The organism is Nocardia huaxiensis, assembly GCF_013744875.1.
GTDB lineage: Bacteria > Actinomycetota > Actinomycetes > Mycobacteriales > Mycobacteriaceae > Nocardia > Nocardia huaxiensis.
Genome location: NZ_CP059399.1, coordinates 1,207,288 through 1,437,973 on the forward strand (window position 1 = coordinate 1,207,288; position 230,686 = coordinate 1,437,973).

A 230,686-nucleotide genomic window follows, 5' to 3' on the forward strand; every position below is an offset into this window, starting at 1 on the left:
GGCGAACTGAACGTGGACGCCCTGCGCGCCGCCGTCGCGGATGTCGTTGCCCGGCACGAGATCCTGCGCACCGTGTACCCGGAGACCGAGACCGGCCCGGTGCAGGTGGTGCTGTCCGCCGAACAAGCCGGAATCGACCTCGAATACCGGACCGTCACTCCGGAGGAAATCACCGGCGCGGTCCTCGAGATCGCCTCGCACAGCTTCGACGTCACCAGCGAAGTGCCGCTGCGCGCGGCGCTCTTCCGCATCGACGACGCCGCCGCGCCGGGCGAAGCGGCTGCCGCCGAGTACGTGGTCGCCATGGTGGTGCACCACATCTCCGGTGACGGCTCGTCCGTCGCGCCGCTGACGCGCGATCTCATGACGGCCTACGCCGCCCGCTCCTTCGGCGTCGCCCCCGGCTGGGAACCGCTGCCCGTGCAGTACGCCGACTACGCCATCTGGCAGCGCGCCCTGCTCGGCAGCGAGGACGATCCGGAATCCCTGGCCGCCAAGCAGATCGCCTACTGGCGGACCGCGCTCGCGGACCTGCCGGACCAGCTGGAGCTGCCGTTCGACCGCCCGCGCCCGGCCATGCAGTCCGTGCACGGCGGCAAGGTCGCGGTGAACATCGGGGCCGAGGCGCATGGTGCGCTGGCCGAACTCGCCCGCGCCGAGGGCGCGACGCTGTTCATGGTCGTGCACACCGCCCTCGCGGTGCTGCTGGCCCGGCTCTCGGGCACCGAGGACATCGCCATCGGCACGCCCATCGCCGGACGCGGTGACGCCGCGCTCGACGACCTCATCGGCATGTTCGTGAACACCCTCGTCTTCCGCACCCGGGTCGACCCCGCCGCGTCGTTCACCGAACTCCTTGCCCGCCAGCGTGATACCGACATCCAGGCGTACGCGCACGCCGACGTGCCGTTCGAGCGGCTCGTCGAGGTGCTCAACCCGGTGCGCTCCACCGCCCGGCATCCGCTGTTCCAGGTCGGCCTGTCCTTCCAGAACCACGCCACCTCCACCCTGGAGCTGCCCGGCCTGACCGTGTCCGCCGTCGGCATCGACGCCGAACTCTCCCAGTTCGACCTGCACTTCATCATCGGCGACCGCTACACCGAAACCGGTGCGCCGGACGGGATCATCGGCCACGTCACCTATGCCACCGCGCTGTTCGACGCGGACACCGTGGCCGGATTCGTGCAGCGGTTCGAACGCGTGCTCACCGAGATCCTGACCGCACCCGCCACCCCGGTGGGTGCGCTGGATCTGCTCGCTCCGGCCGAGCGGGAGCGAATCCTGCTGGGCTGGAACGACACCGGGCACGAGGTGGAGTCCGGCACCACCCTGGCCGATCTGCTCGACCGCACCGTGGCGGCCTCCCCGTTCACCCTCGCACTCGTCGCCGACGAGCCCCGCGGGCGTGTCGAACTCAGCTACCGCGAACTCGCCGACGAGGTGAATCAGCTTGCCCGGCACCTGATTTCACTCGGCGTCGGCCCCGAGTCGCGCGTCGTGCTGGCCCTGCGCCGCTCCGCCGACCTGGTCGTCGCCATGTACGCCGTCACCGTCGCCGGCGGCGCGTACGTCCCGGTCGACCCGGACCAGCCCGCCGACCGCACCGACTACATCCTCGAGACCGCGGCACCCGTCTGCGTCCTCACCAACTCCGAGGCCGGATTCACCACCACGGCCGCGCCGGTGGTGGATATCGATGCGCTCGAACTGGATTCGCTCGCCGCCGAAACGGTCACCGACGCCGAGCGCGTCGCACCGCTGCGCCCGGAGCACACCGCCTACGTGATCTTCACGTCCGGCTCGACCGGCCGCCCCAAGGGCGTCGCCGTGCCGAACCGCGCGATCGTCAACCAGATGCTCTGGAAGACCGCCGAATTCGGCCTGGGCAGCGATGACGCGGTGCTGCTGAAGACCGCCGCCACCTTCGACCTCTCGGTCTGGGAATTCTGGTCGGCCGCGGTCTCCGGCGGCTGCCTGATCGTCGCCGCCCCCGACGGCCATCGCGACCCGCTCTACCTGAACGAGCTCATGGCGCGCGAGCAGGTCACCACCCTGCACACGGTGCCCTCCATGCTCGACGCCCTCATGACCGAATCCGGTGGGGCGCTGACAGATTCGATGCGCCGCGTACTGGCCATCGGTGAAGCCCTGCCCGCGTCGGTGGCGCAGCGTTTCCGCTCCGCCAACCCGCACGCCACGCTGTTCAACCTGTACGGCCCGACCGAGGCCGCGGTCTCCATTACCGCCCACACGGTCACCGACGCCGACCAGAGCTCGGTATCCATCGGCGCCCCCGAATGGAACAGCCATGTCTACGTACTGGATTCGCGACTCCAGCCGGTCCCGGTCGGCGTCCCGGGTGAGCTCTACCTGGCAGGCGCCCAGCTCGCCCGCGGCTACTTCGGCCGTCCCGACCTGACCGCGGACCGCTTCGTCGCGAACCCCTTCGCGACCGGCGAGCGCATGTACCGCACCGGCGACCTCGTCGCCTGGACCGCCGCAGGCGAACTCGACTACCGAGGCCGCACCGACTTCCAGGTCAAGATCCGCGGCTTCCGCATCGAACTCGGCGAAATCGAAGCAGCCCTGCTCGCCATGCCAGAAATCGCCCAGGCCGCCGTGGTAGCCAAATCCGACCCCCACACCGGTGACCGTCTAGTGGCCTACCTCGTTGGTGCGCTCGGGCAGTCTGCGCCAGGGGCGCAGGGTGGGCAAGCGCAGCACCCCGCAGCGGCGAGCGTCCTCGACCCGGTAACCGTGAAGTCCGCGCTAGCAGCGACCCTGCCCTCCTACATGGTCCCGTCCGCCTTCGTAGTCCTGGACGCCCTCCCGCTCAACGCCAACGGCAAGCTCGACCGCAAAGCCCTCCCGAACCCCGAGTTCGAGCCAACCACCTTCCGGGAACCCGCCACCGACCTCGAACGCACAGTCGCGAGAATCTTCGCCGAAACCCTCGGCAAAGCGCAGATCGGCGCCGACGACGACTTCTTCACCCTCGGCGGCAACTCCCTGCTCGCCACCCAGGTGGCCAGCCGCCTGCGCACCGTCACCGGCGTGGAAGTCCGCGTCGCCTGGTTCTTCACCGCGCCCACGGTGGCCGCCCTCAGCGCCCAGATCCTGACCGTCCTCGAGGGCGAACACGCCTACGACACCGACTCCGACGCGGGCTTGCAGGTACTGCTCCCGATCCGTGCGACCGGCACCCGAATCCCGATCTTCTGCGCGCCCCCCATGGCCGGAATGTCCTGGACCTACGCCGGTTTGGCCCGCTTCCTCCCTGAGGACCAGCCGATCTACGGCCTGCAATCGCCCGCCATGACCGAGCCGGACTACGACCCGTCCTCGATCACCGAGGTGGCCCGCCGCTACGTCGCCGAAATGCGCGCCGTCCAACCGGAAGGCCCGTACCGAGTCCTCGGCTACTCCCTCGGCGGCATCCTCGCCTACGCCATCGCCACCGAATTGCAGTCGGACGGACAGGAAGTCGACCTGGTCGCCATCCTCGACTCCTACCCCGAGTCCAAGTCCGACTTCCGCACCTCCGTGCTCGACGAGTTCGCCGCCATCGGCGTGGGCCCGGAAGCCTTCCCCGACGGCGACCTCCTCGAACTCAGCGAGGAAGCCCTCACCGCCCTGCACGCCGCCGTCCCCGCCGGCCTGGCCGTCCTCACCCTGGACCGCATGCGCCGCATCTACCGTGGCGCGGTCCGCAGCCTGCAACTCGAATCCGCCTACCACCCGGCTCCCTTCCACGGCCGCATCGACCTGTTCCGCGCCGAATTCCGCAGCCCCGGTGAACCGCAGCCGCATTCGGCCGCCGACTGGGAACCCTTCGTCACCGGCGAAATCACCCAGGTCACCTACCCCTTCGCCCACCAGGTCCTCACCACCCCCGAAGCCCTCGCCGAAATCGGCCCGCGCCTGGCGGAACTGGTCGCGCAGGCCGATATCCGCCGGACCACGCCCGAGCCGGTAACCGCACACTCCGCGCAAACGGCAGAAAGTGAGCCGGTTTCCGCGCGACCCGCTACGGTTGCCCCCGTGACGGAGTTCGCGTCCACAGCAAGCGCATCGCATCCCCTGCGACCGGAGCCCGCCGTGCCGGGGTTCCCGTCGGCGGCAGACGAATTGCCCTCCGGGCCTTCGGAGCCCGAGTCGTACCGGCAGCAGATCATGGCCGCCGCAGGCGAATTGGCCGCTGCTCAGCCGGAACCCGGCAGTGCGCCGGGACCGGCGGGCGAGCGGACGCTGCCGGAGCTCATGGCCGCCGCGGTGGCCGCCGACCCGGACGCGCCCGCCATGCTCTTCCGCGGCCGCACCTTCACCTACGGGCAGCTGGATGCCGAATCCTCGCGCCTGGCAAGGGTCCTCATCGACCACGGCGCGGGCCCCCGCGTCCGCGTCGCCGTGGCCCTGCCGCGTTCGGTGGCCTCGGTGCTGGCAACCTGGGCCGTCGCCAAGACCGGCGCCGCCTTCGTCCCGGTGAACGCGGCCCACCACACCGCCCGCCTCGAGCGCGCCCTCACCGAGTCGCGCGCCACCCTGGGCCTCACCATCAGCGCCGAAACCCCGGCCCTGCCGCGCCTGGCGCACAACACCGACTGGCTGGCCCTCGACGACCCGGCTTTCGGCGCCGACGTCGAATCCCGCCCGCCCACACCGATCTCCGACGCGGAACTCCCCATCCGCATCCGCCCCGCCAATGTCGCCTACGTGCACGAGGACATCACCGCCACCCAGGCGCAGCTGACCGACCTCGCCACCACCTACCCCGATGCCCAACTGCGCGTGGACAAATCCACCCACGAGATCCTCCGCGCCCTGGCCACCGCCACCCCGGTCGACCTCGACCACCCCGCCCCACCCGTGGCGCCCCCACCGGTCGACTCCTTCACCGACGACGCCGCCTGGGCCACCACCGCCGTCCTCCCGGCCATCACCATCGACCGCGACGGCCCCTCGGTGAAACTGCGCGCCCCCGCGGATGACGAGGGCCTCGAATCCGGCTCCGATGCAGGCGAATCCACCGCTCGGCCCGGAGCTGACGGGCGAACCGTCGACCGGAATTCCGGCCTCGTGCCCACCATCTCCACACCGCAACGGCCCGCCCCCCAGCCCGCTGCCGCCGAATTCGACAGCGCGGTCGCCGGCACCGGAGCAGCAGCCGAACGCGGATTCGACCCGGATGCCGCGCATTCCAGTCACTTCGCGACAGATCGGCGGGACTCCTCGCCCAGCGCGGAGGATGACTTCGCCTCGGGGACCGTGGATTCCGGCCTCACCGGTGTTCGGCGCGCTGGCGGCGCCGCAGGCTCGGCCGTCGGCGACACCGAAGCGGCCATCGACCAGACCGACAGCACCACCCTGGGCACCCATGCCGCAGTGGACAGTTCCGCTGCGGAGATCGACGCGGCTCCTGACGAATCCGCCGCGGTTGCGGCCGACGGTTCGTCCGCCGCGAACCGGGCTCCGGCCGAAGACAGGCGCGCTGCGGACTCGGCTCCAGCAGCAGATGAGCGCGCTGCGGCCCCGGCCCCGGCCGGCCACGCTCCCGCGGCGAATCCGGCTGCGGCCGAGCACGCGCCCGCGGCGGCGGCCGCTCCCGTGGAACGAGTGAGCTCGGCGGATACGGCTGATTCCGGCGCCGGTGCTGCCGCATCCCGGGAGGGAGTGCGGGTGCCCGCCGGGCTCGGGGCGGCGCTGGCCGCCGCCGCACCGCGACTGACCGCGGTCGGGCAGGTTTCGCCGCTGCCCGCGGGTGCGGTGAGTGTGCTCGAGGTGGATTCGTCCGGAGTGTGGGAGCGGGCCATCACGCTCGATATCGGGGCCGACTGCTCCGGTAGCCGGGTGCGGCGATCCGTGGCCGGACTGCTGGAACGGCATCCGGCGCTGTGGGCTCGGCTGCGGTGGGACGAGGATTCGGCGGTGCTGGATATTCCGGCGCGGCCGGATCGCGGGGCCGCCGTCGTATGGCAGCTGGATCCGGGCGTGCAGGCGGTCGGGGATCCGATCCAGGCCGTCATCAATGCGGCCGCGGTGGAACTGGATCCGGAGAACGGGCGCAATATTCGCTTCGTGCTCGTGGAGAACCGGGACGCCGAACCCGCCGAGGATCCCGCCGACCGCCCGGCCGCCGTGCTGGTGGTGGTGGCCAACGGCCTGGTGGTGGACGACACCTCGTGGCGCACCATCATCGAGGACCTGACCGCCTCCTGGTCGGGCGGGCACGCCACCCCGCCGAGCGCGGACGCCCACCCCAGCGGTATCGCCCGCGCCCTCGCGGAGCGGGCCTCCGGACCCGACACCGTGCACGAATTGTCCTGGTGGCGTGAGGCTCTGGCCGGTGCGTCGGCGGGCGCGTCCCCCGACGAACTGTCCGGCGACCCCGAACTGGCCGGCCGCGGCCGCGTCTCCGTCTCCATCACCGGAGAGGGTGCGGCGGCGGTCGACACCGTGGCCCGCCACTACGACGCCAGCATCGACGACGTGCTGCTCGGCGCCCTCGCGGTCGCCCTGCTCGACGAGAGCGGCGAATCCGCCCGGCGCACCACCGGATCCGTGGTCCGGCTGGTCGCCGACGGCCGCGACGAGGGCTCCCGCACGGTCGGCGCGTTCAGCACCACCTACCCGTTCCCGCTGCGCCTGGACGGCGTCGACTTCGCCGAGGTGCGCCGCGGCGGGCCGTCCGCCGGAGCAGTCCTGGAGCAAATCCGCGACCAGGCTCGGCGAGTCCCCTCGCAGGGTGTCGGCTTCGGACTGCTCCAGCACCTGAATCCGGCCACCGCGGCGGATATCGCCGGACTCCCGGTCGGCCGCATCGGCTTCCGCTACCGCGATCTGCGACCGGCGCGCGTCTACCCGGAACCCGTCGCCGACGACCTCTACCTGGACGTCACCGTCGACACGACACAGGACGGGCTGATGGCACGCTTCGATTTCGCGGGCGCGGCCCTCGACCTCGAACAGGTCAAGGCGCTGGTGGAAGGCTGGGTGCAGGCGCTGGGCGGGCTCGCGGAGCACGGTCGTGCGGCCAATCCGTAACATAGTCCGCTGTCCAAGCACGTAGCTTGGCCGATATGGTCTGTCGGGTCGGCAATTACGCGGAGAACCCGGCTGCGGGGAACAGCGACCATCGAAGCCAACCGAAGTGAAGGTGTGAACATTGATTCATCGACGTGTCCGGAACGGGGTTGCTAGTCGTCGGCGCGGTGCACGTGCCGCTGCCTTCATCGCCGCCACGGCCGTGCTCACCGGGCTGGTGTCCGGGATCGGCGTTCCCGCTGCGAGCGCCGACCCGATCATCGACTCCAAGAAGCTGCTGGCCGATCCCGTCGCACCGGACGGTTCGAAGATCACCAAGGCCGAGATGAAGGACAGCCGCAGCATCCGGCTGTACATCTACTCCGCCGCCATGGACGCCACCTACCCGGTCGATGTGCAGCGCCCCGCCGACGCCAGCGAACCGCGCCCGACCCTGTACCTGCTCAATGGCGCGGGCGGCGGTCAGGACGACGCCTCCTGGCAGAAGAAGACCGACATCGTCAAGGGCTTCCTCGGCGACAAGAACGTCAATGTGGTGCAGCCCATCGGCGGCAAGTGGAGCTACTACACCGACTGGCAGAACGACGACCCGGTCCTCGGCCGCAACAAGTGGCAGACCTTCTTCACCGAGGAACTCCCGCCGCTGATCGACGCCGCGCTCGGCACCAACGGCGTGAACGCCATCGCCGGCATCTCCACCTCCGGCACCACCGTGCTCGCCCTGCCCGAGGTCGCGCCCGGCCTGTACAAGGCCGCCGCCGCCTACTCCGGCTGCGCCCAGTTCGCCGATCCGGTCGGCCGCGAGTTCATGCGCCTCACCGTCGAAACCTGGGGCGGCGGCAAGCTGGAGAACATGTACGGCCCCGAGGATTCCCCGGCCTGGGCCGAACACGATCCGGTCGTCAATGCCGAAAAGCTGCGCGGCGTGGACCTTTACATCTCCACCGGCAACGGGCTGCCCGGCCAGTACGACACGCTCAACAACCCGTACGCGTTGCCCGGCTCCTACGGTCTCGCCAACCAGATGATCATCGGCGGCGTCATCGAGGCGGGCACCAACTACTGCACCGCCAACCTCAAGTCCAAGCTGGACTCACTCGGCATCCCGGCCACCTACAACTTCCGCAATAGCGGCACCCACTCGTGGGGCTACTGGAACGACGAGTTCATCAACTCGTGGCCGGTGCTGGCCCGCGGGCTCGGGTTGTAGCCGCACGCGCCCCGGAGGGTTCTCCGGGGCAATGAGTACAACGCCCCTGGCCACTGAAGTGGCCAGGGGCGTTGGTCTTTTACAGATTTAGGTTCATGCGGTTTGGTTTGAGGGGGTGCCGCTAAACAAAAAGTTCGGTTCACCGTAAACTGGCGCGGTGAGCAGCACTGCCCTGGCCGAACCGCGGAGTCGGTTCGTGCGAGCGAGATCGGCCATGGTCTTGCTCGGTCCCGCGTTCGTGGCCGCCATCGCCTATGTCGATCCAGGCAATGTCGCCTCGAATATCAGTGCGGGCGCGCAATTCGGGTACCTGCTGGTCTGGGTCATCGTCATGGCCAATGTGATGGCCGGGCTGGTGCAGTTCCTGTCCGCCAAACTCGGCCTGGTCACCGGCATGTCCCTGCCGGAAGCCGTGCGGGACAAGGCCAGCCGCCGCGTCCGGCTGGCCTACTGGGGGCAGGCCGAAACCGTCGCCATGGCCACCGACCTGGCCGAGGTCGTCGGCGGCGCCATCGCACTGAACCTGCTGTTCGGGCTGCCGCTGCTGGTCGGCGGTGTCATCACCGGCATCGTCTCGCTGTTCCTGCTGCTGATCCAGAACAGGCGCGGGCAGCAGCCCTTCGAACGCGTGATCATCGGCCTGCTGGCCGTCATCGCCATCGGATTCCTTGCCTCCGTGTTCATTTCGCCGCCCTCGGTCTCCGGCACCATCGGCGGGCTGGTGCCGCGCTTCGACGGCACCGAGAGCGTGCTGCTGGCCGCCGCCATGATCGGCGCGACCGTCATGCCGCACGCGGTGTACCTGCACTCCGGCCTGGCCCGCGACCGGCACGGCCGGCCCGACGCGGGACCGCAGCGCTCCAGGCTGCTCCGCGTCACCAAATACGATGTGGGCCTTGCCATGCTGCTGGCCGGCACGGTCAACCTGGCCATGCTGCTCATGGCCGCCAACACCCTGCGCGGGCGCGACGACGTGGATTCCATCGAAACCGCGCACGCCGCCGTCAACGAGGTGCTCGGCCCGGCCGCCGGCTTGCTGCTCGCCGTCGGCCTGCTGGCCTCCGGTCTCGCCTCCACCTCGGTCGGCGCCTACGCGGGCGCGATGATCATGCAGGGCCTGCTGCACCGCAAGGTGCCACTGCTCGCGCGCCGCGTCATTACGCTCATCCCCGCGCTCGCCATTCTGGCGCTCGGCGTCGATCCCACTCGCGCACTGATCATTTCGCAGGTGGTGCTGTCCTTCGGCATCCCCTTCGCGCTGATTCCGCTGGTGCGCTTCACCAGTGACCGCACACTCATGGGCGCGGACGTGAACCACCGCGTGACGACCGGCCTGGCCTGGCTGGTCGCGGCCATCATCTCGGCGCTGAACGTGGCGCTGATCTATCTGACCGTCACCGGTTCCTAGAACTTGCCGGGCGCGCCGCAGGGGGCCGCGCCCGGCAACACCCCCCCGGGCGGGGAACGTGCCGGATGACGGAGGTTTCCGGCTTACTCGGCGAAGACCGGCTTGCGCTTCTGCAACATCGAGGTCGCGCCCTCCGCGAAATCGGGGGAGCGCAGCAGCTCGCTCTGCCCGGTCTTCTCCGTGGCGAGGGCCGCATCCAGGGCGGTCAGCGTGGCCTGGTTCAGCGCCCGCTTGGTGAGTTCCAGCGCGCGGCGCGGACCGTTGGCGATCTTGGCTGCCGCCGCCTCCACCTTGGCGTCGAGGTCCGCGTCCGAGAGCACACCGGTGACGAGCCCGTACTTCTTCGCCTCGGTGACCGGCAGCCGCTCACCCAGCAGCGCCATCTCCGCCGCGAGCGGCCGCCCCGCCGCGGCCGCGACCATGGCCGCCGCGCCGCCGTCGGGCATGAGGCCGATATTGATGAAGGCCAGCAGCAGATACGCCTCCTCGGAGGCGTAGGTCAGATCGGCGGCCAGGGCGAACGCCACGCCGACACCCGCCGCCGCGCCCTTCAATCGGGCGATGACCGGAATCGGCGCGTCCACAATCGCTTTGATCATTCGATTGGCGGCGTCCATGGTGTCCTCGGGCGTGATGCCGCGCGCCGCCTCGCCCGGACTGGCCGCGAGATCCGCGCCGGTGCAGAAGTCTCCACCTTCCCCGGTCAGAACGATCACCCGGACGGCCTTGTTCTCGTACGCTCCGAGAATCGTGTCGGCGAGCCCGACCATGGTGTCGTAGTCGATGGCGTTCTTGCGTTTGGGGTTGGTGATGGTGATCCGCAGAATCCGGCCGTCCTGGATGGCGCTGAAGCCCGGGGTGGTCGCGATATTCGTCATGTGCTCGCTCCTGCTGGCTGGATCACTCGCAGTGCCTGCGTTCGGCCTGCTGCCGCGTATTCGCGTTGCGAATTGTGGTTAACTTAGGTTGACTTGTTCGGCACTGTCAACCGTCGGTGCCACGGAGAAGGAGAATGTGCATGGTCGCCGATCGCAGCGAGGCAGGCCTCGCTTCCGGGCGACCGGACAGCAAGCCGGGCAGCGCCGCCACCGAGCCGGGGCCGCGTCGCCGGCCCAAGAACCGCAAGGCCCAAATCGTGCGCGTAGCGGCGCGAGCCTTCGCCGATCGCGGCTACCACCCGGTCGGGGTGGACGAGATCGCGGCCGAGGTCGGCATCTCCGGCCCCGCCCTGTACCGGCACTTCACCAACAAGTACGCCCTCCTGGTCGCCGCCGCCGAAATGGGCGCACAGCAGCTGCTCGACGCCGCCAAGGCCGCCGACGATCCGGGGTTGGAACCGGAACCGCGACTCACCGCACTGATTCGCGGGATCACCGAGCACACCATCGAATTCCGCCGCGAGGGCGGGCTGTACCGATGGGAGCGGCGGTACCTCGAGCGCGCGGACCGGGCTCGCATCCGCGTGGTCTACGAAGACCTGCACACGACCTTCGAAGCGCCCGTCGCCGAGCTGTATCCGGACGCCGACCCGGCCGACGTGAAACTGCGCGCCGCCGCCTGCCTCAGCGCCATCGGCAGCATCACCGGACATCGCACGGCGCTGTCCAACGCGCGACTCGTGTCGCTCATGAACGAGATCTGCTGGGACATCCTGCGCGCCGACCTGCCGCCCGCGCCGCCCCCGGCCACCGGCGAGCCGCTCGTGCGCGGACTGCCCGTCATCTCCAAACGCGAACAGCTGCTCACCGAGGCCATCCGCATCTTCGGGCGGCAGGGCTACCACGAGGCGGGCATCGAGGAGATCGGCGCGGCCGCGGGCATCAATGCCTCCAGCGTGTACCGGTACTTCAGCAGCAAATCCGATCTGCTCGCCGCGGCCTTCCACCGCACCGGCGAACGCGTCGCCATCGCCAATGCCGAAGCACTGTCCGAGGCCACCAGCCGCGCCGACGCGGCCGTGCGCATAGCCGACCGGTTCGCGCGCATGACCTTCGCCATGCCGGAGATCCTGCCGGTCTACTTCGCCGAGTTCTCCAATCTGCCCGCCTCCGAACAGCATCGGCTGCGCACCATCCAGCGGCAGAACGTGCTCGAATGGGCCAACCTGCTCGACGGCGATCAGGTCGAGGCGCGCTTCCGGGTGCACGCCGCCATCAGCCAGGTCATCGACGTCGGCCGACGCCAGCGCTTCGATGCCCGCAAGGAAACCATGGCCCGCGTGGGCGCGCTCATGGCCGCGGTGCTGCTGGGCTCCGCAGCCACCGACAGCGAACAGTCAGACGCGATGGCGTAGGCGGAACAGCGCCCGCGCCATGCGCAGGCGGTACGGGTGCTGGTCGAAGGTGCCCGTGATCGCCGGATCGTGCCGGACCTTCTCGGAAATCGTGAGGGGCCGGGCGAATTCGCGCAGCGCATCCGGGTCGCGGGTGCGGCCCGGACCGTGGACGCCGTAGACCGGCACGGCATTCACCGTCACCAGGACGGTGTGCAGCCGCTCGGCGAAATCGGCGACACTGCGCACATCGCGCGTGAAAACGGCCACCGGGCGCGGTTTTTCAGAGGCATTGACACGTTCCACCGCCTCGTCCATGGACGCGACCCGGTTCACGATCAGCACCGGGCCCGCCGCGTCACCGGTGACGGCGGTGCTCACCTCCGGCACCTCGGTGAGCACGATGGGCTCGATATAGGGCTCGCGAATCGACTCCAGGCTGCCGACCACCGCCCGCCCGCCGCGCGTCAGCGCGTCACGCACCTGGCGGCGCACCATGTCGATGTGCGCGTCATAGGTCATGGGGCCGTAGGAGGCGCGCCGATCCGCGCCCGGCCGCAGCCTGCGCGCATGGTCGGCGGCCAACTCCAGGAACGGCTCGTAGATCGAGTCGGCGACATAGACCACCTGCACGCCGGAGGGATGCTGCCCGGCATGCGACATGGCGCCGAATACCGCTGCTGCGGCGGCGTGTTCGAGCCGCGCGTCCACCTGCACCACCATCGCGCCGCGCCCGCCCGGCTCCACCGTCAGCGGGGTGGCGGTCTGCGCGCACAGCGCGGTCACCTCGCGGGCGCCGGCGGGGGAGCCCACATACGAGATCTTGTCCACCCGCGCCCGGCACAGGTGCGCCGCCGTCGAGCTGTCGCCGGTAACCACCTGTAGCACAGGCTGATTCGGCACCAGCCGGGTCCAGGAATCGGCCAGCCACGCGCCCACGCCGGGCGTCAGCTCGCTCGGTTTGAACACGACGGCGTTCCCGGCCGCCATCGCGGCGGCGATCGAATTCATCGGTGCGAGAACAGGATTGTGCCAGGGGCCGAGGACCCCGACCACGCCCAGCGGCAGATATCCGACCGAGCCCTGCTGTCCGCGGGCGAATCGGCTGCCCGGCACAGACCGGCTCAGCGTTTTCTCCGCTTGGCGCGCAACCCAATCCAGATGTTCGACCGCGAGGGTCACCTCCAGCGCGGCATCCAGGCGCGGCTTGCCGGTCTCGCTGCTGACCAGCTCCACCAGTTCCCGGGTTCCGCGCGCGATGGTGCGTTTCCAGTCCAGCAGCCAGCGTTTGCGGCCGCTGAATTCGATTGCCGCCCACCACTGTTCGGCGGCGCGCCCGGCGCGTACGGTGCGCGTCAGCTCACCCGCGCCCATGACGGCGTAATCGCCCACGACCTCCCCGGTTCGTGGATCGTAGGAGGTCAGCACCTTCGGCTTTCCGCTTCCGGTGCGCCCTTTCGCTGGCTGCGCAGGCTCAGTCGCCCGCGGCTGCGCAGACTCGGCCATGGTCACCCTCTCGCGGCCAAAAATTCGTCTCCCCGCACCGCCAGACTATGGTTCGGTCCGTAGGCTCGACAAGGTAGCGAAATTCGGGCATACCGGCCGGTCCGTGCCCGGATCTGCGGCTATGCCTGGCGCTGAAAGTTTGTGACCAAGGACACAATCCGCCGTCGGCTGCTTAACCGAAGCAACGACCGGGAAACTTTCGCGCCGGTAACATCACGCGCGGCGGAGTGGATCATCCCGGATGGGATGTGGGGACCTGCCGAACGGGGCGCAAATGCCTGCCAGCCGATAGTGGAGAGTTGATGCCGAGCTTGGACAAACCGGAATCGCATACAGCGGAGTCACCCAGCGATCCGGCGGTGTATGTCGAAGACGTCCGTAAATCGTTCGGCGACGTGCACGCGTTGAACGGAATCAGCTTCACCGCCGCCCGCGGCCAGGTGCTCGGCATCCTCGGACCCAACGGCGCCGGCAAGACCACCACGGTCAAGATCCTGTCCACCCTGCTGCGCCCCGACTCCGGCATCGCCCGCGTCGCCGGGCACGACGTCCGCAAGGACCCGGCCGGGGTGCGCCGCTCCATCATGATGACCGGACAGTACGCCGCCCTCGACGAAAACCTTTCCGGCCGTGAGAACCTCGAACTCTTCGGCCGCCTCATGGGCCTGCCGCGCAAGACCGCCCGGCAGCGCGCCGACACCCTGCTCGAGGAATTCGACCTCACCGGCGCCGGCCGCCGCGCCGTGCGGCACTACTCAGGCGGCATGCGCCGCCGCGTCGACATCGCCTGCGGGCTCGTGGTTCGGCCGGAGGTCGTCTTCCTCGACGAACCCACCACCGGCCTCGACCCGCGCAGCCGTCAGGGCGTGTGGGATCTGGTGAACGCGCTCAAGCGCCAAGGCATCACGGTGCTGCTGACCACGCAGTACCTCGAAGAGGCCGACGTGCTCAGCGACAACATCATCGTCATCGACAAGGGCACCGTCATCGCCGAGGGCACCGCCGACGCACTCAAGGAGAAGACCGGCGGCAGCTTCTGCGAGATCGTGCCGCTGGATCCGACTCAGGTCCGCCGGGCCGCCGACGCGCTCGGCGACCTGGTGCCCGACGCGGTGCGCGCGGAACTGACCGGCAACGACCGGCTCTCGATTCCCGCGCCGGAGGGCGCGGTCACGCTCTCCGAGGCGCTGCGCCGGCTCGACGGCGCGGGCATCAAACTCGCCGACATCGGCCTGCGGCGGCCCTCGCTCGACGACGTATTCCTCTCGCTCACCGGACATTCCGGGAGCAAACAGGAACCGGAGAGCGCGGCATGAACGAAGCTGACACTCTCGACGCGCCTGCTCGGGACAACCGCGAGCAGCTGTTCTCCGGCCTGCCCGCCTCGAAACCCTCCAGCCTCAAACAGTGGTGGGCGCTCACCGGCCGCATCGTCTGGGTGATGGCCACCAAGGGCGAACTCATCGTCGCCGTCGTGACGCCGCTGGTGTTCACCCTCGGCTTCTACCTGCCGCTGCGCTTCGTCATGAAGGCGCAGGGCATCGACTACGCCCAGTTCGTCATGCCGATCATCGTGCTGCAGACCATGTCCTTCACCATGATGTCGAATGCGCAGCTGGCCGCCTTCGAAGCGCTCACCGGGTTCAACACCCGCATGCAGACCATGCCCATCGGCAAACTCGTCCCGCTCACCTCGCGGCTGAGCGCGGGCATGGTGCGGTCGGTCGTGTCGCTGATCGCGGCGCTGGGCTGGGGTCATCTCATCGGCTTCCGGTTCGTGGCCGGGTTCGGGCAGGCCGTGCTGTTCTGCGCCTTCTCGCTGGCCGTCGGCACGGTGCTGGCCATCGGCGCGGACGGGCTGGGGTCGCTGACCAAGAACCCCGAATCGCTCAGTCAGGCACTGACCCTGCCGACGCTGATCTTCGGCATGTTCTCCTGCGGGTTCGTGCCCGAGGCCGGATTCCCGGAGTGGGCGCGCGGATTCGTGCGCAATCAGCCGATCTCGCAGTTCTCCTTCGCGCTGCGTGACATGGCCGCGGGCGGCGTGACGTGGGACGTTTTCTGGGTGCCGCTGGTGTGGGTGGGCGGCCTGGCCGTGCTGTTCCTGCCGCTGGCCGTGTGGGCGAGTGTGAGGCGATCATGAGCACTGTTGTCGAAACCCCGGCCGGCACCGAGCCGGACGAATGGGCGGGGCATCAGCCGCTGCCCGCGGTGCAGCCGCGCTCGGAGGCCACGCTCTCGATCCTGGTGGAGCAGAGCCTGATCCAGTGCAAGCGGCTGCTGATCGGCTGGATGCGCGATCCCTCCACGACCATTCAGGCGCTCATCTATCCGGCCGCCACGCTGCTCATGTACTGGGTGGTGCTGGGCGATTCGATCACCGCGTTCACCGGTGAGCCCAGCGTCTACCGCACGGTGCCGATGGTCATGATCGTGGCCGCCATGTCCGGTGCGGTGGTGAACGCGCTCGGCTTCAAGGTGGAGAAGGCGACCGGTCTGCTCGGGCGGTTCTGGACCATGCCGGTGCACCGCGCCGCCGGACTCACCGGGCGCTTGCTGGCCGAAGTGGTGCGCGTGCTCATCACCTCGCTGTTCGTGCTCGCCGTGGGCCTGTGCCTGGGCTTCCGATTCTGGTACGGGCCCGCGGAATCCATCGCCATGATCTGCATTCCGATCCTGTTCGCCATCGGCTTCGCGGTCATGATCACGGCGCTGGCCACCATCTCCGAGGGCATCATGCTGATCTCGGTGGTCGGCATCATCAATACCCTGCTCATGTTCTTCAACACCGGATTCGTGCCGGTCAACGCGTATCCGATCTGGTTGCAGTCGACCGTGGAGAACCAGCCCATGAGCACGGCCGTGGACACCATGCGCGGGCTCGCCTACGACGGGCCCATCGCCGAACCACTGCTGAAAACCGTGGCGTGGACGGTCGGCATGATCGTCGTCTTCGCCATCCCGGCCATTCGCGGCTACCGTCGCGCGGCCGAAACCGGCGCGTGAGTCGCGCGGTTTGCGCGGTTTGCCGTGCCCCGGTCCGGGTGTGTCACGCGTCACGTTAAAGTGACCGCATGGCTTACCTGGTTACCGGGGCAACTGGGTTCATCGGTCGATTTCTGATTCCCGAACTGCTCGAACGCGATCAAGACATTCACGTGCTGGTACGCCCCGGGGAGGACTCGGTGCTGCGGTTCAACCGGTGCGTGCGCGCATGGAACGCCGGAGACCGGGTCCGACCGGTCCGCGGCGACCTCGACGCGCCCGGCCTCGGCATCGACGCGGGCTGGATTGCGGCGCAGCGCGGTTCGATCGACCACATCTTCCATCTCGCCGCCGGCTACGACACGAGCGAGCCCGGTGGCGGCACCCGGCGCGTCACCGACCTGGCGGCCGCCCTGGAAGCGGGACTGCTGCACCATGTTTCGAGCGTGCAGGTGGCCGGCGCGTGGGACGGGCTCTACACCGAGAACATGGTCGACGTCGGACAGCTGCTGACCACGCCGTACCAGCGGGCGCTGCTGAGCGCCGAACAGGCGGTGCGGGAGCAGAGCAAGGTGCCGTGGCGGATCTACCGGCCCTCCATCGTCATCGGCGACTCCCGGACCGGCGAGATCGACCGCATCGACGGGCCGTACTACTTCTTCCGGCTCCTGCGCATGGCCGCGCAGCTGCCGCGCATCCTGCCCATCGTCGCGCCCAAACTCGGCGAAACCAATATGGTGCCGGTCGATTTCGTGGCGCGGGCGCTGGCCCACATCGCGCATCAGCCCGGGGCCGACGGCAATACCTACCACCTGGTCGACCCGCGCCGGCAGAGCGTCGGCGAGGTGTTCAACCTGTTCGCCGACGAAGCCGGAGCGCCGCATCTGGTCGAGGTCATGCCCAAACAGACCCTCGACGTCTCACTGCGCGTGCCCGGCATGGGCTGGGCCCTGCGCCAGGTTGGGCTGCCCATGGACGTGGTCGAACACACCGAACTCAGCTGCCGCTTCGACAGCCGCCACACCGCGGCGGCCCTGGCCGGCACCGACATCAAGGTGCCCCCGCTCGCGGGCTATGCCTCGGTCATCTGGAAGTACTGGATCGAGAACTGGGTCTGAGCCCGGCGGCTATCCCGAAAGCCATTCCCGCACAATGGAGGAAGTCCAGGATGGCGCCACCTGCGCGGGCGGGGCTCTCACCGAGCCGTTCGGCGGCGTCGGGTCCGCTGCGAATCCGATGGCCGGCACGGCACAGTCACGCGCGAGACCTGGGACAACCACCTGATCTTCCGCACCGGCCGGGGAGCCTGGCCGGTGTGTGTGCCCCGGCGCCGTGGAGGAATGCTGAACGGTGCGGCTCAGGGGTGCTCGGCCGGATCCTGGAGCAGATGGCTCAGATCCTGCGGCGGGCCGAAATCCCAGCCCACCCAGCGGTTCCGGTTGGTCCAGCCGACCAGGTCGTAACGCCAGCGGAACGGCCAGGTCGTGGCCACCGTCATGAACAGCGAGGTGCCCAGCGCGGTGTAATCGTCGTGCGCCGACAGCAGCGCCCGCTGCTGCCGGGGCGGCCGCGTGAAGAACGCCTCGAACATGGCGACCGACTGCGCGGTGGTGAGCCGCCCCAGCCCGTATACGCCGCGCATGCGCATCCAGTAGACCAGCCGCGCCTCCCACGACCACATGGCCTCGATCGGATCCTTACCCTGCCGGATCGCCTCGATCGCGGTGTCCACCAGCGAAAGCGACTCCGCCACACAGTATCCGGTGATCGGATGCATCATCCCGCCCCGCGAGCCGAACGGGATCACCTGCCCGCGACCGGCTTTCGGCGGCACATCGTCGAGCGGATAGTGCGCGGCCTCCGTGGGCTCGTCGCCCGTTAGTCGAATGCCGTGGGCGGCAAGCCGATTCAACGTCCGGCGCCGCAACTCGTGCTGCGGCATCCCGCCCCGCAACCCGAGGCTGGTCTCCTCGAAGATGACCGTCCCGTCCCCGAGCGGCACCGCGTACAGGAACGACGGCGGCTCATCCGCCCCCGCCCCGTTCTCCGGCCGCCAATCCAGCATGAGCCCCTCGCCCGGTTTCACCATGGGCGCGGCCACATCCTCGTCCACGAAAATCCCGTGCGCACTGGCACTTCGCCGCTGCCCCGGCGCCGCCTGCCCCCGAGTGTCGAACACCGTGGCCGCTCGCACCTCGGTCCCGTCGGCCAACTCCACCCGATGCGCCTCGACCGTGCGGGCCCGCCCCGCGATCACCGTCGCGTCATCCAGCGGCAGCGCATCCCACAACTGCCGCTTTCCGAGCACGCAGTACTGCCGCTCGATCCGCAGCTCCTGATCCGTCCACACGGTGGGCCGCTCGATCAAACTCGCGATAGCTGTGCGCGGCAACCACTCCGGCAGCTCATCCACCCAGCACGAATAGGTGGGCACGAACAACCGCTCCGGCCGCGGATCCACCGCAACCACCTTCAGCCCGGCCACCATCGCCCGATGCGCCAATGCCCGCCCAGTAGGCCCGAGCCCCACCACACAAACGTCGGCAGCACCGCCGACCTCCCGGCCACTCATACCCGCATCAAACCAGCCGCCCGCGCCGCCCGCCAGCCTCCCCGGCCCGCAGCGACCGTCCTGAGGGCGACCGCCCTCGCCGTACCGGCGAAAATGCCGGTCGCCCAAGAGTTCCGGCGACCGGCCACCGCGGGCCTACTTCGGAGTGACCCAGGTGGTGATGTCCGCGTGCACGACCTCGAGGCCGGACTTGTCGTAGATCGACACGGGCACGACCAGGTCCTGACCTTCGGTGATCTTCTCGAAGTCGGGGACCTCCGGCAGCTTCGCGACGGCGCGCAGCCCCGAGTTGGCCTTGGCCAGGTACTGCACGTTCATGGCCTTGGGGATCCAGCGGTGGGTGCCCGGCACGGTGGCCTCGCTGAGCATGCCCATGGCGACCTCGGCCAGGTTGCAGGCGGCGATGGCGTGGAAGGTGCTCAGGTGATTGTGGATGCCGAACCACTTGGGTGCGGTCACCTCGCAGAGGCCGGGTTCCAGCCGCACCACGGTGGGCAGCACGGTGCCGAAGTACGGCACCCGCGCGACCATCCCCAGCGAGAACAGGGTGTGGCCCAACCGGTTGTCGGGCAGCTTCTTCCAGCCGCGGTAGGTGGCGGTCTCTTTCGTCATACCGCGTATCTTACTCAAAAGTAAGTTCAGCGGAAGCGGGGCACTGGCATACTGGGCCGCCATGTGGGGGAAGCTCGGCAAAGCCATATCCGAAGCGCGCGCCGGAAAGCGGCGAGGGATCGTGGCGCTGGCGTTGACGGCACTGACCATCGGCTGCCTGACAATGCTGGGCACCTACGAGAACACCGGCATCTACTTCCGAGGCGAGCAGGCCACCGCCCAGGTCACCGACTGTCGCTGGGTGAACCCCCGCCGCAAGCCGTCCTACTACATCTGCGCGGGCACCTGGACCCTGCGCAACGGGAGCACCGGCACGGGTGACCTGCGCGGCGTGAAGAACAAGCTGGCCAAGGGAACTCCCATCCGAGTCCGCGCCACCAAGGGTGTAGCCCACGCCAAGCTCGGCCCCGGGACCCCCGCTCTCTTCGTCTTCGGCGCACTCGTGGCGATCGGCTCCTCGGGGGTTCTGATCGCTCAGTTCCGCCGCCGCGACTCGCCCTCCATCTAGCCCTGCGCTGCTTGCCGTGCTGTCGCTGATTGACTGGATATTCATGCGGCTGACAGGGGAGACCAGGGGAAATGGTTGATAGGTGGCGACAACTGGACGGTTGCCTGATAGCTTGAGCCGTCGCGTGAAGTGTCGCGGCTGGAGGTCGGCGCCACTCGCCGGCTCGTCGGGGGAAATGGAGTTCTCGAAGATCATGCGTATCCGCACTGCCGTCATGATGGGTGCGACCGTGGCGGGCGCCGCCGTCGCCGCCACCCTGTCCGCGGGCTCGGCCGCGGCCCTCACCCCCACCGTGGAGCCCGGCTTCCTCGGCGTGGAACTGACCCACTCCGAAACCGTGGCCCTGGCCAACAGCCCGATTCCGGGCTGGCTCGAAGCCGCCAACCCGCCCGTCACCGTGTGGATCGACCCGGCCTCCCGCCTCCCGCAGAACGAGACCACCGTCTTCGCGACCTTCCCGCAGATCATCGGTGAGGCTGCCGCCGCACCCCAGGGCCAGATCGGCTTCGCCCTGGACAACGGCTCCTTCGCGATCGGCCAATTCCTGGGCTGACCCCAAACCCGCTGCGCCGCACTCGAACCCATTTCGCGTGCGGCGCAGTTGCGTTCGCGGAGGGAACCGGTCCCGCCGCGCAGCCGGTCAATTCAGGAACGGAATTCCGCCATTCCCGCCTCGCGGGCCTCGTGTGAGATGAATGCGTCAGGTGAGTTGCGCTCAGCTGCGAGCTCTGCGCGAACGGCTATGCGGAGGCGGGTTTCCTCGCTGAGCTCGGCCATGCCCGGGAGCATATGGTCGGCTGGCTTCGTACGCCATGGCCGACGGCGCTCGAGACGACAACTGGACGGGCGCTTGATAATTTGAGCCGTCGCGTGAAGGGCGCGGCTGGAGATCGGCGCCAAATGCCGGTTCGTCGGGGGAAGTGGAGTTTTCGTAATCATGGGTATTCGTACCGCTGTCGCCGCGCTGGGCATCGTGTTGGCGAGCGGTTTCGGAGTGTCGGCTGGAGCGGGGGCGGCGGGTGCGATCGATCCGCTCAGTTCTCCGGAAAAGGGCCTGTACTTCGGGGTGGCGCTGGACAGCGGTGAGACTGTGGCGCTGAGCAATTCGCCCATCCCGGTCGTGCTCGATCGGATCGTGGGTGATTCCGCGATCTTCCTGATCAGCAGTGGAGGTGGGGAGTTCGATTCCTATTACCTCAGTTTCCCGGTCAGCGACGTGATCGCCCAGGTTGCCGCGCGCGGCGGCCACTTCGGGATCGCCTGGGTGGACGCTGCCCAGAATTACGGCCGGTCGTTCCGGCTCGTCGCGGTCCTGCCCTGATCGTGACCGGACAGGCGGCGGAAGGCTAGCTGCCCGCCGCCTTCTTGTCAGGATGGGAAGTGCCCCACGTGATTTCGGGTAGCGCGAGCGCGGCAGCCGTTTGCAGGTGATGCAGTGACGGCACACGCAGGCGCAAACCCGGGATCTCGATGGTGATGTGGGAGTCCGGACGCGGAGCCGGGCCGGGCTCGACCCGTGCCGGAAGTGCCAGGGGCGGTTCGGGTTCCGGCTCGGGGACCGGGGGAGTGGTCGCGCTGCGCGACGCGCCCGGGATGAAGTTCGCTACCAGTCGTCCGGGCGCGGTGAGAATGCCCAGGGCCTGATTCGCGGTACCGGTAAGGAGATCCCGGGCCTGGATGGCGGTCCCGGAGACGAGATCCAGTGCTTGGTCGGCGGTGCTGGTGATCGCGTCGCGCGCCTGCTGCGCGGTGCCGGTGATCACCTCGAGCGCCTGGTCCGCTGTGCCGGTGATCATGTCGCGCGCTTGGCCCGCCACGGTGGCGAGGGTCGCGAGCGGGTCTGCGGCCGGGGTGGCCGTCTCCGGTACCGGCAGGGCGAACTGGGGGTCAGGGCCGCCGATGGCGATGTAATTCGTTGTGGTGGTGGGGTATTGGTAGTAGCCGGGGTCGCCGAGGCGGCGGGAGGTGGTGGCGCGTTCGGCGATGGTGCCGGGGATGCGGGTGATGTCGGAGGCGGCGGCCGAGACCGCGCCGGCGATGCGGACGGCGTCGCTGAGCGGGCTGGCGGCGTAGGCGTCCTGGGCGTTCTCGGCGGCTTTGCGGGCCGAATGGGCCCAGTGCACCATTTCGGCGAGCAGCATTTCGACGTGGCCGAGTACGGCGACCGCGCGCAGGGTCACCTCGACGGGCAGCAGGACCGCGCCCGCGAGGACTTCGCCGGGGAGCGGCGCGGGCGCTTGGCCGTTGAGCATCGGTCCGGCGGCGCCCTGCCAGCCGGCGCGATAGCCCGGACCGATCGGCATGGGGCGTTGTACTTGCACGGGTGCGCGCACGACGGTGACGCCCTGGGGGAGTCGGCGGTCGGTGGCGCCCAGTCCGGGTAGCTGCGGAAGCGCGTTGAATACGGACAGAATCGACATGCCAAACCCCTCCTGCTCGTGCGCTCCCCGGTCCCGGATGGTCGGAACCCCGCGCACAACGGCATTATTGGGACCCTAACCCGCCCTCGTGCGGCCCGTCGCGGTGAAGGCGGCGCTCCGGCGCAAATCGGACAGCCGGATGCCACCTACCGGACCCGATGTGACCTGGGTTATCGGTGACGAAGGTAATCCAGGGGGCGATTTGAACTGCCCCCCGGCCGTGGGGCATACTGTTCGGGTTGCCCGCACCGGGTTGTGTGGATTCCAGTGGAATTCCGCAGGTGGCGGGTGAGTGAGACCCAATTTTGCACCCGCCCGATGCTGGCGCGGGTGCGTCCGGGACACTGTTTCGCGGCCCATATGGATTCTTTCCTGGGCTGGGGAATGAGCAATAGGGCGACACGCCCGACCGCGTGGACCGGATGAACCATGACAGATGAACAGCGGTGACGGATCGGGCGAGGCCCGGTCGTAGTGATTGGCTGATGCGTCTTCGTGTGTTCGGGCTGTGCAAATGAGGGTGGTCTGAGAGGGAAACCTCTTGGCCCACAACGTAAGCGGAGAAAAGGACACTCAGCGTGGCGGGACAGAAGATCCGCATCAGGCTCAAGGCCTACGACCATGAGGCGATCGACGCGTCTGCGCGCAAGATCGTCGAGACGGTGACCCGCACCGGTGCCCGTGTCGTCGGGCCCGTGCCGTTGCCGACCGAGAAGAACGTGTACTGCGTCATCCGTTCGCCGCACAAGTACAAGGACTCGCGCGAGCACTTCGAGATGCGCACGCACAAGCGGCTGATCGACATCCTCGACCCGACGCCGAAGACCGTTGACGCTCTCATGCGCATCGATCTGCCGGCCAGCGTCGACGTCAACATTCAGTGACGGGGTATTCGACTATGACTGACAACAAGAGCCGTCCGGCCGCGGGCATCCTGGGCACCAAGCTCGGCATGACCCAGGTCTTCGACGAGAAGAACCGCGTCGTTCCTGTGACCGTCATCAAGGCTGGTCCGAACGTCGTCACCCAGATCCGCACCGAGGAGCGCGACGGTTACGCCGCCATCCAGGTTGCTTACGGCGCCATCGACCCGCGCAAGGTGAACAAGCCGGTTTCCGGCCAGTTCGCCAAGGCCGGCGTCACCCCGCGCCGCCACATCGCCGAGCTGCGCGTGGCCGACACCTCCGCTTTCGAGGTCGGCCAGGAGATCAACGCCGACGCTTTCGAGGCCGGCAGCTACGTCGACGTCACCGGCACCTCCAAGGGCAAGGGCTTCGCGGGCACCATGAAGCGCCACGGTTTCCGTGGTCAGGGTGCTTCGCACGGTGCGCAGGCCGTGCACCGTCGTCCGGGTTCCATCGGCGGTTGCTCCACCCCGGGTCGCGTGTTCAAGGGCATGCGCATGTCCGGCCGGATGGGTAGCGACCGCGTCACCACGCAGAACCTCTCGGTCCACAAGGTGGATGCCGAGAACGGCCTGCTGCTGATCAAGGGCGCGATCCCGGGCCGCACCGGCGGCATCGTGATCGTCAAGAGTGCAGTGAAGGGTGGTGCCCGGGCGTGAGCACCGAGACCAAGACCAACCTGACGCTTCCGGTCAAGGTGGCCGGCGGCAAGACCGAAGGCACCGTCGAGCTCCCCGCGGAGATCTTCGACGTGACCGCCAACATCGCGCTGATGCACCAGGTCGTCGTGGCCCAGCAGGCCGCGGCTCGCCAGGGCACGCACGCCACCAAGACCCGCGGCGACGTCCGCGGCGGTGGCAAGAAGCCGTACCGCCAGAAGGGCACCGGCCGCGCCCGCCAGGGTTCGACCCGTGCGCCGCAGTTCGCCGGCGGTGGCACCGTGCACGGCCCGCAGCCGCGCGACTACACCCAGCGTCTGCCCAAGAAGATGAAGGTCGCCGCGCTGCGTGGCGCTCTGTCGGACCGGGCTCGCAACGAGCGCATCCACGTGATCACGGAACTGGTTGCGGGTCAGACCCCGTCGACCAAGACCGCCAAGTCTTTCCTCGCCGAGCTGTCGACCCGGAAGAACATCCTGGTCGTCGTCGGTCGCGAGGATGTCACCGCGTGGAAGAGCGTGGCGAACCTGCAGGGCGTGCACCCGATCGCCCCCGACCAGCTGAACACCTACGACGTCCTGAAGTCGGACGAGGTCGTGTTCTCGGTCGAGGCGCTCAACGCCTTCGTGCACGGCCCCGCCGAAGCTGCACAGGAGGAGAGCAAGTGACCACCATCGCCGATCCCCGCGACATCCTGCTCGCGCCGGTGATCTCCGAGAAGTCCTACGGACTGATCGAAGAGGGCACCTACACCTTCATCGTGCACCCGGACTCGAACAAGACGCAGATCAAGATTGCCGTCGAGAAGGTTTTCGGCGTCAAGGTGACCTCCGTCAACACCGCCAACCGTCAGGGCAAGCGCAAGCGGACCCGCTTCGGTTACGGCACGCGCAAGAGCACCAAGCGCGCGCTCGTGACCATCTCGGCCGACAGCAAGCCCATCGAGATCTTCGGAGGCCCGGTCGCGTAAGCGGCGGGGACTTCAGAAAGTAGAGAAGAACTCATGGCAATCCGTAAGTACAAGCCGACGACCCCGGGTCGCCGCGGTGCTTCGGTCTCGGACTTCGCCGAGATCACCCGCTCGACCCCCGAGAAGTCGCTGCTGCGTCCGCTCACCAAGACCGGTGGCCGTAACTCGCAGGGCCGCATCACCACTCGTCACAAGGGTGGCGGCCACAAGCGCGCCTACCGTCTGATCGACTTCCGTCGTTTGGACAAGGACGGCATCCCCGCCAAGGTCGCGCACATCGAGTACGACCCCAACCGGACCGCGAACATCGCCCTGCTGCACTACGCGGACGGCGAGAAGCGCTACATCATCGCGCCCAAGGGCATTGCCCAGGGCACGAAGATCGAGTCCGGCACCGGCGCCGACATCAAGCCCGGCAACAACCTGCCGCTGCGCTCGATCCCGACCGGTACCACCATCCACGCCGTGGAGCTCCGTCCCGGTGGCGGTGCCAAGCTGGCCCGCTCGGCCGGCATGAGCATCCAGCTGCTGGGTAAGGAAGGCCAGTACGCCGTGCTGCGTATGCCTTCCGGTGAAATCCGTCGCGTCGACGTGCGCTGCCGCGCCACCGTCGGCGAGGTCGGCAACGCCGAGCAGTCGAACATCAACTGGGGCAAGGCCGGCCGTATGCGGTGGAAGGGCGTTCGCCCGACCGTCCGTGGTGTGGTCATGAACCCGGTCGACCACCCGCACGGTGGTGGTGAGGGTAAGACCTCCGGTGGTCGCCACCCGGTCTCCCCGTGGGGCAAGCCCGAGGGCCGCACCCGTAAGCCCAACCGTCCGAGCGACAAGCTCATCGTCCGCCGCCGCGGCAAGAAGCGTTAAGGAGGAGGTCAGACATGCCACGCAGCCTCAAGAAGGGCCCGTTCGTCGACGAACACCTCCTCAAGAAGGTGGACGTTCAGAACGAGAAGGGCACGAAGCAGGTCATCAAGACCTGGTCGCGTCGTTCCACCATCATCCCCGACTTCATCGGTCACACGTTCTCGGTCCACGACGGCCGCAAGCACGTGCCGGTGTTCGTGTCGGAGAACATGGTCGGACACAAGCTCGGTGAATTCGCGCCGACTCGTACGTTCAAGAGCCACGTCAAGGAAGATCGGAAGAGCAAGCGGCGATGAGCACTGAAACTCAGAACCCGACCGCGCGCGCGACCGCGAAGCACGTTCGCGTGACCCCGATGAAGGCTCGCCGTGTCGTGGACCTGGTCCGCGGCAAGCGAGTCGAGGACGCGCTGAACATCCTGCGGTTCGCCCCGCAGGCCGCCAGCGAGCCGGTCGCCAAGGTTGTGGCCTCGGCCGCCGCCAACGCGCAGAACAACCTGGGCCTGAACCCGGCGACGCTGGTCATCTCGACCGCGTTCGTCGACGAGGGCGCGACCATGAAGCGTTTCCAGCCGCGCGCCCAGGGCCGTGCGTTCCGGATTCGCAAGCGCACCAGCCACATCACCATCGAGGTCGAGAGCGTGCCCACTGCCGGTGCCACTCGTAACCGGAAGGGAGGGGCAAAGTAAATGGGACAGAAGATCAACCCCCATGGCTTCCGCCTCGGCATCACCACCGACTGGAAGTCGCGTTGGTACGCGGACAAGCAGTACGCGGACTACGTGAAGGAAGACGTCGCGATCCGCAAGCTCCTCGCCACCGGCATGGAGCGGGCCGGCATCTCGAAGGTCGAGATCGAGCGCACCCGTGACCGCGTGCGGGTGGACATCCACACCGCGCGTCCGGGCATCGTGATCGGCCGTCGTGGCGCCGAAGCCGACCGCATTCGCGCCGAGCTGGAGAAGCTCACCAAGAAGCAGGTTCAGCTGAACATCCTCGAGGTCAAGAACCCCGAGTCGGATGCGCAGCTGGTTGCCCAGGGTGTGGCCGAGCAGCTGTCGAACCGTGTGGCGTTCCGTCGCGCGATGCGCAAGGCCATCCAGTCGGCCATGCGTTCGCCGAACGTCAAGGGCATCCGTGTGCAGTGCTCCGGCCGTCTCGGCGGTGCGGAAATGTCGCGCTCGGAGTTCTACCGTGAGGGTCGGGTGCCGCTGCACACGCTGCGCGCCGACATCGACTACGGCCTGTACGAGGCGAAGACCACCTTCGGCCGCATCGGCGTGAAGGTCTGGATCTACAAGGGCGACATCGTCGGCGGCAAGCGCGAGGTCACCGCTGTGGCCCCGTCCGGCCGCGACCGTGACGACCGCCCGCGTCGCGAGCGTCCGAGCCGTCCGCGTCGCAGCGGTGCCCAGGGCACCACCGCGACCAGCACTGAGGCCGGCCGCGCCGCCACCGCTGTGGCGGAGGCACCGGCAGAGAATCAGGAGGGCTGACCTATGTTGATGCCCCGCAAGGTCAAGCACCGTAAGCAGCATCACCCGAAGCGCTCTGGCATGGCCAAGGGCGGCACCGCGGTTTCGTTCGGCGAGTACGGCATCCAGGCTCTGGAGCCGGCCTACGTGACGAACCGTCAGATCGAGTCGGCGCGTATCGCGATGACCCGCCACATCAAGCGTGGCGGCAAGGTCTGGATCAACATCTACCCGGACCGTCCGCTCACCAAGAAGCCGGCCGAAACCCGAATGGGTTCCGGTAAGGGTTCGCCGGAGTGGTGGATCGCGAACGTGAAGCCCGGCCGGGTCATGTTCGAGCTGTCCTACCCGAACGAGGAGACCGCTCGCGAGGCCCTGCGCCGCGCGATGCACAAGCTCCCGATGAAGTGCCGGATCGTGACGCGAGAGGAGCAGTTCTGATGGCTACCGGAACTCCGGCCGCAGATCTGCGCGAGCTCAACGAAGACGAGCTCGTCGCCAAGCTGCGCGAATCCAAGGAAGAGCTGTTCAACCTGCGCTTCCAGATGGCGACCGGTCAGATGACCAACAACCGTCGCCTGCGTGTGGTCCGTCACGAGATCGCCCGCATCTACACGGTCATGCGCGAGCGTGAGCTCGGCCTGGCCTCCGGTCCTGAAGGCAAGGGAGACGCCGCATGAGCGACGTAAAGGGCCCGGCCAAGACGCCGGCCAAGCAGGAGGAGCGTGGCTCGCGCAAGGTGCGCATCGGCTACGTCGTCTCCGACAAGATGACCAAGACCATCGTGGTCGAGCTGGAAGATCGCGTGAAGCACAAGCTTTACGGCAAGATCATCCGCACCACCTCGAAGGTGAAGGCGCACGACGAGAACGAGATCGCCGGCATCGGCGACCGCGTGCAGCTGATGGAGACCCGTCCGCTGTCCGCCACCAAGCGGTGGCGTCTGGTCGAGGTCCTCGAGAAGGCTAAGTAAGCTCTCGAAGTCTCACAGTTTGTAAAGCGAAGGCCCGCTTCCCGTTTCGGGGGAAGCGGGCCTTCGTGTATTTGTCGCGTAGGTCTCGTTAACAGTCGGTCGGGTATTGGCGTTGGACCCGGTGGAAGCGCTATCTTTTTCGTGCTATGAGGGATGCTGTGACGACTCCGGGTGCTTGGCGATCGAGCGACAACGAAGTGGTGTCTTTTCGGGACGCCGCAGTGGCATGGGCCCTGGCCGCCCATGAGGTGCTGGCCGAAACCGCAACTGGCTACGGCCATTTCGTGACGATCAACGAACTCGCCGAGCGCGTGCAGGAAATGTCCGGCGTCCGCACCAGCGCCCCCACCCGCACCTGGATGGACGCCATCCTGCGCAAGGTCGCCCGCCGCTGCCACAACGCCGGCGAGCCCCCGCTCACTGCCCTGTGCGTCAAGCAGAACCACAAGGTCACCGAAAGCTACAAGTACGTCCTGGAATTGGCGCACCTCCCCATCCCCGCGGACATGGAAGTGCACGCCGCCTACGCCCGCTGGCAGTGCTACGCGGCGTACGGCGCCGACATCCCGGCCGACGGCGGCGTCCCGCCCCTCATCTCCAAAAACGGTGTCTCGCAGCGCGTTACTTCGGCGAAGCCCGCCCCCGCGGCCAAGCCGGACCCGGAGCCGCGTGCAGCCGTCTGTTCGACCTGCTTCACCCAGCTCCCGGCCAACGGCGTCTGCTTCTACTGCTAGCCGCCCGCTGTCACAGGCTGCCGAGGTCGGCGGAGAGCCAGTGTTGCGGACGCATGTGGATGGTGACCATGTCGCCGTATGACTCGGACGCTTTCAGGTACGCCTCGGCCTTGTCCGGGGCGAGGTAGCGTTCGGCCATTTCACGGTTCTCGGCGTCGGTCATCGGGGTGGTGGAGACGATGGGGCCCTCGGCGGTGACGTAGCGGATGGTGGGTTCCAGGACCTGGGCCATGAGGCTGAAGCGGCCGGCGGCTTGCAGGGCCCGGTTCTTCGCGGATTCGGTGCCGGTGATGATCCAGAGGTTGCCCTCGGGGGCGTACTGGTACCAGATGGGCACATTCAGTGGGGCCCGGTCGGGCTTGGTGGCGGTGACGGACAGCGCCCCGATGAGGGGCTGTGCGAGGAACTCCATGCGTTCTTGCGGTGTGAGTGCCATGCAAACCACGGTACGACGCTCCGGTGTCAGACGGCCGGTGCGTGCAGGGATTCGACGACGCGGACCAGGGGCGCGAGTTCGGCGTTCGAGGCGGCCTCGTCCAGTGCCTCTCGGAGGGCGGAATCGTTTGTGGGCCGGGCCCGTTCGAGGAGTTCGCGGCCGGCGTCGGTGACCTTGGTGTAGATGCCGCGGCGGTCGTGGGGGCACAGGTAGCGCTCGAGCAGGCCGCGGTCTTCGAGGCGGGTGACCAGGCGGGTGGTGGCGCTCTGGGACAGGACGACGGCGTCGGCCACCTGTTTCATCTGGAGCATGCCGCCGTCGCCGTCGTGCTGGCGGCTGAGGACGTTGAGCAGGGAGTATTCGCGGACGCTGAGGCCGTGGGCGGATTGCAGGGCGCGTTCCAGGTGGGCTTCGATGCGGCCGTGTAGCAGCGAGAGGGCGCACCAGCCGTCGGCGAGGGCGATCATCGCGGGGTCGGTGGCGGTCATGGGATCTCCTTCTCGGTGCCGTCGGTCGTGCGAAGCGGCTGTCACCAGCATAGACCACTCGCGAAATAATCGGCGCTTGCAAATAACGCGCGCCTGCAACTATTGTGAGTGCACGTAATGAGCACTTGCAATCGTCTGTAAGGGGAAATCTCATGCCGCTCGCGCTGCTGGCCCTCGCCATCGGAGCCTTCGGAATCGGCACCACCGAATTCGTGATCATGGGCCTGTTGCCGCAGGTCGCCGACGGTTTCGGGGTGTCCATCCCGACCGCGGGCTGGTTGGTCACCGGCTACGCGCTCGGCGTCGTGCTCGGCGCGCCGATCATGACCGTGCTCGGCACCCGAGTCTCCCGCAAGCGCATGCTCATGCTGCTCATGGGCTTCTTCATCGTGGGCAACCTGCTCTCCGCGATCGCCCCGGTATTCGGCGTCATGCTGCTGGGCCGGGTGGTCGCCTCGCTGGCGCACGGTGCGTTCTTCGGCATCGGCTCGGTGGTCGCCGCCGATCTGGTCGCGCCCGACAGGAAGGCCGCCGCCATCGCCTACATGTTCACCGGCCTGACCGTCGCGAATGTGGTGGGCGTGCCGATGGGCACGTTGATCGGTCACGCCGTCGGCTGGCGGGTGAGTTTCGCCGTCGTCGCCGCCCTGGGCGTGGCGGGCTTGCTCGGCGTGGCCAAGCTGGTGCCGGAAATGCCCAAGCAGGAAGGGGTGCGCCTGCGTCATGAAGTGGCCGCTTTCAAGAACATTCAGGTGCTGCTGGCCCTCGGCATGACGGTCCTCGGCTTCGGCGGCGTATTCGCGGCCATCACCTACATCGCACCCGAGATGACCGAAATCACCGGCTACGCAGAGGGTTCCGTCACCTGGCTGCTGGTGCTGCTGGGCCTCGGCATGGTCGCCGGGAACCTGGTGGGTGGCAGGTTCGCCGACCGCGCGCTCATGCCCATGCTCTACATCTCGCTGACCCTGCTGGCGATCACGCTGGGCCTGTTCACCCTCACCGCCCACTCCAAAGTCCTTGCGGCCGTGACGATCTTCCTGATCGGCGCGTTCGGCTTCGCCACGGTCCCGTCCCTGCAGAAGCGCGTCCTGGACCAGGCCCACGCCGCCCCGACCATGGCTTCGGCCATGAACATCGGCGCCTTCAACCTCGGCAATGCGCTGGCGGCCTGGCTCGGCGGCCTGACTCTCTCCGCCGGGCTCGGTTTCACCGCGCCCAACTGGGTCGGCGTGGCCCTGGCGGTCTCGGCCCTCGGGCTGGCGGTCACCTCGGCAGCGCTGGAGCGCCGCCAGAACGCGGACGCCGCAACCGTTTCCGGCAGCGAGCGTACTCGGGAGCTGGCCGCGGTCTGATCGTGTGGATCCCGGCCAAACCCGCGCCGGGATGACGAAGGCCCGCCTCCTATGAGGAGGCGGGCCTTCGCTGTCTCGGCTACACCCAGTTCTTGCGCGGCCGGTTGCTGGCGGCGCGGCGTTCGGCTTCCTTTTCCTTCACGCGTTCGGCTTCCTTGCGGACCTCGACGAGGTTCTCGCGTTCGCGGATCAGCCATTCCGGCGGGTCGGCGAGCAGGGCGTCGATCTCGTCGGCGGTGAGGGCGTCGTCGACGCCGGCGCGCGCCAGCCCGGAGTTGGACACTCCGAGTTTGCGGGCCACCACGTCACGCGGGAAGGGTCCGGTGCGGCGCAGCTCGGTCAGCCACTCGGGCGGGTTGGTGCGCAGCTCGTCGAGCTGGGCGCGGGTGACGGGCGAGTTCCGGAACTCCTCGGGCGCGGCGGGCAGGTAGATGCCGAGCTTGGTGGCCGCGGTCAGCGGCTTCATGGTCTGGGGGTTCTTGTCCGGGCTCACCTGATCAGGGTATCGGGCGCACCGGGTCGGACCGACCGCGCGGTGCGGTAGCCGCGGCGCGGTGCAATAGCCTGGACGGCATGAGCCGGTTCGAATCGATCGAGGTGCCGCGGCTGCGGTGGTTCGCCGCGGTTGCGGAGGAATTGCATTTCGCGCGAGCCGCCAAGGGGCTGGGCATCTCTCGGCAGCGGTTGAGCCGGACGGTCATCGAGTTGGAGGAGGAGCTCGGCACGAAACTGTTCGTGCCGGGTGACGGTCCGACCGAACTCACCGACGAGGGCCGGGAGCTGCTGGCCGCCGCCCGCGAGATCATTGCCCGGACGCCCGTGGCCGCGCCGGTCGTGGCGTCCGAGGCGGCCGAGCGGCTGCGGGTCGGTTTCGTGCCGGGCGTCACGGTCACCAAGTGGGAGCGCATCTGGGGTGACCGGTTCGCCGACGTCCCGCTCGAATTGATTCCGACTCCGATGGGGGAGCAGGAGGTCGCCCTGCGCGAGGGTCGCGTCGACATGTGCTTCGTGCGCCTGCCCATCGACCGCGAGGGCGTGAACGCGATTCCGCTCTACCGTGAGGTGCCGGTGGTGGTGGTGCCGAAGGATTCCGCGGTGGCCGCCTTCGACGCGGTGAGCACCGCCGATCTGGCGGACGAGCGCATGCAGGACGCCTCGGATCTGGATGACGCCGCCATGACCATGGAGTTGGTCGCGGCGGTCAGCGGCGCGGCGATCGTCCCGCATTCCATTGCGCGCCTGCATCATCGGAAGGATCTGGTGTATCGCACGGTCACCGACGCTCCTGATACCGAGGTGGCGCTGGCCTGGCCGACCGCGAAGACCACGGAGCTGGTGGAGGAGTTCGTGGGCGTGGTGCGCGGGCGTTCGGAGCGCAGTTCGCGATCATCCTCGGGTCGTACCGAGGACAAACCGGCGCAGTCGCGCGGCAAGCAGGCGGCGGGTGGGAAGCAGCCCGCCAAGAAGCCGCAGCCTGCGAAGAAGCAGTCGGGTGTGGCGCGCGGCCGGTCCGGCGGTGCGAAGTCCGCGGGTCGGCGGCGCGGCCGCTAGTCTCGCGAAACCCCTGTTCACGGGCCCGTCTCCGGTGTGGAGGCGGGCCTTTCGGCGGTCAGGGCTCGAGTTGGGTGATTTTTCAGGGTGACATCAGGGTTGCGCTATACGTATACGTCTACATATAGTGACTACAGCGGTTCGATCGACCGCGTAAAGATCAGAACTGATGCGGCACATGGGATTTCGACCCACAGCGCCGTGTTGTAGACGCATGCCCATATGCGCATTCACTGATGAAAAGGGGACGGCCATGGCCACCGATATGCACAAGCCCGCCGAGCAGAACACCGACACCACCCTCGAGGTCGTGCCCGACGCCACCACCGGCGAGATGCAGGAGATCGTGCTGCGCGTCGGCCCGGGCGGCGGCCGCACCCAGCGCTTCACCGGCCGCCTGCTCACCGAATCGCACCAGGTCACCACGGCCGGCACCGAGATCATCCGGATCTACCTCAGCCGCAAGGGCAAGTTCGTGGTGCACCGCCACTACATCGACTGGAACGACCTGACCCAGCACGCCAAGAAGACCTTCCAGGACAAGAAGGAGGGCTTCGCCGAGGCACGCGCCCAGGCGGGTCACTCCGGTCAGTTCAGTCAGGCCGATCTGGCCGTCTTCGGCAACTGGTTGAAGGACATGAAGGACTGGCGCGGCTTCCTCGGTCTCGACGAGAACTTCGGCGACTTCACCCTCGACATCGTCGACACCCTGGCCGAGGTGCGAAACCTGGTGCCCGCCAAGGCCTACCGGATCGTGGCCGACGCGGTCGGCAACCCGTCCGTGGAACACCTCGACATCTGACGCTCGCGGCCGATTCCCGAAAGGACTTCTCCCGCATGTTCTCCGGACTGGGGCGCTTCGTCGTCCGCTTCCCGTGGCTGGTCATCGGGGCGTGGCTGATCGCCATTGTCGCGATCGTGGCCGGCGCGCCGAAACTCACCGCAACCACCGACCAATCCGACTTCCTCCCTTCGCATTACGAGTCCATCCAGGCTCTCGAAATGCAGCAGCAGGCGTTTCCGGACAGCGCCCCGCCGGCCGCGCTCATCGTCTTCGAACGCGCCGACGACGCGCCCCTCACCGAGACGGACTCCGCGTCCGTGACTGCCGCGGCGGCCGCGCTCTCGGGCCGGAACATCGAGAATGTCACCGGAATCCAGCCCCTGCCGCCGTCGGAGAACCGCCTCGTGCAGATTGTCGCGGTGTCGATGACCAAGGCCGACGGCCCGGAGGACAAGCGGCAGACCGATGCCGTCAAGGATCTGCGCGACGCCCTGAAGGAGCAGACGCAGGGCTCCGACCTGAAGGCGGGCGTCACCGGCACCGCCGCGCAGACGCTGGATCAGACGGAATCCAGCGAAAAGGGTTTGGCCATCATCGGTATCGCCACGGTGCTGCTGATCCTGATCCTGTTGCTGGTGATCTTCCGCAGCCCGGTGATCGCGCTGCTGCCGATCATCGTCATCTTCGGCATCTCGAGCATGGTGGGCGGCCTGATCTCCATCACCGCCGACGCCTTCGACCTGAAGATCGACAGCTCGGTGCAGTCGCTGCTGCTGGTCGTGCTGTTCGGCGTGGGCACCGACTACATCCTGTTCCTCATGTTCCGCTACCGCGAAAGACTGCGGGCCGGTGAGGATCCCAAGACCGCCATGGTGAATTCGGTTGCCCGCGTGGGTGAGGCGATCACCTCGGCCGCCGCCGCGGTGATCATCGCCTTCGGTGCGCTGCTGCTGTCCTCGCTCGGCATGTTCCGTTCGCTGGGTCTGGCGCTGGCCATTGCCGTCGCGGTGGCGCTGCTGGCGGGTCTCACGCTGATCCCGGCGATCGTTTCGCTGTTGGGCACCAAGGTGTTCTGGCCGTCGAAGGCGTGGCAGCAGGAACCGAAGGGCGCGGTCTTCGCGGGTATCGGCCGCAGCCTGGGCAAGCGGCCGGGCGTGTTCGCGGTGCTGTCCGGCGGTGTGCTGGTGGCGCTGGGCGTGTTCGCCGTCGGCTTCAATCCGACCTTCGATCTGAGCGGCGGCTCGACCTCCGACACCTCGGAATCGACTGTCTACCAGAAGGAATTGCTCAAGGGCATGCCCGCGGGCACCACCCAGCCCTCGCAGGTCTATCTGCGCAGCGACGGTGGCGCACTGGATTCCGATCAGCTGACGGCCTACCGGTCGGCGCTGGCGGGAGTGCAGGGTGTCGGTCAGGTCTCGGAACCGCTGCTGTCCCAAGACAATACGGTCGCCGAGTACCAGGTGACGCTGACGTACACCCCGGAGTCCGATCAGGCGCTGGACACGGTGAAGGGCCCGCTGCGCGACACCGCGCACGATGCCGCCCCGGCCGGCACCACCGCCAAGGTCGGCGGTATGACCTCGGTGTTCGTGGACTTCCAGGCCGCCATGAACCGGGACTACCTGGTGGTCTTCCCGGTGGCCGCGCTGCTCATCATGATCGTGCTCGCCCTGCTGCTGCGCAGCCTGGTCGCACCCTGGTACCTGATGGCCTCGGTGTTCCTCGGCTTCGCCGCCACTCTCGGCGCCGCGGTGCTGGTTTTCCAGCAGGCGCAGGGACATTCGGGCCTGATCTTCACGCTGCCGATCATCATGTACCTGTTCGTGGTGGCGCTGGGCACCGACTACAACATCCTCATGGTGGCCCGCCTGCGCGAGGAGGCCCGCGAGGGCAATGATCCGCACACCTCGGCGGCGCTGGCGCTGCGGCACACGGGTCCGACCATCGCGGCGGCCGGTCTGATCCTGGCGGGCACCTTCGCGTCGATGATGCTTGCCGGTAATGACACGCTGTCGCAAATGGGCTTCGCCATCTCGGTGGGCATCGCCATCGCGGCGTTCGTCATGGCCATGTTCTTCACCCCGGCGGTGACGGCCATGATCGGCAAGCGCGCCTGGTGGCCTGGCCACGGCGGGGATTCGGTTGCACGGCAATCCGATTCGCAGCAGTCGGATTGGAACGATCAGGACTGGTCGCAGTCCTACCACGACCGGGAGAGCGATTCCGCGCGCTGGTGACGGCAACTTCCGGGTGAATGACCGGGCCCGCTGTTCGATGACGAGCAGCGGGCCCGGTCTCGTCGTATCCGCAGTGGGATTGCGAGTCCGGTTATACATATCCGACCTACCGGCAGGCAGATTTAAGGGCTGGCGCGACGGGACGGGTCTCGGTGAGGATGGGGTCGAGCCAGGGACACACGGAACCCGAAAGGACCCCTCCCGCATGTTCTCTCGATTAGGGCGCTTCGTCGTCGCACAACCATGGTTGGTGATCGGCGCCTGGTTGGTCGTCATCGTGGTGACGGCGCTGGCGGCCCCCAAACTGACCGCGTCCACCGACCAGGCGGACTTCCTGCCTTCCAGCTACGAGTCGATCGAGGCGATCGAATTGCAGCAGCGGGCCTTTCCCGACAGCGCCACCCCGGCCGCGCTGATCGTCTTCGCGCGCGAGGACGGAAACGCGTTGACCGACAGCGATGTCGCCACGGTGACGGGCGTCGCGACCAAGCTGTCGGAGCGGAAAATCGAGGATGTCACCGGCATCCAGGCGATGCCGCCGGCGCAGAACCGGCTCGTCGAGATCGTCGCGGTGGGCATGGTGAAGGTCGAGTCGCCGGATGACACCCGGCAGACCGACGCCGTGAAGGACCTGCGTGACGCCCTGCAGGAGCAGGTCAAGGACACCGGTCTGAAGGCGGGTGTCACCGGTTCCGCGGCGCAGCAGCTGGATCAGCAGGAATCCAGCACCAAGGGCCTGGCGATCATCGGTATCGCCACCATCGTGCTGATTCTGGGCCTGCTGCTGGTGATCTTCCGCAGTCCGGTGATCGCGATCCTGCCCATCATCGTGATCGGCGGCATCTCCATCGTGGCCGGTGGCCTGATCGCCGCGGTGGGCAAGGCTTTCGACCTGAACTTCGACAGTTCGGTGCAGCCGCTGCTGACCGTGGTGCTGTTCGGTGTCGGCACCGACTACATCCTGTTCCTCATGTTCCGGTTCCGCGAAAGACTGCGCGCCGGTGACGATCCCAAGACGGCGGTGGTGAATTCGGTTGCGCGCGTGGGTGAGGCGATCACCTCGGCCGCCGCGGCGGTGATCATCGCCTTCGGTGCGCTGCTGCTGTCCACGCTGGGCATGTTCCGTTCGCTGGGGCTGGCCCTGGCGATCGCGGTGGCCGTGATGGTGGTCGCGGGCCTGACCCTGATCCCGGCGATCGTTTCGCTGTTGGGCACCAAGGTGTTCTGGCCGTCGAAGTCCTGGCAGCACGAGCCGGACGACGCGCGCTTCACCGCCGTCGGTGCGGCGCTGGGCAAGCGGCCCGCGCTGTTCGCGGTGGTGTCCGGTGGCGTGCTGGTGGCGCTGGGCATTTTCGTGGTCGGCTTCAATCCGACCTTCGACCTGAGTTCGGGTTCCACCTCGGACAGCTCGGAATCGACTGTCTACCAGAAGGAATTGCTCAAGGGCATGGCCGCGGGCACCACGCAGCCGTCGCAGGTGTACCTGCGCGGTGACGGCGCGCTGACCGAGGCGCAGCTCACCGAGTACCGTTCGGCGCTGGCCGGCACCGACGGCGTGGACCAGGTGTCGGAGCCGAAACTGTCGCAGGACAAGTCGGTGGCGGAGTTCCAGGTGACCCTGGACGACGCGCCGGAGTCGGATGCGGCGCTGGAGACGGTGAAGGGCCCGCTGCGCGATACCGCGCACGATCGGGCTCCGGCGGGTACGACCGCGGTGGTCGGCGGCATGACCTCGATCTTCGTGGACTTCCAGTCGGCCATGAACCGGGACTACTCGGTGGTGTTCCCGGTGGCGGCGCTGCTCATCATGATCGTGCTGGCGCTGCTGCTGCGTTCGCTGGTGGCGCCCTGGTACCTGATGGCCTCGGTGTTCCTGGGCTTCGCGGCCACGCTGGGTGCGGCGGTGCTGGTGTTCCAGCAGATCCAGGGCAATTCGGGGCTGATCTTCACGTTGCCGCTGATCATGTACCTGTTCGTGGTGGCGCTGGGCACCGACTACAACATCCTGATGGTGGCGCGACTGCGGGAAGAGGCGCAGGAGGGCAATGATCCGCACACCTCGGCGGCGCTGGCGGTCCGGCACACGGGTCCGACCATCGCGGCGGCCGGTGTCATTCTGGCGGGCACTTTCGCGTCGATGATGCTGGCGGGCAATACCGTGTTGTCGCAGATGGGTTTTGCCATCTCGGTGGGTATCGCGATCGCGGCGGGTGTGATGGCGATGTTCTTCACGCCCGCGGTGACGGCGCTGATCGGCAAGCGCGCCTGGTGGCCGGGGCACGGCGGTGATGTGCGCCCGCATGAGGTGGAGTTGAAGAAGTCGGAGCTGGCGGAGCAGCCGTAATCCTTCTGACTGGAATACGTTTCAGAATTTTCGCGAAAGCGGCTCCGGGTGAACTGGACAACCGATACAGTTCGCCCGTCCGCTTGCGAAAGCGGACTCTCGAGAACCCGGTCCGGTGCGTGTCCCGACCCGCCGGACCGATCGGGGCCGGCTGACGCCATTCCTCTGTTCCCTGGTCAGCCGGCTCCACCCGGAGCCGGCTGTCAGCTCATGGTGTGCCAGACGAGCGCGGCGGCGAGTGCGCCCGCGCCGTTCACCGACCAGTGCAGAGCGATCGGGGCGAGCAGGCTGCCGCTGCGGCGGCGCAGCCAGGTGAAGACCGCTCCCGCGGCGGCCGTGGCCACGACGGCGAGCGCGATGCCGAGAATCTGACCGGCCAGGCCGCCGCCCAGGATGGCCGACAGGCCCTTGTTCCCATTGGTCAGGCCCAGCGACGAGGCGATGTGCCACAGGCCGAAAAGCATTGACCCGGCCATGAATACGCCGCGTGCGCCGACGACCCGGTCGAGGGTGCCGTGCAGGACGCCCCGGAAGGCGAGTTCTTCGGGGATGGCGGTCTGCAAGGGGATGACGATCATCGAGGCGATGAGCGCACCCGAGATGGTGGCGTAGCGATCGGCCAGGAAGAACGGCCGGGTAATGGGCAGCAGCGCTCCGATGAGCACGGCGGTGAGCACCACGCCGACCGCCGCCAGCGCCCAGATCGACCCGCGCCGCCACTGCGACGGGCACAGCCCGAGTTCCGCCCAGCCGAGTCCGCGCCGCCGCACCATGGCCAGCAGGATCACGGCCGCGAGCGGCACCGTGATGATGTTCGCCCACGCGGTGGTGAAGTGCGCAATGAGATTCGTGCAGGTCAGCACGATGATCACGACGGCCACATCGATATGCGCGTGCAGCCGGTGACGGAGCTGGGTAGGTGCTTCCGGCAAGACGGCGACCGCACCGTTATCAATTTGAGACATCGCGGCCAGTGTACGTACGGTTCCTTAAGAGGTGCTTCGAATGTGAGTAATACCCACGCTCGGCGCTTTACACGGACGGCTCACCGGCCGCCCAGCCCGCGTAGTCGTCCCAGGCTTGGAGCGTCCGCGCGGTCTCGAAGCGCCGCGGCTCGCGCGTGATCGGATCGGGAAACTCCAGGGCCGAGGCCAGCAGTTGCAGCGGACGCGTGTAGTCGTCGACCGGTTTGTCGGTGAGCTCCGGATAGAAGTCGTCGCCCAGGATCGGGATGCCGAGGCCGTTCATGTGCAGTCGCAGCTGATGGGTGCGGCCTGTCCGGGGGCGTAGACGATAGCGTCCCAACCCGTCTCGATGTTCGAGCAGTTCGATGTGCGTCTCGGCATTGGGTTCGCCGTCCACCTCGAACGCCTGCAGGATCTGCTTCTCCTTGATGATCCGGCTGTGGATCACTCGCGGCAGCTCCAGTTCGGGGTCGAAGCGCGCGATGGCCTCGTATTCCTTGTGCACGAGCCGCTTGTGGAACATGGTCTGATACGCCCCGCGCCGCGCCGGATCGACGACGAACAACACGAGCCCGGCGGTCACCCGGTCCAGCCGGTGCGCGGGAATCAGATCGGGCAGGTCGAGTTCGCGCCGCAATCGCACCAGCGCGGTCTGCAGGATGTGCTGTCCGCGCGGAATGGTCGACAGGAAGTGTGGTTTGTCGACGATCAGGATGCTTTCGTCCCGGTAGACGATCCCGAGCTCGAACGGCACCTCGACCTCGTTGGGCAGGTCGCGATGGAACCACACCGCGCCGCCCGGCACATACGCGGCATCGGGTGCGATGGGCCCGTCGAGGTCCACGATGCCGCCCTCGCGCAGCAGTTCGTCGATGCGGGCGGCGGGTACGCGGGGCAGCCGCTCCACCAGATGGTCGCGGATGGTCGCCCAGTCGCCCTCTTCGGGCAGTCGCAACCGGGCGGGGTCGAGCCCGTGCCGCTTGGGGAGCGGCGGCTGCTGCCTGCGTCTCACGGGTCGACCCTATCCAGTGCGTTCGGGCGACCGGATTGCGCGGCATGTCGGGAGTGGATGGCGTCACCCTCAGCCGGTACCGTTCTCGCACGACCTGTAGCGGTGCGAGCCCGCGTCGACCAGAGGGGGAGGACGCCCGTGTATCCCAATAACGAACCGCCGCAGGGAGGTCAGCCGCAGCAGCCGTGGGGTTCGCCCGAGCAGCAACCCCAGGGTGCGTCCGATCCCTACGGTGCGCCGCCGCCGCAGCAGCAGCCGTACGGCACGTCCGATCCGTACGGTGCGCCGCCGCAGCAGCCGTACGGCGCGATGCCGGCGTATCCGCAGCCGGGGTATCCGCAGCCGGGCTATCCGATGGGTCCGCCGCAGTCGGCGAGCACCAATGGTTTCGCCATCGCCTCGTTCGTGCTGAGCCTGATCGGTTGTGGTGCGCTGCTGGCGGTGCCGTTCGGTGTGATCGCGCTGAACCAGATCAAGGCGAAGGGTGAGCGCGGCAAGGGCTTCGCCATCGCGGGTCTGATCATCTCGGCGCTGTGGGTGCTGTTCGTGGTGGCGGCGGTGGTCATCAGCGCGGTGGTCCCGGACAAGCCCGGCGAGACGGTGTCGGTGGGTGATGTGAGCGTCGGCGACTGCATCGGCGATGTGAAGGAGTCCGGCATGGTCTACCGGACCAAGACGGTCCCCTGCGATCAGCCGCACGATGCCGAGGTGTTCTACCAGTTCAACGTCTCCGGCAGCTGGCCCGGCGAGGACAAGGTGATCGAGGAGGCGGACCGCACCTGCACCGCCAAACTGGACGCCATGTTCGCCTCCAGCCCCAGGCTGAACGACCTGAGCACCTTCATGCTGTATCCGCCGGACGAGCGGAACTTCAAGCGGAGCAGTCAGATCACCTGCATGGTGGTCAATCTCGACGGCAGCAAGCTGACCGGCAAGGTGCCGCGCTAGCGGTTCGAGCGGGTTGTAGCGCCGTGTGACGCACCGTCCACCGCCATAAGTTAGCCTTACCTATCTTTAGCTCGATCTTTGTGTGAGGATCGGGTGCATCGGATGAGGGTCGAGAGGCAGGGCTGATGACGGTGGAAGTCGCGTCGCCACCGGCGGCGGGGGAATCCGTGCCGGACGAGAAAGCGGCGAAGGTGGCGGCGCGAGCCGAGGCCAAGGCGCGTAAGCAGCGGGAAGCGCTGGCGCGCAAGGAGATTCTCGCGCCGGTGAGCGGAACGCTCACGCTGGCGAGCCTGATCGTGGCCGTCGCTTCGGTGTGCGCGGTGGCGCCGTTCCTGCTGATCGTGTCCGCCGCCCGCGAACTGCTCGCCGATACGGTGGACACCGATCGGGTGTGGCGGCTGCTGCTCATCGCGGTCGTCGTGCTGGTGGTGCGGGCCCTGCTGCAGGCCGCCGCGCTGACCTGGTCGCACGCGGTGGACGCGGGCTATCAGCTGACACTGCGACGACTGCTGGCCGACAAGCTCACCCGAGTGCCGTTGGGCTGGTTCGGCGCTCGCACCTCCTCCGAGGTGAAGAAATACCTCCAGGACGATGTGGAGGCGCTGCACTATCTGGTGGCGCACGCGCGGCTGGACTTCATCGGCTCGGTGACCGTGCCGCTGGTGACCCTGATCTATCTGGCCACCGTCGACTGGCGGCTCATGCTGGTGCTGCTGCTGCCGCTGGTGATCTACGCGCTGTGCATGAAGCGGATGCTGGACGAGCCGGGCCGCGAGCGCATCGTCGCCTACAACGCCGCCGAGCAGCGCACCCGCGAGGCGACCGTCGAATTCGTGGACGGCATCCAGGTGGTGCGGGCCTTCGGGCGGGCGGGCAAGGCGCACAGCGTCTTCCAGGACGCGGTCGACCATCAGACCGAGAGCGTGCGCCGGTTGAAGCTGCCGGTCGTGACGGTGCAGTCGCTGTCGGAGACGGTGACCGCGCCGGTGTTCGTCATGCTGCTGGTCGTCGTCGCGGGCCTGGCGGGGGTGGGCGCGGACTGGATCGAGCCCATCGACCTGCTGCCGTTCCTGCTGGTCGGCCTGGGTCTGGGCAGCTCGCTGCTGGGGCTGGGCTACGGCGCGCAGGCGCTGCGCACCGCCGGTGACGCGGCCCTGCGCCTGCACGAACTCATGCAGACCCCCGAACTTCCTTCCGGCGCACCGGCTTCCGAGGCCGCCCCGGAGACCGATGTCGCGTCCGGGCTGGTGCGGTTCGAGGATGTGAGCTTCGGCTACCGCGCCGACCATCAGGTGCTGCGCGGCGTGACCCTCGAACTCGCGCCCGGCACGCTGACCGCACTGGTCGGCCCGAGCGGTTCCGGCAAGTCCACGCTGGCCAAGCTGCTGCCGCGCTTCTACGACGTGGAGTCGGGCCGGATCACCATCGGCGGCCGCGATATTCGCGACATCCCCAGCGACGAGCTGTATCGCACGGTCGGATTCGTCTTCCAGGACGTCCGGCTCATTCGCGGCACCGTCCGCGACAATCTGATCCTGGCCAAGGCCGACGCCGACGACGCGGCCCTGGAGCGTGCGGCCCGCGCCGCCCAGATCCACGATCGCATCATGGCGCTGCCGCGCGGCTACGACTCCGAGATCGGCGTCGACGCCGTGCTGTCCGGTGGTGAGGCGCAACGGCTTTCGATCGCCCGCGCCCTGCTGGCCGACACCCCGGTGCTCGTGCTCGACGAGGCCACCGCCTTCGCCGATCCGGAATCGGAAGCGGCCGTGCAGGATGCGCTGGCGGCGCTGGTGGCCGGTCGCACCGTGCTGGTGATCGCGCACCGCCTGCACACCATCACCTCGGTGGACCGAATCCTGGTGCTGGAGAACGGAACCCTGGTCGAACAGGGCGATCATGCGAACCTGTGCACCGCGGGCGGCGTCTACCAGCGCCTGTGGGAGATCAACGAGGCCGCGTTGCACACCATCGAACCGGCCGTGGAGGCGACCCGATGATCCGCAAGGTTCTTGCCCTGGTCCCGCGCGAATTCGCCGGGCTCACACCGAAACTGTTCCTGGCGATCATCGCGCAGGCGCTGTGTCAGGCCGCCGCGTATGTGCTGCTGGTGCCGGTCCTGCAGTCGCTGTTCGACGACGACCTTTCCCGCGCCTGGTTCTGGACCCTCTGGCTGGGCGTCGCCGTGGCCGGTGTCGTCGTGCTGTCCTATGTGCAGTCGGTCGTCGGCCTGCGCATCGGCGTGGGCATGCAGCAGGGTCTGCAGACCCGCCTCGGCGATCATCTGAATGCCTTGCCGCTGGGCTGGTTCGACTGGCAGAACGCGGGCGCGCTGTCCCGCATCGTGGTCGAGAACGTGCGTGAGGTGCAGGGCCTGATCGCCTACCTGATCGCCAAGATCCTCACCGGCGTGCTGGTGCCGCTGGGCGTCGCGGTGGGCATGCTGTTCATCGACTGGCGCATCTCCCTGGCCATGCTGGTGGCCGCGCCGCTGCTGTTCGCGGTGAACCTGTGGGCCAATCGCGCCTACTCCGCCTCCGACGCCCGCATGCACGAGGCCGCCTCGGAGGCCAATGCCCGGGTGCTGGAATTCGCGCAGGCGCAACCGGTGCTGCGCTCCTTCGGCGCGGTCGGCGCGGGCAATCGCGCCCTGGATTCGGCGCTGGCCAAGCAGCGCAAGGCGGCCTCGGGTCTGCTGGTCGCCAGCGTTCCCGGCCTGATCGTGTTCTCGCTGTGTGTGCAGGCGATCTTCCTGGTGCTGGTGTACCTGGTGGTCGGCCGCGTCACCGGCGGGGCCATCACGGCCGCCGCCGCCATCGCGCTGATCGCGGTGAGCGCCCGTTTCATCGAGCCGCTCAATCAGGCCGCGCAGCTGGGCACCGCCCTGCGCTCGGCCGCCGCGGCCGCCGATCGGGTGACCGACCTGCTCGCCGAACCCACACTGCCGCAGTCGGATACGCCCGTCACCCCGGGTGCGCCCGCCGTGGTGTTCGACCACGTGACCTTCGGCTATGGCGCGAACGACCCTGTCCTGAACGATATTTCGTTCACGGTCCCCGCGGGCACCACGACCGCCATCGTCGGCCCCAGTGGCGCAGGCAAATCCACGCTGCTGCGCCTGGCCGCCCGCTTCCACGATGTGGATTCCGGCACGGTCTCGGTCAGCGGCCACGATGTGCGCGAACAGCCGACGCCGACCCTGCTGGGTCAGGTTTCGCTGGTCTTCCAGAACGTCTATCTCTTCAATCGCTCTGTGCTGGAGAACATTCGCTCCGGTCGCCCGGATGCCACCGACGACGAGGTGCGCCGCGCCGCCGCCGTGGCACGCGTGGACGAGATCGCCGAGCGTCTCCCCGAAGGCTGGGACACCCTGGTCGGCGAGGGCGGTGCGGGCCTGTCCGGCGGTGAGCGGCAACGCGTTTCGATCGCCCGCGCCCTGCTCAAGGACGCCCCGATCGTGCTGCTGGACGAGGCCACCAGTGCCCTCGATCCGCAGAACGAGGCGGTCGTGGTGCGCGGCGTGCACGAACTCACCAGGGACCGAACGGTTCTGGTGGTCGCGCACCGTCTGGCAACCATCGCGCACGCGGACCAGATCCTGTTCATGGAGGGCGGTCGCATTGCCGAAAGCGGCACGCACGATGAGCTGTTGGCGCTGAACGGCAGGTACGCGGCCTTCTGGAACGAGCGCACGCGCGCCACCGGCTGGCGGCTGGAGGCGGCTCCCGCGTAGGTGAGCGCCCGCACACCGTCTGGTCCGGGCGACCCATTCAAGCTAAGGTTAGGCTATGCAAACCTAAGGGCGGTGGGTTGTGCGATCGGAACGACCGCGGGCGACCGCGACAGAGCAGGAGAACCGGTGGAGACACTTCTGGTGGTCGGCGCGGGGCCGAAAGCCCTGGCGGTAGCGGCCAAGTCGCATGTGCTGCGCGAACTCGGACTGCCCGCACCGCGGGTGATCGTGGTGGAAGCGCATGCGGTGGGCGGCAACTGGCTGCCCAGCGGCGGGTGGACCGACGGCCAGCACCGGCTCGGCACCAGCCCCGAGAAGGATGTGGGCTTCCCCTACCACTCCACCTGGGCGCGCGGTCACAATCGTGAAATCGACGAGGCCATGCGGGCTTTCAGCTGGAATGCCTTCCTGGTCGAGCACGGCACCTATGCCGAGTGGATCGACCGCGGCCGGCCCAGTCCGCAGCATCACGTGTGGGCCAAGTACCTGCAGTGGGTGGGCCGCAAGATCGATCTGGATCTGGTGCTGGGCTCGGTGCGCGGCATCTCCCCGGCCGACGACGGCTGGCTGGTCACCGTGGCCGACGCCGACGGCGTGGAGAGCCAGATCGATTGCGACGCAGTCATGATCACCGGTCCGGGCCGCAGCGATCGCGCGCTCACCGCGCATCCCAAGGTGCTCAGCATCGCCGAGTTCTGGGATCTGGCGGGTCGGCGCAAGCTGCCGCCGTCCTCGCGGGCCGCGGTCATCGGCGGTGGTGAGACGGCCGGTTCGGCGCTGGACGAGCTGTGCCGGCACGACATGCTCACCATTTCGGTGATCTCGCCCAAGGCCACCCTGTACACGCGCGGCGAAAGCTATTTCGAGAACTCGCTGTACAGCGATCCCACCAAGTGGAGCGCCCTCGGCATGACCGAGCGGCGAGATGTGATCCGCCGCACCGATCGTGGCGTGTTCTCGGTGCGCGTGCAGGAAAGCCTGCTGGGCGACAACCGGGTGCACCATCTGCAGGGCCGCGTGGTGAACATGGTCGAGCAGGACGAGCGCATCGCGGTGACGCTGCGCAATGAGATGCGCCCGGATCAGGTGCACTCGTTCGACCTGGTGGTGGACGCCACCGGCGGGCAGCCGCTGTGGTTCCTGGACCTGTTCGATTCCGCCGCACAGGATCTGCTGGAACTGGCGATCGGCGGACCGCTGGAGCAATCCCGCATCGAGACCTCCATCGGCTACGACCTGGCCGTGAGCGGACTCGACGCCAAGCTCTACCTGCCGAATATGGCGGCGCTGGCGCAGGGGCCGGGCTTTCCGAATCTCAGCTGCCTGGGCGAACTTTCGGACCGGGTGCTGCGCTCGGACCTGAGCCCGCGCCGGGCCGGAGTGCGTGATCGGGCAGCCGCCGCCCGCTAGCCGGAAGGCTCGTGCCGACCGGAAGACGAAGGCCCCGAACGCGAGTTCGGGGCCGGAAGTCGAATGTTGTTGGGCACTAACGGATCACCGGCAGATCAGAGCTCTCGCGCGGCAGTGCGTAGAGCGAGATGCGCCGATCCGGCCGCACATCGAAATCGCCGAGGTGCTGCCAGCCGTTCTTCTCGAGGCCCTTGCGCATGGGCGTGTTCCGGTGATCCGGTTCGACCATGACGCGCCGGCATTCGGGTTCGGCGGCGAAGATCGCGTCGGCCAGCTGTCGCATCCAGCCCGAGACGACACCCTTTCCGAGCAGCAGGGTTTCGGCGGTGGCGATGTGGAAGCCCATATCGCGCGGGTCGGCGTGGTACAGCGCGGCGATCTCGTCCTTGGCGGGACGGTACAACTCCACATAGGCGATATCGCGCCACTCGAGGTCGGTCATGTCGAGCGCGGCGAAGTCGTAGCTCAGGATGCAGGGCCGCGAATAGGTTCCGGCGAGCTGGGTTTCGCAGTCGAGGCGACGGCGGTCGGACGGCCAGTCCTGCTCCCAGGTCTCGATGAGGTGCGGCCGGTGCATCCACTCGGTGATGATCTCCGGATCGGCTCCCTCGGGGTCCACCACGCGCAGCGCGAAGGGTTCGCCGAAGGCCGGGACGACGGGTGCGGGCGCGTGCCGAACATCGTCGGGAATGTCCGTCAGCTCGCGCTTGAGCACATACGGCGTCCGGGTCATGGGGTGGAGCTCCGTTCGGTCGTAACCTCTGTCACCTCGATGGGTAAGGCTAGCCTATACTAATCTCGCGGTGTTACCGTTGCCCGGCCAATGCGCTCGTCACGTTCGCCATCGGCCGCGGGGTGTGCGGTTCCGCGGTCACGCAAGGCGATTCGAGTCGCACGCGTGCCGCAGCGCACGCTTTCACAAGTTGTTATAGCGCCGAGCTATTGTCGGCGGCAGTGTAGGAGAGATACGGGATATGCCACGAGAACTAGGCTGGATCAGGCAATTTCAGGCTCCCCGTACCGAAAACCTCCCACCGCTGCTGATTTTCCCGCACGCGGGCGCGGGCGCCTCGGCCTACCGGGTCTTCGCCAAGACCCTCGCCGAGCACTTCGACGCCATCGTCTTCCAGTACCCGGGCCGCCAGGATCGCGCGCGCGAGGCCGCCGCCGAAACCCTGCCCGAGCTCGCTGCGGGCGCGTTCGAGGCATTCCGGGACTCCGCGCACAACACCGGTGCGCCGATCACCGTCTTCGGCCACAGCATGGGGTCCATCGTGGCCTTCGAATTCGTCCGGCTGGCCGAGGCCGCCGGAATTCCGGTGCGCCTGCTGGCCGCCTCCTCGGCTGCCGCGCCCGCGCGCATCGCCGACCTGCCCGGCCACCCCACCGAGGACGAGGCGCTGCTGGACCACATGTCCGCGCTCAACGGCACCGGCGCGGAGGTGCTGGGCAGCCGGGACGTGCTGCGCATGGCCCTGCCCGTCATGAAGGCCGACTACCGCGCCTTCGACGCCTACTCCTGCCCGGCCGAGATCGCCCTCGACATCCCGATCGCCGTACTCGGCGGGGACGAGGACGAATTCGTGGCCCCGCGCGACCTGTACGCGTGGGAGACGCACAGCCGCGCCGGAATTCGGGTGACGCTGTTCGAGGGCGGGCACTTCTACCTCAACGATCACGTGGACGGCATCGCCGAGCTGCTCGTGGCCGAGACGAGCGCGTTCGCATGAGCGGCGCGGAAGGACTCGCCGCCGCGGAGCGCGCGGCGGCCGCGCACGGCCTTGCCCCCGCGGACGACCCGATCGTGATCGTCGGCATGGGCGTGGAAGCACCCGGCGGCATCGACACACTGAGCGATTTCTGGGCCGCGCTGGCCGAATCCCGGGAGCTGATCGGGCCTTTCCCGCGTGATCGGGAATGGCCGCTGGCGGAATTGTTCGCCCTGGACCGGCTCGAAGGCTGGAGCAAGGTTCCGGACGCGGGTGGATTCCTCACCGGTGCAACGGAATTCGATCCCCTGTTCTTCGGTATCACGCCGCGTGAAGCCGTGGCCATGGATCCGCAGCAGCGGGTCGGCATGCGGACGGCCTGGCGGGCGCTCGAGCACGCCGGGTTGAATCCCGGTGCGCTGGAGGGCGACTCGGCCGGGGTGTGGATGGGCGTCTCCATGATGGAGTACGGCCCTCGCGCCGCCTCGGTCAACGAGTACAGCGGCTATCGCGCGACCGGCACCGCCCTGGGGGCTGTCGCCGGGCGCATCTCGCACGGGCTCGGCCTGATCGGCCCGTCCATCAGCGTCGACACCGCCTGCGCGTCCTCGCTGACCGCCGTGCACCAGGCGGCCTCCGCCCTGCGCGCGGGGGAGTGCGACTGGGCGCTGGCGGGCGGCGTGTGCGTCATGGGCTCGCCGGGCGCGTTCTACGAGTTCTCCAAGAACAATGCCCTCGCCACCGACGGCCACTGCCGCTCCTATGCCGCCGACGCCTCCGGCACCCTGTGGGGTGAAGGCGCGGGTGTGGTTGTGCTGGAACGCGAGTCGCGGGCGCGTGAACTCGGCCACCGCGTCTACGGCCGTCTGCTCGGCACCCGTGTGAACCACAATGGCAAGGGCGCGCCGATCGCCGTGCCCAGCGCGAGCGCGCAGGAGCGCCTGATCCGCGACACCCTCGCCGCCTCCGGCCTCGATCCGGAGGTCATCGGCCTGGTCGAGGGGCACGGCACCGGCACCGCCGTGGGCGACCCGCTCGAATTGACCGCTCTCGCCGCCACTTACGGCGCGGGCGAGCGCAGCGACGGCCCCCTGCTGGGTTCGGTGAAGTCCAATGCCGGTCACGCCCAGGCGGCCTCCGGGCTGCTCGGCCTGATCAAGGTCCTGCTCTGCGGCCTGCACGGGCACATCGCCCCGAGCCTGCACGCCGACAATCCCACCACCGAATTCGACTGGACCACAACCGGTCTGCGCCTGGCCGCCAAGTACGAGCCGTGGGCTCCCGTGGACGGCGTCCGTTACGCCGCCGTCTCGTCCTTCGGCGTCGCGGGCACCAATGCGCACGCGATCGTCGGCATGCCGGTCCTGGAGGACTTCGATGAGTAACTACCGCCTGCCCGACGGCAGCATCCCCGTCCTGCTGTCCTCCGACACCGCCGACGGCCTGCGCGCCGAAGCGACGAACATCCTGGCCTACGTGCAGGATCGGCCCCGTGTGACGGCCGAGCGCCTGGCAGACCACCTGCTGCGCACCCGCAGCCCGCGCCGCTACCGCGCGCTTATCCTGGCGGCCGCCGACGCGGTGGACTCCGAAACCACCACCGCGCGTGCGGAATTGCTCGCGGCCCTGCAGGCTGTCGCCGACGGCAAGCCGCATCCCGCCGTCGTTGCGAGCGACGGTCCGGCCGCCGTGCGCCGGGTCGGCTTCGTCTTCCCCGGCCAGGGCAGTCAGCGTCCCGGTATGGGCAAGCTGTACTACGAGATCTCCGAGGCGTACCGGGCGCGCGTGGACGAATGCGCCGCCGTGCACCGGGAGCGTTTCGGCCACGATCAGCCGCTGCACTACCTCCTCGGCGACGAGGGGCAGTACCAGGACACGGTGTGGGAAGTGCAGCCCGCCTTGATGTTCCACATGACCGGCCTGGCCGCCATGTGGCAGGCGGCGGGCGTGGATCCGGCCGCCGTGATCGGTCACAGCCAGGGTGAGCTGGCCGCCGGCGCGGTCTCCGGCGTCATGTCGCTGCGTGATGCCGTGCTCGTGGTCACTCACCGCGCCCGTCTGGTGGAGCGCATCTCCCCGCGCGGATACTCCATGGCCGTGCTGGCCATGAACCGTGAGGACACCGAGGCGCTGCTGGCCCGCCACTCCGGCTGGGCCGAGCTGTCGGTGGTGAACGCCCCGCACATCATGGCCATCTCCGGTGATCGCGACACCATCAAGGACATGGTCGCCACCGCCACCGAGCGCGGCCAGTTCGCGCGCGAGATCGGCGTCGCCTACCCGGCGCACACCTCCATCGTGGCCGAGGTCCGGGCCGACTTCGAGGGCTTCCTCGGCAACGAGATGAGCGGCCCCACCTTCCAGTCCAGCGACATCGCCTGTTACGGAGCAACTCTCGGCGAGGCGATCACCCCGGACCTGGAGCACGAGCAGTACTGGTACTGGAACCTGCGCAACCGGGTCCGCTTCGACCGCGCCATCGTCTCCGCCGCCACCGCCGGCATCGACACTCTCATCGAGGTGGTCGAACACCCGGTTCTGCAGCTGGCCATCCAGGAGAACCTCACCCTGGTCCCGCGCGACCCGGCTCGCGGCAGCCGCGACTTCCGCGTCCTCGGCACCTCCCTCCGCACCGCCGACAGCCTGCGCGACTTCACCCGCAATCTGGCCGCCGTCGCCGTCCACGACCTGAACTACCGCTGGGAAGCCCTGCGCGTCGACATGACGACTGCCCTTCCGCTGCGCGACTTCCCGCACACGGTCACCAACCCTCGCAAGCTCTGGGCCGCAGGCGGTTACGAGCCGTCCGCGCTGGTGCCTCCGGCTCCCGCCGTGCCGAAACCGCAACGCCTGGTGGAGAAGTGGATTCCGCAGGCGAAGCGGTCCATGGTCGCGCCGCGAACCTTCGCGTTCGTCGACTTGTCGGGCGAGTGCGCCGATCTGGCCGCAGCGCTGGTCGCCGCGGCCGATCGGCACGGGGCCACCGCCACCATCCTCGATGCCGCCGCATCGCCCGCGTCGTCGGGTGCCGCGAATCCCGAAGCGCCGCAGGCGCAGTACGACACCGTTGTGATCCTCCTGCCCGCACTGCCGGAAACCGATGGTGCCGGCGCGGTTCCGGCCTTGACCGAGTTCTTCGCCGAACGGGCTTGGCTGCCTGCGGTCTCCGGGCTGCGGCCGGGTGGCGAGTGCTGGCTGGTCACCGTCGGTGGCGAGCTGGTGACCGAGCGCGATGCGCTGCCGCAGTACTTCCACGGTGGCGTGAGCGCCGGATTCCGTTCTGCCGGAGTCGAATACCCGGGCCTGATGTTCCGCCACCTCGATCTGGCGGCTGACGCGGGTGCGGCGCAGGCGGTGCGGATCATGGGTGCGCTGCACACCGCCGGTGAGGCGGAGCTGGCGCTGCGGGACGGCAAGGTGTTCGTGAAGCGGCTGGTCGCCGACGAGTCGGAGGCGGGAGCGCCCGCCGACCTCGACCACGTGCTGATCGTCGGCGGCACCGGGCAGCTCGGGCTGCGGTTCTGCGAGCACTTCGCGCACGCGGGTGCGGGGCGGATCACGCTGCTCAGCCGGTCCGGTGAAACCGCCGCTACCGCTGGGGAACTGGCGCGGCTGCGCAATGTCGGCGGTGTGGAGATCGTCGTCGCGGCGTGCGACGTGAACGATCCGGAGGCGGTTGCCCGCTTCGCCGCCGCGCAGTCGGAGCGGCCGGTGAGCCTGCTCATCCACGCGGCCGTCAACTATGTGGACGCCGAACTGGCCGACATCACCTCGGAGATGGTCGCCACGGCCGCCGCTTCGAAGATCCTCGGCTTGGATGCCGTGATCGCTGCGGTGCCGCGCACCGAGGGCTGCCGCGTCATTCTCTGCTCCTCGCTCGCCGCCACCATCGGTGGTCGCGGGCAGATCCTGTACGCGGTCACCAACCGCATGCTCGACATCACCGCCCGCCGCCTGCGCGCCGAGGGTCTCGACTGCGTCTCCATCGAATGGGGGCTGTGGAGCGTCGCCGGTCCGCTGGACGACGCCGGTTTCGCGCGCGTCGAAGGCGCGGGCGTCTACCCGATGAACGCGGCCGACGCCATCGAGGCCGGCTTCACCGGCCAGCCCACCGACTCCGTGATCCTCTCCGCCGACTGGACTTTCGTGCGGGAAATCCTGAGCGCCTTCGGCCAGGATTCGGTGCTGGCCGACGTGCCGGAAAGCCCGGTCGAAACAGCCGTCCCCGCGAACGAGCCGCCTTCGTCATCCCGGCATGCGAACGATCTGCCTTCGTCATCCCGGCACGCTTTTGGCCGGGATCCACACCCCGAGGAAGCGACCGTCGCCAGCGTGGATTCCGGCCAAAAGCACGCCGGAATGACGGGTGGTACGGCCTACCCGACCGGTTCGGGCGGTCCGGGCGTGAACGCCGATGCGCCGTTGGCCGACCGCGTCCTGCTCGAGCTCGGCCACGTCATGGGTATCGACACCGCCGACACCATCGACCGTTCGGTGCCGCTGGTCGCGCTGGGCCTGGATTCCCTGCAGGCCCTGGACTTCCGCAAGCGGGTCCGCTCCCAACTCGACCGCGATCTGCCGGTTGCCGCGATTCTCGGTGGCGCGTCGTTCGACGACGTCGTGCTGCTGATGGCTGAGAACACCAACTAGGGCTGAGGGGCCAGATTTCATGTCAGACACCGACGCCGCCGTGCGCACCACCGACTCCGCCGCCTCCGGCATGTCCGCCCTGGACCGCCGCCGCGAACTCATGCGGCGCAAGCTGGAACAGAGCGGGCTCGCCACCGCCGCTGCCGCCGCCCCCGTGCGGCGCACCGCCGCGGGGCAGCACCGCCCGCTGTCGGCCGGGCAGTCGCGCATGTGGTTCCTGCAGACCCGCGATCCGCGGGACACCACGCTGAACATCTGTGTGGCCTACCGGCTTTCGGGCGCCCTGGACGAGGCGCGGCTGCGGGATGCGGTGGCGAAGGTGATCGCGCGGCACGACGTGCTGCGCACCACCTACGGCGTCGATGCCGAAGGCGTCCCGTATCAGGTGTTCTCCGACGAGGTTTCGGTGCCGTGGCAGTCGCACGATGTCACGGATCTGCCGGAGCAGGGCCGGGCCTTGCGGGTGGAGGTGCTGGCGCGCCGCGAGTTCGGCCGCGCCTTCGACCTGAGTTCCGAACTGCCGGTGCGCTTCACGCTGGTGCGCACCGGTGCCGAGGAGCATGTGCTGCTGCTGTCCGTGCACCACATCTGCTGGGACGACGACTCCTGGGGCGTGTTCTTCACCGAGCTGAACGCCGCCTACAACGGTGCCGAAAACGCCGCTCTCGCCGCACAGTTCGTGGATGTCGAGGTGCTGGACGCCGTCGCCGAGGACGAGGCGGCCGATATCGACTACTGGCGCACCACCCTGCGCCCGCTGCCGGAACCCCTGGAACTGCCGGGCGCGGCGGCGCTCGCCCCGTCCAAGCAGGCCGGGCGCGCCACCGTCACCCTGCCCCGCGATCTGCTGGACCGCGTCGACGCTTTCGCGCGTGCGCAGGCCGCCACCCCTTTCATGGTGCTGCTGGCCGGCTATGCCGCGTTGATCGAACGCTACACGGCCGCAGGCGATTTCCTCGTCTCCATCCCGGTCACCAACCGTCGCTCGGCCGCCGCCGAACAGCTCATCGGCTACTTCGGCAACACGCTGCTGCTGCGCGAGACACTGCGCCCGGGTGAAACCTTCACCGGCCTGGTGGATTCCACCAAGCAGGTCTGCCTGAACTCCTTCGCGCACCAGGCGATCGGCATCGATCGCGTTGTGCGCGAAGTGAACCCGGATCGGGTCGCCGGTCGTGACGGCATGGATCAGCTGGTGAGCCTCGGCTTCAGCGTGCGCAAGAGCGCCGACGGGTTCGCCCTGGACGGCATCACCTCCACCCAGTTGGACGAGTTGGGCGCACCGACCGCGCAGGTGCCGCTGGCGCTCGCGGTGGTCACCGACGGGGCCGAGGGTGCGCTCGTCGAGGCCGAATACCAGGTGGACGTGCTGTCGAAGCCGCTGGTCGAGCGCATGCTGGAACACTTCGTGCGCCTGCTGGACAGCGCTTTGGCCACCCCGGCGGCCCGGATCGCCGATCTCGACATGCTCGGCGGGGACGACCGCGCCGCCATTCTCGAACTCTCGCACGGCACCCTCGTGGAGACTCCCGCCACCACCATGGTCGCGCTGTTCGAGCAGGCGGTCGCCGCCACGCCGGACGCGCTCGCCCTGGTCTCCGACGACACGACGCTGACCTACGCCGAACTCAATGCCCGCGCGAACCGCCTGGCGCACTACCTGATTCGTGATGGCGTCGGTGCCGAGGACATTGTCGGCCTGCGCATGAGCGGTTCGATCGAGTTCATCGTCGCGGTCTTCGGCGTCCTCAAGACCGGCGCCGCCTACCTGCCGATCGATCCGGCCTACCCGGACGATCGCATCGACTACCTGGTCGAGGATGCCGTCCCGCGCCTGGTGCTCGGCCGCGTCGAACTCGAGGCCGCCGAAACCGCCGCCGCGGCCCTGACCGGCACCGACCCCACCGACGCCGATCGACTACGCCCCCTGCACCCGTCGAACCTGGCGTACGTCATCTACACCTCCGGCTCCACCGGCAAGCCCAAGGGCGTGCCGGTCTCACATGCCGCCATTGCCGAGCACGTCGTGAGCTTCACCGCCGAATGGGGCATGACCGCCGAAGACCGCCTGCTGCAGTCCTCTTCGGTCTCCTTCGACGCGTCGCTGCTCGACATCTTCGTCACCCTGGCCCTGGGCGCCCGGCTCATCGTGCCGAAACCCAATGCCTTCCAGGACATTCGCTACGTCGCCGACCTCATCACCCGCCAGGGTGTGACGGTGCTGCACATGGTGCCGTCCATGCTCAGCACCTTCCTGCTGCTGCCAGAGGTGAGCGAATGGCGCAATCTGCGGCACGTCCCGGTCGGCGGTGAGGCGCTGCCCGGTGAGGTGGCCGACAAGTTCGCCGGAGTCTTCGACGCCGAACTGCGCAATCACTACGGCCCGACCGAGGCGGTGGTGTGCGCCACCCACATGCCGGTCGACGGCCCGCAGGGCACCGGCATCGTGCCCATCGGCATTCCGAACCAGAACGTCTACGCCTACGTGCTCGACGCGGCCCTGCAGCTGGTGCCCGCGGGCGTGGTCGGCGAACTGTACCTGGGCGGCGAACAGCTGGCCCGCGGCTATCTGGGCCGTCCCGGCCTGACCGCCAACCGCTTCGTCGCCGACCCCTTCACCGCCGGTGCGCGCCTGTACCGTTCCGGAGACCTGGTGCGCCGCAATGAATTCGGCGAACTCGACTTCGTGGGCCGCGCCGACGAACAGGTGAAGGTGCGCGGCTTCCGCATCGAGCTCGGCGAGGTCGAGGCCGCCCTGGCCGCGCACCCGACGGTCGGCCACTGCGTGGTCGTCGTCGCCGAGGATCCGGCCGTCGGCCCGACCCTGGCCGCCTATCTGGTGCCCGCCGCCGGCCAGTCCGTGGACGTGGAGCAGGTGCGCGCCAATGCCGCCGCCGTGCTCCCGGAATACATGCTGCCCAGCGCTTTCGCCGTCATCGACGAGATCCCGCTGACCGTCAACGGCAAGCTCGACAAGCGCGCCCTGCCCGCCCCGACCCCGGCCGTCGAGCGGCAGCACCGCGCCCCCGCCACCGCCACCGAACGCCGCATGTGCGCGATCTTCGCCCAGCTCTTCGCCCAGGAGCAGGTCGGCGCGGAGGACTCCTTCTTCGAGCTCGGCGGCCACTCGTTGCTGGCGGCCCGCCTGGTCGCCCAGATCCGCGCCGAATTCGGCGTGGAACTCGACGTCCGCGTCATCTTCGACACCCCGACCGCAGCGGGCCTGGCCGCCGGCCTGGTGCAGCAGTTCCGCGACGAGTTCGGCATCGACCTCGACGCCATGGACGACGACGAGGACGCCGAGACCGACAGCTCCGCAACCGATTCCGAGATCGCTGAGACGGTTGTCGGGACTGCCCCGGCCGGATCCGCTCGCCCGGCCCTGGCGGAAAAGGCGCGGCCGGAACAACTTCCGCTGTCGTACTCGCAGCTGGCCATGTGGTTCCAGTACCGCATGGAGGGTGCGAGCGCGGTCGGCAATCTGCCGTTCGCGGTGCGCATCGACGGTGCGCTCGACATCACGGCGCTGACCGCCGCCATCGGTGATGTGGTGGCCCGGCACGAGGCGCTGCGCACTACCTTCCCGGAAAAGGGCGGCGTCCCTCACCAGTTGGTGCACGCCACCCTGGATGTGCCGCTGGAGATCGCCGAGATCCCGGCGGAGCGGCTGGCGGACGAGCTCGCGGAGATCGGCGCGTACCGGTTCGCGGTGGAGTCCGAGGCGCTCATCCGGACGAAGCTGCTGGTGCTGGGCGAACAGTCGCATGTGCTGTCCCTGCTGGTGCATCACATCGCCGCCGACCATGCCTCGCTGGGGATTCTGCTCGGTGACCTGGTGGCCGCCTATCGCGCCCGGGTGAGCGGGCAGGCCGCCCAGTGGTCCGTGCTGCCGGTGCAGTACCCGGATTACGCGCTGTGGCAGCGGGAAGCCTTCGACGCCAATGCTTCCGGAGCGTCCGCCGCCTTCGGCGCGGCCCAGATCGACTTCTGGCGTACCGCTCTCGCCGGTGTGCCGGACGAGATCAATGTGGCGCACGACCGCGCCCGCCCGCCGGTGCTCGGCAAGCGCGGTGAGGTCGTCACCTTCACCGTGCCCGCCGACCGCCGCGCCGGTCTGGTGGCGCTCGCACAGCAGTGCGGCGCCACCGAATTCATGCTCTATCAGGCCGCCGTGGCCACCCTGCTGCACAAGCTCGGCGGCGGCAGCGACATCACGCTCGGCACCCCGGTCGCCAGCCGGGTGGACGAGGCCGTCACCGGACTGGTGGGCCTGTTCGCCAACATGGTGGTGCTGCGCAACGACCTCTCCGGCGCACTCACCCTGCGCGACACCGTGATTCGCGGCCGCAATGTGGTGCTGGACGCGCACGCGCATCAGGAGCTGCCGGTCGAACGCCTCGTGGAGGCGCTCAACCCGCCGCGCTCGCGCTCCCGGAACCCGTTGTTCCAGAGCATGCTGCACTTCCGCGGCGCGGACTGGGCCCCGGACACCATGGAGCTCGCCGGCGACACCACCGTCACCGTCCTGCCGACCGACTTCGACGTGTCGTTCCTGGATCTGAACCTGAGCCTGAACGTCACCACCGACGGCGGCATGGATGTGCGCGTGGTCGCCAATGCCGATCTGTACGAACCGGAAACGGTCCGGTTGATCGCCGACGCGCTGGCCGCGACCTTGGACGGCTATGCGACCGCACCCGACAGCGCCGTGGCCGAGTTGCGCGTACTGCCGCAGGCCGACCTGGATCGCCTGCTCGCACCCGCGTCGCTTCCCGCCGTGACAGCCCGGGCCGCCCGGACCGCCACGTCGCAGTCCGCCGGAGCGGCCGGTGCCGGGGCCGCGGTCGTGAATGGTGCTGTGGCCGTGGGAGAAGGAGCCGCCACTGCCGGTGGCACGGCGACCGAGCACACCCTCATCACCCTGCTCGAGGAACTGCTCGACATCACCGACGTCGAGGCCGAGGACAACTTCTTCGCCCTCGGCGGCGACAGCGTCATCTCCATCCAGTGGTCGGCGCGCGCCGCCGAACTCGGCCTGCCGCTCACCCCGCAGCTGATCTTCGAGCACATGACCATCGCCGAACTCGCCGCCGCGGTCGACACCGCCGCGGAAAACCCGGCCCCGCAAGCCGATTCGAGCACCCCGCCACAGGAGGAATCCGCCCCCATGAGCGCATCCGGCCTCGACGCCGACGCCCTGGCCGCCCTCACCGCTTCCTGGCAGGCGCAGTAATGACGGCGAACAGCGCGACCGCGACGCCGCAGGCCGCGCCCCCGAAGATCGTGGACGTGCTGGCGCTCAGCCCGCTCCAGGAGGGGCTGTTCTCGCTGTCCAAGCTGACCGGCGACGGCGTCGATCTGTACACCATGCAGTTCGTGGTGGACATCGACGGCCCCCTGGATACGGAACTGCTGCGCCGCAGCGCCCAGGCCATGCTGGACCGGCATCCGAACCTGCGGGCCGCGTTCTGGGATCAGAACGTCCCGCACCCGGTGCAGATCGTCCCAGAGCGGGCCGAGTTCCCGTGGAGCGAGATCACCGCCGCGCCAAGCGAATTCGACGCCATCGCCGAATCGGAGCGACGCCGCCCGTTCGAGCTCGGGCGCGGCCCGGTCATGCGCATCCTGCTCATCGGCGTGCCGGGTGAGACCCGCCGCCGCATGATCCTCACCGCGCACCACATCCTCATGGACGGCTGGGCGGTGGCGGTGTTCTTCACCGAACTGCTCGCCGTCTACCGGGCGGGCGGCTCGCTCGACGGCCTGCCCGCGCCGCGCCCCTACCGTGATTACATCGCCTGGCTCGGCCAGCAGGACAAGGCCGCCGCCACCCGGAAGTGGGTCGACTACCTGAGCGGCATCAACGGCCCGCTCATGATCGCCGACGGCACCCCGACCGCACGCGGCAGCGCGATCCCGGAGAAGACGAAACTCCTGCTGCCCGCCGCCGACACCGCCCGCGTGCAGCAGTGGGCGCGCGCCAACGGCCTCACCCTCAATACCGCCGTGCAGTTCGCCTGGACCGTGGTGCTCGGCCGCCTCACCGACCGCCGCGACGTGGTCTTCGGCACCACGATTTCCGGTCGCCCCGAACATCTTCCGGGCGTCGAGCAGATGATCGGCCTGTTCATCAACACGGTCCCCGTCGCGCACGCCATCGACCGCACCGTGAGCGTGGTCGAGCAGTGCGTCCGCCTGCAGCGCGAATCCGCCGCCATGCGCGATATCGGCTACCTCAGCCTGTCCGCCGTGCAGCGCGCCACCGGCCACGGCGCGCTCTTCGACACCTTGTTCGTGTTCGAGAACGCCCCCATCGACGACGCCATCCAGTCCGTCACCATGCCCGACGGGGCCGAATTCCGCCCCATCGAAATGGAAAGCCTCGCCCACTACCCGCTCACCGTGGTCTCCCACCTCTCCGACGGCGACCTGGTGGTGCTGGTGGAGGCGATCCCCGAAGCGCTGCCGTACTTCCCGTCCGCGGAGATCGGCGAACGCCTGCTCGCCGTTCTGCGCCAGCTCCCCGAGGTCGGCGACGCGACCCCCGACTCCCTGAACGTCCTGACCCCGGCCGAGAGCGCCGAACTCGCAGGTCCCGCAGCGCAGGCTGACGTTGCGGCTGGGCCGAACGGACCGGTCACCGCTCCGTTCGGCTCAGAAAATGCTGATATCGGAACTCTGGGGCGTCCGAATGGACCTTCTGACCTCGACGGCAAGCGTGCCGGTATTCCGAACGGAGCTGAATCAAGTCCGAACGGCGCTTCGATGTATCCGAACGGCGCTGGCTGCCTGGCGGATGAATCCGCGGCGGAGCCGGATATCGCTGCGGTGCGGTCGAATTCGGTGTGGGAGGCCTTCGAGCGGCAGGCTGCGGCGACGCCGGAGGCGGTAGCGCTGCAGACCGGTCGCGGGGAGCGCTTCACCTATCGTGAGCTGCGGGACGCGGCCGCGCGGCTGGCCGGTGAACTCGCCGAACACGGCGTCGGTCCGGAAACCGTTGTGGCGCTGGTGCTCCCGCGCACCACGGCGTCGATCATCGGTGTGCTGGGCGCTTTCGCCGCCGGTGCCGCCTATGTGCCGGTGGACATCACATTGCCGGCCGCGCGCATCGAATCGATTCTGCGGCAGTCGCAACCGGTGCTGCTGCTCACCGACAAGGCGCATCGCGGGCTGGTCGCCGAGCAATCCACGCGCGTGCTCGTACTCGACGACAGCGCTGTGGCAGAACGCGTTTCGCGCCGTGAGCCGGTGACTCCGACCGTGCTGCGGAACCGCGACCAGACCGCGTACCTGATCTTCACCTCCGGCTCCACCGGCGAGCCGAAGGGCGTCGCGGGCACCAATGCCGCGCTGCTGAGCTACTTCGCCGACCACTACCAGCGCGTCTACGCCCCTGCCATGGCGCGTCTGGGCCGCCCGCTGCGCATCGCGCACGCCTGGTCCATGAGCTTCGACGCCTCCTGGCAGCCCATGGTGGGTTTCCTTGCGGGACAGGCGATCCACCTGTTCGACGCGGAGGAGATGCGCGATGCGCACCGTCTCGTCGAGGGCATGCAGGCCCACCACATCGACATGATCGACACCACCCCGTCCATGTTCGCGCAGCTGAACGCGGCCGGTCTGGTCGACGGTGAACTGCCGGTGCTGGCCCTGGGCGGCGAGGCCATCGACGCCTCGCTGTGGGCGCGACTGCGCGCGCTCCCGGATACCGCCGTGTACAACTGCTACGGCCCCACCGAGACCACCGTCGAAGCCGTGGTCGCCCCCGTCGCCAACTTCGACACCCCGACCATCGGCACCCCGAACGCCGGAATGTCGGGCTACGTCCTGGATTCCATGCTGCGCCCGGTCCCGCGCGGGGTGATCGGCGAGCTGTACCTGTCCGGCCCCCAGCTGGCCCGCGGCTACATCGGCCGCCCCGCCACCACCGCCGACCGCTTCATCGCCGACCCGTTCTGCCCCGGCCGCCGCATGTACCGCACCGGCGACCTGGTGCGCCGCCTGCCGCACAATGGTTTCGGCTATCTCGGCCGCGCCGACGATCAGGTGAAGGTGCGCGGCTACCGCATCGAGATCGGCGAAATCGAAACGGCGCTGCGGCTTCTCCCCGGCGTTGACACCGCCGCCGTCACCGTGATCCGCAAGGCCGGCGGCGCAAGCCTCGTCGGTTTCGTTGTGGGCGAAGCGAATCGCAGCGTCGACCCGCTCCGCCTGCGCCTGGCGCTCGCGGAACGCCTGCCCGCCTACATGATTCCGGCTCGCATCCTGGTGCTCGCCAAACTGCCGACCAACAACAACGGCAAGCTGGACGGCCATGAACTGACTCGTCTTGCCGAACAAGCGCTTTCGGCCAATACCGGCGACTCCGTGCCCAGCACCCCCACCGAGAAGGCGCTCGGCGAGGTCCTCGCCGAACTGTTCGACGGCCGCGTCCCCGGCCTCGACGACGACTTCTTCGCCCTCGGCGTGGACAGCATCGTCGCCATCTCCCTGGTCAACAAGGCCCGTCGTCGCGGCCTGTCCCTGACCCCGCGCATGGTCCTGGCCACCCCCACGATCCGCGAACTGGCCGCCGCCCTCGACGCCGCCCCCGCGGCCGAAGGCGCGTCGGCCTCCGCCGACCTGGGCGAAGTCCTTCCCCTGCCGGTGGTTTCGTGGATGTACGAGTACGGCAGCTACCGCCGCTTCACCCAAACCGCCCTCCTGAGCCTGCCCGCCGGCATCACTCGCGCGCAGCTGGAGCAGACCCTGCAATCGGTCCTGGACGGCTACGACACCCTCCGCTCCCGCCTCACCGACACCCCCGACGGCCCGCGCCTGGTCACCCTCGCCCCCGGAACCGTCCGCGCCGCAGACGTTCTCACCCGCGTCGAAACCAGTGGTGGCGAGGTCGCCTCCGTGCTGCACGCGGCGGCGCGCGCGGCGAACGACGAAATCGATCCGCGCACCGGCGATATGGTGCGCGCGGCGTGGTTCCCGGGTACGGAACACGGCGAGGTGTTGCTGCTCACGGTCCACCATCTCGCGGTGGACGTGGTGTCCTGGCATCTGCTGCTCGCCGCGTTCGGCGCGGCCTGGTCGCAGCTGCGAGCCGGTGCGTCGCCGGAGGTGCTGCCCGAGGTCACCTCCTACCGCGAGTTCTCCCGCCGCATGTGGGACCGCGCCGCCGCACCCGAGGTGCTGGCCCAGCGCGACTACTGGACCAACCAGCTCACCGCCCCGGATCCCGCACTGGGACAGCGCATCCCGGACCCCCGCACCGACACCTGGTCCACCCTGCGCGTCACCACCGCGCAGACCCCGGTCCCGGTCACCAAGTGGATCCTCGCCGCCCTCACCAAGGACGAGGGCGTCCGCGAATTCCTGCTGACCGCCCTCACCATGACCCTGGCGAGCTGGCGGCGCGCGGGCGGCCACGATCCGTCGCACGGCGCGCTCATCGCCCTCGAGGGCCACGGCCGCGCCGACGCAGCGCTCGGCACCGACACCAGCAACACCCTCGGCTGGTTCACCAGCGTCTTCCCGGTCCGCCTGGGCGCAGGCGAGGTGGCAGTGGATGTCGAACGCGCGGAAGCGGATTCGCACGCCGCCCGGGCCCTCCTGGAAGCGGTGACCACCCACATCGCCACCATCCCCAACCAGGGCTCCGACTACGGCCTGCTCCGCTACGTGACCCGCACCCCGGAACTCGTTGCCGCCCAACACCCCCAGGTCGAATTCAACTACCTGGGCCGAGTGGACCTCAGCGGCCAAGACCCGGAGTCCTGGTCCCTGCACACCGGTGAACTCAACGAAGCCCTCCCGCTGGACCCGGAGCCCGACCTCCCGCTTCGCTACGCGCTGGACGTCATCGCGGGCATCGGCACCACCCCGGAAGGCCCTCGGCTCACCACCAATTGGCGCTGGAGCACAGCCCTCTTCACCGAATCCGACGCGGAGGCACTGTCCGCCCTCTGGCAGCGCGCCCTGACCGCCCTCGCCGCAGCCCTGGTCAGTTGATCACCGGGACCTGGCGGCGGCATCGCCCGAGAGCACCCCGCCACCAGGTCCCGCTCGGTGCTCGGCGGCCCGGGTGAAGGTGGCGCGGTAGGCGCTGGGCGTGATGCCGACGCGCCGGATCAGGTGCTGGCGCAGGGATTCCGAGCTGCCCAGGCCCGCGCGGCGTGCCACCTCGTCCATGGGGAGGTCCGTCACCTCCAGGAGTACGCGGGCGCGGTCCACCCGCTGATGCAGCAGCCACTGCAACGGGCTCATACCGGCTTCCGCGCGGAATCGGCGGGTCAGTGTACGAGTGCTCATGTGTGCGTGGGCGGCCAGTTCCCGCAGGGTGAGCGGTTCGTCCAACCGCTCGATCGCCCACGCCCGTGTCGGCGCCAATGAGGCGCCCTGTTCGGGTGGTAGCGGCGTCTCGACGAACTGTGCCTGCCCGCCCGGCCGCGTCGGTGCGATCACTCCCAGCCGACCGATCGTATTGGCCACGGCCGCACCATAATCCCGCCTGATCACATGCAGGCACAGGTCCAGTCCGGCCGCGACGCCCGCCGATGTGAGAATGTCGCCATCGTCCACGAAGAGCACGTCCGGTTGCAGTAGCACCCGTGGAAACCGCTCGCGCATCTCCTCGGAGAACAGCCAGTAGGTGGTGGCGGGCCGATCGTCGAGCAGTCCGGCCTGCGCGAGCACGAAGGCCCCGGTGCAGATCGATGCGACCCGCTTGCCCTGGGACGCGGAGGCGCGCAAGGCATCCAGCACCCGCTCATCCCCCTCCGCTCGCGCCCCCGTCCCCGCGACGATCACGGTATCGGCATCGTGCAATGCCTCCAGTCCCGCCGAAATCACCACGGGCACACCCTGATACGAGGGCACGATCCCGGGTTCGACCGTGCACACGACCACTTCGTAACCGGGATCACCACCGATCTGCACCGCCGGAAACAACAACTGCGGTATCGACAGATCGAAATTGGTCACCGGTGGCACGGCGAGAACAGCAACCTTGTGCATGGCCTGATCCTTGGGATGTATGGCATTCCAGCCGCTACTGTACTGCCGCGGCGCTCGGCAGAGTAGATCGCGAGTCGCCGCCCGGCGGCCCGGATACAGGAGGAATCCCCATGTCCCTGCACGTCATCGCGGGTGCGGGCAGCACCGGCAGCCGCGCCGCACTGCTACTGGCCGAGTCCGGTGAGCAGGTCCGTCTGCTCAGCCGCCGCGGCCTCGGTCCCGAACACCCGCTTGTCGAGTGCGCCGCAGCCGACAGCACCGACGTCGACCGCCTCACCGAATTGACCACCGGCGCAGCCACTCTCATCAACACCACCTGGCCCCCGTACAACCGCTGGCCCGCGGAATTCCCGCCCATTGCCACAGCCCTGCTGACCACGGCCGAGCGCACCGGCGCAGGCTACGTCGCCCTGAGCAACACCTATGGCTACGGCCTGGTCGACGGCCCCATGACCGAGGCCACCCCGCTGCACCCGATCGCCGTGAAAGGCGCTGTCCGAGCCCAGATGTGGTTGGATGCCCTCGCCGCACACGAGTCCGGGCGCCTGCGCGCCACCGAGGTGCGTGCCTCCGCCTTCCTCGGCAACGGCGCGGGCTCCCTCTACAACATGCTCGTCACACCGAACCTGTTGACCGGTGAACCTGCCGCTTTCCCAGGCGATCTCGACGTCGCCAAATCCTGGTCCCACATCGACGACGTGGCCCGGACTCTCGTCACCGTGGCGCTCGACAACCGTTCCTGGGGTCGCCCCTGGCACGTCCCGTCGAACGTGATCTCGGTGCGCGACCTGTCCTTCCGCATCGCCGCCGCGGCCGGCGCGCCGACCCCCGCCCTCACCGCCCTGTCCCGCTCGGACATGGCCTGGATGGGCCGCACCGACCCGATTGCCGCCGAGGTCATTGAAATGTTCTATTCGCTGGACAACCCCGACGTCATCGACGCGAAGCTCACCGAACAAACCTTCGGCCTATCCGCCACACCCCTCGACACGGTCATCGCCGAAACCATCAGGGGCGCTCTGTTGCCGGGTTGAACCGTGGATTCGAAACCTCAGAGGCCGGCTTGCCGTAGCGGCCGTTGACCAGGTCCAGCGCTTCGAGTTTCGGTGTCGGACGGTCAGCGAGTTGCGGGGGTGCCGATGATCATGCAGCCGACATTGCATTCTTCGAGTTCGTTCACGCCGGTGGCGGCGGTGAAGGCCGCTGTGTCGGAGAAGCCTTGGGCGACAGCGCCGAGATTCATGGCGGTGGCGGCCAGGTAGACGGTCTGCATGAGGACGCCGACGTGTTTGAGGATGTTGGCGTAGGCGACCTGTTCGTAGCCCCACATGACGCGGCCCGCTCGGGCCGAGATGAGGAGGGCCAGTTGGGGTTCGGCCGCTTCGGCGAGGGTGGCGGAGGTGGTTTTCAGGAGGCGCTGAACTGCGGGGGAGTCAGCGGGGGCGACCAGGTTCAGGGTGTGGTCGAAGGAGTCGTAGTGGTACATGCCGGGGGATAGGCCCTCGACGTGGCGGACCACCGGGTAGAGCTCCAGTTCGTGCACGCTGCCGCCCGATGGGTACGGGCGGGACGGGAGTTCTTCGCCGTCGGGAGTGGTCTCGACCGAGCGGGTACGGGCGGTGCGATAGAGGAGTTCGGCCAGTTGGGCCAGGGTGATCGGGTTCGCGTCATCGAAGGCGCGGTGGGAGCGGCGGTCTTCGAGCACGGCCGTCAGCGTCGGGTCTTCGGTGCGCAGGGTGGCGAGGTCCGGCTGCGGCAGGGTGATGGGCGCGCCCGGGTGGCTGGTTCGCCGGGCCGGGGGAGCGGGGAAGATCTGCTTGGCCCACTTGGTGGGGCCGAAGTGGTCCCAGGTGACCGTGCGGGCGCCGAGCGTGCTGCGGCGGTGGAACCACAGGTCGGGGGCGCTCCAGCTGCGGGTGGTGAAGGTGGCGTCCTCGGCAGCGGGGTCGGCGACGGCGAAGCCGCCCCACAGCAGGTCTGCGCTGAGTTGGGACGAAACCGCTTCGGGGAGGCCGAGTTCCGACGGATTCGCCCCACCGGCGAGGGCCAGCAGGCGCGGATCGTGGATGCGCAGATCGCACCACGAGGTCGGGTGCTCCAGGACGATGCCATCCGAATCGCGGTGAATGACAGCGAACTTGGACAGCACGGCCGTGGATCCCGCTGGACGGCCGGCGCTTCCGGCAGAGCCCACATCCGCGACCTCTGCTGGGCGTGCGGGCGGAGTGGCGAACGGGCGGAGGGTGTAGAGGTCGCGGTCGCCGTCGCGCACCGTGACCGTCAGCCACCCTTCGCCCGCGAGCCGGTCGAGCAGTGTTGCGACCGTGGCGGTTTCGCCGTCGCCGGTCATGTCCGCCACTGTCGAAGGCCCGCGGTTGAGCGTCTTCAGCGCCTGGCTCTGTGCCGCGTCCAACCCCTTCAGCTGCTGTTTGTGCGGCGGGTTCAGCAGCACAGCGCCGCCGGGGACGGTCAGGCAGGTGACGCCCGGACGGAGGGCGTACCGGGTGTGCTCAGGGTGGGTCGACAACCGCGGGTCCTTCGAAATGCGATGGTGCGAGGGCTATTTGGCGGCGTTGGCGAGCGCCGGTTCGAGCTTGTCGAGCAGGTAGGGCAGGGCCAGCGGGGTGGGCTGGTTGACGGCGCTGATCTCCTGCACGGTGAGGAACACGACCGCGTTCTTCTTCACCGCGGGCAGGTCGCTGTAGCCGGGCAGCTGCCGGTACTTCTCGTCCTGGCCGGGCGAGTAGCCGGCGAGCAGCAGGTCGGAGTTCAGTTCGTCGAGGCGTTCCGGCGACAGCGCCAGGCGTCCGCCGGTGCCGCCCTGCGCGACGAGCGAGGCCGGAATGGTCATGCCGAGCTGGGTGAACAGGCGGCTGGATCCGTCCGCGGGGTCGGTGAGCACCATGAGCTGCGACGGCCCGGCCAGCCAGCTGCTGACGAAGGTCTTGCCCTTCAGTCCGGGATTGCGCTGCGCGATCCCGTCGATGCGGCCGTTCAGATCGCTGATCACCTTCGCGGCGGCGTCGTCCTTGTGCAGGATCTTGCCGAGCGCGGTGACCTGGTCGGCCCACGGCGTGACGGCTTCCTTGGTGAGGCCGGGCACGGTCGGCGCGATCTTGGACAGGTCGCTGTAGGTCTTGGCGTCGGCGATGAAGGCGTCGACCAGGATCAGATCGGGGTTCAGTGCGGCCACCTGCTCGGTGATGCTGCCGGTGGTGTCCAGGGCCTTGACCGACTTCAGCGATTCCGGCTCCCAGGGCGCGAGGCTCTTGGTCAGTACGGAGATGTTGTCGATGTAGCCGACCGGGGTTACGCCGAGCGCCTGCACCGTGTCGAGCCACTGATTGCCCAGCGCCACAATGCGTTCCGGCGTGCCGGTGACGGTGGTCTCGCCTTGCGAGTGGGTGATGGTTACGGGTTCGCCGCTGCCGGCGGGCTCGTCGGACCCGGACCCGCAGGCCACGAGTCCGAGGGTGAGCACGCCCGTGAGAACGGCGACGGCTGCCCGCGTCCTGGTGAATCGCAGCCTGCCGTGTGAGGTGCGGACCGACTTCATCGTGGACCTCTCCCTTGGTCGGATATGCCCGAACCACAGCGGACGAGCGGAGGTGAGCCTAGCCTAATTAGTGATCCACCTGCGAGATCCGTTGTCCGTTCGATCTCTCACAGTGCTGCCTATTGTGTTCTCGAAGCGTTAGGTTAGGGTTGCATAAGTTAGAACCCGGGGTGAGAACGATGGAGCGTGCGGTGCGTGATCTTTCCACCGTCGAGCGTCACCGGCTCGCGGACGAATGGGCCAATGGCGTCGAACTGTACGACGTCCCGGCAATCGGTTGCCTGATCCAGTGCGCGCGTCGCGTGCCCGCTATTCGCACAGCCCTGATCTGCGGTTCCCACACTCTCACCTACGGTCAGCTCTTCGACCGCGTCGCAGCCGATGCCATCGCGGAGGCCGGATTCGCCTCCGTCGGACCCGCGTGCGACGATCGGCCCGCAGCGCTCGACGCCGACCCCGAGGCCGCGGCCCTCGAGGGCTTGGCCCGGCTGCTCGCCGAGATCACCGCGGCCGCCGAACCGCTTCCGGCCGCCCGGCCGGTCGCCTGCGCCGGCTCGCACCCCGACACCTGCGCCCAGTCCGGCGATTGCGCCCTCATCCGGCACGACCTCGCCGAACCCACCGTTCCCCGGCTGGCCCTGACCCTCAGCGCCCTGGCCGCCGCCGCCGACGACCGCCGCGGCGTGGTCGCCGACACCCGCGCCTGCCGCGTCGACCGCGCCTTCGGTTCCGCCGATGTGCGCCTGCTGGCCGCGCGCTGGGACGGGGCCGACGCCGCCGTGGAAATGCTGGCCGCTCTCGCCGACGGCGCGACCCTGGTCCTCGCCACCGAGGCGCAGCGTGCCGACGCGGCCGCCCTGTCCGAGCTCATCGCTGCCACTTCGGCCACCCATGTGCTCGCCGAGGTGGCAGCCCTCGCCGGATTCGCCGACCTGCCCGCCCCGGCCCTGCCGACCGTGCGCCGCTGGGATGTCACCGGAACCGCCTGCCCCGCAATCCTTCCCGGTCTGCTGCGCGCCATCGCCCCGGATTCGGTCGCCGGATTCGCCTACACCGCACCCGAATACGCCGGCGTAGCCGCGCGCGGCCCGCTCGATGGTTCCGGCCGCATCCGCCCCATCCCGGGCGCGCGCGTGCTCGTCCTCGACGCCGAACTCTGCCTCGTGGCTCCCGGCGAAACCGGGGACGTCTACCTGGGCGGTGCGGCCCTCGCCGCCGAACCGGCCGAAGCCGCAGCGGATTTCCTCGCCGACCCCTACGCCGCCGGACGGCTCGTCAAGACCGGCGAACGCGGCCACTGGACCGCCGACGGCTGGCTCGTTTTCGCCGCCGCCGCGCCGGCCGCCGCGTCGGCAACCGAGATCGATTACGCCGCAGCGTAACTCGGCAACATTCGCGCGACTGTCTCGGCTCGATATCGAATCGCGCCGCGTCTGGCCCGAGTCCGGACGGCCGCCTAACCTGAACGCGGCGGGTGACGCGGCGAATCTTCTCGCGACCGCCCCGCAACAAATTATCGATATCCCAAAAAAGACGTAAAGTCCGGCGATATCGTGGAATCCACCAAGTATGGCCGCCGAGCGCGACGACGCCTCGGAGGTGCCATCGGGCTTCGGCCGCACCGTTCAGGAACCAGCGGTGGCCGCTCACCATTGATGCTGAATTCGCCGATGGCACCGAGCCGGCGCGACGATCGCCAGGCGTTCAAACAATGAGCGCGCTGCCGCACCCCAGCCCGGCGTACGCATTCCCGCATTCGCCGGAATGCATATGCCCCGCCGGGGTTCATTGCGGCGCAATTGTTTTCGATCTTCGGTCCGGCCATGGCCACCGGTAAACGGCGTCCACCGGAGGGACGTCGCAGTGTGTCCCTGGAAGGAGGGGCTATGAGCGCATCCCAGGCGCCCGGCCCGAAATCGGTAGCGTTCGAATTCCTGCCCGCCGATCGCGAAAAGCTACGCATCGCGATGGTGGTCCCACCCTATTTCGATACGCCCCCCAAGGCCTACGGCGGTGTGGAAGCCGTGGTCGCGGATCTGGTCGACGCCCTCGTGGATCGCGGCCACGAGGTCACCCTGCTCGGCGCCGGCGAGAACGGCACCCGGGCACAGCGATTCGTCCCCCTGTGGGACCGTATCCAGGCCGAACGACTCGGCGACCCCTTCCCGGAGGTGGTGCACGCGCTCAAGGTCCGGCGTGCGCTGGAGCGGCTCGCGGTCGGCGACGGTTTCGATCTCGTGCACGATCACACCTTCGCCGGGGTGCTCAATCTGCCCGCCTACCGTGACCTGGGACTGCCGCTGGTGATCACCGTGCACGGCCCTGTCGACGGCGACCCGTACATCTACTACAGCGAGCTCGGCGACGACGCGCACCTGGTCGCCATCAGCGACCGGCAGCGCCGAAATGCTCCCGACCTCAATTGGGTGGGTCGCGTGCACAATGCGCTCCGTGTCGAGGATTGGCCCTTCCGGGCCGAGAAAGAGGACTACGCTCTGTTCCTGGGCCGCTTCACCGAATGCAAGGCCCCGCATCTGGCTTTGGAGGCCGCACACGCCGCCGACCTTCCATTGATACTCGCCGGAAAATGCGCCGAACCACCTGAAGTGAAGTATTTCGACAGTGCGGTAAGACCTTTGCTCACCGAACGCGACACCATGTTCGGAATGGCCGATGCCGCCGCCAAACGAGAACTGCTCTCTCGAGCACGCTGTCTGCTGTTTCCGGTGCGCTGGGAGGAACCCTTCGGCATGGTCATGATCGAGGCGATGGTGTGCGGCACCCCCGTGGTGGCGCTGCGCGGCGGCGCGGTCGGCGAGGTCATCGTCGATGGCGTCACCGGCCGCATCTGCGACGATCCGGCCGAGCTCCCGGCCGCCGTCAAGGAGGTGCAGACCTACGATCCGGAAGCCATGCGCGCCCACGTGATCGAGCATTTCGGCGCCGACACCCTGGGCCGCGGCTACGAGGAGATCTACCGCGAGGTCGCCCGCACCCGCAAGCCGCGGCGCGGCCGCGTCACCACCATCCACACCTGGACGTCCAGCACGCACCAGTCCGTCCCGTCCGCGGCCAAGGCGGCGGGCACCGGTCCCGGGCGGGCGTCCGCGCCGATTCCGACAACGCGGGCGACCGCCGCGCCCGGGCGTGCGTCCGGAACCGCCGGTCGCGGTTCCGGCGGTCCCGCAGCTCGCGGTAACGCCGCCGGACGCGCGCCCAAAGCCCGTGCGACAGGGCCTGATACGAGTCGCGTACCGGCTCCCGCGCTGCCGCCCGTGGACCCGATTCCCGATCCAGTCCTGTTGACGGGGGAGGGAATCGTGGCGGGGAGCATGCTGTCTGCCGGCGGTGTGAACCCGGGCGCGACTGCGGGCGGTAGTCCCGTACCGGGTGTGGGTTCGGCCGAGGGGTCCGAGGCGGACTTCGGGCGGCTGCCGCTGCCGGGGAGCGCGCTGGAGGCGCGACTGTCCGGATGCGCTGGAACAGCAAGTCACGCAACAGGTTCAGCGCCTGTCCCGGAGCCCGGCGTCGTGCCCGAGACGGGAGCATCGGAGGAAGGGTTTGAATGAACGCAGAGGCTCCGGCCGCACTCAACACCGGTGAGCCGTCGACCCTGGGTGGATCAGGGGGCGCGATCACACTGGTGGAGGGCAGCACGTTCTGTCTGTCGGACCGGCTCGGCGATATCGAGCTGGGCACCCCGTACGGGCTGTTCTACCGGGACGCGCGCGTGCTGTCACGGTGGGAACTGCGATTGGACGGACAGCGGCCGGAGCCGCTGTCGGTATTGAGCCCGGAGGCGTTCACCGCCCGGTTCATACTGCGCCGGCCTCCCCGGGCCGGCGCAGCTGACAGCACTGTATTGATCGTCCGCGAGCGGCTGGTCGCGGACGGTCTGCGCGAGACCATCACGGTGGAGAATCTGGGGCGCGAGACGACCGCGGTGGATCTGCAATTGCATGTGGACGCGGATTTCGTGGATCTGTTCGCGGTGAAGGAGGGGCGCAGCGGGAACACGCGCGCCGAAATCCTCACCGGTGACGTGGAATTGCTGCTGACCGACCGGTCGGATCGGGCGCGGGGTCTGGCTGTCTCCTCCTCGGAAACCCCCACGGTGCTGCCCGGCTCGCTCGCCTGGCGCGTGGTGGTTCCGGCGGGCGGCAGCTGGTCCACCGAAATCCTGGCCCAGCCGACCCTCGGCAACCAGTCCATCCACTCACCGCTGCGGCCCGGCGAACACTACGAATTCAGCGAACCCAGCCGCAAGATCGCCGCCTGGCGCGACACCGCCACCACCATCACCGCCGGCGACCCCGCGCTGTCCTGGGTGCTCGAACGCACCGAAAGCGATCTGGGCGCTTTGCAGATCCACGACGACCTGCGCGGCGGCAGACCCTTCGTCGCCGCCGGGGCGCCCTGGTTCATGACGCTGTTCGGCCGCGACAGCCTGCTCACCGCCTGGATGGCCTTGCCCCTGGATGTGGGCCTGGCCCTGGGCACCCTGCAACAGCTCGCCGAGATGCAGGGCCAGCGCGTGGACCCCCTCACCGAGGAGGAACCCGGCCGCATCATGCACGAAATGCGGCGCGGACCCGCCAGCGGCGCGGTCCTCGGCGGCGAAACCTATTACGGAACCATCGACGCCACACCGCTTTTCGTCATGCTGCTGGCGCAGGCGCGCCGCTGGGGCGCGGACACCGAAACCGTGCACGCCCTGCTCCCCGCCGCCGACGCCGCCCTGGCCTGGATCGCCGACTACGGCGACCGCGACGGCGACGGCTTCGTCGAATACCGCCGCGCCACCGACCGCGGGCTCATCAACCAGGGCTGGAAGGACAGCTTCGACGGCATCAACGACGCCGCCGGGCACCTGCCGGAAGCGCCCATCGCCCTGTGCGAAGTGCAGGGCTACGTGTACGCCGCCCTGCTCGCCCGCGCCGATCTGGCCGAGGAATTCGGCGACGGCACCACCGCCGGACACCTGCGCGACCGCGCCGCCGAACTGCGCACCAAATTCGCCGAAGCCTTCTGGCTGCCCGAAAAGGGCTGGTTCGCCGTCGCTTTGGACGGCAACAAGCGCCGCCTCGACGCCCTCACCAGCAATATCGGCCACTGCCTGTGGTCGGGCATCGTCACCGACGAGCATGCGGCAGAGGTGATCACGAAGCTGGCCGCCTCCGATATGGACTCCGGTTTCGGCCTGCGCACCCTGTCCTCCCGCATGGGCGCCTACAACCCGATGAGCTACCACAACGGCTCCATCTGGCCGCACGACACGGCCATCGCGGTGGCCGGCCTGCTGCGGTACCGCCACATCCCCGGAGCCATCGAACTGGCCACCCGCCTCGCCGAAGGACTCCTCGACGCCGCGGGCGCGTTCGGCGGCCGCCTGCCTGAATTGTTCTGCGGCTTCCCGCGTTCCAAGTTCTCCGCCCCCGTCCCCTACCCCACCTCCTGCTCACCCCAGGCCTGGGCCAGTGCGGCCCCCCTGCTGCTGGTCCGCTCCTTCCTGGGCCTGGAACCGGACGTTCCGCACCGCACCCTGACCGTGCTCCCGCACCTCCCGGCGCGCTGGGGCAAGGTCGAACTCACCGATCTCCGCTTGGGCGGCACGGTCCTCGACCTGGCCGTGGAAGGCGACCGCGTGACGGCGACCAACCTCCCCGACAACTGGACGCTCGTGACGCACTGAGCCAAGCCCGGCATCCCGCGCACTGACCAGAGCCCGTCATCCCGGCCGAGAAGCGCGCCGGGATGACAGGGTTCGGTTGCGGACGAGGGTTCAGCTTCGCCTGGCGCGCAGGAAGTCCGCCCCCTGTTGAATCAATACGAGCGCAACCGTTCCCGCGAGCAGTGCGGCCGCGCCCTGCCAGGATCCGACCGCGCCGACCAGTGCGGCGGAGGCGACAGCGGGTGCGTGCAGGCGTTTCAACCCGACCATGGCCGCCACCGCGACGCCGACGGCGAGGGCCGCGGCGACCATGCCGTCACCAATTGCCAACGCCGCCAGCAGACCTGCCGCAACCGACAGCCCGTGACCGATGGCTACGGTCCCCGGTTCGGCCGCCGGTGCCTCGGGCGTGGCCGCGACCAGTGCGGCCGACGCCGCCAGCGGTGGCGCGAAGAACGGTTGTCCCGCAATGGCTTGCGCCACCGCCAGTGGCACCACCAGCACCAGCGTCATCGCCACCGGCTGCGAAATCCGGTGGAGCCGTGCGCGATCCAGGACGCGGGTGGCAGTGGTCGCCGTGGTCACGCCTCCGGCCAATCGTTCTCGGTCTCGCCGACCTTGTTCACATAGTTCGTCAGCGTCTGCAGCGCGACCAGCGCCACCATCTCGAGCACCTGCTCCTCGGTCCACCCGGCCGCCAGCGCCGCGGCCGGATCGGCCTGCCCGCGATTTTCGGTCAGCTCCCGTGCGAACGCCACGGCCGCGGCCTCCTTGGCCAGGGCGGAGGTCCCGGCCTTGGCCGCCTCGATCTCCTCGGTGCTCAGCTTGGCCATTTTCTTGCCCAGGAAGGTGTGCGCCGCAACGCAATACCCGCAGTCATTGGCCGCGCCGACCGTCAGAGCGATCCGTTCGGAGGTCGGCCCCGGCAGGGTCCCCTTCTTCAGCGCGGCCGACAAGCCCAGGTAGCCCTCCAGCACCACCGGCGCATTTGCCATCACCTTGGTCATGTTCGGCACCCGGCCCATGCGCTTGCGCACCTCGTCCAGCAGTGGTGCGTCCTCGATGGTCTTGATCATGGCGACAGCCTTTCTAACGGAACATCGTCGTTCCAAACGTTAGAACCTAACGGGTCAACCGGTCAATGCCCGTTAGAATAAGGGCATGACCGACCCACTGGCCCTCCGCTTCGCGAGCACGATCCGCGCCACCCGCGCCGGTCTCACCGATGCCCTGGCCACCCGGGAGTCGGCGCAGACCTGGCTGCACACCCACACCGGCCGCACCGTCACCCTCGACGAGGCCGACCACGCCGAACTCATCCGCCTGCGCCAATCCGTCCGCGCCCTGTTCGCGAAAACCGTGGCTCCGCACCCGCCGAGCCGCGCCGATGCGAACGCTCTCCCGCCCTTCCCCGAGGCGCTCGACACGGTCAACCGCGCCACCGCGCCGGTGCTGCGCCGATTGCGCTGGGACGAAACCCCTTCCGAACTGCGCACCCCCACCGCCGTCGATGAGATGCGCGCCCTCCGAGCCGAACTCGCCGATGCCGCCGTCGACTTCTTCGCGGGCCCCGAGCTCGCCCAGGTTCGCGTCTGCCCCGCCCCGCGCTGCGTGCTCTACTTCCTCAAACGCCACCCGCGCCAGGAATGGTGCTCCACCGCCTGCGGCAACCGCGCCCGCGCCGCCCGCCACTACCAGGCGCACACCTGACCGCGCGCGCTGTCACACCCGGCTGCGACCATGGTGGTCATGACGGCAAGTGGGGATGATGTTCGCGCGGCGGCGCTTTCGCTACCGCAGGTCAAGGAGAGCTTCGACTGGGGTATGCCGACCTTCCGGGTCAACGGCAAACTCTTCCTGACCCTGCCCGAGCAGGAAACCTCCATGGCCGTGCGCTGTCCCATCGTCGACCGGGACGAACTGGTGCAATCCGAACCGGAGAAGTTCTGGATTGCCGGGCACGAGGCCAATAACGCGTGGGTGCGGGTGCGGCTGGCCGCGCTCGACGATCGGGAGGAGCTGGAGGCCATCGTGCTGGACTCGTGGCGGCAGGCCGCACCCGCCAAACTGGTGGAGCAGTACGCGGGCGGCGCTACAGACTGACCCGCTGATCCGGCGCGAGGTAGAGCTTGTCGCCCTCCTTCACCTCGAACGTGGCGTGGAATTCGGGGATATTGCGCACGATCTGATTGCAGCGGAATTCGTCGGGCGCGTGGGTGTCGGTGAGCGATTCGATCAGCAGTTCCTTGGTCAGCTTGCTGCGCCAGCTCAGCGCGTGCGACAGGAACAGCGACCGATAGTCGGGATTGTCGTTGCCGGAACGCTTTTCGGAATCGCGGAAGGCGGCCAGGGCGATCTGCAACCCGCGCAGGTCCGCGAGGTTCTCGCCGAGGCTCAGCTCACCGTCCACATGCTGGTTCGGTTCCAGGCCCTCCGGGACCAGGGCGTCGAACTGTTCCACCAGCCGTGCGGATTTCGCCTCGAACGCGGCGCGATCCTCCGCCGTCCACCATTCCTTCAGGTTGCCGTCGCCATCGTATTTGGAGCCCTGATCGTCGAAGCCGTGCCCGATCTCGTGGCCGATGGTGGCGCCGACCGCACCGTAGTTGACCGCCGGCTGGGCCTCGGCGTCGAAGTACGGCGGCTGCAAATAGCCTGCGGGGAAGGTGATTTCATTATTGGTGGGCGAGTAGAAGGCATTCACCGTTTGCGGCGTGGAGTTCCAGAGCGACTTGTCGACCGGCGTGCCCAGATATCCGAACGCCTTGCGCACGCCGAAAAGATTTGCGGCGAGCAGTGATTCGACCAGCCGCCCCCGCGTGATCCGCAGTCCCGAGTAATCCTCCCACTTGTCCGGGTACCCGATCTTGACCGACATCTTGTCCAGCTTCGCCAGCGCCGCGTCCACGGTGGCGGGCGACATCCAGCTCGAGTTCCGGAAATCGGCGCGATACGCGGCCATCAGCTCGTCCACCATGGCCTTCACCTGGTCCTTGGAGGAACTCGGAAAATGCTGCGCCACATACAGTTTGCCGAGCGGCTCGCCCAGCACGCTGTTCACCTGGCTGATCCCGGACCGCCAGCGTTCGGTCCGCTCCTGCTGCCCGGACATGACCGTGCCGAAGAAATGGAAGTTCGGGTCCGACACCGCCCTGGGCAGATACGTCGCGAAGTCGCGAATCACCGCCAGCTTCAAGTACTCCCGCCACACCGTGATATCGGTGTCGGCCCAGATCTTCGCGGCCCCCGTCACGAACGACGGCTGGCCCACCACCAGTTCCGCGAACAGCTCCCGAGGCCGATCGGTGCATCCGGCCAGCCACGGATCCCAATCGAATTCCGGTCCGAGCGCGGTCATCTCGGACCACTTCAGCTTGTTGTAGGTGGCCTCGGCATCCCGCAGCCGCACATTGTCCCAGTGCTGCGCCGCGATCCTGGTCTCCAGGTCGAACACCCGCCGCGCCATGCCCGCCGCGTCCGTCAGCCCCGCGCCGGTGCCGATCTGCTCCAGATACGTCTGGTACGCGGCGCGGATCTCCGCGTGCTCGGGCTTGCGGTAGTACTCCTCGCCCAGCCCGAGCCCCGACTGCCCGACCCACCCGATATGGCTGTCCGACTTCTTCGAATCGATGGTCACTCCGAGCCCGATCAGCCCGCCGATCGGCAATTCGCCCATCACCCGCGCCAATTCGGCCTTGGTGGCCGCCCGATCCGGTTTGGCCAGCAGTTCCGCCAGCGGGCTCATGCCCAGCTGCTCGATGGTGTCCAGATCCAGCCAGGCGTCGTAGAAGTCACGAATCTGCTGGGCCTCGGTCCCCGGTTCCGGATCGTGGATCCCGTCGATGATGGCGCGCAACTGATCGCGAATCCGGTCCGCCACTTCGCCGCCCACGCCGTAGGCGACCTTGTCCGGCGGCAGCTGATAGTCCCGCAGCCACGCGCCGTTGACGTGCCGGTACAGGTCGTCCTGCGGGCGCACGGCCAGATCGGCCCCGGACATGTCCGGCCCCTTCAACGGCTTCGGGGTCCGCTCGGTCGAGCAGGCCCCGAACGCGAGCGCGGCGGGCACCGCACCCAGCGCGATCAGAAACCCGCGCCGCCCCAGGCGCATCGGACTCTCAGCCGTCATCGCAGCTCCTCCCGGAAAGCCGTACCGCCCGCGACCGTCGCGAGGTTCAGAATGTCACGCGCTGATCCTCCGCGAGGAAGAGTTTGTCGCCTTCCTGCACCCCGTAGGCGGCATAGAACTCCGGCAGGTTGCGCACCACCTGGTTGGCCCGGAACTCGGCCGGGGCGTGGGTGTCGCTGGTGAGCAGGCGTTCGGCGTACTCGTCGGTGGACTTGTTGCGCCAGTTGCGGGCCCATGCTTCGAACAGCGGCCGGTAGTCGGGATTGTCGACGCCCCGGCGCTTCTCGGCGATCCGGAAGGCGGCCAGCGACATTTGCAGCCCGCGCAGGTCGGCCACGTTCTCACCGAGCGTGAGCTTGCCGTCCACATGCTGCTCGGGGGCGAGCCCCTCGGGAACCAATGGATCGTACTGGGCCACGATTTTCGCGGTGCGCGCCTCGAACGCGGCCCGGTCCTCCGGCGTCCACCAGTCCTTCAGATTGCCGTCGCCATCGTATTTCGAGCCCTGATCGTCGAAGCCGTGCCCGATCTCGTGCCCGATGACCGCCGCGCCCGCACCGAAGTTCACCGCCGGCTGCGCGTCCTTGTCGAAGAACGGCGCCTGCAGGAACGCGGCCGGGAAGGTGATCCGATTGAACACCGCGGCGTAGAAGGCGTTGACCGTCTGCGGATTCGAGATCCATTCGGCCTTGTCGACCGGCGTGCCCAGCCGCTCCATGCTGCGCTTGGACTCGAAAGCGTTGACGGCGCGCAGGGATTGGATGAGCTTGCCGCGGGTGATGGTCAGCCCGGAGTAGTCCTGCCATTTGTCCGGGTAGCCGACATGCGCCTGGATCTTGTCCAGCTTGGCGATGGCGGCCGCCCGGGTGGCCGGTGACATCCAGCCGGAATTCTCGAAGTTCTCCCGGTAGGCGGCCTTGAGATCGTCCACCATGGCCAGCACCTGGTCCTTGGCTTCCTTCGGAAAGTGCTTGTCCACATACAGTTTTCCGAGCTGCTCGCCCAGATTGTCGTCGACCACGGCGACCGCCGACTTCCAGGTGTCGGGCCGCTTCTCCAGCCCGTTCATCACCTTGACGTACTCGAAGTTGGCGTCGGACACGGCCTTCGGCAGATACCTGGCATAGGTGCGCACCAGGGTGAGCTTCAGATACTCCCGCCACAGCGCGAGATCCACCTCACCCCACAGGTTTCCGGCATGCGTCACATACGAGGGCTGGCGGACCACGACGGTGTCGAACAGATTCTTCGGCCGCTCGGTCATGCCCGACAGCCACGCGTCCCAATCGTATTGCGGTGCCAGCGCGACCATTTCGGTCCACGACATGCGGTTGTAGGTGGCATCGGTATTGCGGGCCTTCACATTGTCCCAGTGCCCGGCCGCGATGCGCGTCTCCAGCTCCAGCACCCGGTCGGCCATGCCCGCCGGATCGGCGAAGCCCGCGCCCTTGGCGATGCTCTCCAGCAGCGTCCGGTACGCGGCGCGCTTGGACGCCAATTCCGGCTTGCGGTAATACTGTTCGCCCATGCCGAGCCCGGACTGCGACACCTCCGGAATGTAGGCGTCGGAGTTCTTGCGGTCGATGGAGATGCCCATGCCGATGAGCCCGCCCAGCGGCAGCTCGGCCATCACCTTGGCCAGTTCCGGCTTACCCGGGGCGGCATCGATCTGCCCGAACAGATCCTCCAGCGGCGTCATGCCGAGCTGTTCGATCTCGTCCAGGTTCATCCGCGCGTCGTACACATCGCGGATCTGCTGCGCCTCGCTGCCGGGCTTCGGGTCCTCGAGGCCCTCGATGATCGCCCGCAACTGCTCCTGCACCCGATCGGAAACCTCGTCGAACGAGCTGAACGCCACCTTGTCCGGCGGCAGCTGATACTCCTTCAGCCAGGTGCCGTTGATGTGCCGGTACAGGTCGTCCTGTGGGCGGACGGCCGCGTCGACGCCGGAAAGATCCGGTCCCGCCAGCTCCTTGTCGTCTTTCGAGCAGGACATGAGGACCGCGGCCGCGGGCACCACGCCCAGGGCGATCAGAAATGCGCGGCGATCCAGGCGCACCGGACCCGACGATGTCACCGGTTATCCCTCTCGGTTGCGGAACATTTTCCGCAGAGGCTACCGGTGCACCGCCGGGTCACGCGCGGTCAGCGGATCACAGAGTGACGCGATCGGACTGCGGCAGGAATTCCTTGTCGCCTTCCTTCACGTCGTAGGTCGTGTAGAAGTCGGCCAGATTGCGGACCACCTGATTGCAGCGGAATTCCGCGGGGGAGTGCGGATCATTGGCGATCTGCTGTTCCAGCGACGCGACGGTCATCTTGGTGCGCCAGGTGCGGCCCCACGATTCGAACATGGGCTTCAGATCCGGATTGTCGACGCCCTTGCGCTTCTCGACCAGTCGATAGGCGGCGAGCGAGATTTCCAGGCCGCGCAGATCGGCCAGATTCTCACCGACGGTGAGTTCGCCATTGACATGCTGATCCGGTGGCAGGCCCTCCGGCACCAGCTTGTCGTACTGCGCGATGAGCTGATCGGTCTTGGCCTGGAACGCCGCCTTGTCCTCCGGCGTCCACCAGTCCTTCAGATTGCCGTCGGCGTCGTATTTGCTGCCCTGATCGTCGAATCCGTGCCCGATCTCGTGGCCGATGACCGCGCCGCCCGCACCGTAGTTGACCGCCGCCTGCGCGTCGGGGTCGAAGAACGGCGGCTGCAGGAACGCGGCCGGGAAGACGATCTCGTTGGCGCTCGGGTTGTAGTAGGCGTTGACGGTTTGCGGCGGCATGCCCCATTCGGTCTTGTCGACCTTGGTGCCGAGGCGGTCGAACATTCGCTTCGACTCGAAATCGCCCACATTGCGCAGGGATTCGATCAGCTTGCCGCGGGTGATGGTGACCTTGGAGTAGTCTTCCCACTTGTCCGGGTAGCCGATCTTCGGGTCGATCTTGTCGAGTTTGACGATGGCGGCCTCGCGGGTGGGCGGGGACATCCAGGTGGAGTTCTTGAAATTCTCCCGGTACGCCTCGCGCAGATCGCCGACCATGTCGAGGGCCTGCTTCTTCGCCTCGGGCGGGAAATGCTTTGCCACATACAGCTTTCCGAGCGCCTCGCCCAGATTGCTGTTGACGGTGGATATTCCCGACTTCCACAGTTCCGGGCGCTGCTCCAGCCCGGCCATGGTCTTGCCGAAGAAGTCGAAGTTCGCGTCGCGGATCTCCTTCTTCAGGTAGGGGGCGAAGGCGCGGACCAGGCTCAGCTTCAGGTATTCACGCCAGGTGCCGATCTCGACGAGCCCCCACAGCTGTCCCGCGGCGGTCATGAACGAGGGCTCGCCCACGTTCACCTTCTGGAACAGGTCCTTCGGGCGGTCGGTGTTGCCCGCCAGCCACGGATCCCAATCGAACTGCGGGGCAAGGGCTTTGAGCTCGTCCCAGGTCTTCAGATTGTAGGTGGCGTCGGTGTCGCGCAGCTTGACGTTGTCCCACTGGTCGCGCGCGATGCGGGATTCCAGGTCCACCACCCGCTGCGCGACAGCCGTCGCATCCGCGAAACCCGCTGCGGTGGAGATCTTTTCCATGAAGGTGCGGTAGGCCGCCAGCTTGTCGGCGTTCTCGGGATCGTTGTAGTACTGCTCGTCCAGGCCGGTGCCCGCCTGCCCGACGAACGGCAGATAGGCATTGGAATCCTTGGGGTCCGCGCCGACCCCGAGCCCGATCAGGCCCACGCCCGGCAGCGCGCCCATCACCTTCGCGAGATCGGGCTTGGTCTGCGCCTTGTCGATCTCGTCGAAGAGGTCCTGCAACGGGGTCATGCCGAGCTTGTCCAGCTCCGTCTCGTCCAACCGGGCGTCGTAGAGATCCCGGATCTTCTGATCCTCGGTCCCGCCCTTCGGATTGTGGATGCCCTCGACGATCTCTTTGAGCTGCTTCTCCACCCGATCCGAGACCTCGTCGAAAGTTCCGAACGACACCTTGTCCGGCGGCAGCTGATATTCGTTCAGCCACTTCCCGTTGACGAACCGGTACAGATCGTCCTGCGGCCGGATGCTCGGATCCGACCCGGACATATCCGGACCTATCAGCTGGGTCGACTTCGAGGAGGTGCTGTCACTCCTCGAACAGGCGGGCAGCAGCGCGGCGGCGGGCACCAGGCCCAGCGCTAGCAGGAACTTGCGGCGGTCAAGAGCGAGGGAGCGCTCGGACGTCAACGCGAATCTCCTCCACGGGATGATCGGATGTTGCTCGGACCTTGCTGCGCGCGACGCTAGTCAAGACAGCTGAGGAAGACCTGAAACACGCAGAGCCTCGCCGAGGGGTTCGCGTGAAGCCCCCGAGAGTGGGGGTCACCCCCCTCGATTTGGGTGCGACCTGGGGCTTCGTTACTATGGACCGGTTGCCTGCGGGAGCTATGCCCGCACTTCGGCCGCGAACCCACAGTGGTTGATCTTCCGGTTCGGTTGTGAAACCGCTGGCAGGCGTGCGTTTGAAGGGCAACTGACCATGCCCGTCGGGTCGGCAATCCGGCGTGCATTTCGTCCAGGTCTAGGAGGAGCTGAAGTGATTCAGCAGGAGTCGCGACTGCGCGTCGCCGACAACACGGGTGCGAAGGAAATCCTTTGCATCCGCGTGCTCGGTGGTTCGTCGCGTCGCTATGCCGGCATCGGCGACATCATTGTCGCCACCGTCAAGGACGCCATCCCCGGCGGCAACGTGAAGAAGGGCGAGGTCGTCAAGGCCGTCGTCGTTCGCACCGTCAAGGAGCGTCGTCGTCCGGACGGTTCGTACATCAAGTTCGATGAGAACGCTGCGGTGCTCATCAAGGCGGACAACGATCCGCGTGGCACCCGCATCTTCGGCCCCGTCGGCCGTGAGCTGCGCGAGAAGCGTTTCATGAAGATCGTTTCGCTGGCGCCGGAGGTGCTCTAACTATGAAGGTGCACAAGGGCGACACCGTCATCGTCGTCTCGGGTAAGGACAAGGGCGCCAAGGGCAAGGTCATTCAGGCCTTCCCGGCGACCGGCAAGGTCCTGGTCGAGGGCGTGAACCGGATCAAGAAGCACGTCGCGAACTCCGCGAACCAGCGTGGCGCCAGCTCGGGCGGCATCGTCACTCAGGAAGCGCCGATCCAGGCCTCCAACGTGATGGTCGTCGACTCCGACGGCAAGCCGACCCGCGTGGGCTACCGCACCGACGAGAACGGCAAGCGGGTCCGCATCTCCCGTCGCAACGGGAAGGACATCTGAGATGACTTCTACTGAGAACAAGGTGCAGCCGCGCCTGAAGGCGCGCTACCGCGCCGAGATCAAGGACGCGCTGCAGAGCGAGTTCAACTACGCCAACGTGATGCAGATCCCCGGCGTGGTCAAGGTTGTCGTCAACATGGGTGTCGGCGACGCCGCCCGTGACGCCAAGCTGATCAACGGTGCGGTCGCCGACCTCACCCTGATCACCGGCCAGAAGCCCGAGATCCGCAAGGCCACCAAGTCCATCGCGCAGTTCAAGCTGCGTGAGGGCATGCCGATCGGCGCGAAGGTCACCCTGCGCGGCGACCGCATGTGGGAGTTCCTGGATCGCCTGATCTCCATCGCGCTGCCCCGTATCCGCGACTTCCGCGGTCTGTCGCCGAAGCAGTTCGACGGCAACGGCAACTACACCTTCGGTCTCTCGGAGCAGTCCATGTTCCACGAGATCGACGTCGACAAGATCGACCGCCCCCGCGGTATGGACATCACCGTCGTCACCACCGCGACCAACAACGAGGAAGGCCGCGCCCTCCTGAAGCACCTCGGCTTCCCGTTCAAGGAGAACTGATCCATGGCTAAGAAGGCTCTGATCAACAAGGCCAACGCCAAGCCGAAGTTCGCTGTGCGCGCCTACACCCGCTGCCAGCGCTGCGGCCGCCCGCACGCCGTCTACCGCAAGTTCGGCCTCTGCCGCGTCTGCCTCCGCGAGATGGCCCACCGCGGCGAACTCCCGGGCGTGCACAAGTCGTCCTGGTAATCACCCCCTGGTGACCCCGGACCACTGAATCAGCAAGGGCCCTCCCGAGTCTCGACTCGGGAGGGCCCTTGTCATTTGAGCCGACTACTGCGGATCGTCAGACCGCGATTATGGTCAGCAGGGGTTCCAGCCCTTTGAAGTCGTCCGCGTTGCGCGTGAAAAGGGGAAGATCGTTCGCTGATGCGATCGCGGCGATCATCAAATCCATCCGGCGCGGCTTGGTATCTCTGCGGGCGGAATATGCCACCATCGACGGGCCGGGCGCAGTACGGTGACCGCTCCTCGTCGCGGCGAGGTGTGGGCCTATCTGCCCAGCGTGGCCGGTCGAGCGGAACCCAGTCACATCGGTGCGGACCGCGTTCTGGTTCTGTCCAACGACACCATCAACACCGGCCCGACGGATGTCGTCATGGCGGTACCGGTCGCCAGTGGGCACCGAGTCTCGTACCCGACGGTGGTCGATATCGGAACCATCGATGACCTCACCATCCAGGCTCTGCCGTACAAACTGCGCCTCATCCCGAAAATGTGGCTGGCAATGCGCGTCGCCGTGGTGGATCCCGTTGCGGTGGAACGAGTTCGAGACGCAGTCCTGGAATGCACCAGCGGTGGATACCCGCCGCTCCCGGATGACCTCACATAGCAGTGGTGCAAGGAATCAAGCAAGCCGAAGCGGCGATCGAGGGTCTCTAGCATCACGACCAGGAGGTGGCTGTGGTGCGAAACTACTGCCACCGGTGCCGTGGACTTCGGCAATATCGATTCAGTCGCAGCTGCCGGTCGCGGCGTCGCGTACGCCGTCGATGGTGGCCTGGCGTTCGGTGTCGTTCAGGGATGTCCATTCCGGGGTGGCCGGTAGGGCGGCGATCGCTTCCTCCACGGCCTTCGTCACGGCGGAATCGCCACCGCTGGTGCGGTATTGGGCGACTGTGGCCAGCAGGCCGCGGCAGGTGGATTCGCGGAGGGCGGCCGGGGTCGAACCGGTCGCCGCGGCGGTGGTGGACGCGCTCACCGGCGCTGCCGCGGTGGTGTCGCTGCTGGTCCCGCAGGCCGTGAGGGTCAGGGCCGCGAGGGGGAGGGCGAGCGCGACAGCTGTTTTGATCATGGGTACTCCTTGTCCGGCGGAGGGGGACACTACCTCGGCCCGAGCTGAAGCGTGGCTGTTTCGGTTTGGCGAAACCTGGAAACTTGGTCTGGCGTCCAGTTAAGCTCTCGCCGCATGACGTCCACTCGCCGAGGCTTCCTCGCGGCCACCCTGGGGGCTGCCGTGGCCGCCGGACTGCCCACCGCTCCCGCGTACGCCACGCCCCGCCCGCCGCGCCGAGTGGTCGCCGCCCCGCAGTCCTGGATGTCCAACCTTCCCGATGATCGTTCGCTGCTGCGCCTGACGATCCCGGGCACCCACGACTCCTGCTCCGACAGCCCCCTCAACGGAACCCCCTGGGCGCAAACCCAGAACTGGAGTCTCGCCGACCAATTCGCGCACGGAATCCGCTTCCTCGACATCCGCTGCAATGGCCTGCAAGACCATATGAGCGACTCCTTCGGCATCTATCACGGCCCCGCCTACCAGGGCATCACCTTCGACGGCGTGCTCAACGAATGCCGAACCTTCCTCACCCGCAACCCTGGCGAAGTTCTCATCATGCGGGTCAAGAAGGAGAATGGCACCGACAATGACGTGGGCGCCGACTTCGAGCGAATCTTCAAGGGCTACTTGGATATCAAGGGGTATCGCTCGCTGTTCTGGATCGGTGACCACGTTCCCGCGCTGGGCGCGGCGCGCGGCCGCATCGTCCTGATCACCGAGTTCGACAACACCCTCCCGGCCCTACGGTGGCCGGGCGGCGACAATGGCAACCTCTCGAATTCCACCTTCTACGTTCAGGACCGCTACCAGAATCGTGGCCTGGCCGGCCTGGAATCGGGCTCGGCGGGCACCGGCTCCACCCGCACCGGCTCCTCCGGCGGCGACAAATTCGACTACATCGCAGCCTGTTTCGACAAAGCCGCCACCGATCCCGCCAATACCCAGCTCTACATCAACTTCACCAGTTACGCCGACCGCGCCTGGCCCGTCGACAATGCCGCCGCCATCATGCCGAAGGTCGAGCGGTACCTGACCGAAAAACAAGGCGTACCAGCCCATCTCGGCGTGGTTCCCATGGACTTCCCCGACCTGCACCCGAAGGTCCTGGACCTACTCCTGGAACGAAACACCCACTGACGCCGCGGCGGATTCGCGGTCGTGGCGGCGGGTGATGAGCCAGCCGACGGTGGCGGCGAGCGGGAACATGAGGACGCCGTAAACGGCTGCGGGGACGGCGATTTCGGTGCTGTCGAGGACGCTGATGGCGATGGTGATGGCAATCGTGCTGTTGTGGATGCCGATCTCCATGGAGCAGGCGATGGACTGGCGGGGCTCGATGCCGAGCAGGCGTGGGAGGAAGTAGCCGGCGGTGAGGCTGATCAGGCAGAAGAGTGTGGTCACCGCGCCGACGTCGACCAGGTAGGAGACCAGGTTGTCGCGCTCGGCGGTCATTGTTCCGATGACGACCAGGGCGAGGGTGAGTGCGGAGCCGATGCGGACGGGGCGGTCCATGCGGTCGGCGAACCGCGGCGACAGCCGCCGCACCACCATCCCGATGACCACGGGAATCAGCACGATGGCGAAAACCTGTGCCGCCTTGCCGAATTGCAGTCCCACCACCCCGGACTCGGCGGGATCGAAGTAGTTGATCGCGAAGTTGGTGATCAGCGGCAGCGTGAATACCGCAATGATCGAATTGACCGCTGTGAGAGTCACATTCAGCGCCACATCGCCCCGGAAGAGATGACTGAACAGGTTGGCAGTCGTCCCGCCCGGCGACGCGGCCAGCAGCATCATGCCGACGGCGAGCAATGGGGGCAGATCGAACAGCAGCACCAAACCGAATGCGGCAGAAGGCAATACAACCAACTGGCAAAACAGTGCGACGCCAACCGTGCGAGGATGCCGCGCCACCCGGGTGAAGTCGTCGACGGTGAGGGACAACCCGAGCCCGAACATGATCACGGCCAACGCCACCGGCAGGCCCACGGACACAAGTGGCGAATCCATGGCGGTCCTCACTTCTTCGACCGGATCTCCGAACAACCCGCACTCTGAGACCCATGCGTCTCAGAGTGCTCGAAGAGTAGCCGATTGTGACCCACGTCGCACCCGATTCGTCCCGTTTACCGACCGGCGACGGGATGCCGCCACACCAGCCGAATCGGCCTGTGTCACAGCGAGGCTGCCACTTCCTGCAGCTGAGCCATGCCGATCGGCGCGAACTCCTCCATCCCCGACTGCGCCATCCCGTCGCGATCCGCGACGGACTGGAACACCGACAGAGTGGTGACCTTGGTCTTCCCGTCCACCTCTTCGAACGTGATGGTCTCCAGCGACACGTGCCCGGGGGTGCCGTCGAATTCGAAGGTATGGACGATGCGATCGGCGCTGACCTCGTGGTACACGCCGCGGAAGCCGTACTCGTTGCCCTCCGGGTCGACATGCGTGATCCGCCACGAGCCGCCGGTGAAGGGTTCGAATTTCTCGACCTTGCTGGTGAGTTCGCGGGGTCCCCACCAGCGCAGGTACAGGTCGATCTCGGTGTGGGCGCGGTAGACGGCGGCCTTCGGCGCGTCGATGACGGCGCTGACGGTGGCGACGTGGCTGTTGGGCTCGGCGGTGTAGGTGGTTTCGGGGTTGCTCATTGTTCTGTCCTCGTCCCTGTGTGGGTTTGTCGCCGCATCCCCTGCGGCCTCGAAATATTGGACGAGACGAGCCTGCCGGATTAATCGGTTCGCCGCGGAAGATTCCGGCGGCCTTCTCTCCCTGGCGGTTTCGGCCCGCCGAAGATCACCAGGTCAGGCCGAAGAGTTGCGTCCAGTGATCGCCCACCCGGCCGACGCCGATATGCGTGAAGTCGGGCGCGAGGATGTTCGCGCGGTGTCCGGGACTGTTCATCCAGCCGTCGACCACCTCTTCCGCGCTGCGCTGCCCCCACGCGATGTTCTCGGCGATCCCGCGATAGTCGATCCCCGCGTCCTTCGTGCGATCCCACGGTTGCCGCCCGTCCAGGCCGGTGTGCGAGAAGTAACCGCGTGCGAGCATGTCGCCGCTGTGCGCGCGAGCTACCGCGCTCAATCGGACATCTGAAGCGAGTGGCCGCAGCCCGTGCCGCGCCCGCTCGGCGTTCGTGCGCGCGATGACCTCGGAGACATCGGCGCTGATCGGCGTGCCGCCGGCGGCCGCAGCGCGCTGGGCCGCTGATCGTGGGTTCGCGGCGTACGGGTCGGCGGCGCGCGTGGCCGCGGCGAAGGGGACGGCGTGCGGCGTCGCGCCCGCAGGCAGCCCGGCACGCGGAGGGGGCGCGGCCGGTGGAGCGCTGTCCTCGATTACTTCGACGCCGTAATCGCGCGCGATCCCGGCCAGCCCGTCGGCATAACCCTGTCCCAGCGCTCGCAGCCGCCATTCGCCGCTGCGGCGATACACCTCGGCGAGCAGCAGCGCTCGCACCCCGGGGGAGGGCGGGGCGGTGAAACGCAACTCGAGACCACGCCCGCCGACGCTCAGCTCGAGCTGCCCCGGCGAGATCGCGTGCTGGGCCGGACCGGCCACCAGGGTCAGCCGAGTCGCACCGGCGCGCAACAGATTTCGTTCCACGGTCACGACGCTCCCGCGCAGTCGCACCCCGGGCGCGTCCGGCTGGTTGTAGAACACGAAATCGGCATCCCCGTCGACCCGGCCGCTGTCACCGGTGATGATCACCGACAGATCGAACGTCACCGGCGCCCGCATGGTCAGCGTTCCGTCTGGCAGTGGAAGCACGCCTCCAGGCGTCAATTCGCGCACGACAACTCTCCGGTGGACCGAACTGGAGGAAGCATGCCGCATCCCCCCGCATCGATCATTCCAGCCACCGGCCGACTCGGCCACGTCCGGCGGCCGACGCACGGATTGGCTTGCCGGGCAACAGCATCGGACAGCTTCACGGTGAGCTCCGCCCGCACCGCCCCAGTTCACGGGCGGTTGGCCAGCGCGCCGATCGCATGCGTCGACGGCAAGGCACTGACCCCTCGTGTCGATGCGGGAACCGGATCCGGCAGACTCCCCGCGTGAGTTCTCCAGGGGGAAAGTCTGCGCGGCTGTCGGCCGTGATCGCCATATTGCTGTTGGCAGCCGTGGGTTGTGCGAAGGACACCGAGCCTGCGCCGCCGAGCGGGTTCTGGTTCACCGAGCCGCGGAACGATGATCAGCGGTTGGAGGTATTGCGGCGGCAACGTGCAGTCGACCCGTGCGCGCTGCTGCCGAGAGCGGAGCTGGAGAAATACGGTCCGGTGCGATCGGTCCGTCACGATCAGCCGAATACGTGCGAGGTGAACGCCGGTTCGGACCAGCCGGGCAAGGGGACCGGGGCAAGCTTGGCCGTCATCGGCGGAACCCTTCAGGGGTCCGGTAAGGGCGTCGAGAAGACCGTGGCGGGGGTGCCGGCGTCGTTCCTGGCGGACCGCGACGGCGTCGATGCGGCGGATTTCGCCAAGACCGTCCTCCGAAGCTGCCAGGTGACGTCACGGTTTCCCGCCGGTGGCGGCCTGATGATGTTGATCAGCACCGAGCTCGGCACCGAGCCGTGTCCGGTCGCGGAGTCGCTGCTGGCGGTTGCCTTGACGGAGTGGATGAAGGAACCGCCGCGCGGCACCGCGCCGGAGACGGTGCGGACGATTCTCACCAATGCTGATCCCTGTGCGGTGCTGTCGCGGCTGGGGGCGACGGTCGACGCGGCGCATCGGAGAATGCAGACCTGTGATTTCGCTTATCGTGGTGATGAGGTCACGGTGAACTACGACTATCAGGAAGAGCGGCTGGCCTTCGATACCGAGCGGGACGAGTTGCTCGCAGGCGCCCGGTATCCGGTGTATCGCAAGGTTTTGTCCGAGTACACCTTTCACACCGCGGTGCTGGGCCCCGTGATCGACCCGGCGTTGCCCGACTCCCGGATTCCGATCGTCTCGGTGAGTGGCGCGAACTCGGAGGTGGTCGCCGCGGTGATGGACGAGGTGCTCACGCTCTTCCCGTGACGTGTGGCCCCCGCCACCTCGGCGGACCCCGATTTGGCCCTGGTGGGGGCCTTGTTTACACTGGACCGGTTGCTTGGGCACAGCTATGTCCGTACGCGTCTGCGTCGGCCATACGCCCGAGAGGCGCAATTATCCGGTCGGGCAACCCCGGCTGGACCGAATCCCGAATTGTCGTAGGCCCACGACCGCCGCTTTTTGACGGTGCTGGATGGGAACCGCGGCGAGAAAGGTAGCGGTCAACTCATGACCATGACTGATCCGATCGCAGACTTCTTGACCCGTCTGCGCAACGCCAACTCGGCGTACCACGATCAGGTGAAGGCTCCGCACTCCAAGCTCAAGGCGAACATCGCCGAGATCCTGAAGCGTGAGGGCTACATCGCCGATTACCGCACCGAAGATGCGACCGTCGGCAAGACCCTGATCGTCGACCTGAAGTACGGCCCGTCCCGTGAGCGCTCCCTGCAGGGTGTGCGTCGCGTGTCGAAGCCGGGTCTGCGGGTTTACGCGAAGTCCACCAACCTGCCCAAGGTGCTGGGCGGCCTCGGCGTGGCCATCATCTCCACGTCCCAGGGTCTGCTTACCGACCGTCAGGCCAAGCAGCAGAGTGTAGGCGGGGAAGTCCTCGCCTACGTCTGGTAAGGGAGGTAGGAACAATGTCGCGTATCGGTAAGAAGCCGATCCCGGTTCCCGCCGGCGTCGAGGTCACCATCGACGGCCAGAACATCACGGTGAAGGGTTCCAAGGGCACCCTGTCGCACGTGGTCGCGGAGCCGATCACTGTTACCAAGGCCGAGAACGGTGAGCTCGAGGTCGTTCGTCCGAACGACGAGCGCCTGAACCGCTCGCTGCACGGCCTGACCCGCACCCTGATCAACAACATGATCATCGGTGTGACCCAGGGCTACGAGAAGAAGATGGAAATCTTCGGCGTCGGTTACCGCGTGCAGGCCAAGGGCTCGAACCTGGAGTTCGCCCTGGGCTACTCGCATCCGGTTCCGGTCGACGCCCCCGAGGGCATCACCTTCGCGGTGGAGTCCCCGACCAAGTTCTCGGTGTCCGGCATCGACAAGCAGAAGGTCGGCCAGATCGCCGCGGTGATCCACGGCCTGCGTAAGCCCGACCCGTACAAGGGCAAGGGCATCCGCTACGCCGGCGAGGTCGTTCGCCGCAAGGTCGGAAAGACGGGTAAGTAAGCCATGGCACAGACTGAGAACCAGAAGGCCAAGCGCCTGCCGGTCGGCAAGGACGTTTCGACCAAGCGTCGTCTCTCGAAGACGCGTCGTCACTTCCGTCTGCGCAAGAAGGTCGTCGGCACTTCGGAGCGTCCGCGCCTCGTCGTGAACCGCTCTTCGCGTCACCTGCACGCTCAGCTCATCGACGACTCCGCCGGCAAGACCATTGCCGCCGCGTCGTCCATCGAGGCCGATGTGCGTGCGCTCGAGGGTGACAAGTCCGCCAAGGGCGCCAAGGTCGGCGAGCTCATCGCCGCCCGCGCCAAGGCCGCCGGCGTCGAGGCGGTCGTGTTCGACCGTGGTGGTCACGACTACCACGGCCGTATCGCGGCCCTCGCCGATGCCGCCCGTGAAGGTGGGCTGAAGTTCTGATGATCAACACTGCGAACGAAGGGAACGTCTGATGCCGGGACGTCAGCGGCGTGACGGCGGAAACAACGGTCCCGCCGGCCAGAATGGCAGCAATGACCGTGAGGGTGGCCGGGGTCGTCGTAACGACCGCCGCGACCAGCAGCAGCAGGAGAAGAGCAACCAGCTCGAGCGCGTAGTCGCGATCAACCGCGTCTCCAAGGTCGTGAAGGGTGGTCGTCGCTTCAGCTTCACCGCCCTCGTGATCGTGGGTGACGGCAACGGTCTGGTCGGCGTCGGCTACGGCAAGGCCAAGGAAGTTCCCGCTGCCATTCAGAAGGGTGTCGAGGAGGCTCGCAAGGGCTTCTTCCGCGTCCCGATGATCGGTTCCACCATCACTCACCCGGTTCAGGGTGAGGCGGCGGCCGGTGTCGTCATGCTGCGTCCGGCTTCGCCCGGTACCGGTGTGATCGCCGGTGGCGCGGCCCGTGCCGTGCTGGAATGCGCTGGTATCCACGACATCCTGGCCAAGTCGCTCGGTAGCGACAACGCCATCAACGTCGTGCACGCCACCGTTGCTGCTCTGAAGCAGCTGCAGCGCCCCGAAGAGGTTGCCGCTCGCCGCGGTCTGCCGATCGAGGATGTTGCTCCTGCGGGCATGCTGCGGGCGCGCGCGGGACAGGGAGCTCACTGATATGGCACAGCTCAAGGTGACCCAGATCAAGTCGTCCATCGGCGCCAAGTCGAATCAGCGGGACTCGCTGCGCACCCTCGGGCTGCGTGGCATCCGCCAGACCGTGGTGCGTGAGGACAATGCGCAGAACCGCGGCCTGATCAACGTCGTGCGCCACCTCGTTCAGGTTGAGGAGGTCTAAGCATGACCATCAAGTTGCACCACCTGCGTCCGGCCCCCGGGTCCAAGACCGAGAAGACCCGTGTGGGTCGCGGTGAGGGCTCGAAGGGCAAGACCGCGGGCCGCGGTACCAAGGGTACGAAGGCTCGCAAGAACGTCCCGGTCCGCTTCGAGGGCGGTCAGATGCCGATTCACATGCGTCTGCCCAAGCTCAAGGGCTTCACCAACCCGTTCCGCACCGAATACCAGGTCGTGAACGTCGGTGACATCGCCCGCCTGTTCCCGCAGGGCGGCGCCGTGGGCAAGGCCGAATTGGTCGCCGCGGGTCTCGTTCGCAAGAACGAGCTCGTGAAGGTGCTCGGCGAGGGCGAAATCGGTGTGGCCGTTCAGGTTTCCGCCGACAAGTTCTCCGGCTCCGCTGCGGAGAAGATCACCGCGGCCGGTGGCACTGCCACCACGCTGGCCTGACGGTAGGCTGAAAACACAGAGGCACCGGGCGAGCCGCGAGCTCGCCCGGTGTCACTGTTAAAGTTCAAGTGTTGTCTGCCAACACCGTCATGTCTATCGGCGTTGTCCAATCGCTGAAGTCATGGCCTGACCCATGTCGTTAGCCAGGAGGATCTGTGCTTTCCGCCTTCGTGTCGGCTTTCCGGACCCCGGACTTACGGCGGAAGATTCTCTTCACGCTGGGCCTGATCGCGTTGTACCGGCTCGGTGCCTCGCTGCCCTCCCCGGGCGTCAGTTACAAGAACGTTCAATACTGTGTTGATCAGGTCAACGGCGGCGATTCCGCTGGCATCTACCAGCTGATCAACCTTTTCTCCGGCGGCGCGCTGCTGCAGCTCTCGGTGTTCGCGATCGGCATCATGCCCTACATCACGGCGAGCATCATCATCCAGCTGCTGACCGTCGTCATTCCGCGGTTCGAGGAACTGCGAAAAGAAGGCCAAGCTGGGCAGTCGAAGATGACGCAGTACACGCGTTATCTGTCGATCGCGCTGGCCGTTCTCCAGTCGACGGGTCTTGTCGCGCTCGCTGCGCGCGGTCAGCTGCTGCAGGGCTGTGCCAAGGACATCCTCGACGACACGAGCATTTTCGGCATGGTCATCATCGTGCTGGTCATGACGGCCGGTGCGGCGCTGGTCATGTGGTTCGGCGAGCAGATCACCGAGCGCGGTATCGGCAACGGTATGTCGCTGCTCATCTTCGCCGGTATCGCGGCCCGTATTCCGGCCGAGGGCAAGACCATCTGGGATTCCGGTTCCAAGATCAAGTTCGCGCTGGTCATCCTGGCCGCGCTGGTGGTCATCGTCGGCGTCATCTTCGTCGAGCAGGGTCAGCGCCGGATTCCGGTGCAGTACGCCAAGCGCGTGGTGGGCCGCAAGATGTACGGCGGTTCCTCGACCTACCTGCCGCTGAAGGTGAACCAGGCCGGCGTCATCCCGGTGATCTTCGCGTCCTCGCTGCTGTACCTGCCGAACCTGCTGGCGCAGTTGACCAAGAGCAATTCCGGCGATCCGGCGAAGTGGCAGGAGTTCATCTCCAAGTACCTCGTCAACCCGAGCAACCCGGTCTATGTGACGATCTACTTCGCACTGATCGTGTTCTTCACCTACTTCTACGTCGCGATCACCTTCAACCCTGAAGAGCGCGCGGACGAGATGAAGAAGTTCGGCGGCTTCATCCCGGGTTACCGTCCGGGCAAGCCCACCGCCGATTACCTGAACTACGTCCTCAGCCGTATCACGCTGCCCGGCTCGATCTATCTGGGCGCGGTGGCGGTGCTCCCGAATGTCTTCCTGAATATCGGTAACAACTCCGGTGTGCAGAACTTGCCGTTCGGCGGTACCGCGGTGCTGATCATCGTGAGTGTCGGCCTCGATACGGTGAAGCAGATCGAGAGCCAATTGATGAACCGTAACTACGAAGGGTTCCTGAAGTGAGACTTGTTTTTCTCGGACCGCCCGGCGCCGGTAAAGGCACGCAGGCCGAACAGGTTGCGGAGAAACTCGGTGTCCCGCACATCTCCACCGGGAATCTCTTCCGCACCAACATCTCCGAGCAGACTCCGCTCGGCCGTGAGGCGCAGCAGTACCTGGACGCGGGCAACCTGGTGCCCTCCGACGTCACCAACCGCATGGTCGAGGCGCGCATCGCCGAGCCGGACGCGGTGAACGGCTTCGTGCTGGACGGCTACCCGCGCACCATCGATCAGGCCGAGGCCCTGGAGAAGATGCTGAAGGAGTCGGGCCACGAGCTCGATTCGGTCATCTCGCTCGAGGTCGCCGAGGAGATCCTGGTCGAGCGCATGCTCGCCCGTAAGCGCGCCGACGACACCGAAGAGGTCATTCGCAACCGCATGCGCGTGTACCGCGAGGAGACCGAGCCGCTGCTGTCCTACTACGACGGACACATCACCGCCATCGACGGCGTCGGCGAGATCGACGAGGTCAATGCGCGGATCCTGAAGGCCCTGGGCCGTTAATGGTCTTCGGCCGGAAGACCAAGAAGGTGGTGCCGTTCCGCACCGCCGGTGAACTGGACGCCATGGCGGCGGTCGGCGCTGTCGTCGGTCGTGCGCTGGTGGCGGTGCGTAATGCCGCCAAGCCCGGGGTTTCCACCCTGGAGTTGGACGAGGTCGCAGAGCAGGTCATCCGCGATGCCGGAGCGGTCCCGTCCTTCAAGGGCTACCACGGCTTCCCGGGCTCGATCTGCTCCTCGGTGAACGACCGTGTGGTGCACGGCATCCCGACCAAGGACGAGGTGCTGTCCGAGGGCGACCTGGTGTCGATCGACTGCGGCGCCATCCTGGACGGCTGGCACGGTGATTCGGCGTGGACGTTCGGCGTCGGCCAGATCATCGAGGCCGACCGCCTGCTCAGCGAGGCCACCCGGATCTCCATGGAGGCCGGTATCGCCGCCATGCTCCCGGGCAACCGCCTCACCGATGTCTCGTACGCCATCGAAATGGGTACGCGGGCAGCGGAAGCCGAGCACGGCCGCGCCTACGGCATCGTCGACGGCTACGGCGGGCACGCCATCGGCCGTGAGATGCACATGGATCCGTTCCTCCCCAATGAGGGCAAGCCGGGCAAGGGCCCGCTGCTGCGCGTCGGCTCGGTGCTCGCCATCGAGCCCATGCTGACGCTCGGCACCACGGAAACCAAAGTCCTGGAAGACGATTGGACAGTCGTCACCACCGATGGTTCCCGCGCCGCGCACTGGGAGCACACGGTCGCCGTCACCGAGGACGGCCCCCGCATCCTGACCCTGCGTCCGGAATAGGTACTTTCCGCAGGAAACGCCGCATCCTCCTTCCCGGAGGGTGCGGCGTTTCTCGTGTTGGATGGGCGCATGGCCGACAAGGTTGTGCTCATCACCGGAACGTCGACGGGTATCGGGCTCGCGCTGGCGGCGGCGGCCGTCGACGCGGGGTATCGGGTGGTTGCCACGCTGCGGAATCCGGATCGTGGTGATGCGGTGCGGTCCACGGGCGCGGATGTCCGCACACTCGATGTGACGGACGCGAAGTCGGTGGCGGACTGCCTGGCCGGGGTGATCGCGGATTACGGGCGACTGGATGCCGTGGTCAACAATGCGGGCGCGTCGGTGCTCGGCACGGTGGAGAACCTGCCGATGGCGGAGATCCGGCGGGCGCTGGAGGTCAACTTCTTCGGCGTGGTCGAGGTGACCCGCGCGGCCATGCCGCACCTGCGCGCGTCCGGGGGCCGGGTGGTGACGGTGTCGAGTGTCGGCGGCGTGGTCGGCCAGCCGTTCAATGAGGCGTACTGTGCCGCCAAGTTCGCGGTGGAAGGCTTCATGGAGAGCCTGGCTCCGGTGGCCGCCACGGTCGGCGTGGGCGTGAGCCTGGTCGAACCCGGTGCCGTGGCAACGGAATTCGTGGCCAACGCGGGGGTGAACCCGGCCCATGCCATTGCCGAAGCGGGCCCGTACGCTCCCGCGCTGAAGGCGTACATCGAGCGCACCCTGGGCGCCTACACGGTCGGGCAGACCGCGGAAGAGGTTGCGGCGGTGGTGATGCAGGCGCTGACCGCCGAACCGATCGTCTTCCGCTGGCAAACCTCCGACTGGGCAAGGGATTTCGTCACCAACAAGCTGTTGGACCTGGATGGTTCCAGGGTGCAGGGCCTGACCGGCGGCTGGGTCTCCTAGCGCCCGTCAGAACCGAATGTGCCGGACTCCCACCAGAGCTCGGCGCAACCGGGTGCGGATCGGGCCGTCGGTGTCGGGGGTGAGGGTGAGGCCGGCGGAGGCCGCGATGCGGTCGGCGACCTCGGTGATGTCGATATGGTCGGTGTGGATGTGTTCGGCGAATTCGGGGGCCTGGAGGGCTTCGAGGCAGGGGTCGATGCGGGCGATGGCCCAGCTTTCGGGGCGCAGGCCGAACCATTCGCGCTCGCGGAGTCTGTTCGCGACCGTCGCGTGTTCGGCGAGCAGGGCGAAATGCCGCACGTCGTGGCCGGATTCGCGAAGGCGGCCTACCGTTTCGTCGAAATAGGCCGGGACCACCACGGTCATCGGGGCGATGACGACACCGTCGTGTTTTCTCAGCACCAGGTCGAGGGCTTCGAATACGCCTTGCCGCCAGGCGGGGAAATCCTGGAAATCCGTACGCAATTCGGCGGGGATGGTGCGGTGTATGCCGAAACCGACCATTTCCGGGTCGCATACGACGCTGCCGGGGAGTCGGCGGTGCAATTCGTATGCGGTCTGGGTCTTTCCGCCGCCGAAGGGGCCGTTGATCCACAGGAGCATGGTCGCCACTCTAACCAGATTCTCGCGTTGCGGCATTCGCGCGCTCGCTCGTGCGAAACGATGAAAGGCCCGTCTCCGGGATTTCCGGAGCGGGCCTTTCAGGCGTAGTCGGCAGTGTGGTTCTACTGCACCACGTTCGGGACGACGCTGGGGTTGGTGGCGCCCACGGCCGCGCCGATGCCCGCGCCCACGCCGGTGCCGATGGCGGCTCCGATGCCCGCGCCCACGGCCACGGGGACGGCTTCACCGGCGGCGAAGCCGAGGCCCGCGCCGACGAGTCCGCCGGTGATCGCACCGCCGGGAATGGTGCCGATCTCGGTCACTACGGCGGGAGCGCCGACGACGCTGCCGATGGCGGCACCGGTGACCGCGCCCACGCCGCCGCCGATCACGGCACCGGCCGCGCCGGCGGGCAGTCCGGCCACGCCGCCGACGATGCCGCCGCCGACCGCGCCCACACCGGCGCCGATGCCCGCGCCCACGGCCGCGCCGCTGGCGATCGGGTTGGAGGCGGGGGCGGCGACGGGCTGCACGGCTGCGACCGGCTGGGCCGGGGTTTCGGGGGTGGCGGCCGAGGCGGTGCCCGCGCCGACGCTCATGAGGAATGCCGGGACAGCTACGGCGACGGCGCCGATTCCGGCCTTGGTGACAAAGCTCTTCTTCATGGGAAATTGTCCTTCAGGATTCTCGAGACTGTTTGTCTCTACCTGGGACATTACTCGCTTGTGAAACGCGCTTGTTTATTCTTTCTGTCACGGAATTCCGGATACGTGTCGCAGGTCTCGCCCTATTTCCCCGGACCGGATTATCTGTGCGAGATTTGTCCGAATTCAGGATTCGAGAAGGATGGTGACCGGCCCGTCATTGGTCAGTTCCACGTGCATATGAGCGCCGAAACGTCCCGTCGCGACGGTGGCGCCCAATTCCCGCAGGGTGGCCGCGAACGCGTCGACGAGCGGCTCGGCGACCGGTCCCGGCGCGGCCGCCGACCAGGACGGGCGACGGCCCTTGGCGGTGTCGGCGTAGAGGGTGAACTGGCTGATCACCAGAATCGGCGCGCCCAGATCGGCGGCGGAACGCTCACCGTCGAGAATGCGCAGCCGGAACAGCTTGTCGGCCAAGGCTTTCGCGGTCGCCTCGGTATCGCTGTGGGTGACGCCGACCAGCGCCACCAATCCCTGGGGCGCGCCGTGCGCCGCCGGGTCTATGCGCCCGACCACCGCGCCGTCCACGGTCACCTGCGCGGAGCTCACGCGCTGCACCAGTACTCGCATGCCTGCGATCCTCCCGTATGCGTTTCGCCGGGGAATCCGCCGGGTCTTCAATCTGTAGCCATTTTCCGGTAACTCTTGCGGCATACGGTGTTTCGGCTGATTGGCGTGCAAAAGGTGGCATCGGAGGCGTGCTTCGTGGGTGAGTCGGGCTGGGCCGATTACGGCAAGGGCCAGAAGGTCAAGATCGATCTGGGGGTGGCGCTGAAATGCGCGCAGGCGTGTTCCGACATGATCGGCACGCTCAAGGCCGTCCAGGCGCACGCCAACGGGAGTCAGATCGGCAAGATGGACGGCGAGAAGTTCGGCGGCCTGGATTCTGGCATCGAGCTGGCCGGCAAGTTCAATGTCCTCGCGGCCCAGGTGGATCTGCAGATAACCAAGCACATCGCCGCATTGAACGACCTGGTGGACATGTTCAAGGACGCCGGGACCAGGTACAAGGACTCGGAGAAGGACACCGGGGGGATCTTCGAGAAACTCACGCTGGTCAGCCGCGATCCCGGCAAGGCCACGCTCACCGGTTCGGTGCCGAAGTTCACCACGCCCATCGACTCCAAGGCGAACCGCACGCCCCCGACCTCGATCACCGACCCCTCGGTGAAAACCGAGCGGCCCCAACCGGCGACCACCGCCGAGAATCCGGAGCGGCTCGGCCTCCGCGAACTCTACGACCTCGGGGTCGCCATCAATGCCGAACATGTCGGCAATGCGGCGATGGAATACCAGTACCTGACGGAGCAGGTGATCAAGGCCGCGAACACGCTCAAGACGAATTTCGTGAGTCTGACCGCGGAGAGCTGGGAGAGCAGTGCGGGCGACGCGGCGGTGGCTGCGATCGGCAGGTACGGCAATACGGCGATGGCGCTCGCGAACTGCATGAAGGTGGCCGATGAGAACCTCGCGTTCACGGCGCTGTGGCTGACGTCGACCAAGGCGCACATGCCGACCGATCCCGTCGAATCCGCCTGCGGTGACGACGAAGACGAGTACCAGGAGAAGTACAAGACGCATTACGCCGATGAGCTGCCGTATTCGGACAAGGCGTTTCCCATTGTGACCGAGGCCAATCCGCCGACCCCGGGGGAGCTGAAGCCGAAGGACGAGAAGCCCAAGGACGGCCAGGGTGACGGCCAGGGTGGTGGCCAGGGTGGTGGCCAAGGTGGTGGTCAGGGTGGTGGCCAGGGCGGCGGTCAGGGTGGTGGCCAGGGCGGCGGTCAGGGTGGAGGCCAGGGCGGCGGTCAGGGTGGAGGCCAGGGCGGCGGTCAGGGTGGAGGCCAGGGCGGCGGTCAGGGTGGAGGCCAGGGCGGCGGTCAAGGTGGAGGCCAGGGCGGCGGTCAAGGCGGCGGTCAAGGTGGAGGCCAGGGCGGCGGTCAAGGCGGTGGCCAAGGTGGAGGCCAGGGCGGTGGCCAGGGCGGTGGCCAGGGTGGTGGCCAAGGTGGAGGTCAGGGTGGTGGCCAAGGCGGAGGTCAGGGTGGTGGCCAAGGCGGTGGCGGCACCGGAAACGGTGGCGGTGGCACCGGCAGTGGCGGTTCCGGCTCGGGTAGTGGTGGTTCCGGTTCCGGTGGTTCCGGTTCGGGCAGTGGCAATTCCGGCAACGGCTCCAACGACAGTTCGAGCATTCAGTCGGCTCTGACGTCCTTGCTGAGCACCATCACCCAGACGCTGCCGACCCTCGCGCAGCAGCTGCCGGAGCTGATCGAGGCGCTCGAGAAGTTGCAGGGCGCCGACACCACCGACGACACGACCACCCCCGCGACCAATGACTTCTCCGGCCTCACAGGCGTTTTCGAGAAGTACCCGGAGTTGAAGGCGGCGCTCGCGTCGTCTCCGGAACTGGCCGCGTTGATCAGCACCAACACCGCGTTCAACCCGCTCGGCGAAATGCTGGGCATTGCGACCGCCGATGCCACGGTGACCAATGCCGCGACCGTGGACGACGGCGCCGCCACGACCACGCAGGTGCTTCCGCGCGCCTCGGTGCCCGAAACCGGTACCGGCCCACAGGATTGGACGCAGATCACCCCCGGACTCACCGCGGAACCGCAGCCCGACACCGGCTTCCGGCTCAATGACACCGAGCCGGCTCCGGCGGTCGTCGCCCCGGCGGACGAGGTGCTGGAGGTATGAGCAAGCGCTGGGAATTCACCGATCTGGAGTTCCGGGTGCTCTGGGAGCGTTTCGTCGGCCGCCGGCTGCCTGGTCCGCTCACCTTCCGGAGCGATATCGAGAAGTTGGACGATTTCGAGCACGCGAAGTTCGAGACGTGGGATCGGTTGCAGCCCACCGTCGATCCCGCGCTGCGCGAGATCTTGCCGATGATCCAGCGGCCCGAGGTGTTCGTCCGGGTGCGGGCCTGGCGTGACGACGATCGGGAGAATCCGCAGGAGTGGATCAGAATCCGCGCGGCGCGCTCGGATGCGCGCGGCTACCTGATCGTGCAGCATCCGGGCCGGACTCAACGGCACGCGAGCGGGTACACCCTCATCGACTGCGGTCCGCACGGTCTGGCCGACGGCATCGTGGAGCTGCTGCCGCAGGTCGGCGCGGGCCGGCACTCCGGAATCGCGCTGCGGAACACCGAGGTTCCGGGGACCGAGGACGACTGGCATCGTCCGCGGTCGCTGGTCTCCGAGGATGTCGAATACGCGGATGCCTACGATCACGACCGGTTCTTCGGCATTCCGGCGATCAAGACCGGCACCATCACCCTGCATCAGGGCCAGTCGAGTTTCGGCCCGCGTGGTTTGATCGAGCACAGCATGTTGTGGCGGGATCTGCCGGACGACGGCCGGTACCTGATCGAGTTGCCGTCGGACTCCCCGACGGCGGTCGGGGTGAGTGCCCGTGAGCTGTCCGACCGGATCGACGCGTGGCTGGACAAGCTGCACAGTCGTGTCGAAAACCATTGGGAGGTGCAGGGATAGTGCGTTTCGAACATCCTTCCGAGCCGGAGTTGCGCGCGAACTTCGAGGCCGAATTGCGTTCGGCGCTCGCGGGGGAGGGGCTGCACTCCGACACGGGTCTGGACGATGAGACCTCGACGGCGCTGCGGTCGCTGGCGGCGGCCTTCCCGAATGTGACGCAGCAGCTGGTGGACGCGGCGCGGGCCGCGTTCGCCGGGCAGCTGGACGGTTCCAATGCCCGCGCGGCCGACGAGTTGCTGGATCGCATGATCGCCGAGCACAACCGTCGGCACTCTGCGTCGGAGTAGCCGGTTTTCGCTGCTGTGCGCACGAATCACGCTGCGGTGCACAGTGGTTGGCTACCTGGCGAGCAACTGCCGTTCAAGTTCGGGCAATGGTCCGGTTACCGTGGCGCACTAGCGTTCCGGTGCGCGATCCACAGAACGGGTGCGGTTCCGCCCGCGAATTGTGATGAGGAGTGACGGCGATGACGGACAAGGTGCAGGCCTACATCGACCTGCTGGGTAAGGCCGGCGGCAAGACCGGCGATGTCCGCGATCGCATCAACAAGGTGCTCGACACCCTGGAGTCCTCGCTCGCGGCGCGCGGGCGTCCGTGGGGCACCGACGAGATCGGCGACCAATTCGCCAATGGCGCAAACGGTTACCAGGCGACATCGGTGAATCTTGTGAAGGGCGGCCGCAATATGTCCGGCACCTTCGACAACTTCTCCGACGCGCAGCTGAAGGCGGCGAAGGACCTGCGCGACACCGATTTCAACAGTGGCCGGGCTTACGGCCGGTCGGGGCGCTGATCCATGCCGAACGAGCGGGCCAAGGCCGAGATGCACGCCGTGCTGGAGGAAGTGCAGGAGCAGATGCGGCAGGTGGCGCGCATCCAGCAGGAGCGCGTCCAGCTGACCGCGAGCGTCACCGTGCGCAAGCGGGTGACGGTCACCGTGAACGCGGACGGCACCGTCATCGAAACCAAATTCGGTTCCGGCATAGCGGATCTGAGCTATGCCGAGATCGCGCGGGCGGTCACCGAGGCGGCGCAGGGGGCGTCGGCGGAGGTGGCCCGCAAGGGCGCGGAACTGATGCAGCCGTTCCAGGAGCGGCGCTCGCGCCTGCCCAAGCTGTCCGATCTGGTGGAGGGCATGCCGGATTTCGGCGCCATGATGCCGGCCGCGCCGCCGGTGTCGACCGCGCCGCTGAACTCGGCCGAGCGGGTGGCCGAACTGGAGAACGTTTCCGGCGCACCGGAATTCGAGGACGTCGAAGTGCGGCCGGGGCGGGGCCGGGACGGCGGAGTCACCGATTCCGGCTGGTGATTCGGTAACAGCATATGGCCGAACTTCCCCCCTACCTGCTCCCGCTGGAGTGGGTGGCGGGATCGGATTGGCCCGCCGGTGAGCCGGAGGGCATGTGGGGGATCGGCGGCGACTGGCGTACTGCCGCGTCCGGTCTGCGCGAGATCCTCGAAGACATCGATGCCGCGAAATCGGCGTCGCTGAAGGCGTATCCGTCCGGCGAGGGCGTTGCGGAGATGACGCGCGCCTTCGATGAGCTGCGCAGTGGCGACAATTCGCTGGAGAAGCTGGCCGAGTCCTTCGACTCGATCGCGGGCGCGGCCGACGATGTGGGCACCGAGATCGAGTACGCGCAGCTGATGATGATCACGTCATTGGCTCTGCTGCTGGCGGAAATCATTGCGGCATGGGTGTTTCCGCCGACTGCTCCGGCGGTGGAGGCGGTCGCCATCGGTGTCACGCGGGTGGGTATCCGGATGCTCGCGCAGCGGTTGATGAACCGGGTCGTGCAGGCGGTCGCCAAGCTTGTCGGCGAGCGTGCGGCGGGCTTCCTGGTGCGGGAGATCTCCATCGATACCATCCTCGGCGTCGTCCAGGAGATCGCTGTCCGGAAGTACCAGGGTAGGGACGTCAACTGGGAGACGGTCTTGGTCACCGCCGTCAGCTCGGCCGTCGGCGCGGGCGCGGCCAGCCCCTTCGGCGACTGGCTCGGCAAGAAGTTCGACGACGACATCATCAAGCCCTGGGTCAAGGGCGCGATCATCGGCACCGGCGCGGGCCTGGTCGGCGCGGGCGCCGGCTTCCTGGCCAGTGTGGGAACCCAATACCTGATCGACGGCCTCAAAACCGGCGACTGGGACAAGGCCGCCCAGAACGCCCGCAACGCCCTCACCAACATAGACCCGCGCATGTTCTTCGCCGGCGCCTCCAACGGTGCCGCCTCCGGCATGAACCGCGCCCGCGCCGACGCCTTCTACCAAAACCGCCACCCCGAGTGGTATCGCCCGCCGACCCCGACCCCGACCCCGACCCCCGCCCCCGACGATGACGGGGCCCGCATCGGTTTCCGCCCACCCCCCGATCCCGCCGCCCCCACTTCCCCGGGCGAACCCCGCGCGGGCGCACCGGGTCTCGGCCCCGGTGGCACCCCCGACGGCGGCGCGACCCAGCCCACCGGTGACGGTTCCCGCTCCGGCGCCCCGCAGGCCAACACCCCGGTGGGCGACGGATCCGGCGCGACCAACCCCGGCGGCACACAATCCGGTGCGAACCAAAACCCCGGAGGCACACAGGTTTCCGGTGCACCACACTCCAGTGGCGGCGGGCAGGGCGCTGGAGTTCCCCAAGCCGGCGGTGGTGCACAGAGTGCGGTAGGACCGCACACTGGCGGTGGCGCACAGGTTTCCGGCGCTTCCCAAACTGGCGGCGGCACACAGGGTTCTGCGAGCGGTGGCCAATCCGGCGGTTCGCAGTCCACTTCTCAATCGGGCGGCGCGAACCAGTCCACGGGCAACACTCAGCAGCAATCCGGCGCAGCCGCCAACGCCGCCCGCGACGCAGGCAGGCCCCAGGGTTCCCCCACTGCCGACACCGCAGGCGACGGCTCCACCGGCCGCCCCGAAACCTCTTCGGACGCAGGCCGAGCGGGAACCCCCGACGCGCCCAGGCAGCCACCCCTGGCCGACTCCCCGGCAGCTGCCCCCTCGGATACCACCGGCACCGGAAATACCGCCACCACCGACCGCTCCGGTCTCCCTGCAGCCGGTCCCGCCGCTACCCCCGGAATCGGCGGTCCCGCACAAGCAGGCGGACTCGACGCCGGTGTCCAAGCCGCCCCGGGCCAAGCCGCCCTCGGCGCATCCACCCCGCAACTGGGCGAACAGCTTCCCCTCGCTGTTTCCCCGGAGTCCCTGGCCGCAACTCCGGAATCCCCAGCGGCCGTGCCGCCAGGAAACCCCGCTGCTGCGGCTCCAGGCGCACCAGCCTCCCCCGGCGACGCGGTGCGCTCCGCCGACGCCCCGAATTCCCCGGACGCGCCCGGAACCGCGAACGGCACCACCCCGCCGTCCACCGCCGAAATAGGCCGCACCACCACCGATTCGGACTCGACCCAGCCCAACTCCCCGGCGTCCGATACTTCCCGATCAGCTCTCGACGCGGATTCTCAGGACTCCCGCACCTCGGCTGATGACCGTCCAACAGACGACACGGCTTCCGACCATCCACTCGCACCCGCCGCCCTGGCCGACGCCGCGCGCGCAGCATCGGGAAATCCCGCTCGCCCGCCCGCAGACTCCACCCCCGCCCAGATCCGCGCGGGCCGCCCCGGCCTCCGTCCCGCCCCCGCAGAGCTGCCCCCCGCCGAGCCACTGCGTCCCGCCCCTCGTGCCGAGGCAATGGGTGACGGCTCGGCAACCCGCCGTCCCCCTTCGGAAAACCGTGCGGGCCTGACGGAGTCACCACAAGTCGGCGGCGCGGACTTGACCGCGGGCCTCCACACCGACACGGGCGAGATCACGTCCCTCCGACTGGGCGACAACGAGTCCCATGCCCGCGAGGGTGAGCAGAGCCCGCAGACCGAAGTTGCCGATCCGCAGAGGCGGCCCCCTGCCGCCGAGCCTGGAATCCCGGAATCGCCTCGGGGCGTCGACAACTCGGGCCTCCCCGGGCGCGGCGCGCTGGATCCCGCGCATCCCGGGGCGAACCACGCTCCAGATCCTCTCCAGGGCGAGCCGTCCTCGGCTGCCAACCGTACATCCGAGGACGAGCCGGTCCAGATGGCCGGACCTCGCGTCGTAGCGGACCCGGATCGGGCCGACGGCTCCCGCCCCGATGCCGAGCCGGGTTCTGGCAGTCGCACCAGGGACGACTCGGACAACGCTGGCCGACATTTTGCCGCTGACGCCGACTCGGCTGCTGGGCGTCGCACCGACGATGAGTCGGACCCGGGTGGTCGTCGTGTCGATGCGACGGAGCCTGTTGATGGTCGGCGCGAGGGTGAAACATCACTGCGCCCAGAGGATTCGGAGGCTGCGGCACGGAGGGTTTCGGATGAGCAGAATCGGGGAGAGTGTGGGCGGCTTTCGCTGCTGGAGATTCGGGAGGGTACCGGGAGCCGGGTTGTCCGGGTGCCGGAGGAGCCGGTGGGTCCGGCGGGGATGTCGCGGGCGGAGTTGGAGGAGGCCGCGGGGGCGCGGTTGACCCGGGTGCCGCGAGTGGCGGCGGGGGTGCCGCCGCATGATCCGGTGGGGGGTGCGCTGCTGGCGTTGGGGGAGGGGGCCCATGCGCTGGTGGTGGATGAATATGCCGGGCCCACCGATGAATTCGGGGTGGGGGCGCACGCGTATGTGGTGCGGGTGGTGCGGGATCCGGTGTCGGGGGAGCTGATGCTCGAGGTGGTTGATCGGGCGGCGGGGATTCGGCAGGGGTTCCCGCCGGAGGTGCCGCGGGAGCTGCGGTCGGTGTCGGTTGTGCTGTATGACGCGCAAGGTGATCCGGTGCCGCCGCGGGCCGGCGCGGAGCCGGGTGAGTTCCCGTTCCCCCGGGTGGGCACGTCGCTGGATCCCTATCCGGCGCAGGTGCGGGCGCTGCTGGAGGAGACCGAGGTCGGCCGTGACGCGCTGGCCCTGATGGAGCGGTACGGGGTGCGCACCCGGTATGCGGACCGGGCGCCGGGCGGGCAGAGCGCCGACTATCGGGCGCACGAGTTGCTGGCGACCGTGTACACGGCCGGGAGTCCGCAACTGCAGCAGGCGATTTCGGTGGTGCACGAGGCCGTGCACGCGGAGTTCGCCAATACCGGTCGCACGGTGCTGGCGCACGAGCTCCCGGCCATGTCGCGCGAGTCCTACATCGACGCCATGGTGCGCGAGGAGGCCGCTGCGCACGCCCGCCAGTACGAGTTCGCGCGGCAATTGCGGTCGGCCGGCTTCGACATTGCGGTGGAGCGCAACGAGACCACCTACTTCCGGGCCTACGACGGCGATCTGGCGGGCCGCGTCGATGCCGGTCTGAGTCCCGACGAGGCCCGAATCCACGCCCGGGAGGCCGGAATTCGCGCCATTGTGCAGGCGGTGGGCACGGCCGCCTGGGGCCCCGGCGCGGATGTCGCGAACTATCGCGACTACTACGGCCGGGGCTACGACCGCTTCCTCGCCGACAGTGGGCCGCACCCGGACCCGACCCTCCGCACGATCACCGACGATTCCGCCCTGGACACGGTGCGGGATCTCGCGAACCAGCGCCGTATGAGCTGGCTGCGTGCTGCGGATTTGGCCGATTCCACCGGGGAACTCGCACGCGCCCTGCGTCTTCCGGACTATGACCCGGAGTCGCTGCCGTCGGCGGTGGACGCGGCCCTGGCTCGCGTCGAGCGGAACCGCACGGCGCTGGCGGCGCAGCTCGGCATCGATCCCGCCGATCTCACCCGTGACCCCCTGACGGGTCCCGAGGCCGACCGCCGCGCGAATCTCCTGCGCCGCGAACAGCGTCTGCTCGAACTGTCGGATCTGCTGGACGCGCACCGCATCGAGCAGGCGAACGCGACGCGCCTGGCCGACGACCTGACCGCCGCCGCGGCCTACGACGTCCTCGACAATGAGCTGTTCCTGGCCGGCGGTGACGGCCGCATCGTGACTCCCCGGGTCGCGGTGATCGAGGGCGCCCCGCCCCGCGTCTACATCGTCGATGTGCGCGGCGACTACGACACACCATTGCAGCGCGCCGCCGAACTGGATTCGGGCGTGATCACGGCCATGGCCGACCCGGCTGTCGAGGTCCACTATCTGAATCTGACCGTCGACGGTGCGGGCGCGGTGCGCGTGACCCGCACACCGGAATCGGTCGTCGAGGCCAATGCCCTGTACGGCGGCCAGGCCGAGCACCTGCCGGACCCCGGCGTCGCCCGCCATCGGGCGGACGAGGCCGGGATGCAGCGCACCGAGCAGATCAACCGGATACTGGACCGCACCGAGCTGGGCCGCCGCACGCTGGAACTGTTGGAGCGCAACGGTGTTCGCTTCCGTTTCGAGGCGGGCGCCGAGCCGCGCTACGAGCCCGACGCCCGGGTGGTGGTGCTGGATATCGGCGTCTCCGACGTGGAGCAGGCGCTGGCGGTCGTGCACGCCACCGCCCACGTCGAGGACAGCGCGCAGGGCGATTCGGCCAGCAATTCCCGTGACCGGGTGAAACTCTCGCGCGCTGACTACATCGAACTCATGCTGCGCGAGGAGGCCCGCGCGCACGCCATGGAGATCGAATTGCGCAAGCAGCTGCGGCAATTGGACCACGACCTGCCCGTGGACGAACTGGAACGCGCCTACGACGAAGGCTTCCACCGCGCCCGCAACGCTGCCTACCGCGCCGATCCCACCGACCTCGAGGTTCTATGGGATGCGGGATTCCTCGGCGGCACAGCGCAATTGCACGCCTTCCTCGAAGGCGCACCCGCGACCGACGGCCAACGCGCCTACGCCGAGCTGTACGGCGACGCCTGGGACGCCGCCGCCGGCCTCGCGGGCAAGGTCGAAACCAGCGACCCCGCAACTCTTCCCGCAGACGGTGCCGGTCCGTCCCCCGCGCGGGCCGGTGATCCCGCCGCCGCACCCCCGATGGGCCCGCCTTCGGAGCCGCCGAATTCACCCCCTGCAGCCGCGTCCCCGGACGGCCCGGATGATGGCGACAACAGCGGGCGCGCCGACTCCGATCCGAATGCGGTGTGGGATGCCATGGCCCGCAACGACGATCACCTCGATGCGCTGAGCGCGCGCCTCGATGCACTGGCCGAGTCACTGCGATCGTCCGCAGGCGCAGCCGATCGCGCGGCGCAGACCGCACGATTCGAGGAACTCCTGCAACAGCATCGCGCCGACTTCGACGAGATCGACACGCGCCTCGAAGCCATTGCCGCGCAAGCACGCGGTGAAGCCGCCCCGGAGCAACCGGATCACCCGGCCCCCGGTAATCGGACCGCCGATGATTCCGCACCCGGCAACGGCGGCTCCGGTGACGTGAGCCCCGGTGATCGCACCGACGCCGACGCGGCTGCGCGTCGCGAAGCGTACGACGAGCTGGTCAAGCAGCGTGAGGAGTTGGCTCGGGAGCGGGAGTTCCAGCGGGCCAAGCGGAATGACCGGGCGGAACGATTCGGCATCACCGATCCGGACACGGTGCTGGGCGGGGGGAATCACGAGGGTGCGGTGCTCGGCCTGTACGACCGGGCCGGGTATGACCGGGTGGAGACGCCGGGCGGGCTGGAGCAGGCCGCGACCGTGGAGCGTAGGCCGGTTTCGCCGGAGGAGCTGGCGGCGCGCCGGGAAGCCATCCGCAAGCTGGAGTTGGCGGCGGAGCGGGTGTACGAGCTCGATCAGCAGATCGCGGAGGTGGACCGGCGGCTGACCGAACTGGAGCGTGCCGGGGTCGAGGGTCGCCGCGTGCCGTCGGAGGAAGTCGGGGCTCAGCTCGATCGGCTGGCTGGTGAGCGCGCCCAGGAGCTGCGCCGGATCAAACCGGTCCGCGAGATGCGTGACGACCTGGCGCACCGGCTGGGTATCGATCCTGCCCGCCTGGACGTGGATCCGGATCGGCTGGAACCGGAACTCCGCAGGATGTACGCCGAGCTGGACGCGCGCGATGCGACCCCCGAACAGCGTGCCGAGATCGACCGTCTCGCAGACGGATTGGCGGATGCCGCGCGCGATGTGAGCCGGGCGCACAATCGGATCGGCCGGGTGCAGGACGAGATGGCCCGGGTGGCGGGTGCGTACCAGCGGCTGGCGGAGGCCGTGGGCGCGCGCATGGTCACTTCGCGGGTCGCCGTCGTGGACGGCCCCAACCCCCGGGTCATCGTTTTCGGCCCGCGAGCCGAGGCGGGCAGCCCGCGCGCGGATCACGATGCGGCGCTGGCCGAGGCACTGCGTGAATCCCGGGCCGCGGCACAGGCTTTCGTGCGTCCGGGCGCAGACATCCGCATGATCCGCGTGATCGCCGATCGCGATGGTGGTTGGCGCGCGGAACGAATGGATCCACCGCAGCTGGGCCGTCTGGCCGCCGCACCGGTGAACGGCCGCGGCCTGGACGTGGTGCTGTGGCGGGACGGTGCGGGTGAATGGCATCCGGTGGACCCGACCCGACCGGACTGGCAGCCCGGCCGCGCGGGCGACGCGGAGTTGAAGCGCTGGTCGCCCAAGGATCCGCCGGACGGGGTGAGCGGCTGGGCCATGGCGGATGTCGTGAACGACGCCGCCCTGCCCACGGAAGATATTCCGGCGGGCGCGGTTCCGGAGACGGTGCTGCCCGTCGGTGTGCCGGGTGCGAAGGAGCAGAACGTCACCGGCGGCCTGCCTCCGGGCACGGAGCTGTTCGGTCAGCACATCGGTGACGACGCGTACAACATCGTCCGTCTGATCCTGATGGCCGCGCAGGCCCCGCAGCATCCGGCGGTGAAGGCCTGGATTCAACGTCATCCGGCGATCGGCGAGTGGGTGCGGGCGCACCCGTGGCTGCGCAATGTGCCGTATTTCGGGACGGCGTTCTACGGCTACGAGTGGACCGCCTCGCCGGGACGCAATGTGCAGCCGATGTTCCGTCTGTTCGATCCCGCCGAGCACAGCCCACAGGTGGACCGCTCGCACATCCCGGAGGGTCTGCACGCGGCATTCGACGCGGATTACGCTGCCTGGCAGCAGGTTCAGGATTGGGCGGACGGCAAGTACGAGCTGTTCCTGCTCAATGACTCCGAGGTCGGTGTGATCGCGGACAATGTCGCGGTGCATCGGCTGCTCCGGCAGCTCGAGCAGGCGCAGGCGCTGATCGGGCGGGTGCGTGAACTCCCCGACGGTTCGAATCCGGACGAACTGGCTCAGGCCGTGGACCGTCTCGCCGAGCAGGTGGCGAAGCAGTTCGACGACCCGAGCCCCGACGCGGTCCGCCAAGCCCTGCGCGACATCCATGACCTGCTGCGCACCGACGCCGACCCGGACCGTCTGGCGCAGACCGTGGCCCAGTTCATGGACGTCGGCTACCCGGAACTGACCCGCGACCAGATCCTCCAGATCAAGAACCACCTGATGCGCGACGAGCATCGCGTGCGCGACTTCACCGACCCCGCAGGCGCTTTCGTGCGCCGCCCGATGGACCGCCTGGCCGACGTGGCCGAAGCCTGGATTCGCCTCACCGCCGGCAATCCCGTGCCTCAGGACATTCTGCTGCTCCGCGACGCCCTAGCCGAATCCGACTACCTGCGCACCCACCCCGACGCCACCTGGCACGACGCCAACGCCCACGCCATCGGCCTGGGTCTGCACTGGGACGCCGACCGCCCGCCCCTCCCCGGCCGGCGTGCCGGAATCCCCTACGCCGTACCGCCTTTGGACGCCCGCTCCGAATGGAACAGCCCGCGTCGAGACCCCGATGACGACGACTGGATCGACATCTACTGGTTCGGCGGCGGCGACCCCGGCGGCTCCCCGGCCATGCCGCCTGCCAACCCTTCGACCGGCGGCTCTCCGGCGGCATTGGATGAACCGAGCACCACCGGCGGCCAGCCGAACCCGGATCGAACTCGCTCGATCGACGGGTCGGCGCAACCCCCGTCGACGGCCGCTGCGGACAGTGAAACGCCAGGGGCGCAACAACTCCGGCCCGAGCCGGAGGCTGAACGCCCGGAGGCCCCGAAATCCCGTCTGCGCCGTCTCGCCGACAAGCTGAATTTCTGGCAGCCCGACGCCCGCACCGGCGATGGCGAATCGCCCGACCCTGCCACTGGAGCCGACGGCAACAGCCCCGAAGATCCTGCCGGGCCTGGGAATTCGGCGAGCGATGGGGAGTCGTCCCGATCTGACCGCGCCGAGGTGCTGGCGCGGCAGCGAGAGCATTTGCTTGCGCAGGCGCGGCAGTTGGCCGGAGCGCTCGAGGTCGACGCCGACGGGTTGAACGGGTCGGAGCTGGTCGACGCCGCCGGCGCTGCCGTGGCACGGTTGGCGGGGGAGGAGGGGCCCGGAGCGGGACTGCGGGCGGACTGGGCGGGCCGGGTGACCGGCGAGATCGGTGAGCTGGTGCGGCTGGCCGAGGTGGCCGCAGCCGCCGAATCCACTCTGAGGTCGGGTGATTCGATTCCCGAGGCGGACGATGGGCGGCAGTGGCAGGTTGTCGAATCCCGGCGGGTTCACGAATTCACCTATCCGACTGCGGAGCTGGAGTCCGCGCGGCAGCTGTTGGCCGCTGGGGGCGACCCGTCCGACTCCCCGGTCATCGCCCGCGACGAGCATCCCGTCGCGGCGGATGCGCGTGCCCGCGTCGAGGAGGCGGCGGTGCGCGCCCTGCTCGACGCGCAGAGCGGTACCCCGCTCGGCTATGGACTGAGGCGCGTACCAGGCGTCGGTGACCGCCCGGACAGCGTGGTGCTGGTGGGCGTCGAGCCGCATCCGGATCGGGCCATGGACCCGGTGGTGCGCTCCGCGCTCGCTCCGGAGGGCACGGACTTCACGTATCTGCGGGTCATTGTGGACGGGGACGGCGTTGTCCAGGTCGAACGCTGGCGTCATATCGCTCCCGAGCCGCCCGCCGTCGCGGATGTGACTGTGCCGCCGCAGGTATCGCGACCGGAGGTCGCGGACCTGGTGGATTTCACCGCACCGGAACGCGCTCTGCTGGAGACGGCGCAGCGCCTGCACGATCAGCTGACCGAATCGGTGCACGAGGGGGTGCGGAGCTTCGGCGTCGACCCGGCCGGCCGCAGCGCGCGCGAGCTGGCGGATGCGGTGCGCGCCGAATACGAGCGGCGACTGTCGGATATCGAAGCGGCGCAGCATGATTCCAGCGGCCCGCCCGCCGGTCACCGGGTGCGGCTCGATGCCGAGGTCGATGTGCTGCTGCACGATCTGGCTCTGCTGGACGCGGCGGATATCACCGAACAACGCTTGCGCGCACACAATTTCGATGCCCCCCGGTTCACCGCACCGTCCGAGTGGCGACTGTCCGGCCCCGACCGAGATTTCATCCCGGCCGATCCGGCGGTGGCGCGCGAGCTGGCGGCGCTCGGCCGTCAGGTGGAAGTGTTCGACTCCCTTGCCGCGCACGCGCGTCAGCTGGGTATCGGCGACGTGGACGGTCGTAGCGTGCGGGACCTGGCCGATGCCATCCGGGACCGGACCGCGCCGCGCCCCGACCAGCGTGCGCCCGAACGCCGCCGCAATGCGCGCATTCGTGCCGACATAGACCGTCTGACAAGGCAATACGAGCGTTCCGGTGGCGACCCCGACCGCATCGGACTGCGTGCTCACGCCGAAGCGGAGGCGGTGCGCGCCGTGCTCGCCGAAGCGGGCGGAATGCACCGGGCCGACGGAGTGGTGCGACTACCCGACGGCTCCGGCCTGTTGGCCGTGGGTTCCGCGCCGCACCCGGACAGCGTTGTCCCGGTTGCCCTGCGCAGCCGGGTCGCCGCCCTGGGCGACGAATTCGCCTACCGCCGAGTGCAGTTCGACAGCACGGGCCGGGTGCGGATCACCGACATGGCCGTGCGCCCGACCGGTTCCGACCATGCCGAGGATCCCGCCCCGCGCCGATCCCTCTGGCAGCGCATCAACGAGCGCTTCACGACTCCGACCTCCGACATGCCCTGGCCCCCGTCCACGCGGATCACCGGCGAATGGGGCGGCTACAGCCACGAGGACCTCGCACGCGTCCTGAGCGAGCGGCACGGCGTCCGGGTGCGCCGCTTCAATGCCGCGGGGGTGAATCCCGACGCCGTGCGCCTGTTCGCCATGGCACTGGACGACCTGCTCACCCGGTACCCGAGCGCCAACCTGCACGTGGTGACGATCAACCGCCTGTTCTCCGATCGCCGGGGCGATGAGCCGCCGCTCGCCTGGGTGGCCGGCGGCGGGTCGCCGTTCGTGTGGCGTTCGGGCACCACCGGTTTCGCCTCCACCATGGAACTGGATGTCCGCCACGCCTCCGACCACGAGAGCGCTCTTCCACCGAGGTCGTCCGGGGGATTCCATCCCCCGTCCGCCGACCCCGACGCGTATCAAACCGCCGTTCACGAATTCGGGCACGTCCTCGACCTGACCGGCGACGGCCGCGCCCGACGGCTGGCCATGTCAGCCCTGCTGGAACACTTCGGCGCCACCCGCCCGCACGTGGATCGCGCCGAATTCGATACCTGGCTGCGTCAGCTCAGCGGCTACAGCTTCCATGAGGACGGCCGCTTCAACCCTCCCGAAGCGCTGGCCGAAGCCTTCCACGATGTCGAATCCAATGGGGTCGATGCGACCGAGCCCGCCCGCGTGCTCTACGTCGTCCTGCTGCGCGCGGCGGGCATCGACCCGGCCCCGGAAATCCTGGCCAGCCTGAATCCCGCCCAGGATTCGGCACCCCTCACGAATGACCCGGCACGGCAACCCATTACGGATGGACCGGCAACCCCCGATGCTCCCGCTGCCGCCCCGCGAGCCGGCGACGACGATTCGCCTGGCAACTTCCGGCGTTTCCTGCGCGGTCTGCTGCCGGGCGCACCGGAGGCGAACATCGCGCCGGGCAATGGTCTGGACGGACGCTCGGACGGCAGTGCCGACGACGGTTCCCGGGCCCGCGCGTCGACGCCTGAGGCCCCCGCCCGCCGCTCGATGTGGCAGCGCATCCAGGATGTGCTGAACGGCGAATCATCCACTCCGCCATGGCCGCCGTCGACGCTGCTGACCGATGAATGGGCCGACCGCAGCCACTCCGAGATCAAGCGGATTCTGGAGGAGCGGCACGGCATCCGGGTGCGCTATCTCGGCCGCGCGGGCGCGGACCCCGACACGGTGCGCGTCTTCGCCGCGACGCTGGACGAGATGCTGACCAGGTATCCGGAGTCGCATGTGCGCACGGTCCTGATCGGCAGACTCCCCGAATTCGCGAATGCCGCTGTGCTGCCGGGCGGTTCACCCTTCGCGACGCGCCCCGACCGCGAAGGCTTCGTCACCACGATCGTCCTGGGTCTGCGCTACGCGGGCGACATCGACGCCCCTGACACTCCGGATTCCCCTGAGCCCCTGGGCTTCCGCCCCCGCCGCAGCTCCTCGCTGATCCGGATGTCCACCATCCACGAGTTCGGCCACACCCTGCACGCCACCGGCAGCAACCGCGCCTTCGCCCGGGCCTACGCAAGCCTGGTCGAGCACTACAGCGCAACCCGGGGCCACATCGATCGCGCCGAATTCGACACGTGGCTCAACCAACTGAGCGGCTACAGCTTCAATCGCCGCGGCGGCCTCCGCACTGCGGAAGCCCTGGCAGACGCCTTCTTCGACGTCGAAGAGAACGGCGTGGACGCCGCCGAACCGGCCAAGGTCCTCTACGCCCTACTGCTCCGCGAAGCAGGCATCGAACCCGACCCGCACATCATGGCGAGCCTCCACCCGAACGGCCCACCCACCCCCGGCATCGCCGATCTGCCTCCAGCACAAGCTGATCCGATCGCCGCGCCCGACGATGCCGCTAGCCGACCGGGCGCGGATGGCGACGGCTCGACGGACCACGTCGGTGAGTCGGAAACACCCGATACCCCGAGGACCCCGGAACCGGCGCCTCAGCCGCAGGGGGAAGCGCCGCGCACCTCCGATGTGCGGGCACGGCTCGACGCGGCGACCAGTCCGCATGCCGAACTGAGGGCGAATACCTATGCGGCGGCGCGAAGTTGGGGCGTCGATACCGACGGGCTGGATCCCCGCCAGGTGGCGCGGGCGATCCACGAGCATCGGGTCAGAGTGTTCGAGGAACTCCGTGCGGGGCTGCGTGATCTCGCGGGGCAGCCAGAGAGTCAGCTCCGCGCGGCGCGGGTGCAGGCGCAGGAGCGGCTGCGTGCGGTGTACGAGGCGGCCGATGCGCTGATCCACGACCTGAACGTGGTGTCCGCCGCCGAGCGCGCGATGCAGGGCCTGCGCGCCGGGCAGTCGGACACGACTGTCCCGGGCGAGCGTTCGCGGGAGGACACGGATTCGCCTGCGCTGGATGAGCGTTCGCGGCGGCCGGACGCCGGAGCGCAGGACCTCGGCATGTCGGTCGAACCGGATTCGCCGGTGGTCGCGGAGCGGGTGGCGGCGTTGACGCGGCAGGAGGAGCAATTCCTCGCCGATGCCCGGCGGCTGGCGGTCGCACTGGCCATCCACCCGATTCCCGAGTCCGGGCGCGAGCTGGGTGATGCGGTGCGAGCCGTCATGGATGGTCTGCACGCTCGGGTCGATGCGGCTCGGACCGCGCTCGCGAATCCCGACGAGCCGAGCGTCGAACTCGGCGACGCCGAGCATCAGGTCTTCACGGCCGGTCGGGTAGCCGACGAGATCGCCGAACTGCTGCGCGCCGCGGACCGCGCGGCGCAGGTCCGCGCCGCTGTCGAGTCCGGCGACCCCGTGCCCGCGCGGGAGCGGGCCCGCTGGCGGCGTTCACCCGAGCGCGCTCTCGAATCCCGCTGGGATGCCGAGGCCCTGGCGGAGGCCGGGCGCAGGCTGGTGGCCTTCGAGCGGATGGCCGCGCTGGTCCGTGACGCGGGCGTCGATCCCGCGAACCGCAGTGCCGAACAGCTCGTTGCCGCCCTGCGTGACGCCGATCCCGCTACCAGAGCCGAAATGGACCGGCACCTGGCGGAATTCACCGACGCCGGTGGCGACCCGGCCATGGTCGACGTGCGGGCTGCTGCCGAGCGGCTCGCCCTGCGCTCGATGAGTGGCGGATCCGGTGGGCGCACACTCGGATTCACCATCACGCGCATGGGCGGCACCACCGCCATGGCGCCGCGCATGCTGGTGGTCGGCACTCAGGCGCATCCGGATCTGGCCCTCGATCCGGCAGTCCGCGATCTGCTCGCGGAACCGGGCACGGTCGTGGAGTATCACCGCGTCCGATTCGACGAGGACGGGATCGCCCGCGTCGAGTCCTGGGGCTGGGACGCAACGGATTACGACGATCTCTCCCCGCCGCCGGACGCGGACGGCGACGCGGAGCAGCCCGGATCCACCCGCAGACCGACGCCGACCAGCGACGAACCCTGGCCGCCCTCGACCGAACTGACCGGCGAGTGGGCCGATTACAGCCACGCCGACATCGTGCGAATCTTCGCCCAGCGCCACGGAATTCGCGTACTGCGGTTCAATGCCGAGGGCGTGAATCCGGATGCGGTACGCCTGTTCGCGCAGGGCCTGGACGGACTGCTGACCAGGTATCCCGGCATCGAGGTCGCCCAGATGACCATCAGCGCACTGGGTTCCGTGGCCGCCGACCTGCGCCCGGCGGCGTGGGTGATGCACCGGACCCGGCCGTTCTCCTGGACCGGCGGTGCTCCGTCCCGCTCGGTGTCCCTCGTAGATCTGGACGTCGAATTCGCCTCGCGCCCTGACGCGCACCGCCCGGTGCGACCCGATCTCGCGACGGCCGAGCCCGGATTCCATCCGCCCAGCCGCCTGCCCACCGCGCTCTACACGGTGATCCACGAGTTCGCGCACATGCTGGACAATGCCGGTGAGAAGCGCGCCGCCGAGCAGGCGCTGCAAACGCTGCTGGATCATTTCGGAGCCACCCGGGGGCAGGTGGACAGGGCCGAATTCGAGACCTGGCTGGCGCAACTGAGCGGCTACAGCTTCAGCGTGGGACCCGACGGGGATTACAGCACGCGCGGGCCCTTCAATCCGACCGAGGCGCTGGCGGAGGCGTTCCACGATGTCGAGGAGAACGGGGTATACGCGACCGAACCGGCGAAGGTGCTGTACGCACTGCTGTTGCGGGAGGCCGGTTTCGAGCCGGATCCGACCATTATGGCGAGCCTGGCGGCCGATGGTTCCGGGCCGGATGGCACTGCGCGGCCGCATGTTTCGGAAGAACCAGACGACGCACGGCCGGACAGAACTGATTCGGGGAACGCACGCGCCGATGACCGCGATTCGAGTGGGGGACGGTTCCGGCGGTTCCTGCGGGAGTTGCTGTCCGGCGGCGGGCGTCCGGAGATCCCGGCCGGTCCGGACCCGCGTGGTGCGGACGGTGTCGACGACGGTTCCCGTGCGCCGCGTTCCGATTCGCCCGCGCAGCCAGAGGGTTCCGGCCCGCTGACTCCGGCGCACCAAGCTCGACTGGAGTCGGCGGAGCGGCTGCGGCGGCAACTGGCCGACACCGTGCACGACGCGGTGCGTGTGTTCGGCCTCGACCCGGCGGGCTTGCGGACGCCTGAACTGGCGGAGGCCCTGCGCACCGAATATGACCGTCGCACAGCGGAATTCGGCGCGAATGCACGGCTCGAAGCCGAGGTCGGCGCGCTGATCGGTGATCTGGCCCTGCTCGACGCCGCGGAAACCGCTGAAAACCGGCTGCGCGCAGGCGATGTGAGCGAATCGTTCCTCGACAACACCCACCGCTGGCAGCAGTTGGGCCGCACGCACGACTTCACGCCGTCGGATCCCGCACTCGCGCGCACGCTCGCCACCTTCGGCGATCAGGTGGCGGCCTACGATCGGGTTGTCGCCCACGCCCGGCGGCTGGGCATCGACGATGTGGACGGCCGCAGCGTCCGCGAGCTGGCCGCAGCCGTCCGCGATCGGACCGCACCCGATCCCGGCCGGTCCGGCCGTGAACGGCGTCGGAACATCCGGGCACGCAATGAAATGCATCGGCTGACAAGTCGATTCGAGGCGGCAGGCGGTGACCCGAACCGCACCGGCCTGCGCGCGGACGCGGAAGCCACCGCCATTCGCGCCGTGCTCGCCGAGGCGGGCGGTCAGCGGCTGGCCGACAATATGGTGCGTTTCCCCGCCGATTCGCAAGGCCGCTCACGGATCCTGGTCGTGGATTCGGCGGGCCACCCCGACCTGGTCGTGCACCCGGAAGTGCGGCGGCGAGTGGTCGCCATGCAAGACGAAATCGGCTACCAGCGGGTCGATTTCGACGATCGCGGCCGCATCCGCCTCCTCGATATGACGGTCGTCCGCAGCAGCGACTACACCCCCGCCGGCGACCCCGACCGTTCGCTGTGGCGGCGCATTTCCGAACGCTTCACCGTCCCGACCTCCGATCTGCCGTGGCCGCCGTCGACCACCATGACCGACGAATGGGGGCAGCGCAGCCACGCCGACATCGTCCGGGTGCTGGAGCAGCGGCACGGCATCCGGGTCCTGCGCTTCAATGCCGAAGGCGTCGACCCCGACGCCGTGCGCCAGGCCGCCAAGGCTCTCGACGACCTGCTGACCCGGTTCCCCCGCGTCAACCTGCAGGTCGTCGACATCAATGCGCTACAGCCGCAACGCAAGGGCGGCCGCAAGCCCGCCGCCTGGCTGGCCGACCGCAGCTCGATCTTCGTGCGCCGCCCCGGCACCGCCGGCATCGGCACCACCATGGAACTGGATGTCGGCTACTACTCCCGCCGCGAGACGGGCCTCCCACCCAGCGAGCACGCCCGCGCCGACACCTTCCACCCTCCGACTCACTACCCGGACGGCTACCGCACCGTCGTCCACGAATTCGGCCACGCCCTCGCCTCCACGGGCAACCACCGCGCCCTGAGCCGGGCCCTCGACGCCCTGCTGGCCCACTACGCCGCCACCCGCCCCGAGGTCGGCAGGGCCGAATTCGACGTCTGGCTGCGCCAACTCAGCGGCTACAGCTTCCACGAAGACGGCCGCTTCAACCCCACCGAAGCCGTAGCCGAGGCCTTCACCGACGTCGAAGCCAATGGCGTCAACGCCACCGAACCGGCCCGAGTCCTCTACGTCCTCCTGCTCACCGAAGCCAGCATAACCCCCGACCCGGCCATCCTCGCCAGCCTTGAAACCACCACGGTCCACCCCGAATCCACACCGCGAACCCCGCCTCCGGCCCAGCCCGAAACCCGCGGCCCGGAAGTCCCCGTCACCACCTCCGACGGCAGCGAACCCGGGCCCGGTGCTGAACACCCCCCTGAGGGCGAGACCCCAGACCCGCCCCGGTCCGCCCCGGAACAGCCGAAATCCCCACCGGCGAACGATGGTTCGACGGCTCGGCCGCAACCCGAACCCGAGAACGTGCAGCCGACACAGCCGGAGACGGACGAAACCGGCTCGCAGACACCGCCCCTCGCATCCGGTGGTCGAGGTGCGGGAGCTCCGCCGCGTCCACCGGCGGACGGTGGCGTCGACGACCCCACCCCGTCCGGCGACAACCCGCCGAGCCGCATCGACAGCCCCCAACGCCGCCACGAACGCCTGGCCCAGGCGGTCTGGCATGCCCGAATGATGGCTGAACACGCAGCCGGCGCCCGTCGCATGGCCGACCTGTACGCGGGCACCGACACGCCCCACGCCGACTGGACCCGCCTGCGCGCCGAACGAGCCGAACTCCTCGCCCGCCTGGCCGCCGACCACGTCATCCGCCTGCAAGAGCAGGCAGACCTCGCGGATTCCGACCACACCACACCCGATGCAGGCAGTTCGGATGAGGGTGACGCTGGTGCAGCGCTGCCGGTGGCTCCCGGCGGGGACGATTCGGGCGGCGGCCGCGGCGGTGTAACGCCTCCGGTGGCGCCGGGTGCGGACGATCCAGACGGGGGAGATGGCCAAGCGACGCAGCCGCTTTCGGGTGATGGGGTACCGCAGACCAGCGGGGAGGTGGAGCCGGTCGGCCGCCCGGGGCAGTTGGAGTCGACCGATCCGGAGACCGGTGTTGTTGCGCGGCAGCAGGATTCGGTTGCGGTGCCGGTGCGGGATGTGGCTGATCCGGTGCGGGAGGTGCTGCGGTTCTTCGACGAGGTGGCACAGGCGCAGCGGGCGGCGGCCGAGGGCGGGGAGTTCCAGCCGACTGTGCTGACCGAGTCGCAGCGGGCTTACCTGCGGGCGCTGGAGGCCGCGCTCGGGTTGGACGGGGTGCTGGCGGACCATCCGGATGCGGTGCGGGCGCTGCGGGAGCTGGCCGAGATCGCTCGGGTGCGAGGGTTTTCCGGGGCTCCCGAGTCGGGGGTGGAGCCCGGGGCCATGCGGTATCCGGAGGACTTCGCGGCGCTCGATATCGATGAAGTCCACGGGGATGAGGAGTACTGGCGGTTCCAGGATGATCCGCGGCGGGTGGCCGAGGCCGAGGCCGAGGTGAATCGGCTGGACGTGCCCGGTCCCGCCGCCATGCGGGCGGGGGATGATCAGGCGCGGCTGACCGGACCCGAGCAGGTACGGGATGCGCTGGCGCGGCGACTGCGGGTCGACGCGGCGGATCTCACGCCGGAGCGGATGGGCCGGACCATGGCCGAGCTGCGGTATCGGAATCTGTTGCGGGCCGGGGCGGTTGAGGCGCTGGCCGATGCGGTGGCGCGGCACCGGGCCGCCACCGATGATGTGCAGCGCGCGCAGATCGGTGCGACGCGCGATCAGTGGGCTCGGGCGCTGGGCATTCCGGAGGCCGTGGTGGAACCCGGGCGTGCGCCCGCCGCCCTCGCGGCCTTGCGGGGCGGAATCCTCGCTCGCGCAAGGGAAATCGCGGATCTCGCCGATGCCGTGCAGGCCGCGCGGCAGGCGGAGGCGGCCGAGCCCGGCGGCACGCGGCGGTTGACTGTCGAGGTCGACGGGCAGCGGTTGCCGGTGCGGCTGGTGGCCGATGCGGACGGCACGTGGCGGGTTGAGAACACCGACCGGCTGCGGGCCCCGGAGCCCGCGGAATCGACTGAGCGCCTTCCGGTTCCACAGGAGGACGACGCCCCCGAGTCGAAGCTGCGCAAGTTCTGGAAGTGGTTCAAGGACGCCTGGCAGCACCACGACGACGTACCCAAATACCCGTCCGGCTCCGGGATCGACGGCCAGGGGCAGACCCTGCTGATCGAGTACTACGGCGACGTCGACCTGGGCGGCACGTTCAATCCCGCGCGCATTCTCAAAGAGATCGCCACCATGTGGAAGAAGCGCGGTCAGATCCGCGACTTCCTCCGCGGCTACCGCGCCGGCTACAACGACGACTTCCAGCCCCCGCGCGACCGCGATGGACGCGACTACGAATACTGGCTCCTGGAAGCCGACCCCGAACTGGTCCGCCAGCGCGGCGAGATCCCCGAACACCTGCTGCTGCACTGGGCCGAACTCGACGAAGCCCGCGCCAAGGCCAGAGAACAGGCCGAACTGGAGGCCGGAACCACCCCCGATCCCGCGCAACGCCCCGGCCTGGAATCGGATGTCGAAGCGCCCGTGCCGGATTCGGAGCTCTCCGATCCCCAGGGTCCGGCCGCCGACGCGATCAACGACCTGGCGGACCGACTACGCGATGCCCTTTCCGAGCGCAACCGGCTCGGCGACGACCTGTACTGGGCCGCAAACGAACTCGGCCGACCCCTCGCGGATCTCACCCCCGGCGAACTGCATCGCGCACACCGGGAACTGCAATACCGCAACCTGCGCCGCGCGGGCGCCATCGAGGGCCTGGCCGATGTCGCCCAGCGCTACCTCGACGAGAACGCCTACATCCCATTCCTGCGCGAGCTCAACCACTTCGAGCAGAATCCGCTCGCGCGCTTTCTCGGCGACGTGGCCCGCAGTGAAGGCCACTCCACCGCCATGCTGGACTGGGAGGGCGTCAACAATGGCGGCGAACCCGGCCGCGACTGGGGCGATCTCACCTACTCCGACCAGCCGGGCCAGGACGACGGCACCCGCGAATGGTTCATCAACGCCCTGCGCCGCGAGGAACTGCGCACCGAACGCGGCCACTGGGCGCACATGCTCGGCGTGGCCCGCGCCGACCTGAGCCCGCACACCGCCCTCGGCGAGGCGCTCGCCGAACTCCGCGCGGACAATACCGAGCGCGCCGCCGACATCGCCGAATTCGACGCCGCCGCAATCCGATACAGCGAACTCGACGCACTCGTCGACCAGCTCTCCCGGCAGCTGGCGGAACTGGCCATCCCCGAACACATCGCCGCGCAGGGCGGGGTCATGCTGGAACCGGGCGTGGCCCTGTTCGACGGCGACCCGATGCGCCTGGCCATCGTCGCCGCCGATCTCACCCACGAATCGCGCCTCGCCGACCTCCTCGCTCAGCCGAACGGCATCGCCGAATCTCTCGACGACGGCAGCCTGACCCTCGAATTCCGCGTCGTGTGGGCGGATGCGCAGGGCGCCATCCACGCCGGCCGCATCGCCGTCCCCGAAGTCCGCCACATCACCACGGAGGTCGATGGCCGCCCGGTCTCCCTCACCCTCCTGCGCGACGGCGACGGACCCTGGCGAGTCGCCCCGAACTCTGCCACCGACCCCAATGACACTGACCGGCAGAGTGATCCGAATACGGCAGTGCAGCCGTCGCCGCGCTCTCCGCAGGAAACCGCTACGGCCCGAGTGGATCTGGCAGAGCAGCTCGAAATCCCGCTCGCCGACCTGGATCCGGTGCGCCTGCACGCCACCATCGACGACCTGAATCATGCCAATCAGCGCCGCGCGGCCCGCCTGGAAGCCCTGGCGGACTATGCCCGCGCGCTGCACGCGATCGACGACTATCACCGCCGGTCGCCGGAGGAGCGGGCCTTCGATCCCCGCGTCCCGGACGATGATCCGCCGATCCACGACGACACCGCACCGGCCTTCCTGCGCGAAATCATCACCGACCCGGCCGCTTTCGGCGAGCGCCTGCGTGGTCCGGGCCCCGAGCCCCGCCCCGGCGATCCGGACGACCGCCCCGAGCCGGATGCCGACTGGGCCGCCCTGCTCGGCGTCAACCTGCGCAACCCCACACCCGAACAGCTGGCCGACGCCTACGAGAAATTCCGCGACGGCAAGATCGACGAATACGAGGCGCTCACCCCCGAGGAACTGACCCGCGTCCACGCCGAACTGCGCGACGAGATCCGCGCTCGGGCCGCCGCCATCGCCGAGCTGGAATCCGTTGCGCGCCAGTACAACCGCCTGGCCGTCGACGCGGCCGCCACGCATGCGCGAGCCGAGGTGCGCCGCCTGCTGGTGGCCCAGGAAGACCTGCTGCGCGCCCGCGACGAAGCCCAGGCCGCGGTCCGGGAAGCGGTCACCGGCCTCCCCGTCGCCGACGCCGAGGTCGCCCCAGCCCGCATCGACCAGGCCCTGGATCGCCTGCGCGCCCTGGTCGCCCCCGACGCCGAAACCCCCACCCGCCTGGCCGCCCTGGCCGCCGCCGCGACCCGCCTCAACGAGGCTGATGCCGCTGTCCGCCAGGGCTTCTCGGACCTGGCCGCCGCCATGGAACGAGCCGCCCTGCTCGGCCAGGGCGCACGCCCGATCGCCGAGAACTTCGGCGTCATCGGCGACCGCCCCCCGGTGATCGTCGTGGTCGGCTGGGGCGTCTTCCCCGACCTCGCCGGCCTCACCGCCGCCGAAGCCCGCCACCCCATCCTGCGGGACCTGCGCGCGCACCCCGGCGTCACCGTCCGCCGCGTCCTGCTCGACCTGGACGAGCACGGCCGCATGCGCATGCGCGTCGAAGGCGAGGACCCCCCACCCGACGATCTCCCCACCGACCCGGACACCCCACAACCCCCGGCGACTCCAGCCCCGGATTCCGGCCCCACCCGGCCCGCGGGCCCACGCCCGGTCGCCCCCGTGGCCGAGCCTCGCCCGGATGCTTCGGAATCGGCGCAACCACAACCGATCACGTCTGCTCACGGCCCGCGAGAGCCCGTTCAATCCGGCTCCGCCGATGCCGACGCAACCGACTCCGTGGACGGCCTTCCAGCGGCTGGTCGGTCGGAAACCGATGCGGGGCGGTCTGGTCCGGGTGAGGTCGCGGCAGTCGATCCGGCGCGCGCCGCGCTGATTCGGCAGCATGCCGCGGCCATAGCCCAGCGGGAAGCGCTGGCGGGCATGGTGCGGGAGCTGGCGCGGCGGCTGCGGCTGCGGGTGGACGATGCGGCACTGTCGCCCGAACGAGTGCTGGGGACCTTGGCGGAGGTGCCGACCACACCGCTCGACAGTGCGCATTCGGCACTGCGCGGCGACCTGCAGGATCTCGCCCAGCAGCTCGTGCGGGCCGCGCGGGAGGCGGGGGAGCTGGCCGAGGAGCTCGGTCTGGTCGCGCAGTACGACGAACTGCTGCAGCAGCATCGCGACACCGTGCGCGAACGAGAGTTCGTGGCGGCCAAGGCGAATGATCGCGCTCGCCGGCTGGGTCTCGTCGGCGCGTCCGACGAGTGGGTGCGCATGGACCCCGATGCGCGCGAGCGGGCGATCACCGCGGCCTTCGAGGCGGCCGGATCCGACATCGTGCATCGGCCGGGCGGACTGGACGAAGCGTCCCGCGATACCCGGGTGCCGGTGAGTGATTGGGAGCGGGCGCAGCGAGAGGCGGTGCTGCGCAAGCTCATCGAAGCCACCGAGCGCCACGGCGATCTCGACGGCGAGGTGCGCGAACTCGAACGGCGGATGCGTGAGCTGGCCGACGCCGGGGTGGTGCGCTTCCGCGCCCCGCTCGACGACGTCGCGGGCGAACTCGACCGGTTGGCCAGGCAGCGCGGCGAATTGCTCCAGGAGATCAAGCCGCGACGGCGCACCCGCGATGAACTCGCGATCCGGCTGGGCGTGGTCGACGACGGCCGGCCGAACGAGCACGCTCTCGGCCGCCACCTGGATGCCACCCTGGCCCGCCTGCGCGCCCAGCTCGACGCCGATTTCTGGGCGGGACGCGCCGACGTCGCCGAAGTGCGCACGCGCACCAGGGAAATCGATGAGCTGGCCGAGGCCGCCGCCGATGTGAACCGGGCCCACCTGCGCATCGGGCAGCTCCAGGACGAGATGGCGCGCGTGGCCGGGGTCTGGCGCGGCCAGATCCGCGATGAGGGCGGCTTCATGGTGACCCCGCGCGTCGGTGTGCTGCCGGGTGATCCGAGCCGGATCGTCGTCTTCGGCTCCCGCTCGGACGCCGACGCTCCCCGCACCGTCTACGAGGACGCCCTCGCCGACGCCCTGCGCAACAGCCCGATCGCCGCGCAGCTGCTGGTGCGCGAGGGCGCCACCATCGAGTTCCGCCGGGTGCTCGCGGATCGGGAAGGCAACTGGCGCAGCGAGCCGCTGCCACCACCCGCCGTGCGGCGACTGGTGTCCGAGCCGTTCAACGCCGTCCGTCTGAACGTCACCATGTGGCAGGACGCGGACGGTGAATGGCATCCGGTGGACGCCACCCGCCCGTCATGGCATGTGAACCGGCCCGATGCCGGCGGCGACCGCAACTACGGCAAGTTCAAGACCAAGCCCCTGCCGGACGGGGTGAGCAGCTGGGGCATGGAGGATGTCGTCGACGACGGTCTCGTTGTCTTCCAGGACATTCCGCCCGGCCAGATGCCGAAATCGGCGCTGCCCGTGGTGCGTCCGCCCGGCTCGGACGAGGCGTACGGCCTGCACCACCTGCCGCCCGGGGTCGAATTGTTCGAACAGCACTGGGGCGCGGACAGTTACAACATCGTGCGTCTGATCCTGATGGCCGTGCAGGCGCCGAGCCTTCCGATGGTGGTGCGCTGGATCCAGCGGCACCCCGAGATCGGCGAATGGGTCAGGGCGCGCCCCTGGCTGGCCGATGTCCCGTACTTCGGTTTGGCCTTCATGGATTACAAGTGGTTCGCACGCCCGGAAACCAATGTGCAGCCCATGCACCGCCCCTGGGACCCCGACGAGCACGGCGATCGATCCGGTGACACCGAGATCCCCGAATCCCTGCGCGCTCAATGGGAAGCGGAACGTGAAGCCTGGCAGCGCGTGCAAGCCTGGGCCGACACCCAGTACGAGCGCTTCCTCTCCGACGACACCGATATCGCGCAGATCACCAGAGAGCTGGCCCGCTACCGCCGCGACCAGTACGCCGACACCGCCCGCGACCTCGTCGACCTGGTTCGCGAACGTCTCATCACCGGCGACCCCGGCCTCGACCGCACCGGCGATATCGCGGCCCACCAGGAGCAACTCCAATCCCGAATCGACCACCTGGCCAAGGAGATCGCGGACAAGTTCCCCGCCGGCCACCGCCCCGAGATAGCCGAGGCACTCACCCAGATCCGTGAACTTCTGCTGGCCGGAGCCGACCCCGACCTCATCGCCCGGACCCTCACCGGCTACCTGGACCTGGACATCCCCGACCTCACCGAGTCCCAGATCGCCCAGATCAAGAACCACCTCATGCGCGACACCCACCTGGTCCGCGACTACACCGACCCCGCAGGCGGTTTCGTCCACCGCCCCATGGACCGCCTGGCAGATGTAGCCGAAGCCTGGATCCGCCTCACCACCGGCACCCCCCTCCCCGAAGACCTGATCCTCCTCCAAGACGCCCTGGCCGAATCCGACTACCTCCGCCGCCACCCCGACGCCACCTGGAACGAAGCCAACGCCCACGCCATCGGCCTCGGCCACCACTGGGACGCCCACCGCCCACCCCTCACCGACTGGCGCAAAGGCATCCGCTACGCCCCCACCCCCTACACCCCACCCACCCCAGCGTCGACCGAAAGCAACACCACTCCCGAATCAGCCCCACCACAGCCAGATCCGACACCTCCAGGCGACGAAGCCGATGACTCCCGTGGTGCCCCCACCGGCAGCCCCACTGCTCGTTCGTCCACGGACGCCGAAGACGCCGGTACACCGGATGAGCCGGACCGCGGCCAGATCCCCGACCTGAGCCCGGCAGGCGAGGATCCGAGCAAATCAACTGCGCCCGAACTCGACCCCGACACTGACGACCCGGCTGAAAACCTCAGCCCCGGTGCCCTTTCGCCCACGGTCACAGACGGCACTGGCGCGCCGCATGAGCCGACGCACCAAGGCGACACCGGCGGGCCCGCCCGCTCCTCCGATGGCGAGGGCGATGACAGCGACGGGGAGGCTGGTGGGTCGGCTCGCACGCCTGGCGACGACGATGACGATGATGACGGTGGGGCCGCGCCGCTGAATGATGGGCGGGCTGGAGGTGGGTTGCCGGGACGGGCTTATCGGTCGCATATTCCGCATCCGCCGCGGGAGTTCGAGCTCGAGCCGATGCCCGAGCGGATGGATGTGCCTGTTTACGATCCGGGGCCTTGGCCGGTGCCGGATTTCGAGGAGGAACCTGCGGAGCCTGGGCCGGAGCAAGGGCGGGCCAATCCCATAGGGACACAACAACAGTCGTCGGGCACCTCATCCAATATCGACTCGCAGGGGCGGACTGCCGCTGCGAGCTCGTCGACGGGCGGACAGGCGTCGGGGAATGGGACGGCTGCGCCCGAGCCTTCGATGCCGGCGTGGTTGCGTGATGCGGCGGCGCAGATGGGTGATCCGTATCAGGCGGCACAGCCGAGTGAGCGGCCCTCGCAGGGCAATTCGTTTGGCGCCGGGCACCAGGATGACGGCGGTGGATCGGGGCAGCCGGGCGGCGTGAACGGGTCCGGTCAGCAGGGGGGAACGGATGGGTCGGGCCTGGAGGCCGGGGCTACCCGTTTGCCGGTGCGGCCGTTCAACGGGGTTGGCGCTGCGGTGGCGTTCGATCCGGCGAGCGGGGTGGGGTGGGGGATGGCGGGGTCGCCGGAGGCTTATGCGGGGGTGTACTCGGATACGGGTGGGGGTGTGCTGGTGTTCTTCCGGGATGGGGAGCGGTTGGGGGTGAGCGTGAACGGGGTGAGCATCGATGTGAATGATCCTGCGGTGCGGGTGGAGTGGGTGCCGGGGCGAGATGGGTTCACTCGGTTCTCGGTGTTCCTGGGGCAGGTGCTGGGGGGTTGGATGGTGTATCCGAATGTGGGGGCGGAGCTGGATTTGGGGCGGCTGGTCCGGGATGTGTGTGCGGATCCGCAGCGCAAGGCGACAGTGTTCACTCGCTGACAACGTTTTGGCTACCGGCACTTTGCAAGATGACACGGGTGATGAGGAGATGGCGCTGAGGTGAGCAAACCAGAGGACGAGGGTCGCGAACCATCCACTGCGACAGACCAGCCGGTGGCGGAACCCGCGAACGAGCCGCTCGAGCCGGAGGATGCCGAGCAGCGCGCCACCCGGCTCATGCACGAGATCGCCATCGCGCTGGCGCGTTCCGGCCCGCAAGACTGGCAGCAGCTGGACGCATTGTTCGTGCTGACCACCGAGGTGGAGATCGCGCAGGTGTTCTTCTCCGACGCCGAGCAGCGCACCGAACGCGTTCAGCCGAGCACACAGGTGCTGGAACTGCTTCGCGCGCAACGGAATGTGAGCGCAGAGCTGGGCGACGGCCCGTGGTGGCGCTTGCAGCTGTCGCTGGCGGTGAGCGGCGCGATCGAAGTCGACTACGACTACGGCGACGAACCGTTCCCGGACGAGCAGCTCTTCCCGCCGGAGGTCTATCGCGCCGATCTCGCGGTGTACCCGCGCAATTCGCTGCCGGTGTGGCTGGCCGCCTACATCGGCCACGGCGACCGTCAGACTCGTACGCCACGGACCGCCGCCGTGCAGGCGCGCGCCGACCGCGCGGGCGCCATCCGAGCCACCGTGTCCGACAACGACTTCCCCGAGTTCCCGCTCATGTGGTCACGCTGGTCGGTGCTGGCCGCCGCGTTCGTGGCGGCCGGATCCCAGTGGGGGCCACGCATTCTGCCCGCCCTCGGCTACTTCGAGGGCAGCAAGCGCAGCGGCTCGACCCTGTACGCGCTGCCCGGCGGCCGCGCCGTGCTGTCCGGCGGCGTCTGGAACGCCCCGGAGCTGGATGCCGCATACAACACCGGATCCGCTCTGCCCCAGCTGTATTCGGGCGCGCCCGCCTGGGTCGCCGGCCCGGTCCTGAATCCGCGTGCGGCCAACGGCCTGCTCTCGTTCTGCTACTGGTGGGAGAACGGCCGCTGGTACCGCGCCGAGTCCCCGCCCGCCGACGATCTCGCGGCCGCCGTCCCCGGCATGTGGACCCGCGGCACCGTCACCGACGTGGTGTGCGGCCTGATCACCGCCGACCCCACCGCCGAGCAGCGCGCCGCGGTGCAGGCCCTGGTGGAGGCGGCCGAGGTCGGCGTGGTCACCCATGACACGGTGGCCGCCGCCTTCGGCGACCCGGACGTCTTCGATATCGACAGCGCCTTCTACCAGCTGACCATGGCCGGTCTCACCCTGTCCCTGCCGGATCCGATTCCCAGCGCGGAAGCCCTCGATCAGGTGCGCCGGTTCATTTCCGCGCAGGGCGCCGACACCTCCGGCTACCCGCTGGATCAGTTGCGCGCCGATCGCCTCGGCGTGGGCTGGATGATCTATGTCCCGACTCGGCCGGGCGAGGTCTCGATCGGCCGCGCGATCTTCTACGTCGCCGATGACGGTGTGCTGGAACAGTCTTCGTCCTCGGTGCCGCCATCGCAGTACATCCCCGAGTTCGAGCAGCGTTTCCGGACCCGGCACCGCAATCCCTCGCAGCGATAGCAGGAGTCATGACCAGTCCATGGGGTGAGATCCGCCAGCAGTCGGCCCAGGGCAGCACCCTGGAGGTCGCGCCGTCGGCGGCGGAGCAATCCGCCAATGCCGCAATGGATCTGCTGTTGAGCGTCAACATGGTCAACGGCTGGGTCACCTATGTCGCGGGCACCAGCGACTACACCGCGGAGATCTTCGGCGGCCTGCCATCCGGAAATCGCTTGGCGCGCAAGTTCTTCGATGCCGGCGGTGACCTGGGCACCATCCTCGGCCAGCACAAGAGCATCCTCTCCGATATCGTCACGACCTTCCTCAATGCGGGCAAGCTGTACCGGCAGGGCGAGCAGACCACCGAGCAGGCCTTCGACCAGCTGAAGCGAGCCAATACCTCGGACCGCCGCGATATCGCTCATCACCCGCTGGTCGGCGAAACCCAGGCGCCGAGTTGGTCGACCACCGGGGGCTTGTACTCGCCGGTGACGAACAACAGCCCGTTCGCCCGCCGGACGAGCGGAATCCCGTACGCGCGGCCGACCAGCGGCCAGTACCCGGTCTCGACACCCGAACAGCCCTCCGACCTGGCCGCCGTGGCCAAGCGCAAGGAGGGTCTCGACACCCGTCCGGTCGACGCCGAGCCGCCCAGCTACCTCACCTACGAGGACTACTGGAAGCTGCGGAACCAGTTGAGCCGCACCGCGAGTCAGATCACCGACATGGGCGGCAGCTGGTCGTGGATGGCATCGAACCTGAAAACCGATTCGGGCACCTTCCACACCACCATCGAGAACAATCTGCGCGACGGCATGTGGAATTCTCCCGCCTCCGCCAAGGCCAAGGCCGCGATCCAGGCGTACGCCGACAATATCGTGAACCTCTCCGAGGAGATGTCGATCCTGGGCCGGAATCTGAACGAGACCTCGGGTTCGATGCGGAGCCTGGCCAACGCGCTCCCCAACGTGTCGCCGTACATCGCGAGCCCGGAGGCGATCAAGGAGCAGTACCTGCCCGCGGCCCAATCCGCTTACAGCAGCCTCTATGTGCCGGGTATCGAGAATTCGAGTTCGGCCATCCCGAAGCTGCCGGACGCCATCAACCCGACCACGGGTTCCGGCGACGGCACGGGCGGCACCACCGGCACCGGAGGGACCGGCGGCACGGGTGACACCGGAGGCGGCGGCGGCTCCGGCCGTCGCGGCGGCTCGGGCTACAACCCCGGCGACAACGGCGGTGGTGGCAATAACGATGGCGGTGGCAATAACGACGGTGGCGGGAACAACGACGGCGGTGGCGGCAACAACGACGGCGGTGGGAACAACGACGGCGGTGGAAACAACGACGGCGGCGGGAACAACGACGGCGGTGGCAACAACGACGGCGGTGGCAACAACGACGGTGGGGGGAACAACGACGGCGGCGGCAACGACAACGGTGGAAATGACAACGGCGGCAACGATGGTGGCGGCACCGACAACGGTGGCACCGACACCGGCGGCACCGACACCGGCGTGACCCCGCCCGTCACCACCACCCCGGCCGGCACCAACCCCGCGGGTACCAACCCCGCCGGCACCAATCCACTGAAGAACCTGCTCAAAGGCGGCGGCGGTGGCGGTGCGGGAGGCGGAGGCGGCGCACCCCGCGCCACGGCCCCCACCGACGCCAAGCTTTTCCCTCGAGCCTCCGCACCCACCCCGGTCGCGGCCTCGGCCGTCGGCCGCGCCGGTCTCGCGAATTCCGGTATGCCGTACGGCCCGGGTGGCGGCGGTGGCGGTGCGGGCGCCGGGCAGAAGCAGGGCGAAAAGGACCACAAACGCGCCGACTACCTGGACAGCACCGAGAACCTGGACGAGGCGCTCGGCACCCCGCCCGTCGTGGCCCGACCGGTGGTGGAGCAGTGACCCTGACCCCCATCCGATACAGCTGGCGTCTCACCGATCTCGAGTTCATGGTGCTGTGGGAGGACGCCCGGCGGGAGGAGTATCCGCCCGCCCCCTTCGTGTTCACCACGAAGATCCCCACCATCCGAGAGTTCGCGCGGGCCAAGGAGATAACCCGCCGGAACCTGCGCGACCGCTACGACGGCGAGCTGTATCCGCTGATGGAAACCATTGCGCACCCGGATATTCGGGTGGTGGTGGACGCCTGGGATCCGGCCGACCTGGACCGCCCCGCCGGTCTGGTCCGCCTGCTGGCCGTCCGCCGCGGCGACCTGGGCTGTCTGGTGACCGAACTGCCCGGCGAATCCCACTGGTACAGCGGCGGTTTCATCATCACCGAGTGCACCGCCCTCGAACTGGCCGACGTGGTCGCCGAGGCCATGCCGGAGCTCCCGGCGGGCCGGCTGCCCCAGCTGGTCCTGGCCACACCGGCCGACGAGGAGAACCTCGACTACAGCTACGAGCGCTCCGCGGTCCGGGATTCGTTCGCCGAATCCGCCGCCGAACGCGCGGCGGCCTTCCTGCGCATGCCCGCCGAGCGCACCGGCTCGATCACCATCCAGCAGGGCCATTCGCTGTTCGGCCCGCGCGGCATCACCAGCCACCGCCTCACCTGGCGGGATCTGATCGACGACGGCCGCTACGTGATCGACGACCAGACCCCGCCGGTCGCCATGCCGGTGGATCGAAAACGCCTGCGGCTCTTGCTGAACAACCGCATCGCCGCCGTGGTGGCGGCCATCCGCGACGAGCGCGCCTGACGGCGATCCGCATCGAAAGGACATCGATGACCGACCCGCACCCGGCCCCGGCCGAGTGGACGGCCGTATCCCGCACCGGATCGATCGCGGTGCGCACCACGGAGCAGGGCCTGCCCCTGGGCATCACGATCGAAGCCGCGGAGTTGCGCCGCGATCCGGCCCAGCTGGCCGCGGAACTGCTGCGCCTGTGCCGCACCGCCGCCAATCGCGCCGGTGTGGCGCGGCGAGCCGCGTTGCTGGAGGCCGGGATTCCGGAGTCCATGCTCGCCCTGACCGGCCTCCCGACCGCGGAAGCTGCTGCGGCACAGGAGATCAGCGACGAGGGCGAGTACGAGACGGAGCCGCAGTCCTGGCTCCGTCAGGTGTGAGAAGGGGAGCGCTCGTGTACGAGACCATGGACGAGCTGGAGGCGGCCGTACGCCGCCGCCTCTACCGCATGCGTGATCTGGCCGACGATCTGAAGGCGGTCCGCGCCACCGAAACCGATCCGGACGGCATCGTCACCGCCGAGGTGGACGGCACCGGCGCCCTCATCGATCTGACCCTGTCCCAAGAGGTTTCACGCCTCACCCCGCACGAGTTCGAGGACGTGGTGGTGCGCACCGCGGCCGCCGCGGCCTATGCCGCCTTCGCGCGCCGCGCCGAACTGGTGGTGGCATTCAACTCGGAAGTCGCCGATTGGTCACCAACCGTTCACGGCGCCGGTCCAAAGTTTCCGTAATCCACCTTACGAGCCATGCGATCCGGGTAATACCGTTCGGACGGTTCATATTTCGCGGCACCAGGCGAGGATTTCGATGAGTCACTTCGCAGCAGCACCCGAGGCGATCCGGGCGTACGGTCTCGCCGCGTCCGCGCAGGCGGCAGCCGTCGCCGCGGCGGGAGCCATCGACCAGACGGCCACCGTCGCCGCGGCCACCCCGGTGTTCGGCCTCATCGGCCAGGACTTCCTCGCCGCCTTCGCCATTGCCCAGGCCAACCACATGAGTTCAGTCCTGGAACTGGCGGGCGTCTACGAGGGCACCGCGCTCACCGCGCACGAGGCCGCCGCCGCCTACGTCGCCACCGAGGTGGAGTCCGGCGGCGAATTCCTCGCCACGGTGGCATCTTTGGCATGAGCGACGGCCTCGATCCCGCCATCGGGGAGCTATTGCGCGGCAGCGCGCTGGCCCCGCACATCGACCGTCCGGTCGACGAGATCCTCACGGATCTGGGGCTTCCCACGCTGCCGCAGCTCCCCGCCCTGCCGCCGCTGCCGGATATGCCCGCCCTGCCGGTGATCGACCTGACGGCGCTGACCCGCCCGCTCACCGATCTGGCGAGCAGTTTCGGCACCGGAACCTTCGACATCTCCGCGACGGGCATCGACCCGACGAAGGTGCTCTCCGATGTCACCTCCGCCCTGTCCACCGCACTGGAGACCGGTTCGTCCGCGCTGTCGGCGCTCATGTCGCTGTGGCAGGGCATGGGTGCGACCGGCGCGGCCACCAAATCGGGTCAGGCCGGCACCGACAGCGCCGAACTGTCCACCCAGGCCGTGCAGGAGAAGGCGGTGCTGACCGGCGGAGCCACCACGGTGGCCGTCGGCGGGGCCGAAATGACCGCTGTCATAGCGAAATACGTCGCCATGGTGACGGCCTCCGCGCCCTTCCTGGCGACGCCCGCCGGTCAGATCTTCCTGGCCACCGCGACCGCCGAATCGGTGACCGAGGGTCTGGCCGTCGTCGGCAAGACCCGTGCCGAGATGACCGTGCACACCGCGAATATGACCGCGGCCGGGCAGAAGGTCGACGTCACCGAAGCTCCTACTGGCGTGGACAGTTCCTCGCAGCTGCAATCGGTGCTGTCCGCCATCACGAGCCTGATGAGCAAGGCGTCCGACGGGTTGTCCGATATCAGCGACGATCTGAAGAACTCCACCACCGACACCACCACGACCACCTCCCTGACGGACGTGGCCGAGACCGTTCCCGCCGACACCACCACAATCGGTGGCGGCGGTGGCAGCGGTGTGCCGGTCACGGGTGGATCCCCGATCTCCAGCCCGCTGCGCGAATACTCCGCGCCCCGCACGGTCGGCGGCACCGTCACCGCTAGCGGAACCGGCGGCGGCGCAGTCGATTCCGGTTCGGCCCTGCGTGCCGCCTCCGCCGCACAGCCCGGCACCAGCGCCATGCCCATGGGCGGCGCGGCCGGAGCCTCGCGCACCGCGGGCGACGCCGGGCACAACCCCGCGCACCTGCTCTCCCTGCAACACGGCGAGGAGATGGTCGGCGAAGTGGAAGCAGCCTCCCTCCCGGTGGTCGGCGCGCTCGAACGCGGCGCGCAACCACTGCCCGACAAGGAACTCACCCTCTAGGAGATTGCCATGACCAGTGGTGACACGACTTTCGCCGGTGTGCAGTTCGATTCCAAGGCGGCCACCGACGCCGCCGTCGCACTGGACGTGCTGGCCGACCGGCTGCTCGCCGAACTGCGCAGCGGCGAGCCGGCGCTGACCGTCGCGCCCGCGGGCCTCGACGAGGTGTCGGTGCGCGCCGCGCAGACCATGACCGATGTCGCGCGGGACTTCCTCGCCGGGGCCGGTGACGCCGTCTTCGAGATGCGCAAACTCGCTGCCGCACTGCGCAATCACGTGGTGCGGGTGGCCGCTGACGAGGAGGAGTCGGCGGGCGCCTTCGACGCGGTCACCGCGAGCGTGGCCGTCTAGCGGGCGTTCGGACGGGAGTCGCCGATGATCGAACCACCGGAGCCGGGCTTCACCGGGGTGCTCTGGGACGGCCGCGAACCCGAGCGGCTGGCGCGCGAACTCACCACCGGGCCCGGGGCGCTGCCCATGGCCGAGGCCGGAATCGCTTGGGCGCGACTGGCGGCCGGGCTGGGTGCGGCGGTCCTCGAATACGAGGCGGTCATGAACGGGCTGCGGGCGGGCTGGCAGTCCACCGCCAGCCAGGACATGATCGAACGGGTCTCCACCCTGCGCACCTGGCTCGGGGAAGCCGCCGCGGCGGCGACGGCCAATGCGGTGCGCGCCGAAACCCAGGCCGCCACCTATGAATTGGCGCGCCTGGCCATGCCGAACACCGCCCAGCTGGAGGCCATCGAGCAGGTGCGGCAGCTGCTGGGCCAGATCGGTGCGGCCCTGGGCGCACCGGTCAAGGCGATCGCGGCGGGCAATGACGACGCCGCCGACGCGGCCAAGGCCGCCGCGTCGCGTGTCATGCGCGAGTACGAAACCGCCACGGAGCCTTTGTCGAAGGCGTGGGAGCAGGAGCGTCCCCCGGTGGTGGCCGCCGAGGCCGCGCTGGCGGCCGAGCAGGCCGGAACGCCCGGCGAACCGGCGAACCCGTTGTCGGGCAACCCGATGGGGGGCCTGCCGTACGGCGGTTTCCGTATGCCCACGGTGACTCAGGTCAAGGTTCCGTTGCGCGCGCCCACCCTCATAACGACCCCGGTGTCCGCCAATATAGTGGAAACCGTTGCATCCCATCCGGTAACGACGGCTCCGGCGAACAGCACCCTGCCTTATGCCCCGATGTCCTCCGGCGCGGCTGCCCAGGAAGAGGAGCACGAGGTGCGCAGCGGTCTCGCCGTCGGCGAGGGCTTCGAATCCGAGATCGGAATCGTCTCCGCCCCAGCTGTTCTCGGAGCCCCGGAACCCGCACCCGTCCGCCCCGAGGCGGTAGGCGGTGGGCAGTCGTGACCACGCTGACCAATGACGGCCTGCTCGCGGTGGCCGAATGCCTGCGGGTGCAGACCTTCCCGACCGTGCTCGCGGTCGCACCGCAACAGGATTCGTTCGAGGAATGGACTCTGGCGCAGCGGCGGGCGGTGCGCGACCTGCGCGCCGCCGGCCTGCTGGACGGCTACGGTGAGGTCGACCCCGAACTGGCGACCGCCCTGCTGGTGCTGGCGCAACCCGATCGCGAGGTCGTCGCCCGCGTGTACACCGGTGCGCCGCAACCGATCCGGCTCTGCCTGGCGCGCCGGGCCGGGGATCACGTGCTGGCGGTGCGCGACGGCGACAGCTTCGACATCCGGACGGTCTGGGAGGACGGCGCCGGTTCGGCCCTGCTCGCCCCGCTGCTGCGTGCGCTGGGCTCCTGCCCGCCCGCCGACGTCGCCGGATTCAGCGCTCCCGCAGCCGAACTCGCCGAGCGCCTGGACGCCGCGCACAGTTCCATCGACTTCGCCGACGCCGTGTACGCCCTCGGCGTCCCCGAAAGAGACGCCACCGCATACGGTTTGGCGTTCGCCACCACCCGCGCCTATGCCGAAATCGTGGCGCAAGCCCACGAGGACGGCAGCACCATCCGGCCCCCCGGCGCTGTCGCCGTGTACGACACCGAACGCGGTCGCCTGGTGGCCGCGCCCGGTTACGCGCCGGATCAGCAGGTCTGGTCCACCCTCACACCGGGCAGCGATCACCGTCTCGCGCAAGCGATCTCGGGCCTGATCGACATGCTGCCCGGGGAAAGGTGGCGGTAACCCAGAGCTGGAGGGCCGAGCGCCCGCTTCATCTCCCGATGATGCCGCCATGGCATCGCACTTCGGGGTTTCACCCACGAAACGAAAGGATTCGACGATGTCGAAGGTACAGCACGACGCAGCCGGCGGTTCCAAGGCCGAGGGCGACATGGCCAACGCGGTCGAGGGCATGCGCTGGACGATCAAGCAGATCACCGATGAGGTCGAGGCCGCCCGCGGCTGGGCCGGTGCGGCGCGCGGCAAGTTCAACGAGGCCGCCAACGCCTGGAAGGAAGAGGCCGACCGCCTCAACGGCATCCTCAACCGCATCACCCAGCAGGTCGGCGCCGGCAACGTGCAGTACAAGCGGATGGACCAGGAGGGCGAGGACGCCTTCTCCTACATCCGCATCTAACCCCCAGCACCACAAAGACATTCAGGACCCCCGAAAGGATCAGCAATGGGCGTCAACGACCCCGATTACATGGAGTACGACCAGGGCCAGATGCTGACCCTGTTCAGCGACCTGCAGGGCTTCCGCCAGGCCCTCACCGACCGCGGCCAGGAAATGAACGACGCGGCCACCACCCTGGCCGCAGCCTGGGCCGACAACGGCGCCCTCGGCGTCTTCCAATCCACCAAGGGCGAATGGGACGGCGAGTTCACCGACACCCTCGTCATCCTCGACAAGATCGCCGCCGAGGTCGAGAACGCCCTCCACCGCGCCCTCGGCACCGACGGCAAGATCGGCGACGGCTTCGCCGACATCTAACGAGACCTTCTCGCGAGCGGCCGGTCGGGGTTTCATCACCCCGACCGGCCCCCCTGCTCGCCCCCTATCACTGCCATCAGAATCAGTAGCAACAGCGTTGCGAATCGGCGTTGAGTACTCAGGGCATGAGCGATGTGAGGTTGGCGTTCACCGCTCGGGCGATCGCCTCGGATCCAGATCGCAGAGCTGTGGTCAGCTCGGGAGAATCGGACGTTCCCTCCGAATCTCCTGCGCGCACATAGTTTTCACCCCGGGTGATGACATCGACAGCTAGATTGCCCACTCGAAATTCGGTTACCGATTCCGCTACACGGCCGCTGACCCGAGTTCCGGCGTAGGCATCCGAACCTAGGGCGGTCAGCTTGGTCGTGCTGCCGTTGAAGCTCTTCTGCGAGCTGTCGAAGAAGCGTGTGATCGCAGCCTCTGCATCGGCAGAGGTATCAACGTTGAAACGGATCGAAACACTACGTAGACGCGGCTGCCCGGAATTGGCCGCGGGCGACATGAACGTCTCCAGCCCGTACCGAGCCGAACACATCAGTGTTTCCTGCCCCGGAGCAGCGGGAACATCGGAGATATCCACTTTCGAGAATGTCCCGGCAGAGTCGAACAGCTGCCCAGCGAACTGGGCAAGTGGTTGCGATACGGCCGCCATCAGCCCTGCGCAGTCCTTCGGTGTCGACGCGAACGACGCTGCGGGGGAAGCTGATTCGGAATCAGAACACCCTTCGATTGATACAGATACGCAGACCGCCCCAGCGAGCGCGATCACATCTCTTCCGTTGCACCAAATTCTCATGTCATCCGATCCATAGCTTGCTCAGTCGCCAAAGGCCTTGCCGGTAGGCTTTCGAGGCTGCCAGATTCCCTGAGCCACTTCCGACCCTGGAAGGGCGAGATCCGCTATTCGCCTGAACACGATGCTCGGCTCGAGCCCCATCCCTCGGAGTGCGTCGGACGGGATCAGAGAAGGATCACGCAGCAGCTGAAGCAACAGGTGTTCCACCCCCAAGCGGCTGACGCCGTCGGCCGCAGCGATTTCCAGCCCGCTGTGCAGCAGATCCCATACCCGGTGCCCACACTCGACCCGTGATGACAGCGCATAGGCGTTCTGCTGCGCGTCGACATCGACCGGGGCGCAGTCCTGGATCCATGGGTTCGGGTGCTCGTAGCGAGTCATCGCGTGAGCCACCCGGGCTTGTCGTCGACCCAATAGTCGGGCTCTGCGAGCTCACTGCGCGAAATGCGCAGCCACAAACCAGCATTCGCGACTCTGTGCACACGGCACATGTTCACCGAATCGGCGCACACGATCGTCGGTTCCGGCCAACGTGTGGCACTCCCGGACACCTCGGCGAAGCGCCGCAGCCCGAGGAAGCATCGCGCACCGGCATCGCGCGTCCGGGTGTGGGTCGGCGGCAGCAGCGCGGTGGTCATCGGGTCCTCAGCTCGTCGGGCAGCAGGCCGGTGGACCAACGCGCGTAGGTGTGCGCGGGCTCGACGGTGATCACGTCAACGATCTGGACGAGCTGCTCGGGCATGGTGTCGCCGAAATGGGCGAGGCTGGGCACGATCACTGCTTCGGCCCCGATACGGCGGGCGACGTTGATCAATCGTTGGATCGGGTCATCGGTGTGTGCGCCGAACACAACCGTGCGGGAGAGGTTGTAGCCGAGGCGTTTTGCGATGCTGCGGTTGCGGGCTTCGTCGAAGGGCTGGCGTGCTCCTGAGATGTCGGAACGCAGGTAGGCGAGGGCGGTGGCGTGGGCGAGCACGGTCACCACCGCCTGAGCAGGAAAGCAAGGATGAAGTCCATGTCCGGTACCTCTTCGCAGGCGTCGACAGTCCGATGAGCGCCCGGTGCCGGGGATCGCAGTACACCGACCGGCAGTTGCGGTTCGGTCGATGCCGTGGGTCGTTGCCCAACCCACCCGGCACCGGGCTAGCACTGACGGTAGGGTCGCCCGCTGTTGCGCGGCTACGAAGTTGCGCAAAGTTGCACGATTCGTTGACGTGCATTGCCCTGAGCAGGGAAGATGTGAGAACTCAAACGCAACCGATCGAGCGAGGTCGCATTATGCATGTTGAGTTACTCGGCGGTGACACTGGAGGTCAGGGTTCGCCGCGTTTGTATCTGACCGATCGAAACACCTTCGCCGTTCAAGGCTGGAGGACTTCAGAGGTAGACCTGATCGAGATCCCGCATCGTCTACTCAAATACGCCCGTCCGGGTACTTGCATGGCTGGGCTCAAGGACACCGGACACGGGACGTTCCTGCTGTCTGGAACTCCCATCACCGATCCGGAAGCCTTGGGAATCATGGAGATCCCGAGTCACGAAACTGCGGTCGAGATCCCCATCGGGCAGGAGGTGAGCCCCGATGCGCCAGATCCTCGGGGGTGAGGACTTCGACCTTCTGCTCGACGGGGCGAAGACTCGGGCGTTCCACCTGGAAACGCACGACGACTACCGCGCCGAGATCGAAACCGACTCGCTGAGAGCATTTCTCGCCGATGAGACCACCGACCCCGGTGGTGACTGGTTCGCCCCGTGGATCAATCGAGTCGGTCGGATGGCCGGCCGCGGCGTAGCCGTGCATCGGGTGCGAATCGTCACCGAACCACACACCGCATACACGCGTTATCTGCTCGCCCTCACTCGCTACAACGTGGCTGCTGGCGAGGACGTGCGCTATTTGGCACGACACAACTCGCCTCCCACAGATGCACATACCGAGGATTTCTGGCTGCTCGACGACCAGACGGTTGCATACAGTCTGTTCGATGCCGAGGGACTCTGGATCGGCGGAGCGGCAACCGAGGACACCGTCATGGTCGCAAATGCGATTGCGATCCGCGATCGCGTCTGGGGGGAGGCAACTCCATACCACGACTACCTCGGGCACGTCACGACGTGACTGAGGTACTGCGTGCACGCGCTGCGCTGGGCGCGCGTCTGCGCGAGCTCCGCAAGGATGCCCGCCTCGACGCCGTTCAGCTCAGCGTCGCTGCGGGATGGCACAAATCCAAAACAAGCCGCATCGAACTCGGCCGGCAGACACCCAGTGAAGCCGACCTCGAAACTTGGTGCGCGATTTGCGACGCGCGCCTCGCTCTCCCTGACCTGCTGGCCAGTTTGCGCAATGTCCAGGCGCAGTGGTCGGAGTGGAAGCGGATTGCTGCAGCAGGGCACACTCGTAGACAACGCAGGCAAGTTGATCTCGAAAGCCGTGCGACGCTACAACGTACCTATGCACCGGTCGTCCTACCCGGCTTGCTCCAGACCGAGAGCTACGCGCGTGCTGTTCTGTCCCAGTGCATTCGGTTCCTCGGCACGCCCGATGACCTCGGCGAGGCACTCGCCGCACGAATGGAACGCCACAAGGTATTGCAGCAGCCTCGGCACCGGTTCAACCTGCTCGCCGACGAATCGGCCTTGTACACGACAGTAGGGAACTCCGACGTGATGGTCGATCAGCTGCAGTACCTACTCGACTCGGCATTCGATATCCCGCGCATGCTGTTCGGAATCGTCCCCCGAGACGCCGAGTTCACCTACATGACAACGTCATTCGATCTCTTCGACGACCGCCTCGCGCTGATCGAAACCGTCAGTGCTGAGATCACTGTCGTCACGAGCGCCGAACTCGCCTTGTACGAGCGCATCTGGAAGGCGCTACAGGCGCAGGCGGTATACGGCAAAGCGGCTCGTGCGCTGATCAGCACAGCGTTGGAGAGCCGCCTCGGCGGCTAGGGCTTCTTCGACCTGCTGGCCGTCGTGGCAGCCGCGAGCCCGCCTGGTTGAGTGGCGATCCCGCGGCTCGCGCTACCCGGCTTCGCGGTTTCGGTCTCAGCGTGTTGCCGAGAGGGATTCGCCGATGTAGCCCATCTCGTCGGGGGTGGTGACCATGGTGACGGTGACCTCGGTGCTCGGCGTGCGGACCGTGATGCGGGTGGGGTGGGCGGGGTCTTGGGTGAGGACCACATCGGGGTCGGAGTCGGTGGGGGGTTCCTCGGGGGCGCGGACGTGGACGACGGTCGCGCCGCCTGCCAGCAGGGTGGGTTCGATGCCGTCGAAGACTACGACCGTGGTGGTCGGGAAGACGGCGCTCGGTTGGGGGGTGGGCGGCGGGGTGTGGGCGGTGGCGCCGGCGGTGCGCGGGGCGAGTGAGAGTGCTTGGGGCATATCGACTCTCAGGACCATGGCCTGCCACTGTTCGGGACGGTCGGTGTGCACTATCGCGCGGGCGCCCAGGGCCAGCGCGCGCAGGATGACCTGTTGGGCCAGGCCGAGGCGGCCCACCACCTCCACGTGGCGGGTGCCGTCACCGATGAGGGGCACTGCGATGCCCTGGCCGGCGTCGTCCGCGCCGATGAGTTGGCCGCAGCCGGCCGTGGGCACGGTGATGCCGAGCAGGGCGTCGCGTGGGCCCCGGTAGCCGTCGTCGCGGCGGTGGATCGGTTGCGCCGGAAGGCAATCCAGTAGTGCGGTGAGTTGCTGGCCGGTGAGTGGGCGCAATCCGCTCACCGGTGGTTCGGAGGGGGCGGTGGCGGTGTCGAAGCGCACCATGGCGTGGACCGTCACCGCGTCACCGGGCTGCCCGCCGAGCACGCGATCGCGGGCCGGGCGCAGACGCACCGTGATCGTGGTGCAGAGGCTGGGGGTCGCCCAGATGTCGGCGAAGCCGCCGGAATCGATGTGCGCGCTGTCCATGTCGTAGCTGGCCAGGTGAATGCCCTCGTGCACCAGCGCTTCCGGGGTCTCCACGAAGTCGGTGACCGGGACGCCGCGGGTGAGGCGGCGCAGCGCCGCGTTCATCTCCGACGCCGACAGCACCGAGGCCGAGATGTCTTGGGCGGCAAGCCGGTTGGCCACGCGCCGGGTGGCGATCATGGCCGTGCGCAGGGTGCCGACGGCACCGCCGCCACGATTGTCCACGGCGGTGGCATTGGCGAGCGGGTCCAGCCGCAGCACCAGCCACACCGTGCGGTGCGCGATGGCGGGCAGCGGGCCCACGATCTGGTCGTAGAGCCGCCCCAGCGGTCCCGCATCGGAGGTGCGCGCACCGAGGGCGATCACATCCACCGAATCCAGCGTGATGTCGAACTGCCCCAGGCAGCCCGCGATCTCGTCGAGCGGCAGCAGCTGATCGGTGCTGATCGATCCCGGCCGCAGCAGCGTGAGGGTGTCCGGCGGCGGATCGATGCGCAGCATGGTCACCAGAAGCCCACCGTTCCAATGCATTCCGTACACGCCGCCTTCAGGCAGCGGGACGTCGAACGGCTCGGTCTCGGACTCGGTGGCACATTGGGCGCGCCACCGCCGCACCGCGAGCGTGATCCGGTTGGCGAGCATGGTGGCCGGGCCGCGCGGCCTGCGGCGGCGCACCGGCGCCGCGCCCGCGGCGAACACCAGCGCGCCGATCACGGCACTCCAGATCGGCGAAAGATCCAGCGCCACAGCTGTCCATGCCGCCAGCGCGGCGAACAGTCCCAGCGGAATCAACACGTGCAACGGCAGATCGGTGAACAACCAGAATTCGGTATCGCGCAAACTCGAGTTCACCGAGTTTTCATTTTCCGGTGTATTCGGCGCACCGTTTTCGCCTGCGCCGGAATCATTCTCCGGATCGCGCGTGTCGTCGCTCACGGCATTTACCGTACCGCGCAACCGAAATCCGGTCGCGCGGAGTTAACCACGCCTCGAACTATTCGAAAGACGCGGCGAATACGGTAATTTCGTCGCCGATCCCCCGACCACCGTCCGATGGAGTTTTCGTGCCGGCTCAGCTGACCACCCGGGCCCAGGTCAACGGATACCGTTTCCTGCTGCGCCGCCTCGACCACGCCCTGGTCCGCCGCGATGTGCGCATGCTGCACGACCCCATGCGCTCGCAGCTGCGCTCGCTCATGGTGGGCGCGGTGCTGGGCGTGCTGGTGGTGGCGGGCGCGGCCATCATGGCCTTCCTGCGCCCGCAAGGCGCCATCGGCGACGCCAAGATCGTGATGGGCAAGGACAGCGGCGCGCTGTATGTCTTCTACACCGACAAACAAACCAAGGAGACCCGTCTGCATCCGGTGCTCAATCTGGCCTCGGCCCGTCTGATCAGCGGCAGCGCGGAAAACCCCACCTCGGTGAAGGACAGCAAGCTGACCTCGCAGCCGCGCGGCGCGCTGCTCGGCATCCCGGGTGCGCCCGCCGCCCTGCCCGGCACCGCGCAGAGCGACCGCTCCGATTGGACGCTGTGCGACACCGCCGAGCTGTCGATCACCGGCAGCGCCGCGGCCTCGACCGGCGTGCGCACCACCGTCCTGGCCACCGAACCCGAACTGAGCGACCGCATTCGCGCCTTCACCCGCGAGGAAGCCGTCCTGGCCAAGCGCGGCGACAAGACCTACCTGCTCTACGACGGCAAACGCGCCGAGGTGGACCCCAACGATTCGGTCATCGCGCGGGCGCTCGGCCTGATCGGCCTGCGTCCCCGACCGGTCAGCACCGGCCTGCTCGACGCGGCCGTCCCGGTCCAGCCGCTGACCCTGCCCACTGTCCCCGAGGCCGGAAGACCCGGTCCCGGCAAGCTTTCCGAGGTGCCGGTGGGTGGCATCGTCTCGGTCGCGGGCGTCGGGCGCGACGCGGCGTCCACGCTCTACGTGGTCCTGGCCGACGGCGTCCAGCGCATCGGCGATTTCACCGCGGAGGTGCTGCGCACCGCGAACTCCCAGGGCATGCGCGAGATCAAGGATGTCCCGCCGGACGTGCTCACCGGAATGCCGGTGCTGCACAGTCTTCCGCTGGATCACTTTCCCGCCGTGGCCCCCCGCATCCTGCGCGCCGACGACAGCCCCGTGACCTGCTTGAACTGGTCCAAGCAGCACACTTCCGATGCGGGCGAGGTGGACGGCGAAGCCGGCCGCGCCACCCTGACCTTCTTCGCCGGAACCCGCCTGCCCCTGCCGGATTCGGCCGCCCCGGTCCCGCTCGCCACCGCCGATGGTGTCGGCGACCGCATCGATGCCGCCTACCTGCGCCCCGGCTCCGGCGAATACCTCCAGACCACCGGCACGGCTCCCGGCAGCCCGCGCCTGGGCAGCCTGTTCTATGTGGCGGAGAACGGGATTCGCTACGGCGTCCCCGACGCCGCCACCGGTGAACTGCTCGGCCTGGGCAAGAAGCCCCGGCCCGCCCCCTGGGGCATCGTCGGCCAGCTCGTGCCCGGCCCCACACTGTCCAAGCAGGAGGCCCTGGTCGCTCACGACGCCCTGCCCACCGGCTTCTGACCGGTGGGCGTCAGTTGACGCCGAGGGACGACAGCACGGTGGCGAGCGCGGCCTCCATGTCGGGCGCTTCGATGCGCATGAGCACCGCCGCGTCCGCACTGGCCAGGTCGAGCGAAATGTCGTTGGCCAGGCGGAATTCCCGCTCCTCCTCGGCGGCCTCGATGACATTGCGAATGAAGCGGCCATTGCCGGCGAGGTCGATGCCGCGCCGTGGCTGTCCGCTCTGGTCGGTCCGTTCGGAGTTGTAGAGCTTGTCGCAGGCGGCCTCCAGCAGCGCCACCGCCTCGGGCGTCAGCTCGGAATCCCGGGACCCGGCAATGAGATTGCCGATCTGGCCGAGCTCTTCCGGTGTGTAGGACGGGAACTGGAGCCGCTTGGCGAAGCGGGACGCGAGGCCGTCATTGGCGGCCAGCAGCCGGTCGATCTCACCGTCGTAGCCGGCGATGATCACGACCAGCCGGTCGCGGTCGTTCTCCATGCGCGCCAGCAGCGTGTCGACCGCTTCGCGACCGAAGGCGTCGCCGCCCGAAAGCCCGGTCTGGATCAGCGTGTACGCCTCGTCGATGAACAGCACGCCGTCCATGGCGCTGTCGATCAGCTTGTCGGTCTTGATGGCGGTGCTGCCCAGATGCTGGCCGACGAAGTCCATGCGCTTGGCCTCGACCACCTTGTCGGTCTTCAACAGCCCGACGCCGCAATAGATCTTGGCCACCACGCGCGCGATGGTCGTCTTGCCCGTTCCGGGCGGTCCGGTGAAGGCGAGATGGTTGCCGCGCGGCACGCTGGCCATACCCTTTTCGGCCCGGATCTTGGCCAGCTGCGCGGTCGCCTGCAACTTGGCGACCTGGGTTTTGACGGCGGTGAGCCCGATCTGCCGGTCCAATTCCGCACGCGCGTCGGCCAGAATCTGCTGAGCCCGGTCTTCGTGTTCGGCGGCCCGCAACTGTTCGGCAGACGGCGCGGACGCCGGATCCCAGCGGTCGGTACGCGATTCGATGGCCTCGCGGGTGGTCACCGTGATCCCGTAGGTGCGGTCGCGCATGGCCGCGGTATTGGCGGCGAAGTCGGGCGCCTGCGAGTACACCTGCTCGAAGAGCCGCTGCGCCTCCTCCTGTTTCCCGGAGGCGCGCAGGCACAGCCCGCGGCAGAACATGGCGGTGGTGCGCGCCGCCGGAATCGGCCCGGCCTCGGCCTGCTCCAGCCGCCGCACCGCCTCCCCGTACAGTCCGAGCTGCGCACAGGCCGAACCGACCATGACATGCGCGCCCGCGGCCAGGTACGCGTCCGGCCACTCCGCCGATCCGGCGAGCACGGCCATCACATCCGGCCAGCGCTGCGTCGAATAGTGCAGGACGCCACGGACATACGCCGCGATCCGATTGTCGATCTCGAAGTCGGGATCCGAGCGGTTGCCCGCCCGCTGCGCGGCGAGCTGATCGAGCACCTGCTCGGCCTCGTCGTAATCCTTGTCGGCGATGAGCTGCGCGGCATAGGCCAGCGCGATCTCGGTGAGGCTGGCGAGCGGGTAGTCGATGTACAGCCCGGACAGGAAGCGCCCCACCAGCGTGCGTGGCGCGAGCCCGACCCGGCGCTGTTCCCGCCCCAGACTGGAACTGTTCTTGTACAGGTTGGACAGCACCTCCCGGGTGACCTCGCCGGCGGCGGCGCGGCCCAGCCAGGCGTCGGCCATCCCCGCATCCCATTCGGTGGCCCGCCCGAACGCAAGCTTCGCGTATTCGAGGTCCTTGGCCGATTCCTGACCGTCGATGGTGAGGCCGAGGGAAAGTACCCCGGCGTCGAAGGCGCGTTGTGCTTGGCGATTGCCGGACATATTGACGTCGGTCCTCAGAATTTGCTCGGTGTATGAATTGCGTTAATCTTCCGGCCCATTCAGCCATCGCATCGGCAAGGACCTTGGGATACATTATGTTTCGCAAGGTTGCTGAGACAAGTGTTGTGCATGCCGCGGACCGGCATTGTGTGAAGTGAACTGGGGTCGTTCGGCAATTGACCGAGTCATTGAGCGGCGGCGCACGAGTCGCCGAGGTTGAGCTGTGCCGGGTATCGGTCATCGGCGGGAACACCCAGGTCGATGTGGGGCTTCCGGCCACCGTGCCGATCGGGGCGTTCATCGGAGATCTGGTGGCGCTCATCGCATCCCGCAATCCGGATCCGGTGGATGCCGAAGAAGGTTCGGCCGCACTGAAATCCGAGCACTGGACGCTGGCCCGCCTGGGCCGTGACGCCCTCCCGCCCGGCCGCACGCTGGCCGAGGCCGAGGTCTACGACGGCGAGCTGCTGGTGCTGCGCGCGGTCGGCGCGAAGGAAGCGCCGGCGCTGTTCGACGATGTCATCGACGCCGTGGCCCGGTTGACCGCCAACGACTTTCGCGGCTGGTCGCCGGTCGCGGCCAAATGGTCCGGCCTGATCGTGGCCGTCACGGCGACGATTCTGGCGCTGCTGCTGTTCGCCGAACGACGCGGCAGCGACGGCGGGCTGGGCACCGGCTTCCTGTGCCTGGGCGTCGCCGTGGGTGCCGGGGTGGCCGCGGCCATCGCCGCCCGCAAGTACCTCGACACCGTGACCGGGGTCGGGCTGTCGGTGTGCGCGCTGCTGCTCTGTTTCGGCGGCGGCGCGCTGCTGGTCCCCGGACAACTCGGTAGTTCGGCTGCGCTGCTGGGCTTTTCGGCGACCCTGGTGGCCGCGGTGGCGCTCTATCGCGCCACCGGAGTCGGCGCGACGCTGACCGCCGCCGCCATCACCATCGCGGTCTTCGCCGGTGGTTCCGCCGCCGTGCGCCTGATCTGGGACACCGATCCCGCGCATCTGGCCTCCGGGGTCATGGTGGCCGGTATCGCCCTGCTCTCGGCCGTGCCCCGGCTGGCGGCGCTGGCCGCACGGCTCCCGGTCCCGCCGGTGCCGACCGCGGGCGCGGCCATCGACCCGGCCGACCACGAACCCCGCCCCACCCTGGAGGGCATCGGCGCGATCGGCGCGACCGCCCTGCCCTCGGCGGCCGGGCTGGGCCAGCGCGCGGATGCCGCCAACCGCTATCAGACCGGCATGATCGCGGCCGCCGCGCTGGCCGTGGTGACCGGTGCGCTCGGCGCGATCGACCCGTGGGACGCCCCGCGCTGGCAGCAGCTCGCACTGGCCGTCATCGCCGCGGTGATCCTGAGCCTGCGCGGGCGCGCCTTCGCCGACCTGGCGCAGGCCGCCGCGATGATCTCCGCCGCCGCCCTGCTCATCGCCGGGCTGCTCGTCGGATTGGCGCTCGCCGACCCCGCGCGGCTGGTGCTGTGCGGTGGTCTGCTGCTCGGATTCGCCTTGCTGGTGGTGGTTTTCGGGGTCGTGGGCCCGCACCTGGAGATCACCCCGGTGACCCGGCGCGCGGGCGAGATCTTCGAATACCTGCTGATCTGCGCGATCATCCCGCTGGTGCTGTGGATCACGGGCGTGTACTCGATGGCGCGGAACCTGTGATTCGTCGCTGTGGCGGATTCCTCAGCGCGGCCATGATTCTGGCCGCGTCGCTGACGTTCGGCGCACCTCCGGCGGCGGCGCTGACGCCACCCGGCATCATTCCCGACGCCTTCGGCATCGCCGCCGCCCTCGCCGACCTGCCGACCCCGCTGGAGAAGACCGAGCAGAAGGGCCTGTGCCTGGAGCGCAAGCTCGTCAACGGCCCGCCCTCGGAACCACCTGTGGCACAACGTGTCCTGGACCTTCCGTCCGCCTGGCAGTTCAGCCGGGGCGCGGGCCAGAAGGTCGCGGTCATCGACACCGGCGTGAATCCGCATCCGCGCCTGCGCGCCGTGGAAGCCGGCGGCGACTATGTCTCCGACACCGACGGACTGGTCGACTGTGATTCGCGCGGAACCCTCATCGCGGGCATCATCGCCGCTCAGCCGTCACCGGACGACGCCTTCGCCGGCGTCGCACCCGAGGCCGACATCCTCAGCATTCGCCAGTACAGCCTGGCCTGGTCGCCCGCCGACCGCGAGCGCGCCAACGACCGGGTGCACGGCGATATGACCGGCGCGGCCGGCTACGGCAATGTGAACACTCTCGCCGGGGCCGTGGTCCGGGCCGTCGAGATGGGCGCGACCGTCATCAATATCTCCGAAGTCGGCTGCACCGCAGCGAGTTCGGTGGGGCCGCTGCCCGTCGACGCGGCGCTGGGAGCGGCCGTGAAGTACGCCTTCGACCGCAATGTCGTGGTCGTCTCGGCGGCCGGTGATCTGACCGCCAATGGCACCTGCCGCAACCAGAACGCCGACAGCGGCTGGGAGCGCGCCACCACCGTCGTCATGCCCGCCTGGTACGCCCCCTACGTCCTGTCGGTCGCCTCGGTCGATCCGGACGGCAACCCCTCGGCGCTGTCCATGAACGGCCCGTGGGTGAGCGTCGCCGCGGTCGGCCGCCGCATCGTGTCCCTGGACAGCAAGCCCGGCGGCACCGGCCTCGTCGACGCCGAACCCAGTGATCAGGGCCTGCAACCCATCGAGAGCACCAGCTTCGCCGCCCCGTACGTCGCCGGGCTCGCCGCCCTGGTGCGCGCGCGTTTTCCGGAACTCACCGCCGCGCAGGTCATGGACCGCATCATCCGCACCGCGCACGCTCCCGGCCCCGGCCGCGACGACCGCATCGGCGCGGGTCTCGTGGACCCCGTCGCGGCGCTCACCGCGCAGCTGCCCGACCAGCCCATCGGCGCGGGCGCGGGCACGCCCCGGGTGATGCTGCTGCCCGCCGACCCGATCGGCCCGGACCCGCTGCCCCGGCGGGTGGCCGTGATCGGCTCCCTCACCTGCCTGCTGGCCCTGGCGGTCGGTGCGGCCCTGGCGATTCCGTGGCGGCGCTCGCGCGACGACGAACTCCCCGATCTCGATTGACCACCGCCCCAACGATTCACGAGGCTGGAGCACTGTAGAAGACCATGGTTACCGAAGGTTTCGTGCGCCGTCCCCGCATCGCCCCGCCGCGCGCTCCCGGCGGCGAGGTGGCGCTGACCCCGCCGCCGGAGATCCAACGGCCCACGCCTACACCATTGCTCATGAAGCTCATGCCGGTGGTCATGCTGATCGCCGTCATCGGCATGATCGCGATGATGGCCATGATGGGGCGCAGCCTGCTGTCCAACCCCATGATGATGATGTTCCCGCTCATGATGATCATGTCCATGGTCGGCATGATGATGGGCGTGCGCGGCGGCGGCCCCAAATCCGCGGGCGAGCTGAACGAGGAGCGCAAGGACTACTTCCGCTACCTGGCGCAGCTGCGAAAAGACGTGCGCGGCACCGGAACCAAGCAGCTGGAGACGCTGCGCTGGAGCCATCCCGAACCGGTGGAGCTGCCCTCGCTGGTCGGCACCCGCCGCATGTGGGAACGCCGCCCCGCCGATCCCGATTTCGGGCATGTGCGGGTGGGGCTCGGCTCGCACCGCCTGGCCACCAAGCTCGCGCGCCCCGAAACCGGCCCGCTGGAGGATCTGGAGCCGGTGTCGACCGTGGCGCTGCGCCGCTTCGTGCGCACGCACTCGGTGGTGCACGAACTGCCGACCGCGGTGTCGCTCAAAGCCTTTCCCGCCATCAACATCGGCGGCGAGCTCGACGAGGCGCGCACCCTGGTGCGCGCCATGCTGATGGAGCTGACCGCCTTCCACGGCCCCGATCATGTGGCTGTCGCGATTGTCTGCGCCGATCCCGACGCGCCGGCCTGGGCGTGGGCGAAATGGCTGCCGCACCTGCAACATCCGACCGCCCGCGACGGCATGGGCAGCGCCCGCATGGTGTACGGCTCGCTGGCCGAACTGGAGACCGCGCTGTCGGACGAGCTGCTCGAGCGCGGCCGGTTCATGCGCAACCCGCAACCCACCCAGGGCCGGCTGCACCTGGTGGTCGTGATCGACGACGGCTTCGTCAATGGCTCCGAACGCCTGGTCAGCGATTCCGGCCTGGATTCGGTGACCGTACTCGACCTCACCGCACCGGAATACGGGCTGGCGGCCCGGCGCGGCCTGCAACTGGTGGTCACCGCCGGTGAGATCGCCGCCCGCAGCGCCGCCGGGGTGGAGAAGTTCGCCACCGCCGATGTCATCGGCGTCACCGAGGCGGATGCCTTCGCGCGCAAGCTGTCCCGCTACCGCATCGCCACCGCCGCACAGATCGTGAGCCTGGGCGACGAGACGCGTGCCGATCCGGGGCTCATGGCGCTGCTGAAGATTCCGGACGCCGCGCAGATCGAGCCGTCCCGGGTGTGGCGGCCGCGCACCGCGCGGGAGCGGCTGCGGGTGCCCATCGGCGTCACCCCCGACGGCACGCCGGTCGAGATCGATATCAAGGAATCCGCCGAGAACGGCATGGGACCGCACGGATTGTGCATCGGCGCAACGGGTTCCGGTAAGTCGGAGTTCCTGCGGACGCTGGTGCTGTCCATGGTGACCACGCATTCCCCCGACGCCCTCAACCTGGTGCTGGTCGACTTCAAGGGCGGCGCGACCTTCCTCGGCCTGGAGGGTCTGCCGCACGTCTCGGCCGTCATCACCAACCTGGAAGAGGAACTCGCACTCGTCGACCGCATGAAGGACGCGCTCTCCGGCGAGATGAACCGCCGCCAGGAGCTGCTGCGCTCGGCGGGCAACTACGCCAATGTCACCGACTACGAAAAGGCCCGTGCCGCAGGCGTTCCCCTGGATCCGCTGCCCGCACTGTTCGTCGTGGTCGACGAGTTCTCCGAACTGCTCTCGCAGAAGCCGGATTTCGCGGACCTGTTCGTCATGATCGGCCGCCTGGGACGGTCGCTGCACGTACACCTGCTGCTGGCCTCGCAGCGTCTGGAGGAGAACAAGCTGCGCGGGCTGGACTCGCACCTGTCCTACCGGATCGGTCTGCGCACCTTCTCCGCCAACGAATCTCGCGCCGTGCTCGGTATCACCGACGCCTACCACCTGCCGAGCATCCCCGGCTCCGGCTACCTCAAGAGCGACGCCGACGACCCGCTGCGCTTCAACGCCTCCTACGTATCCGGCGCATACGTGGCCCCGGTCGGCTCCCTGCAATCCGACGGCACCGCCGCGCGCGGGCAATCGCCGACGCTGTTCACCGCCGCGCCCGTCGAGATGCCGCCGGAACCCGAGGGCGACGAGCTCGACGGCCTGCTCGGCGCGGGCCTGCCCGATCTGCCGCCCCCACCTTCGGCCGCCAATCAGGGTGGCGGCGAAGGCATTCCGGACACCCTGCTGGAGGTGGTGGTCCGCCGCCTCACCGGGCACGGCCGCCCCGCCCACGAGGTGTGGCTGCCGCCGCTGGAGGATTCGCCCACCGTGGACATGCTGCTGCCCGAACCGGATTGGCGCTCGTCGGTCAACCAGCACGGCCAGCTGTGGATGCCCATCGGCGTCATCGACAAGCCCTATGAGCAGCGCCGCGACGTGCTCACCATCAATGTGGCCGGTGCCGCCGGTCATATCGCCGTCGTCGGCGGTCCCCAGTCCGGCAAGTCCACCACGCTGCGCACCATCATCATGTCCGCCGCCGCCACGCACACGCCCGAACAGGTGCAGTTCTACTGCCTCGACTTCGGCGGCGGCAGCCTGGCCGGTCTGGCCGGAATCCCGCACGTCGGTTCCGTCGCCGGCCGTCTCGACAGTGACCGGGTGCGCCGCACCATCGCCGAACTCACCTCGCTCATGCGCCGCCGGGAGGAGCGCTTCGCCGAACTCGGCATCGAATCCATGCTGGACTTCCGCCGCCGCAAGGCCGCCGCCGTGGCGGGGGAGAGCAGCGGAGATCCGGTGGCGGAGGACAACTTCGGCGATGTGTTCCTCATCATCGACGGCTGGGCCGCCATGCGCGAGGAGTTCGATCCCCTGGAAGGCCAGATCCACGCCTTCGCCCAGCAGGGCCTGTCCTACGGCATCCACCTGGTGCTGTCCGCCTCCCGCTGGCCCGAGATCCGCCCGGTCATCAAGGACCAGATCGGCACCCGCTTGGAACTACGCCTGGGCGACCCCACCGACTCCGAAATGAACCGGCGCACAGCCGCACTCGTCCCCATGGGCCGCCCCGGCCGCGGTCTCACCCCCGATCAGCTGCACATGCTCATCGCCCTGCCGCGCCTGGATTCCGACTCCGATCCGGCCACCCTGCCCGAGGGCGTCAACGCCGCCAAGGAGGGCATGGACAAACTCTGGGGCAGCCGCCGCGCGCCCGAGGTGCGCATGCTGCCGATGCAGATCAGCCGCGAGGATGTGCTGGCCATCGCCGCCGAGCACGGTGTCGAGCAGAGCGCCACCCGGGCGGTCGTGGGCCTCGGCGAGAACGAATTGGAGCCCTGGGTCCTGGATTTCGGCGTCGAACCGCACTTCCTGGCGTTCGCCGACGTGGAGTGCGGCAAGACCACCCTGCTGCGCAATATCATCGCCGGCATCAGCGAGAGCTCCACGCCGCAGGAAGCCAAGTTCATCGTCATCGACTACCGGCGCGGTCTACTCGGTGTGGTGGACGACGAACGCCTGGGCGGCTATTCGACGTCCTCGCAGACCTCCGGCGGCATGATCGGCGAACTGGCCAAGTACATGTCGCGGCGCATCCCGCCCTCCGACATCACGCCGCAGCAGCTGCGTGAACGCAGCTGGTGGACCGGCCCGGAGATCTATGTGGTGGTCGACGACTACGACATGGTCGCCACCACCTCGAATCCCCTGCTGCCCTTGATCGAATACCTGCCGCAGGCGCGCGACATCGGCCTGCACGTGATCATCACCCGCCGCACCGGTGGCGCGTCCCGGGCGCTGTTCGATCACGTGGTCGGCGGCATGAAGAACCTGTCGGTCGACACGCTGATCATGAGCGGCCCCCGCGACGAGGGCAAGCTCATCGGCGACGTCCGCCCGATGAAGCTCCCGCCCGGCCGCGGCATCCTGGTCTCGCGCACCCGCGGCCAGGAAATGATGCACATCGCCCACCTGCCGCCGCTCTGAGCCGGACTCGCCAAGGGCGGCAGACTATTTGACGCCCTTGGCGAGAATCGGGAGGAGCTTGTCGAGCAGGACGCGCTCGCTGTCGTCGGTCCAGTTCCGCAGCGCCTCCACGGCGAGCGGATCATCGAGCACGAGCACGGTCGCGGTGGTCTTCGTCATCGAGAACGGCAGATCCCGCATGCCGCCGCCGCCCGCGCTCGCATCACTGCGCACGGCCAGGATGTACCCGGTCTTCACCGGCGCGAGCAATTCCGAGTAGTAGCTGCTGCCGTTCTCGGTCCGCGGTGACGGCTCCTCGCCGCTGCGCGCGAACGCCTGGTGGTAGGCGAAGCCCAGCCCCTCCAGGAATCGGCTCTGCGGACCGGGTTTCAGATACGCGCCGAAATTCATGGCCGCCGAATCGCCGGTGACATCCACGGCGACAATGTTCTTCCCCTCGAAGGCGGGGTAGAGCCGCCGCGCATCGGTCAGGGTCGTCGGCTGTGCCGCCGCGGACGTGCTCGGTGCGCCGGCGGCCGGGGGAGTCGCGGTGTCGTCGCCCTTCCCGCTCAGCGCCCACACCGTGCCCGCCACCGCCACGGCGACCACCAGCCCGGCGGCTCCGATCAGCATCCCCGTGCGTCCCGAGCCGCGGGATCCGCGGCTGGGCGGCGCGGGCGCCTCCGTGCGCGTGGTATACGAGTTGGTCGCTTGCGGCACAATCGGATTCGCGACGCTCGCCGGTGCGGAAAAGTGCCGCACGCTGTCCGGCGCGGTGGGGGCCGCCAGCGTGGACACCCCGTGCACCAGCGCTTGCCGCAGCGCGGTGGTGAACTCGTGGCAGGTGTCGAACCGTTCCGCCGGATTCTTCGCCATCGCCACCGCCAGCACCTGATCCACCGCGGGCGGCAGCGCGAAATTCACCTCGCTGATCCGCGGCGGCGGCTCGTGCAGATGACCGATCATGACCCGGGTCGGCTGGGTCGACGGATACGGATTCCGGCCGGTCACCAGCTTGAAGAACGAGCACGCCAGGCTGTAGATGTCGGCGCGATGATCCACCCGCTCACCGCTGAGCTGCTCCGGCGAGGCGTAGGCGATGGTGGCGACGAAGCTGCCGGCCTGGGTCAGCTCGAGCGTGTCGTCGGTCGACTTGGCCACGCCGAAATCGGTGAGCAGCACCCGTTCCTCCTCTCCGTCGGCCTGGGCCAGCAGGAAGTTGGCGGGCTTGATGTCGCGGTGCAGCAGGCCCCGCCGATGCGCGTGATCCAGGCCCCGGCCCACCTCGGTGACGATCCGCAGCGCCCGCTCCGGAGTCATGGCCTGCTGATCCAGCGTCATGGCCGCCGCGGCGTCGATGCCGTCCACGTACTGCATGGCGATCCAGAGCTGGCCGTTCTCCTCGCCCCGGTTGTAGACCGCCACCACATTCGGATGATCGAGCGCCGCAGCCAGATTCGCCTCCCGCTCGAAGCGGCCGCGGAACTCCTGATCGGCGCTGTACTGCGCGCTGAGCACCTTGATCGCGTCCCGGCGCGGCAGGATCGGATGCTTGGCCAGGAACACCGTGCCCATGCCGCCCGCGCCGAGCACCCGCTCGATGCGGTAGCCGCCGACCACACTGCCCGGTCCGATCGCCATCACGGTCTACCGCGCTTTCGCATTGGCGAGCAGGGCGTACTGCGCGGCGGCGCGTTGATGCGCGTCCTTGAGCTGGGTGCTGGTCACCCGCGCGACGTACCGGTCGTAGCGGACCATGCAGTAGAAGTTGTTGCGCGTCTTGCTCTCTTCCACATTGCACCATGAGTCGGGCACGCCCTCGGGCGCGTCGGCGGCCTTGGCCGTCTTCGCCTGGATCGCCGAAGACAGTGCGGTGGCGGAGGTTTCGTCGCGGGCGCGCAGCACCATGCCGCCGGACTTCACCGTGGAGGTGTAGTCGACCCCGCCGATGCCGAGCAGCTCCCGCCAGGACTCCATATCGCCCGCGCCGTGCAGGAATGCCCTTGCGGCCAGCCAGTTCTCGGTCTGGACCGAGGGCGTCATGTACTTCTCGGGATGCAGGGTGCGCCGCAGCATGCCCTCGGGGTCGTAGTCCAGGCGCAGCACCTCGCGCGCCGACAGCGGTTGCAATGCGTCCAGCAGCGGCAACTGCACCGCGAGGACCTGTTGTGCCCTGGCGCGCAACAGATTCGAATCCGCCTCCGGCAGCTGCACGAACACATTGATCACGTAGTTGCCGCGCGCCAGCGTCGCGGCCATATTCGTAATGCCCGGTCGCCAATGGGCTTTCGCGTCCGGATAGTCGGTCAGCGTCAAGCGCTCGTTGAGATCCGGGGCCACCGCGAAGTCGGCCGCCTCCATGTCGATCGCGGCGGTGCGGGCCGAATCCTGGTCCGGGAACTGCAATACGGTCAGATTCACCGCCGAGCCGTCCGGGGGTGGCTCCCCGTGACCGAAGGCGTTCATGACCTCCGTCGACCCGAACCCGTCCTGGGAGATCTTGTGGGTGCTCGAGGTGGTGGAGTAGCCGAACTGCATCCCGTGCCGTTCGGCCGCCTGCGCGGCGACCTCGGCCAGCACCATGTCCGCCCGGCTCGCGGAGGTGATGTCCACGACCCGCGTCGTGTACTTCAACGCCGGATCGATCTCGAGCCCGTTGGCGACCGCACCGGCCAGGCGCATGACCGCCAGTTCCGCGCCATTGTCCAGCCGATGGTTGTACTCGCGGCGGTAATCCAGCGGTTCGACCGGATAACTTCCGATATCGAGTGCGCGAACATCGATCTCACCCGCCGCGGGTGTGCCGGAGATCGTCGCGCAGCCGGTGAGCACGGTCGCCGCCAGCGCCCCGATCGCGATCGACCCGCGAATGCCTTTGTGCCAAGCCATGTCCGCCGCCTACCTACTGTTCACCAGGAGCGCGTACTGCGCCGAGATCCGCTGCTGCACATCGGACATCTGCTCCCCCCACGCCATGGCCACGTACCGGTCCCGGCTCACCCAGCAGTAGTTCGGGATCGCGCCGGTGCTCGGGCCGACATAGGTGGCGCAGCGCGCGCTCGGCAGTGCGGCCGGGCCCGCGGCGGTGCGGAAGTACTTGTCGTACGACAGCTGTTCGCGCAACCGCTGGGCCGCATCGATGTCCTTGGCCCGGATCACCCGGGTGGCGCCCCACGACACCGCGTCGACTCCGGCCTCGTCGTATTGCGCCCGCAGCTCGGCGGGTTCGCTCATCAGGTGCAGGTCACCGGCGAGGGAGTACACGCCCGGGGGACCGTGGTAGTAGTCCTCGGAGGTGCGCCACAGCGTCCGGCGGTACATGCCGGTGGGGTCGAGTTCCATGGTGGCCAGCTGATCGACCGGCGTCGGCTGGAAGGAACGCAGCCGGTCGGAGGTCGCGGTGATGCTCTTGTCCGCCAGGTTCAGCAGCAGGTCCTTGTCGGAGACCTTCAGCACCCGGTTCTCCTCGCTCTGCGCGATGGTCACGATGACGTACCGTCCGGTCGAGTACCACGCGGCCAGGGCCTGCTTGCTCGGCTGCCACCGCACCACCGCGTTCGCGTGCACCGCGGACTTCAGGGTCTCCACCACATTCGGGCTGCGGTCATAGGGCTCTTGGAACTCGCGGACCGACAGCGCCGCCGCGGCCGCGGTCGCCGCGCTGTCCGATTCGAAGAGCAGCACCGATGTGGACAGCGCATTGCCGATATTGGGGTCGTCGTCGGTCTGCCCCGTGCTCGCGAACCCGGCCACGAAACCCTTGGTGTCGGAATTGAATCCGTCGCTCTTCAGGAATGTGTGCATGGCCAGCGTGCTCTTGCCCTCCTCAGGTTCGAGGAACGCGTGCGTGGTCGTGGTCTGATTGACCCGCAGGCTCGGATCGATCTCGAACGGAGCCGGAATGAACCCCGCCATCCGCTGCGCCTCGAAGAACCGGGCCACCATCACCCGGTTCTTCGGCTGGAATTCCTTGGGCTGGGTGTTGTAGCCGCCGACATCCAGGGCGGCCAGATCGACTTCCGGATCCGTCACGGCCGCAGCCGGTTCGGACCCACAGGCGGCGGCCGCCCCCACTCCGGTGACCAGCAGCAGCGCCGCCAGTCGTCGTCCCAGCACACGCATGGGTCGCCTCATCACCATCCCTCTCCCTCGGCATGTGACCGCGCGAAAACCGCTGCAATGCCGTGGGTCCCACCCCGAGCTCGCGCGGAAGGTCCGCGCGGCAGCGGAAAACGATCATCCGCTGCGGGGGAGTCTAGCCTGGCGACCGGTTTGTCACGCTCTGGCCGTTTGTCCGGTTCAGCCCGCGGACAGTTCCGCCGGACGACTCAGCGGCACCGGGAGATGGGCGGGAATCCAGCTGTCGGCGCGACGCTCGAACAGGGCACGGGACGGTCCGGTGGCTTCCGGCCCGGCGATCCGCGCGAGCCGGAAGCCGGCTCTGCGGTAGTAGTCGTGCAATCCCGGATTGGTGGTCCAGGCGTCCAGCCGGACCCAGGTGCGATGCCGCGTCCGGGCCAGCATGGCGGCATGCGCGAGCAGGGCGTCGCCCACCCGCTGCCCCGCGAAGCGCAGGTCCACGATCATGTAGTGCACGATGACCGCGTCCGCCAGTTCACCCGGCGACCACAGGCCCTCATCGGCGCGATCGTTCACCGTGATGGTGCCCGCCGGTTCGCCGTCGATCTCGGCGATCCAGGTCTCGCCCCCGCGAATGGCCTGCGCCACCGACCGGACGAAGGTCTCCATGGGGAGCCCTCGCCCGGCCCGGGTCCATTGATCGCTGCCGCGGGCGGCCAGCCAATGGGTGCGTTGCCGTCGGAACCTGGTGATGGTTCCGACGTCGCCGATGTGGGCCGGGCGAAGGTGCGGAATCATGGCGAGCCGGGTAGTAGCGAACTCTCGAAGGAATGGGAATTGCCCGGCGGCAGAGCGGTTCCCAGCGTCCGCCGGATCACCTCGGTGCCCGCGGCATCGCCCAGCTCGTACGCCAGCCGATTGCGGGCCGCGGTGGAGCGATGCCGGGTGACGCGGGTGATGCGATCGTGCGTGGCCCCGATGCGCAGATGGTCGACCAGGAACGTGCTCGGCCCGACGCCCAGCACCGCCGCCTCCTCCGCCGTGGCCGGCCGCGCGACAATGGTGTCGCGATGCGCCGTCTCGGCGAAGCCGCGCGCCGCCAACCGGCGCGTGGTGCCCTCCGGAATGTCGTGCGGGCAGTCGATTCCGGTGGCCTCGGCCAGATCTCGCGGGTAGAAGCTGACCTCCCACGACCACGGCTCGTTGTCCAGATACTGCATGATCGTGCGCGACACCACCCACTCGTCCCGGTCCACGCCCAGCCAGTGTGCGACCTCCGGGGAGGCCGGTTCCATTCTCGCACTGAACTGTTTGGACGGCTCGCGGCCCGCCGCCCGCGCGATCTCGGAGAAGATATCGTGCGCGGCCTTGGGCCGGTCGGGCCGAATGTGGTTGGTGACAACCGATTCCAGCACTTCCTGACTCCGCACGATGGTGCCGCGGGAAGTTGCTGTGTAGACCAGGTTTTCGGCGACCAGCAGCTGAATAGCGTTGCGAGCGGTGGTGATCGAGACCTGCATCTGATCGGCCAGCTCGTTATGGCTCGGTAGTCGATCGCCCGGTTTCCATTTGCCGGCGCGGATCTCCTCGCGGAGGAGGTCTGCGATCCGTTGATATCTCGGACCGTCCGCCATCTCGCTCCTCGGTTGTTGCTTCAAGGCACCGAAGTCTACTCCGGTGGCCGAACTGCCGTGTAAGGCTTGACACCAGTGTTCTGAGGTTTATTGTAATGAAGGTCCTGAATGCGGTGTTGGTCAGCGATGAACGCGAGGCAACGTGGCTGGTTCGGAGACGTCAAATACGGTCGTAGTGGCACTGCCCGACGTATCCCCGCAGTATGCGGACGTCGACGCGCAGCCCCTCACTGCCGGGCTATTGCCGACCTCCGACCTACTCCTGCGCGCATGCCGAGGCCACCGTGTCATAGGCGGACCCCTTCTGTGGTTCGCTCACGACTTGGCGGTCCTGCACGAGCGGCGTCTGGTAGGCCGGGGTGGCACAGGCCCGGAAACCGACCCGACGTCAATCATCGAAAACAAGCGCCGCCGAATCGAATTGGTTATGGCCATTGACGATTGGATCGTGCGCTCGGTCCCCCAGCACCGCCTGGGCGCGACCCTGCACACCGAAACCGTCGGCTCCGTCATAGACCGGCTCGCCGAGGCGTCGGTCCGTGCTCATCACGCCCTGATGACCATGGACGCAAACAACGAAATGCTGCATGGTGCCTGGCACCATCTAGCCGAATTGTCCGATGCCTACGACGATCTCGTCCGAGACGTCCTGGCCGGACGCCGTCGCCTGCCCGCCTGGTAGGCAAACCCACCGGCCGGTCCGGGCCCAAGGGCGGCCCGGACCACCCCGGGGTCGGGCATCCCGTGACATGATCAATTCGGTTCGGGCAGAACACTTCTGACCGATTGCAGCAGGGACTCGGCTGCGGTGCAGTGGGTGTCGGCCTGGTTCGGACCGCCCTCCACCTTGGCGACGATCATTTCGTCGCGGTCCTCGACGGTGCGGTAGCTGTAGGTCAGGGAGCAGCTGGAGCCGGAACCGGCGCGGTCTTCCGAGACCTCGGTGCCGTCCGCGAGCTTGCGGATGTGGTCGCGGTCGACATGGTTCGGATCCCACAGACGGAACTGGACGGTCATGGTTCTGGAGCCGCTCCAGCTACAGGCGTGCGCGTCCACGGCCGCGGGATCGCTCGGGACCGGACCGGCCAGGGCCTCGAAGACGGCCCGGCCGAGGAGATCGCACGGTGCGATGCGGGACAGCGAGGCGGCGTCCGCCGACTTGGGAGCCGAGTCGCGGGTCGCCAGCAGCCGCTCCAGCAGCTGGGTGGTGAACGCGCAGCCGGCCCGGGTGCTCACCTCGAGGCCCCACAGCTGGTTCGCGCCGCTGAGATCGACGCCCCGCTCACAGGAGTTCTCCACGCCGCTCTTGTATTCCAAGACGGGGAACCCGGATGCCGTCGTGCCCGTCGGCGTCAGATACCGGACCGAATGGCCGGGCTGAATCTCCAGCGAAGCGCCGTTCGACTTGACGTAGCAACCCCAGGTCTCCGAGTATTTCCAGGCCCACGTCGCCGGATCCGGGGCCAGACCGGACTCCGCGGGGATCTGCTCGGGCAGCACCGCGCGCAGCCAGGCGCAGGCGTCGACCTCCGCCAGCGCGGCGGGACCGCGCGTCACGGTCGCGGAGTCGGCTGTGTTGTCTCGCAATTGGAACCAGGTGATACCGGCCGCCAGGATCGCCACCACGGCCACCGCCAGTGCGGCTCGCAGACCGGTGCGCCGGAAACGACTGCGGGGCACAGTGTTTCCGGCCATCGCGGGGCCGGTGGGGGAGGGCGTGGGGGCATTGCGCCTGCGCCCGGAAATAGCCTGGGTCGCATGGGGATCGGCGGTCAGCACGGCGAGCTGCGCCGCCTGCCGGTCGATTTCGGCATGCAGGGATTCCGACCACGGGCGCGCGCGATCCGGCAGGCTGCCCAGATAGGCGAGCAGCTGATCCGGCGTTGGGCGCCGGTGCGGATCCTTGTCCAGGCACGCGGCGATCATGTCGCGCAGTTCCGCCGGCACCGCCGTCAGATCCGGGGTGGTGTGCACGATATTGAACAGGGTGTAGGCCATCGACGCACCCGCGAACGGACTCGCGCCCGTGGCCGCCATGGCCAGCATGGCGCCCAGCGCGAACACATCACTGGCCGGCGTAATCGGCTCGGAGAGCGCCTGTTCCGGCGACATATAGGCGGGGGAACCCATGACCGAACCGGTCTGCGTCAGCCCGCCCTGCTGCTCCGACATGGCGGCGATCCCGAAATCGATCACGCGTGGGCCGTCAGCGCTCAGAATCACATTGGCGGGCTTGAGATCCCGGTGGATCAGACCGCAGCGGTGGATCTCCCGCACCGCCGAGGCCAGACCTATCGCCAGCGTCCGCAACTCCGCCACCGGCAGCGGACCGAACTCCGCCACCGTGTGATCCAGCGGCACGCCCACGATGAAAACCGAAGCCAGCCACGGTGGCTCGGCCTGCACGTCGAAATCGATCACCGGCGCGGTGAACGCGCCCGACACCCGCGTGCTGGCCTGCACCTCGCGCTGGAAACGCGCCCGGTACTCCCAATCCTCCAGCAGATGCGCGTGCACCTGCTTGATCGCGACGAAACGGCCGTCCGGGCCGACGCCCAGCAACACCCGGCCCATACCGCCGGAACCGAGCACACCGAGCAGCCGGTAGCGGCCGATCGCGGCCGGATCATCGGGCGAAAGATCTCGAATCGTCATGGCAGCCGCAGCTTTTCGAGGGTGTCCGCCAGCAGTTGACCGGCCTGCTCGCAGCGCGTCGCCGAGCCCGTGGGGTCCGCGTCCTTCGCATTGACGTACACCGACACCTGCTCGGCCAGATTGTCCTTGGTCGGGCGCACCAGATAGGTCAGGCCACAGGTCGAATCACCCTTCTCCTGATAGGCGGTGAAACGCCCGACCTGCACCTTGCCCTGCGCCCCCGCATCCTTGCGCGGGCCCTCGTACAGCGCGACATTGGCGACGACGGACACGCCGCCGAAAGCACACAGGTCCAGACCCGCGGTCATGCTCGCGGGCGCGCCGACAATGGCACGACCACGCTCCGGATCCACCACCGAACACGGGTCGGTCGACAGGATCGAGTCCCGGTCGTGTTGCCGCAGCGGTACCCGAACGGTCAACTGCCGCACCACCGCCACCAGTGCCTTCTGCACATCCGAGCAGGAGCCGTCCGCACGCTGCACGCCATCGATCGTGATGACCGCCTGGCTGTTGCGCGTCTGCCCGCGCGTGGGCGTGACCACCGCGCGCTGGCAGCGGGTCGCGAACTGATCGCCCAGGACGGCGGTCCAGCCCGCGGCGACCCCCACCGGCTCCATCGAACTCAGGGCCACCTCGGCGTAACCGTCCACCGACAGCGAGTAGCCCACCTTCGTCCCCGCCGAATCGGTGAAGGAGGTGCTGCACGAGTGCTTGCCCGATTTGATCTCGGTGGTGAGATTGCCGGAGCGGGGACCGATCGCCGGGGCCACCGCTTGCTCCAGCAGCGCGCAGGTGTCGAGCAGGCGCGCCTCGGTGGCGGTCAAGGCCAGCGCCGGATCCACCATGGCCGCCGGGCTCCCCGGCATCTCGGCCAGCTCCCCGGCTGCCACGGCGGTGCCACCGATCACCGCCAGCGCCGCGACACCCGCCGCCGTCCAGCGCAGCCGACGAGTTCGCCGGTGCCGCAAGGCTTCCAACCGTTCTCGCTGCCGGGCCTCGCGGGCCGCCATCTCGACCCACCAGTCGGTGTCGGCCCGATGCGCGGCAATGCGCGCCCGCACCGGCTCCGGCCAGCCCGGCTCGGCGGGAATCCGCCCGGCGGCATCCAGCAGTTGGATCGCCGTGGGACGCTCGGCCGGATTCTTCGCCAGACAGGCCGCGACCAGCTCACGCACGGCGGGCGGCAGGGCGCTCAGCTCCGGAGCCGAGTACATGACGTTGTAGAGCACCTGCGGGGTGGTCGTGCCCGGGAACGGCGCGACCCCACCCGCGGCCAGCGCCAGAATCGCGCCCACCGCGAAAACATCGGCGGCAGGGGTGATCTCCCCACCCGTCGCCTGCTCCGGCGACATATAGGCGGGGGAACCCAGCACCGAACCGGTCGCCGTCAGCGTGGCCGAGCCCTCGGCGGCGCGGGCGATGCCGAAGTCGATGACGCGCGGGCCCTCCGCGGTCAACAGCACATTGCCGGGCGTCAGATCGCGGTGCACCAGACCGGCGCGGTGGATCTCCATCAGCGCGGCGGCCAAACCCGTTGCCAGCAACCGCAATCCGCCCAGGGGCAGCGGGCCGCAGTCCGCCACCACCGCGGACAGGGGCGGGCCGTTCATGTACTCCGTTGCCAGCCAGGGGATCTCCGATTCGATGTCGGCCTCCACCACCGCCGCGGTGTACGCGCCGGTCACCTGCCGACCGGCCGCCACCTCACGCTGGAAGCGGCTCCGGAACTCGGTGTCCCCGGCCAGGTGCCGGTGGATCCGCTTGACCGCCACCAGGCGGCCCGCCGCGGTCCGGCCCAGCAGCACCCGGCCCATACCGCCCTGGCCGATCACCGCCAGCAGCCGAATATCGCCGAGCTGCGCGGGATCCTGTGTTCCGAGCGCCTTCACGAATTCCCCTCCCGGTCTTTCACTCATCCCCCATGACCGCGTACTGCGCGGCCGCCAACCACCGCACATCGGTGTCCTGATTACTGGCCACCCGGGCCACCGACGCGCCCCGGGTCACGAAGCATCGGAAGCGATACGGCTTCATCTCCGTCGGATTCGGTTGGGTCGCTTGGCCGCACCGAATGCCGTCGATGCCCGCGACACCGGAAATCGGCGTGTAGGAGATGGTCGAGGGCGTCTCCAGCAGATACGTCATGAGCGCCCGCGCCGCCTCGGCATTCTTCGCCCGATACAGAAACTTGTTGTCCGCCACCGCGATCGTGCTCACACCCTGTTTCGTGAAGGCGGCGAGCGAGCCGATCGGATCGGGCACCAGCACCGCGAAGGCATGCGTGCTGTACACCGCGAAGGTCATATTGTTCGGCGTCGGATCGGCGGTGCCGACCAGGCGGGTCAGCTCCCCGTTCGGATCCAAGGCCAGCTTCGGCAGCTGATCGCGTGTGGTCGGTGCGAAGCCGTCCAGCGCCGGCGCCTGCCGCTGATAGGCGTTCGCCACCGCGGCGGTGAGCAGATCCGGATTCGCCTCGGTCAACTGTGCGAACACCCGGATCACCACCGACTTCACCACCAGCCAGCTGCCGATGGTCGGCACGCCGGGCCGCCAATGTGCCAGCGCCGCAGGGTATCCGGGGATGCTCAGCGGCGCGTTCTCCGCGGCCGCCTGATCGAAATCGGCCCGCGCCATGGCCGCGGCGGCCGAGTTCGCCGTCTGCTCGTCAGGAAACGCCAGCAGCACCATCGAGAGCATGCGCTCGGCCTGATTCGCCCGGTACTCCCGATCCGCTGCGATGGCCCCGAAACCGCCGTTGATAGCGAAGCCCGACAGCGCCCGCTGCTGCGCCCCCGACAGCATGTCGTTCACCCCGTCGATATCCACGATCACGCCGCCGCCGCGCCCCACCCGCAACGTCGAATCGACCTCACCCGGATACGCGAGATGCTCGCCCAGCCGCAATGATTCCGCCAACACGCCGCGCGCCAAACTGGACGGCGCGTCATAGTCGCCGGCGATCCGTTGCGTCGAATACGGCCCGTACTCCACGCCCACAGCGCCATTCCCGCACCCGGCCGCCATCACCACCGCAACCACCGCCGCCGCGAACCGCACTCCCGCCCATCCGCGCACGGCCGTGGAACCTCTGCGCCAGCCCACTCACGCCCCCCGTAATCGCCAAACCGCCAATCGGCGACAACCTACCACCGACTGGACGGTCTCACCTTGCCTGTGTGGGGGGCTCGGCGCCGCGATCAGCCGCGATAGCGGCGGTGATCGCTGGCGAAGTCGTCCGCGACCGTGGCGGCCAGTTCCACCAGGGAGCGCTTCGTATTCTTGTGCAGCCGTTGCAGATCGATCTCCGCGCCCTCGCCCAGGTGGGCGTCGTAGGGAATGATGTGCACGGCGCGGCAGCGGGACAGGAAGTAGTCGCGGAGCTGGTTGATGCCGACGTTCGGGGCGCCCGGGCGCGGAAGGTTGATGACCACCACGGCATTTCGCACCAGATGGTCGTGGCCGTGCAGGGACAGCCAGTCCAGGGTGGCGGCGGCGCTGCGCGCGCCGTCGATGGCGGACGACGAAATCAGCACCAGCGAATGCGCCAGATCCAGCACGCCCGCCATGGCCGAATGCATGAGTCCCGTACCGCAGTCGGTGAGAATGATGTTGTAGAAGCGCTGCAGGATCCGTGCGACCGCGCGGTACTCCTCCTCGCTGAACGCCTCCGACGCAGCCGGGTCCCGCTCACTGGCGAGAACTTCCAGCCGGCTGCCGCCCTGCGAGGTATGCCGCCGCACATCCGAATACCGTTGGATATTCGGATCCAGCAACAGATCCCGCACCGTCGACCGAGTCTGCAACGGCACCCGCTGCGACAGCGTCCCGAAGTCCGGATTCGCATCCACGGCGATCACGCGGTCGCCGCGCACCGAGGCGAAGATCGACCCCAATCCCATTGTGGTGGTGGTCTTCCCGACCCCACCCTTCAACGACAGCACCGCGATCCGGTAATCCCCGCGCACCGGCTGCCGAATCCGAGCCACCAACTCCTGCAGCCGCAACTCCTCGGCCGACATCCCCGGATTGATCGCTCCACCCGAAATATGGTGCACAGCCTTCCGCCACCCCGACCCGGCGGCCTTCTTCGCCCGCCGCACCGGCACCTCATCCAGCGAAGGCCCCGGCTGACCCGGCTGCCCCCAACCTGGTTGCCCAGCAGCTCCATTGGCCCCTTGCCCGGCCCACTGCGGCTGCCCATACCCGGCATTCCCGCCCTGGGGATACCCACCCTGAACCGGCGCACCCTGGCCCTGCGCACCCCACGCGCCCTGCCCAGCCTGCTCGCCCCCGTGCGGCCACGAGTTTCCTTGCGGCGCGCCTTCTCCGGGTGCTCCCCACGAGGCTTGCGCGGCTCCTTGCTCGCCGCCCTGCGGCCACGAATTGCCCTGTGACGCACCCTCACCGGGCGCACCCCACGCACTCTGCCCGGCCTGCTCGCTACCGTGCTGCCATGGATTGCCCTGCGGCGTATTCTGCCCCGGCATCCCCTGATCCGGCGCGGGCGCATAAGCCCCCGGCCCGCCAGGCCCCTGCATCGCCCCGGTCCCATACTGCGGAGCGGAAGCGTCGCTCTGCGGCGCGCCGGCGCTCGGTGGCCACGGGCTGCCCTGCGGTGGATTCCCGTGCGATCCAGGCGCAGCGAAATTCGACGGCGGAGTGGACATGTCGCCCGGCGGCACCGCCCCGATGTCCGGTCCCTGCTGCCACGGATGTCCCTGCGGCGAGTTCTGTTGCGAAGTATCTGTTCCCGGTGCGCCGAAGCCGACCGGCGGTACGTCATCCGCCGCATCGTCAACCCCGGGCGCGCGATGCCGGGAGTCGGCTCCCGCAATGTCGAGCCCCGGCCTCGCCTGAGCGACCGGTGGCATAGCCGAGTCGACGCCGCCCATCGGTGTGGAGGGCACCGCCTGCTCTCCGCCGACCTGGGGCGCGGCCTCCGATTCCGGAGCACGATAAGACCGTGGCCCCCGCGGCGGCAGCACCTGCCCGCCCGCCCTGAGGTCCCGTCGCGCACTATCGGCGAACCAATCGGCCCCACCGGACTCAGGCCCCTGTGTTCGCGAATCGGCCTGCGCCCCCGGCAAGCCCGGCGCAGCACCCGCAGCGGCGGACGACGCCGATCCCGGGGACCCCGTGGATGCCGCCGCGCCAGAGTGCGCCGCCGCCCCACCGACCGGCGCGCCGGAATCAGCCCCCGCGGCCAGTGGTGACGGGGGTGCCTGATGCGTCGAATCCCCCTGCGGCGCGGCAGGACTGGATCCCTGCTTCGGTGCGTGCGACGTCGACGGATCGTGGCTCGGTCGCTCACCGGTCAGCGATGCGGGGGGATCCGACTCGGGCGCCCGGTAATCCGAACGTGCCGGGCGCGAAACCTGGCCGGAAGCCATGCCGGATTCCGCTGCGGAAGGCTGCGACGCGTTTCCGATCGGTGCATTTGCATCGACATCCACATCGAGCGGCGCCGGGTGCGCGGAATCGCTGTGTGGTGCGGAGGAATTCGGATCTTGCCCAGCTGGGTGCGCGGGGGCTGGATCGGTACTCGGTCGCGCACCGGCCAGCGGTGCGGAAGCCGATTCCGGGGCGCGGTAGGACCGGTGCGCGGGCTGCGGCTCGTCCGATATGGGGGGTGTTCGACGCGGCTGGTCTTCGGGTGCGCCCTGCTGCGGGTCCGAGCCGGGTGCATGGAACCGTGGGTCGACCTGCGGCGCAAGGGGGTCCGGTGTGGGTTGGAAGGGCCGCGACCCGGCCTCCGTGCTGGCCGGAACTGGGGCCGGCCGAGTGTCGGGCGCGGCCGTCGATGGATTGGACTGTGCCGCAGCCTGTTCCGGGGTTTGGTGAGCGCTCGGACCGCTAGTGGGCGTCTGTCCCGGCTGCGGTGCTTGCGGGACCGACGGCGGATTGCCGGTGAAGCGGGTGGTCGCGTCCGGCCTCGGCGGGCGCGGATTCGCTTCGTGCGCATCGGGAGTCGGTGCGTGCGGGGACGGCGGCAGGGGCGGATGCTGCGCGGGCCGGGCCTGTGCCGACGGCGGAGCGGTGGGTGCGTGTGATTGGGCGGCGCGGGGGGCGTGTGCGTCGGACCAGGTGTTCGGGTGGGTGGTGAACTGGCGCGGCGCATCGAGCGGAAGCGGGACGTCCACCGCGTGGTGGCGGCCGGTGGCCGGACCCGCCTGGTCGCTGCCGGAGCTCGGCGCTTGCGGCGCAGCGTTTTCGGCGGACTGCGCGGGGGCGGGATTCGCCGCGTCGCCGCGCAGGGCTTCGCCCAGGCTCGGCGGCCGTGGGGCGGGTGCGGGCTGGTTGGCCGGTTCGGCTGCGGGAGAGCCGCTTTCGGGGGCGGCAGGGATGCCCGGGGCCGGTTGGCGATTCTCGGGGCGAGCCGCGACGGGGACGCGCGTCGTCATATCTGCGGCATTCGCCGGGGGAGCGGTGAACCCGGGGCGGCTGTGCTGCGGGCGGGCCGGAGCGGGTCGTGCGGCTTCAGCCGGCTGATGCGGCTGGGCCGCGGGCGCCTGAGCGCCCGGCGTCTGCGGGGTCGCGGTCGGCATGCCGGGACCCTGCGGTCCGTGGCCGTACGCCGCCGGACCCTGTGGCACTCGACCCTGTGCGGCCGGACCCTGCACCGGACCCGGATGCGCCGGGGGCTGGTGGTGCGGGTCGACGGCCGGGGTCGGCGCGGTGTTGAAACGGGACGGGCCCTGCGGCGGGTGGCCGTTCGCCGGGGCCGGGCGGCGCGGGGCGTCGGGCAGAGGGCGGCGAGCGTCGGGGGCGGGCGGGGTTCCGTTGGAGGCCGGGGGGTGCGCTGGGCTCGGGTGGGAAGCCTGCGCCGGGGGCGGGTTCGAGGCGGGGGCCTGGGAGTCGCCGGGGGTGCGGGCCCAGTCCGGGGTTTCCGGGATGTGCGGGGGTGCCGGGGGTGGGGTGTCGGCGTCGGGGGTGGCCGGGTCGGGCTGGGTGGAGTCCTTACGGGATTTGCGGCGGCCGAACAGGCCGCCGCCGCGGGCCGACTTGCGGTCGGGGATGGGCTCGTCCTGGGGGAGGTTCTCGACCGGGGGCTCGTAGCCGGAGGAGGCTTCGCTCTCGGACAGCCACGGCGGCAGCATGGGGAGCCCGTCGTTGTTGCGGCTCACGACATGTACCCCCGGGTGCTCGACCGATCTTGCTGGACAGGCGTAGTTTAGCGATCTCGGGGCGGAGTGTCCGGGGAGAGCGTGTTCGCGCGCACATGAACCCACCCGTATTTGGCCCGTGCTGGGGAAACGGGTAAAGTGGTTCGGCGGTGCATCTATACGTGGTTGTGGCATGTTCGCATGCCGTGCCGAAAGTATGGCACCGGGTCGACTGAGGTGCGAGACGAACTGCAGAGAGCCGACCAGCCGTCATGAGCATGAACCAACCAGGTTCAGCCAGAACCGGGAATCGCGGAGGATATGGCGAAGAAGGAAGGGGCCATCGAGGTCGAGGGCCGGGTCATCGAGCCGTTGCCCAATGCGATGTTCCGGATCGAGCTGGAGAACGGCCATAAGGTTCTGGCCCACATCAGCGGCAAGATGCGGCAGCACTACATTCGCATCCTGCCCGAGGACCGCGTCGTCGTGGAGCTCTCGCCCTACGACTTGACCCGCGGTCGCATCGTCTACCGCTACAAGTGAGTTCGGGGCTTCCCTCGAACCCGAAGACTTCCGGAGCGAAAGCCCCGGGTTTTCCCCGGTCAATCCGGCCGGGGAAAAACTGTGTTCACGGCCAGTGAACACCAACCCAGATTGGATCTGACGTGAAGGTTCAGCCGTCCGTCAAGCCGATCTGCGAGAAGTGCAAGGTGATTCGCCGTCACGGGCGAGTCATGGTGATCTGCGAGAACCTGCGCCACAAGCAGCGTCAGGGCTGAGTTCGGCCCTGGGCCGGGCTCACCGGGGTAACACCCGGTCGCTCACCAGCCAAGCACCGAACGCGGTTTCGGATTTGGCAACAAAAGAAGAACTCCCAGCGCCAGTCGCCGTTGTCGAGCCCCGCAAGGGGCGGATGGCGGCCTACCCCCGGTACGGAGGCCGGGGCCCCAGCACGAGGGGACGGACAGGGAGCAGACCTCCGAAAACAGTTAAGGAATCGCCACTATGGCACGTCTGATGGGCGTCGACCTCCCGCGCGAAAAGCGCATGGAGATCGCGCTGACCTACATCTTCGGCATCGGCCGTACCCGCGCCAAGGAGATCCTCGCGGAGACGGGCGTCAGCCCGGACCTGCGGTCGAAGGACCTCAGCGATGACGACCTGACCAAGCTGCGCGACTACATCGAGCAGTCGGACATGAAGGTCGAAGGCGACCTGCGCCGCGAGGTGCAGGCCGACATTCGTCGCAAGATCGAGATCGGTTGCTACCAGGGCCTGCGGCACCGTCGCGGCCTCCCCGTGCGCGGTCAGCGGACCAAGACCAACGCCCGCACGCGCAAGGGTCCGAAGAAGACCGTCGCCGGCAAGAAGAAGTAGGGATAGCGCATGCCTCCGAAGAGCCGGGCCTCGGGCCCGAAGAAGACTCAGAAGTCGCGTCGCCGGGATAAGAAGAACATCCCGCACGGCCACGCGCACATCAAGAGCACGTTCAACAACACGATCGTGTCCATCACCGACCCGGAAGGCAACGTCATCTCGTGGGCGTCCTCGGGTCACGTCGGCTTCAAGGGTTCGCGTAAGTCGACCCCGTTCGCCGCGCAGCTCGCCGCCGAGAACGCTGCCCGCAAGGCGCAGGAGAACGGCGTCAAGAAGGTCGACGTCTTCGTCAAGGGTCCGGGTTCGGGCCGCGAGACCGCGATCCGCTCGCTGCAGGCCGCCGGCCTCGAGGTGGGCTCGATCTCTGATGTCACCCCGCAGCCGCACAACGGCTGCCGTCCGCCCAAGCGGCGTCGCGTCTAGCGGGAAAGGATTTAGCGAAAAATGGCTCGTTATACAGGCCCCATCACCCGCAAGTCGCGTCGTCTCCGTGTCGACCTGGTCGGAGGCGACCAGGCGTTCGAGCGTCGTCCTTACCCGCCCGGCCAGCACGGCCGCGCGCGGATCAAGGAATCCGAGTACCTCATGCAGCTGCAGGAGAAGCAGAAGGCTCGCTTCTCCTACGGCGTCATGGAGAAGCAGTTCCGCCGCTACTACGAAGAGGCGAACCGCCAGAAGGGCAAGACCGGCGACAACCTGCTGCGTCTGCTCGAGTCGCGGCTCGACAACGTCGTGTACCGCGCCGGTCTGGCTCGGACCCGTCGTCAGGCTCGTCAGCTGGTCTCGCACGGCCACTTCATCGTCAATGGCGTGAAGGTGGACGTTCCGTCGTTCCAGGTTTCGCAGTACGACATCATCGATGTCAAGGAGAAGTCGCTGCCCACGCTGCCTTTCCAGGTTGCGCGTGAGACCGTCGGCGACCGCCCGGTTCCGGGTTGGCTCCAGGTCGTTCCCGGCCGTCTGCGGATTCTGGTGCACCAGCTCCCCGAGCGTGCGCAGATCGATGTTCCGCTGCAGGAACAGCTGATCGTCGAGTTCTACTCGAAGTAACAAGGTGCGCTAACCGCGCATCGCGGTGGGAGACCACGTGGGGGCTTCGCCCCCACACCCCCGGAAAAGGGGAGACGGGGGCCTTGCCCCCGAACCCCCGAGCGGGAGAAGGGGCCTCGGCCCCCAACCCCTGGGAAGTGTTCTCGCACAATCCAAGTCGTGAGCGTCAAATGGTGGGCGCTCTGAAGGAGGAAACAGTCCATGCTGATTTCACAGCGACCGACGCTGACCGAAGAGGTCGTGTCCGAAAACCGCTCTCGGTTCACCATCGAACCGCTGGAGCCGGGCTTCGGTTACACCCTCGGCAACTCGCTGCGCCGCACCCTGCTCTCGAGCATCCCGGGTGCCGCGGTCACCAGCATCCGCATCGACGGCGTGCTGCACGAGTTCACCACGGTTCCGGGCGTGAAGGAAGATGTCACCGACATCATCCTGAACCTCAAGGGCCTCGTGGTGTCGTCCGAAGAGGACGAGCCGGTCACCATGTACGTGCGCAAGCAGGGTCCGGGCACCGTCACCGCCGGTGACATCGTCCCCCCGGCGGGCGTGACCGTGCACAACCCGGACATGCACATCGCCACCCTGAACGACAAGGGCAAGCTGGAGATCGAGCTCGTGGTCGAGCGCGGTCGCGGCTACGTCCCGGCCGTGCAGAACAAGGCGTCGGGTGCGGAAATCGGCCGGATCCCGGTGGACTCGATCTACTCGCCTGTTCTCAAGGTGACCTACAAGGTCGAGGCGACCCGTGTCGAGCAGCGCACCGACTTCGACCGGCTCATCCTGGATGTCGAGACCAAGAACTCGATCTCCGCGCGGGATGCGCTGGCGTCGGCGGGCAAGACCCTGGTCGAGCTGTTCGGTCTCGCGCGCGAGCTGAACGTCGAGGCCGAGGGCATCGAGATCGGCCCCAGCCCGGCCGAGGCGGATCACATCGCTTCGTTCGGTCTGCCGATCGAGGACCTGGACCTCACCGTGCGGTCGTACAACTGCCTCAAGCGTGAAGGCGTGCACACCGTCGGCGAGCTGGTCGCCCGCACCGAGTCGGATCTGCTGGACATCCGGAACTTCGGCCAGAAGTCCATCGACGAGGTCAAGGTCAAGCTGCACTCGCTCGGCCTGTCCCTCAAGGACTCCCCGGCTTCCTTCGACCCGTCCTCCGTCGTCGGCTACGACGCGGCGTCCGGTACTTGGAGCGACAGCGGTTCGTTCAGCGACACCGATGGCGGCGAGCAGGACTACGCCGAGACCGAACAGCTTTAGGCCGATCGGGGCCAGCGCCCCGAATCTGCCTTAGACACAGGAGATTCCAACAATGCCCAAGCCCAAGAAGGGTGCCCGCTTCGGTGGGTCGGCGTCGCACCAGAAGGCGATCTTCGCCAATCTGGCGACGGCGCTCTTCGAGCACGGTCGCATCACGACCACCGAGGCCAAGGCCAAGGCGCTGCGCCCCTACGCCGAGAAGCTCGTGACCAAGGCGAAGGCCGGCTCGCTGGCCGACCGTCGCGAGGTCATGAAGGTGATCCGCAACAAGGACGTCGTGCACGCCCTGTTCGCGGAGATCGGTCCCTCGTTCGAGGGCCGTGAGGGTGGCTACACCCGCATCATCAAGACCATCCCCCGCAAGGGTGACAACGCTCCGATGGCGATCATCGAGCTGGTCCGCGAGAAGACCGTGACCAACGAGGCCGATCGTGCCCGTCGTGTCGCCGCTTCGCAGAAGGCCGCCGAGACCGAGACCAAGGCCGAAGAGGCTGCCGTCGAGGCCGAGGCTCCCGCCGTCGAGGCCGAGGAGAAGAAGGAAGACTGAGGTCTTCCGGATTCTTCGGGGTTAGCCCATGAGTAAGCCCGCCGTCCCCTCCGGGTCGGCGGGCTTCACTCATATTTACCAGGAGATTGCTGTGACCGTGGAGGAACCGACCCAGCAACCGGTTGCGATTCGGGTACGACTGGATATCAGCTACGACGGAACCGACTTCATCGGGTGGGCCAAGCAGCCCGGTCTGCGCACCGTGCAGGGCGTGCTGGAGGAGTCGCTGAGCAAGGTGCAGCGCGAGCCGATCCAGTTGACCGTCGCCGGGCGCACCGACGCGGGCGTGCACGCCGAAGGCCAGGTGGCGCATTTCGAGACGCACACCGAGGTGGACGGCCCGAAGCTGGTGCACCGGCTGGCCCGGTTTCTCCCGAAAGACGTGCGGGTCAAGGACGTTCGGCTCGTTCCCGCCGAATTCGACGCGCGTTTCTCCGCGATCCGCCGGCACTACGCCTACCGGCTGACCACCGCACCCTACGGCGCCGAACCATTGCAGGCCCGGCATGTGGTGCCCTGTCGTTCGGGTGTGGACCTGGACGCCATGCGCGAGGCGTCTCGAAAGTTGCTGGGGCTGCACGATTTCGCCGCCTTCTGCCGCCGCCGCGAGGGCGCGACGACCATTCGCGAACTGCAGCGCTTCGACTGGGAGCGGGACGGCGATCTGCTCACCGCCTACGTGAGCGCCGACGCCTTCTGCTGGTCCATGGTCCGCAGCCTGGTCGGCGGCGTGCTCGCGGTCGGCGAGGGCCGCCGCACCCCCGACTGGATCGGCGGGCTGCTGAACGAGCGGGAACGCTCCAGCTCCGTCACCGTCGCCCCCGCGCACGGCCTGAGCCTCATCGCCGTCGACTATCCCGCCGACGCCGACCTGGCCGCCCGCAATGCGGCCACACGTGAGGTCCGCACCGTCCCCGCCGCCGAAGACTGCTGCGGCAGTTGACCTTCCGCTGAAGGAGCAGTAACCCGTGCACGCCTTCTTCTACGCCGTCCCGGTGATCATCTACTTCTTCGTCGGCGCGGCCGTGGTCTACGTGACCCTGCGCCGCACAGCCGAGGAGAGCCCGGCCACCCGTCGCGCCGAAATCTGGCGCGCCTACACGGTATTGCTCATGCCGGTCCTCGTCGGCCCGATCCTCATCGGCGGGATCTCCGGCGGCAATCTGCTGCGCTTCCTGGCCGCCGAAATCATTCTCGCCGCCGCGGTCCTGCTGGCCGCGGCGATCACCGTTCGCAAGGCTGTCCCGAGTCGAGACCGATAGCGGCACACGGTATTCGGGACGTCCAACGAGACGGAGAGTGCGGGCGGTGAGCGCGCGGGAGGAAACCTGCCCGCCGGGCGAGCGTTCGAACGCGGAAGCGGTGCGGCAGCGGGGTGGCGGAGCTGCGTTCCAGGGGGTGCGGCAGTTGGAGGTGCGGGCGGGGGAGGGGCTGCGGGAGGCGGAGACCTTCGGCGCTTGGGAGGCCGCCATGGTGGAAACCTATTTCCCGCTGGCTGTTTCGCCGCTCGCGGAGGCGCCGACGCCTTCCTCGGGGTTTCACGGCAGCCTCGCGCACGGGCGATACGGCGCGGTGGACGTGACGGTGGTCGGGGCGACGCCGCAGCGGGTGCGGTTGACCGACAGCCTGATCGCCGCCGCGCCGGATGAATTTCTGCTCGCCAGCATCTGTACGCGGGGCCGCGGCCGCTTGCGGCTGGGGGATCGAGTCGCCGAGATCGGTCCCGGGGAGATGGTTTTCTTCCCCAGCAATCGAAAGCTGCACTGGGACTTCGGCGAGAGGTGGGAGAAGACCGTCCTGCAGGTACCGGTCGACGTGCTGCGTGAGCGCAGCGGATGCACGCTCGATCAAGTGCGCACCGGTCTCACCCTGCCCCGGCAGGGTGCCATCGGTGTGGTGTCGCGCTTCTTCACCAATCTGGCCGATCTGCAGCGCCACAAGCCGGACGAGGCTGCGCTACTGGCGAATTCGGCGCTGGATCTGCTGACGACCGCCGTGCGCCTGAGCGCGGGTGAAATCCTCACGGAGCGTTCCGCGCTCGCCTTCGCCCGGGAGCGGGTGCACGAGTTCATTCGCGCGCATTGCGCCGATCCGGGTCTCACCGTGGATCGAATCGCCGAGGGCTGCATGATGTCCCGGCGTTCGCTCTACCGTGTCTTCGACGAAATGGCCGACGGTCCGGGCACGCTGTTGCGCCGCTTGCGCATCGAACGCGCCGCCGGGCTGCTCGCGGAGTCCGCCCTCCCCATCGCAGTTGTCGCGACCGCGTCGGGTTTCAGCTCCGAAAGTCACTTCTACCGCGCGTTCCGACATGAAATGGGAACCACCCCAGCAGCTTTCCGCGCTCGGCCGGCACAGCCGGAATAGGCCGGTCACGGGTGCGCGAATTCGGCGAACGCCGCGGGATCGTGGGAGGAGATGATGGTGACCTCGTCGGCGTGCTCGCGGTGCAGGGTGCGCAGGCGGCGCAGGTTGGCCAGCCAGTCGAGGGGGCCGACGCCGGTGATGCCGTGGCTGTAGCCGCCGATCTTCGAACCGGGTTGTGTCGCATCGTATTCGGCGCGGAAGACGATGGTGTCGCCCGCGTGCAGCAGCCAGCCTGAGCCGGTGTCGACGGCGACGCCGATGTGGCCGCGGCGGTGGCCGTAGAGCGGGATCGCGAGGATTTCCTCCGGCAGGCCGGACAGTTCGCGCACGGCGCGGAAGCCGAACCAGCGTTCACCGCCGGTCCACTCGTTGACCTCCCACTTCGGGCCGTGCGCGAGTTGCGGTTTGCGATAGGCGAAGCGCTCCACCAGGCCGGGTTTCAAGAGCGCCCGGTACTCGGGTCCGTGGATGTGCACTGTGGCCCAGGGGAAGTCGGCCAGCCCGCCGACATGGTCGTAGTCGAGGTGGGTGACGATGATGTGCCGCACGTCCTCGGGCGCGTATCCGAGCGCCGCCACCTGCCGGATCGCGGTTTCGTTCTCGTCCAGTGCGAGCCCGAGCAGCCGGTACGTGGGACCGAGGACTTCGCCGGGCCGCCGCACGCAGTTCAGCCCGAAACCGGTGTCCACGAGGATCAATCCGCTCTCGGTCTCCAGCAGCAGGCAGTGATTGACCAACCCGCGCACCATGGTGCCGCAGTTGAGGTGGTGGATCTTCATTGTTCCCCCAGGGCTTCTCCGATACCTGCCAGCCTAGTTGTCTGGGACGGGTGATTGTTCGGTTCTCGGCCAGAAGTGATTCGCGGATCCGCTGTGGACATCCGTCACGCAAGGCTCGGTACGTGGGTTCGGCGTGGGCCGCTCGAAGTCGATCTCTTCCTGGCGGACCTGCCGAAAGTTGGAAGATGTGAAGGGATTTCAGGGGTTCGCGGGTGCGCCGGGTGCGACAATCGGCCCATGAGCGGCGGCTCCGAGCCCGCGGTGGTGGAGGTACGGTCCACGCCGGATGTTTCCGAAGAGGAAGCCTTCGAGCGGTGGGAGGCGGCGGTGGCGCAGGCCTATGTGCCCCTGACCGTCACGCCGGTGCGGTCGGGGGAGTTCCGGGCGCGGATCGTGCAATCGCGCTACGCGGATCTGGACGTGTCCACGGTGTCCGCGACGGGGCAGCGACTCATCCGGGCGCCCAGAATGATTCACGAACCGGACGAACCGTATCTGTTCGCCAGTGTGACCACACACGGGCGCGGCTGGCTGTCGCAGGATGGGCGCGTAGGGGAAATGGCCGACGGCGGCATGATGCTGTACGTGAGCTCACGGCCGTTCACCGCGCATTTCGAGCAGTCCTGGGGTGTGGTGGCGGTGCAGGTGCCGCTCGCGCAGGTGGTGTGCGCGGCCGGGATTCCGCCCGATCGGCTGCCCACGGCGGTGCGGCTGCCGCCGGTCGGCGCGGCCGGTGTCGTCGGCCAATTCTTCTGCGGGCTGGCGCGTTTGCAGCACACCGATCCCGCGCAGGCGGCCGTGCTGGCCCGGCACGGCACCGGTCTGCTCGCCTCGGTGGTGCAGCTGGCGGCCGGGGAGATCCCCGACGACGAGGCCGGGCAGGCGCTGACCAAGCAGCGGGCGCTCAGCTTCATCGAGCGCAACTACACCGATCCCGGCCTCACCGTGGAACGGGTGGCGAGCGCGTGCGCGGTATCCCGGCGAACCCTCTACCGCCTGTTCGAGCAGGGCGAGGACGGGGTGGCTTCGATGTTGCGGCGCATGCGAATCGAGCATGCGGTGGCCTTGATCCGCACGGATCGGGTGCGGCCGCTGCTGTCCATCGCGCGCGCGTCCGGCTTCGTCTCCGAGCGTCAGTTCTATCGTGCGTTCAAACGGGAAACCGGCATGACACCGGGTGAATTCCGGGTCAGATACGCCTGACTCGAATAGTCAGGTATCTGGCACCGGTGGGCAGTCACAGCCGGGTTATGGGTGTGAATACTGGGGTACGCCCGGTCGTTGCCCTGAGCCGCCGACGACCGGGCATGCGCCCACCCGGTCCGGATCCCCCTTCGCTGCGGGCGAAGCCGCAACACGAGCGAAAACTGTTTGCTGCACGGCGTCGTGGTGGGAAGATACCGGTGTGGATCATCCGGCTATGGCCGAGGTGGAGGTCTGCTCGTCATCGAACCTCTCGGCCCGGCAGGCCTTCGAACAGTGGGAGGCCGCGGTCGCCGACGCGGTGGTGCCCGCGCGGATAGAACCGCTGTGCAGCGGCCACTGGCACGGCAAGGTCAGCGTCACGCAGTTCGACCGCTTCAGCGTCTCGCGCATGCGGGCCAGTTCGCAGCGCGTGGTGCGCACCAAACGCATGGTCGAGCAATCCAGCGATGAGTTCCTGCTCGTGAACATGGTGCTGGACGGCACCAATTGGACCGAGCAGGGGCAGACGGCCACCACCCGCTGCGGTTCCATCGCCTTCTTCGACAGCGGATTGCCGCTGGAGAGCCGCACCACCGAGAATTCGGTCTCGGCCATCGTCCGCGCGCCGCTGCGGCTGGTGCTCGAGCATTCCGGGCTGAACCGCAACGAATTGCCCACCGCCACCGCCATTCCCATCGACGGCGCGCTGGGCGTGGTCGCCGGGTTCTTCAAGGGATTGTCCGAATTGTCGCCGGGCGAGGCCGATCGCGCCGCCACCGTGCTCGGGTCGGAGGGCGCGAGCATGCTGGCGTCGGCGCTGCTGCTGGCGACCGGGAAAAGCTCACCGGCGCCATCGGATTCGCTTTACACCCGGCAGCAGGTGTTCGCGTTCATGCGGGCGCACTGCACCGACCCCAATCTCACCATCGAGGACATCGCGCACGCCTGTCTGATCTCCCGGCGCACGCTCTATCGCGCCTGTGAGGGCCACGGCGGGCCGGGCGGGCTGCTGCGCCGCATGCGGGTCGAGGTGGCTCGCAAACTCTTGCGTGCCGACCCCGCCCGCCCGCTCGCGGCCATTGCCGCGGCGTCCGGATTCGCCACCGACCGGCACTTCTACCGGGCATTTCGTGAGGAGACGGGCTTCACGCCCGGGCAGTTCCGCGGGCACTGACCACCGGTCGTTCCAGGCGTCGGCTATCGGTCGTTTCGGACACCGATCGGCCCCCGGCGACCAGGCACTCCGGGTCCGTAGCTCGGCACGGTAGGTCGCTGTGAGCCGCTCCGCTTCGGCGAAGGGTGATTGCACCGAAGTGGTGCGATCGCGCGTGAAGGAGTCGAGGTGCCGACGAATATTCGAGTGGCAGCCGTCCAGGCCGAACCGCGGTGGCTGGATCTGCGCGCCGGTGTCCAGCAGACCATCGACCTGATCGAGACGGCCGCCGCGGGCGGGGCGCAACTGGTGGCCTTTCCGGAGACCTTCCTGCCCGGCTATCCGTGGTGGCTGTGGCTGGACGAGGTGAGCTGGGGTCCGGGTTTCTTCGCCCGCTACCGGACGAACTCGATGACGGTGGGGCGCACCGAATTCCGCCGCATCGCGGACGCGGCGCGGCGGCAGCGCATCCACGTGCTGCTGGGATTCAGTGAGCGGTGCGGCAGTTCGCTGTACCTGTCGCAATGCCTGATCGACGATCGCGGCGTGCTGCTGGGTGTGCGGCGCAAACCCGAACTGACGCAACTGGAACGGAAGATCTTCTGCCCGGGCGAGCCCGGTGAGCCGCACGTGTTCCGTACCGGCCTCGGCCGCATCGGCGTGCAGGGCGGCTCCGAGCAACTGCATCTGCCGCCACGCCGCGAACTGGAACGCAGTGGGGCACAGGTGCATATCGTCTCCTGGCCCGGTTTCATCGTCGCCCGCGATGTGGAATGGGGTGTGCGGGTGAACAATGCGGCCACGCTCTGGTACGCGGTGGTGGGGCAGCTGCACGTGGTGGCGGCCTGCTCGGTGATGGATGTGGCGGGCAGTGAGAGCCGGCGCGGGCCGGAACCGGTGAAACAGCTGGTGCGCGGACCGGGCGGGCACGCAAGGATTTTCGGCCCCGGCGGCCGGGAACTGGCCGCGCCGCTGGGCGGCCACGAGGAGGGGCTGATTTATGCGGATATCGAATTGGATTCCAGTGCCGAGTCGGCGGCGTGAGGGATCCTCCGCATTGGCCGTGCGGCCCGGTTTCTGACAAACTCGCCCATATTCGGCCGGGCAGTGGCCGTTCGTTGAGGGAAGCGGAGTGGAACGGTCAGAGTCCGTCGATCGGATCGAGGTGCGGTCCGGGCCGGAAACGCCCGAGTCGGAAGCTTTCGAGCGTTGGGAAGCGCAGGTGAGCGATTCGTATGTGCCGCTTGCCGTTTCGCCAAAACCAAGCGGTCTTTTTCGTGGTCATATCGAACAGGCCCGATACGGTGACCTCGATCTGACGGTGATCGGATCCACACCGCAGACGATCCAGCGCACCGATCGGCTCATCGCCCGCACCGAGGACGAGTACCTGCTCACCAGCATTCCCATTTCCGGCAGCGGCCGGCTGCATCAGGACGGCCGCGTCGCCGACGTCACGCCGGGATCGCTGGTGTTCTACGACACTTCCCGGCCCTACCACTGGGAAATCGAGAACGAGTGGGAACAGGTCGTCCTGCAGGTGCCGCTGAGCCGGTTGCGTGAACGCTACGGGGTGGCGCGCCCGGATATTCCTACAGCGACTGCTTTTTCGGGTGACACGGCCCCCGGAATCGTGGCGCAATTCTTCCGCGGCGTCGCCCGGCTGCAGAACACCGACCCGAGCGGGGCGGCGCTGCTCGCCGAACCGGGCATGGACCTGCTGGCCTCCGCGGTGATCGCGGCCTCCGGCGGCGTCCCGCGCGACCAGTCCGCCGACGCGCTGAACAGGCAACGGGTGCTGGCGTTCATGCGCAGCCACTGCGCCGACCCGGAACTCGGGGTGGATCGAATCGCCCAGGGCTGCCGAATGTCGCGGCGTACGCTTTACCGCGTATTCGGCGAACTCGAGGGCGGACCGGGAACGGTGCTGCGGCGCATGCGGATCGAACGCGCCTGCGACCTGTTGCGTAACGCGCCACAGTTGCCGCTCTCCGTCGTGGCGAAGGCCTCCGGGTTCCTGACGGAGCGTAGTTTCTACCGGGCATTCCGGCTCGAAATGGGCACCACGCCAGGCGCATTCCGCGCGTTGGCATGATAAGTCGGCAAATCGGCACGTATGGGCACTGACTCATCCGAAGAGATTCGCAAGCATCACGTTCCATGAGGAATGTCGGATGAGGAAAACCGTGCGCGTCGCCGCCGTCCAAGCGGAACCGAAATGGTTGCGGCTGGCCGACGGAGTGGAACAGGCTGTCGAACTGATCGGTACGGCGGCTGCGTCGGGTGCTCGTCTGGTCGCATTCCCCGAGACGTTTCTACCCGGGTATCCCTGGTGGCGCTGGGTAGAATCCAATCAATGGAACGTCGAATATTCGGCTCGGTGTCGCGAGAATTCGATGACACGGGACGGGGCGGAAATGCGTGCGATCACCGCCGCCGCGCACCGGTACGGAATCACCGTGGTACTCGGGTTCGGTGAGCTACAGGATCGCCGAATCTATATGGCGCAGGCCGTAATCGATGAATGGGGGCAGCTGGTCTCGGTGCGCCGCAAGGCCGGGCTGAACCCGGTGGAACGCAAGATATTCGCCTCCGGAACCCCGAATCTGCCCACCGTGCACCAGAGTTCGCTCGGCAAGCTGGGTGCGCTGTCCGGGCAGGAGAACCAGCGGCCGCTGCTCACCCGGGCGCTGCGCGCCGACGAGGAACAGATACACGTGGCGGCCTGGCCTGGAAACCCGGACGGCGACGCGCCGGCCGGGCCCGAATCCAGCGCCACCGCCAGCCGCATGTACGCCATGGAGACCGAGGCCTTCGTGCTCGCACCCTGCTCGGTGCTGAGTCCGGCGGCCTGGGGTGACAGACCTGGGGCGCGGCCCGTGCACAGCACCGGTCGCGCCCGCATCTTCGCCGCCGACGGCTCCGAGATCGTCACCCCGCTCGCGGAAGGCGCCGAGGGCATCCTCTACGCCGACCTCGACCTGGCCGCCGCCGCCTGCTACAGCTCCAACCCCGACGCCGGCCGGGGCCGGCGCGCCCGGCGCGGACCACTCAGCGCCGTCAGCTGAAACAGCAACCGCCGCAACCACTCACGACCCGCCGTGAGCGGCTGCCAACGGGAAACAACTCAGGAACGCACCAGGCGCGCGATGGCGTCGGTGGCCTCCTTGATCTTCGCCTCGGCCTCCGGGCCACCCGCCACGGCCGCGTCCACCACGCAGTGGCTGATGTGATCCTCCAGCAGCCCCATGGCGACCGCCTGCAGCGCCTTCGTCATCGCCGACACCTGCGTCAGGATGTCGATGCAGTACTTCTCCTCCTCGACCATGCGCTGTAGCCCCCGCGCCTGGCCTTCGATCCGCCGCAGCCGCTTGAGATAGTCGTCCTTGGCGGTGATGTAGCCGTGCGCGCTGTGATCGTGGCAGCTCTGCTCATCGGTGGTGGTCTGCTCGTCGCTCACGACCGTCCTCGCTCCCGGCCCTCCGGCCCTCAACCGTTGATACCCCCCGAGGGTACATGGAGCGCGGCTGCGATGCCACCAGCGTGACGGTGCCAACTCTCGGGACCCTCAGGGGCTTCGCCCCCGAACCCCCAGGCGCGAGAGAACTGGGCTGCTACCCGGTCTGCCTCCAGCGGGGAGCCTGGTGCGCCGCGAGCGGGCCGCGACCTACCCTTTCGCTCAGTGGGGTTTCAGGGGTGAAACCCCTGAGAGCTCCCGAGAGTTGGTTGGTCCCGGGGCTGGGTCACATGCACGGATGCGCAAGAATCGGGGCATGAGTTCGGATCCTCGGGCCACGCTGGCCATTATCGGCGGCAGTGGGTTCTACGACTTCTTCGGCGACGACGCGACCACCGTCGAGGTCGAGACACCCTATGGCGCGCCCAGTGCGCCCATCACCATCGGTGAGGTGGAGGGCCGCTCGGTGGCCTTCCTGCCCCGCCACGGCCGCAAGCACGAGTACTCGCCGCACACCGTGCCCTATCGCGCGAACATGTGGGCGCTGCGCTCGCTGGGGGTGCGCCGGATCTTCGGGCCGTGTGCCGTGGGCAGCCTGCGCGCCGACTGGGGGCCGGGCACCGTCGCCGTCCCCGATCAGCTGGTGGACCGCACCTCCGGCCGCGACCAGACCTTCTTCGACACCGGCGGCGTGCACGTCTCCTTCGCCGACCCGTACTGCGCCGACCTGCGCGCCGCGGCCGCGGGCTCGGCGGTCCCGGAGCTCACCCTCGAGGACCACGGCACCATGGTGGTCGTGCAGGGCCCGCGCTTCTCCACCCGCGCCGAATCCCGCTGGTTCGCCGGGCAGGGCTGGGAGCTGGTCAATATGACCGGCCACCCCGAAGCGGTCCTCGCCCGCGAACTCGAAATGTGCTACGCCGCAATCGCCCTCGTCACCGACCTGGACGCCGGCCTGGAATCCGGTGCGGGCGTCAGCGCCGCCGACGTCTTCGCCGAATTCGAGCGCAACCTCGTCCCCTTCAAGGCCCTCGTCCGCAATGCCGTGGCCGCCGTCGAAGGCGACGACACCTGCGACCACTGCCGCGTCCACGCGGCCACCGGCGTCCAGCTGCCGTTCGAGCTGCCGTAACCCACTCTCGGAGGGCTCCCAGGGGCTTCGCCCCCGACCCCCAGGAACGCCTCGGGAACCTCCGGGCGAGCAGGGCTCGGCCCGCCGGAGTCCCGGGGCTCGCGGGTGGGCCATGGAATCGCTCTGATTCGCGGTTGTGCCTCGAATATCCCGGGGCGGGAGTTGTTTCCGGTATAGCTGTCGCACGGCCGGGGTGCTGAGCACCCCGGCCGTTGGCATTCTGTGGGCAGCGGTGACGGGGGGTCCGGAGGCGCGGCTAGGCTGGAGGGATGAGCGCGAGTGGTCCTCGGGCCGACGGTATGCGGGTGTTGCTGACCGGTGCCGCGGGGTTCGTCGGCTCTCATGTGCATCGGGCGCTGGTCGCGGCGGGGCACGAGGTGGTTGCGGCGGACGCTCTTCTCGGTGCCGTGCACGGGTTCGATCCGGTACTGCCCGAAGGGGTTTCGCTGGTCGACATCCGGGATCCCGAGGCGCTCGAGCCGCTGCTGCACGGGGTCGATGTGGTGTGCCATCTGGCGGCCGCCGTGCCGTTGCCCGACCTCGATCCCGAGGCGATGGACGAGCGGCCCGCGGGTGCTTCCGATCCGCTGGCGCGGGTCTCGCGCGCTGTACACGACAGGGGGGTCGAGCAGCATTCGACCGACGGGTCGGGGCCGATCGAACGCGCTGGGCGGCAGCCTGATCCGAGTCGAATCGGTGACGGCCAGGGGCAACCGCACGGCATCGACGACCAGGGCCGAGCCGGGGTGGATCACGGTGAGACGCCGAGTCAGGGCCACGGTGCCGGACCCTGCGTGCGCGGGTCGGCGGGGGAGCGGGCGTCGGGCATCGGAGCGCAGCCCGGTCTGACCGGAATGCGTTGGGCCGCTTGGTATGCGGCGCACAATGATGCGGGCACGGCGGCCTTGCTGGCGGCCATGGAGCAGGCGGGGGTGCGGCGGCTGGTCATGGCGTCATCGGTCGCGGTGTACGGGGAGGGGCGGTACCGGGGTGTGCGCAGTGGGCCGTTCTTTCCCGGGGTGCGGCGGCGTACGGACCTGGATCGCGGTCTGTTCGATCACCGCGCGCCCCGGACCGGAGAGGTGCTGACCTGGGAGCCGATGCGCGAAGACGCACCCCTGCGGCCTCGAAGCGCTTATGCGGCAAGCAAAGTGGCGCAGGAGCACTATGCGCTGGCCTGGGCCGCGAGCACCGGATCCGCGGCGACCGTGCTGCGCTACCACCACGTTTACGGCGAAGCCGCCGACTCCGGGCGTCTACTGCGCTCGGCGGAATCCGGTATCGTCGCACGGTTTCGAGCCGACCTGCGGGCCGAACGCGCGCCGCGAGTGTTCGAAGACGGCGGGCAGGTAAGGGATTTCGTGCATGTGCGGGATGTGGCGGCGGCGACGGTCGCGGCGGTGGCCCATCCGGTGGCCGGGTTCGTGCCGTTGAATATCGGTTCCGGGCGGCCGGTGACGCTGTGGGAGGTGGCCTCCACGATGGCGAAGGCAGTGGGCGGACCCACGCCGGTGGTGACCGGGCAGTATCGCCTCACCGACGTGCGGCATCTGGTGGCGCATCACGAGCGGGCCCGGCACATTCTGGATTTCGCCGCCCGCATCGCTCCCGCGCAGGGGCTGGCCGCTTACGCCGCTGCCGGCGGCCGAACCGAGTAGCCGGACGACATCGTCTGGCTCTGATCGGAATTCGTGCAGGTCAGAAGAACATCGCGGGGGTCGCTGCGACTCTTGCGCCGCCGGGAATGCGCAGTTCTGTGGCGCTGCCCGATTAGGCTCGCGGCCATGGGTGAACCGCTACGGCTCGAGGTGATCGTGGCCAGTACGCGCCCGGGGCGGTTCGCTCCGGTGGTCGCGGACTGGTTCCTGCGCGAAGCGCGGGAGGATCCGCATTTCGAGGTGGGGGTGATCGACCTCGCCGAGACGCCGCTCCCCGCGGATCTGAGCGAGACGCCGGAGGTGACGGCCTATCGCGAAAGAATCGCGGCCGCAGACGCTTTCGTGGCCGTCACCTCGGAGTACAACCACGGCTACCCGGCCCCGCTGAAGACCGCCCTGGACAGCGCGAAACGCGAATGGCGGGCCAAGCCCATCGGTTTCGTGAGTTACGGCGGCCTGTCCGGCGGCCTGCGCGCGGTCGAGCAGCTGCGGCAGGTGGTCGCCGAGATCCACATGGTGTCGGTGCGCGAGACCGTCAGTTTCCATGAGGCCAAACGCAAATTCGACAGGGCCGGGCAGACCCAGGACGGCGCCGCCATCGACGCCGCCGCCCGCCTGCTGCATCAACTCGCCTGGTGGGCACGCACTTTGAAAGCCGCGCGGCTCTCCGACCCGTATCCGGGCTGATTACTGGTTGGCGTACGCCCGCGCCTGTCGCGGCTGCCCGATGTAGGTGGCCTCCCGCGGAATCGACACCAGATTCAGATTCACCTGGGTTGTCCCGGTACGCAGCAGGATTCGATTCCCCGCCGCCCCCGGCTGATGAATGGACAGATCCGGCCGGGTCCCCGGCCAGCCCATCGGATCACCGGTCACATAGATGGTCGTGACACCCGCGTGCGGGGCGGGCGCGAGCACCCCGTCCACCACCGCGGCCGTGAAATCCGCGTCGGACTGGTGGGTTTCGACCGCGATGGTCAACCGCTCCGGATTCCCGATCGTGGTCACCAGGTTCTCCCATGCGTGCGGCCGATCGGTGCGGATCAGCACCCGCTCGCCCACCGCCAGCGCCCGGAATACCAGCTGCTGCGCCAGATACAGTTCACCGGCCACGTACACGCTCGAAATACCCTGGCCGACAAGGCGAATCGCCACGCCGTTGCCGCCGTCGTCGGAGCCGAGCAGCTGCCCGCAGCCCGCCACCGGCAGCTGTAGCTCGTCGATGGCCTCGATCTCGTGCTCGGCCACCGGCACGGTGTCGTCGAGCCCCGGCACCGCCAGCGGCAGATGCGCGAGCAGGCTCTCCCGATGCCGTCCGTTCATGGAGATCATGTTCTTGTGCACCCGTTTCTCGGGCAGCTCCCGCGCGGTCAACCGCCAGGCCGCGCCGACCCGCACGGTCTCGGCGGAGCGTCCCGGCCGCAGCCGCACCGCCACCGTGGTGCCGCGCGAGGCGGGCACCCACAGCTGTGCGAGCACCTCCGAGTCGAGTTGTGCGGGATCCACGGCCGCACCGATGTTCACGCTGTTGCCGAGCTCGGTGAAGCGCCACGACTGGGTCAGCTCACCCGGGTCGGTACCGGCCGTGACCTGCAGCGCAGCCTGCTTGATCTCCGGCGCGGTGAGCACGCGGGCCGCACACGCGGCATCCTCGAGCGTGCGCACGATGCGCTGGGTCGCGATGGTGACCGACCGGCACGCACCCTCCAGCCCGCCGCCGCGCCGCTCGGCGGCCTCCGGGCAGAGCTCCGGATCGAAGGCGATGGCCAGCCACACCGTGCGATGCGCGGTCGCCGGCAGCGGCCCCAGCAGCGTCTCGTAGATGGCGCCCGCCGGTGTTCCCGACCGGCTGCGATATCCGTGCGACACGATGTCGATGCCCGCCAGCAGAATGTCGTGCTGGCTCAAGCGTTTCGCCAATTCCGGCAGCGGCAGCAGATGCGACGCCTGCACGGCCGACCGGCCCAGCCGGGTCAGCCCGCCCTTCGGCGGCAGCACCTCGACCACCGCGACCACCCGGGTGCCGTCCCGGTACAGCCCGAGCGAACGCCCGTCCCCGGCACGGAAATCGATGACATCCGGCACCTCGCGCACCTGCCGGGCGCGGAACCGCCAGCGGGTGGCGACCCAATCGGCCAGCGTGCGCTTGCCCAGCGGAATCAGCACGATCAGCCCGGCCACGATCCCGGCCCCCAGCGCGGCGAGGAACGGCAGCCCGCCGAGCAGCACCGCGATCACGACGAGCACCGCGATCACCTGCGCGATCAACAGGTTCGTCAGCGATATGCGGCCGAGCAACGGGCGCGGCCCGCCGGTATCGGTCATCGTCGTCCCCCAACTACCGGTTCCGGCCCCGCTACCCCGTCTACACGCGGAAGAAGGGCGAGGCCGAGTGCGAATGAAGATCGGAACGAACTGTACTGTGTTCCGCGAACGCGTTGACTGGTCGGGGGAGTTTTCGGGATGCCTTCAAAACCCACCACGCGCTGGCAGGTGAGCGGTTACCGCTTCCTGGTGCGCCGCATGGAGCACGCTCTGGTTCGCCGGGACGTGCGGATGCTGCACGACCCGATGCGGTCCCAGACGCGCGCCTTCAGCGTCGGATTGATCCTGGCGATCATCGTGCTGGCCGGTTGCGGCGTGCTCGCGCTGCTGCGTCCGCAGGACAAGATCGGCAGCAACAAGATTCTGATCGGCAAGAACACCGGCGCGGTCTACGTGCAGATCGACGGCGTGGTGTACCCGACGCTGAATCTGGCGTCCGCGCGGCTGGCGATCGGCGAATCCGCCAAGCCCGCCACCGTGAAGGAATCCGAGCTGTCGAAGAAGCCGCGCGGCCAGCTCATCGGCATCCCGGGCGCGCCCACCTCGCTGAATTACGACTCCAGTGGCAAGGGCCGCACCTGGGCCGTCTGTGATGTCATGGCCAATGACGGCAGCCGCAGCCTGAAGACCTCGGTGCTCGCCGGTGACCTGAGCCTGGGGGAGAAGGCGTCCGCACTCCCGTCCGGCAAGGCGCTGCTGGTGCAGGGCGAGGACAATGTGCGCGGCAATCGCACCTATCTGGTCTACGACAATCAGCGCGCCGAGGTCGATACGAATGTGCGCGCCGTGGCCGACGCTCTCGGTATCCGCGACCTCACCGCGCGCCCGATGAGCAAGGGTCTGCTCAACGCGATCCCGGAGGCGCCCGCGATCAAGGTGCCGGAGATCGCGAATGCCGGTGCGGCGCCGAGCGGTTACTCGCTCGGCGACCATCGCATCGGTGATGTCGTGGAGGTGCGCACCGACGGCAGCGCCTATGTGGTGCTGGGCGACGGCCTGCAGCCGGTGTCGGAACTGACCGCGGAGATCATCCGCAACCAGTACCCCTCGACGGCGGCCGACACCACGATCTCGCAGGCGGATCGCACCCGCGCGCCGGTCTCCTCGGCCCTGCAGATCGGCACCTATCCGGTGAAAGCGCCGGCCATTGTCGACAGCAAAGACCAACCGGTCGACTGCTTCTCCTGGAAGCCCATCAATACCTCCGACACCTCCGAGGGCACCAAGCACGCCGAGCTGACCCTGCTCACCGGCCATGCCATCCCGATCCCGGACAAGGCGAAACTGGTCGCGCTGGCCCAGGCGGACGGCAATGGCCCCGAGGTCGATTCGTTCTACATCAAGCCGGGCGCGGGCGCGTACTTCCAGTCCACCGGCATGGCCGTCGACAGCACCCGCCGCGACAGCCTCTACTTCCTCTCCGACTACGGCGTCCGCTACGGCATCAAGAACCTGGAATCCGCCAAAGCCCTTGGCATGGACCCGGATTCGGTGACGCCGGAGCCCGCGCCGTGGGCCATCGTGGGCCTGCTGCCCGACGGGCCGGTGCTGAGCCGGGAGGCCGCCAAGGTCGCTCACGACGGCGTGGCCCCGGACCCGAACCCCGCCGACGAGCCCATCAAAACCGACAACTGAGAAGAGAATTCGGCCCCGCCTGCGGTAGGCCGGGCCGAATTCTCTTCAGTCGCAGGGAAAGCCGATCAGGCGTCGTCCTCGCCCAGTCCGAACTTGCGGCGCAGCGGGAACGACGCGGCCCACGCCAGACCCAGCAGGATCACGATGGCGGCGGTGCCGATCAACGCCACATTGCGGGCGGTGTGATCGGGTGCCGGAGGCGGCGCGGGGAAGGTCAGATCCACGTTCTTGCCGGTGACGGCCCGCTTGGGCGGGAGATCGGTGGTCACCTCGGCGGTGAGCGCGGCCACCGGGTCCACGGTGCCGTAACCGATGTACGGGTTCCACCCTTCGCCGGGTGCGTGCGCGGTGGCCTCGATGCGCTTGATCACCTCGCGTGCGCTCAGCTGCGGAAAGCGGGCGCGCACCAGGGCCGCGACCCCGGCGACGTAGGGCGCGGCGAAACTCGTGCCCTTGTGATCGGCCCACTGGTTCTGCTTCAGCACCTGGGTGGTGAGCCCGGTGCTGCGCGGATCCAGCGACACGATGTTCTCGCCCGGAGCCGCGACACCCACCCACGGTCCGGGAACGGTGAAGTCCGACGGCCGGCCGAACTTGTCCACGGAACCGACGGACAGCACGTAGTCGTCCCACCAGGCGGGGGCCACATACGTCGAAATATTGCTCCAGAGATCCTGATCCGGCTTCAGCGGATTGATATCGGGGTTGCCCGCCGAACAGTGGTCGCTATTGCCGGCCGAGGTGACGATGACCGCGTTCTTCTCCTCCGCCGCGTACTTGACGGCCGCGCCCAGCGACGCCATCTCGGTGCTGGAGGGTTTGCCGGTGCTGCACGCGACGAGTGAGATATTGATGACGCTCGCGCCCGCGTCGGCGGCCCGGCGCACGGCGGAGGCGAGCGCGGACACCTTGCCGTACCCCTCGGCCATATCGTCGGGGCCCTTGTTCTGGCTCGCGCCCTTGAGCTGATACAGCGCGCTGGTCTGGCGGATGGTGAGGATGCGCGCCTCCGGCGCCACACCCGAAAAGCCTTGTCCCGCAACCTGGGACGCCGCGATAATCCCGGCCACCAGGGTGCCGTGCGCATCGCAGTCCTCGGTGCCGTCGCCGCCGGCGGCCACGTAATCACCGTCGGCGATGAGGCCGGGCAGGCGCGGATGGTTCGCGACGCCGGTGTCGATCACGGCCACCAATTGCCCTGCGCCCTTGGAGAATTGCCACGCCTGATCCAGGTCGAGGGAGCGCTGCGCGGTCGGCACGGTCGGCCCGTCCCCGCCGGTCTTGGTGTCGTAACACGGTGAGTTGGCCGGATGTTCGGTCTCGCTGGGCGGTGCGGCCGGATTGCCGGAGGGGAGCAGGCCCATATCGATGGGATCCGGGCGGTCGGCGTGCGCCGTGCCCAGGCCCGAACACACCGACAGGGCCAGCACCGCGGCGGCTGCCGTCGCACGGAAACCCGTGCGCCGCAGTGCCGGAACGGTCTTGCGGGTATCGCTGGAGTGCAGTGCCATCAGGACGACCGCGTCACAGCCCGCGCACGAGCGAGTAGAGGTCGGTGACCCAGAACACCAGCGGCACAACGGCGGCCACGAACGCGTACTCCAGCAGCTCGACCGCGCGCCGCATGGGCGGGGTCGCCGCGTGGCCCGGCACGATGATGCCGAGGATGAGCGCCACGATCAGTATCACCAGGGCCACACCGAAAACCACGAGCGGCTGGTCGAGGGTGAACGCCGCACCGCCGAGCAGGATGAGCAGGATGCTCGCGCCGCCCGCGATCAGCACCACCGCCTGTTCCGCGCCCGCGTAGGTGCGGCTGCGGAACATGAGCACGGCCGCGCACACCAGCGCCAGCGACAGGCCCGGCCAGTAGATGTCACCGTCGGCGGAGTCGACCGCGGCCAGCGCACCCGCCGCGATCACCACGGTGGTGGCCGACACCAGACCGGCCAGGTACTTGCGGGCGCGCTCGGCCTTGAGGCGCAGCACCTCCATGGTCGGCAGCGCGCGGTGGTCGTCCGGATCGTCCTCGGTCGGGTCGATGGGGGTGCCGGGCGCGGGGACCGGCGGCAGCGGCAGCTTGGCCAGCAGCATGGAAAGCCGTGGCGCCAAAGACAATCCGGCCAGGCCGAGCGCGGCGGCGCCCGCCCCGATGGCGCGCGTGGGCAGATCGGTGAGCAGGCCGACCAGCGCCACCGGCACCGCGTACACGGCGAGGGTGGTGGCGCCGATGAACAGCCCCAACCCGACGCCGCACATGCGCCACGCCAGAATCGCCGTCGCACCCGCGAGCGCGAAACCGAGCAGCAGGTTCGCCCAGCCGTAGTGATCGGGCACCAGCAGCATGCCCGCCGCGAAGGCCGGCGGCAGCGCGCATGCACTCACCACGAGCGCGCTCGCGGTATCGCCGTACATCCGGCTGAGCACCATGCCCGCCACCAGCAGCAGCACCGACACGATCAACGCCACCGGCCCGCTCACCCAGCCGGGCACGGCGTCGGGGGCGGCCAGCAGGCCGAGGCAGCCGACCAGCATGGTCAGCGCCGCGAGAATGGATCCGGTCAGCCGGGCCGTCTTCGGGTTCCAGCCGCGGAAGTGGTCGGCGTCGGCGATGGCGACGTTGTACATGATGTCGTCGAACAGCGGGGTCGGCGCGGTGTGCTCGGCGCTTTCCAGCATGAGCAGTTCACCGTCGCGCACACCCTGTTCGGCGAGGCTCAGCGAATTGGAGAACGGCGGCTGGCCGATGCGCGCGAGCACCCACTCGTGCGGTTCGAAACGCTCGCCGTCATTGTCGAAGTCATTGGCGCGGCCGTGCTGGGCCACCATGTCCACGACGCTCGGAATGACCAGCGCGACCGGCACATCCAACGGGATCGCCATATCGACCTGGGTGTGCTTGGCGAGAATGGTCACTCGCGCGAGATCGGGCGCGCGGACTATGCCGCGAGCTTCGTCGATATGGTCCATTCGCGCGTGCGTCACGCTGCCCCCAACTTCGGTCCGACCCTTTGCGGCGGCGAGCGGCGGGGCATCACTGCCGCCCCGGTCCGAATCCGTGTCCGGATCGGCGATGTGCCGCCCTCGCGATGCCGCGATGTGCAGAAATGCTGCCCGCACTGTACGGCATGAAGATCATGGTCCGTACACTGAGGCCGCAGTCCAGGACTCGATGGGGGATCTTCTTCGATGAGCACTGTCCGGTTCCAGCGCCGACCACGCCGGGAGATTCCACGCTCCCCGGGCGGTGAGGTGTCCCTGCAGCCGCCCCCGGAGATCCCGCGGGCCGTACCCGCCAATCTGTTCAGCAAGCTCATGCCGGTCGTCATGGTGATCGCGCTGGTCGGCATGATGGCGCTCATGTTCACCTCGGGGACGAGCACGTTCTCGAACCCGATGAGCCTGATGTTCCCCATGATGATGGTGATGTCCATGGTCGGCATGTACGCCGGCCAGGGCGGCAAGGGTGCGAAGGCGTCCGAGGCGAACGAGGACCGCAAGGACTATCTGCGCTACCTGGACCAGGTCCGCAAGGATGTCGAGGCGACCGCCGGGCAGCAGCGCGCCGCGGTCGAATGGAGTCATCCCGAGCCCGGCCTGATCTGGATGCTGGCCGGCACCACCCGCATGTGGGAGCGCCGCCCCGGCGACAAGGACTTCTGCCACGCCCGCATCGGGCTCGGCTCACAGCGGCTGGCGACCCGGCTGGTCGCGCCGGAGACCGGTCCGGTGGAGGAGCTGGAACCGATCGCGGCGGTGTCGCTGCGCCGGTTCGTGCGCACGCATTCGACCGTGCCGGATCTGCCCACCGCCATCGCGGTGAAGGGTTTCGCGAGCGTTCAGCTCACCGGTGATCGCGCGCAGGCCCGCGATATGACGCGGGCGCTGCTGCTGCAGCTGGCCATGTTCCAGGCGCCGGATCAGGTGTTGATCGCCGTCGTGTGTGGTCCCGACACCGCACGCGAATGGGAGTGGGCGAAGTGGCTGCCGCACACCCAGCATCCGGAATCGACCGACGGTGTCGGCACCGAGCGCATGGTGTACGGGTCCATTCGTGAGGCGCATGCGGGCCTGGCTCCCCTGCTGCACAACCGAGTTCGGTACTCGCGCAACGCGCCGCCGAATCCGAACCTGGCGCAGATCGTGATCGTGGTGGACGGCGGACTGCTGGAAGCCGAGCAGGATCCCCTGCGGGAAACCGGATTCGAGAGCGTCACCGTCATCGACCTGTGCGGGTACGCGCCGCGGCTGGCGGCCTCGCGCGGCATCCAGATGCTGGTGGAAGACGGTGTGGCCTCTGGCCGCAGCCCCTCCGGGGCCATGGAGCGGTTCGCGTCCATCGACCGGCTCACCGCCAAGGAAGCCGAGCAGGCGGCGCGGCGGCTCGCGCCCTATCGCGCGGCCACGCAGAGCGCCGGCGGCGCGGTCAGCGAAGAGGCCGAGGTCATTACGAGCTGGGCGCAGATGCTGGCGCTCGGCGATATCGGCAACTTCAATCCGGCGTCGGCGTGGAAACCGCGGTACGGCCGGGAGCGCCTGCGGGTGCCGTTCGGTCTCGGCGCGGACGGGCTGCCGGTCTTCCTCGATATCAAGGAGGCCGCCGAGGCCGGTATGGGCCCGCACGGCCTGTGCATCGGCGCCACCGGTTCCGGTAAATCGGAATTCCTTCGCACGCTGGTGCTTTCGCTCATCGCCACGCATTCGCCCGACCAGTTGAACTTCGTGCTGGTGGACTTCAAGGGTGGTGCGACCTTCCTCGGTCTGGAAGGCGTCGAGCACGTGGCGGCCATCATCACCAACCTCGAGGAAGAGGCCGACCTCGTCGACCGTATGCGCGACGCCCTCGCCGGTGAGATGAACCGCCGGCAGGAAGTCCTGCGCGCCGCGGGCAATTTCGCGAATGTCGGTGAATACGAGAAGGCGCGCGCCGCCGGCGCGGACCTGGATCCGCTGCCCGCGCTGTTCGTGGTGCTCGACGAGTTCTCCGAATTGCTCTCGCAGCACCCGGATTTCGCCGAACTGTTCACCATGATCGGCCGCCTCGGCCGCTCGCTGCACGTGCACCTGCTGCTCGCCTCGCAGCGGCTGGAAGAGGGGCGGCTCAAGGGTCTCGAGAGTCACCTGTCCTACCGGATCGGTTTGAAGACGTTCTCCGCCAATGAATCCCGTCAGGTGCTCGGTGTGCCCGACGCCTACAATCTGCCCGGCACGCCCGGCGGCGGCTACCTGAAGTCGGATTCCGCCGATATCGTGCGCTTCCAGGCGGCCTACGTGTCCGGCCCGTACGTCGGCGGCGGTTCCGCCCCCGACGCCACCGCCGCCACCCAGTCCGGCGAAATCGATGTCACCGCACGGCCTTTCACCGCCGTGCACGTGGATTTCCGGGCCGCCGACCGGGTTCCGCTGCCCGCCGTGCCCGCCGCGGCCGAACCGCAGCCCGAGGGCGATCAGATCTCCAACCTGCAGATGCTGGTCTCCCGCGTCCGCGGTCAGGGCCGTCCCGCGCACGAGATCTGGCTGCCGCCGCTGGCCGAAGCGCCCACCCTCGACCAGCTCAACCCGCGTTCGGTCCTCACCGGCGACTACAGCCAACTCGCCACGCTCCGTGCGGCTTTCGGCATCGTCGACCGCCCCTACGACCAGCGCCGCGACCCGCTCATGGTGGACCTGTCCGGTTCCCGCGGTCACGTCGCCATCGTCGGCGGCCCGCAGTCCGGCAAGTCGACCGCGCTGCGGTCGCTGATCATGTCGATGTCGCTGACCCACACCGCCGAGCAGGTGCAGTTCTACTGCCTCGACTTCGGTGGCGGCACCATGACCGGTCTACAGGGCCTGCCGCACGTCGGCGCGGTCGCCAGCCGGATGGAAGAGGACACCGTCCGCCGCACCATCGCGGAAATGGTGACCATCGTCCGCCAGCGCGAACTCCGCTTCCGCCAGCTCGGCATCGAATCCATGGCCGAATTCCGCCGCCTGCGCGCCATGGACCCGCTGTCCAGCCCCGCCGCGCAGGGCGCCCACGAAGACCCCTTCGGTGACGCCTTCCTGGTGATCGACGGCTACGGCACCTTCCGCCAGGAATTCGAAGTCCTCGACCAAACGGTCATGAACCTTGCCGTACAAGGTCTTTCGTACGGTGTGCACCTGGTGATCTCGCTGAACCGCTGGGCGGAAACCCGCCCGGCCCTGCGCGATCCCATCGGCACCCGCATCGAACTGCGCCTCGGCGACCCCATGGACTCCGAACTCGGCCGCAAGTTCGCCAGCCTGGTCCCCATGGGCCGTCCCGGCCGCGGCATGACCCCCGACAAACTTCACATGCTGACGGCACTGCCCCGCATCGACGGCGACTCCAACCCGGATACGCTGGGTCAAGGTGTGGCACACGCGGTTTCGCTCATTGCCAACCAGACCCCGGGCCGTCCGGCTCCGCGCGTGCGCATGCTCCCCGAGCGCCTCCCGCGCGAGGACCTCCTCCGCCTGGCCGGCGACTGGCAGTCCCGCGTCGACCACAACTCGGGCAAGTGCATGCGCTTCCCGATCGGCATCAACGAATCCGAACTGGCCCCCGTCTACGTCGACTTCAACGCCGCCTCCCACTTCGTCGTCATCGGCGACACCGAAAGCGGCAAGACGACCCTGCTCCGCTCGCTCATCCAGTCGATCTGCGAGTCCAACACCCCCGACCAGGCCCGCATCATCATGGGCGACTACCGCCGCACCATGCTCGGCACCGTCCCCGAGGGCTACCTGGCCGGCTACGGCTCCACCGCCCCCCAATTCACTCAGAACATGGCCGATCTCGCCGCGTATGTCAGCCAACGCATGCCCGGCCAAGACGTAACCCCCCAACAGCTCCGCGAACGTTCCTGGTGGCGAGGCCCCGAGCTCTACGTGATCGTCGACGACTACGACCTCGTAGCAACCTCCAGCGGCAACCCCCTCCACGCCCTCCTGGACCACCTGGCCCACGCCCGAGACCTCGGCTTCCACCTCATCATCACCCGCCGCTCCGGCGGCGCCGGCCGAGCCCTGTACGAAGCCACCCTCGCCCGCCTGAAGGAACTCAACTCCACCGCCCTGACCCTCAGCTGCAGCCGAGACGAGGGCGTCCTCTTCGGCACCACCCGCCCATCCATCCAACCCCCGGGCCGAGGCACCCTCATGACCCGCAGCGGCGAGGAATCCATCCAACTGGGATGGATGCCACAGGCCTAGGTACGCACAGTCCAGTAGTTTTAGCAATGATCCAGCAATTCGATCGTGGAGGGGGATCATGACCGGCCCGACCGATGTAGATGACCTACGTCATCGCAACGACCAACTGCAGTACCAGATCGATTCGATGCTCGAAACCTTGTCGCGGCAGACCGAGGATCTCCGCACGGCGCAAGCTCGCGTTGCACAAATGAAGGTTCGCGGTTCGTCGCCCGACGGGTTGGTGAGCGTCGAGGTCAACTCGGTCGGCGCGGTGCTCAGCGTAAATTTCGCGCCTCACACCTTCCAGCGCACCACACCGGAGCGGCTCGGCCACCTGGTGGCTGAGGTGGTGGCCCGCGCGGCGGAATCCGCACGCGAGGAAACCCTGCGCATCATGCAGCCGGTGCTGGATGCGGGACAGTCGATGCCCGACCTACCCGACCTCGTGCCCGGTGCGCCGAGCCTGCGCGATCTCTTGTCATCCCCGTCCGCCGGAGATGCGCATCCCCAAGGCTCGCGATGAGTGCCGAACTATGGGTCGACCCCGCCCATTTGCGCTCGGTAGCACCGCAATTCGATGATCTGTCCACGCGCACCGTGGACGCGTTGACCAAGCTTCAAGCAGTGATCGCCGCCGAAGGTGAGTGCTGGGGCGCCGACGAGGTCGGCCAGAGTATCGCCAGTGGTTATGTGGCCAAAGCCGAAGCTGGTGAGAACGCGCTCGGCGGCGCCGCGGTGGTCCTGGGCGTACTCGGCCCCGCGCTGCGCTACATTGCCGATGAATACGAAACCACCGACGCCGCAAACGCATCCGGGTTCGAAGGCCTGCGCTGATGGGAATCGAACTACCTGGCAGTGTCCGATGGCTCGCGGAGAAGGTTGTCGGTGCGGACTGGCCCGACGCCGACGAGACGGCGATGAACCGTCTGGCGGACGCGTGGAAAGAAACCGCGACCACGTTGCAGGAAATCACCGGCGATGCCGAGCAGTCGATGACCTCCGCGCTCACTGGCATCGAGGGCGACGTCCACGTCGCGCTCGCCGAACGCTGGGCAACCCTCGGCACCCAGGGCGCGTTGAAGGAAATCGAGGACCTTGCACGACAGCTCGGCGAATCCCTCGCGGGCTCCGCGGAGGACGTCCGGTACGCCAAGTTGACGATCATCGCGGCGTTAGTTGCGCTGGCGGCCGAACTCGCCGCGCTCGCAGTGGCTACCGTGATGACACTTGGGGCGGCCAGCCCCGGCGTCGTCGCGGCCGAGGCCGCGACGCAGGTGACTGTGCGGATGATAATCCGGCAGCTCGTGATCAAGATCCTCAAGCGCGCAGCGACGGGTGCTGGCATCGGAGCCTCGATCTCATCCCTTACCGAGTTCGGCATTCAGGGAATCGAGAATTACACCGGTCGCCGGGACGGCGTCGACTGGGGCAACGTTTTCGAAGCGGGCGGTCAGGGTGCAGTCAAGGGCGCGGTCAAGGGCGCGATCGCCGGAGCGACCGGCCTCCCGACCCTCCGAGAGGGCGGGGTCCGCGTCCTCACAGATCCACGCAATATCATTGCCACGATCATCGGAGGTGAAGTGCAGAAAGCGACTGTAGGCGAGAAACGTGGTGCCCTGGATGGGGCGCTGATTCTCACCGGCTTGGACGACGACGTCGAACGTTTGAAAGACAATATCCCCGACTTCACACCCTTTTCGATATGACATACGCGAACCATTCCTACAGTCCGATGCCCGCCAAGTACGGAGCGGACGGCGATCCTCGCTACCCATCGCCACGAAAACTCCGGCGATCGATCGCATTCTTCGTCGATTGGATCCTGCACCTCGGGATCGTGGGCGCAATCATCGTTTTCGCACCCCACAGCGCACTCACCCTTGCCCTGGCGGTACTGGTGGTTTGGCCACTCGTATCGTTCCTGCACCGCACCGCATTCCAGGGACTCTTCCATGCCACCCTCGGAAAGTTGTTGTGCGGCTTGGTGATCATCCGTCAGCAGGATGGCGGCTGGGTGCAGTTCTCGACACTCGTCCGCTTCTGGTTCCGGGGTTTCTACATCACGGTGCTGTCGCTGATGTCCGGCGGCGGCGAAGTGGACGGCTGGGATCCGGAATTTCCGTCCGTCGTCCGGCGCCGTGACGTGAAGGCTTTGGCAGCCAACGGGTTTCGGGTTCAGTAGCCGGGGGATCTTCAGATACAACGAAAGCTCGGCCGCGATCTGATCGCGGCCGAGCTTTTCATTTCGAGAGTGCGAGTGGCCTCAGAACAGGCCCGCGAGGGCGGTGTCCTTGGCCTGCAGGTCGGCGTTGCCGGTGCTGACCAGCTGGCCGGCGCTCTCCAGGGTGGTGTTCAGCTGGGTGACGTTGTTGTTCCAGTTGGTCTGCAGCTGGGTGAAGGCCTCGGTGGCGTCACCTTCCCAGTTGTTCGCGACGAAGTCGGTGACCTTCTTGTGGAGGTCCTCGAGCTGGGTCATGATGTTGCGCGCCTGGGAGATAATCTGCTGCGCGCCGTCCTCGACGGCGCCGAAGTTCGCGGAAATTCGATTGACGTCGTTCGTTGCCATATCAGCTCCTAAGAATGTGGTCGGGAGGAATTCGATCCGGCCGAAGCCTTAGACCGGCGGAAGGTCGAGGCTGGAGACCTGCGCGCGGACCTGCTGGGCGCGCTCGTCATCCTGGGTCTCGTATTCACGGCCCGCGGTGCGGAGGCTTTCAGCGGTCTCGAGGAGCTTGTCGCTGAGCTTGTCGGCCTGGTAGTAGTAGCGCTCCATGAAGGAGTCGAACGCCGCGCGGGCGCCACCGCTCCACGTACCGGTGACCTGGTCCTCGTAGGTCTTCAGTCTGACGATCGCGTCGCTGAGCTTCTGGTGGTCGTCCGCGACCTGGCCGACGAAGGTGTTGAGCGCTTCCTTATCGACCTTTGCTTGTCCCGCCACTGTGGCTCCTCTCGATTCGTGGACGACCGGATGCCCCCGTCGATCCGCCTATGTTTGGTTGGACGTATCCGTCGGCTCGGTGGTTCCATGTTCGAGAGAAAAACTCACGTACTGCACCCCCGACCGGCGCGGCTCGATATTTCGTTTTCGAGTCCGATGGCGTCGCAGCCCCACATCGTCCCCCCGGGTCCGCTGAGCTCGCCAGTTGGCTGGTGCTGCGTCCCACACCGTACCCAACCATGATCGGCCAGCGCTACCTGTGAGTCGAATATCGCATATGTGCGCCGGCGGTGGCCGTCAGTAGCTGTTGGCGAGCAGTGCGTACTGCGCGGCGGTGCGTTGCTGCAGGTCCACCAATTGGGCACCCCACGCGAGCACGACATATCGGCGATACCGGACAGCACATGCGAACTGATTCACCGAACCGTGCGCCGGTTGGTCGGCGCATTTGACGTCGGGCACCCCGGCGGGATTCTTCGACGCATCGGATGGGGCGTCGAGAATCTCTTCCCATAGGGACTGCGCCGATCGCTCATCTCCGGCACGAGCGATGATCAGCCCATCCAGTGATCTGCCAATGCCTTTGGTGAAGGCGAAGGCGTTGCCCTTCCCGGTCTCGTAGGTGCCGGTGTAGGCGTCGACGAGTGCGAAGCGGTCCACACTCGCGGCCGAGTACAGCTGCCGCGCGGCCTCACGGTCCTTCTGCCAGTGCAGGAATCCGCGCATGGACTGACTGGCGGAGGTGCCCATCATCGGCACACCGGTCTTCAGGGGCGCCAGCGCCCGCCGCATCATGTCCATGTCGGGCTCCAGCCGCTGCATCTGTTCGGGCGACAGCGGACTCAGCGTATCCAGCAGGGGAAGTTGCGCCGCGAATGCCTTCTCGGCCCATCCCGTGAGTGCCGTGAGATCGGCCTCCATCGTCGAGGCGAAGACATTCACGATGTACTGGCCGTGCGCGATGGTGGCGCCCAGGGTAGGGGTGCCCGGCCTCCAGTGCGCGTGCGCCGCCGGATACTTCTGCAGCGCAACGGATCTATTCTCCTCCTTCGCCACATCGAAATCGGCGCTGTCGATTTCGGCAGCGGCGTTCTTGGCGGCCGTGCTGTCGAGGAACTGCAGGACGGTGACCGTGACCCGGACCCCCGGAGGCTGAACGCTGCTGTCCACCGGCACCGTGTCGCTACTGCCGGAAGCGAAACCGAAGATGGCGCCATTGCGCTGCGCGGCGTCGGAGCCTGCCTGGCTCAGCACCTTTTCCAGGTGATAGGGGTCTTTGTAGGTCGGATCATTGATATCGGTGATTTCCTGAACGCCGGTGCCGTACTTCAGGATCGGATCGATATCGAGGCCGGTTACCACGTTGTCGGACAGTCGCATGACAGCGAGTGTCCGGCCGCGGTCGATACTGTGGCCGTAATCCTGATAGGTGTCGATCGGCTCGATCGAGTACTTGCCGACGTCGAGTGTGCGTACGTCGATCTCGCCCGGGGCCGGCGTGCCGCTGATGGTGGCGCAACCCGTGACCATCAGAACGGCCGCGGTGACGATCGGCAGGCGCATGCGTTCGAACATCATTCGTGAACCTCGCTGAAGTCTTCCGGCCGGTTATTCGGCATCGGCATTGGCGAGCAGGGCATACTGCGCCGAAATTCGCTGCTGCGCATCGGTCAGCTGACTCGACCACGACTCCGCCGAGTATCGGTCGTAGGTGACGGTGCAGTGGAAGCGCGGAATGAACATGTCGGAACCGCGGAATTCGCGGCACTTGGCACCGGGAAGATTCTGCGGTGAGTCGGCACGTCGATAGAGGCGGGGGACCACCGCGCGATCGGCGGTGATGCGCTGCGCCGAGGCGGCGTCCTTGGCCCGGTAGACGAGACCCGCGTGATTGGCGACCCAGTCGACGCCGGTCTCGTCGAACAGGGTTCTGTCCTTGGCCGGATCGATCGAAAGATGTAGTCCGCCAACGCGATCGTAAAGACCGGCGGCATCGCGCTTCTTCTCGTCGTCGGGCTTCTGCAGGGAGCGCCCCAGCATGCCGTCGTGGTCGAGGGCGAGGTCGGCCAACTGATCGTAAGGCGTCGGCTGGAAGGCGCTGAGCCGGGGCTGCACGGTTTCGAGGCTCTTGATGACCAGGCTGGTCATGGCCGGCAGATCGGGCGGCACCGCGAGAATCCCCTCGTCGCGCAGGCTTTCCTTCGCGTAGTCCTTGTTGTGCGTGTAGATCACATACCGGCCGGAGGCGAGGAAGCCTTCGATCTCCGGCGACCCGGGCTTCCATTGGACGAGCGCGGCGGGAAACTTGTCGATCCGCACGCGCTCTGCGGCGTCCGTCTGCGACAGCCGCAGATCGGCAAGGGTTGTCGCCGCAGCGGCCGCCGATTGCTCGTCCTGAAACAGGAGAACCGAAACGGCCAGTGTGAGGCCGATTCCGATATCGCTGTCGGAGTACGCCGAAGAACGGAAGCCGGCGATGAATCCGTTTCCGTTGGAATCGAATCCTGTGGCCGACTTGCCCAGCCCCTTCTCGACATTGATGAACGCGAGCACCTGATAGGGATTGGCCACGCCGTGCTGGATCGTGAACCGCGGATCGATGTCCATGGGTAGCGGCACCACGCTGCTCAGCCGTTGCCCCTCGGAGAAACGGGCCCGGTCGAAGACGGATTTCTGGATTTCGCGCGGTGTGGTGTTGTAGTTGCCGACGTCGAGCTTGCTCAGATCGACGTCGGGCGCGGGCGCCGGTTCATCGGATGGTGATCCGCATCCCGTGGCTCCGATCAGAGCAGCCGTCAAACCGGCAGCCAGCATGGCCGTCGCTCGTCGCATTCTTCCCCCTCCGAGAAAACTTCGGTTACTTCACGGTCTTTCGCAGGATCGGCACCAGCTTGTCGAGCAGCACCTTCTCCGAGCCGGGGCTCCACGTGCGGACCGCGGCGACGACCGCGGGATCGTCGACCGCGATGACCGTTGCCCGGGTACCGGTGATCCGGGATCCGAGCCCCATGAGGCCGCCACCCCCGGCGTCCTCATCGCTGCGGATCACCAGAAGGTAGCTGCTTTCGGCTGCTTGTAGATCTTGCCAATTGTTCGAATCGGGACGCGGATTGGGTTCATCACCGTTGCGCGCGTAGTTGAAGTTGTAGACGAACCCCAGTTGCTCCAGGAAGTTCGTCTGTGAGGTGCCGCCCAGATAGATCGACAATTCCAGCTGCTTCGGCACGTCGATCATGGTGATGACCTTGCCGTTGAACGCGGGATTATTCTTGCGTGCGTCTTCGAGCGTGGTCGCCGAATTGCTCACTGCCGCAGCGGATGTGGTGACTGTGGCCACGTCGGTACCGGCGTCGCCCCGGGTGACCACCGCACCGATGCCGACGGCCAGCGCCGCCGCCACCGCGGCCGCGCCGATGCCCAAATAGATCCCCTTGCGGCGCTTCGGTTTTCCGGGTGGCATGGTCGGAGCGGTGCCGGACTGTGCCGTATGCGCCATTGAGTGGCCCGTGAAAGCTGTTGCGTGGGTGGCTGTCCGGCTTGTCGGGGCCTGCAGGCTCGGCGGGGCCACCTGGATCGGGTAGGTGGGGGAGGTGTTGGTTCCCGTGGGGTTGTGGCCGGGGATGAGGGCGTTCGTCGCGGCGTCGGTGAAATCGCGGCAGGTGTTGTAGCGGTCGGCGGGGTTCTTGGCCATGGCTATGGCGAAGACGTGGTCGATGGCGGGTGGGAGGTGGGGGTTGACGGCGGTGGCGCGGGGTGGGGGTTCTTGGAGGTGGCCGACCATGACTATGGCGGGCTGGGTGGAGGGGTAGGGGTTCTGGCCGGTGAGGAGGCGGTAGAAGGCGCAGGCCAGGCTGTAGATGTCGGAGCGGTGGTCGAGGGGGTCGCCGGCGAGTTGTTCGGGGGAGGCGTAGGCGACGGTCGCTACGAAGCTGCCGGTTTGGGTCAGTTCGGTGGTGTCCTCGGTGGATTTGGCTACGCCGAAGTCCGCTAGCAGGGCGCGTTCGTCGTCGCCGTCGGTGGTGAGGAGGAAGTTGGCGGGTTTGATGTCGCGGTGCAGCAGGCCGTTGCGGTGGGCGTAGTCGAGGCCCTTGCCGATTTCGGTGGTGATGCGCAGGGCGCGCAGCGGTGTCATGGCGGCGGGGTCGCGTTTGGCTTCGGCGGAGGCGTCGGTGCCGTCCACGTACTGCATGGCGATCCAGAGCTGACCGTTCTCCTCGCCGCGATTGTGGACGGCGACGATGTTCGGATGGTGCAGGGCCGCAACGACATTGGCTTCGCGTTCGAAGCGGCCGCGGAACTCGGGGTTGCGGGACAGGTCGCCGGAGAGCACCTTCAGCGCGTCCATGCGCGGCAGGGACGGGTGCTTGGCCAGGTACACCGTGCCCATGCCGCCGGCGCCCAGGACGCGGATGATGCGGTAGCCGCCGACGATGGTGCCCGGGCTCATCGTCATGCGGGGCGCTCCTGATCGGTTCGGCTGGCTGGTGCTCAGCCGGAGCTTACTGGAGCGACCCGATCTCGTCCGAGTCGATCACCTGCGGTTACCGCGCTCGGAGCCGCTACATGCTGTTGGCCAGCAGCGCGTACTGGGCCGCGATCTTCTGCCGCACATCGGATTCCGAATCGCTGCTGACCACGCCGATGAAGCGTTTGTAGGCCACGTAGCAGCGGTTCTTGTATTCGGTCTGGGTGTCGCCCTTGCTGTTCAGCTTGACGCATTTGGCGCCGGGGACGTCATTGGGGGCGGGGAGCGAGTCGTAGTGGTCGCTCTCGTCGGCGACCAGCGCGCTCAGCATGACCTGAGCGCCTCCCGCGTCGCGGGTGCGGACGACCGCCGAGTCCTCGTTGAAGGCGACGGCGTCGGCGCCGCTGTCGGTGACGGCCTTCTGGATATCGGATTCGTTGGAGGCGTTCTGAACGAGCTTGGTGGGGCCGTAGACGGCGAACAGGATGGGGTCGAGGGTGCCCTTGCCGTTCGTGGGGCGATCCTTCACCACCACACGCGAGAGCAGATTGTCCGGATCCACCTTCAGGGAGGAGAACTTGCTCTCCGGGGTGGGGGTGAACTTGTCCAGCTGCGGCACCTGGGCGTCCAGGGTCTTGCGCACCCAGCTCAGCAGGTCCTGCTCATCCGCGGACGGCCGCACGACGAGCAGCGAGATCACGAATTCCTTGTAGGCCATGAAGGTTCCGATATTCGGAACGCCCGGCCGCCAGTGGATGTAGGCGTCCGGGTACTGGCTCAGCGTGAGCTTCTTGTTGATGTCGGCGGCCACATTGAAGTCGACGTCCTCGAGTTCGCGCGCGGCGGTCTTCGCCGCCTGCGCGTCCGGGAAGCGCATCACCATGTTCATGACGCTGGTTTCGCCGGTGGCGTCGGGCTCCCGGTCGCTGCCGCCGACCACGTAGGCCGCCAGCATGCGGTTGCGGTCGAGCACCGGCGTGGAGACGTCGGCGAGCGCGGTGTCGGTGGCGTCGGCGGTGTCGGAGGTGGCGCGGCCGATGCCGCCGTGGGTGAGGGAGGAATCGATGCGGACCGTCGGCACCACGGCCTCCGACATGCGGAAGCCCTCGAGCAGTGCTGCCTTTTTGCCCGGGTCCTGGTCATAGCTGAACTGCGAGACCTCGTACTTGCCGACCTCGAGTTTGCGGACGTCGAGCTCCGCGGCGACCGGTGTGCCGTCGATCTTCATGCAGGCGGTCGCCAGCAGGGCGGTAATCGAAAGGCATGCCACGAAGAGTGGTTTGCGCGATATGCGAACCATGTCAGGTCCTCGTTCCTCCCGTACGTGCATACAAGGTAGCGGACGAATGCCGCGTCCGGAGTCCGTCGGAGAACGCCGCCGCGGCATGATCACCCGCCTCACTCATCGTCGAAGAGCAGGCCGGACGCAACGTCGGACGCCCACGTAACCTGGTGCATGTGTTGAACGTCCCGTGCCGCGCGTACTCCTGGGGCCGGTTCCGTTGATGGATCGGCAGGTCGAAGTTGTCGCGGGCAACCATGTGATCACCAGGACGGCCGGCGCTGTGATCCTGGTCGCGCATCGGGAACGGGGGAAGCTCGGCACGGACTCCCGGGCCATGGTGGCCTCGCGCGCGCTGGCCGAACTGGTCGCCGAGGCCAGCGAACACGCCCCGGACGGGCCGGGCCGGCTGGTGGCGCGGCAGGCCACGCGCTGGCTCATGCGCGACGCCGAACGCATATCGCCCGGGGAGGCCATCGAATTCGGCATTCTGTCCGCCGCCGACACCGGCGGGCTGGCCATCTTCCTGCACGGTTCGGTCACCGCGGTGCTCGCCGGGGACGAGGTCGAGTACTACCGGGGCAGTGACGCCGCGTTCACCGTGGACCGGGTCGCCGAGCCCCCGTCGCGGGCGGCGGCGCTGTTCATCGACGAGAGCCGGCGGCGCGCGCCGGAACTGCCGGAACGCGGAATCGGTTCGCTCGTAGCGGGTGTCGCGCAGGCGTCGGGCGCCATCGTCTGGTTCGAGGGTGATCCGGTGGCCGAGCGCACGCCCGTCGCGGACCCGCCGCGACCGGTGGAGCCGCCCCCGCCCACCGCCTCCTACGATCCGGAGCCCGAGCGAATTCCGCTGGACCCCAACCTGACTCCCACCAAGACCTCGGCGAGCCTGCCGTCCGGCTTCCTCGCTGATTTCGAGAACGCCACCGCCGAACCGGATCTCGACCCCGACGAGGACCCGGACGAGGACCCGGACGAGGTTCCCACCAGCGGGCTGGTGCGCCGGGAACCCAATGGCACGAGCGGATTCGACCCGCACCGCGCACCCACCGAGATGGGCGGCACCAACCCCGCGCCCAAACCCGATCCGGATCTACAGCGTCGGCTCGAACAGACCGCCAAGGCCAACGCCCTCACCGTGAAGGTGCTCGGATTCAAGTGCGCGCGAGCGCATCCCAGTGATCCGCGCGCGGCGTTCTGCACCGTGTGCGGCATGCCGGTCGATCAGACCCAGCAGGTGTCCGAGGTCATCCGCCCACCGCTGGGCATGCTCGTGCTCGACGACGGCATGACCTACATGCTGGCCTCCGACGCCGTCGTGGGCCGGGATCCGGAGAACTCGGAGGCGGCGCGAGCGGGCCTGGTGCCCTTGCGGATCGAGGACACCTCCGGCGGCATGTCCCGCGCGCACGCCGAATTCCGTTTGGTGAACTGGGATGTCACGGTGGTCGACCGCGGCTCCACCAACGGCACCCGGGTCCGGCTGCCCGGATACCGGGATTGGGTTCGGCTGCAACCGAATCAGCCGATGGCGCTCATCGCCGGAGCCGAGGTCATGCTCGGCAACCGCGTGCTGCGCTTGGAACCGGTCGCCCCGCCGCCCTTCGGGTGAAGTTCGGCCACTCGCCGACGGCACTCAGCCGTGCGCAGCGGCGGTCAAGCGTAACGTGATTCGCAGGTGTTCTGGTCGCCCAGCACGCCCGCCCGGAACGCGTCCACGCGGGCGAATCCGCTCGGCACCGTATTTCCGTCGGTATCGCTGGCCGCCAGCCCGTCGGTGAGCAGACCCGACACCGCCTCGTCCACGTCACCCGCCGACAGGCTGATATTCCCGTCCGCCGCAGAACGATTCGGGTCCGACAGCTTCGCGGTGATCACGCCCGACAGGCAGGCCGCCCGCAACCCCGTCTTGGCCCCGGTGAGCGCCTGTCCGGCGGCCCGCTGCACCGCGAGCGTGTACCGCGAGATGAACACCACGTACGCCGTGAAATCACCGGTCACCTTGACCGGCAAGCCATCCTGCTCGTCTGCGTTCGATATCCCGCGTTCCTTCAGCGCGTCGATATCCGTGCCGATGGTGTTGCTGGCCGGGCAGTACGTCACCGGAATCGTGTCCTTGCCGTTGCGGCAGTTCATCTTCGCGGTGTCGTAGCGGTATTCGGGTTCCTTGGCGATGGGCATGATGGAGGCCATCGCCTTGGCCAGTTCGTCGAGATTGGCTCTGCCGACCTCGGATTCGCCTCGACCGTCGTCGCCCTGCAGGCTCTGCGGCAGCTTGCCGCGCCGGCCCTCGATCTCGTCGATGTCGATGGCCTTGCAGCCTTCGGCTCCGTCGGTGAACCCGATCTGCACGGCCGTCACCCGCTCGAACGCCGACCCGTGCACGCTGTCCGGATCATCCGGATTGTCGTCACGAATGGCTACGGTCGCCGCCAGCACCTGGTTCAAACCGTCCGAGGTGTTGATGGTGAAGTGCTTCGCATTGCCTTCGGCCACATGACGAATGAACGCGCCCGCGAAACAGTCGGCCTGCTGCTCCTTGACCAGGGTCGGCGTCTTGCGCGTCACGATATTGGCGATGTTCTGGATGGCGTGCCCGTACTCGTGCGCGAGCACCATCACCATCGACATCTTGCCGAAGGTCTCCTCCACCGCGGGCAGCAGCACCGCGCGGTCCCAGCCGATGGAATGGTCCAGGCGGCAATACGCGGCATTGACCAACCGGTAGGTGCTCTCGTCGCAGAACTTCACATCCTGCGAACGCGGCGCCTTCGCACTCCAGGACACCAGCTTCGACGCCTTCACGAAGTCGCCCTCGAAGTTCTTCGGGTACTCGGCCTGCCAGTAGGACTCGATGTCCTCGATGGCATTCATGACCAGCCGGTCCACCTCGCCGCCGTCGCTGTTCTCGGCCTGCGCCGGATTGTCCGGCACCCCGGATCGCGGCCCGTTCGGGCCGCTCGTGGTCGGCAGCCCGGCCACCTTGAACGGATCGTCGTAGATGGACACCGCGCGACCGTCCACCGTCCGGGTGCATCCGGACAGCAGCACGACCAGCAGGGTCAGAATCGTGAGGACCGCCGCCCCCTGGCGTCTCGCCACCTTCACTCCCTCGCAGGCCAACCCGGTTCACCACCCCGAGCGGCGGGTAAATGGCCAATGAGCACAACGCCGTATCCCGGGGCTTCGCATATTATGCGGCCATGTCTTCACCGGGGGCGCAGCAGATCACCGTGCGTCATGATGGAACCGAACGGGTCTTCGACGCAAGTCAGCGGATCACCATGGGGCGCGCCCCGGAAGTGACGCTGTTCGTCGACAGCCCACTGGTGTCCCGCGTGCACGCGACCCTCGTCTACGAGGCGGGCAGCTGGATGCTCACCGACAATGGCAGCACCAACGGTGTTTTCGTCGAGGCGCGCAGAATCAACAGTCCGGTCGTCATCAACCGGCCCACACAGGTGCGGCTCGGGGATGCGATCAGCGGGCCGCTGCTGCATCTGCTGCCGCAGGCGGCGGGGGCCGGTGGTGCGCCGGGATTCCCGGGGCAGCGGCCGGGGACGCCGCAATCTTCGCAACCGCGGCATCAGCAGCCGGGGCAGCAGTTCGGGCAACCGGGACAGCAGTATCCGGGCGGGCCGGCGGGACAGCCATTCGCGCCGGGGCAGGGCGGGCAGCGGCAGGCCGGGCAGCATGCTCAGCCCGCCCAGCACGGTCAGCCGGGGCAGGGCGGTCAGCCGTATTCCGCAGGGCAGCAGGGTCAGCCGGGGCAGCCGCGTCAGCCGTTCGCGGCGGGTCAGCCGAATCCGCAAGCGCAGTCGCCCTTTTCGCAGGGGCAGCCGCCGGTGCAGGGGCATCGCGCACCCGGGCAGCAGGGGCATCCCGGTCAGGCGGGACAGCAGTGGCCGCCGAATCAGCCCTCCGGTGCGCAGCATCGCTCCGGTCTGCCGACGCAGGGCCCGCGCGCGGGCCAGCAGTCCACGCCGGGCCAGTCGCAGCTCCCCGGCCAGCAGCCGCCCGGCCAGCGTGCCCCCGGGCAGCCGTCGACGGGTCCGACTCCCGCGCAAGCACATTCGCGTGGCCCCGGTCAGTCCTCCGAGCATGTGGACACCCAGCGCCCGCCGTCGAATCCGGCGACCCCGCAGGCCGATGGCGGCGTCAATATCAACATGACCACCCGCGCGGACTTCTCCATGCTGCCGCCGGTGCGCGCCCGCGCCTCCACCGCCGCCATCGCGCGTGGTGACAAGGTCCCGCCGGGCGGCCTGCACATCGGCCGCACCAGCGACAACCAGATCGTCGTCAACGATCCGATGGCCTCGCGCCGGCACGCCCGCCTCATCGCCGACCGCCAGGGCCTGGCCATCGAGGACCTCAACTCGGCCAACGGCACCTTCGTCAACGGCCGCCGCGAAATGCGCGCGATCCTGCGCGAACGCGACACCGTCACGATCGGCAATGTCGACTTCGTGGTGCAGGAGGGCACCCTGGTGCACCGGCAGCGGCCGGTCGCCGAACAGGGCCTGCACGTGCACGGCATCGGGTTCACCGTCGAGGGCAACAAGGAACTGCTCGTCGATGTGAACATGCAGGCCGGTCGCGGTTCGCTGACCGCGCTCATCGGCCCGTCCGGTGCGGGCAAGTCGACGCTGTCGCGGCTCATCGCGGGCACCACGCAGCCATCGGCGGGCGTGGTCACCTTCGAGGGCCGCAATCTGCACGCCGAATACGACGCGCTCCGCTCCCGAATCGGCATGGTGCCGCAGGACGATGTGCTGCACCGGCAGCTGACCGTCAAGCAGGCGCTGGGCTTCGCCGCACAACTGCGTCTGCCGCCCGACACCAGCAAGGCCGACCGGCAGCGCGTGATCGACGGTGTGCTGGACGAACTTTCGCTCACCCAGCACGCCGACACCCGCGTGGACCGGCTCTCCGGCGGTCAGCGCAAGCGCGCGTCGGTGGCCATGGAGCTGCTGACCGGTCCGTCGCTGCTCATCCTCGACGAGCCCACCTCCGGTCTGGATCCGGCGCTGGACCGTCAGGTCATGACCATGCTGCGGGAGCTGGCCGACGCCGGGCGCACCGTCATCGTGGTCACGCATTCCGTTGCGTGCCTGGACATGTGCGATCAGGTGCTGCTGCTGGCGCCCGGCGGCAAGACCGCGTTCTGCGGGCATCCGGGCAGCGTCGGCGAGTTCCTGGGGACCAGCGACTGGGCGGAGATCTTCGGCCGGGTGGCCGCGGATCCGGATCGCGCGTTCGCGAACTTCCGGTCCCGGCAGTCGTTCGTGCCGCCGCCGCCCGCCGCGCAACAGTCCGAACGTGCGAAGCCGCCGAAATCTAGTGCGGTCAAACAGTTCTCGACGCTCGTGCGACGGCAGCTGCGGCTGGTGCTGGCCGACCGCGGATATCTCGCGTTCCTGCTCATCCTGCCGTTCGTGCTGGGCGGGCTGTCCCTGGTTGTGCCGGGCAGCAACGGATTCCAGATGGGGCCGCTCGAATCCCAGGGCGGCACCATCGGACCCAAGGGCGGCAGTGAGACACAGCAGCTGCTCGTGGTGCTGACGCTCGGCGCGTGCTTCATGGGCTCGACGCTGACCGTGCGTGATCTGGTGGGCGAGCGGGCCATCTACTTCCGCGAGCGAGCGGTCGGATTGCGTTCCGGCGCATACCTCATGTCGAAGATCGCGGTGTTCAGTCTCGCGGCGCTGCTGCAGTCGGCGGTCATGTGCGCGATCGTGCTGGCGGTGAAGAAGCGGCCCGAAAAGGGTTCGGTGATTCCGATCGGCAGCCTGGAGCTGTACGTCGACATCGCGGTGACCGCGGTGGTCTGCGTGGTGCTGGGACTGCTGCTGTCCACGCTGGCCAAATCCAACGAGCAGGTGATGCCGCTGCTGGTGCTGGTCATCATGGCGCAGCTGGTGATGGCGGGCGGCATGATCCAGGTCACCGACCGGGTTGTGCTGGACCAGATCTCGTGGCTGTTCCCGGCGCGCTGGGGGTACGCCGCCGCGGCCTCGACGGTCGATATCCGGGAACTGCTGGCGACCGCGCAACCGGACAAGCTCTGGCAGCACAAGGCCGGAATCTGGTACCTCGACATCGGCGTGCTCGCGGTGATCGGCATCGTGCTGGCGTTGTTCACGTGGTCGCGCCTGCGCCTGAAGAAGTCGGCGGCATGAGCGAACTCGTCGTGCGGCCGAGCGGTTCGGGCGCATCGCAGGTCCGGAGACACGCGCGAGTGGTGTGGGGGTGCGTGAAGTCGGTTCGATCGCGCGCCCTGACCGGTGAGCAGGCACACTGGTGGGCGTGACAGCTCGAGTCGGTGCAGTGCACCTCGGCTGGGATGTGGTGTCGGTGGCCGCCGGTGGCGGCGGCAAGCCGATCCGTCCCGTCCAGGTCGAAGGCACCTACACACCACCCGCCTACCTGCTGGCCGACGCGTCCGGCCGGTTGCACACCGCGGGTGTGGACAGACGTCCCGACGTCGGCATCGCCATCTCCGATGTGCGCGACATCATCGGCCACCCGCAGATCGTGGTGGCCGGCGCGACCTGGCCGGCCGAACTGGTGTTCCGGGCCCGCATGCACAACCCGCTGTCCGCCATCACCAAATATCTCGGCGTCGCGGCCGAAGTGGTCGCGCTGCCGTTCCCCGACGAATGGCCCGACGCCAAGGTCGACGAATTCGCCCGTCTGGTCGAACAACTCGGCGTGGTGGCCGAACCGCTGCCCGAATCCGTGGCGCTGTCCGGTTATGTGCGCGCGCTCGGCATCGTCCGTGCCGCGGGGCGGGGACCGGCGGTCGGCGCCACCGGCGTCTACTCCGACGGGCGCGAATGCCTGGTGGTCGCCGTGCACGGGGACGACGATCAGCCCACCGAATCGGTCAGCGTGCCCATCACCGAGGCCGCGCTGCACGAGGCCCGCGCCGCCGACAATGTGGTCATCGAGGTGATGGCCGCCGCCCGCGCCATCAATGCCGACACCTCCACGGTGCTGCTCACCGGCAATGTCTGCTTCAACGACGCGCTGCGCCTGGCCTTCCAGAACCACCTCGGCCACCGCTTCCAGGTCGCCGACCACCCCATGCACGCCGTGGTCCTCGGCGCCACGCATCTGCTGGTCTCCGACAGCGAAGGCGAAGAGCTACCGGATTCGCCCGCGCCGCAAGCGAACTCTCCTGTGCCGCAGGCTGCTTCGCCTGCGCCGCAGCCGTCTTCGTCCGCCCACGGGCAGGGGTACCCCGCGCCCGGCCTGGACCGGTCCGAGCCGAGTGCGGCCAGGCCGCCCGGTCCGGTCGTCGATCAGGGTCCTCGTCACGTCACGCCCGGCGTGGAGCCGGGTGCCGACGTCGCCGAGCCGACGCGGCGTATCACGCGCGAAGCGCCGGAGCCCGCTGCCGCGTCGAAACCGCCCACCCCGCCGCTGGGCAATCCGGCCGGTACGCCGCCGCTGGGCACGCCTGCCCCGGCTGCCGCTGCCGCCACCGGAGATCCGGTGGAATTCGAACAGACCCAACGGGTTTCACCTGACGAACTGGCGTCGACTCCCGTCGCTTCGCGTGGCGGATTGCCGCCGGGGCTCGCCGGTGTCGGTGGCCGGTTCACCCGTCCGCCGGGCACTCCGGCCGATGATCGGGCCACAACCGTCATGGGCCGCCCGGAATCCGGGCAGGAACCCGGAGGGCAGGCCGCGGCCTATGGGGCGGCCGGTACCCCGCAATCGGGCGCAGGCGCCGCGGGATACGGGCAGCAGAGCGGGCCGCAGCAGGCGGTGCCCGGCACCCACTCGGCAGGGTCGCAGGGTCCGAACACCGGTGGCTACCCGGTGCCGGGCGCGGCTCCCGGGAATCCGGCGCACGGTGCGCAATCCGGCCCGGCGACAGGTGGGTACCCGGTTCAGGGTCCCGCCGGTGGCGGCTACGGCCAGCAGTACGGTGCGCCGAGCGGTCAGCACAGCGCGGCCCCCGGTCAGCAGCAGGGCACCGCTCCCGGTCAGTACGGGCCGGGCGGTTCGGCTTCGAGCGGCTACGGCCAGGGCGGCTACGGCGCGCAAGGCTCCGGATACGGTCAGCATTCCGGAAACGCTCCTGGTCAGGCCGGTCCGATGTACGGTGGGTCGATGCCGTCTGGTGGTGCGCGTCACTCGGGTTCGCAAGTGCCGGAAGATGCCGCTGGGCAGCCGGATTCGACCTCCGAGGCCGAGGGGGACCGCAAACCCCGCAAGGGCAAGCTCTGGAACAAGATGAAGGACAACCTCTTCGGTGCCCCCATCGTGGTCGGAGCGGCAGCCCTGGCAGCGGTCGGCATGCACGCCGATCCCGAGCCCGCCCACCTATCCGGCGCCACACCGGAAATCGGAGCCCCCGACAGCATCGTCGGCCCCGAACACACGGCCGGAACCGCCGCCGCCCCCGCCGCGAGTCTGGGCGCCGCGAGCTTCGACCTCCGCTCGGCAGATCCCTTCCCGGCGCCCACGATCACCGCCTTCGGCGACTGGCCGTCCCTGGAACGCAATGCCGTGGAAGTCCGCGACTCCTGCGTCCTCACCCCACCGGCGGCCACCCCGCCGAGCCCCGGCATCGCCCCCGTCACCGCCCAGGACTGCCTGCGCCTCGGCATAGACACCCTGCGCTACACCATCCCCGGCCCGATCCGAGGCGTGGACCCCGGCCCGCCGATGCGGATCTGAGCCGCCGAATCGTGGGAGTTCCGGGGCGATCCACGCTCCGATCTTCTGGGGGTTCGGGGGCGAAGCCCCTGAGAGCCTCCCCGAGCGTGGGGGGATTTCAGCCCGGCGGTAGCCCGCTGGTATCGTGGCTCGTTGGCGTGCGGTACGGCCGGGTTCTCCCGGTTGTCGCACGAGCCCCCGGGTCTCCACCGGCCGCCGGGGATCAGCTCGACCACGCGCCTGGCTGGCAAAACCTACGACAGACAGGGAACGACTGTGCCTACGTACAGCCCGAAGGCGGGTGACGTGACCCGTAAGTGGTACGTCATCGACGCCACTGACGTAGTGCTCGGCCGTCTCGCCGTGCAGGCTGCGAACATCCTGCGTGGCAAGAACAAGCCGACCTACGCTCCGAACGTCGATGGTGGCGACTTCGTCATCATCATCAATGCCGACAAGGTCGCCGTCTCCGGCAACAAGCGGCAGGACAAGTACATCCACACCCACTCCGGGCACCCGGGCGGTCTCAAGTCCCGCTCTGTCGGTGAGATCCTGGCCACCCGCCCCGACCGTCTGGTCGAGCGCGCGGTCAAGGGCATGATCCCGAAGAACAAGCTGGGCAACCAGATCGCCGGCAAGCTGAAGGTCTACGCGGGCCCGACGCATCCGCACGCCGCTCAGCAGCCCATCCCGTTCGAGATCAAGCAGGTGGCCCAGTGACCGCTCCTGAGGAATTCAACGACGACTACGTCGTCGAGGACACCAGCGTCGAGGTTGTCGAGGAGGGCGACGGCTACGAGGCCGAGTTCGCCGAGACTTCCTTCGCCCCGGTCGTCATCGACCGTCCGGTGCAGACCGTCGGCCGCCGCAAGGAAGCCGTCGTCCGCGTCCGCCTGGTTCCGGGCTCCGGCAACTTCGTGCTGAACGGCCGCACCATCGAGGATTACTTCCCGAACAAGGTGCACCAGCAGCTGGTGAAGTCCCCGCTGGTGACCGTCGAGCGCACCGAGACCTTCGACGTGCACGCCCGCCTGGTCGGCGGCGGCCCGTCCGGTCAGGCCGGCGCCCTGCGTCTGGCTATCGCCCGCGCCCTCATCGAGGTCACCCCGGACGACCGTCCCGCCCTCAAGCGTGCCGGCTTCCTGACCCGTGACCCGCGTGCCACCGAGCGCAAGAAGTACGGCCTCAAGAAGGCCCGTAAGGCGCCTCAGTACTCGAAGCGCTGATTTATCGCCGTATGCCCTACCGTGCCCGGCCCTCCACTGGTCCGGGCACGGTACGGTCTACGCGGCAACCTGTACGAGAGCAGGCTCCCCGCAGCGGTTTTCGCGGCCGGGCGTCTGCTCTCGTGCTGTATCTACCGACCACGCAGGGGTGTTGAGGTAATGGGACGTTTGTTCGGTACCGACGGAGTCCGCGGGCTCGCGAACGAATCGCTGAGTCCGGAACTGGCGCTGCAGGTTTCGGCTGCGGCGGCGCAGGTGCTCAGTCGGGGCAAGAAGCGCGCGCTCGCGGTGGTCGGTCGTGACCCGCGCGCGAGCGGCGAGATGCTGGAGGCCGCGGTCACCGCGGGCCTGACTTCGGCCGGTGTGAACGTGCTTTCGGTCGGCGTGCTGCCCACTCCGGCCGTCGCCTACCTGACCAGCGTCTACGACGCCTGCCTCGGCGTGATGATCTCCGCCTCGCACAACCCCATGCCCGACAACGGCATCAAGATCTTCGCCGCGGGCGGCCACAAACTCGACGACACCATCGAGGATCGCATCGAGGCGCTCGTCGCCGAGGGCGCCTTCACCCGCCCCACCGGCGCGGGCATCGGCCGCATCCTCGGCCACCCCGGCCTGGGCGGGCACACCTTCCCCGGCGATGAGCACTACAGCATCGAGGGCACCCACGAACGCTATGTGGAGCACCTTGTCGAGGCCACCGGCCGTGATCTGAGCGGCCTCACCGTCGTGGTCGACTGCGCGCACGGCGCCGCCTCCGAGGTCGGCCCGGCCGCCTACCGCGAGGCGGGCGCCACCGTCATCGCCATCAATGCCGAACCGGACGGCCTCAATATCAACGACGGTTGCGGCTCGACGCATCTGGAGCAGATCCAGCGCGCGGTTCGCGAACACGGCGCCGACCTCGGCCTGGCCCACGACGGCGACGCCGACCGCTGCCTGGCCGTCGACGCCGAGGGCAATGTCATCGACGGCGACGCCATCATGGCGGTTCTCGCTGTGGCCATGCGTGATTCGGGCGAACTCGCCGGAAACACCTTGGTAGCCACGGTAATGAGCAACCTCGGCCTGCACATCGCCATGCGCGAAGCCGGAATCACCATGCGCACCACCGCCGTTGGTGACCGCTACGTCCTGGAGGACCTCCGCAACGGCGGCTACACCCTCGGCGGCGAACAGTCCGGCCACGTCGTCCTCCCCAAGTACGGCACCACCGGCGACGGTGTCCTCACCGGCCTCAAACTCATGGCCCGCATGGCCGAAACCGGCAGTTCCCTCGCGGATCTGGCCGCCATCGTCCACACCGTCCCCCAGGTCCTCATCAACGTCCCGGTCTCCGACAAGGCCGCCGTGGCCGCGGCCCCCACGGTCCAGGAGGCCGTAGCCGAAGCCGAGCAGCGACTCGGCGACACCGGCCGAATCCTGCTGCGTCCCAGCGGCACCGAACAACTCGTCCGCGTGATGGTGGAAGCCACCGACTCCGACGCCGCCCATCGCCTCGCCGAAGACCTCGCCAAACTCGTCGCCGCGGTCTGACGCCTGCCCCGTGCCGCCGGAACCGTACGGTTTGCTGTTGCTACCGTACGGTTCATGACGCCAGAGCCCTCCGGAGCAGCGACGACCTTCACGCCGTCGGTCCTGCGACTGTCGCTGATGACCCTCGTGTGCCTGGTCTTCGTCGCGATCGGGCTCGGGATCCTCAGCATTGCCGACGCACCCCTGTTCCCGAAGGTCGCCGCCGTCCTGTGCGTGGTGCTGTTCGGGCCGGGAGCATTGTTCTTCGTGGTCCGGCTGGTCCGCCGCAGCCCGGAACTGACGCTGACCGACACCGGCCTCGACCACCGCCAGCTGGGCCGGATCGGCTGGGACGAGATCGCTTCCGTCCGGCCCATGGCTCAGCGGACCTCGGCGTTCTCGAAGAACCACTACATCCAGATCAGTCTGCGTGATGCCCGGGCGTATCTGGAGCGGAGTTCCTGGTGGGTCCGCACACTGGGCAAGACCAACCAGAAACTCGGGTACGGCGCGGTCAATCTGCCTCTCAATATGCTCGGCGCACCGCAGGAAGAGATCTTCGCGGCGATGCGCCGGTATCGACCCGGCCTGATCATCGTCGAATGATCGCTACTGTCGCTCGGTCAGCTGACCGGTGTCCATGTGCCAGCGGCGGGTGGCGCGAACGGTGTCGAGCATGCGGCGGTCGTGGGTGACGAGAAGTACCGTGCCATCGAAGGATTCGACGGCCTGCTCGAGTTGTTCGATGGCGGGGAGGTCGAGGTGGTTGGTGGGTTCGTCGAGGACCAGCAGGTTGACGCCGCGGGCCTGGAGCAGGGCCAGAGCGGCCCGGGTGCGCTCGCCGGGGGACAGGGTGTCGTTGGGGCGCAGGACATGTGGGCCGCGGAGGCCGAATTTGGCCAGGAGGGTGCGCACCTCGGCCTCGGGCCAGTCGGGGACCTGAGCGCTGAAAGTGTCCGCGAGGGTGGCGGTTCCACGGAACAGGCCACGGGCCTGGTCCACCTCGCCGATGGCCACGCCGGAGCCCAGGGCCGATGATCCGGTGTCCGGCTGCGTTTTTCCGAGCAGCAGGGACAGCAGGGTCGATTTGCCGGAGCCGTTCGCGCCGGTGAGGACGATGCGGTCGCCGAAGTCGACCTGCACGGTGACGGGGCCGAGAGTGAAATCTCCGCGCGCGACAGTCGCATTCGACAGGGTCGCCACGATGGAGCCGCTGCGCGGGGCGGACGCGATGGTCATGCGCAGCTCCCACTCCTTGCGGGGCTCCTCCACCTCGTCGAGCCGCTCTATGCGCTTGAGGGTCTGCTTGATCTTCGACGCCTGCTTCTCGGTGGATTCCGCACGCGCCTTGCGGCCCAGTTTGTCGGAGTCGCCGCCCTTGGCCTTGCGGCGGGAATTGCGGACGCCGTGCTCGAGCCAGTTGCGCTGCATCAGCGCACGGGATTCCAGGCCCGCCTTGGTGTCGGCGTACTCGTCGTAGGCTTCGCGGGCGTGGCGGCGGGCGATGGCGCGCTCTTCCAGATACGACTCGTAGCCGCCGTCGTAGATGCCTACCTGCTGCTGCGCCAGGTCCAGTTCGACAATGCGATTCACGGTGCGCGCCAAGAACTCTCGATCATGGCTGATCACCATGAGAGGTTCGCGCACGCCGGTCACGAACTGCTCCAGGCGGGCCAGGCCGTCCAGGTCCAGATCGTTGGTGGGCTCGTCGAGCAGCAGAATGTCGAAGCGGGACAGCAGGACCGACGCCAAACCGGCACGCGCCGCCTGCCCGCCGGACAGCACGGTCATGAGGGTGTCGAGTCCGTGCGGCAGGCTCTCGCTCAATCCGAGATCGGCGGCCACCTCCTCGGCGCGCTGCTCCAGATCCGCGCCGCCCAGGGCCAGCCAGCGTTCCAGCGCGGGCGAATAATCGTCCTCGCCGCCGTCGGCGAGCCGTTCGGCCGCAGCGTCCATGGTCTCCTGGGCCGCCGCCACCCCGGTGCGCCGGCGCAGGAATTCCAGCACCGTCTCACCGGCGATCCGCTCGGGTTCCTGCGCCAGATACCCGACCGTCGCGTCCGGCGGGCTCAGCGTGATCTGGCCCTCCGGCGCGTTGCCGTCGGCGAGCATGCGCAGCAGCGTCGACTTCCCGGCCCCGTTCACGCCCACCAGCCCGATCACATCCCCCGGGGCGAGCACGAGATCGAGGTCGGAGAACAGCATTCGCTCGCCGTGTCCGGCAGCCAGTCCGCGCGCATGAAGTGTGGTGCTCACCGGGGCGATTCTGCCCTGCTCAGGGTGACACCCTGAGGCCGCCCCCGCCGAAGATCAGGGTCCGAATGGGTCATGGGACCGATGTGCGCGCCCCGTGATCCGAGGACAGTGGAGGTATGACAACACCGATCAACACCCGCAAGCTCACCCGCTCGACCAACGACAAGTGGATCGCGGGCGTCTGCGGCGGAATCGCACAGTACTTCGGCTGGAACGCCAATATCGTCCGCCTGCTGTTCGTGATCTCCTGCCTGCTGCCCGGCCCGCAGTTCATCCTCTACCTGGTGCTCTGGCTGGTCATTCCGAAGCAGAAGTACTGAGTTGTCCACAGCCCCTGTAGTTATCCACAATCCGTATGAAGGGGCTGCGGGGCGCATCTCGGAGTGACAGGATTCAGGGACCACCGCAGCAGGGGGTTCGGGGCGAGGTCCCTGGAAAATTTCGAGAGTTGGCAAGGAGCGCGCACATGGTCACATCGGGTGATCTGCCCGGCCTGGATCTGCCCAACCTCGACGCGCATTCGGAGCTGGGTGCGCTCGGCGCCATCGAGCTACAGCACCCGACTCAGGACATCGATGGCGATGGCACGCTCGACACCATCACCACGAATACCGATCGCGCCATGCATGTGTGGACGGATCTCGATCATGACGGGTATGCCGACCACGTCACCGTCATCGACAGCGGCGGGGACTATGCCGCTTGGGAATTCCATCACCATCCGGACGGCACCACGGAGTGGGTGCGCACCGATTCGGGCAGCCTCGGCGGATAGTCCGGGGCAGGGGATTTCGATCTAGGGGGCACAACATGAGTGGATCGAACGCGCTCTCCGTCGATATCGAAGGGCTGCGCGGGGCGGCAGCGACCCTGCGGGACGGCTCGGCCACGCTACGTCGGCAGTCGCGGCGGGTGGACGATCACGCCTTCGGTGGTAGCGGGGAGCAGGCCGGGCGCAACTACGCCCGGCAGGGCAGCGCCGTGCACAGCGGTTTCGAACACGTCGCGGACTGCCTACGGAACTGGGGCATGGCGCTGGCCGCGACCGCCGACGTATTCGATTCGGCCGCAAGCGAATACCAGCGCCTGGACAGGGAGAGAGCTGCGCGTATCTCAGGGGGATGATCGTGGGTTTCGATGTCACGGGGAAATCGATCGATGAGATCTTGGATTACGGGGCACCCGGGTTGCAGTACTGGGAACAGTTCCTGCCGCTCTACGAGAAAGCCTTCGGGCCACTCGGTGGGGGCGTGCTCACGGAGCTGCAAGCACGGTATGACGAGCAGCGCCGCACCGACCTGGCCGGACTCGACAGTGCGCGAACGGAATTGGAAGGCGCGGTAGCCGAAGCCGATATCCGGTGGGTGGCCCAGCAAGGAGTGGTGAGCCGGCTGCCTTCGATGTGGCAGGGCGGCGCGGGTGACCGGGCGCTCGGCATCGCGGACGCGCAACTGCGCCAGGCCCGGGACGTGGTGGACACCGCCCGTGCTGCCGTGACGGTGATCGGAGATGCCGCCGGGCCACTGCGGTCCGCGGCGCTCGCGAAGGCCGAACACACACTCGGCCTGCTGGAGCAGAGTGCCGACGGCACCAGGCGCATCGCCATCGGCGGCAAGACGCCGGAGGAGATCGAGGCCCTGATCGCAGACACCGAATCAGATTGGCTGACAGATACTTTCAAGCTCGACGTGGAGTGCAAACTGGACGGTTTCACGGCCGCCTGCGCGACAGCGGACGACTGCTTCGAGACCCAGTATCGATCGATCCTCACCGCACTGAACCAGACTCCGGATCAGCCCTACCCCTACCCGGACGACTCGCTCGTGCCACGCCGCTCCGATATCGTGCGGGACCCCGAGGCCTCCCGGATTCCAGCCGAAACCGGCGCTGGGGGAGCTGTTTCCCCCGCCGCTTCTTCGCCCGGAGTCGCTACCTTCGGCTCTGCTCCCGGCGCGGGTGGATCGCTCTCCGCAGCCGGGCCGCAGCCGGAAATCGACTCGGCAGGAACGACATACGGGTCCGGCCCCGTGGCGGGGAACGCACCTTCGGGAGTGACCGCACCCGCCGCTGAGACGGAGTCCGCGCAAGCGGCTGGTCGCCCCGAACCGGAAACGCCGGGCTCGCCGGCCTCTGCTCCCGTCGATTCCGCAGGAAGCACTGTGCCACAGGGTATTACGGATATCCTCGACAAACTTGGCGAGCTCATCTCCGGTGCGGTGTCCACGCTGACCTCCGGTGACCTCTCCCCGTCGGGAAACTCCCAGCCCGAGACCGATCCACAGCTCGGGACGGAACCGCAGCCGGGCGTGAACCCGCAGGACAGCCCGCCGAATACCGCAGGAAAGACCGAATTCGACATCGCCGGAAGGCATGTCACCCTCGAGCCGACCCCGGACGGCGGCCTGAGCCTCGTCGTCACCGACGAATCCGGCGAATCACGCACCTTCGCGGTGACCTTCGACGAGAACGGCAACCCGGTTGTCACCGAGGGCGAATCGGAACCCGGAGCCGAAGCGCCGCCCGCAGCCGAACCAGCGGCGAACTGCCCAGGTGAGCCGCCCACCGCCCTCGACTCGTCGCCCGCGAACCCTGAAGTGCCGGAGGCGAATCCCGAAGCCCCGTCAGAGGATGCCGACTCCCCGGCAGTGAATCCCGAATGCCCGCCGGTCGACGTCGAAGGACCGGTCGCGAATCCTGATGTACCGCCGGTGGATCCTGGTGCGCTGCCGCAGATTCCCGCGAACGACCCGCCGGGCAATCCGCAGCCGGGTGTGGTTCAGGCGCCGGAGTACTGCCCGCCCGCCGCGCCGCCGTCAGACGCGCCCGCCGACAGTGTCCCGGTCCCGCCGTCGGTGCTAGACAACGACCCGACCGTGGAAATCCCCGACAGCGGAACCGAAATCCCCGACCTCCCGGAGGGCGAGATCCGATGACCCTACTTGCGCAGCGCCTGCACCAGTTGCAGCAGCGGCAGCTTCTGCGGCTCCGCCGGCTCCTCCTCGACCGCATCCGGATCGACCACCTGGGTGTTCGGAATGAGCACTTCCGGATCCGCGAACGCCTTGTACTTCTTGTCGCCCAGCACCGCGTAGTTCAGGAATCCGACGAGCAGTGCCCGGGTGAGTCGCTCGGTCTTGGGCTCGTGCTTGCCGGCCCCGAGCGCGGCCAGCGCCCGCCGACCCTCGACCATCCCATTGTGCGAGGCCCGGTCCACCGACCGCAGCACGGCCGTGCCACCCCAGGCCGACGCGAGCGGAATCGCGTTCGAGCTGACCGAGTCGATATCCGAGGCTCCGGCCAGAATCAGCGCGGGCGCGTCGATTCCGGGCGCGAGCGCCTCCCCGGACGGCGTGGTCGGCGCGGGATACAGCGCGGCCACCGCCGCCACCTCCCGCTGCGACGCCGCGATCACCGCCGCGCCCGCGCCCATGCCGTGCCCGGCCAGCGCCAGCTTGTCCGGGTGCACGCTGATCTCACCGGTCCCCAGCCGCACCCCGGCGCAAATATCCAGGGTGGTCAGCAGATCCGTGGCCAGATTCAGATGCGAGGGAATCGGCCCGCGCTCGGTATCCGGCGCGGCGGCCACGAACCCCCATGACGCCACATGCTCCAGCAGTCGCCGGTAGTTCCCCGCCCCGGTCAACCACCCGTGCCCGAAGGCCACCGCGGGCAGGTTCGTCCCCTTGGCAGGCGTGTACACCACACCCGGCTGCCCGGCGATGCCGAGATTGCCGCGCAGCACCTGATGCGGGCCACGGGCGGTCAGGGTGCTCAGAAGCGATTTCACAGACGCCGACACGATCACAACTTAGCCGGTCCGGCCCGAAGAAACACGCCAGTGGTCGTGTGACGCCGCAACTCGCCCGGAGCGAAGCGGAGGGCAAATCAAACGCAGTAGTCTGGTCAGCCATGTGCGGAATCGTGGGGTACGTGGGGTATCGGGACGCCCTGACCGTGGTGGTGGATGCGTTGCGCCGCATGGAATATCGCGGCTACGACTCCGCTGGGGTCGCCATTCTCGACGGTGCGGGCGGGCTCGCCGTGGAGCGCAAGGCGGGGCGCTTGGCCAACTTGGAGGCCGAACTGGCCGAGACCGGAGTGGACCGCTTCGCCGGCACCACCGGCATGGGCCATACGCGCTGGGCGACGCACGGCGCGCCGACCGATCGCAATGCGCATCCGCATCGCGACGTGACGGGCCGGGTCGCGGTGGTGCACAACGGCATCATCGAGAACTTCGTGCCGCTGCGCCGCGAACTCGAGGAGGCCGGGGTCGAGCTGGGCAGCGACACCGACACCGAGGTCGCCGTGCATCTGGTCGCCCGCGCCTACGCCAAGGGCGAGACCGCCGGCGATTTCGTGGCCGCCGCCCTGTCGGTGGTGCGCCGCCTGGAGGGCGCCTTCACCCTGGTCCTCACGCACGCCGACCATCCGGGCACGATCGTCGCCGCCCGCCGCAATACCCCGCTCGTGGTGGGTGTCGGCAAGGGCGAGATGTTCATCGCCTCGGATGTCACCGCTTTCATCGAACACACCAGGGAGGCAGTGGAACTCGGCCAGGACCAGGCCGTGGTCATCACCGCCGACGGCTACACGGTCACCGATTTCGACGGCGGGACCGACGGTGTGCGCACCCGCCCCTTCACCATCGACTGGGATCTCGCCGCCGCCGAGAAGGGCGGCCACGACTACTTCATGCTCAAGGAGATCGAGGAGCAGCCGCAGGGCGTGGCCGACACCCTCATCGGCCACTTCGCCGACGGCAAGATCATCCTCGACGAGCAGCGCCTCGCCGATCAGGAACTGCGCGAATTCGACAAGGTTTTCGTGGTCGCCTGCGGCAGCTCGTACCACGCGGGCCTGCTGGCCAAGTACGCCATCGAACACTGGACCCGCCTGCCCGTGGAAGTCGAGCTGGCCAGCGAATTCCGTTACCGCGACCCGGTTCTGGACCGCTCCACCCTGGTTGTCGCCATTTCCCAGTCCGGCGAAACCGCCGACACGCTGGAGGCCGTGCGGCACGCCAAGGAGCAGAAGGCGCGAGTCCTGGCCATCTGCAATACCAATGGCGCGCAGATCCCGCGCGAATCCGACGCCGTCGTCTACACCCGCACCGGCCCGGAGATCGGCGTCGCCTCCACCAAGGCGTTCCTCGCCCAGATCACCGCCAACTACCTGGTCGGCCTGGCGCTGGCGCAGGCGCGCGGCACCAAGTACCCGGACGAGGTGGCCCGCGAATTCGCCGAGCTCGAGGACATGCCGCGCCTGGTCGCGCAGGTCCTGGAGTCCGCACCCCAGGTGCGTGAGATCGCCCGCAAGCTCGCCCATGTGCCGACCGTGCTGTTCCTCGGCCGCCACGTCGGCTACCCCGTCGCGCTCGAAGGCGCCTTGAAGCTCAAGGAATTGGCGTACATGCACGCCGAGGGCTTCGCCGCCGGCGAACTCAAGCACGGCCCCATCGCCCTCATCGAAGACGGCCTCCCCGTCTTCGTCGTCATGCCCTCCCCGAAGGGCCGCGCCGTCCTGCACTCCAAACTGCTCAGCAATATCCGCGAGATCCAGGCCCGCGGCGCCCGCACCATCGTGATCGCCGAGGAAGGCGACGACACCGTGCGCCCCTTCGCCGACCACCTCATCGAAATCCCCGCCGCCCCAACCCTCTACCAGCCCCTGCTCTCGACGGTCCCGCTCCAGATCTTCGCCGCCGAGGTGGCTCAGGCCCGCGGCTACGACGTCGACAAACCCCGCAACCTGGCCAAGTCGGTCACCGTCGAATAGCCCCGAGAACAGCTGTGGCCCCGGCGAATTCCGCCGAGGCCACAGCTCTGTCCACACCGGCCCGCTCGATACGAGGCCGAGCGACGGCCGCTCGCCACCCTCACTCGACGGTGACGGTGCCCTTCATCTCCGGATGCAACGGGCACAGATACCGATAGGTCCCCGGCGACGTGAATGCATAACTCCACTCACCCTTGTGGATGATCGGACTGTTGATCCCCATCGCGATATCCCCGATCCCCTGCACCGCATGTGGTGCCTTGTCCGAGAACTTCCAGGTGACAGTGTCTCCGGCCTTCACCGTCAGCGCCGCGGGTGAGAACTTCATGTCATTCACTTCGACTGTCACCGTGGCCGGCGTACGCGGTCCGGAAGTCTCGGCGCCCGAGGTGGTCGCCACCGCCGAAGCCGTGGTCTCCGCAGGCTTCGAACTGTCCGACCCACATCCACCGACGGCTAGCGCTCCCGCCACGACGGTCGCGAGGAGCAGGGCACGCGCAGGCGAATAGTGGCGGATTGACATGCCCGCCACCCTAAACCCCCACGATCAGCGAACTCTTCGCGGGCGGCTGATCCCGCGGCGACCAGCCAGGGTGCCTCGCGGCTGGGTGCCCGACGCCTTGCTCGCCGGATATCGGACCGAGCAGGCGTCCGTGGCTGTCAACCGTTCCGGCGAGATCGCCGAGGCGGCGCGCACGGTCATGGACCGGCACCTCGGCTCGACTGCGCCGGTGGCTGGGCGACGCCCGGCAGCTGGGCTGAGCTGGGGGCCTCGCTGCGGGCGTAATCTGCATTCGTCGCAGGTGTGCGGGACCGGCGGTCCCGCCGGATCCAGTCGCGGGAGGCGAACGATGACCACAGCGGTGCGCGGGTATTTCACGGCCGACGAGGTGCGGGCGGCGGAGGCCGAACTGTTCACCCGGGTGCCGGAGGGAATGCCCATGCGGCGGGCCGCATTCGGGCTCGCGGACGTCGTGGCGCGCGAGCTGCGGGCACGAACCGGGGGAGTGGCGGGACGGTCTGTGACCCTGCTGGTCGGATCCGGCGACAACGGCGGTGACGCCCTGTGGGCCGGATCGATGCTGCGCCGACGTGGGGTAGCGGTGCGGGCAGTTCTGTTGTCGCCGGACCGAGCCCACCGCGCGGGCCTCGCCGCGCTGCGTCGCAGCGGCGGACGAGTGGTCAACGGTGAGGTCGATACCGGTGGCCGAGCCATCGCCGGCGCGGGATTCTCGGTGCTGCTCGGTACGCCGGATCTGGTTGTGGACGGCATCGTCGGAATCTCGGGGCGTGGGCCGCTGCGCCCGCGGGCGGCGGAACTGGTTGCCGCCGTGCGGGTTCCGATCATTGCCGCAGACCTTCCCAGTGGGGTGGATCCGGATACCGGTGCGGTTACCGGGCCTGCGGTGCGGGCCGATGTCACCGTTGCCTTCGGCGCGTACAAGCCGGTGCATGCGCTCGCCGCGCCCAACTGTGGGCGAATCGAGTTGGTGCCCATCGGATTGCGGCTGCCGGAGCCGAATCTGGCTGCGCTGGAACTGGAATCGGTGGGTGCGGGGTGGCCGGTGCCGGGTGCCGTCGACGACAAGTACACGCAGGGCGTTGTCGGTGTCTGTGCCGGGAGTGCCACGTATCCGGGTGCGGCCGTGCTGTGCGCCGGGGCTGCGGTGGCGGCCACATCCGGAATGGTCCGCTACGCCGGGACCGGAGCTGAGCAGGTGCTCGCGCATTTTCCGGAAGTTATTGCCGCCCCGGACATTCCATCGACCGGTCGGGTCCAGTCCTGGGTCTTCGGGCCGGGGGCGGGCACCGATGACGACGCCCGCGACCGGCTCGCGCAGATCCTCGCCACCGAACTCCCGGTGGTGGTCGACGCGGACGGCCTCACGCTGCTCGCCTCCGATCCGAGCCTGCTCACCGCCCGCGAAGCACCCACCGTCCTCACCCCGCACGCAGGCGAATTCGCCCGCCTCACCGGCTCCGACCCCGGCCCGGACCGCGTCGCCGCCGTTCGCAAGCTGGCCGAATCCTGGCAGGTCACAGTCCTTTTGAAGGGCCGCGCCACCCTCATCGCCACGCCCGGCCGCCCGGTGCTGGTCAACGAGGCCGGGGGTTCCTGGGCCGCCACCGCCGGTTCCGGCGACGTCCTTTCCGGCATCATCGCCGCCCTCCTCGCCGCCGGTCGCGACCCCGCCTGGTCCGCCGCCGCGGCTGCCCGCGTCCACGCCCTCGCCGCCAATCTGGCCGCGCACGCCGCCACCGCCGCGGGCGCTCCGATCTCCGCGTCGCCGCTGCTGGCTCATGTCCCCGCGGCGATCGGCACCCTGCGCGAACTCGCCGCCGGGAAGTGACGCTGCTCGCATCCCCGCCCGTCGCCGCGTGTGAGCTGACGCATGCCGTGCCGGGACGGCGGCGGAGGATGGCAGGATCGATAGGGTGAGCACTCCCGAACCGCAGGTGGAAACCCTCGTCGATCTGAATGCCATCGCACACAATGTGCGGATCCTGGCCGAGCACGCCGGGGACGCCGCGGTGATGGTGGTCGTGAAGGCCGACGGGTACAACCACGGTGCGGTCGAGGTGGCCAAGGCCGCGCTGGCGGCGGGTGCGCGGGAGCTGGGCGTGACCACGGTTCCGGAGGCCGTCAAACTGCGTGCGGCCGGGATCACGGCGCCGATTCTGTGCTGGCTCAACACCTCCGACACCGATTACGCGTCCGCGGTCGAGGCGGATATCGAGATCGCCGTCTCGTCGGTGGCGCATCTGGAGGCAGTGGCCGCCGCCGCCCGGCAGGTCGGCAAGACCGCGACGGTGAGCCTCAAGGTCGACACCGGACTCAATCGCAATGGCGTCGCGCCGACCGAATACGCACAGGTTCTGGATCTGCTCGCACGTCTGGTGGCCGAGGAGACCGTGCGGTTCCGCGCCATCTTCTCCCATCTCGCGCACGCCGACCTGCCCAGCAGCCCGAGCATCGACATGCAGCGGGACCGCTTCCTCGAAGCCATCGCCACCGCCAAACAGGCGGGCCTGGAACCCGAACTGGTGCATCTGGCGAACTCCGCCGCCGCCCTCACCCGTCCGGACCTGGCCTTCGACATGGTGCGTCCCGGCATTGCGGTGTACGGACTTTCACCCGTCCCGGAGATCTCCGACTACGGTCTGCGCCCGGCCATGACCTTCCGCGCCCGCGTCGCCCTGGTGAAGCGGGTCGCCGCCGGTGAGGGCGTCTCCTACGGGCACGAGTGGATCGCCGACCGCGACACCACCGTGGCCCTCATCCCCGCCGGCTACGCCGACGGCGTACCCCGCACCCTCGGCGGCCGCTTCGACGTCTGGCTGGGCGGTGCGCGCCGCCCGAACATCGGCCGCATCTGCATGGACCAGTTCGTGGTGGATCTGGGCGAGAACGACGCCGGTGTCCGCGAGGGCGACACCGCCATCCTGTTCGGCGGTGAGCCCGGCGCCCCGCACCCGCAGGAGTGGGCCGACACGCTCGGCACCATCCACTACGAGGTGGTGTGCTCGCCGCACGGCCGGGCGGTCCGCAACCACATCGGCGGTGACCGATGAGCACCGTGTCCCAGAATCACCGCATGCTGCCCACGGTCGAGGACACCGAGGCTCTCGGTCGCGAGCTCGCCGGCCAGCTCCAGGCCGGTGACCTGGTCATTCTCGACGGCCCGCTCGGCGCCGGCAAAACCGCTCTCACCCGTGGCATCGCCGCGGGGCTGGGCGTCGAAGGCCGGGTCAGCTCACCGACTTTCATCATCGCCCGCCAGCATCGCGCCAACTCCGAACCCGGCTCCATCGCCCTCGTTCACGTCGACGCCTACCGGCTCGGCGGCGACCTCGACGAACTCGACGCCCTCGACCTCGACACCGACCTCGACCATGCCGTGGTCGTCGTCGAATGGGGTCTCGGCGTGGCCGAACACCTCGCCGACCGTCACCTGCGCGTCCAACTGCGCCGCGAACCGGAGTCGGATGTCCGCACCGCCGAATGGGAGTGGATCGCCGCCGGCTGACACTCGGCCGCCGGCCCGCGTGTGGGGCGAGTCACGGCTCCCGGCCGCGCGCCGCAGGGTCGGCGAGGCGGGACAGCCGGAACTGTATTGTTAGGGCAATCATGCTTGTACTGGCTGTCGACACCGCGACCCCGGCCGTGACCGCGGGACTGGTGGAACTGGAACCGGCGGACGCCGGGTCAACCGCACCTCGCATCACCACGATCACCTCCAAGGTGACCGTGGACGCACGCGCACACAACGAGGTGCTGACCCCGCAGATCCTGGCCTGCCTGGCGGAATCCGGCCGGTCGCGCGCCGATATCGGTGCGGTGGTGGCCGGAATCGGGCCGGGACCGTTCACCGGATTGCGTGTCGGCATGGCCACCGCAGCCGCCTTCGGCGACGCTTTGGGCGTGTCGGTTTACGGCGTGTGCAGCCTCGACGCCATTGCCGCGGACACCGAGAGCTACCTGAAGAACCACGCCGACCCGGTGGAACTGCTGGTCGTCACCGACGCCCGCCGCCGCGAGGTCTACTGGGCCCGCTACCGCGCACTGCCCGATGCGGCGTTCGCCGAGCCCTCCGTGGTGACGCAGGCTGCCGCCTCCGGGCCCGAGGCGCACGCCGGAGGCCGCATCGAAGGCCCCGAGGTGTGCAAGCCCGCCGACCTCGATCCCGGCGCGGCCACCGTGATCGCCGGATCCGCCTCGCACGTCGACTACTTCGATCTGCCCGTGCTGCCCGTGGAGACCCCGTCCCCGGCCGGACTCGTCCGCTGCGCCGCGTCCGCGATCCTCTCCGGCGCCACCCCCGAACCCCTGGTCCCGCTCTACCTGCGCCGCCCCGACGCGGTCGAACGCAGCTATGCGCAGGTGGGCCGATGACCATTCGCATCGAACCGATGCGCCCCTCCGATGCCACCCGCTGCGCGCAACTCGAGCAGCTGCTGTTCCCCGAGGACGACCCCTGGCACGAGGTGTCGTTCCTGTCGGAACTGGCCGGGCCGCACAACCGCTACATCACCGCCCGCGACGCCGCGGACCGCATGCTCGGCTACGCAGGCATCGCCCTGCTCGGCGACCCGGAACACCCGGAAGCCGAGATCCACACCATCGGTGTGGACCCGCTCGTGCACCGCGGCGGCATCGGCACCCTGCTGCTGACCGCCCTGCTGGCCGAGGCCGGACGCCGCGGCGGACCGGTCTTCCTCGAGGTGCGCACCGACAACGCGCCCGCCATCGCGCTCTACGAGAAGCACGGCTTCCACATCATCGGCCTGCGCAAGAACTACTACCAGCCCAGCGGCGCCGACGCGTACACCATGCGCCGCCCCGCCATGGCCGGCTTCCCGCAGGACATCCCCGGAACCACCACCGGCACAACCGGATCCACCGAGTCCGCGACTGGCACAGAGGTCTTGTCATGATCGTCATGGGTATCGAGAGCTCCTGCGACGAAACCGGAGTCGGCATCGTCCGCTACCGCCCGGACGGCACCTGCGAACTCCTCGCCGACGAGGTCGCCTCCAGCGTCGACCAGCACGCTCGCTTCGGCGGCGTGGTCCCCGAGATCGCCTCCCGCGCCCACCTCGAGGCCATCGTCCCCGCCATGCGCCGGGCACTGGCGGCAGCGGACATCGACAAGCCCGACGCCCTCGCCGTCACCATCGGCCCCGGCCTCGCCGGTGCGCTGCTGGTCGGGGTGGCCGCCGCGAAAGCCTATGCGGCAGCGTGGGATATCCCGTTCTACGCACTCAACCACCTGGGCGGCCACGTCGCCGTCGACACCCTCGAACACGGCCCGATGCCTCCGGCGGTGGCGCTGCTGGTCTCCGGTGGTCACACGCATCTGCTCCAGGTCACCGATCTCGCCCAGCCCATCACCGAACTCGGCTCGACCGTCGACGACGCCGCGGGCGAAGCCTTCGACAAGGTCGCCCGCCTGCTCGGCCTCGGTTACCCCGGCGGCCCGGTGCTGGATTCCATTGCCGCCGAAGGCGATCCGTCCGCCATCGCCTTCCCGCGCGGCATGACCGGCCCCCGCGATCCGCGCTACGACTTCTCCTTCTCCGGCCTGAAGACCGCAGTGGCCCGCTACGTCGAAGCCGCCCAGCGCGAAGGCCGCGACCTCCCGATTCCGGACATCGCCGCCTCCTTCCAGGAAGCCGTCGCCGACGTCCTGACGATGAAGGCCGTCCGCGCCGCACAGGACGTAGGCGTCGACACGATCGTCCTCGGTGGCGGTGCGACCGCCAACTCCCGCATCCGCTCGCTGGCCGAAGAGCGGTGCACCGCAGCCGGAATCACCCTCCGCGTCCCCAAACCCCGCCTGTGCACCGACAACGGCGTCATGATCGCCACCCTCGGCGCGCACATCATCGCGGGCGGCGCAGCCCCGTCAGAGCTGACCGTCGCCACCGACCCAGGCCTGCCAGTCTCCACCAGCCGCCTCTGATCGCCGAAGTCGCTGGCACCCACTGAGGTTGGTGCGGCGATGTCGTCAGCGCACCCCGTCATCCCGGCGCGCTTTTGGCCGGGATCGACACGGATAGCGT

At 68.4% G+C, this 230,686-nt stretch carries 180 protein-coding genes and 3 pseudogenes (1 of these 183 cut by a window edge); 128 read left to right on the forward strand and 55 right to left on the reverse strand.

Features of this window, described 5'->3' with window-relative positions:
* From H0264_RS05490 to H0264_RS05500, 3 genes and pseudogenes are all read left to right on the forward strand, one after another.
* Window positions 1–7,041: pseudogene (locus H0264_RS05490) on the forward strand (non-ribosomal peptide synthetase) (its annotated part extends 8,448 nt beyond the left edge of the window); the annotation flags it as partial.
* A gap of 217 nt (window positions 7,042–7,258) precedes the next feature.
* The gene (locus tag H0264_RS05495; protein ID WP_181585313.1) at window positions 7,259–8,251 is read left to right on the forward strand and encodes an alpha/beta hydrolase; all 993 of its coding nucleotides are present in this window, start codon (window positions 7,259–7,261) and stop codon (window positions 8,249–8,251) included.
* A 172-nt stretch (window positions 8,252–8,423) separates the two neighbouring features.
* Window positions 8,424–9,659, forward strand: a complete 1,236-nt coding sequence (locus H0264_RS05500) for an Nramp family divalent metal transporter (RefSeq protein ID WP_181585314.1) — start codon at window positions 8,424–8,426, stop codon at window positions 9,657–9,659.
* 83 nt (window positions 9,660–9,742) lie between these two features.
* On the opposite strand, the gene H0264_RS05505 is transcribed toward H0264_RS05500, so the two are convergent.
* On the reverse strand, window positions 9,743–10,537 hold the full coding sequence (locus H0264_RS05505; protein WP_181582955.1) for an enoyl-CoA hydratase-related protein: 795 nt from the start codon (window positions 10,535–10,537) through the stop codon (window positions 9,743–9,745).
* Window positions 10,538–10,677: 140 nt separating this feature from the next.
* Here H0264_RS05505 and H0264_RS05510 point away from each other — a divergent pair, with 140 nt between their 5' ends.
* Entirely contained in the window at window positions 10,678–11,952 is a 1,275-nt protein-coding gene (locus tag H0264_RS05510; RefSeq protein ID WP_181582956.1) for a TetR/AcrR family transcriptional regulator, read from the forward strand.
* On the opposite strand, the gene H0264_RS05515 is transcribed toward H0264_RS05510, so the two are convergent.
* Window positions 11,935–13,359 (reverse strand): aldehyde dehydrogenase family protein, encoded by a 1,425-nt coding sequence (locus H0264_RS05515; RefSeq protein ID WP_231084058.1) that lies wholly within the window; start codon window positions 13,357–13,359, stop codon window positions 11,935–11,937. The two genes, H0264_RS05510 and H0264_RS05515, sit on opposite strands and share 18 nt — an antisense overlap.
* 380 nt (window positions 13,360–13,739) lie before the next feature.
* On the opposite strand from H0264_RS05515, the gene H0264_RS05520 reads away from it, so the two are divergent.
* The 4 genes from H0264_RS05520 (at window position 13,740) to H0264_RS05535 (ending at window position 17,540) form a co-directional block, all read left to right on the forward strand.
* A complete protein-coding gene (locus H0264_RS05520; protein WP_181582958.1) occupies window positions 13,740–14,753 on the forward strand; it encodes an ATP-binding cassette domain-containing protein in 1,014 nt (337 codons plus the stop codon).
* Window positions 14,750–15,580 carry an ABC transporter permease gene (locus tag H0264_RS05525; protein WP_181582959.1) on the forward strand — a complete coding sequence of 277 codons (831 nt, stop codon included), beginning with the start codon at window positions 14,750–14,752 and terminating at the stop codon, window positions 15,578–15,580. The genes H0264_RS05520 and H0264_RS05525 overlap by 4 nt, the downstream gene beginning before the upstream one ends.
* Complete coding sequence (locus H0264_RS05530; protein WP_181582960.1) at window positions 15,577–16,443, forward strand: ABC transporter permease; 867 nt, start codon at window positions 15,577–15,579, stop codon at window positions 16,441–16,443. The genes H0264_RS05525 and H0264_RS05530 overlap by 4 nt, the downstream gene beginning before the upstream one ends.
* Before the next feature lie 68 nt (window positions 16,444–16,511).
* Entirely contained in the window at window positions 16,512–17,540 is a 1,029-nt protein-coding gene (locus H0264_RS05535) for an SDR family oxidoreductase (RefSeq protein ID WP_181582961.1), read from the forward strand.
* A gap of 239 nt (window positions 17,541–17,779) precedes the next feature.
* Here the strand turns inward: H0264_RS05535 and H0264_RS05540 are convergent, their stop codons facing one another.
* Window positions 17,780–18,994, reverse strand: coding sequence for a lycopene cyclase family protein (locus H0264_RS05540; protein WP_181582962.1), 1,215 nt, complete (start codon window positions 18,992–18,994; stop codon window positions 17,780–17,782).
* Window positions 18,995–19,129: 135 nt separating this feature from the next.
* Window positions 19,130–19,606, reverse strand: a complete 477-nt coding sequence (locus tag H0264_RS05545) for a hotdog fold domain-containing protein (protein WP_181582963.1) — start codon at window positions 19,604–19,606, stop codon at window positions 19,130–19,132.
* A 61-nt stretch (window positions 19,607–19,667) separates the two neighbouring features.
* Between H0264_RS05545 and H0264_RS05550 the strand changes: the two genes are divergently transcribed.
* From H0264_RS05550 to H0264_RS05560, 3 genes are all read left to right on the forward strand, one after another.
* Window positions 19,668–20,114 carry a hypothetical protein gene (locus H0264_RS05550; RefSeq protein WP_181582964.1) on the forward strand — a complete coding sequence of 149 codons (447 nt, stop codon included), beginning with the start codon at window positions 19,668–19,670 and terminating at the stop codon, window positions 20,112–20,114.
* Between the two features lie 193 nt (window positions 20,115–20,307).
* Complete coding sequence (locus H0264_RS05555; RefSeq protein ID WP_181582965.1) at window positions 20,308–20,667, forward strand: hypothetical protein; 360 nt, start codon at window positions 20,308–20,310, stop codon at window positions 20,665–20,667.
* A gap of 384 nt (window positions 20,668–21,051) precedes the next feature.
* Window positions 21,052–21,435, forward strand: coding sequence for a hypothetical protein (locus H0264_RS05560; RefSeq protein WP_181582966.1), 384 nt, complete (start codon window positions 21,052–21,054; stop codon window positions 21,433–21,435).
* A gap of 25 nt (window positions 21,436–21,460) precedes the next feature.
* Here H0264_RS05560 and H0264_RS05565 read toward each other — a convergent pair whose 3' ends face one another.
* The gene (locus H0264_RS05565; protein ID WP_181582967.1) at window positions 21,461–22,534 is read right to left on the reverse strand and encodes a hypothetical protein; all 1,074 of its coding nucleotides are present in this window, start codon (window positions 22,532–22,534) and stop codon (window positions 21,461–21,463) included.
* Between the two features lie 578 nt (window positions 22,535–23,112).
* Between H0264_RS05565 and rpsJ the strand changes: the two genes are divergently transcribed.
* From rpsJ to H0264_RS05625, 12 genes are all read left to right on the forward strand, one after another.
* Window positions 23,113–23,418: a 30S ribosomal protein S10 gene (gene rpsJ, locus H0264_RS05570; protein WP_003938093.1), complete on the forward strand. Its 306-nt coding sequence runs from the start codon at window positions 23,113–23,115 to the stop codon at window positions 23,416–23,418.
* Window positions 23,419–23,432: 14 nt separating this feature from the next.
* Complete coding sequence (gene rplC / locus H0264_RS05575; protein WP_181582968.1) at window positions 23,433–24,098, forward strand: 50S ribosomal protein L3; 666 nt, start codon at window positions 23,433–23,435, stop codon at window positions 24,096–24,098.
* Window positions 24,095–24,766, forward strand: coding sequence for a 50S ribosomal protein L4 (gene rplD / locus H0264_RS05580; RefSeq protein ID WP_181582969.1), 672 nt, complete (start codon window positions 24,095–24,097; stop codon window positions 24,764–24,766). The genes rplC and rplD overlap by 4 nt, the downstream gene beginning before the upstream one ends.
* Window positions 24,763–25,068, forward strand: a complete 306-nt coding sequence (gene rplW, locus H0264_RS05585) for a 50S ribosomal protein L23 (RefSeq protein ID WP_067712168.1) — start codon at window positions 24,763–24,765, stop codon at window positions 25,066–25,068. The genes rplD and rplW overlap by 4 nt, the downstream gene beginning before the upstream one ends.
* A 33-nt stretch (window positions 25,069–25,101) precedes the next feature.
* A complete protein-coding gene (gene rplB, locus H0264_RS05590; RefSeq protein ID WP_181582970.1) occupies window positions 25,102–25,932 on the forward strand; it encodes a 50S ribosomal protein L2 in 831 nt (276 codons plus the stop codon).
* Between the two features lie 14 nt (window positions 25,933–25,946).
* Window positions 25,947–26,228: a 30S ribosomal protein S19 gene (rpsS, locus tag H0264_RS05595; protein WP_019931198.1), complete on the forward strand. Its 282-nt coding sequence runs from the start codon at window positions 25,947–25,949 to the stop codon at window positions 26,226–26,228.
* On the forward strand, window positions 26,225–26,620 hold the full coding sequence (rplV, locus tag H0264_RS05600; RefSeq protein WP_181582971.1) for a 50S ribosomal protein L22: 396 nt from the start codon (window positions 26,225–26,227) through the stop codon (window positions 26,618–26,620). Before rpsS ends, rplV begins: the two co-directional genes overlap by 4 nt.
* A complete protein-coding gene (gene rpsC / locus H0264_RS05605; protein ID WP_033091021.1) occupies window positions 26,621–27,427 on the forward strand; it encodes a 30S ribosomal protein S3 in 807 nt (268 codons plus the stop codon).
* A gap of 3 nt (window positions 27,428–27,430) precedes the next feature.
* Entirely contained in the window at window positions 27,431–27,847 is a 417-nt protein-coding gene (gene rplP, locus H0264_RS05610; RefSeq protein ID WP_181582972.1) for a 50S ribosomal protein L16, read from the forward strand.
* Complete coding sequence (rpmC, locus tag H0264_RS05615) at window positions 27,847–28,086, forward strand: 50S ribosomal protein L29 (protein WP_181582973.1); 240 nt, start codon at window positions 27,847–27,849, stop codon at window positions 28,084–28,086. The genes rplP and rpmC overlap by 1 nt, the downstream gene beginning before the upstream one ends.
* On the forward strand, window positions 28,083–28,379 hold the full coding sequence (rpsQ, locus tag H0264_RS05620; RefSeq protein WP_157388622.1) for a 30S ribosomal protein S17: 297 nt from the start codon (window positions 28,083–28,085) through the stop codon (window positions 28,377–28,379). The genes rpmC and rpsQ overlap by 4 nt, the downstream gene beginning before the upstream one ends.
* Window positions 28,380–28,600: 221 nt before the next feature.
* The gene (locus H0264_RS05625) at window positions 28,601–29,113 is read left to right on the forward strand and encodes a hypothetical protein (protein WP_231084063.1); all 513 of its coding nucleotides are present in this window, start codon (window positions 28,601–28,603) and stop codon (window positions 29,111–29,113) included.
* Window positions 29,114–29,123: 10 nt separating this feature from the next.
* Here the strand turns inward: H0264_RS05625 and H0264_RS05630 are convergent, their stop codons facing one another.
* Window positions 29,124–29,549 (reverse strand): pyridoxamine 5'-phosphate oxidase family protein, encoded by a 426-nt coding sequence (locus H0264_RS05630; protein WP_181582975.1) that lies wholly within the window; start codon window positions 29,547–29,549, stop codon window positions 29,124–29,126.
* 26 nt (window positions 29,550–29,575) lie between these two features.
* Window positions 29,576–30,037, reverse strand: a complete 462-nt coding sequence (locus tag H0264_RS05635) for a MarR family winged helix-turn-helix transcriptional regulator (RefSeq protein WP_181582976.1) — start codon at window positions 30,035–30,037, stop codon at window positions 29,576–29,578.
* Between the two features lie 152 nt (window positions 30,038–30,189).
* Between H0264_RS05635 and H0264_RS05640 the strand changes: the two genes are divergently transcribed.
* On the forward strand, window positions 30,190–31,392 hold the full coding sequence (locus tag H0264_RS05640) for an MFS transporter (protein WP_181582977.1): 1,203 nt from the start codon (window positions 30,190–30,192) through the stop codon (window positions 31,390–31,392).
* 79 nt (window positions 31,393–31,471) lie between these two features.
* Here H0264_RS05640 and H0264_RS05645 read toward each other — a convergent pair whose 3' ends face one another.
* Window positions 31,472–31,858: a DUF5997 family protein gene (locus H0264_RS05645; RefSeq protein WP_420832080.1), complete on the reverse strand. Its 387-nt coding sequence runs from the start codon at window positions 31,856–31,858 to the stop codon at window positions 31,472–31,474.
* Window positions 31,859–31,965: 107 nt separating this feature from the next.
* Between H0264_RS05645 and H0264_RS05650 the strand changes: the two genes are divergently transcribed.
* The 4 genes from H0264_RS05650 to H0264_RS05665 all read left to right on the forward strand — a co-directional run bounded on the left by H0264_RS05650 (window position 31,966) and on the right by H0264_RS05665 (window position 38,311).
* Window positions 31,966–32,943: a LysR family transcriptional regulator gene (locus H0264_RS05650; RefSeq protein ID WP_181582979.1), complete on the forward strand. Its 978-nt coding sequence runs from the start codon at window positions 31,966–31,968 to the stop codon at window positions 32,941–32,943.
* 253 nt (window positions 32,944–33,196) lie between these two features.
* Window positions 33,197–33,745 carry an EXLDI protein gene (locus tag H0264_RS05655; protein WP_181582980.1) on the forward strand — a complete coding sequence of 183 codons (549 nt, stop codon included), beginning with the start codon at window positions 33,197–33,199 and terminating at the stop codon, window positions 33,743–33,745.
* Between the two features lie 35 nt (window positions 33,746–33,780).
* Window positions 33,781–35,967 carry an MMPL family transporter gene (locus H0264_RS05660; RefSeq protein WP_181582981.1) on the forward strand — a complete coding sequence of 729 codons (2,187 nt, stop codon included), beginning with the start codon at window positions 33,781–33,783 and terminating at the stop codon, window positions 35,965–35,967.
* 205 nt (window positions 35,968–36,172) lie between these two features.
* On the forward strand, window positions 36,173–38,311 hold the full coding sequence (locus H0264_RS05665) for an MMPL family transporter (RefSeq protein WP_181582982.1): 2,139 nt from the start codon (window positions 36,173–36,175) through the stop codon (window positions 38,309–38,311).
* A gap of 203 nt (window positions 38,312–38,514) precedes the next feature.
* On the opposite strand, the gene H0264_RS05670 is transcribed toward H0264_RS05665, so the two are convergent.
* Window positions 38,515–39,276 carry a CPBP family intramembrane glutamic endopeptidase gene (locus H0264_RS05670; protein ID WP_181582983.1) on the reverse strand — a complete coding sequence of 254 codons (762 nt, stop codon included), beginning with the start codon at window positions 39,274–39,276 and terminating at the stop codon, window positions 38,515–38,517.
* 67 nt (window positions 39,277–39,343) lie between these two features.
* Window positions 39,344–40,288, reverse strand: a complete 945-nt coding sequence (locus H0264_RS05675) for an RluA family pseudouridine synthase (RefSeq protein WP_181582984.1) — start codon at window positions 40,286–40,288, stop codon at window positions 39,344–39,346.
* A gap of 138 nt (window positions 40,289–40,426) precedes the next feature.
* Between H0264_RS05675 and H0264_RS05680 the strand changes: the two genes are divergently transcribed.
* The 4 genes from H0264_RS05680 (at window position 40,427) to H0264_RS05695 (ending at window position 46,379) form a co-directional block, all read left to right on the forward strand.
* Window positions 40,427–41,236, forward strand: a complete 810-nt coding sequence (locus H0264_RS05680; RefSeq protein WP_181582985.1) for a DUF4190 domain-containing protein — start codon at window positions 40,427–40,429, stop codon at window positions 41,234–41,236.
* A 125-nt stretch (window positions 41,237–41,361) separates the two neighbouring features.
* Window positions 41,362–43,236, forward strand: coding sequence for an ABC transporter ATP-binding protein (locus tag H0264_RS05685; RefSeq protein ID WP_181582986.1), 1,875 nt, complete (start codon window positions 41,362–41,364; stop codon window positions 43,234–43,236).
* On the forward strand, window positions 43,233–44,969 hold the full coding sequence (locus tag H0264_RS05690) for an ABC transporter ATP-binding protein (protein WP_181582987.1): 1,737 nt from the start codon (window positions 43,233–43,235) through the stop codon (window positions 44,967–44,969). The genes H0264_RS05685 and H0264_RS05690 overlap by 4 nt, the downstream gene beginning before the upstream one ends.
* 126 nt (window positions 44,970–45,095) lie before the next feature.
* Window positions 45,096–46,379: a SidA/IucD/PvdA family monooxygenase gene (locus tag H0264_RS05695; protein WP_181582988.1), complete on the forward strand. Its 1,284-nt coding sequence runs from the start codon at window positions 45,096–45,098 to the stop codon at window positions 46,377–46,379.
* Window positions 46,380–46,455: 76 nt separating this feature from the next.
* On the opposite strand, the gene H0264_RS05700 is transcribed toward H0264_RS05695, so the two are convergent.
* Window positions 46,456–47,112: a GNAT family N-acetyltransferase gene (locus tag H0264_RS05700; RefSeq protein ID WP_181582989.1), complete on the reverse strand. Its 657-nt coding sequence runs from the start codon at window positions 47,110–47,112 to the stop codon at window positions 46,456–46,458.
* A 241-nt stretch (window positions 47,113–47,353) separates the two neighbouring features.
* Between H0264_RS05700 and H0264_RS05705 the strand changes: the two genes are divergently transcribed.
* From H0264_RS05705 to H0264_RS05730, 5 genes are all read left to right on the forward strand, one after another.
* Entirely contained in the window at window positions 47,354–48,109 is a 756-nt protein-coding gene (locus H0264_RS05705; protein WP_181582990.1) for a thioesterase II family protein, read from the forward strand.
* A complete protein-coding gene (locus H0264_RS05710) occupies window positions 48,106–49,473 on the forward strand; it encodes a beta-ketoacyl [acyl carrier protein] synthase domain-containing protein (protein WP_181582991.1) in 1,368 nt (455 codons plus the stop codon). Before H0264_RS05705 ends, H0264_RS05710 begins: the two co-directional genes overlap by 4 nt.
* Window positions 49,466–52,738 (forward strand): nocobactin polyketide synthase NbtC, encoded by a 3,273-nt coding sequence (nbtC, locus tag H0264_RS05715; RefSeq protein WP_181582992.1) that lies wholly within the window; start codon window positions 49,466–49,468, stop codon window positions 52,736–52,738. Before H0264_RS05710 ends, nbtC begins: the two co-directional genes overlap by 8 nt.
* A gap of 70 nt (window positions 52,739–52,808) precedes the next feature.
* Complete coding sequence (locus H0264_RS05720) at window positions 52,809–57,971, forward strand: non-ribosomal peptide synthetase (RefSeq protein ID WP_244976238.1); 5,163 nt, start codon at window positions 52,809–52,811, stop codon at window positions 57,969–57,971.
* The gene (locus tag H0264_RS05730) at window positions 57,971–62,737 is read left to right on the forward strand and encodes a non-ribosomal peptide synthetase (protein WP_244976110.1); all 4,767 of its coding nucleotides are present in this window, start codon (window positions 57,971–57,973) and stop codon (window positions 62,735–62,737) included. Before H0264_RS05720 ends, H0264_RS05730 begins: the two co-directional genes overlap by 1 nt.
* On the opposite strand, the gene H0264_RS05735 is transcribed toward H0264_RS05730, so the two are convergent.
* Window positions 62,738–63,742 (reverse strand): GlxA family transcriptional regulator, encoded by a 1,005-nt coding sequence (locus H0264_RS05735; protein WP_181582994.1) that lies wholly within the window; start codon window positions 63,740–63,742, stop codon window positions 62,738–62,740.
* 110 nt (window positions 63,743–63,852) lie between these two features.
* On the opposite strand from H0264_RS05735, the gene H0264_RS05740 reads away from it, so the two are divergent.
* Complete coding sequence (locus H0264_RS05740; RefSeq protein ID WP_181582995.1) at window positions 63,853–64,776, forward strand: NAD-dependent epimerase/dehydratase family protein; 924 nt, start codon at window positions 63,853–63,855, stop codon at window positions 64,774–64,776.
* A gap of 83 nt (window positions 64,777–64,859) precedes the next feature.
* On the opposite strand, the gene H0264_RS05745 is transcribed toward H0264_RS05740, so the two are convergent.
* The gene (locus tag H0264_RS05745; protein WP_244976111.1) at window positions 64,860–66,269 is read right to left on the reverse strand and encodes a SagB family peptide dehydrogenase; all 1,410 of its coding nucleotides are present in this window, start codon (window positions 66,267–66,269) and stop codon (window positions 64,860–64,862) included.
* Between the two features lie 33 nt (window positions 66,270–66,302).
* Entirely contained in the window at window positions 66,303–67,298 is a 996-nt protein-coding gene (locus tag H0264_RS05750) for an ABC transporter substrate-binding protein (protein ID WP_181582996.1), read from the reverse strand.
* A 191-nt stretch (window positions 67,299–67,489) separates the two neighbouring features.
* On the opposite strand from H0264_RS05750, the gene H0264_RS05755 reads away from it, so the two are divergent.
* From H0264_RS05755 to H0264_RS05765, 3 genes and pseudogenes are all read left to right on the forward strand, one after another.
* Window positions 67,490–68,680, forward strand: coding sequence for an AMP-binding protein (locus H0264_RS05755; protein ID WP_181582997.1), 1,191 nt, complete (start codon window positions 67,490–67,492; stop codon window positions 68,678–68,680).
* 585 nt (window positions 68,681–69,265) lie between these two features.
* Window positions 69,266–70,321: pseudogene (locus tag H0264_RS05760) on the forward strand (glycosyltransferase family 4 protein); the annotation flags it as partial.
* 542 nt (window positions 70,322–70,863) lie between these two features.
* Window positions 70,864–72,990 (forward strand): amylo-alpha-1,6-glucosidase, encoded by a 2,127-nt coding sequence (locus H0264_RS05765; RefSeq protein ID WP_181582998.1) that lies wholly within the window; start codon window positions 70,864–70,866, stop codon window positions 72,988–72,990.
* Between the two features lie 90 nt (window positions 72,991–73,080).
* Here H0264_RS05765 and H0264_RS05770 read toward each other — a convergent pair whose 3' ends face one another.
* Together H0264_RS05770 and H0264_RS05775 are read right to left on the reverse strand one after the other, a co-directional pair.
* A complete protein-coding gene (locus tag H0264_RS05770) occupies window positions 73,081–73,554 on the reverse strand; it encodes an HPP family protein (protein ID WP_181582999.1) in 474 nt (157 codons plus the stop codon).
* Window positions 73,551–74,045, reverse strand: coding sequence for a carboxymuconolactone decarboxylase family protein (locus H0264_RS05775; RefSeq protein ID WP_181583000.1), 495 nt, complete (start codon window positions 74,043–74,045; stop codon window positions 73,551–73,553). Before H0264_RS05775 ends, H0264_RS05770 begins: the two co-directional genes overlap by 4 nt.
* Before the next feature lie 85 nt (window positions 74,046–74,130).
* On the opposite strand from H0264_RS05775, the gene H0264_RS05780 reads away from it, so the two are divergent.
* Window positions 74,131–74,679 (forward strand): CGNR zinc finger domain-containing protein, encoded by a 549-nt coding sequence (locus H0264_RS05780; protein WP_181583001.1) that lies wholly within the window; start codon window positions 74,131–74,133, stop codon window positions 74,677–74,679.
* 39 nt (window positions 74,680–74,718) lie between these two features.
* The gene (locus H0264_RS05785; RefSeq protein WP_181583002.1) at window positions 74,719–75,072 is read left to right on the forward strand and encodes an MmcQ/YjbR family DNA-binding protein; all 354 of its coding nucleotides are present in this window, start codon (window positions 74,719–74,721) and stop codon (window positions 75,070–75,072) included.
* Here the strand turns inward: H0264_RS05785 and H0264_RS05790 are convergent.
* The 3 genes from H0264_RS05790 to H0264_RS05800 form a co-directional block, all read right to left on the reverse strand.
* On the reverse strand, window positions 75,062–77,098 hold the full coding sequence (locus H0264_RS05790) for a M13 family metallopeptidase (RefSeq protein WP_181583003.1): 2,037 nt from the start codon (window positions 77,096–77,098) through the stop codon (window positions 75,062–75,064). The two genes, H0264_RS05785 and H0264_RS05790, sit on opposite strands and share 11 nt — an antisense overlap.
* A gap of 46 nt (window positions 77,099–77,144) precedes the next feature.
* Window positions 77,145–79,175 carry a M13 family metallopeptidase gene (locus tag H0264_RS05795; protein ID WP_338040133.1) on the reverse strand — a complete coding sequence of 677 codons (2,031 nt, stop codon included), beginning with the start codon at window positions 79,173–79,175 and terminating at the stop codon, window positions 77,145–77,147.
* Window positions 79,176–79,251: 76 nt separating this feature from the next.
* Window positions 79,252–81,303, reverse strand: coding sequence for a M13 family metallopeptidase (locus H0264_RS05800; RefSeq protein WP_181583004.1), 2,052 nt, complete (start codon window positions 81,301–81,303; stop codon window positions 79,252–79,254).
* A gap of 349 nt (window positions 81,304–81,652) precedes the next feature.
* On the opposite strand from H0264_RS05800, the gene rplN reads away from it, so the two are divergent.
* The 5 genes from rplN to H0264_RS05830 all read left to right on the forward strand — a co-directional run bounded on the left by rplN (window position 81,653) and on the right by H0264_RS05830 (window position 83,738).
* Window positions 81,653–82,021, forward strand: a complete 369-nt coding sequence (gene rplN, locus H0264_RS05805; RefSeq protein ID WP_033090674.1) for a 50S ribosomal protein L14 — start codon at window positions 81,653–81,655, stop codon at window positions 82,019–82,021.
* Window positions 82,022–82,023: 2 nt separating this feature from the next.
* Complete coding sequence (gene rplX, locus H0264_RS05810) at window positions 82,024–82,338, forward strand: 50S ribosomal protein L24 (protein ID WP_181583005.1); 315 nt, start codon at window positions 82,024–82,026, stop codon at window positions 82,336–82,338.
* A 1-nt stretch (window position 82,339) separates the two neighbouring features.
* Window positions 82,340–82,906, forward strand: a complete 567-nt coding sequence (gene rplE / locus H0264_RS05815; RefSeq protein WP_157388598.1) for a 50S ribosomal protein L5 — start codon at window positions 82,340–82,342, stop codon at window positions 82,904–82,906.
* A gap of 3 nt (window positions 82,907–82,909) precedes the next feature.
* Window positions 82,910–83,095 carry a type Z 30S ribosomal protein S14 gene (locus H0264_RS05820; RefSeq protein WP_029923637.1) on the forward strand — a complete coding sequence of 62 codons (186 nt, stop codon included), beginning with the start codon at window positions 82,910–82,912 and terminating at the stop codon, window positions 83,093–83,095.
* A 271-nt stretch (window positions 83,096–83,366) separates the two neighbouring features.
* A complete protein-coding gene (locus H0264_RS05830; RefSeq protein WP_181583006.1) occupies window positions 83,367–83,738 on the forward strand; it encodes a type II toxin-antitoxin system PemK/MazF family toxin in 372 nt (123 codons plus the stop codon).
* 120 nt (window positions 83,739–83,858) lie between these two features.
* On the opposite strand, the gene H0264_RS05835 is transcribed toward H0264_RS05830, so the two are convergent.
* Window positions 83,859–84,200, reverse strand: a complete 342-nt coding sequence (locus H0264_RS05835) for a hypothetical protein (protein WP_181583007.1) — start codon at window positions 84,198–84,200, stop codon at window positions 83,859–83,861.
* A 114-nt stretch (window positions 84,201–84,314) separates the two neighbouring features.
* On the opposite strand from H0264_RS05835, the gene H0264_RS05840 reads away from it, so the two are divergent.
* Window positions 84,315–85,322, forward strand: a complete 1,008-nt coding sequence (locus H0264_RS05840; RefSeq protein ID WP_181583008.1) for a phosphatidylinositol-specific phospholipase C — start codon at window positions 84,315–84,317, stop codon at window positions 85,320–85,322.
* Here the strand turns inward: H0264_RS05840 and H0264_RS05845 are convergent.
* The 3 genes from H0264_RS05845 to H0264_RS05855 form a co-directional block, all read right to left on the reverse strand.
* Window positions 85,296–86,195 carry a bile acid:sodium symporter family protein gene (locus H0264_RS05845; protein WP_181583009.1) on the reverse strand — a complete coding sequence of 300 codons (900 nt, stop codon included), beginning with the start codon at window positions 86,193–86,195 and terminating at the stop codon, window positions 85,296–85,298. The genes H0264_RS05840 and H0264_RS05845 overlap by 27 nt on opposite strands.
* Before the next feature lie 164 nt (window positions 86,196–86,359).
* Window positions 86,360–86,833 (reverse strand): SRPBCC family protein, encoded by a 474-nt coding sequence (locus H0264_RS05850; protein ID WP_181583010.1) that lies wholly within the window; start codon window positions 86,831–86,833, stop codon window positions 86,360–86,362.
* Window positions 86,834–86,978: 145 nt separating this feature from the next.
* The gene (locus H0264_RS05855) at window positions 86,979–87,908 is read right to left on the reverse strand and encodes a CAP domain-containing protein (RefSeq protein WP_220139950.1); all 930 of its coding nucleotides are present in this window, start codon (window positions 87,906–87,908) and stop codon (window positions 86,979–86,981) included.
* 329 nt (window positions 87,909–88,237) lie between these two features.
* Here H0264_RS05855 and H0264_RS05860 point away from each other — a divergent pair, with 329 nt between their 5' ends.
* The 11 genes from H0264_RS05860 (at window position 88,238) to H0264_RS05910 (ending at window position 95,809) form a co-directional block, all read left to right on the forward strand.
* Window positions 88,238–89,200, forward strand: a complete 963-nt coding sequence (locus H0264_RS05860) for a hypothetical protein (RefSeq protein WP_220139951.1) — start codon at window positions 88,238–88,240, stop codon at window positions 89,198–89,200.
* 243 nt (window positions 89,201–89,443) lie between these two features.
* Entirely contained in the window at window positions 89,444–89,842 is a 399-nt protein-coding gene (rpsH, locus tag H0264_RS05865) for a 30S ribosomal protein S8 (protein WP_181583013.1), read from the forward strand.
* 14 nt (window positions 89,843–89,856) lie between these two features.
* The gene (rplF, locus tag H0264_RS05870) at window positions 89,857–90,396 is read left to right on the forward strand and encodes a 50S ribosomal protein L6 (RefSeq protein WP_181583014.1); all 540 of its coding nucleotides are present in this window, start codon (window positions 89,857–89,859) and stop codon (window positions 90,394–90,396) included.
* A gap of 3 nt (window positions 90,397–90,399) precedes the next feature.
* Window positions 90,400–90,807 carry a 50S ribosomal protein L18 gene (rplR, locus tag H0264_RS05875; RefSeq protein ID WP_231084095.1) on the forward strand — a complete coding sequence of 136 codons (408 nt, stop codon included), beginning with the start codon at window positions 90,400–90,402 and terminating at the stop codon, window positions 90,805–90,807.
* A 31-nt stretch (window positions 90,808–90,838) separates the two neighbouring features.
* Window positions 90,839–91,477, forward strand: coding sequence for a 30S ribosomal protein S5 (gene rpsE, locus H0264_RS05880; protein ID WP_181583015.1), 639 nt, complete (start codon window positions 90,839–90,841; stop codon window positions 91,475–91,477).
* A 1-nt stretch (window position 91,478) separates the two neighbouring features.
* Window positions 91,479–91,658 (forward strand): 50S ribosomal protein L30, encoded by a 180-nt coding sequence (gene rpmD, locus H0264_RS05885; protein ID WP_181583016.1) that lies wholly within the window; start codon window positions 91,479–91,481, stop codon window positions 91,656–91,658.
* Window positions 91,659–91,660: 2 nt separating this feature from the next.
* A complete protein-coding gene (gene rplO, locus H0264_RS05890; protein ID WP_181583017.1) occupies window positions 91,661–92,104 on the forward strand; it encodes a 50S ribosomal protein L15 in 444 nt (147 codons plus the stop codon).
* A gap of 155 nt (window positions 92,105–92,259) precedes the next feature.
* On the forward strand, window positions 92,260–93,579 hold the full coding sequence (gene secY, locus H0264_RS05895) for a preprotein translocase subunit SecY (protein WP_181583018.1): 1,320 nt from the start codon (window positions 92,260–92,262) through the stop codon (window positions 93,577–93,579).
* Window positions 93,576–94,121 (forward strand): adenylate kinase, encoded by a 546-nt coding sequence (locus H0264_RS05900; protein ID WP_181583019.1) that lies wholly within the window; start codon window positions 93,576–93,578, stop codon window positions 94,119–94,121. Before secY ends, H0264_RS05900 begins: the two co-directional genes overlap by 4 nt.
* Entirely contained in the window at window positions 94,121–94,921 is an 801-nt protein-coding gene (gene map, locus H0264_RS05905) for a type I methionyl aminopeptidase (protein WP_181583020.1), read from the forward strand. The genes H0264_RS05900 and map overlap by 1 nt, the downstream gene beginning before the upstream one ends.
* A gap of 69 nt (window positions 94,922–94,990) precedes the next feature.
* Window positions 94,991–95,809 carry an SDR family NAD(P)-dependent oxidoreductase gene (locus H0264_RS05910; protein ID WP_181583021.1) on the forward strand — a complete coding sequence of 273 codons (819 nt, stop codon included), beginning with the start codon at window positions 94,991–94,993 and terminating at the stop codon, window positions 95,807–95,809.
* Between the two features lie 6 nt (window positions 95,810–95,815).
* Here the strand turns inward: H0264_RS05910 and H0264_RS05915 are convergent, their stop codons facing one another.
* The 3 genes from H0264_RS05915 to dtd form a co-directional block, all read right to left on the reverse strand.
* Window positions 95,816–96,412: an AAA family ATPase gene (locus H0264_RS05915; RefSeq protein WP_181585320.1), complete on the reverse strand. Its 597-nt coding sequence runs from the start codon at window positions 96,410–96,412 to the stop codon at window positions 95,816–95,818.
* Window positions 96,413–96,534: 122 nt separating this feature from the next.
* Entirely contained in the window at window positions 96,535–97,077 is a 543-nt protein-coding gene (locus H0264_RS05920) for a hypothetical protein (RefSeq protein WP_181583022.1), read from the reverse strand.
* Window positions 97,078–97,242: 165 nt separating this feature from the next.
* Window positions 97,243–97,686, reverse strand: coding sequence for a D-aminoacyl-tRNA deacylase (gene dtd / locus H0264_RS05925; protein ID WP_181583023.1), 444 nt, complete (start codon window positions 97,684–97,686; stop codon window positions 97,243–97,245).
* Window positions 97,687–97,791: 105 nt separating this feature from the next.
* Here dtd and H0264_RS38955 point away from each other — a divergent pair, with 105 nt between their 5' ends.
* The 18 genes from H0264_RS38955 (at window position 97,792) to H0264_RS06015 (ending at window position 137,152) form a co-directional block, all read left to right on the forward strand.
* On the forward strand, window positions 97,792–99,813 hold the full coding sequence (locus H0264_RS38955; protein ID WP_181583024.1) for a hypothetical protein: 2,022 nt from the start codon (window positions 97,792–97,794) through the stop codon (window positions 99,811–99,813).
* On the forward strand, window positions 99,810–100,610 hold the full coding sequence (locus H0264_RS05935) for an ESX secretion-associated protein EspG (protein ID WP_181583025.1): 801 nt from the start codon (window positions 99,810–99,812) through the stop codon (window positions 100,608–100,610). Before H0264_RS38955 ends, H0264_RS05935 begins: the two co-directional genes overlap by 4 nt.
* A complete protein-coding gene (locus H0264_RS05940) occupies window positions 100,610–100,897 on the forward strand; it encodes a hypothetical protein (RefSeq protein ID WP_181583026.1) in 288 nt (95 codons plus the stop codon). Before H0264_RS05935 ends, H0264_RS05940 begins: the two co-directional genes overlap by 1 nt.
* 179 nt (window positions 100,898–101,076) lie before the next feature.
* Window positions 101,077–101,403, forward strand: coding sequence for a hypothetical protein (locus tag H0264_RS05945; RefSeq protein ID WP_181583027.1), 327 nt, complete (start codon window positions 101,077–101,079; stop codon window positions 101,401–101,403).
* A 3-nt stretch (window positions 101,404–101,406) separates the two neighbouring features.
* Window positions 101,407–101,919 (forward strand): YbaB/EbfC family nucleoid-associated protein, encoded by a 513-nt coding sequence (locus tag H0264_RS05950; RefSeq protein WP_181583028.1) that lies wholly within the window; start codon window positions 101,407–101,409, stop codon window positions 101,917–101,919.
* 14 nt (window positions 101,920–101,933) lie between these two features.
* Entirely contained in the window at window positions 101,934–127,673 is a 25,740-nt protein-coding gene (locus tag H0264_RS05955) for a WXG100-like domain-containing protein (RefSeq protein ID WP_181583029.1), read from the forward strand.
* Between the two features lie 60 nt (window positions 127,674–127,733).
* Window positions 127,734–129,224, forward strand: coding sequence for a hypothetical protein (locus H0264_RS05960; RefSeq protein WP_244976112.1), 1,491 nt, complete (start codon window positions 127,734–127,736; stop codon window positions 129,222–129,224).
* Between the two features lie 8 nt (window positions 129,225–129,232).
* A complete protein-coding gene (locus H0264_RS38960) occupies window positions 129,233–131,113 on the forward strand; it encodes a hypothetical protein (RefSeq protein WP_181583030.1) in 1,881 nt (626 codons plus the stop codon).
* The gene (locus tag H0264_RS05970) at window positions 131,110–131,913 is read left to right on the forward strand and encodes an ESX secretion-associated protein EspG (RefSeq protein WP_181583031.1); all 804 of its coding nucleotides are present in this window, start codon (window positions 131,110–131,112) and stop codon (window positions 131,911–131,913) included. The genes H0264_RS38960 and H0264_RS05970 overlap by 4 nt, the downstream gene beginning before the upstream one ends.
* Window positions 131,914–131,939: 26 nt before the next feature.
* Window positions 131,940–132,281, forward strand: a complete 342-nt coding sequence (locus H0264_RS05975) for a hypothetical protein (RefSeq protein ID WP_181583032.1) — start codon at window positions 131,940–131,942, stop codon at window positions 132,279–132,281.
* A gap of 14 nt (window positions 132,282–132,295) precedes the next feature.
* A complete protein-coding gene (locus tag H0264_RS05980; RefSeq protein WP_181583033.1) occupies window positions 132,296–132,634 on the forward strand; it encodes a YbaB/EbfC family nucleoid-associated protein in 339 nt (112 codons plus the stop codon).
* A 76-nt stretch (window positions 132,635–132,710) separates the two neighbouring features.
* The gene (locus H0264_RS05985; protein WP_181583034.1) at window positions 132,711–133,031 is read left to right on the forward strand and encodes a type VII secretion target; all 321 of its coding nucleotides are present in this window, start codon (window positions 132,711–132,713) and stop codon (window positions 133,029–133,031) included.
* Window positions 133,028–134,272 carry a hypothetical protein gene (locus tag H0264_RS05990; protein ID WP_181583035.1) on the forward strand — a complete coding sequence of 415 codons (1,245 nt, stop codon included), beginning with the start codon at window positions 133,028–133,030 and terminating at the stop codon, window positions 134,270–134,272. The genes H0264_RS05985 and H0264_RS05990 overlap by 4 nt, the downstream gene beginning before the upstream one ends.
* 9 nt (window positions 134,273–134,281) lie before the next feature.
* On the forward strand, window positions 134,282–134,623 hold the full coding sequence (locus H0264_RS05995; protein WP_181583036.1) for a PE domain-containing protein: 342 nt from the start codon (window positions 134,282–134,284) through the stop codon (window positions 134,621–134,623).
* Between the two features lie 24 nt (window positions 134,624–134,647).
* Window positions 134,648–135,616: a PPE domain-containing protein gene (locus tag H0264_RS06000; protein WP_181583037.1), complete on the forward strand. Its 969-nt coding sequence runs from the start codon at window positions 134,648–134,650 to the stop codon at window positions 135,614–135,616.
* Window positions 135,613–136,401 (forward strand): ESX secretion-associated protein EspG, encoded by a 789-nt coding sequence (locus tag H0264_RS06005; protein ID WP_181583038.1) that lies wholly within the window; start codon window positions 135,613–135,615, stop codon window positions 136,399–136,401. Before H0264_RS06000 ends, H0264_RS06005 begins: the two co-directional genes overlap by 4 nt.
* A 97-nt stretch (window positions 136,402–136,498) precedes the next feature.
* A complete protein-coding gene (locus tag H0264_RS06010; RefSeq protein ID WP_181583039.1) occupies window positions 136,499–136,795 on the forward strand; it encodes a WXG100 family type VII secretion target in 297 nt (98 codons plus the stop codon).
* A 45-nt stretch (window positions 136,796–136,840) separates the two neighbouring features.
* Complete coding sequence (locus H0264_RS06015) at window positions 136,841–137,152, forward strand: type VII secretion protein EsxR (protein ID WP_181583040.1); 312 nt, start codon at window positions 136,841–136,843, stop codon at window positions 137,150–137,152.
* A 118-nt stretch (window positions 137,153–137,270) separates the two neighbouring features.
* Here the strand turns inward: H0264_RS06015 and H0264_RS06020 are convergent, their stop codons facing one another.
* From H0264_RS06020 to H0264_RS06030, 3 genes are all read right to left on the reverse strand, one after another.
* Window positions 137,271–137,924 (reverse strand): hypothetical protein, encoded by a 654-nt coding sequence (locus H0264_RS06020; protein WP_181583041.1) that lies wholly within the window; start codon window positions 137,922–137,924, stop codon window positions 137,271–137,273.
* Window positions 137,925–137,972: 48 nt separating this feature from the next.
* Entirely contained in the window at window positions 137,973–138,332 is a 360-nt protein-coding gene (locus H0264_RS06025) for a Clp protease N-terminal domain-containing protein (protein ID WP_181583042.1), read from the reverse strand.
* A gap of 253 nt (window positions 138,333–138,585) precedes the next feature.
* Window positions 138,586–138,936, reverse strand: a complete 351-nt coding sequence (locus H0264_RS06030) for a hypothetical protein (protein WP_244976113.1) — start codon at window positions 138,934–138,936, stop codon at window positions 138,586–138,588.
* A gap of 597 nt (window positions 138,937–139,533) precedes the next feature.
* On the opposite strand from H0264_RS06030, the gene H0264_RS06035 reads away from it, so the two are divergent.
* Together H0264_RS06035 and H0264_RS06040 are read left to right on the forward strand one after the other, a co-directional pair.
* Window positions 139,534–140,070 (forward strand): DUF6879 family protein, encoded by a 537-nt coding sequence (locus H0264_RS06035; protein ID WP_181583043.1) that lies wholly within the window; start codon window positions 139,534–139,536, stop codon window positions 140,068–140,070.
* Window positions 140,067–140,906, forward strand: coding sequence for a helix-turn-helix domain-containing protein (locus H0264_RS06040; RefSeq protein ID WP_181583044.1), 840 nt, complete (start codon window positions 140,067–140,069; stop codon window positions 140,904–140,906). The genes H0264_RS06035 and H0264_RS06040 overlap by 4 nt, the downstream gene beginning before the upstream one ends.
* A gap of 96 nt (window positions 140,907–141,002) precedes the next feature.
* Here H0264_RS06040 and eccE (H0264_RS06045) read toward each other — a convergent pair whose 3' ends face one another.
* Window positions 141,003–142,802 (reverse strand): type VII secretion protein EccE, encoded by a 1,800-nt coding sequence (gene eccE, locus H0264_RS06045; protein ID WP_181583045.1) that lies wholly within the window; start codon window positions 142,800–142,802, stop codon window positions 141,003–141,005.
* 128 nt (window positions 142,803–142,930) lie between these two features.
* On the opposite strand from eccE (H0264_RS06045), the gene eccB (H0264_RS06050) reads away from it, so the two are divergent.
* Window positions 142,931–144,430: a type VII secretion protein EccB gene (gene eccB / locus H0264_RS06050; RefSeq protein WP_181583046.1), complete on the forward strand. Its 1,500-nt coding sequence runs from the start codon at window positions 142,931–142,933 to the stop codon at window positions 144,428–144,430.
* A gap of 10 nt (window positions 144,431–144,440) precedes the next feature.
* Here eccB (H0264_RS06050) and eccA read toward each other — a convergent pair whose 3' ends face one another.
* A complete protein-coding gene (gene eccA / locus H0264_RS06055; protein ID WP_181583047.1) occupies window positions 144,441–146,261 on the reverse strand; it encodes a type VII secretion AAA-ATPase EccA in 1,821 nt (606 codons plus the stop codon).
* A gap of 176 nt (window positions 146,262–146,437) precedes the next feature.
* On the opposite strand from eccA, the gene eccD (H0264_RS06060) reads away from it, so the two are divergent.
* From eccD (H0264_RS06060) to eccCa (H0264_RS06070), 3 genes are read left to right on the forward strand one after another with little or no spacing between them, the layout of a single operon-like run.
* Window positions 146,438–147,913 carry a type VII secretion integral membrane protein EccD gene (eccD, locus tag H0264_RS06060; protein ID WP_181583048.1) on the forward strand — a complete coding sequence of 492 codons (1,476 nt, stop codon included), beginning with the start codon at window positions 146,438–146,440 and terminating at the stop codon, window positions 147,911–147,913.
* 32 nt (window positions 147,914–147,945) lie between these two features.
* Complete coding sequence (gene mycP / locus H0264_RS06065) at window positions 147,946–149,322, forward strand: type VII secretion-associated serine protease mycosin (RefSeq protein ID WP_181585323.1); 1,377 nt, start codon at window positions 147,946–147,948, stop codon at window positions 149,320–149,322.
* Between the two features lie 44 nt (window positions 149,323–149,366).
* On the forward strand, window positions 149,367–153,410 hold the full coding sequence (gene eccCa / locus H0264_RS06070; RefSeq protein WP_181583049.1) for a type VII secretion protein EccCa: 4,044 nt from the start codon (window positions 149,367–149,369) through the stop codon (window positions 153,408–153,410).
* 24 nt (window positions 153,411–153,434) lie between these two features.
* On the opposite strand, the gene H0264_RS06075 is transcribed toward eccCa (H0264_RS06070), so the two are convergent.
* From H0264_RS06075 to H0264_RS06095, 5 genes are all read right to left on the reverse strand, one after another.
* Window positions 153,435–155,030 carry a serine/threonine-protein kinase gene (locus H0264_RS06075; RefSeq protein WP_181583050.1) on the reverse strand — a complete coding sequence of 532 codons (1,596 nt, stop codon included), beginning with the start codon at window positions 155,028–155,030 and terminating at the stop codon, window positions 153,435–153,437.
* 6 nt (window positions 155,031–155,036) lie between these two features.
* A complete protein-coding gene (locus H0264_RS06080; protein WP_181583051.1) occupies window positions 155,037–156,278 on the reverse strand; it encodes a DUF7373 family lipoprotein in 1,242 nt (413 codons plus the stop codon).
* A gap of 9 nt (window positions 156,279–156,287) precedes the next feature.
* Window positions 156,288–157,511 carry a DUF7373 family lipoprotein gene (locus H0264_RS06085; protein WP_181583052.1) on the reverse strand — a complete coding sequence of 408 codons (1,224 nt, stop codon included), beginning with the start codon at window positions 157,509–157,511 and terminating at the stop codon, window positions 156,288–156,290.
* 177 nt (window positions 157,512–157,688) lie between these two features.
* Entirely contained in the window at window positions 157,689–158,138 is a 450-nt protein-coding gene (locus tag H0264_RS06090; RefSeq protein WP_231084111.1) for a GNAT family N-acetyltransferase, read from the reverse strand.
* A 125-nt stretch (window positions 158,139–158,263) separates the two neighbouring features.
* Window positions 158,264–159,103 carry a GntR family transcriptional regulator gene (locus tag H0264_RS06095; RefSeq protein WP_181583054.1) on the reverse strand — a complete coding sequence of 280 codons (840 nt, stop codon included), beginning with the start codon at window positions 159,101–159,103 and terminating at the stop codon, window positions 158,264–158,266.
* Between the two features lie 322 nt (window positions 159,104–159,425).
* Here H0264_RS06095 and H0264_RS06100 point away from each other — a divergent pair, with 322 nt between their 5' ends.
* Window positions 159,426–159,785, forward strand: coding sequence for a DUF4254 domain-containing protein (locus tag H0264_RS06100; RefSeq protein ID WP_231084112.1), 360 nt, complete (start codon window positions 159,426–159,428; stop codon window positions 159,783–159,785).
* A gap of 71 nt (window positions 159,786–159,856) precedes the next feature.
* Here H0264_RS06100 and H0264_RS06105 read toward each other — a convergent pair whose 3' ends face one another.
* The 4 genes from H0264_RS06105 to H0264_RS39290 form a co-directional block, all read right to left on the reverse strand.
* Window positions 159,857–161,758 (reverse strand): serine/threonine-protein kinase, encoded by a 1,902-nt coding sequence (locus tag H0264_RS06105; RefSeq protein ID WP_181583056.1) that lies wholly within the window; start codon window positions 161,756–161,758, stop codon window positions 159,857–159,859.
* Window positions 161,755–163,677, reverse strand: a complete 1,923-nt coding sequence (locus H0264_RS06110; protein ID WP_220139952.1) for a serine/threonine-protein kinase — start codon at window positions 163,675–163,677, stop codon at window positions 161,755–161,757. The genes H0264_RS06105 and H0264_RS06110 overlap by 4 nt, the downstream gene beginning before the upstream one ends.
* Complete coding sequence (locus H0264_RS06115) at window positions 163,670–164,863, reverse strand: DUF7373 family lipoprotein (RefSeq protein ID WP_181583058.1); 1,194 nt, start codon at window positions 164,861–164,863, stop codon at window positions 163,670–163,672. The genes H0264_RS06110 and H0264_RS06115 overlap by 8 nt, the downstream gene beginning before the upstream one ends.
* A gap of 95 nt (window positions 164,864–164,958) precedes the next feature.
* A complete protein-coding gene (locus H0264_RS39290) occupies window positions 164,959–166,428 on the reverse strand; it encodes a MinD/ParA family ATP-binding protein (RefSeq protein ID WP_181585324.1) in 1,470 nt (489 codons plus the stop codon).
* A gap of 2,757 nt (window positions 166,429–169,185) precedes the next feature.
* On the opposite strand from H0264_RS39290, the gene infA reads away from it, so the two are divergent.
* The 10 genes from infA to H0264_RS06170 all read left to right on the forward strand — a co-directional run bounded on the left by infA (window position 169,186) and on the right by H0264_RS06170 (window position 175,465).
* Window positions 169,186–169,407, forward strand: a complete 222-nt coding sequence (gene infA / locus H0264_RS06125) for a translation initiation factor IF-1 (RefSeq protein ID WP_040804562.1) — start codon at window positions 169,186–169,188, stop codon at window positions 169,405–169,407.
* 122 nt (window positions 169,408–169,529) lie between these two features.
* Window positions 169,530–169,643, forward strand: coding sequence for a 50S ribosomal protein L36 (gene rpmJ, locus H0264_RS06130; protein ID WP_033085975.1), 114 nt, complete (start codon window positions 169,530–169,532; stop codon window positions 169,641–169,643).
* A 226-nt stretch (window positions 169,644–169,869) separates the two neighbouring features.
* Entirely contained in the window at window positions 169,870–170,241 is a 372-nt protein-coding gene (rpsM, locus tag H0264_RS06135) for a 30S ribosomal protein S13 (protein ID WP_181583059.1), read from the forward strand.
* A 9-nt stretch (window positions 170,242–170,250) separates the two neighbouring features.
* Window positions 170,251–170,664 carry a 30S ribosomal protein S11 gene (gene rpsK, locus H0264_RS06140; RefSeq protein WP_067818955.1) on the forward strand — a complete coding sequence of 138 codons (414 nt, stop codon included), beginning with the start codon at window positions 170,251–170,253 and terminating at the stop codon, window positions 170,662–170,664.
* A 21-nt stretch (window positions 170,665–170,685) separates the two neighbouring features.
* The gene (rpsD, locus tag H0264_RS06145; RefSeq protein WP_181583060.1) at window positions 170,686–171,291 is read left to right on the forward strand and encodes a 30S ribosomal protein S4; all 606 of its coding nucleotides are present in this window, start codon (window positions 170,686–170,688) and stop codon (window positions 171,289–171,291) included.
* Window positions 171,292–171,492: 201 nt separating this feature from the next.
* A complete protein-coding gene (locus H0264_RS06150; protein ID WP_181583061.1) occupies window positions 171,493–172,551 on the forward strand; it encodes a DNA-directed RNA polymerase subunit alpha in 1,059 nt (352 codons plus the stop codon).
* A gap of 52 nt (window positions 172,552–172,603) precedes the next feature.
* The gene (gene rplQ, locus H0264_RS06155; RefSeq protein WP_181583062.1) at window positions 172,604–173,098 is read left to right on the forward strand and encodes a 50S ribosomal protein L17; all 495 of its coding nucleotides are present in this window, start codon (window positions 172,604–172,606) and stop codon (window positions 173,096–173,098) included.
* Window positions 173,099–173,126: 28 nt separating this feature from the next.
* Complete coding sequence (truA, locus tag H0264_RS06160) at window positions 173,127–174,041, forward strand: tRNA pseudouridine(38-40) synthase TruA (protein ID WP_181583063.1); 915 nt, start codon at window positions 173,127–173,129, stop codon at window positions 174,039–174,041.
* A 25-nt stretch (window positions 174,042–174,066) separates the two neighbouring features.
* Entirely contained in the window at window positions 174,067–174,360 is a 294-nt protein-coding gene (locus H0264_RS06165; RefSeq protein WP_181583064.1) for a hypothetical protein, read from the forward strand.
* A 46-nt stretch (window positions 174,361–174,406) separates the two neighbouring features.
* Window positions 174,407–175,465, forward strand: a complete 1,059-nt coding sequence (locus H0264_RS06170) for an AraC family transcriptional regulator (protein ID WP_181583065.1) — start codon at window positions 174,407–174,409, stop codon at window positions 175,463–175,465.
* A gap of 5 nt (window positions 175,466–175,470) precedes the next feature.
* Here H0264_RS06170 and H0264_RS06175 read toward each other — a convergent pair whose 3' ends face one another.
* Window positions 175,471–176,244 carry an MBL fold metallo-hydrolase gene (locus H0264_RS06175; protein WP_181583066.1) on the reverse strand — a complete coding sequence of 258 codons (774 nt, stop codon included), beginning with the start codon at window positions 176,242–176,244 and terminating at the stop codon, window positions 175,471–175,473.
* A gap of 237 nt (window positions 176,245–176,481) precedes the next feature.
* On the opposite strand from H0264_RS06175, the gene H0264_RS06180 reads away from it, so the two are divergent.
* From H0264_RS06180 to H0264_RS06200, 5 genes are all read left to right on the forward strand, one after another.
* A complete protein-coding gene (locus H0264_RS06180; protein ID WP_181583067.1) occupies window positions 176,482–177,447 on the forward strand; it encodes an AraC-like ligand-binding domain-containing protein in 966 nt (321 codons plus the stop codon).
* A 217-nt stretch (window positions 177,448–177,664) separates the two neighbouring features.
* A complete protein-coding gene (locus tag H0264_RS06185) occupies window positions 177,665–178,603 on the forward strand; it encodes an AraC family transcriptional regulator (RefSeq protein WP_181583068.1) in 939 nt (312 codons plus the stop codon).
* 168 nt (window positions 178,604–178,771) lie between these two features.
* Window positions 178,772–179,626: a nitrilase-related carbon-nitrogen hydrolase gene (locus H0264_RS06190; RefSeq protein ID WP_181583069.1), complete on the forward strand. Its 855-nt coding sequence runs from the start codon at window positions 178,772–178,774 to the stop codon at window positions 179,624–179,626.
* A gap of 178 nt (window positions 179,627–179,804) precedes the next feature.
* On the forward strand, window positions 179,805–180,677 hold the full coding sequence (locus tag H0264_RS06195; RefSeq protein WP_276514547.1) for an AraC family transcriptional regulator: 873 nt from the start codon (window positions 179,805–179,807) through the stop codon (window positions 180,675–180,677).
* A 79-nt stretch (window positions 180,678–180,756) separates the two neighbouring features.
* On the forward strand, window positions 180,757–181,650 hold the full coding sequence (locus tag H0264_RS06200; RefSeq protein ID WP_181583071.1) for a nitrilase-related carbon-nitrogen hydrolase: 894 nt from the start codon (window positions 180,757–180,759) through the stop codon (window positions 181,648–181,650).
* A gap of 59 nt (window positions 181,651–181,709) precedes the next feature.
* Here H0264_RS06200 and H0264_RS06205 read toward each other — a convergent pair whose 3' ends face one another.
* Window positions 181,710–182,042 carry a metal-sensitive transcriptional regulator gene (locus H0264_RS06205; RefSeq protein ID WP_181583072.1) on the reverse strand — a complete coding sequence of 111 codons (333 nt, stop codon included), beginning with the start codon at window positions 182,040–182,042 and terminating at the stop codon, window positions 181,710–181,712.
* A gap of 313 nt (window positions 182,043–182,355) precedes the next feature.
* Between H0264_RS06205 and H0264_RS06210 the strand changes: the two genes are divergently transcribed.
* The 4 genes and pseudogenes from H0264_RS06210 (at window position 182,356) to H0264_RS06225 (ending at window position 185,516) form a co-directional block, all read left to right on the forward strand.
* The gene (locus H0264_RS06210; RefSeq protein ID WP_181583073.1) at window positions 182,356–183,171 is read left to right on the forward strand and encodes an S-methyl-5'-thioadenosine phosphorylase; all 816 of its coding nucleotides are present in this window, start codon (window positions 182,356–182,358) and stop codon (window positions 183,169–183,171) included.
* A gap of 299 nt (window positions 183,172–183,470) precedes the next feature.
* A pseudogene (locus H0264_RS06215) lies at window positions 183,471–183,698 on the forward strand (NAD-dependent epimerase/dehydratase family protein); the annotation flags it as partial.
* A 27-nt stretch (window positions 183,699–183,725) separates the two neighbouring features.
* Window positions 183,726–184,829: an NAD-dependent epimerase/dehydratase family protein gene (locus H0264_RS06220; RefSeq protein ID WP_338040157.1), complete on the forward strand. Its 1,104-nt coding sequence runs from the start codon at window positions 183,726–183,728 to the stop codon at window positions 184,827–184,829.
* Between the two features lie 126 nt (window positions 184,830–184,955).
* Window positions 184,956–185,516, forward strand: a complete 561-nt coding sequence (locus H0264_RS06225; RefSeq protein ID WP_181583074.1) for an NADPH-dependent FMN reductase — start codon at window positions 184,956–184,958, stop codon at window positions 185,514–185,516.
* On the opposite strand, the gene eccE (H0264_RS06230) is transcribed toward H0264_RS06225, so the two are convergent.
* Window positions 185,517–187,154 (reverse strand): type VII secretion protein EccE, encoded by a 1,638-nt coding sequence (gene eccE / locus H0264_RS06230; RefSeq protein ID WP_181583075.1) that lies wholly within the window; start codon window positions 187,152–187,154, stop codon window positions 185,517–185,519.
* Between the two features lie 138 nt (window positions 187,155–187,292).
* Here eccE (H0264_RS06230) and eccB (H0264_RS06235) point away from each other — a divergent pair, with 138 nt between their 5' ends.
* Entirely contained in the window at window positions 187,293–188,789 is a 1,497-nt protein-coding gene (gene eccB, locus H0264_RS06235; protein ID WP_181583076.1) for a type VII secretion protein EccB, read from the forward strand.
* Between the two features lie 65 nt (window positions 188,790–188,854).
* Here the strand turns inward: eccB (H0264_RS06235) and mycP (H0264_RS06240) are convergent, their stop codons facing one another.
* On the reverse strand, window positions 188,855–190,300 hold the full coding sequence (gene mycP / locus H0264_RS06240) for a type VII secretion-associated serine protease mycosin (RefSeq protein ID WP_181583077.1): 1,446 nt from the start codon (window positions 190,298–190,300) through the stop codon (window positions 188,855–188,857).
* Window positions 190,301–190,313: 13 nt separating this feature from the next.
* Complete coding sequence (eccD, locus tag H0264_RS06245; protein WP_181583078.1) at window positions 190,314–191,774, reverse strand: type VII secretion integral membrane protein EccD; 1,461 nt, start codon at window positions 191,772–191,774, stop codon at window positions 190,314–190,316.
* A 204-nt stretch (window positions 191,775–191,978) separates the two neighbouring features.
* Between eccD (H0264_RS06245) and eccCa (H0264_RS06250) the strand changes: the two genes are divergently transcribed.
* Genes eccCa (H0264_RS06250) through H0264_RS06270 form a run of 5 tightly spaced genes read left to right on the forward strand, consistent with a single transcriptional unit; the run spans window position 191,979 to window position 198,171 of the window.
* On the forward strand, window positions 191,979–196,007 hold the full coding sequence (gene eccCa / locus H0264_RS06250; RefSeq protein WP_181583079.1) for a type VII secretion protein EccCa: 4,029 nt from the start codon (window positions 191,979–191,981) through the stop codon (window positions 196,005–196,007).
* 58 nt (window positions 196,008–196,065) lie between these two features.
* The gene (locus H0264_RS06255; protein ID WP_181583080.1) at window positions 196,066–196,512 is read left to right on the forward strand and encodes a YbaB/EbfC family nucleoid-associated protein; all 447 of its coding nucleotides are present in this window, start codon (window positions 196,066–196,068) and stop codon (window positions 196,510–196,512) included.
* Window positions 196,509–196,823 (forward strand): WXG100 family type VII secretion target, encoded by a 315-nt coding sequence (locus H0264_RS06260; protein WP_181583081.1) that lies wholly within the window; start codon window positions 196,509–196,511, stop codon window positions 196,821–196,823. The genes H0264_RS06255 and H0264_RS06260 overlap by 4 nt, the downstream gene beginning before the upstream one ends.
* Entirely contained in the window at window positions 196,823–197,695 is an 873-nt protein-coding gene (locus H0264_RS06265; RefSeq protein WP_181583082.1) for a WXG100-like domain-containing protein, read from the forward strand. The genes H0264_RS06260 and H0264_RS06265 overlap by 1 nt, the downstream gene beginning before the upstream one ends.
* On the forward strand, window positions 197,692–198,171 hold the full coding sequence (locus H0264_RS06270) for an RDD family protein (RefSeq protein WP_181583083.1): 480 nt from the start codon (window positions 197,692–197,694) through the stop codon (window positions 198,169–198,171). The genes H0264_RS06265 and H0264_RS06270 overlap by 4 nt, the downstream gene beginning before the upstream one ends.
* An 81-nt stretch (window positions 198,172–198,252) precedes the next feature.
* Here H0264_RS06270 and H0264_RS06275 read toward each other — a convergent pair whose 3' ends face one another.
* From H0264_RS06275 to H0264_RS06300, 6 genes are all read right to left on the reverse strand, one after another.
* The gene (locus H0264_RS06275) at window positions 198,253–198,555 is read right to left on the reverse strand and encodes a WXG100 family type VII secretion target (RefSeq protein ID WP_181583084.1); all 303 of its coding nucleotides are present in this window, start codon (window positions 198,553–198,555) and stop codon (window positions 198,253–198,255) included.
* Between the two features lie 48 nt (window positions 198,556–198,603).
* Window positions 198,604–198,927 carry a WXG100 family type VII secretion target gene (locus tag H0264_RS06280; protein WP_181583085.1) on the reverse strand — a complete coding sequence of 108 codons (324 nt, stop codon included), beginning with the start codon at window positions 198,925–198,927 and terminating at the stop codon, window positions 198,604–198,606.
* 297 nt (window positions 198,928–199,224) lie between these two features.
* Window positions 199,225–200,505: a DUF7373 family lipoprotein gene (locus H0264_RS06285; RefSeq protein ID WP_181583086.1), complete on the reverse strand. Its 1,281-nt coding sequence runs from the start codon at window positions 200,503–200,505 to the stop codon at window positions 199,225–199,227.
* A gap of 30 nt (window positions 200,506–200,535) precedes the next feature.
* On the reverse strand, window positions 200,536–201,759 hold the full coding sequence (locus H0264_RS06290) for a DUF7373 family lipoprotein (RefSeq protein ID WP_181583087.1): 1,224 nt from the start codon (window positions 201,757–201,759) through the stop codon (window positions 200,536–200,538).
* A gap of 25 nt (window positions 201,760–201,784) precedes the next feature.
* Entirely contained in the window at window positions 201,785–203,380 is a 1,596-nt protein-coding gene (locus tag H0264_RS06295; protein ID WP_181583088.1) for a serine/threonine-protein kinase, read from the reverse strand.
* Between the two features lie 106 nt (window positions 203,381–203,486).
* Complete coding sequence (locus H0264_RS06300) at window positions 203,487–204,692, reverse strand: DUF7373 family lipoprotein (protein ID WP_181583089.1); 1,206 nt, start codon at window positions 204,690–204,692, stop codon at window positions 203,487–203,489.
* A gap of 205 nt (window positions 204,693–204,897) precedes the next feature.
* On the opposite strand from H0264_RS06300, the gene H0264_RS06305 reads away from it, so the two are divergent.
* Window positions 204,898–206,286, forward strand: coding sequence for an FHA domain-containing protein (locus tag H0264_RS06305; protein ID WP_181585326.1), 1,389 nt, complete (start codon window positions 204,898–204,900; stop codon window positions 206,284–206,286).
* Between the two features lie 44 nt (window positions 206,287–206,330).
* Here H0264_RS06305 and H0264_RS06310 read toward each other — a convergent pair whose 3' ends face one another.
* Window positions 206,331–207,776: a neutral zinc metallopeptidase gene (locus H0264_RS06310; RefSeq protein WP_420832039.1), complete on the reverse strand. Its 1,446-nt coding sequence runs from the start codon at window positions 207,774–207,776 to the stop codon at window positions 206,331–206,333.
* 101 nt (window positions 207,777–207,877) lie between these two features.
* On the opposite strand from H0264_RS06310, the gene H0264_RS06320 reads away from it, so the two are divergent.
* The 6 genes from H0264_RS06320 to H0264_RS06345 all read left to right on the forward strand — a co-directional run bounded on the left by H0264_RS06320 (window position 207,878) and on the right by H0264_RS06345 (window position 216,694).
* Complete coding sequence (locus H0264_RS06320) at window positions 207,878–210,856, forward strand: ATP-binding cassette domain-containing protein (RefSeq protein ID WP_231084133.1); 2,979 nt, start codon at window positions 207,878–207,880, stop codon at window positions 210,854–210,856.
* 127 nt (window positions 210,857–210,983) lie between these two features.
* On the forward strand, window positions 210,984–213,368 hold the full coding sequence (locus H0264_RS38450; protein WP_244976115.1) for a hypothetical protein: 2,385 nt from the start codon (window positions 210,984–210,986) through the stop codon (window positions 213,366–213,368).
* 255 nt (window positions 213,369–213,623) lie between these two features.
* A complete protein-coding gene (gene rplM, locus H0264_RS06330) occupies window positions 213,624–214,067 on the forward strand; it encodes a 50S ribosomal protein L13 (protein WP_181583091.1) in 444 nt (147 codons plus the stop codon).
* A complete protein-coding gene (rpsI, locus tag H0264_RS06335) occupies window positions 214,064–214,573 on the forward strand; it encodes a 30S ribosomal protein S9 (RefSeq protein ID WP_181583092.1) in 510 nt (169 codons plus the stop codon). The genes rplM and rpsI overlap by 4 nt, the downstream gene beginning before the upstream one ends.
* 159 nt (window positions 214,574–214,732) lie before the next feature.
* Window positions 214,733–216,109 (forward strand): phosphoglucosamine mutase, encoded by a 1,377-nt coding sequence (glmM, locus tag H0264_RS06340; RefSeq protein ID WP_181583093.1) that lies wholly within the window; start codon window positions 214,733–214,735, stop codon window positions 216,107–216,109.
* 54 nt (window positions 216,110–216,163) lie between these two features.
* Window positions 216,164–216,694, forward strand: coding sequence for an STM3941 family protein (locus tag H0264_RS06345; RefSeq protein WP_181583094.1), 531 nt, complete (start codon window positions 216,164–216,166; stop codon window positions 216,692–216,694).
* Window positions 216,695–216,697: 3 nt separating this feature from the next.
* Here H0264_RS06345 and H0264_RS06350 read toward each other — a convergent pair whose 3' ends face one another.
* Window positions 216,698–218,293 carry an ABC-F family ATP-binding cassette domain-containing protein gene (locus tag H0264_RS06350; RefSeq protein WP_420832081.1) on the reverse strand — a complete coding sequence of 532 codons (1,596 nt, stop codon included), beginning with the start codon at window positions 218,291–218,293 and terminating at the stop codon, window positions 216,698–216,700.
* A gap of 167 nt (window positions 218,294–218,460) precedes the next feature.
* Here H0264_RS06350 and H0264_RS06355 point away from each other — a divergent pair, with 167 nt between their 5' ends.
* From H0264_RS06355 to H0264_RS06370, 4 genes are all read left to right on the forward strand, one after another.
* Window positions 218,461–218,664, forward strand: coding sequence for a PspC domain-containing protein (locus H0264_RS06355; protein ID WP_181583096.1), 204 nt, complete (start codon window positions 218,461–218,463; stop codon window positions 218,662–218,664).
* Window positions 218,665–218,810: 146 nt separating this feature from the next.
* The gene (locus H0264_RS06360; protein WP_181583097.1) at window positions 218,811–219,119 is read left to right on the forward strand and encodes a DUF6802 family protein; all 309 of its coding nucleotides are present in this window, start codon (window positions 218,811–218,813) and stop codon (window positions 219,117–219,119) included.
* Window positions 219,120–219,154: 35 nt separating this feature from the next.
* Window positions 219,155–219,469, forward strand: coding sequence for a hypothetical protein (locus tag H0264_RS06365; RefSeq protein ID WP_181583098.1), 315 nt, complete (start codon window positions 219,155–219,157; stop codon window positions 219,467–219,469).
* A 2-nt stretch (window positions 219,470–219,471) separates the two neighbouring features.
* On the forward strand, window positions 219,472–221,277 hold the full coding sequence (locus H0264_RS06370) for a hypothetical protein (RefSeq protein ID WP_181583099.1): 1,806 nt from the start codon (window positions 219,472–219,474) through the stop codon (window positions 221,275–221,277).
* A gap of 2 nt (window positions 221,278–221,279) precedes the next feature.
* Here H0264_RS06370 and H0264_RS06375 read toward each other — a convergent pair whose 3' ends face one another.
* The gene (locus H0264_RS06375; protein WP_181583100.1) at window positions 221,280–222,143 is read right to left on the reverse strand and encodes a dienelactone hydrolase family protein; all 864 of its coding nucleotides are present in this window, start codon (window positions 222,141–222,143) and stop codon (window positions 221,280–221,282) included.
* Window positions 222,144–222,253: 110 nt separating this feature from the next.
* Between H0264_RS06375 and glmS the strand changes: the two genes are divergently transcribed.
* Window positions 222,254–224,122, forward strand: coding sequence for a glutamine--fructose-6-phosphate transaminase (isomerizing) (glmS, locus tag H0264_RS06380; protein ID WP_181583101.1), 1,869 nt, complete (start codon window positions 222,254–222,256; stop codon window positions 224,120–224,122).
* A 100-nt stretch (window positions 224,123–224,222) separates the two neighbouring features.
* Here the strand turns inward: glmS and H0264_RS38965 are convergent, their stop codons facing one another.
* Window positions 224,223–224,645: a cupredoxin domain-containing protein gene (locus H0264_RS38965; protein ID WP_181583102.1), complete on the reverse strand. Its 423-nt coding sequence runs from the start codon at window positions 224,643–224,645 to the stop codon at window positions 224,223–224,225.
* A 340-nt stretch (window positions 224,646–224,985) separates the two neighbouring features.
* Between H0264_RS38965 and H0264_RS06390 the strand changes: the two genes are divergently transcribed.
* The 6 genes from H0264_RS06390 (at window position 224,986) to tsaD (ending at window position 230,586) form a co-directional block, all read left to right on the forward strand.
* Entirely contained in the window at window positions 224,986–226,473 is a 1,488-nt protein-coding gene (locus tag H0264_RS06390; protein ID WP_181585328.1) for an NAD(P)H-hydrate dehydratase, read from the forward strand.
* A gap of 85 nt (window positions 226,474–226,558) precedes the next feature.
* Complete coding sequence (gene alr, locus H0264_RS06395) at window positions 226,559–227,695, forward strand: alanine racemase (protein ID WP_338040134.1); 1,137 nt, start codon at window positions 226,559–226,561, stop codon at window positions 227,693–227,695.
* Window positions 227,692–228,150, forward strand: a complete 459-nt coding sequence (gene tsaE, locus H0264_RS06400) for a tRNA (adenosine(37)-N6)-threonylcarbamoyltransferase complex ATPase subunit type 1 TsaE (protein WP_181583103.1) — start codon at window positions 227,692–227,694, stop codon at window positions 228,148–228,150. The genes alr and tsaE overlap by 4 nt, the downstream gene beginning before the upstream one ends.
* 101 nt (window positions 228,151–228,251) lie before the next feature.
* Complete coding sequence (tsaB, locus tag H0264_RS06405; RefSeq protein WP_181583104.1) at window positions 228,252–229,016, forward strand: tRNA (adenosine(37)-N6)-threonylcarbamoyltransferase complex dimerization subunit type 1 TsaB; 765 nt, start codon at window positions 228,252–228,254, stop codon at window positions 229,014–229,016.
* Window positions 229,013–229,558: a ribosomal protein S18-alanine N-acetyltransferase gene (gene rimI, locus H0264_RS06410; protein ID WP_181583105.1), complete on the forward strand. Its 546-nt coding sequence runs from the start codon at window positions 229,013–229,015 to the stop codon at window positions 229,556–229,558. The genes tsaB and rimI overlap by 4 nt, the downstream gene beginning before the upstream one ends.
* Complete coding sequence (gene tsaD, locus H0264_RS06415) at window positions 229,555–230,586, forward strand: tRNA (adenosine(37)-N6)-threonylcarbamoyltransferase complex transferase subunit TsaD (protein ID WP_181583106.1); 1,032 nt, start codon at window positions 229,555–229,557, stop codon at window positions 230,584–230,586. Before rimI ends, tsaD begins: the two co-directional genes overlap by 4 nt.
* Window positions 230,587–230,686: the final 100 nt, after the last annotated feature.

Coding starts and splice junctions, on each gene's coding strand:
- H0264_RS06210 (WP_181583073.1), top strand. CDS start 182,356: ATGAGTTCGGATCCTCGGGCCACGCTGGCCATTATCGGCGGCAGTGGG.
- rplE (WP_157388598.1), top strand. CDS start 82,340: ATGACTTCTACTGAGAACAAGGTGCAGCCGCGCCTGAAGGCGCGCTAC.
- H0264_RS05645 (WP_420832080.1), bottom strand. CDS start 31,858: ATGAAGCCGCTGACCGCGGCCACCAAGCTCGGCATCTACCTGCCCGCC.
- rplC (WP_181582968.1), top strand. CDS start 23,433: ATGACTGACAACAAGAGCCGTCCGGCCGCGGGCATCCTGGGCACCAAG.
- nbtC (WP_181582992.1), top strand. CDS start 49,466: ATGAGTAACTACCGCCTGCCCGACGGCAGCATCCCCGTCCTGCTGTCC.
- H0264_RS05955 (WP_181583029.1), top strand. CDS start 101,934: ATGGCCGAACTTCCCCCCTACCTGCTCCCGCTGGAGTGGGTGGCGGGA.
- H0264_RS06290 (WP_181583087.1), bottom strand. CDS start 201,759: ATGCGACGAGCGACGGCCATGCTGGCTGCCGGTTTGACGGCTGCTCTG.
- mycP (WP_181585323.1), top strand. CDS start 147,946: ATGATTCTGGCCGCGTCGCTGACGTTCGGCGCACCTCCGGCGGCGGCG.
- glmS (WP_181583101.1), top strand. CDS start 222,254: ATGTGCGGAATCGTGGGGTACGTGGGGTATCGGGACGCCCTGACCGTG.
- eccCa (WP_181583079.1), top strand. CDS start 191,979: ATGAGCACTGTCCGGTTCCAGCGCCGACCACGCCGGGAGATTCCACGC.
- H0264_RS06225 (WP_181583074.1), top strand. CDS start 184,956: ATGGGTGAACCGCTACGGCTCGAGGTGATCGTGGCCAGTACGCGCCCG.
- H0264_RS05700 (WP_181582989.1), bottom strand. CDS start 47,112: ATGACCCGGACGCCGTATGTGCTCAAGCGCGAGCTGACGGACATTCCC.
- H0264_RS06305 (WP_181585326.1), top strand. CDS start 204,898: ATGGATCGGCAGGTCGAAGTTGTCGCGGGCAACCATGTGATCACCAGG.
- H0264_RS06150 (WP_181583061.1), top strand. CDS start 171,493: ATGCTGATTTCACAGCGACCGACGCTGACCGAAGAGGTCGTGTCCGAA.
- H0264_RS05750 (WP_181582996.1), bottom strand. CDS start 67,298: ATGAAGTCGGTCCGCACCTCACACGGCAGGCTGCGATTCACCAGGACG.
- H0264_RS06350 (WP_420832081.1), bottom strand. CDS start 218,293: ATGCTGTTCTCCGACCTCGATCTCGTGCTCGCCCCGGGGGATGTGATC.
- H0264_RS05775 (WP_181583000.1), bottom strand. CDS start 74,045: ATGATCAAGACCATCGAGGACGCACCACTGCTGGACGAGGTGCGCAAG.
- tsaE (WP_181583103.1), top strand. CDS start 227,692: ATGAGCACCGTGTCCCAGAATCACCGCATGCTGCCCACGGTCGAGGAC.
- H0264_RS05945 (WP_181583027.1), top strand. CDS start 101,077: ATGACGGACAAGGTGCAGGCCTACATCGACCTGCTGGGTAAGGCCGGC.
- H0264_RS05820 (WP_029923637.1), top strand. CDS start 82,910: ATGGCTAAGAAGGCTCTGATCAACAAGGCCAACGCCAAGCCGAAGTTC.
- rplR (WP_231084095.1), top strand. CDS start 90,400: ATGGCACAGACTGAGAACCAGAAGGCCAAGCGCCTGCCGGTCGGCAAG.
- H0264_RS05975 (WP_181583032.1), top strand. CDS start 131,940: ATGACCGACCCGCACCCGGCCCCGGCCGAGTGGACGGCCGTATCCCGC.
- H0264_RS05660 (WP_181582981.1), top strand. CDS start 33,781: ATGTTCTCCGGACTGGGGCGCTTCGTCGTCCGCTTCCCGTGGCTGGTC.
- rpsM (WP_181583059.1), top strand. CDS start 169,870: ATGGCACGTCTGATGGGCGTCGACCTCCCGCGCGAAAAGCGCATGGAG.
- H0264_RS06355 (WP_181583096.1), top strand. CDS start 218,461: ATGACAACACCGATCAACACCCGCAAGCTCACCCGCTCGACCAACGAC.
- H0264_RS05765 (WP_181582998.1), top strand. CDS start 70,864: ATGAACGCAGAGGCTCCGGCCGCACTCAACACCGGTGAGCCGTCGACC.
- H0264_RS05950 (WP_181583028.1), top strand. CDS start 101,407: ATGCCGAACGAGCGGGCCAAGGCCGAGATGCACGCCGTGCTGGAGGAA.
- H0264_RS05555 (WP_181582965.1), top strand. CDS start 20,308: ATGCGTATCCGCACTGCCGTCATGATGGGTGCGACCGTGGCGGGCGCC.
- H0264_RS05730 (WP_244976110.1), top strand. CDS start 57,971: ATGACGGCGAACAGCGCGACCGCGACGCCGCAGGCCGCGCCCCCGAAG.
- H0264_RS05995 (WP_181583036.1), top strand. CDS start 134,282: ATGACCAGTGGTGACACGACTTTCGCCGGTGTGCAGTTCGATTCCAAG.
- rplF (WP_181583014.1), top strand. CDS start 89,857: ATGTCGCGTATCGGTAAGAAGCCGATCCCGGTTCCCGCCGGCGTCGAG.
- H0264_RS05505 (WP_181582955.1), bottom strand. CDS start 10,537: ATGACGAATATCGCGACCACCCCGGGCTTCAGCGCCATCCAGGACGGC.
- rpsE (WP_181583015.1), top strand. CDS start 90,839: ATGCCGGGACGTCAGCGGCGTGACGGCGGAAACAACGGTCCCGCCGGC.
- H0264_RS05720 (WP_244976238.1), top strand. CDS start 52,809: ATGTCCGCCCTGGACCGCCGCCGCGAACTCATGCGGCGCAAGCTGGAA.
- rpmC (WP_181582973.1), top strand. CDS start 27,847: ATGGCTACCGGAACTCCGGCCGCAGATCTGCGCGAGCTCAACGAAGAC.
- H0264_RS06180 (WP_181583067.1), top strand. CDS start 176,482: ATGAGCGGCGGCTCCGAGCCCGCGGTGGTGGAGGTACGGTCCACGCCG.
- rpsQ (WP_157388622.1), top strand. CDS start 28,083: ATGAGCGACGTAAAGGGCCCGGCCAAGACGCCGGCCAAGCAGGAGGAG.
- H0264_RS05845 (WP_181583009.1), bottom strand. CDS start 86,195: ATGGATTCGCCACTTGTGTCCGTGGGCCTGCCGGTGGCGTTGGCCGTG.
- H0264_RS06295 (WP_181583088.1), bottom strand. CDS start 203,380: ATGACGATGAGCCCGGGCACCATCGTCGGCGGCTACCGCATCATCCGC.
- H0264_RS06090 (WP_231084111.1), bottom strand. CDS start 158,138: ATGGAGACCTTCGTCCGGTCGGTGGCGCAGGCCATTCGCGGGGGCGAG.
- H0264_RS05525 (WP_181582959.1), top strand. CDS start 14,750: ATGAACGAAGCTGACACTCTCGACGCGCCTGCTCGGGACAACCGCGAG.
- H0264_RS05920 (WP_181583022.1), bottom strand. CDS start 97,077: ATGAAGAAGAGCTTTGTCACCAAGGCCGGAATCGGCGCCGTCGCCGTA.
- H0264_RS06175 (WP_181583066.1), bottom strand. CDS start 176,244: ATGAAGATCCACCACCTCAACTGCGGCACCATGGTGCGCGGGTTGGTC.
- H0264_RS06025 (WP_181583042.1), bottom strand. CDS start 138,332: ATGACTCGCTACGAGCACCCGAACCCATGGATCCAGGACTGCGCCCCG.
- H0264_RS06265 (WP_181583082.1), top strand. CDS start 196,823: ATGGGAATCGAACTACCTGGCAGTGTCCGATGGCTCGCGGAGAAGGTT.
- truA (WP_181583063.1), top strand. CDS start 173,127: ATGAGTAAGCCCGCCGTCCCCTCCGGGTCGGCGGGCTTCACTCATATT.
- H0264_RS05850 (WP_181583010.1), bottom strand. CDS start 86,833: ATGAGCAACCCCGAAACCACCTACACCGCCGAGCCCAACAGCCACGTC.
- H0264_RS06320 (WP_231084133.1), top strand. CDS start 207,878: ATGTCTTCACCGGGGGCGCAGCAGATCACCGTGCGTCATGATGGAACC.
- H0264_RS05780 (WP_181583001.1), top strand. CDS start 74,131: ATGACCGACCCACTGGCCCTCCGCTTCGCGAGCACGATCCGCGCCACC.
- H0264_RS05910 (WP_181583021.1), top strand. CDS start 94,991: ATGGCCGACAAGGTTGTGCTCATCACCGGAACGTCGACGGGTATCGGG.
- H0264_RS06255 (WP_181583080.1), top strand. CDS start 196,066: ATGACCGGCCCGACCGATGTAGATGACCTACGTCATCGCAACGACCAA.
- H0264_RS05650 (WP_181582979.1), top strand. CDS start 31,966: ATGAGCCGGTTCGAATCGATCGAGGTGCCGCGGCTGCGGTGGTTCGCC.
- H0264_RS06010 (WP_181583039.1), top strand. CDS start 136,499: ATGTCGAAGGTACAGCACGACGCAGCCGGCGGTTCCAAGGCCGAGGGC.
- rpmD (WP_181583016.1), top strand. CDS start 91,479: ATGGCACAGCTCAAGGTGACCCAGATCAAGTCGTCCATCGGCGCCAAG.
- eccCa (WP_181583049.1), top strand. CDS start 149,367: ATGGTTACCGAAGGTTTCGTGCGCCGTCCCCGCATCGCCCCGCCGCGC.
- H0264_RS06185 (WP_181583068.1), top strand. CDS start 177,665: ATGGCCGAGGTGGAGGTCTGCTCGTCATCGAACCTCTCGGCCCGGCAG.
- H0264_RS05565 (WP_181582967.1), bottom strand. CDS start 22,534: ATGTCGATTCTGTCCGTATTCAACGCGCTTCCGCAGCTACCCGGACTG.
- rpsD (WP_181583060.1), top strand. CDS start 170,686: ATGGCTCGTTATACAGGCCCCATCACCCGCAAGTCGCGTCGTCTCCGT.
- H0264_RS05540 (WP_181582962.1), bottom strand. CDS start 18,994: ATGAGTGGCCGGGAGGTCGGCGGTGCTGCCGACGTTTGTGTGGTGGGG.
- H0264_RS06360 (WP_181583097.1), top strand. CDS start 218,811: ATGGTCACATCGGGTGATCTGCCCGGCCTGGATCTGCCCAACCTCGAC.
- H0264_RS06080 (WP_181583051.1), bottom strand. CDS start 156,278: ATGGCTTGGCACAAAGGCATTCGCGGGTCGATCGCGATCGGGGCGCTG.
- map (WP_181583020.1), top strand. CDS start 94,121: ATGGTCTTCGGCCGGAAGACCAAGAAGGTGGTGCCGTTCCGCACCGCC.
- H0264_RS05550 (WP_181582964.1), top strand. CDS start 19,668: ATGTGGGGGAAGCTCGGCAAAGCCATATCCGAAGCGCGCGCCGGAAAG.
- eccA (WP_181583047.1), bottom strand. CDS start 146,261: ATGTCCGGCAATCGCCAAGCACAACGCGCCTTCGACGCCGGGGTACTT.
- rplO (WP_181583017.1), top strand. CDS start 91,661: ATGACCATCAAGTTGCACCACCTGCGTCCGGCCCCCGGGTCCAAGACC.
- H0264_RS05790 (WP_181583003.1), bottom strand. CDS start 77,098: ATGACGGCTGAGAGTCCGATGCGCCTGGGGCGGCGCGGGTTTCTGATC.
- H0264_RS05705 (WP_181582990.1), top strand. CDS start 47,354: ATGCCACGAGAACTAGGCTGGATCAGGCAATTTCAGGCTCCCCGTACC.
- dtd (WP_181583023.1), bottom strand. CDS start 97,686: ATGCGAGTACTGGTGCAGCGCGTGAGCTCCGCGCAGGTGACCGTGGAC.
- H0264_RS38965 (WP_181583102.1), bottom strand. CDS start 224,645: ATGTCAATCCGCCACTATTCGCCTGCGCGTGCCCTGCTCCTCGCGACC.
- H0264_RS05520 (WP_181582958.1), top strand. CDS start 13,740: ATGCCGAGCTTGGACAAACCGGAATCGCATACAGCGGAGTCACCCAGC.
- H0264_RS05535 (WP_181582961.1), top strand. CDS start 16,512: ATGGCTTACCTGGTTACCGGGGCAACTGGGTTCATCGGTCGATTTCTG.
- H0264_RS05785 (WP_181583002.1), top strand. CDS start 74,719: ATGACGGCAAGTGGGGATGATGTTCGCGCGGCGGCGCTTTCGCTACCG.
- rimI (WP_181583105.1), top strand. CDS start 229,013: ATGACCATTCGCATCGAACCGATGCGCCCCTCCGATGCCACCCGCTGC.
- H0264_RS06075 (WP_181583050.1), bottom strand. CDS start 155,030: ATGGCGATCGGACCGGGCAGTGTGGTCGGCGGCTACCGCATCGAGCGG.
- H0264_RS05530 (WP_181582960.1), top strand. CDS start 15,577: ATGAGCACTGTTGTCGAAACCCCGGCCGGCACCGAGCCGGACGAATGG.
- H0264_RS06270 (WP_181583083.1), top strand. CDS start 197,692: ATGACATACGCGAACCATTCCTACAGTCCGATGCCCGCCAAGTACGGA.
- H0264_RS06105 (WP_181583056.1), bottom strand. CDS start 161,758: ATGACGATTCGAGATCTTTCGCCCGATGATCCGGCCGCGATCGGCCGC.
- H0264_RS05670 (WP_181582983.1), bottom strand. CDS start 39,276: ATGTCTCAAATTGATAACGGTGCGGTCGCCGTCTTGCCGGAAGCACCT.
- H0264_RS38960 (WP_181583030.1), top strand. CDS start 129,233: ATGACCAGTCCATGGGGTGAGATCCGCCAGCAGTCGGCCCAGGGCAGC.
- H0264_RS06345 (WP_181583094.1), top strand. CDS start 216,164: ATGACGCCAGAGCCCTCCGGAGCAGCGACGACCTTCACGCCGTCGGTC.
- mycP (WP_181583077.1), bottom strand. CDS start 190,300: ATGGCACTGCACTCCAGCGATACCCGCAAGACCGTTCCGGCACTGCGG.
- rplV (WP_181582971.1), top strand. CDS start 26,225: ATGAGCACTGAAACTCAGAACCCGACCGCGCGCGCGACCGCGAAGCAC.
- H0264_RS05655 (WP_181582980.1), top strand. CDS start 33,197: ATGGCCACCGATATGCACAAGCCCGCCGAGCAGAACACCGACACCACC.
- rpsK (WP_067818955.1), top strand. CDS start 170,251: ATGCCTCCGAAGAGCCGGGCCTCGGGCCCGAAGAAGACTCAGAAGTCG.
- H0264_RS06365 (WP_181583098.1), top strand. CDS start 219,155: ATGAGTGGATCGAACGCGCTCTCCGTCGATATCGAAGGGCTGCGCGGG.
- rpsC (WP_033091021.1), top strand. CDS start 26,621: ATGGGACAGAAGATCAACCCCCATGGCTTCCGCCTCGGCATCACCACC.
- glmM (WP_181583093.1), top strand. CDS start 214,733: ATGGGACGTTTGTTCGGTACCGACGGAGTCCGCGGGCTCGCGAACGAA.
- eccB (WP_181583076.1), top strand. CDS start 187,293: ATGCCTTCAAAACCCACCACGCGCTGGCAGGTGAGCGGTTACCGCTTC.
- infA (WP_040804562.1), top strand. CDS start 169,186: ATGGCGAAGAAGGAAGGGGCCATCGAGGTCGAGGGCCGGGTCATCGAG.
- H0264_RS06285 (WP_181583086.1), bottom strand. CDS start 200,505: ATGATGTTCGAACGCATGCGCCTGCCGATCGTCACCGCGGCCGTTCTG.
- H0264_RS06200 (WP_181583071.1), top strand. CDS start 180,757: ATGAGGAAAACCGTGCGCGTCGCCGCCGTCCAAGCGGAACCGAAATGG.
- eccE (WP_181583075.1), bottom strand. CDS start 187,154: ATGACCGATACCGGCGGGCCGCGCCCGTTGCTCGGCCGCATATCGCTG.
- rpsS (WP_019931198.1), top strand. CDS start 25,947: ATGCCACGCAGCCTCAAGAAGGGCCCGTTCGTCGACGAACACCTCCTC.
- H0264_RS39290 (WP_181585324.1), bottom strand. CDS start 166,428: ATGTCCACTCCGCCGTCGAATTTCGCTGCGCCTGGATCGCACGGGAAT.
- H0264_RS05935 (WP_181583025.1), top strand. CDS start 99,810: ATGAGCAAGCGCTGGGAATTCACCGATCTGGAGTTCCGGGTGCTCTGG.
- rplQ (WP_181583062.1), top strand. CDS start 172,604: ATGCCCAAGCCCAAGAAGGGTGCCCGCTTCGGTGGGTCGGCGTCGCAC.
- H0264_RS06220 (WP_338040157.1), top strand. CDS start 183,726: ATGGACGAGCGGCCCGCGGGTGCTTCCGATCCGCTGGCGCGGGTCTCG.
- H0264_RS05735 (WP_181582994.1), bottom strand. CDS start 63,742: ATGCACAAGGTTGCTGTTCTCGCCGTGCCACCGGTGACCAATTTCGAT.
- H0264_RS05915 (WP_181585320.1), bottom strand. CDS start 96,412: ATGCTCCTGTGGATCAACGGCCCCTTCGGCGGCGGAAAGACCCAGACC.
- H0264_RS05560 (WP_181582966.1), top strand. CDS start 21,052: ATGGGTATTCGTACCGCTGTCGCCGCGCTGGGCATCGTGTTGGCGAGC.
- rplP (WP_181582972.1), top strand. CDS start 27,431: ATGTTGATGCCCCGCAAGGTCAAGCACCGTAAGCAGCATCACCCGAAG.
- H0264_RS06015 (WP_181583040.1), top strand. CDS start 136,841: ATGGGCGTCAACGACCCCGATTACATGGAGTACGACCAGGGCCAGATG.
- H0264_RS05690 (WP_181582987.1), top strand. CDS start 43,233: ATGATCCGCAAGGTTCTTGCCCTGGTCCCGCGCGAATTCGCCGGGCTC.
- rpsH (WP_181583013.1), top strand. CDS start 89,444: ATGACCATGACTGATCCGATCGCAGACTTCTTGACCCGTCTGCGCAAC.
- H0264_RS06095 (WP_181583054.1), bottom strand. CDS start 159,103: ATGGCGGACGGTCCGAGATATCAACGGATCGCAGACCTCCTCCGCGAG.
- H0264_RS05545 (WP_181582963.1), bottom strand. CDS start 19,606: ATGACGAAAGAGACCGCCACCTACCGCGGCTGGAAGAAGCTGCCCGAC.
- tsaB (WP_181583104.1), top strand. CDS start 228,252: ATGCTTGTACTGGCTGTCGACACCGCGACCCCGGCCGTGACCGCGGGA.
- H0264_RS05840 (WP_181583008.1), top strand. CDS start 84,315: ATGACGTCCACTCGCCGAGGCTTCCTCGCGGCCACCCTGGGGGCTGCC.
- rplB (WP_181582970.1), top strand. CDS start 25,102: ATGGCAATCCGTAAGTACAAGCCGACGACCCCGGGTCGCCGCGGTGCT.
- H0264_RS05835 (WP_181583007.1), bottom strand. CDS start 84,200: ATGATCAAAACAGCTGTCGCGCTCGCCCTCCCCCTCGCGGCCCTGACC.
- H0264_RS06110 (WP_220139952.1), bottom strand. CDS start 163,677: ATGAGTGAAAGACCGGGAGGGGAATTCGTGAAGGCGCTCGGAACACAG.
- H0264_RS06000 (WP_181583037.1), top strand. CDS start 134,648: ATGATCGAACCACCGGAGCCGGGCTTCACCGGGGTGCTCTGGGACGGC.
- tsaD (WP_181583106.1), top strand. CDS start 229,555: ATGATCGTCATGGGTATCGAGAGCTCCTGCGACGAAACCGGAGTCGGC.
- H0264_RS05665 (WP_181582982.1), top strand. CDS start 36,173: ATGTTCTCTCGATTAGGGCGCTTCGTCGTCGCACAACCATGGTTGGTG.
- H0264_RS05510 (WP_181582956.1), top strand. CDS start 10,678: ATGGTCGCCGATCGCAGCGAGGCAGGCCTCGCTTCCGGGCGACCGGAC.
- H0264_RS06275 (WP_181583084.1), bottom strand. CDS start 198,555: ATGGCAACGAACGACGTCAATCGAATTTCCGCGAACTTCGGCGCCGTC.
- H0264_RS05635 (WP_181582976.1), bottom strand. CDS start 30,037: ATGACCGCCACCGACCCCGCGATGATCGCCCTCGCCGACGGCTGGTGC.
- H0264_RS06260 (WP_181583081.1), top strand. CDS start 196,509: ATGAGTGCCGAACTATGGGTCGACCCCGCCCATTTGCGCTCGGTAGCA.
- H0264_RS05710 (WP_181582991.1), top strand. CDS start 48,106: ATGAGCGGCGCGGAAGGACTCGCCGCCGCGGAGCGCGCGGCGGCCGCG.
- rplX (WP_181583005.1), top strand. CDS start 82,024: ATGAAGGTGCACAAGGGCGACACCGTCATCGTCGTCTCGGGTAAGGAC.
- H0264_RS06035 (WP_181583043.1), top strand. CDS start 139,534: ATGCGCCAGATCCTCGGGGGTGAGGACTTCGACCTTCTGCTCGACGGG.
- H0264_RS05630 (WP_181582975.1), bottom strand. CDS start 29,549: ATGGCACTCACACCGCAAGAACGCATGGAGTTCCTCGCACAGCCCCTC.
- H0264_RS06300 (WP_181583089.1), bottom strand. CDS start 204,692: ATGGTTCGCATATCGCGCAAACCACTCTTCGTGGCATGCCTTTCGATT.
- H0264_RS05740 (WP_181582995.1), top strand. CDS start 63,853: ATGTCCCTGCACGTCATCGCGGGTGCGGGCAGCACCGGCAGCCGCGCC.
- H0264_RS06085 (WP_181583052.1), bottom strand. CDS start 157,511: ATGCGTGTGCTGGGACGACGACTGGCGGCGCTGCTGCTGGTCACCGGA.
- H0264_RS05685 (WP_181582986.1), top strand. CDS start 41,362: ATGACGGTGGAAGTCGCGTCGCCACCGGCGGCGGGGGAATCCGTGCCG.
- H0264_RS05985 (WP_181583034.1), top strand. CDS start 132,711: ATGAGTCACTTCGCAGCAGCACCCGAGGCGATCCGGGCGTACGGTCTC.
- H0264_RS05640 (WP_181582977.1), top strand. CDS start 30,190: ATGCCGCTCGCGCTGCTGGCCCTCGCCATCGGAGCCTTCGGAATCGGC.
- H0264_RS05990 (WP_181583035.1), top strand. CDS start 133,028: ATGAGCGACGGCCTCGATCCCGCCATCGGGGAGCTATTGCGCGGCAGC.